This is a genomic window from Nocardia suismassiliense (assembly GCF_900269665.1).
In the GTDB taxonomy this organism is placed as follows: Bacteria; Actinomycetota; Actinomycetes; order Mycobacteriales; family Mycobacteriaceae; genus Nocardia; species Nocardia suismassiliense.
Map to the genome: position 1 here is coordinate 5,057,017 of NZ_LT985361.1, position 230,686 is coordinate 5,287,702.

Annotated in this window: 158 protein-coding genes and 1 riboswitch; of the genes, 81 read left to right on the forward strand and 77 right to left on the reverse strand. The window is 67.5% G+C overall.

The annotated features are described in order from the left end of the window. Window positions 1-169 precede the first annotated feature (169 nt). Complete coding sequence (locus DBO33_RS22695; RefSeq protein ID WP_107656840.1) at window positions 170-1,780, forward strand: outer membrane protein assembly factor BamB family protein; 1,611 nt, start codon at window positions 170-172, stop codon at window positions 1,778-1,780. 15 nt (window positions 1,781-1,795) lie between these two features. Here DBO33_RS22695 and pqqA read toward each other — a convergent pair whose 3' ends face one another. Then, the gene (gene pqqA, locus DBO33_RS22700; RefSeq protein WP_107656841.1) at window positions 1,796-1,912 is read right to left on the reverse strand and encodes a pyrroloquinoline quinone precursor peptide PqqA; all 117 of its coding nucleotides are present in this window, start codon (window positions 1,910-1,912) and stop codon (window positions 1,796-1,798) included. A 182-nt stretch (window positions 1,913-2,094) separates the two neighbouring features. Between pqqA and DBO33_RS22705 the strand changes: the two genes are divergently transcribed. Continuing rightward, the gene (locus DBO33_RS22705; protein ID WP_228540602.1) at window positions 2,095-3,123 is read left to right on the forward strand and encodes a PQQ-dependent sugar dehydrogenase; all 1,029 of its coding nucleotides are present in this window, start codon (window positions 2,095-2,097) and stop codon (window positions 3,121-3,123) included. Between the two features lies 1 nt (window position 3,124). On the opposite strand, the gene DBO33_RS22710 is transcribed toward DBO33_RS22705, so the two are convergent. From DBO33_RS22710 to DBO33_RS22750, 9 genes are all read right to left on the reverse strand, one after another. Next, window positions 3,125-4,495, reverse strand: coding sequence for an L-serine ammonia-lyase (locus DBO33_RS22710; RefSeq protein ID WP_107656843.1), 1,371 nt, complete (start codon window positions 4,493-4,495; stop codon window positions 3,125-3,127). After that, window positions 4,492-5,787: a serine hydroxymethyltransferase gene (locus DBO33_RS22715; RefSeq protein ID WP_107656844.1), complete on the reverse strand. Its 1,296-nt coding sequence runs from the start codon at window positions 5,785-5,787 to the stop codon at window positions 4,492-4,494. The genes DBO33_RS22710 and DBO33_RS22715 overlap by 4 nt, the downstream gene beginning before the upstream one ends. 41 nt (window positions 5,788-5,828) lie before the next feature. Beyond that, a riboswitch (glycine riboswitch) is annotated at window positions 5,829-5,923 on the reverse strand. A 204-nt stretch (window positions 5,924-6,127) separates the two neighbouring features. Continuing rightward, window positions 6,128-6,913: an IclR family transcriptional regulator gene (locus tag DBO33_RS22720; protein WP_107656845.1), complete on the reverse strand. Its 786-nt coding sequence runs from the start codon at window positions 6,911-6,913 to the stop codon at window positions 6,128-6,130. Between the two features lie 12 nt (window positions 6,914-6,925). Further along, entirely contained in the window at window positions 6,926-8,485 is a 1,560-nt protein-coding gene (locus tag DBO33_RS22725; protein WP_107656846.1) for a GMC family oxidoreductase, read from the reverse strand. Continuing rightward, a complete protein-coding gene (locus DBO33_RS22730; protein ID WP_107656847.1) occupies window positions 8,478-10,007 on the reverse strand; it encodes an APC family permease in 1,530 nt (509 codons plus the stop codon). The genes DBO33_RS22725 and DBO33_RS22730 overlap by 8 nt, the downstream gene beginning before the upstream one ends. 58 nt (window positions 10,008-10,065) lie before the next feature. Next, window positions 10,066-11,547: an aldehyde dehydrogenase family protein gene (locus DBO33_RS22735; protein ID WP_107660511.1), complete on the reverse strand. Its 1,482-nt coding sequence runs from the start codon at window positions 11,545-11,547 to the stop codon at window positions 10,066-10,068. A gap of 5 nt (window positions 11,548-11,552) precedes the next feature. Then, window positions 11,553-12,722: an aromatic ring-hydroxylating oxygenase subunit alpha gene (locus DBO33_RS22740; RefSeq protein WP_107656848.1), complete on the reverse strand. Its 1,170-nt coding sequence runs from the start codon at window positions 12,720-12,722 to the stop codon at window positions 11,553-11,555. Further along, complete coding sequence (gene solA, locus DBO33_RS22745; protein WP_107656849.1) at window positions 12,703-13,866, reverse strand: N-methyl-L-tryptophan oxidase; 1,164 nt, start codon at window positions 13,864-13,866, stop codon at window positions 12,703-12,705. The genes DBO33_RS22740 and solA overlap by 20 nt, the downstream gene beginning before the upstream one ends. A 4-nt stretch (window positions 13,867-13,870) precedes the next feature. After that, the gene (locus tag DBO33_RS22750; protein WP_107656850.1) at window positions 13,871-16,315 is read right to left on the reverse strand and encodes a GcvT family protein; all 2,445 of its coding nucleotides are present in this window, start codon (window positions 16,313-16,315) and stop codon (window positions 13,871-13,873) included. A 195-nt stretch (window positions 16,316-16,510) separates the two neighbouring features. On the opposite strand from DBO33_RS22750, the gene DBO33_RS22755 reads away from it, so the two are divergent. Genes DBO33_RS22755 through DBO33_RS22765 form a run of 3 tightly spaced genes read left to right on the forward strand, consistent with a single transcriptional unit; the run spans window position 16,511 to window position 19,169 of the window. Further along, the gene (locus tag DBO33_RS22755) at window positions 16,511-16,861 is read left to right on the forward strand and encodes a bifunctional 3-phenylpropionate/cinnamic acid dioxygenase ferredoxin subunit (RefSeq protein ID WP_107656851.1); all 351 of its coding nucleotides are present in this window, start codon (window positions 16,511-16,513) and stop codon (window positions 16,859-16,861) included. 50 nt (window positions 16,862-16,911) lie between these two features. Continuing rightward, window positions 16,912-18,075: an NAD(P)/FAD-dependent oxidoreductase gene (locus DBO33_RS22760; RefSeq protein WP_107660512.1), complete on the forward strand. Its 1,164-nt coding sequence runs from the start codon at window positions 16,912-16,914 to the stop codon at window positions 18,073-18,075. 8 nt (window positions 18,076-18,083) lie between these two features. Beyond that, window positions 18,084-19,169, forward strand: a complete 1,086-nt coding sequence (locus tag DBO33_RS22765) for an S-(hydroxymethyl)mycothiol dehydrogenase (protein ID WP_107656852.1) — start codon at window positions 18,084-18,086, stop codon at window positions 19,167-19,169. 15 nt (window positions 19,170-19,184) lie between these two features. Here the strand turns inward: DBO33_RS22765 and DBO33_RS22770 are convergent, their stop codons facing one another. After that, window positions 19,185-19,844 (reverse strand): TetR/AcrR family transcriptional regulator, encoded by a 660-nt coding sequence (locus DBO33_RS22770; RefSeq protein ID WP_107656853.1) that lies wholly within the window; start codon window positions 19,842-19,844, stop codon window positions 19,185-19,187. 108 nt (window positions 19,845-19,952) lie between these two features. Here DBO33_RS22770 and DBO33_RS22775 point away from each other — a divergent pair, with 108 nt between their 5' ends. The 7 genes from DBO33_RS22775 (at window position 19,953) to DBO33_RS22805 (ending at window position 27,494) form a co-directional block, all read left to right on the forward strand. Then, entirely contained in the window at window positions 19,953-20,306 is a 354-nt protein-coding gene (locus DBO33_RS22775; protein ID WP_107656854.1) for a hypothetical protein, read from the forward strand. Window positions 20,307-20,589: 283 nt separating this feature from the next. Next, the gene (locus DBO33_RS22780) at window positions 20,590-21,675 is read left to right on the forward strand and encodes an ROK family protein (protein ID WP_234390989.1); all 1,086 of its coding nucleotides are present in this window, start codon (window positions 20,590-20,592) and stop codon (window positions 21,673-21,675) included. Between the two features lie 22 nt (window positions 21,676-21,697). Then, window positions 21,698-23,203 carry a sugar ABC transporter ATP-binding protein gene (locus DBO33_RS22785; RefSeq protein ID WP_107656855.1) on the forward strand — a complete coding sequence of 502 codons (1,506 nt, stop codon included), beginning with the start codon at window positions 21,698-21,700 and terminating at the stop codon, window positions 23,201-23,203. Continuing rightward, on the forward strand, window positions 23,200-24,240 hold the full coding sequence (locus DBO33_RS22790) for an ABC transporter permease (RefSeq protein ID WP_234390990.1): 1,041 nt from the start codon (window positions 23,200-23,202) through the stop codon (window positions 24,238-24,240). The genes DBO33_RS22785 and DBO33_RS22790 overlap by 4 nt, the downstream gene beginning before the upstream one ends. A 19-nt stretch (window positions 24,241-24,259) precedes the next feature. After that, window positions 24,260-25,306 (forward strand): substrate-binding domain-containing protein, encoded by a 1,047-nt coding sequence (locus DBO33_RS22795; protein WP_107656856.1) that lies wholly within the window; start codon window positions 24,260-24,262, stop codon window positions 25,304-25,306. Window positions 25,307-25,320: 14 nt separating this feature from the next. Further along, window positions 25,321-26,484: a Gfo/Idh/MocA family protein gene (locus DBO33_RS22800; RefSeq protein WP_107656857.1), complete on the forward strand. Its 1,164-nt coding sequence runs from the start codon at window positions 25,321-25,323 to the stop codon at window positions 26,482-26,484. Next, window positions 26,481-27,494 carry a sugar phosphate isomerase/epimerase family protein gene (locus DBO33_RS22805; protein WP_107656858.1) on the forward strand — a complete coding sequence of 338 codons (1,014 nt, stop codon included), beginning with the start codon at window positions 26,481-26,483 and terminating at the stop codon, window positions 27,492-27,494. Before DBO33_RS22800 ends, DBO33_RS22805 begins: the two co-directional genes overlap by 4 nt. Before the next feature lies 1 nt (window position 27,495). On the opposite strand, the gene DBO33_RS22810 is transcribed toward DBO33_RS22805, so the two are convergent. Beyond that, window positions 27,496-28,386 (reverse strand): hypothetical protein, encoded by an 891-nt coding sequence (locus tag DBO33_RS22810; protein ID WP_107660515.1) that lies wholly within the window; start codon window positions 28,384-28,386, stop codon window positions 27,496-27,498. A 252-nt stretch (window positions 28,387-28,638) separates the two neighbouring features. On the opposite strand from DBO33_RS22810, the gene DBO33_RS22815 reads away from it, so the two are divergent. Next, window positions 28,639-30,102 carry an FAD-dependent oxidoreductase gene (locus DBO33_RS22815; RefSeq protein WP_107656859.1) on the forward strand — a complete coding sequence of 488 codons (1,464 nt, stop codon included), beginning with the start codon at window positions 28,639-28,641 and terminating at the stop codon, window positions 30,100-30,102. Window positions 30,103-30,209: 107 nt separating this feature from the next. After that, on the forward strand, window positions 30,210-31,331 hold the full coding sequence (locus DBO33_RS22820; RefSeq protein WP_107656860.1) for a GGDEF domain-containing protein: 1,122 nt from the start codon (window positions 30,210-30,212) through the stop codon (window positions 31,329-31,331). A gap of 9 nt (window positions 31,332-31,340) precedes the next feature. Here the strand turns inward: DBO33_RS22820 and DBO33_RS22825 are convergent, their stop codons facing one another. Further along, window positions 31,341-32,384, reverse strand: a complete 1,044-nt coding sequence (locus DBO33_RS22825) for an alpha/beta hydrolase (protein ID WP_107656861.1) — start codon at window positions 32,382-32,384, stop codon at window positions 31,341-31,343. Window positions 32,385-32,501: 117 nt separating this feature from the next. Beyond that, entirely contained in the window at window positions 32,502-33,020 is a 519-nt protein-coding gene (locus tag DBO33_RS22830; RefSeq protein WP_199856724.1) for a macro domain-containing protein, read from the reverse strand. 117 nt (window positions 33,021-33,137) lie between these two features. On the opposite strand from DBO33_RS22830, the gene DBO33_RS22835 reads away from it, so the two are divergent. Next, window positions 33,138-33,881, forward strand: coding sequence for a copper homeostasis protein CutC (locus DBO33_RS22835; RefSeq protein WP_159080415.1), 744 nt, complete (start codon window positions 33,138-33,140; stop codon window positions 33,879-33,881). Between the two features lie 51 nt (window positions 33,882-33,932). Here the strand turns inward: DBO33_RS22835 and DBO33_RS22840 are convergent, their stop codons facing one another. The 3 genes from DBO33_RS22840 to DBO33_RS22850 form a co-directional block, all read right to left on the reverse strand. After that, window positions 33,933-34,841, reverse strand: coding sequence for a cutinase family protein (locus DBO33_RS22840; protein WP_107660518.1), 909 nt, complete (start codon window positions 34,839-34,841; stop codon window positions 33,933-33,935). A gap of 160 nt (window positions 34,842-35,001) precedes the next feature. Next, window positions 35,002-36,051: a fatty acid desaturase family protein gene (locus DBO33_RS22845; protein WP_234390991.1), complete on the reverse strand. Its 1,050-nt coding sequence runs from the start codon at window positions 36,049-36,051 to the stop codon at window positions 35,002-35,004. A gap of 335 nt (window positions 36,052-36,386) precedes the next feature. Next, window positions 36,387-36,620 carry a hypothetical protein gene (locus tag DBO33_RS22850; protein ID WP_107656862.1) on the reverse strand — a complete coding sequence of 78 codons (234 nt, stop codon included), beginning with the start codon at window positions 36,618-36,620 and terminating at the stop codon, window positions 36,387-36,389. Window positions 36,621-36,638: 18 nt separating this feature from the next. Here DBO33_RS22850 and DBO33_RS22855 point away from each other — a divergent pair, with 18 nt between their 5' ends. Continuing rightward, entirely contained in the window at window positions 36,639-37,277 is a 639-nt protein-coding gene (locus DBO33_RS22855; protein ID WP_107656863.1) for a hypothetical protein, read from the forward strand. 158 nt (window positions 37,278-37,435) lie between these two features. Next, entirely contained in the window at window positions 37,436-38,878 is a 1,443-nt protein-coding gene (locus DBO33_RS22860; RefSeq protein ID WP_107656864.1) for a short-chain fatty acid transporter, read from the forward strand. A 1-nt stretch (window position 38,879) separates the two neighbouring features. On the opposite strand, the gene DBO33_RS22865 is transcribed toward DBO33_RS22860, so the two are convergent. Continuing rightward, a complete protein-coding gene (locus DBO33_RS22865; RefSeq protein ID WP_107656865.1) occupies window positions 38,880-39,440 on the reverse strand; it encodes a DoxX family protein in 561 nt (186 codons plus the stop codon). A gap of 30 nt (window positions 39,441-39,470) precedes the next feature. Continuing rightward, window positions 39,471-40,229 (reverse strand): dioxygenase family protein, encoded by a 759-nt coding sequence (locus tag DBO33_RS22870; RefSeq protein WP_199857006.1) that lies wholly within the window; start codon window positions 40,227-40,229, stop codon window positions 39,471-39,473. Between the two features lie 97 nt (window positions 40,230-40,326). On the opposite strand from DBO33_RS22870, the gene DBO33_RS22875 reads away from it, so the two are divergent. Next, a complete protein-coding gene (locus DBO33_RS22875) occupies window positions 40,327-40,779 on the forward strand; it encodes a MarR family winged helix-turn-helix transcriptional regulator (protein WP_107656867.1) in 453 nt (150 codons plus the stop codon). Window positions 40,780-40,827: 48 nt separating this feature from the next. On the opposite strand, the gene DBO33_RS22880 is transcribed toward DBO33_RS22875, so the two are convergent. Then, window positions 40,828-42,075 (reverse strand): glycosyltransferase, encoded by a 1,248-nt coding sequence (locus DBO33_RS22880; protein ID WP_234390992.1) that lies wholly within the window; start codon window positions 42,073-42,075, stop codon window positions 40,828-40,830. 3 nt (window positions 42,076-42,078) lie between these two features. After that, entirely contained in the window at window positions 42,079-43,368 is a 1,290-nt protein-coding gene (locus DBO33_RS22885) for a glycosyltransferase (protein ID WP_107656868.1), read from the reverse strand. 98 nt (window positions 43,369-43,466) lie between these two features. Between DBO33_RS22885 and DBO33_RS22890 the strand changes: the two genes are divergently transcribed. Next, window positions 43,467-44,468, forward strand: coding sequence for a Gfo/Idh/MocA family protein (locus DBO33_RS22890; RefSeq protein ID WP_107656869.1), 1,002 nt, complete (start codon window positions 43,467-43,469; stop codon window positions 44,466-44,468). On the opposite strand, the gene DBO33_RS22895 is transcribed toward DBO33_RS22890, so the two are convergent. Genes DBO33_RS22895 through DBO33_RS22905 form a run of 3 tightly spaced genes read right to left on the reverse strand, consistent with a single transcriptional unit; the run spans window position 44,451 to window position 57,819 of the window. Further along, the gene (locus DBO33_RS22895) at window positions 44,451-45,515 is read right to left on the reverse strand and encodes an alpha/beta hydrolase (RefSeq protein ID WP_107656870.1); all 1,065 of its coding nucleotides are present in this window, start codon (window positions 45,513-45,515) and stop codon (window positions 44,451-44,453) included. The two genes, DBO33_RS22890 and DBO33_RS22895, sit on opposite strands and share 18 nt — an antisense overlap. Further along, a complete protein-coding gene (locus tag DBO33_RS22900) occupies window positions 45,512-47,758 on the reverse strand; it encodes a thioester reductase domain-containing protein (protein ID WP_234390993.1) in 2,247 nt (748 codons plus the stop codon). Before DBO33_RS22900 ends, DBO33_RS22895 begins: the two co-directional genes overlap by 4 nt. After that, window positions 47,755-57,819 carry a type I polyketide synthase gene (locus tag DBO33_RS22905; RefSeq protein WP_107656871.1) on the reverse strand — a complete coding sequence of 3,355 codons (10,065 nt, stop codon included), beginning with the start codon at window positions 57,817-57,819 and terminating at the stop codon, window positions 47,755-47,757. The genes DBO33_RS22900 and DBO33_RS22905 overlap by 4 nt, the downstream gene beginning before the upstream one ends. Before the next feature lie 252 nt (window positions 57,820-58,071). Here DBO33_RS22905 and DBO33_RS22910 point away from each other — a divergent pair, with 252 nt between their 5' ends. Next, entirely contained in the window at window positions 58,072-59,400 is a 1,329-nt protein-coding gene (locus DBO33_RS22910) for a cytochrome P450 (protein ID WP_107656872.1), read from the forward strand. Between the two features lie 9 nt (window positions 59,401-59,409). Here the strand turns inward: DBO33_RS22910 and DBO33_RS22915 are convergent, their stop codons facing one another. Together DBO33_RS22915 and DBO33_RS22920 are read right to left on the reverse strand one after the other, a co-directional pair. Next, on the reverse strand, window positions 59,410-80,208 hold the full coding sequence (locus DBO33_RS22915; protein ID WP_107656873.1) for a non-ribosomal peptide synthetase: 20,799 nt from the start codon (window positions 80,206-80,208) through the stop codon (window positions 59,410-59,412). Further along, a complete protein-coding gene (locus tag DBO33_RS22920) occupies window positions 80,208-95,456 on the reverse strand; it encodes a non-ribosomal peptide synthetase (RefSeq protein WP_107656874.1) in 15,249 nt (5,082 codons plus the stop codon). The genes DBO33_RS22915 and DBO33_RS22920 overlap by 1 nt, the downstream gene beginning before the upstream one ends. Window positions 95,457-96,028: 572 nt before the next feature. On the opposite strand from DBO33_RS22920, the gene DBO33_RS22925 reads away from it, so the two are divergent. Beyond that, window positions 96,029-99,346 carry a BTAD domain-containing putative transcriptional regulator gene (locus DBO33_RS22925; RefSeq protein ID WP_159080416.1) on the forward strand — a complete coding sequence of 1,106 codons (3,318 nt, stop codon included), beginning with the start codon at window positions 96,029-96,031 and terminating at the stop codon, window positions 99,344-99,346. Window positions 99,347-99,355: 9 nt separating this feature from the next. On the opposite strand, the gene DBO33_RS22930 is transcribed toward DBO33_RS22925, so the two are convergent. After that, complete coding sequence (locus DBO33_RS22930) at window positions 99,356-99,850, reverse strand: VanZ family protein (protein WP_107656876.1); 495 nt, start codon at window positions 99,848-99,850, stop codon at window positions 99,356-99,358. Window positions 99,851-99,930: 80 nt separating this feature from the next. Further along, window positions 99,931-100,887 carry a TIGR03564 family F420-dependent LLM class oxidoreductase gene (locus DBO33_RS22935; protein WP_107656877.1) on the reverse strand — a complete coding sequence of 319 codons (957 nt, stop codon included), beginning with the start codon at window positions 100,885-100,887 and terminating at the stop codon, window positions 99,931-99,933. 102 nt (window positions 100,888-100,989) lie between these two features. On the opposite strand from DBO33_RS22935, the gene DBO33_RS22940 reads away from it, so the two are divergent. Continuing rightward, window positions 100,990-101,622, forward strand: a complete 633-nt coding sequence (locus DBO33_RS22940; protein WP_107656878.1) for a TetR/AcrR family transcriptional regulator — start codon at window positions 100,990-100,992, stop codon at window positions 101,620-101,622. Window positions 101,623-101,639: 17 nt separating this feature from the next. On the opposite strand, the gene DBO33_RS22945 is transcribed toward DBO33_RS22940, so the two are convergent. From DBO33_RS22945 to DBO33_RS22970, 6 genes are all read right to left on the reverse strand, one after another. Beyond that, on the reverse strand, window positions 101,640-102,443 hold the full coding sequence (locus DBO33_RS22945; protein ID WP_107656879.1) for a methyltransferase domain-containing protein: 804 nt from the start codon (window positions 102,441-102,443) through the stop codon (window positions 101,640-101,642). A 50-nt stretch (window positions 102,444-102,493) separates the two neighbouring features. Then, window positions 102,494-102,937 carry a nitroreductase/quinone reductase family protein gene (locus tag DBO33_RS22950; protein WP_107656880.1) on the reverse strand — a complete coding sequence of 148 codons (444 nt, stop codon included), beginning with the start codon at window positions 102,935-102,937 and terminating at the stop codon, window positions 102,494-102,496. Window positions 102,938-103,026: 89 nt separating this feature from the next. After that, window positions 103,027-104,430, reverse strand: a complete 1,404-nt coding sequence (locus tag DBO33_RS22955) for an outer membrane protein assembly factor BamB family protein (RefSeq protein ID WP_107660522.1) — start codon at window positions 104,428-104,430, stop codon at window positions 103,027-103,029. Next, window positions 104,430-105,785, reverse strand: coding sequence for a hypothetical protein (locus tag DBO33_RS22960; protein ID WP_107656881.1), 1,356 nt, complete (start codon window positions 105,783-105,785; stop codon window positions 104,430-104,432). The genes DBO33_RS22955 and DBO33_RS22960 overlap by 1 nt, the downstream gene beginning before the upstream one ends. Before the next feature lie 61 nt (window positions 105,786-105,846). Next, the gene (locus tag DBO33_RS22965; protein ID WP_107660523.1) at window positions 105,847-106,686 is read right to left on the reverse strand and encodes an adenylate/guanylate cyclase domain-containing protein; all 840 of its coding nucleotides are present in this window, start codon (window positions 106,684-106,686) and stop codon (window positions 105,847-105,849) included. A 125-nt stretch (window positions 106,687-106,811) separates the two neighbouring features. After that, window positions 106,812-109,421, reverse strand: coding sequence for an AAA family ATPase (locus tag DBO33_RS22970; RefSeq protein ID WP_107656882.1), 2,610 nt, complete (start codon window positions 109,419-109,421; stop codon window positions 106,812-106,814). Window positions 109,422-109,540: 119 nt separating this feature from the next. On the opposite strand from DBO33_RS22970, the gene DBO33_RS22975 reads away from it, so the two are divergent. The 11 genes from DBO33_RS22975 (at window position 109,541) to DBO33_RS23030 (ending at window position 120,173) form a co-directional block, all read left to right on the forward strand. Then, window positions 109,541-110,881: a carotenoid oxygenase family protein gene (locus tag DBO33_RS22975; protein WP_107656883.1), complete on the forward strand. Its 1,341-nt coding sequence runs from the start codon at window positions 109,541-109,543 to the stop codon at window positions 110,879-110,881. A gap of 44 nt (window positions 110,882-110,925) precedes the next feature. Then, the gene (locus DBO33_RS22980; protein WP_107656884.1) at window positions 110,926-111,384 is read left to right on the forward strand and encodes an ester cyclase; all 459 of its coding nucleotides are present in this window, start codon (window positions 110,926-110,928) and stop codon (window positions 111,382-111,384) included. 31 nt (window positions 111,385-111,415) lie between these two features. Beyond that, the gene (locus DBO33_RS22985) at window positions 111,416-111,781 is read left to right on the forward strand and encodes a hypothetical protein (RefSeq protein WP_107656885.1); all 366 of its coding nucleotides are present in this window, start codon (window positions 111,416-111,418) and stop codon (window positions 111,779-111,781) included. Window positions 111,782-112,083: 302 nt separating this feature from the next. After that, the gene (locus DBO33_RS22990) at window positions 112,084-113,439 is read left to right on the forward strand and encodes a DegT/DnrJ/EryC1/StrS family aminotransferase (protein WP_107656886.1); all 1,356 of its coding nucleotides are present in this window, start codon (window positions 112,084-112,086) and stop codon (window positions 113,437-113,439) included. Beyond that, on the forward strand, window positions 113,436-114,599 hold the full coding sequence (locus tag DBO33_RS22995) for an MFS transporter (RefSeq protein WP_107656887.1): 1,164 nt from the start codon (window positions 113,436-113,438) through the stop codon (window positions 114,597-114,599). Before DBO33_RS22990 ends, DBO33_RS22995 begins: the two co-directional genes overlap by 4 nt. After that, window positions 114,596-115,531 carry a sulfotransferase gene (locus tag DBO33_RS23000; RefSeq protein WP_107656888.1) on the forward strand — a complete coding sequence of 312 codons (936 nt, stop codon included), beginning with the start codon at window positions 114,596-114,598 and terminating at the stop codon, window positions 115,529-115,531. The genes DBO33_RS22995 and DBO33_RS23000 overlap by 4 nt, the downstream gene beginning before the upstream one ends. A gap of 16 nt (window positions 115,532-115,547) precedes the next feature. After that, window positions 115,548-116,363, forward strand: a complete 816-nt coding sequence (locus DBO33_RS23005) for an SDR family NAD(P)-dependent oxidoreductase (protein ID WP_234390994.1) — start codon at window positions 115,548-115,550, stop codon at window positions 116,361-116,363. A gap of 47 nt (window positions 116,364-116,410) precedes the next feature. Next, on the forward strand, window positions 116,411-117,286 hold the full coding sequence (locus DBO33_RS23010; RefSeq protein ID WP_107656890.1) for a family 3 encapsulin nanocompartment shell protein: 876 nt from the start codon (window positions 116,411-116,413) through the stop codon (window positions 117,284-117,286). Window positions 117,287-117,295: 9 nt separating this feature from the next. Continuing rightward, the gene (locus DBO33_RS23015; protein WP_107656891.1) at window positions 117,296-118,594 is read left to right on the forward strand and encodes an NAD(P)/FAD-dependent oxidoreductase; all 1,299 of its coding nucleotides are present in this window, start codon (window positions 117,296-117,298) and stop codon (window positions 118,592-118,594) included. Between the two features lie 2 nt (window positions 118,595-118,596). Next, window positions 118,597-119,313, forward strand: coding sequence for an aspartate/glutamate racemase family protein (locus DBO33_RS23020; RefSeq protein WP_107656892.1), 717 nt, complete (start codon window positions 118,597-118,599; stop codon window positions 119,311-119,313). Between the two features lie 629 nt (window positions 119,314-119,942). Continuing rightward, window positions 119,943-120,173 (forward strand): chitin binding peritrophin-A domain-containing protein, encoded by a 231-nt coding sequence (locus DBO33_RS23030; protein WP_107656893.1) that lies wholly within the window; start codon window positions 119,943-119,945, stop codon window positions 120,171-120,173. A gap of 39 nt (window positions 120,174-120,212) precedes the next feature. Here DBO33_RS23030 and DBO33_RS23035 read toward each other — a convergent pair whose 3' ends face one another. Next, the gene (locus DBO33_RS23035) at window positions 120,213-120,668 is read right to left on the reverse strand and encodes a DUF4189 domain-containing protein (protein WP_234390995.1); all 456 of its coding nucleotides are present in this window, start codon (window positions 120,666-120,668) and stop codon (window positions 120,213-120,215) included. Between the two features lie 529 nt (window positions 120,669-121,197). Continuing rightward, on the reverse strand, window positions 121,198-123,276 hold the full coding sequence (locus tag DBO33_RS23040) for an NACHT domain-containing protein (protein ID WP_159080417.1): 2,079 nt from the start codon (window positions 123,274-123,276) through the stop codon (window positions 121,198-121,200). Window positions 123,277-123,475: 199 nt separating this feature from the next. Between DBO33_RS23040 and DBO33_RS23045 the strand changes: the two genes are divergently transcribed. The 5 genes from DBO33_RS23045 (at window position 123,476) to DBO33_RS23065 (ending at window position 127,216) form a co-directional block, all read left to right on the forward strand. Further along, window positions 123,476-124,120 carry a TetR/AcrR family transcriptional regulator gene (locus DBO33_RS23045; protein ID WP_107656896.1) on the forward strand — a complete coding sequence of 215 codons (645 nt, stop codon included), beginning with the start codon at window positions 123,476-123,478 and terminating at the stop codon, window positions 124,118-124,120. A 55-nt stretch (window positions 124,121-124,175) separates the two neighbouring features. After that, the gene (locus DBO33_RS23050; protein ID WP_107656897.1) at window positions 124,176-125,030 is read left to right on the forward strand and encodes a metal-dependent hydrolase; all 855 of its coding nucleotides are present in this window, start codon (window positions 124,176-124,178) and stop codon (window positions 125,028-125,030) included. A gap of 233 nt (window positions 125,031-125,263) precedes the next feature. Continuing rightward, window positions 125,264-125,818: a dihydrofolate reductase family protein gene (locus DBO33_RS23055; protein ID WP_107656898.1), complete on the forward strand. Its 555-nt coding sequence runs from the start codon at window positions 125,264-125,266 to the stop codon at window positions 125,816-125,818. A 272-nt stretch (window positions 125,819-126,090) separates the two neighbouring features. Then, entirely contained in the window at window positions 126,091-126,510 is a 420-nt protein-coding gene (locus DBO33_RS23060) for a hypothetical protein (protein ID WP_159080418.1), read from the forward strand. Between the two features lie 103 nt (window positions 126,511-126,613). Further along, window positions 126,614-127,216 (forward strand): DUF7691 family protein, encoded by a 603-nt coding sequence (locus DBO33_RS23065; protein ID WP_107656900.1) that lies wholly within the window; start codon window positions 126,614-126,616, stop codon window positions 127,214-127,216. A 314-nt stretch (window positions 127,217-127,530) separates the two neighbouring features. Here the strand turns inward: DBO33_RS23065 and arfB are convergent, their stop codons facing one another. Then, window positions 127,531-127,959 (reverse strand): alternative ribosome rescue aminoacyl-tRNA hydrolase ArfB, encoded by a 429-nt coding sequence (gene arfB / locus DBO33_RS23070; RefSeq protein ID WP_107660525.1) that lies wholly within the window; start codon window positions 127,957-127,959, stop codon window positions 127,531-127,533. A gap of 73 nt (window positions 127,960-128,032) precedes the next feature. Next, the gene (locus DBO33_RS23075; RefSeq protein WP_159080419.1) at window positions 128,033-129,085 is read right to left on the reverse strand and encodes a hypothetical protein; all 1,053 of its coding nucleotides are present in this window, start codon (window positions 129,083-129,085) and stop codon (window positions 128,033-128,035) included. Window positions 129,086-129,477: 392 nt separating this feature from the next. Between DBO33_RS23075 and DBO33_RS23080 the strand changes: the two genes are divergently transcribed. The 4 genes from DBO33_RS23080 (at window position 129,478) to DBO33_RS23095 (ending at window position 134,463) form a co-directional block, all read left to right on the forward strand. Next, window positions 129,478-130,917 carry an MFS transporter gene (locus DBO33_RS23080; RefSeq protein WP_107656902.1) on the forward strand — a complete coding sequence of 480 codons (1,440 nt, stop codon included), beginning with the start codon at window positions 129,478-129,480 and terminating at the stop codon, window positions 130,915-130,917. Then, a complete protein-coding gene (gene nirD / locus DBO33_RS23085) occupies window positions 130,914-131,297 on the forward strand; it encodes a nitrite reductase small subunit NirD (RefSeq protein WP_107656903.1) in 384 nt (127 codons plus the stop codon). The genes DBO33_RS23080 and nirD overlap by 4 nt, the downstream gene beginning before the upstream one ends. A 52-nt stretch (window positions 131,298-131,349) precedes the next feature. Then, window positions 131,350-132,858: a glycoside hydrolase family 76 protein gene (locus DBO33_RS23090; RefSeq protein ID WP_159080420.1), complete on the forward strand. Its 1,509-nt coding sequence runs from the start codon at window positions 131,350-131,352 to the stop codon at window positions 132,856-132,858. 129 nt (window positions 132,859-132,987) lie between these two features. Further along, the gene (locus DBO33_RS23095) at window positions 132,988-134,463 is read left to right on the forward strand and encodes a flavin-containing monooxygenase (RefSeq protein ID WP_234390996.1); all 1,476 of its coding nucleotides are present in this window, start codon (window positions 132,988-132,990) and stop codon (window positions 134,461-134,463) included. A 41-nt stretch (window positions 134,464-134,504) separates the two neighbouring features. Here the strand turns inward: DBO33_RS23095 and DBO33_RS23100 are convergent, their stop codons facing one another. Next, entirely contained in the window at window positions 134,505-135,086 is a 582-nt protein-coding gene (locus tag DBO33_RS23100; protein ID WP_234390997.1) for a YdcF family protein, read from the reverse strand. A gap of 161 nt (window positions 135,087-135,247) precedes the next feature. On the opposite strand from DBO33_RS23100, the gene DBO33_RS23105 reads away from it, so the two are divergent. Beyond that, window positions 135,248-135,775, forward strand: a complete 528-nt coding sequence (locus tag DBO33_RS23105) for an RICIN domain-containing protein (RefSeq protein WP_159080421.1) — start codon at window positions 135,248-135,250, stop codon at window positions 135,773-135,775. A gap of 80 nt (window positions 135,776-135,855) precedes the next feature. On the opposite strand, the gene narI is transcribed toward DBO33_RS23105, so the two are convergent. From narI to DBO33_RS23145, 8 genes are all read right to left on the reverse strand, one after another. After that, the gene (gene narI / locus DBO33_RS23110) at window positions 135,856-136,596 is read right to left on the reverse strand and encodes a respiratory nitrate reductase subunit gamma (protein WP_107656908.1); all 741 of its coding nucleotides are present in this window, start codon (window positions 136,594-136,596) and stop codon (window positions 135,856-135,858) included. After that, window positions 136,593-137,273 carry a nitrate reductase molybdenum cofactor assembly chaperone gene (gene narJ / locus DBO33_RS23115; protein WP_107656909.1) on the reverse strand — a complete coding sequence of 227 codons (681 nt, stop codon included), beginning with the start codon at window positions 137,271-137,273 and terminating at the stop codon, window positions 136,593-136,595. The genes narI and narJ overlap by 4 nt, the downstream gene beginning before the upstream one ends. Before the next feature lie 34 nt (window positions 137,274-137,307). Then, window positions 137,308-139,068, reverse strand: coding sequence for a nitrate reductase subunit beta (gene narH / locus DBO33_RS23120; protein WP_107656910.1), 1,761 nt, complete (start codon window positions 139,066-139,068; stop codon window positions 137,308-137,310). 1 nt (window position 139,069) lies between these two features. After that, window positions 139,070-142,807, reverse strand: coding sequence for a nitrate reductase subunit alpha (locus DBO33_RS23125; RefSeq protein WP_107656911.1), 3,738 nt, complete (start codon window positions 142,805-142,807; stop codon window positions 139,070-139,072). A 313-nt stretch (window positions 142,808-143,120) separates the two neighbouring features. Next, window positions 143,121-144,023, reverse strand: coding sequence for an NAD(P)H-dependent flavin oxidoreductase (locus DBO33_RS23130; RefSeq protein WP_234391386.1), 903 nt, complete (start codon window positions 144,021-144,023; stop codon window positions 143,121-143,123). A gap of 562 nt (window positions 144,024-144,585) precedes the next feature. After that, window positions 144,586-144,987, reverse strand: coding sequence for an STAS domain-containing protein (locus tag DBO33_RS23135; protein ID WP_159080423.1), 402 nt, complete (start codon window positions 144,985-144,987; stop codon window positions 144,586-144,588). 224 nt (window positions 144,988-145,211) lie between these two features. Further along, window positions 145,212-145,898, reverse strand: a complete 687-nt coding sequence (locus tag DBO33_RS23140; RefSeq protein ID WP_107656913.1) for a response regulator — start codon at window positions 145,896-145,898, stop codon at window positions 145,212-145,214. Further along, the gene (locus tag DBO33_RS23145; protein WP_107656914.1) at window positions 145,891-147,129 is read right to left on the reverse strand and encodes a sensor histidine kinase; all 1,239 of its coding nucleotides are present in this window, start codon (window positions 147,127-147,129) and stop codon (window positions 145,891-145,893) included. Before DBO33_RS23145 ends, DBO33_RS23140 begins: the two co-directional genes overlap by 8 nt. A 164-nt stretch (window positions 147,130-147,293) precedes the next feature. On the opposite strand from DBO33_RS23145, the gene DBO33_RS23150 reads away from it, so the two are divergent. Together DBO33_RS23150 and DBO33_RS23155 are read left to right on the forward strand one after the other, a co-directional pair. Then, window positions 147,294-147,881, forward strand: coding sequence for a hypothetical protein (locus DBO33_RS23150; protein WP_199856725.1), 588 nt, complete (start codon window positions 147,294-147,296; stop codon window positions 147,879-147,881). Between the two features lie 168 nt (window positions 147,882-148,049). Then, a complete protein-coding gene (locus tag DBO33_RS23155; protein ID WP_107656915.1) occupies window positions 148,050-149,174 on the forward strand; it encodes an FAD-dependent oxidoreductase in 1,125 nt (374 codons plus the stop codon). Between the two features lie 206 nt (window positions 149,175-149,380). Here DBO33_RS23155 and DBO33_RS42940 read toward each other — a convergent pair whose 3' ends face one another. Beyond that, window positions 149,381-150,103: an ACP S-malonyltransferase gene (locus tag DBO33_RS42940; RefSeq protein WP_159080424.1), complete on the reverse strand. Its 723-nt coding sequence runs from the start codon at window positions 150,101-150,103 to the stop codon at window positions 149,381-149,383. A gap of 174 nt (window positions 150,104-150,277) precedes the next feature. On the opposite strand from DBO33_RS42940, the gene DBO33_RS42945 reads away from it, so the two are divergent. The 21 genes from DBO33_RS42945 (at window position 150,278) to fabG (ending at window position 171,596) form a co-directional block, all read left to right on the forward strand. Then, window positions 150,278-151,291, forward strand: a complete 1,014-nt coding sequence (locus tag DBO33_RS42945; protein ID WP_159080425.1) for an AfsA-related hotdog domain-containing protein — start codon at window positions 150,278-150,280, stop codon at window positions 151,289-151,291. Window positions 151,292-151,303: 12 nt separating this feature from the next. After that, the gene (locus DBO33_RS23165) at window positions 151,304-152,611 is read left to right on the forward strand and encodes an FAD-dependent oxidoreductase (protein WP_107656917.1); all 1,308 of its coding nucleotides are present in this window, start codon (window positions 151,304-151,306) and stop codon (window positions 152,609-152,611) included. Then, entirely contained in the window at window positions 152,599-153,729 is a 1,131-nt protein-coding gene (locus DBO33_RS23170) for an FAD-dependent oxidoreductase (protein WP_159080426.1), read from the forward strand. The genes DBO33_RS23165 and DBO33_RS23170 overlap by 13 nt, the downstream gene beginning before the upstream one ends. Window positions 153,730-153,754: 25 nt before the next feature. Then, window positions 153,755-154,378: an SRPBCC family protein gene (locus DBO33_RS23175; protein ID WP_107656919.1), complete on the forward strand. Its 624-nt coding sequence runs from the start codon at window positions 153,755-153,757 to the stop codon at window positions 154,376-154,378. A gap of 6 nt (window positions 154,379-154,384) precedes the next feature. Beyond that, window positions 154,385-155,161, forward strand: coding sequence for a class I SAM-dependent methyltransferase (locus DBO33_RS23180; protein ID WP_107656920.1), 777 nt, complete (start codon window positions 154,385-154,387; stop codon window positions 155,159-155,161). Between the two features lie 129 nt (window positions 155,162-155,290). Next, the gene (locus tag DBO33_RS23185) at window positions 155,291-156,658 is read left to right on the forward strand and encodes an aminotransferase family protein (protein WP_107656921.1); all 1,368 of its coding nucleotides are present in this window, start codon (window positions 155,291-155,293) and stop codon (window positions 156,656-156,658) included. A 63-nt stretch (window positions 156,659-156,721) separates the two neighbouring features. Then, window positions 156,722-157,378 (forward strand): acyl carrier protein, encoded by a 657-nt coding sequence (locus tag DBO33_RS23190; protein WP_234391387.1) that lies wholly within the window; start codon window positions 156,722-156,724, stop codon window positions 157,376-157,378. Window positions 157,379-157,381: 3 nt separating this feature from the next. Next, window positions 157,382-158,710, forward strand: a complete 1,329-nt coding sequence (locus tag DBO33_RS23195; protein ID WP_107656923.1) for a beta-ketoacyl-[acyl-carrier-protein] synthase family protein — start codon at window positions 157,382-157,384, stop codon at window positions 158,708-158,710. Then, window positions 158,703-160,019, forward strand: a complete 1,317-nt coding sequence (locus tag DBO33_RS23200; RefSeq protein ID WP_107656924.1) for a beta-ketoacyl-[acyl-carrier-protein] synthase family protein — start codon at window positions 158,703-158,705, stop codon at window positions 160,017-160,019. Before DBO33_RS23195 ends, DBO33_RS23200 begins: the two co-directional genes overlap by 8 nt. Further along, a complete protein-coding gene (locus tag DBO33_RS23205) occupies window positions 160,019-160,507 on the forward strand; it encodes a hotdog family protein (protein WP_159080428.1) in 489 nt (162 codons plus the stop codon). The genes DBO33_RS23200 and DBO33_RS23205 overlap by 1 nt, the downstream gene beginning before the upstream one ends. Continuing rightward, window positions 160,504-161,796 (forward strand): beta-ketoacyl-[acyl-carrier-protein] synthase family protein, encoded by a 1,293-nt coding sequence (locus tag DBO33_RS23210; RefSeq protein ID WP_107656926.1) that lies wholly within the window; start codon window positions 160,504-160,506, stop codon window positions 161,794-161,796. The genes DBO33_RS23205 and DBO33_RS23210 overlap by 4 nt, the downstream gene beginning before the upstream one ends. Window positions 161,797-161,813: 17 nt before the next feature. After that, window positions 161,814-163,178, forward strand: a complete 1,365-nt coding sequence (locus DBO33_RS23215; protein ID WP_159080429.1) for a B12-binding domain-containing radical SAM protein — start codon at window positions 161,814-161,816, stop codon at window positions 163,176-163,178. Beyond that, the gene (gene acpS, locus DBO33_RS23220; protein ID WP_107656928.1) at window positions 163,175-163,615 is read left to right on the forward strand and encodes a holo-ACP synthase; all 441 of its coding nucleotides are present in this window, start codon (window positions 163,175-163,177) and stop codon (window positions 163,613-163,615) included. The genes DBO33_RS23215 and acpS overlap by 4 nt, the downstream gene beginning before the upstream one ends. Beyond that, window positions 163,612-164,373, forward strand: a complete 762-nt coding sequence (locus DBO33_RS23225) for an SDR family NAD(P)-dependent oxidoreductase (protein ID WP_107656929.1) — start codon at window positions 163,612-163,614, stop codon at window positions 164,371-164,373. The genes acpS and DBO33_RS23225 overlap by 4 nt, the downstream gene beginning before the upstream one ends. An 8-nt stretch (window positions 164,374-164,381) precedes the next feature. Then, window positions 164,382-164,858 carry a 3-hydroxyacyl-ACP dehydratase FabZ family protein gene (locus DBO33_RS23230; RefSeq protein WP_159080430.1) on the forward strand — a complete coding sequence of 159 codons (477 nt, stop codon included), beginning with the start codon at window positions 164,382-164,384 and terminating at the stop codon, window positions 164,856-164,858. Then, window positions 164,855-166,162, forward strand: coding sequence for a beta-ketoacyl-[acyl-carrier-protein] synthase family protein (locus tag DBO33_RS23235; protein ID WP_107656931.1), 1,308 nt, complete (start codon window positions 164,855-164,857; stop codon window positions 166,160-166,162). The genes DBO33_RS23230 and DBO33_RS23235 overlap by 4 nt, the downstream gene beginning before the upstream one ends. Then, a complete protein-coding gene (locus DBO33_RS23240) occupies window positions 166,159-166,917 on the forward strand; it encodes an SDR family oxidoreductase (protein ID WP_107656932.1) in 759 nt (252 codons plus the stop codon). Before DBO33_RS23235 ends, DBO33_RS23240 begins: the two co-directional genes overlap by 4 nt. Window positions 166,918-166,939: 22 nt before the next feature. Next, window positions 166,940-167,767, forward strand: a complete 828-nt coding sequence (locus DBO33_RS23245) for a class I SAM-dependent methyltransferase (RefSeq protein WP_107656933.1) — start codon at window positions 166,940-166,942, stop codon at window positions 167,765-167,767. A 3-nt stretch (window positions 167,768-167,770) separates the two neighbouring features. Beyond that, window positions 167,771-168,526: an ABC transporter ATP-binding protein gene (locus DBO33_RS23250; RefSeq protein ID WP_107656934.1), complete on the forward strand. Its 756-nt coding sequence runs from the start codon at window positions 167,771-167,773 to the stop codon at window positions 168,524-168,526. Then, complete coding sequence (locus DBO33_RS23255) at window positions 168,523-170,871, forward strand: ABC transporter permease (protein WP_159080431.1); 2,349 nt, start codon at window positions 168,523-168,525, stop codon at window positions 170,869-170,871. Before DBO33_RS23250 ends, DBO33_RS23255 begins: the two co-directional genes overlap by 4 nt. A gap of 20 nt (window positions 170,872-170,891) precedes the next feature. Then, window positions 170,892-171,596 carry a 3-oxoacyl-ACP reductase FabG gene (gene fabG, locus DBO33_RS23260; protein WP_107656936.1) on the forward strand — a complete coding sequence of 235 codons (705 nt, stop codon included), beginning with the start codon at window positions 170,892-170,894 and terminating at the stop codon, window positions 171,594-171,596. On the opposite strand, the gene DBO33_RS23265 is transcribed toward fabG, so the two are convergent. Both DBO33_RS23265 and DBO33_RS23270 read right to left on the reverse strand, forming a co-directional pair. Then, window positions 171,542-172,315: a response regulator transcription factor gene (locus tag DBO33_RS23265; protein ID WP_107656937.1), complete on the reverse strand. Its 774-nt coding sequence runs from the start codon at window positions 172,313-172,315 to the stop codon at window positions 171,542-171,544. The genes fabG and DBO33_RS23265 overlap by 55 nt on opposite strands. 271 nt (window positions 172,316-172,586) lie before the next feature. Next, the gene (locus DBO33_RS23270) at window positions 172,587-174,773 is read right to left on the reverse strand and encodes an aminotransferase class III-fold pyridoxal phosphate-dependent enzyme (RefSeq protein WP_159080432.1); all 2,187 of its coding nucleotides are present in this window, start codon (window positions 174,771-174,773) and stop codon (window positions 172,587-172,589) included. Window positions 174,774-175,079: 306 nt separating this feature from the next. Here DBO33_RS23270 and DBO33_RS23275 point away from each other — a divergent pair, with 306 nt between their 5' ends. Further along, complete coding sequence (locus tag DBO33_RS23275) at window positions 175,080-175,700, forward strand: PepSY domain-containing protein (RefSeq protein ID WP_107656939.1); 621 nt, start codon at window positions 175,080-175,082, stop codon at window positions 175,698-175,700. 8 nt (window positions 175,701-175,708) lie between these two features. On the opposite strand, the gene DBO33_RS23280 is transcribed toward DBO33_RS23275, so the two are convergent. After that, window positions 175,709-176,644 (reverse strand): SMP-30/gluconolactonase/LRE family protein, encoded by a 936-nt coding sequence (locus tag DBO33_RS23280; protein ID WP_107656940.1) that lies wholly within the window; start codon window positions 176,642-176,644, stop codon window positions 175,709-175,711. A gap of 111 nt (window positions 176,645-176,755) precedes the next feature. Between DBO33_RS23280 and DBO33_RS23285 the strand changes: the two genes are divergently transcribed. Further along, on the forward strand, window positions 176,756-177,640 hold the full coding sequence (locus DBO33_RS23285; RefSeq protein WP_107656941.1) for a LysR family transcriptional regulator: 885 nt from the start codon (window positions 176,756-176,758) through the stop codon (window positions 177,638-177,640). Between the two features lie 30 nt (window positions 177,641-177,670). Here the strand turns inward: DBO33_RS23285 and DBO33_RS23290 are convergent, their stop codons facing one another. The 9 genes from DBO33_RS23290 to DBO33_RS23330 form a co-directional block, all read right to left on the reverse strand. Continuing rightward, window positions 177,671-179,104, reverse strand: a complete 1,434-nt coding sequence (locus tag DBO33_RS23290; protein WP_107656942.1) for a CYTH and CHAD domain-containing protein — start codon at window positions 179,102-179,104, stop codon at window positions 177,671-177,673. Between the two features lie 69 nt (window positions 179,105-179,173). After that, window positions 179,174-180,889, reverse strand: a complete 1,716-nt coding sequence (locus tag DBO33_RS23295; RefSeq protein ID WP_107656943.1) for a fatty acyl-AMP ligase — start codon at window positions 180,887-180,889, stop codon at window positions 179,174-179,176. Continuing rightward, window positions 180,886-181,623, reverse strand: coding sequence for a 4'-phosphopantetheinyl transferase family protein (locus DBO33_RS23300; protein WP_107656944.1), 738 nt, complete (start codon window positions 181,621-181,623; stop codon window positions 180,886-180,888). The genes DBO33_RS23295 and DBO33_RS23300 overlap by 4 nt, the downstream gene beginning before the upstream one ends. Next, window positions 181,620-182,378 carry a thioesterase II family protein gene (locus DBO33_RS23305; protein ID WP_107656945.1) on the reverse strand — a complete coding sequence of 253 codons (759 nt, stop codon included), beginning with the start codon at window positions 182,376-182,378 and terminating at the stop codon, window positions 181,620-181,622. The genes DBO33_RS23300 and DBO33_RS23305 overlap by 4 nt, the downstream gene beginning before the upstream one ends. Then, window positions 182,375-183,442, reverse strand: a complete 1,068-nt coding sequence (locus DBO33_RS23310; RefSeq protein WP_107656946.1) for an HAD-IIIC family phosphatase — start codon at window positions 183,440-183,442, stop codon at window positions 182,375-182,377. The genes DBO33_RS23305 and DBO33_RS23310 overlap by 4 nt, the downstream gene beginning before the upstream one ends. Window positions 183,443-183,479: 37 nt before the next feature. Then, on the reverse strand, window positions 183,480-184,634 hold the full coding sequence (locus tag DBO33_RS23315; protein WP_107656947.1) for an acyl-CoA dehydrogenase family protein: 1,155 nt from the start codon (window positions 184,632-184,634) through the stop codon (window positions 183,480-183,482). Continuing rightward, complete coding sequence (locus DBO33_RS23320; RefSeq protein ID WP_107656948.1) at window positions 184,634-184,906, reverse strand: acyl carrier protein; 273 nt, start codon at window positions 184,904-184,906, stop codon at window positions 184,634-184,636. The genes DBO33_RS23315 and DBO33_RS23320 overlap by 1 nt, the downstream gene beginning before the upstream one ends. Before the next feature lie 45 nt (window positions 184,907-184,951). After that, entirely contained in the window at window positions 184,952-185,794 is an 843-nt protein-coding gene (locus tag DBO33_RS23325; protein WP_107656949.1) for a 3-hydroxyacyl-CoA dehydrogenase family protein, read from the reverse strand. Further along, window positions 185,791-190,608 (reverse strand): type I polyketide synthase, encoded by a 4,818-nt coding sequence (locus DBO33_RS23330; protein ID WP_159080433.1) that lies wholly within the window; start codon window positions 190,606-190,608, stop codon window positions 185,791-185,793. Before DBO33_RS23330 ends, DBO33_RS23325 begins: the two co-directional genes overlap by 4 nt. 562 nt (window positions 190,609-191,170) lie before the next feature. On the opposite strand from DBO33_RS23330, the gene DBO33_RS23335 reads away from it, so the two are divergent. The 10 genes from DBO33_RS23335 to DBO33_RS23380 are packed head-to-tail and all read left to right on the forward strand — an operon-like array spanning window position 191,171 to window position 202,093. Beyond that, a complete protein-coding gene (locus DBO33_RS23335; RefSeq protein ID WP_159080434.1) occupies window positions 191,171-192,397 on the forward strand; it encodes a 4-hydroxyphenylacetate 3-hydroxylase N-terminal domain-containing protein in 1,227 nt (408 codons plus the stop codon). Window positions 192,398-192,425: 28 nt separating this feature from the next. After that, a complete protein-coding gene (locus DBO33_RS23340; protein ID WP_107656952.1) occupies window positions 192,426-193,445 on the forward strand; it encodes a methyltransferase domain-containing protein in 1,020 nt (339 codons plus the stop codon). Then, a complete protein-coding gene (locus DBO33_RS23345; RefSeq protein WP_107656953.1) occupies window positions 193,442-194,425 on the forward strand; it encodes an arginase family protein in 984 nt (327 codons plus the stop codon). The genes DBO33_RS23340 and DBO33_RS23345 overlap by 4 nt, the downstream gene beginning before the upstream one ends. Next, on the forward strand, window positions 194,415-195,533 hold the full coding sequence (locus tag DBO33_RS23350; protein ID WP_159080435.1) for an aminotransferase class I/II-fold pyridoxal phosphate-dependent enzyme: 1,119 nt from the start codon (window positions 194,415-194,417) through the stop codon (window positions 195,531-195,533). The genes DBO33_RS23345 and DBO33_RS23350 overlap by 11 nt, the downstream gene beginning before the upstream one ends. Next, the gene (locus tag DBO33_RS23355; RefSeq protein WP_159080436.1) at window positions 195,517-196,662 is read left to right on the forward strand and encodes an ATP-grasp domain-containing protein; all 1,146 of its coding nucleotides are present in this window, start codon (window positions 195,517-195,519) and stop codon (window positions 196,660-196,662) included. Before DBO33_RS23350 ends, DBO33_RS23355 begins: the two co-directional genes overlap by 17 nt. Beyond that, on the forward strand, window positions 196,663-197,340 hold the full coding sequence (locus DBO33_RS23360) for a GNAT family N-acetyltransferase (protein ID WP_107656956.1): 678 nt from the start codon (window positions 196,663-196,665) through the stop codon (window positions 197,338-197,340). Then, on the forward strand, window positions 197,321-198,607 hold the full coding sequence (locus DBO33_RS23365) for a cytochrome P450 (protein WP_107656957.1): 1,287 nt from the start codon (window positions 197,321-197,323) through the stop codon (window positions 198,605-198,607). The genes DBO33_RS23360 and DBO33_RS23365 overlap by 20 nt, the downstream gene beginning before the upstream one ends. Continuing rightward, entirely contained in the window at window positions 198,607-199,560 is a 954-nt protein-coding gene (locus DBO33_RS23370; protein ID WP_159080437.1) for an NAD(P)-dependent oxidoreductase, read from the forward strand. Before DBO33_RS23365 ends, DBO33_RS23370 begins: the two co-directional genes overlap by 1 nt. A gap of 23 nt (window positions 199,561-199,583) precedes the next feature. Next, complete coding sequence (locus DBO33_RS23375; RefSeq protein WP_107656959.1) at window positions 199,584-200,783, forward strand: MFS transporter; 1,200 nt, start codon at window positions 199,584-199,586, stop codon at window positions 200,781-200,783. Then, complete coding sequence (locus DBO33_RS23380) at window positions 200,780-202,093, forward strand: cytochrome P450 (RefSeq protein ID WP_107656960.1); 1,314 nt, start codon at window positions 200,780-200,782, stop codon at window positions 202,091-202,093. Before DBO33_RS23375 ends, DBO33_RS23380 begins: the two co-directional genes overlap by 4 nt. Before the next feature lie 19 nt (window positions 202,094-202,112). On the opposite strand, the gene DBO33_RS23385 is transcribed toward DBO33_RS23380, so the two are convergent. The 9 genes from DBO33_RS23385 to DBO33_RS23425 all read right to left on the reverse strand — a co-directional run bounded on the left by DBO33_RS23385 (window position 202,113) and on the right by DBO33_RS23425 (window position 211,598). After that, a complete protein-coding gene (locus DBO33_RS23385) occupies window positions 202,113-202,886 on the reverse strand; it encodes an ATP-binding cassette domain-containing protein (RefSeq protein ID WP_107656961.1) in 774 nt (257 codons plus the stop codon). Continuing rightward, window positions 202,883-203,716: an ABC transporter ATP-binding protein gene (locus tag DBO33_RS23390; protein WP_107656962.1), complete on the reverse strand. Its 834-nt coding sequence runs from the start codon at window positions 203,714-203,716 to the stop codon at window positions 202,883-202,885. Before DBO33_RS23390 ends, DBO33_RS23385 begins: the two co-directional genes overlap by 4 nt. Next, on the reverse strand, window positions 203,713-204,609 hold the full coding sequence (locus DBO33_RS23395) for an ABC transporter permease (RefSeq protein WP_199856726.1): 897 nt from the start codon (window positions 204,607-204,609) through the stop codon (window positions 203,713-203,715). Before DBO33_RS23395 ends, DBO33_RS23390 begins: the two co-directional genes overlap by 4 nt. Beyond that, a complete protein-coding gene (locus tag DBO33_RS23400; protein WP_107656963.1) occupies window positions 204,606-205,556 on the reverse strand; it encodes an ABC transporter permease in 951 nt (316 codons plus the stop codon). Before DBO33_RS23400 ends, DBO33_RS23395 begins: the two co-directional genes overlap by 4 nt. A 10-nt stretch (window positions 205,557-205,566) precedes the next feature. After that, window positions 205,567-207,129 (reverse strand): ABC transporter substrate-binding protein, encoded by a 1,563-nt coding sequence (locus tag DBO33_RS23405; protein WP_107656964.1) that lies wholly within the window; start codon window positions 207,127-207,129, stop codon window positions 205,567-205,569. Window positions 207,130-207,256: 127 nt separating this feature from the next. Further along, on the reverse strand, window positions 207,257-208,273 hold the full coding sequence (locus DBO33_RS23410) for a TauD/TfdA family dioxygenase (protein WP_159080438.1): 1,017 nt from the start codon (window positions 208,271-208,273) through the stop codon (window positions 207,257-207,259). Window positions 208,274-208,287: 14 nt separating this feature from the next. Then, entirely contained in the window at window positions 208,288-209,571 is a 1,284-nt protein-coding gene (locus tag DBO33_RS23415; RefSeq protein WP_107656966.1) for a hypothetical protein, read from the reverse strand. Continuing rightward, a complete protein-coding gene (locus DBO33_RS23420; protein WP_107656967.1) occupies window positions 209,572-211,164 on the reverse strand; it encodes an NAD(P)/FAD-dependent oxidoreductase in 1,593 nt (530 codons plus the stop codon). Then, window positions 211,161-211,598, reverse strand: a complete 438-nt coding sequence (locus tag DBO33_RS23425) for a nuclear transport factor 2 family protein (protein ID WP_159080439.1) — start codon at window positions 211,596-211,598, stop codon at window positions 211,161-211,163. The genes DBO33_RS23420 and DBO33_RS23425 overlap by 4 nt, the downstream gene beginning before the upstream one ends. Before the next feature lie 281 nt (window positions 211,599-211,879). Here DBO33_RS23425 and panC point away from each other — a divergent pair, with 281 nt between their 5' ends. The 3 genes from panC to DBO33_RS23440 are packed head-to-tail and all read left to right on the forward strand — an operon-like array spanning window position 211,880 to window position 214,640. Next, the gene (gene panC / locus DBO33_RS23430) at window positions 211,880-212,752 is read left to right on the forward strand and encodes a pantoate--beta-alanine ligase (protein WP_325050735.1); all 873 of its coding nucleotides are present in this window, start codon (window positions 211,880-211,882) and stop codon (window positions 212,750-212,752) included. A gap of 22 nt (window positions 212,753-212,774) precedes the next feature. Next, window positions 212,775-213,758, forward strand: a complete 984-nt coding sequence (locus DBO33_RS23435) for an NRDE family protein (RefSeq protein ID WP_107656970.1) — start codon at window positions 212,775-212,777, stop codon at window positions 213,756-213,758. Window positions 213,759-213,770: 12 nt separating this feature from the next. Further along, complete coding sequence (locus DBO33_RS23440) at window positions 213,771-214,640, forward strand: P1 family peptidase (RefSeq protein WP_107656971.1); 870 nt, start codon at window positions 213,771-213,773, stop codon at window positions 214,638-214,640. 16 nt (window positions 214,641-214,656) lie between these two features. On the opposite strand, the gene DBO33_RS23445 is transcribed toward DBO33_RS23440, so the two are convergent. From DBO33_RS23445 to DBO33_RS42950, 8 genes are all read right to left on the reverse strand, one after another. After that, complete coding sequence (locus DBO33_RS23445; protein ID WP_107656972.1) at window positions 214,657-215,379, reverse strand: LuxR family transcriptional regulator; 723 nt, start codon at window positions 215,377-215,379, stop codon at window positions 214,657-214,659. Further along, window positions 215,376-216,773 carry a cation:proton antiporter gene (locus DBO33_RS23450; protein ID WP_107656973.1) on the reverse strand — a complete coding sequence of 466 codons (1,398 nt, stop codon included), beginning with the start codon at window positions 216,771-216,773 and terminating at the stop codon, window positions 215,376-215,378. The genes DBO33_RS23445 and DBO33_RS23450 overlap by 4 nt, the downstream gene beginning before the upstream one ends. Window positions 216,774-216,834: 61 nt before the next feature. Then, window positions 216,835-217,311, reverse strand: coding sequence for a PaaI family thioesterase (locus tag DBO33_RS23455; RefSeq protein ID WP_159080440.1), 477 nt, complete (start codon window positions 217,309-217,311; stop codon window positions 216,835-216,837). After that, window positions 217,301-218,119: an alpha/beta fold hydrolase gene (locus tag DBO33_RS23460; RefSeq protein WP_107656975.1), complete on the reverse strand. Its 819-nt coding sequence runs from the start codon at window positions 218,117-218,119 to the stop codon at window positions 217,301-217,303. The genes DBO33_RS23455 and DBO33_RS23460 overlap by 11 nt, the downstream gene beginning before the upstream one ends. After that, on the reverse strand, window positions 218,116-219,960 hold the full coding sequence (locus tag DBO33_RS23465; RefSeq protein ID WP_159080441.1) for a long-chain-acyl-CoA synthetase: 1,845 nt from the start codon (window positions 219,958-219,960) through the stop codon (window positions 218,116-218,118). The genes DBO33_RS23460 and DBO33_RS23465 overlap by 4 nt, the downstream gene beginning before the upstream one ends. 34 nt (window positions 219,961-219,994) lie before the next feature. Beyond that, window positions 219,995-221,569, reverse strand: a complete 1,575-nt coding sequence (locus DBO33_RS23470; protein ID WP_159080442.1) for an NAD(P)/FAD-dependent oxidoreductase — start codon at window positions 221,567-221,569, stop codon at window positions 219,995-219,997. Between the two features lie 22 nt (window positions 221,570-221,591). After that, window positions 221,592-230,060 carry a type I polyketide synthase gene (locus DBO33_RS23475; protein WP_159080443.1) on the reverse strand — a complete coding sequence of 2,823 codons (8,469 nt, stop codon included), beginning with the start codon at window positions 230,058-230,060 and terminating at the stop codon, window positions 221,592-221,594. 177 nt (window positions 230,061-230,237) lie between these two features. After that, window positions 230,238-230,570 (reverse strand): hypothetical protein, encoded by a 333-nt coding sequence (locus DBO33_RS42950; protein WP_159080444.1) that lies wholly within the window; start codon window positions 230,568-230,570, stop codon window positions 230,238-230,240. Window positions 230,571-230,686: the final 116 nt, after the last annotated feature.

Sequence of the window (230,686 nt, forward strand, 5' to 3'; positions counted from 1 at the left end):
GAGAGCTTTCAGCAGTCTCTGCATGATTGCTTTCGGTGCCGTAACCGAACCGATAGCCGAACGCGCACGCCAGTCATCCGAAACGTCATAACGGCGTGGGTAACATGCTTGACGCTCCTGTAATTCGTATGGCTTAGCAAACTCCTGAGTCCGGGCGAGGAGCCACCTCATGCACAAGGAAACAAACGCAACGCCCCGCCGACGCGGTTCGTATCTGCGCCTGCCCATCCTGGTGGTCGCCGCTGCCCTGCTGGTGACGGGCACCAGCTTCGGACAGTCCACCGCTGCCCAGGGTGACTGGTCGATGTGGCAATACGACCTCCAGGGTTCTCGGCACAACCCCCACGAGACCGCCATTACCCCGGCCACCGTCGGCTCGTTGCAACTGAAGTGGGCGTTCGCATTCCCCGAAACCATCGCCGCGTCCAGTCAGCCCGCGGTCGTGGACGGCACCGTCTACGTCGGTGGCCGCAACGGCACCTTCTACGCGTTGGACGCCGAAACCGGTGCGACCCGGTGGTCGTTCCAAGCCGAAACGCCGCTCGGCGGCAACCTGCCGACCTTCGGGCTGCGCAACGGGCCCGCGGTCGCGGACGGCCTGGTCTACTTCGGCGACAACTCCGCCAGGATGTGGGCCCTCGACGCGGCGACCGGCCAGCAGCGCTGGGTCCGCCAGTTGGATCCCCACCCGTTCGCCATCATCACCGGCTCCCCCTTGATATTCGACGGCCACCTCTACGTCGGTGTGTCCAGCCAGGAGCTGGGCCAGGCCACCAGCGACCACTACCCCTGCTGCACGTTCCGCGGCAGTGTCGTCGCACTCGACGCCGCAACCGGCGACGTGCAGTGGCAGTACTACACGATTCCGCAACCACAGCCGACCGGCGGCAAACCGAACTTCGCCCCCAGCGGTGCACCGGTCTGGTCGTCGCAGACGCTCGACGTGCAATCGCGCACCCTCTACTACACCTCCGGCAACCCCTACAGCGGCTATCCCGAAGGCGCGGAAGCGATCGGCGCACTGGACCTCGACACGGGGACGGCCCGATGGGTGCGACGCATGACGCCGGGTGACCCACCCTGGAACGGTCGCTGCGTGATACCGCCACCCGGCGGAAACTGCCCAGACCCCGGCCACGACTTCGACTTCGGTTCGCACCCGAACCTCTTCGAGATCAACGACCGCTTGGTCGTCGGCGCCGGCCAGAAGAGCGGCGTCTACCACCTACTCGACGCCACCACCGGTGAGATCATCTGGCAGACCCGGCTGTCCACACCGAAACCGATTCTGCCCGCCCCTGGCTCGGAATCGCTGCAAGGCATCCAATGGGGCGCAAGCTTTGACGGCAACCGTTTATATGTCGCGACCTATCAGGCGCAACCCGGCACGCTGTACGCGCTGAACCCGGCCACCGGCGAAATGATCTGGGCTACCCCGAATCCCACCGAGGGTTGCCTGATCAATGTGCCGCCGGTACCGATGTCCCCGCTGTGCCAGCTCGCCATGCCGAACGCCGTCACCACCACCCCCGGCCTGGTCTACGAGGGCAGCATGGACGGCAAGATGCGCGTCTTCTCGGCCGACACCGGCGCGATTCTCTGGCAATACAACACCGCGAAACCGTTCAAGACGGTGAACGGCGTGCCGGGCCTCGGCGGCGCCATCAACGGTCACGGCGCCGTCGTCGCGAACGGCATGGTGTTTACCAACTCCGGTTACGGACGCCAGATCACCACCGGCATGCCGGGCAATGTGCTGCTGGCCTTCGGCCTGCCGTAACCGCGCGGATTGATATCAGCTACGGCCCGCGTAGGCGGTGATTTCGAGGGCGGTATCGAAGAAGGCGAAATCGGGTCGATGCCAAGCCTTCTTGACTACCTCGAGAATGATGTTCTGGCCGCTGGCGTGCATGCGAATGCCTCCGATTGTCGCTCGAGAAAGGTTCGGACTTCATGAGCCTAAGACGCCGTACACCCGTTACCTTCCCCAGTCGTTCTCCAGTCGAGATGACCGCCGGGATGTGGCTCTACTTAGCTATGACTTCAACACTTCGAAGTGCGGCACATTATGCCGGCACCGCTGTGATCGCTGTAATGGCAAGTTTTTTCGTCGCGCTGCCCAGTTCCCTCGCGGGACCGGTCACCGCGGCAGGCACCCCGGACCTCAATGCCCCGCAGGAGGTGGGTCGGGACATCGACGCGCCGTGGGGTCTGACCTTCCTCCCGGACGGCGCCGCCCTGGTAGCCGAGCGCGATACCGGCGTGATCAAGCGCGTCGCACCCGGCACCACACCCACCCAGGTGTACCGGGTGCCCGGCGTGGTCGCGCGCGGCGAAGGCGGACTGCTCGGCCTCGCCGTCTCGCCGAAGTATGCCGAAAACGGGTACGTCTACGCCTATTTCACGGCCAGTGGCGATAACCGGATCGTGCGCTTCCGCCTGGACGGGCAACCGCAAGCGATCTTCACCGGAATCGCGAAGGCCAACATTCACAATGGCGGCCGCATCGCCTTCGGTCCCGACGGCATGCTCTATGTCGGAACCGGCGACGCCGGACAACGCAATAGGTCGCAGGATCCGGCCAGCCCCAACGGCAAAATTCTCCGACTGGATCCCGACGGCAAACCGGCACCGGGCAACCCCACGCCGAATTCACCGGTCTACTCCCTCGGCCACCGCAACGTGCAGGGTCTGGCGTGGGACGCCACCGGGCGGCTCTACGCCACCGAATTCGGGCAGGACACCTACGACGAGGTCAATCTGATCGAGGCGAAGCGCAACTACGGCTGGCCCGTCGTGGAAGGCAAGGGCGACACCCAGAACGGCCGCTACACCAACCCGCTCGTCACCTGGTCGACCAGTGAAGCCTCCCCCTCCGGCCTCGCGATCACCGCGAACACGTTGTACGTCGCCGCACTGCGCGGCCAGCGCCTCTGGACCATCCCGCAGCGCGCCGACGGCACTCTGGACCGGCCGGTAGCGCAGCTGCGCAGCAAGTACGGCCGGCTGCGCACCCCGGTGGTGGCACCGGACGGCGCGCTGTGGCTCACCACCTCCAACACCGACGGCCGCGGCACCGTCCGGGCGGGCGACGATCGAGTCATTCGGTTCCCGGCCCGCTAGCTCAGCACTCCACCACCGCTACCGCCAAACCGCCTCGCGAGGTCTCTTTGTACTTGTCGAGCATGTCCGCCCCGGTCGCCCGCATGGTCTGGATGACCTGGTCCAGCGAGACATGATGCATCCCGTCACCGCGGATCGCCATGCGAGCCGCGGTGATTGCTTTGACCGCCCCGATCCCGTTGCGCTCGATGCACGGGATCTGCACCAGTCCGCCGATGGGGTCGCAGGTGAGACCGAGGTTGTGCTCCATGCCGATCTCCGCGGCGTTCTCGATCTGCCGCGGCGTACCGCCCAGGACGGCGGCCAGTCCGGCGGCGGCCATCGCACAGGCCGAACCGACCTCACCCTGGCAGCCCACCTCGGCACCGGATATCGACGCGTTCTCCTTCATCAACTGACCGATCGCGCCCGCGGTGAGCAGGAATTCGACCACGCTGTCCGCGTCCGCGCCGGTGACGAACCGCTGAATGTAGTGCAGCACAGCGGGAATGATGCCCGCGGCACCGTTGGTCGGCGCGGTCACCACCCGGCCGCCCGCGGCGTTCTCCTCGTTGACCGCCATCGCATACAGCGTCACCCACTCCATCGCGCGTAGCGGGTCGTTGTCCTCCGCTTCGGCGCCGAGCCGCTCGAACAGGTTCGCCGCGCGCCGCCGCACTCGCAGCGTGCCCGGCAGCACCCCGCCCGTCGACATGCCGCGCGCCACACAGCGTTGCATGACCTCCCAGATGTCGAGCAGTTCCGATCGCACCTGATCCGCACTGCGCGAGGACATTTCGTTGGCCAGCACCACCGCACTGATCGACAACCCGGTGGCGTCGGTGATCGCGAGTAGCTCGTCCGCCGAGCGGAAGGGATAGGGGACGGTGACCGGCGCCTCGACCGTACGCCCGTCGATCTCGTCCTCGTCGAGGACAAAACCACCACCGACGGAGTAATACCGGCGCTCGAGCAGCACCCGCCCCGTCGCGTCACGCGCGGTGAAAAGCATGCCGTTGGTGTGGAAGGCCAACCGCGTCAGCCCGAGCAACTCGACATCCTCGTCCACGGCGAACGCGATCGAGTGCACACCGCCCAGATACAGCTGGCCGGTGGCGCGGGCCGTGGCCACGGTGGCGCGCATGGCGTCCGGGTCGACGGTCTCCGGTTGCGCACCCGCCAGTCCGGCCACGATCGCCTCGACACTGCCGTGACCACGCCCCGTCGCCCCGAGCGACCCATACAACTCGACCCGCAGCGCAGCCGTCTCGTGCAGCACGCTGAGGTCTTTCAATCGCTCCACGAACGCGGCCGCGGCACGCATCGGCCCGACCGTGTGCGAGCTCGACGGACCGACACCGACCCGGAACAGGTCAAAAACGCTGATGGTCACGCCGGATTCCGCATTCCGACGTACAGCGGGAACTGCTGCGCCAAGGCGTCCACCCGCTTGGTGAGCGCCGCCGAGGCTTCGCCGGTACACAGCGCCGTCGCGATGATGTCGGCGACCTCGGTGAACGCCGCGATATCGAAGCCACGCGCGGCCAGCGCCGGGGTACCGATCCGCAGTCCCGAACTGATCATCGGCGGTCGCGGATCGAACGGAATGGCGTTGCGGTTCACCGTGATTCCCAGCCGCTGCAACAGATCCTCGCCCTGCTTACCGTCCAGCGCGGCCTCGCGCAGATCGACGAGCACCAGGTGCACATCGGTTCCGCCGCTGACCACGCCGATACCGGCGGCCCGGCAGTCCTCGGCCAGTAGCCGCTCGGCGAGCAGCCGGGCACCCGCGAGGGTCCGCTCCTGCCGTTCGCGGAACGCAGGCTCGGCCGCCATCTTGAAGGCCACCGCCTTGGCCGCGATCACATGCTCGAGCGGTCCGCCCTGCTGGCCGGGGAACACCGCCGAATCCAGCTTCTTGCCCAATTCCGGTGTGGCGAGCACGAATCCACCGCGCGGCCCGCCCAGCGTCTTGTGCGTGGTCGAGGTGACGACGTGCGCGTGCGGCACCGGCGAGGGATGCAGCCCGGCCGCGACGAGACCGGCGAAGTGCGCCATGTCGACCATCAGGTAGGCGCCCACCTGGTCGGCGATGCGCCGGAATTTGGCGAAGTCCAGCTGCCGCGGATAGGCGGACCAGCCCGCGATGATCAGTTTCGGCTGATGCTCTTCGGCCAGGCGCGCCACCTCGGCCATGTCGACCAGCTGATCCTCGGCCCGAACATGGTATGCGGCAACGTCGTACAGCCGCCCGGAGAAGTTGATCTTCATGCCGTGCGTGAGGTGACCACCGTGATCCAGCGCCAAGCCGAGAATGCTGTCACCGGGCCGCAGCAGCGCGTGCATCACCGCGGCGTTCGCCTGTGCACCCGAATGTGGTTGCACGTTCGCGTATTCGGCGCCGAACAGTGCGCGCAGCCGCGTGAGGGCCAGCGACTCGATCTCATCGATGTGCTCGCAGCCGCCGTAGTAGCGGCGTCCCGGATAGCCCTCGGCGTACTTGTTGGTCAGCACAGTGCCCTGGGCCTGCATCACCGCGAGCGGTGCGTAGTTCTCCGACGCGATCATTTCCAGCCCGCGCTGCTGGCGGTCGGTCTCCCGATCGACCATGGCGGCGACCACCGGGTCGAATTCGCGCAGGGAGACATCGAGTGGGGTGCGGAGATCGGCGGCGGGATCTGCCATGGGGAGCCTTTCGTCGACGCGTGCGCGCGCGTAAGTGTGGCTCCTCCCGCTCTGTCCTAGGGCCTGAGAGATTCACGCGTTACGCGTTTGCCCCGTCGGCGAGTGCCTCGATGCACTACTTTTCAGAGTTGCCTGATGCGCGGCGGTACTGGGCCTGAGAGTTTCCCGGGAGGTGTTGCTCCTTCGGCTCTCCATCGAACTGGATGGAGATCTCCCGCTGCGTGTGCGGCGAATATTCAGTTGTTGCATATAGCGCAACAACTGCGCAATACGGCACTCAGTATTGTCGGCGGCCGCGCGCGTTGTCAATGGCGAACCCCGGCCGCACGAGCCCGGCCGGTCAGCCGAAGTAGCCGAGCCGCCGGCTGATGTCCGCGGCGCTCGCGATCGCCAGTTCCGCCATCGGCGCGAAGCGGTCCGGACCGAGCCGATACGACGGCCCCGAAACGCTCAGTGCCGCGACGATCGCGCCGTTGCTGTCGAAGACGGGAGCGGCGACGGCGTTCAGCCCGATCTCCAATTCCTCACGCACGCTTGCCCACCCGTTCTCCCGCACCGCCACGAGCTGGGCGGCCAGGTCGGCGACCTTGGTCAGCGTGTTGACGGTGTAGCCCTCCAGCTTCGGGCCCACCTGCTTGCGCAGCGCCGCCGGTGCGAGTCCGGACAGCAGCACCTTGCCGCTCGACGTGGCGTGCGCCGGACAGCTCTGCCCGACCCAGGACCGCAGGGCGATCGAGCCGGTACCCGCCGCCTCGACGATATTGATGATCCGATTCCCGTCCAGCACAGCGATATTGGTGGTCTCGCCGGTTTCGGCCGCCAGCGCGTTGCACGCGCCCTGGCTCTGCCCGACGAGATCGACCTGCGCACTGGTGGATCCGGCCAAACGGACAATGGAGAAACCCAGCCGGTACTTGCCGCGGTCGGAGAGCTGCTCGACGTAACCCCGTGATTCCAGCACGGCGACCAGCCGGGAAACGGTAGATTTGTGCACACCCAGTTCGGCGGCGATCTCCGTGACGCCGGCCTGCCCCAGCTTGGCGATGATCTCCATCACCAGCAGCGCGCGGTCGACCGACTGCACCGCAGCGGCCCGACCTGTGTCCTCACCATCCTGTTTCGCCATGACGCCGTCATTCTAGGCTGATCCCCTGATCAGGTCCGCGCACTTCTCCGCCATGGCCATGACCGTGATGTTCGGGTTCACCGCGGGCAGTTTCGGCATCGCGGACGCGTCGACCACCCGCAGCCGCGACACCCCCTTCACCCGCAGCTCCGGATCGAGCACCGCCAGCGGATCCTCGGGCGCACCCATCCGCGCGGTGGCGGCCGGGTGGTAGACGGTGTTGTGGGTGGCGTGGATGTAGCTCAGCAGTTCGTCGTCGGTGGTCGCGTCCGGTCCGGGTGCGAGTTCCGCGGCGACCCACTCGCGCAGCGGCGACTGCTCGGCGATCTTGCGGGCCAGCCGAACTCCCGCGAGCATGACCTTTTCGTCGTGGCCGTCCGGATCGGTGAAATATCGCGGGTCGACTTTCGGCCTGTCCCGGAAGTCGCGGGTACGAAGCCGAACGGTGCCGCGCGAGAGTCCCTGAGTCACGTTGGGGGTCAGGCAGAAACCGTTGTCGGTCGTCGGGTAACCGTGGCGCAGGGTGTTCATATCGAACGGCACGCTGCCGTAGTGCATCATCACGTCCGGCAGGCGCAACGCCTCGTCGGTGGTCGCGAAGAGCCCGATCTCCCACCACTGCGTCGAGGTCGCCACCATCGGCTCGGCGGCGTCCCAGAACACCAGCCCCTCCACATGGTCGTCCAGATTCGCGCCGACCCCCGGCGCGTCGACCAGCACCGGAACACCGATCTCCCGCAGATGATCGGCGGGCCCGATACCGGACAGCATCAACAACTTAGGGGTATCGATGGCACCCGCGGTGACGACGACCTCACGCCGGGCCGAGACGGTGTCGTAGCCGGTGAGGTCGGGCCGTTGATAGCGCACGCCGGTCGCGCCGCGGGCTTCGTCGAAGAGGATCTCGCTGACCCGGCAGCCGGTGCGCACCACCAGATTCGGGCGCGAGTTCAGCACCGGATGCAGGTATGCGTGCGATGTCGACATGCGCGTGCCGTCCTCGGCCGCGTTGATCTGGAACCAGCCCGCCCCGTTGCGCACGGTGGCACCCCGGTTGAATTGCACCGTCGGCAAACCCACCGCCGCAGCCGCCTCGAGTACCGCCAGGCCGCACGGGTCGACGGGCGGAACATCGCGCAACCGAACAGGTCCGGTGCGCCCGTGCTGCTCGCCGGGCGCGTCGTTGTTCTCCAGTCGCGTGACGTAGGGCAGCACCTCGGCCGCGCTCCAGCCCTTCGCGCCGAGGGCGGCCCACTCGTCCAGGTTCTCCGCGGGCGGCCAGAAGGAGATACAGGAGTTGTGCGAGGAACATCCGCCGAGCACCTTCGCGCGGGCATGGCGCAGATAGCTGTTGCCGCGTTCCTGCGGTTCGATCAGGTAGTCCCAGTCGTAGCCGGAATCGAGCAGGTGCATCCAGCGGGTGAGTTCGAGAACCGCGCGATCATCGACATCGGACGGGCCCGCCTCGAGCAGGCACACCGACACGTCCGGATCCTCGCTGAGCCGGGCGGCGAGCACACACCCGGCGGTCCCGCCGCCCGCGATCACGTAGTCGAACACCGTGTCAGCCATCGGCGCGCACCTCCGCGGCGTGCGAGGCCAGCGTGCCGATTCGATTGCGCCCCTTCACCGCGTACCACAGCAGGCCGGAGCCGAGGATCAGCCCGATGTAGACGAAGGCGCCCCAGGTGTTGTACCAGGGGCTGCCGTACACCCCGGGGCGCGGCCAGGCCAGGTTGAGCGCCATGCCGACGCCCCACACCACCGCGAAGATATTGACGAGCATGCCCCACCGTCCCATCGTGAAGTAGCCGCCTTCGGCCAGTTCCTTCGGCGGCCACTGCCCTTGCAGCCGCTTCTTCAGCATCGGCCCGGTCACCATCAGGTAGGCCAGGTAGATCATGATGATCGCGATCGATGTCAGCACCGTGAAGATCTTGGGCTGGCCGACATTGACCACCAGGATGAGCGCGGCGAGCACGCCGATCAGAATGGCCGGAATCACCGGCGTCTGGGTCTTGGGATGCACCCGCGCGAGCTTCTCGCCGAACGGCAGCGCGTTGTCCCTGGCCATCGCGAAGGACAACCGGATAGCGGCGGTGTGCACGGCCAGCGAACACACCGTCACCGCGATCACGATGCAGCACAGGAAGATCGTGCCGAGCGGACCCCACATCACCTGTTCGACAATGTATTGCAGGCCGCCGCTGGAGCTGCCGATCTGCGGATCGTCGAGATCGGGCGCCGCCATCACGGCGAAGGCCAGGATGCCCCCGCCGATGACGAACGAGGCCAGCACGGCGCGCAGGATGGCCTTCGGCGCGGTGCGCCGCGGCTCGACCGTCTCCTCACCGAGCGAACTCGCTGTGTCGAAGCCATACATCACGTAGCCGGAGGCGAGCGAGGCCACCAGGAACGCGCCGAGATAACCGCCGGACTCCCCCGCGCCGTAACCGTGGGTCGAGAAGAACACCTGCGGACCACGAGTCGCGTTGGCCGCCAAGATGATCACGATCAGCACCGCCGCGATGAGCTCGATGAATACGCCCGAGCTGTTGATCCGCGCCATCAGCCGCACGCCGAGCGCGTTGATCGTGGTGGTGAATACGATCATGACGGTGCCGAGCAGCACCGCGTTGGTGGCGTAGTCGTGCTCGCCGGTCCCGTCGCCGATGATCTGGAAGCCGCTCCACAGCCGCGGCAAGTTCAGCTGCAGCGCGAGCACCACGGCGGCCAGCGTCACGATCGAGGCGGTCAGCATCAGCCAGCCCGACGACCAGCCGACGATTCTGCTGCCCAGCGACTTGGACCAGTTGTAGACCGACCCGGCGACCGGATAACGCGCCGCGAGTTCCATGAAGCACAACGCGACAGCCAACTGACCGACGAAAACTAGCGGCCACGACCACAGATACGCCGGTCCGGCGCTGCCGAATCCGAAATAGAACAGCTGGAATGTGCCGGTGAGGATGGAGATATAGCTGACCCCGGCCGCGAAGCTGGCGAATTTTCCGATGCTGCGGTCGAGGGATTCCTTGTAGCCGAAATCCGCCATGCCGGTACCGTCGGGCACCCCGCGCTCTGTGACTACCATCGTTACTCTTTCGCGGTAATGGCCGATACGGGCTGTCCGGCCGACAATGAAACTACGATCAGACGCCCTTGAACCACTCCGCAGGCTTCGGTGCCGTGTTGTGCCAAATATGTTTGATTTCTTGGTATTCGGCCAATCCGGTCGGGCCCAGTTCGCGGCCGTTACCGGATCTCTTGAACCCGCCCCATTCCGCGCCTGCGGTGTAATAGCCGAAGTCGTTGAGCCACACCGTGCCGTGGCGCAGTGCGCGCACCACTCGCTCGCCGCGGGCCGCATCCGAGGTGCGAACCCCCGCTGCGAGACCGTATTCGGTGTCGTTGCCGAGCCGGATCGCCTCGGCCTCGGTGCTGAATCGCTCGACCGTCAGGATCGGGCCGAAGGTCTCTTCCTGCACCAGCCGCATCGACCGGTCGCAGCGGTCGAAGATGGTCGGCAGGTAGAAACTGCCGTCGCGCAGGGCGGGGTCGTCGGGCCTGGCACCGCCGGTCACCAGCTTCGCGCCCTCCGAAATACCCAGCGCGACATAGGCTTCCACCTTCGCACGGTGTTCCTCGGAGACCAGCGGGCCGGTCTCGCTGGCCGGGTCGAGGCCGGGGCCGACCCGGATGCGCTCGGCCCTGGTCGCCAGTTCCGCGACGAAGTCGTCGGCGATGGACTCCTCGATGATCAACCGGGTACCCGCCGAGCAGACCTGCCCGGAATGCAGGAACACCCCGGTCAGCACGTGGTCGACGGCGCTGTTCCACTCGGCGTCCGCGAAGATGATGTGCGGGTTCTTGCCGCCGAGTTCCACCGCCACCTTGGTGACGTGCTCGGCGGCGACCCGGCTGATCGTCCGGCCGGTGGCGAGCCCGCCGGTGAACGAGATGAAATCGACCTCCGGATTGTCGGTCAACGCCGTGCCGAGAACCGCGCCGCTGCCCTGCACCAGGTTCAACACCCCGGCGGGAACACCCGCCTCCTCGGTGAGTCGCGCGAACTCGATCGTGCTCAGCGGCGTGACCTCGCTCGGCTTGAGCACCATCGTGCAGCCCGCCGCGAGCGCGGGCGCGACCTTCCACGACATCTGCAGCAGCGGATAGTTCCACGGCGCGATCAGCACGCACACCCCGATCGGCTCGCGCACCACCCGGCTGATCACCGCCGGATCGCCCACGTCGACCTGCCGGTCCGACTGCACCCCGACCAAGCCCGCGTAGTAGCGGAACACCGAGATCACGTCATCGATGTCGATCCGGCTCTCTACCAGCGTCTTCCCGGTGTCCGCCGTCTCCAGCCGCGCCAGCCGCTCCTTGTCGCGGGCCAGCAGGTCGGCGATCCGCAGCAGCAGCGCCACCCGATCGATGACCGGCGTCGCGGCCCAGCTCCCCTCGTCGAAGGCGACCCGGGCGGCGGCGACGGCGCCGCGCGCGTCCTGCGGCGTCGCCTCGTCCACCGTGGCCACGACCGCGCCGTTGGCCGGGTCAGTGATCTGGCGCAGGCCGCCGTCCGCGGCGTGCGTCCATCGACCGCCGATGAGTAGATCCGGGTCGCCATTCATCACATTCACCTCACGTCACCGATTCGACAGGACAACCATTCGTGGAACTCCGCGATGTGGTGCTCGGCGGGCACGAGCACCCCGCCCTTACGGTAGGCGCGGGAGGACATGGTCGGTTGTGTTCGCGCACACGCCGCGAAGTCTTGCTCGTTGACCCGGTGGAACAATTCGACCGAACGGGACACATCCCGTCCCGAGGCGACCACATCTTTGGTATACAACCAATCACACTCGACGATAGTGCGGTCTGCCGACACGGGGAACATCCGGTGAAAAATGATGTGATCCGGGACCAGATTGACAAAAACCGTCGGCCGGATGGTTATCGCGAAGTAACGACGGTCCTGTTCGGGAGTTACTCCTGGTAGCCGGTCGAAACCCGGTGAGCCGTCGACGGTGAATCCGGCGATATCGGGTCCGAATTCGGCGCCGTGGCCGACGAACACCTGTGCGGCCAGGCCCTGGGCGAATTCGGGCAGCACCTCGGTGAGTTCGGGGTGGATGGTCGCGCAGTGGTAGCACTCCATGAAGTTCTCCACGATGAGCTTCCAGTTCGCCGCGACGTCGTAGACCACCCGGCGGCCCACTTCCAGCGTGTCGATCTCGTAGGCGTCGATCGCGGCCGGGTCGCCGAGGCGTTCGGTGACCGCGCCCATCACGTCGTGCTCGAACGACGGGGGCTCGTCGGCCAGGCAGACCCAGGCGTAGCCGAGCCATTCGCGCAGTGCGACCGGGACGAGTCCGTAGGCGACCCGATCGATGTCGGCGCCGGTGGCGTCCTTCAGCGCCCCCATGTTCGGCGCGGCGACCAAGGTGCCGTCGAGTGCGTAGGTCCACGCGTGATACGGGCACTGCAGGTTGCGGCGTACCTGTCCGGTGTCCTCGGTGCACAGCATCGCGCCGCGGTGGCGGCAGATGTTCAGGAAGGCGCGCAACTTTTCGTCGCGGCCGCGCACGATCAGGACGCTCTCGCGGCCGACCTGCACTCGCTTGAACTGTCCGGGCATCGGGATATCGCGGGATCGGATGGCGCAGAACCACATTCGTTCGAAGAGCTGCTCCTGCTCGGCCGCGAAGACGCCGTCGTCGACGTACCACTTGCCACCCAGGGTCGGGATCAGCGCCGGCGGCGCATGCGTCGCCCCGCCAGAATTGTTATGCGAGGTTGTTTCCACTGGTCACCAACCTTTGCGGGTCGAAAAGTGTGATGGGGTGCGCGGTCTTCGCGTCGATGACCAGGTCGGCCAGGATCTCGCCCACCACCGGGACGAATTTGAAGCCGTGGCCGGAGAAGCCGCAGGCGATGGTGACGCGGGTACCACCGGGATGGCGGGCGATCACGAAATGCTGATCGGGGGTGTTGGAGTACATGCAGGTCGCCGTGTGGACGCACGGACCGGAGACGGCCGGAACCAGGGCGGCGACGCGGTCACGCATCTCCGCGATCTCGTGTGGGTGCACCACACGGTCGATGGTGTCCGGCGTGCAGACGATGCCCTTGCGGAAGAACGCCGTCTTGACCCCGCCGGTCGGTCCATCGATGGCCGGAAAGCCGTAGATCTGCGTGCCGGAGTCGTCCTCGGCGATGTAGATCGGCTGGTCTTCGAACGCACCGGTCCCGCCGGCCGGATCGAACCAGTAGAGCACCTGACGTTCGATGGTGATCGGAATACCGAAGTCCGCCAGCAACTGTGGCGCCCACGCGCCGGGGCAGACGACGAGCTGATCGGCGTGGTAGGTAGCTCTGGCCGTGGTCACCGTTACGCCGGAATCGGTTTCGGCCCAGCGCAGCCCCTCTTCGCCGAACGACGGGGTCGCGCCCGCACGCGGGGCCAGGTCGATGTGTGCTTGCACGGTCAGCTCGGGGGGGGCGACCCCGCCGTTGGGTTCGTACACCGCGATGTCGTCAGGCGCGGGCGTGAAATGCGGGAAGCGCCGCCGGATCTCGGCGGACTCCAAAACCTGGTGTGGCAGCGACCATTCGCGGCTCGCCCGCAGGCTGCCGGCGACCGTCAGGCTGTCGGGCGGGCCGAGATACAGGCCGCCGGTGCGTCTGATGACTTCGCGGTCGGCGTCGGTGGCCAGCTGCTCCCAGAGTTCGTAGGCGCGCAGCAGCAGCGGAACATACGCGGGGTCTTCGAAATAGGACTGCCGGATGATGCGGGAACCGCCGTGGCTGGAGCCTCGGTCGTGCGCGGGCGTGAACCTTTCCAGCCCGAGTACCCGCTGACCGCGAGTCGCGAGGTGATAGGCGGCGGCGCTGCCCATGCCGCCGACGCCGATCACGATCACGTCGTAACCCTGTGTGGCCGTGGTCATGTCGCTACCTCTTGATCCTGGACATCTCGGGATCCACCACCGGCTCGGCGTGCACCGTCGCCGGGTAGCGGAAGCCGAGATAGTCGACCTCGACGGTGTCGCCCACGGCGACCGCCGCGGGCAGCCAGGCATAGGCGATGCAGCGGCCGAGGGTGGCCGAGTAGCCGGCGCTGGTCACGTAGCCCGCGCACGAGCCGTCCAGATAAACCGGTTCCTTGCCGAGGACGATCGCCGAGGGGCTCTCGATGACAATGCTGCGCAGCAGCTTTGCCGGTGCAGCGGCCTGTTCCAGGGCGCTCTTGCCGATGAAGTCGGGCTTGGTCATCCGCACCGCGAAGTCGAGACCCGCGGCGGCGGGCAGGTGCTCGGCGGTCATGTCGGTTCCCCAACTGCGGTAGCCCTTTTCGATACGCAGGCTGTTGAACGCGATCCGGCCTGCCGCGATGACCTCGTGTGCGGCGCCTGCCGCCCACAGCAGGTCCCAGAGTGCGTTGCCGTATTCGGCGGTCGCGTAGATCTCCCAGCCGAGCTCGCCGACGTAGGAGACGCGCAGCATGGTGACCGGGATGGCGCCGAGATGGGTGTGCAGGGCCCGGAAATACTTGAACGACTGGTGTGCCAGATCGCCCGAGCACAAGGGCTGCACCAGGTCTCGCGCGTTCGGGCCCCACACGCCGATACAGCAGGTGCCGCCGGTGATGTCGCGCAGCAGCACCGACCCGTCGGCAGGCAGGTGCCTGCTGAACCAGTCGAAGTCCAGCGGACCGTTGGCGCCCACCTGGAACCGCTGCGGACCGAGCCGGGCGACAGTCAGATCGCTGCGGATACCGCCGGTCTGGTCGAGCAGCAGCGTATAGGTCACCGAGCCGACACTCTTGTCCAGATTGTTCGTGGTGAGCCGCTGGAGCAGGTCCAGCGCGCCGGGACCGGCGACCTCGTATCGGGTCAGCGGGGTCATATCGAACATCGCGACCCGCTCCCTGGTCCAGTGCGCCTCGGCGATGGCGATCGGCGACCAGAACTTGCTCGACCATGCGTCGCGGTCCGGGAACGGCAGCCCGTCGGCGCGAAGTCGCTGCGCCAGTGCGGCATTGGCTTCGTACCAGGCGGGGCGCTCCCAGCCGCCGCCCTCGAAGAAGAACGCACCCAGTTCCTGCTGGCGACCGTAGAACGGGCTGGTCCGCAGGCCGCGGAGCGCCGTCCGATACTGGTGCGGATGGATGATGTCGTAGACCTCGACGAAGGCCTGCGAGCTGGTCTGCATGATGAATTGGTCGCTCCGCGCGACGTCCTCGAAACGATAGAGATCGCACTCGTGCACGTCGGTGCCCGGCGCGCCGTCGATGATCCATTCCGCCGTCGCCTTGGCCACGCCGGCCGAATGGGTGACCCATACGGCCTCGGCGACCCAGAATCCCGCGAGGTCACGGTGCTCACCCATGATCGAAAAGCCGTCGGGAGTAAAGGAAAATATCCCGTTGAAGCCTTCTTCGGGTTTCGAATCACCGAGCGCGGGGAGCAATTTCATCGATTCCCGCCAGGCGGGCGCGAAATCGGCCTCGGTGAAGGGCAGCATCGAGGGCATTGGCTCGCCGGCGGTGGCCGATTCCAGCGTGCACATATCCACCGGCATCGGGGCGTGGCCGTAGTAGCCGATGCCCATGCGGTCGCCGTGTTCGCGAAAATACAAATCTTGATCTTGATGACGCAGGATCGGCAAGCTGGCGGCCCGGCGGTGGTCGGCCAGTGCGGCCAGCGGTCCGGTTTTGGCGTATTGGTGGGCCATCGGCACCAGCGGCACGACGAGGCCGACCTTTCGCGCCAGCTCCGCACCCCAGAACCCCGCCGCGCAGACGACGATGTCCGCGGCGAGCACGCCTTCGGCGGTTTGCACGCCTACGACTCGGCCGCCACTTTCGGCGATGCCGAACACCTCCTGGTTCGGCAGGAACCGCGCGCCACGACCGGTCGCCGCCCGAGCCTGCGCCGCCGCGGCATTCAGCGCATTCGCCAAACCATCTGCCGGAGTGTGGAATCCACCGATAATCTGGTCGATATCGAGCAGTGGATACAGGGCCGCGCATTCGGACGCATCCAGCAGGCGCCCCTCGATCCCCCACGACTGCGCCCAGCCTGCTTTGCGGTGCAGGTCGCGCCAGCGGTCCGGGGTCGTCGCCACCTCGAGGCCACCGACCGGGTCGAAGGCTCGCCCGTCCGAATGGTCGAGCGCACCGAACTTTTCGGTGGTGTACCGGGCGAACTCGGTCATCGTCTTGGACGGATTGGTCTGGAACACCAAACCCGGTGCATGCGAAGTGGATCCACCGGTGCGGAAGAGGGGTCCCCGGTCCAGCACGGTGATATCGGACCAACCGCGGGCGGTCATTTCGTCGGCGAGAGATGTCCCGACTATCCCGGCTCCGATGATGACAACTTTCGGGTTAGCCACAGGGTGCCTCCGGTGTTGCTTGTTGCGCAACGAATTCTTATTACGCAACAAATAGTCCGCCTGCCGAGGCGCGCTGTCAACCGCTGGAAACCTGTTGTTCACACGGCGATTCAGGGGTTGACGGGTGCCGTTCACCGGCGCACACTGTTGCGTATTGCGATATCAGTTGCGCTCTGAGCAACTCTTGGAGGGTTTATGGAATCCCTTGCGAAACAGACAGCGCCCTCCGGGACGGAACTGTTCGTCGCGCGCCTCGCGGACCTGCCCGTCGGTGAAGTCGCCACCGTGCGGCCGGACCACGGCACGCCGATCGCGGTATTCCATACCGAGGAGGGGTTGTTCGCGATCGATGACACCTGCACCCATCAGGATGCGTCCCTCGCCGACGGCTGGGTGGAGAACTGCACGGTCGAATGCCCGTTGCACGAATCGTGTTTCGATCTGCGCACCGGGCGGGTCTCGGGGCCACCGGCCAAGGTCGCGGTGCGTACCTATGCGGTACGGGTGGCCGAGGGCGACATCGTGGTCTCGACAGAGCCGTCATGAGTGCGTTGCGGTCGCGCAACTCGCATGATGCGGCCGAGCGAGGCGAAGTCATGAGCGTGGTCGTCGTCGGTGCTTCGTTGGCCGGGTTCTCGCTGGTACGGGAGCTGCGCACACTTGGCTACGACGGCGGTATCACCGTCGTCGGCGATGAGGTGCATCCGCCGTACGACCGGCCACCCCTGTCGAAGGAGTTCCTGCAGGGCGACGTCGATATCGCCTTGGACGACGGCACCGACGATCCCCGCACCAGCTGGCTGCTCGGCCGTCGCGCAGTCGGAATCACCTCGGCCACAGGCGGTCCCGGCGTCACTCTGGACGATGGCACAGTGGTCGCCGGGCAATCGCTGGTGCTCGCCACCGGGGCCCGCGCTCGATCATTACCGAGCGCACCGGCACTCACCGGTATCCATACGCTGCGCACCGTCGACGACGCGCGCGCGATCCGCGCCTCCTTGCACACCGCACGCACCGCGGTGATCGTCGGCGCGGGCCTGATCGGTTCCGAAATAGCCTCGACCGCAGCCACTCTCGGCGTGCAGGTAACCATCGTAGAACTCGCCACCGACCCACTCGCCGGCGTCCTCGGCCCGCGCCTCGGGGCACTGTGCGCGGATCTGCACGCCGCCAACGGTGTCGGGTTGCGCACCGGCGTCGCCGTGGCCGAATTCGTGGGCGACCACCGCGTCAGCGCGGTCCGGCTGACCGACGGCACGCTGCTCCCCGCCGACGCCGTCATCATCGGAATCGGCGCGATCCCCAACACCGAATGGGCACAGGACTCGCCGCTGCGCATCGACAACGGCTTCGTCACCGACTCCCACTGCCGCACAAAGGTTCCCGACATCTACGCCATCGGCGACTGCGCCCGCGCCTACCACGATGAGCTGGGCGCACTCCATCGTTGCGAGCACTGGTCGAACGCCACCGCTCAGGCCCGGATCGTCGCGGCCACCCTGACCGGCGCACCACCGGCGCCCGTGCCGTCCAACTACTTCTGGTCACGCCAGTACGGCCGAATGATGCAATTCGCGGGCCACCGCCGACCGGACGACGTGCTGCGCTTCGTCGACGGCGACCCGTGCACGCCGTCGTGCACCGCGCTCTACGAACGCGACGGCGTACCGGTCGCCGTCTTCGCCATCGACAACCCGCGCCTGTTCACCAGGTACCGCAAGCAGATCGAGCGGCGGCCCGCGGCCATCGCCACCCCGTAGGAGGATTTGTGCCCGAAACCGTTCGCGGCGTCATCGCCCGCCGCACCGGCGCCCCGGTCGAGCTGGTCGACGTGGTGATCCCTGATCCCGGACCGCACGACGTCGTGGTGCGCGTGCAGTCGTGCGGTGTGTGCCACACCGATCTGCACTACCGCGAGGGCGGCATCAACGACGACTTCCCGTTCCTGCTCGGCCACGAGGCGGCGGGCATCGTGGAGACCGTCGGGGAATCCGTCACCCACGTGACCGTAGGCGACTTCGTCATTCTGAACTGGCGGGCGATCTGCGGCGAATGCCGCGCGTGCCGGCGCGGACGTCCCTGGTACTGCTTCGACACCAGCAACGCCGGCAAGAGCATGACGCTCACCGACGGCACCGAGCTCACCCCGGCCTTGGGCGTCGGCGCGTTCGCCGACAAGACTCTCGTCCACGAAAGACAGTGCACCAAGGTCGATCCCGCCGCCGACCCGGCCGTCGCCGGACTGCTCGGCTGCGGCGTGATGGCGGGCATCGGCGCGGCAACGAACACCGGCAATGTCTCGCGCGGCGACAGCGTGGCGGTGATCGGCTGCGGTGGTGTCGGCGATGCCGTGATCGCCGGGGCTCGTCTGGCCGGAGCGGCCACCATCATCGCCGTCGACCGTGACTCCCGAAAGCTAGCCTGGGCCAAGCAGTTCGGCGCCACCCACGAAATCGACGCGAGCACCGAAGACGTGGTCGAGCGGATCCAGGAACTCACCGGCGGCTTCGGCGCCGATGTCGTGATCGACGCGGTCGGCCGCCCAGAAACCTGGAAGCAGGCCTTCTACGGCCGCGACCTGGCGGGCACCGTCGTGCTGGTCGGCGTGCCGACCCCGGAGATGACCCTCGATATGCCGCTGATCGATCTCTTCTCGCGCGGTGGCGCGTTGAAGTCCTCCTGGTACGGCGACTGCCTGCCCGAGCGTGACTTCCCGATATTGATCGACCTCTACCGCCAGGGCCGACTGCCCCTGGAAAACTTTGTCACCGAACGCATCTCACTCGACGAGGTGGAGAAGGCGTTCGACGCCATGCACCACGGCGATGTGCTGCGTTCGGTCGTGGTGTGGTGACGAGCCCAGCTCCGGTTAACGCGGCGGCACGAGCCCGTTCACTATGGCCGCCAGCCCTTTTCGATGCGTATCACGATGGGTCAGCTCCCCCCACTCGTCGGCGATCGCGGCCAGCGTCGGCAGCTCTTCGGCATCGAGCCGATCCATGGTCGGGTCGACGGCCGACTCGAGCCGCACCTTCCGGCGCTCCCGGTTCACCCGGATGATGAGGTCGCCCACGATGTAGTACCAGATGGTGCGATACACATCGACGGCTTCTTCAGTACTGCACCCGCAGTCGACGGCCGCGGCCACGATCAGCTCGACCATCCCCATCGCCGAGGGCACGAACAGCGGGTCGGAGGTCAATACCTCGATGATCCACGGACGCTCGGCGAGCCCTTCGTACAGGGCGCACGCGACTTCGAGTAGCCGCGCACGCGGGTCATCGGAGAACTCCCGCCGCGGAATATGCCGGGCATGCGACTCCAACAGCAACAGCAGGAGCTCGTCCTTGTCGCGCACGTGGTGATACAGCGCCATCGGCGTGCTACCCAGTTCCTTCGCTAACCGCCGCATCGACAGGCCGTCGGCCCCTTCGGTCCGCAGCAGTCGATCGGCGGCGACGATGATGGCGTCCTGCGACAGACGCGGTGGTCGGCCCACCTTTCCCTTGCGATCCGTTTCTCCGGGCATCGGACCATCTTCCCCCTCGGCGGTCGCCCCTGAAATCAGGGGCGGCCCGTCGCCTGTGCTGAAGTGGGCGCTGCCACCTGGCGGCTCGGATCGGATCGGGAGAACTTGATGGACGTTGTCGGCCCCACGGAAAGCGTCGTGGTCTTCATGATGGGGCCCGACCCCGACGACGGTTTCCTCGCCATGGTGCAGACGCAGGACGACCACGCGGTGCAGCGCGCCTGGCAGAAATTGGCCGCAGAGCACAACATTCGGGCCGAGCAGGTGACCGCCGTGGTCGCGGAATGGCAGCCGTCGGCCGCGGATGCCGCGTTCATCGAGCAGACCTTCGGCGAGGTCGATCTGTCCTACCTGTTCGACCGTCCCGCGGCAGACGGCTGGGCTGCCGCGTTCGCCGCTGCGCGGGCTGCGTTGCAAGCCGAGATCGAGCGCCGCGACGCGGATCCGACCACGATGATGTGATCGGCCAGACGCCCTCGTTCGCAGGCTGATCTTCAGCCACTCAGCACGTTTCGCCCCGCTGGTCTCCGCGCATCGCCTGCTTTGTCCTGTCAGAGAACAAACTTCGCGTCGATCTGTCGAAAGCGCCACCGGAACCGGCCGAAGTGAGGTTGAATTCGCTCAGTTGCAGAGAAAGAAGCATCTGATGCGGATCGCGGCACGACCTGAAAATGCCCACCAGGCCCGGATTTTGCGGTTGCTGCGGGATCGGGGGCCGCAGTCGCGGTCGGAATTGGGTCAGCCGATGGAGCTCTCCCGGTCCAAGCTCGCGGTGGAACTGGATCGGCTGGCTGCGCTCGGCTTGGTCGAAGCCGGTGGGTTGGCGGCCTCCAGCGGCGGCCGACGATCGGCGATCGCCATGCTGGCGTCGGGTTTGCGGTTCGCCGCCATCGATATCGGCGCGACGTCCATCGACGTCGCGGTGACCGACGGGGAACTGCGGGTGCTCGGGCAGCTGTCCGAGCCGTGCGATATCCGGCAGGGACCGGCCGCGGTATTGGAGCGGGCCCTCGATCTGCTCGGCAAACTCCGCGCCGAACCGAGCATGTCCGGGCGGCTGCACGGGGCAGGCGTCGGCGTGCCGGGCCCGGTGAGTTTCCGGGAGGGCATGCCGGTCGCACCGCCGATAATGCCTGGCTGGCACCGCTTTCCGGTGCGCGAGGCCATCGCGCAGGAGCTCGGCTGCCCGGTGCTGGTCGACAACGACGTGAACATCTTGGCGCTCGGCGAGATGCAGGCCGGCTCAGCGCATTCGGTGGCGGATTTCCTGCTCGTCAAGGCGGGCACCGGGATCGGCTGCGGCATCGTGGTCGACGGCGGCATCTACCGGGGTGTCTCCGGCAGCGCGGGCGATATCGGGCACCTGCGGATCACCGACGACGGCCCGGTCTGCGCCTGCGGCAACAGCGGCTGCCTCGAGGCCTACGCCGGCGGCGCCGCATTGGCCAGGGAAGCCACCGCCCGCGCCGCACGGTCACCCTTCCTCACCGAACGCCTAGCCGCCGCGGGCGCGCTCACCGCGACCGACCTGGCTGATGCCGCCGCGGCGGGAGACCCGGTGGCGGTGGCCATGATTCGGGACGCCGGCACCCATCTCGGGACTGCACTGGCCGGGTTGGTCAGCTTCTTCAACCCGGGACTGGTGGTGATCGCGGGCGGACTCACCGGCTTCGGGCATCCGCTGCTGGCGGAGATCCGCAGCGTGGTCTACCGCAGGTCGTCGCCGCTGGCCACCGGCAATCTGCCGATCGTGCTGTCCGAACTCGCCGAGCTCGGTGGAGTGATCGGCGCGGCGCGGCTCATCAGCGATCACATCTTCAGCGTCGCCTGACCACACGGCAAGGAATTCGGCCATGAACACCGTGCTGACCATGCGGGGCATCGTCAAGGACTTCCCCGGCGTGCGCGCCCTCGACCATGTCGACCTCGACGTCCGCGCCGGCGAGGTGCACTGCCTGCTGGGCCAGAACGGCGCGGGCAAGTCCACACTGATCAAAGTGCTTGCCGGAGCGCATCATCCGGATGCGGGGGAACTGCACTGGCTCGGCGCACCGGTGCGGCTGTCCGGTCCCGCCGCCGCCACCCGGCTCGGCATCGCGACGATCTACCAGGAGTTGGATCTGTGCGACGGCCTCGATATCGCCGAGAACATCTTCCTCGGGCACGAACAGGCGCGAGCCGGATTCACCCGCCGCGCGTCGACCGCCCGCGCCGCGACCGCCCTGCTCGAGCGCCTCGGCCACGGGGAGCTGCGGCCGGACACGATGGTCGGCACCCTGCCCGCGGCGGCCAAGCAGGTGGTCAGCATGGCGCGGGCCCTGTCCTACGACGCGCGCCTCATCGTGATGGACGAACCCTCCGCCGCGCTCGGTAACGACGAGGTGAGCAACCTCTTCCGCATCATCGATCAGCTGCGCGCGGAGGGCGTTGCCGTCGTATACATCTCGCATCGGCTGGACGAAATCCGCACCATCGGCGACCGGATCACCGTGCTGAAAGACGGTCGCACCGTCGCGACCGGACTACCCGCCCGCACCACCGGCACCGACCAGGTTGTCGCGCTGATGACCGGCGGCAATGGCGCCGATGCGCTACTCGCGCAACAGCCTTCGCACGCCGAGGATGCCGCCGAGGTGCTCCGGGTGACCGGTCTCGGCCTGGCCGGGCGGTTCCGGGATATCTCGTTCGCAGTGCGCGCGGGCGAAATCGTCGGTCTCGCAGGCTTGGTCGGCTCGGGCCGCTCGGAAGTGCTGGAAACGATCTACGGCGCACGGCCCGCGTCGACGGGCCTGGTCGAGGTCGACGGTCGCCGGGTCCGGCCGGGCAGCACGACCGCGGCGGTGGCCGCCGGGATGGGGCTGGCGCCCGAGGAGCGCAAATCCCAGGGCTTGTTTCTGCTGGAATCGGTGGGGCGCAACATCTCTGCCGCGTCACTGCCGCGCTACTCCCGGCTCGGCTGGTTCGACCGCCGCCGGGAACGAGCGCAGACCGGCGGCGTGCTCGCTCGCGTCGGCGTGCGCCCCGCCGACCCGGACTACCCGGTGCGCGGCCTCTCCGGTGGCAATCAGCAGAAGACGGTACTGGCTCGCTGGCTGCTGGAGGACTGCCGGGTACTGCTGCTCGACGAGCCGACCCGCGGCGTCGATGTCGGCGCCCGCGCCGACGTGTACGCGCAGGTCCGCGGGCTCGCCGAACGGGGTGTCGCGGTGCTGATGGTCTCCAGCGACCTGCCCGAGCTACTCGGGCTGGCCGACCGGGTGCTCGTCCTGCGCGACGGCGAGATCATCCACGCGGCGGCCGCGGCCGAGCTCACCGAGCCGGACATCATCGCCATGATCATGGAAGGGAGTGCGCTGTGACCGAACGCATCCGCAGCACACCCACGGTTCGCACCGAGGCGAAAACACCGGCGGTGGACGGTGATCCGCCGCCCCCGCGCCGACGCAAAACTGGACGCGGCGAACTACGCAAGCATCTGACGCTGATCGTCGCGCTCATCGCACTATTGCTCGTCGGGGCGTTGACCAAGGGCGAGGACTTTCTCAGCACCGGCAATATGATCACCATCCTGACCCTGGCGTCGGTCATCGGCGTGGTGACCGTCGGCATGACGTTCGTGATCATCGGCGGCGGCATCGACCTCTCGGTCGGCGCGATCATCGCGCTGGCCTCGGTCTGGTGCACCACCACCGCCACCCAGTCCTACGGCGTGGCCGGGATGGTGCTGTGCGCGCTGCTCGTCGGCCTCGGCTGCGGCGTGCTGAACGGGGCGCTCATCGCCTACGGCCGATTGGTACCGTTCATCGTCACGCTGGCCATGATGGTGGCCGCGCGCGGGCTGGCCGAGCAGATCTCCGGGCGGCAATCGCAGCTCGTCACCACCGACCTGCTCGCCCTCGCACAGAACCGGGTGCTCGGTATCCCGCTGCTGGTCTACCTGTTCGTCGTGGTGGTCGCGATCGGCTGGATCGTGCTGGAGCGCACCACCTTCGGCCGACGCAGCGCGGCGGTGGGCGGTAATCCGGAGGCGGCCCGGCTGGCGGGGATCGACGTGCGCAGGCACACCCTGCTGCTCTACGCGGCGTCGGGGCTGTGCTGCGGTATCGCCGCCGTCATGCTCACCGCGCAGACCACCACCGGCACCAGCACCAACGGCCAGCTCTACGAGCTGGACGCGATCGCCGCGGTGGTCATCGGCGGGACGCTGCTCAGCGGCGGCTTCGGCACCATCACCGGCTCGATCCTCGGCGTGCTCGTCTTCACCGTGATCGAGGACCTGTTCATCCTCAACAACCTCGAACAACCCATCCAGGCGATCGGCAAGGGCGCCATCATCGTGGCCGTCCTGCTGTTCCAGCGCTTCGGTCGCGCCCGCGCGGTCCCCACCCTCACCTGAACTCTCACCAAGGAACATCATGGGCTCCACACTCTCGCTCCCCCGTCGCGGCATCCTGCTCTCCGGCCTGGCCGCGGGCGCCGGCGTCCTCGCCGCCGCGTGTACCTCGAACGACACCACCGCCAGCACGCAGGTGGCCGGCGGCACCGGCGACAACTCCGCCGCCGGAAAGCAAGTCCGCGTGGGGTTTTCCGCGCCCGCCGCCGATCACGGCTGGACCGCGGCGGTCACCCGCAACGCGCGGGCGCAGGCCGAGAAGTTCGCCGACGTCACGCTGAACGTCACCGAGGGCACCAACGACGTCAGTCGCCAGATCGAGCAGGTGCAGTCGATGATCAACCAGAAGGTCGACGTGCTCGTGGTGCTGCCGTTCGACGGCAATGCCCTTACCGAAGTAGCGAAAAACGCGATGGCCGCCGGGATTCCGGTGATCAACCTGGATCGGGTCTTCGCGTCGGCGCTGGCCTACCGCACCTGGATCGGCGGCGACAACTACGGAATGGGCGTCAACGCAGGCACGTTCATCGTCGGCAAAATGAAGGACGCGGGCATCGCCGATCCGGTGATCGTGGAGATCGCGGGCATCGACAATCTCCAGCTCACCCAGGAACGCAGCCGAGGTTTCCAGGACGCCCTCGCCGCCGCCGGATTCCGCGTCGCGGCACGGCAATCCACCGATTTCACGGCTGCGGGCGGACAGCAGGTCGCCAGCCAGATGCTGCAGGCGACGAAGAAGATCGACGCGATGTGGAACCACGACGACGACCAGGGCATCGGCGTGCTGGGCGCGATCAGGCAGGCCAACCGATCCGGTGAGTTCGTCATGGTCGGCGGCGGTGGCTCGGCCCAGGCCATGCGCGAGATCCAGGCGGGCAACTCGCCGCTGCAGGCCACCGTGCTCTACAGCCCGGCCATGGCCTCGTCGGCGGTCGCGCTGGCCCGGCTGCTCGGGCAGCGCCGGGCGCTCGGTGATCTCGCCGAACACGATGTGCCCGCGAAGATCACCACCTTCTCCGCGGTGGTCACCAAGGACAACGCCGAACAGTACCTAGCGAACGGCTACTGACCGATCGGAGCCAGATGACCTCGACAGACCGCCGCACGCTCGGCATCGGAATGGTCGGCCACGCCTTCATGGGGCGCGCCCATTCGCACGCGTGGCGCAGTGTGGACGCGTTCTTCGACCTGCCGTGGCGGCCCGTGCCCGTCGTGCTCGCGGGGCGCGACGCCGACCGGGCCTCGGTCGCGGCCGCGCGGCTGGGCTGGGCCGGCGCGGTGGGTGACTGGAAACAGTTGCTCGACCGCGACGATGTCGATCTCATCGATATCTGCACGCCCGGCGACAGTCATGCCGAAATCGCCATTGCCGCATTGCAAGCCGGCAAGCACGTGCTGTGTGAGAAGCCGATGGCCAATACCGTGGCCGAGGCGGAGTCGATGGCGGCCGCCGCCGAACAGGCCGCTACCCACGGGGTCCGGTCGATGGTGGGGTTCAGTTATCGGCGGGTGCCCGCGCTGGCGCTGGCCCGAAACCTGGTGGCGCAGGGGCGGATCGGCACCGTCCGGCACGTGCGGGCGCTGTATCTGCAAGATTGGCTCGCCGATCCGGGCGCGCCGCTGACCTGGCGGCTCGATCGGCGGCGCGCCGGGTCGGGGGCGCTCGGCGATATCGGCGCGCACATCATCGACGCCACCCAGTTCGTGACCGGGGAGACGCTGACGGGGGTGTCGGCGCTGCTGGACACGTTCGTCACCGAGCGACCGCTGCCGGGTGGGGTCGGCAGCGGTCCGGTCACGGTGGACGATGCCGCGCTGTTCCTCGGGCGGTTGTCCGGTGGCGGCCTGGCGTCTTTCGAGGCGACCAGGGTGGCCGCCGGGCGCAAGAACTCGCTCCGCCTCGAGCTCAACGGCACCCACGGCAGCCTCGCTTTCGACCTGGAGTCGATGAACGAGTTGTGGTTCCACGACCACACCGAGGAACCGGAGACCGCCGGGTTCCGCCGCATCCTGGTGACCGAACCGCAGCACCCCTACACCGGGGCCTGGTGGCCCGCCGGGCACGGGCTCGGTTACGACCACACCTTCACCAACGAGGTGGCCGACCTGGTCATCGCGATCGCGGCGGGCAAGGATCCGAGCCCCGGCTTCGCCGACGGGCTCGCGGTGCAGCGGGTCTTGGCCGCGGTGGAGGCGAGCGCGGCGGACGACGGGCGCTGGACCGTCATCGGAGGAGGACAACAATGAGACCGATCACGCTGTTCACCGGGCAGTGGGCCGACCTGCCGTTCGAGGAGGTGTGCCGGCTCGCGGCGGAATGGGGCTACGACGGCCTCGAAATCGCTTGCTCGGGTGATCATTTCGAAGTGGACAAGGCGCTCGCCGATCCCGATTACTCGGCACGCAAGCGCAAGACCCTCGAGCGACATGGACTACAGGTTTTCGCCTTGTCCAATCACCTTGTCGGTCAGGCAGTCTGCGATCATCCCATCGATGAGCGGCATCGGGCCATTGTGCCGCAGCGCATCTGGGGCGACGGCGAGCCGGAGGGTGTGCGCAGGCGCGCTGCCGCCGAAATGGCCGATACGGCACGGGCGGCCGCGCAGCTGGGCGTGCGCACGGTCGTCGGCTTCACCGGATCGAGCATCTGGCACACCGTCGCGATGTTCCCGCCCGTGCCACCGGAGACCATCGAACGCGGCTACCAAGACTTCGCGCAGCGCTGGCATCCGATCCTCGATGTGTTCGACGCCGAAGGAGTCCGCTTCGCGCACGAGGTGCATCCCAGCGAGATCGCCTACGACTACTGGACCACCGTGCACACCCTGGCCACCATCGATCACCGCCCCGCCTTCGGCTTGAACTGGGACCCTTCGCATTTCATCTGGCAGGACCTCGACCCGGTCGCCTTCATCCTGGACTTCGCCGACCGCATCTACCACGTGGACTGCAAGGACACCAAGGTCCGCTGCGGCGACGGTCGTCGCGGGCGCCTCTCCTCCCACCTCCCGTGGGCCGACCTGCGCCGCGGCTGGGACTTCGTCTCGACGGGCCGCGGCGATGTGCCGTGGGAGGACTGCTTCCGCGCCCTCAACGCCATCGGCTACACCGGGCCGATCTCCATCGAATGGGAAGACGCGGGCATGGATCGCCTCGCGGGCGCCCCCGAAGCCCTCGCCTTCGTCCGCCACCTCAACGCCATCACTCCACCGAGCGCCTCCTTCGACGCGGCATTCAGATCCGAGCCGAAGAGCTGATCTACACGTCCGCGGTTTCCAGTTGGGACACGTTGCCGAACACCGCGACTGCGACGGCACCGCCGATGGCCAGGACGAAGCCGGCACCGACGAGCCATTCCAGGCCGGGGCGCGCGGTATCGCCGAGGACGAGTACGCCGACGATGCCGGGAATGACGGTCTCGCCGACCACCAGGGCGGCGGTGGCACCGTTCACCGAACCCAGTTGCAGCGCAACGGTGTGCAGGTAGAAGCCGCCGATGCCGGCGATCGCGATGGTCCAGGCGGCGGGGTCGGCGAGCAGGGCCGGAATGTCCAGTGGGTCGATGCCGTGCACGATGCGCACCGCGATCGCCAAGGCGCCGAACAGCATTCCGGCGGCCAAGCCCGCGGCCACCGCGCCCCGGGAGCCGAGGCGGCGCACCACCAGCTGGCTGCCGGCGAACAGCACCACCGAGCCGATCAGGACGCCCCAGTGCATCACGGGGTTGTCGCTGCCGCCGCCTTCGTGGCCCGCGGCGGCCCCTAGTGCGGCGAGGGCGAGGATCACCGTGCAGATCGCCAGCCAGTCGCGCAGGTGCAGGCGGATGCCGAGGAGGAAGATGCCCAGCACCGCGGTGACGATCAGATTCGCGCTCATGATGGTCTGGGAGAGGAACAGCGGGATCAGGCGCGCGGACACCGCGTTGCCCGCGAAACCGACCACGTCGAGCACGCTGCCGACGATGAACCACACCGTCAACGCCGCGGCCACCGTGGCGGCAACGGTCGGTGCGCCGGTCTCGGTGACCTGCCCGCCCACCCCGTGCTCCAGCGCCACCGCAGCCGACCGGCGCGCCGCATACGCCTGCAAGACCGACCCCAACCCGTACCCCACGCAGGCCAGTAATGCGGCGATCAAACCGATCAGCATGCGATCAGTCCCACTGGCGGCACGCTCGTCGTTTTGATCACGATCGACCATAACGTTCGCAGACCAAAGGATCTTCCACCGGCACCGCGTCATCCTGGCGAACCGGACAAATGCCCGAACCATGCACCGGCACAGCGTTCGCATTCGCCGTTCCGGACCGCGCGGAACTGTTTCGCAAGTGGTCCGGCCCGGCACCTCGCGGCCGCATACTCAGGGCACGCGCCTCGCGTTCACCGACCCGTAGGAGTCCCGATGGATCTCGCGGCACCCGTCTGCATTGTCGGTGCGGGCCAGAGTGGGATTCTGACCGCGGCGAAACTGCGCGAACTCGGGTTCGAGAATATCGATATTCTCGAGGCAGGCTCGGAGGTCGGCGGCTACGCGCAGACCGTCGAGGTCGAGGGTGAAATCTATGATTTCCAAGCGCATCTCGTCGCTCAGCAGGACTTCGGTGCGGATATGGCGGGCACTGCGATCCATGAGTTGATGCGCAGGCATCCGGTTCGGACGCAGCCCGAAGCGCTGTACTTCGTCGGCAGATCCGAGTCCGGTAAGCCGCAGCTGGCGGTGCCGCCGCATTTCCCGCCGCTGTTCCGGACCCTCACCCCGGAGCAGGCGGTCGATCAGCTGATCGAGGCCTGGACCATTCTCGAGCAGGCGATCCGGAACAGGACCGCGCCCGGGCCGGCTGGACTGGCGTTCGATCGGATTTCCGGCGAGACGTGGGAGACGTACCGGGCGCGCCATGCGCCGCTGGTCGGCGAGATATTGCAAGGCCTGGCGATCTACGCGAATATGCGTCGCCCGCGCCAGCCCGCCGAGACCATAATCAATATCAATGCGCACATCTGCGGGCACGTCTCGCAGCTGGCGAAGCTGATCCTGTCGCTGTATCCGTCGGAGAAGCAGGCGCTGCTGGCGCGCATGCCGTCGTCATTGGTCGCGCAGATGGGTTCACGCCGGCCGGTCAGCGTGAGCTTTCCGCAGGGGTTCATCAGTTTCCTGCGGCAGGTGCTCGAGGACCATCGGCTCGACGTGGCGCTGAACAGTCGGGTGACCGGCATCGAACCAGTTTCTGCAGAAGGGGTTCGGGTCACCTACGCGGTGGATGGCGAATCGCGCAGCGCGGTCTACTCGCGGGTGGTGGTGACGGCGCGGGCCGCCCAGATTCGAGAGATCGTCCCGGCCGGGGAGATTCACGAGCTGTTCGCTGAACAGAACTGCCCGCGGGCCTGGACGCGCAGCTATCTCATCCGGGTGCCGGAGGAGCTGATCGCCTTTCCGCGGCGACCGGATTCCCCTGAACCCCTGGGGTTCTGGGTGATCGACCCGTACGGCAGCTATACCGACACCGATCCCGAACAGGCCAGGCACCGCATCACCGCGGCCAACAAGCAACACCCCGGTCCGTACTGGGTGTGCTTCAGCAATTCCGACACCTCGATATCGGACGTCCAAGCCTGGTCCCTCGCCAAGGAGAGTCTGTTCCTGTTCCCCGACCCGCAGCTGGTCGCCGAGACCATCGCCGAATGGCCGGCGTACCCGAGCGCGGCCGCGGTCCGTGCGGGCTGGTTCGACCGGATAGCGGACATTCAGGGCAGGCACGGCATCTACTTCGTCGGTGAAATCTTGTCTGGTCCCACCGCCGAGTGCATCAGTTCGTTCATCTGGGACGTGATTCCGCGGTGGTTCGGGCCGCCCGCCAACGACCAGTAGGACGCCTGCCCGGATCTGCCGCTTCCGCAGACCCCGCATTTTCTTTGATACTTTGGGTGGCGAACTTCCAGTTACCGCGCGGTTTGCCAGCGTAAGGCGGTGGATCGGTGACCAACAGTCGAGCGATGGTGCGCGCCTGGTGGCGATACCGGGTCGATTACCGATGGCTGATCGACACGCTCGAATCCCACTCCGCGCTCGGGCCGTTGAAAACCATGCTCGGGTCCGGGGGCATCGTCCTCGGATTGATTACGGTGCTCGCGCTGATGTCGCATGCGGGTCAGACCGGGATCGTCGGCGACGTGCAGGCCATCGTCGTGGTCGGGCTCGCCGGGGTGTGGACGCTGCGCTGGTGGTTGTTGCCGTGGCCGAGCGAGGTGGAGTCGCTGCTGTGGGTCGCCGGGGTAGATCTCGCCATCACCGCCAACAATGTGATGATCCAGGATCGCCTGCTCGGCGCGATGGGGTGCGTGCTGCTGGTGACCACGGGCGGATACATCACGATCTTCCACGGTCCGCAGGTGCTGGCCCTGCACGTCGGCTGGTCGGTCGTCTCGATCGTCGTGCTGGCGGCGATGATGGTCCTGGGCCTGCCGCCGGGCACCGGCCACGGGAAAGGCGATGTCGCGCTCGGCCTGGTGGTCGTGCTCGTCGTGCTCGCGGTGACCGTCGTGGTGCTGCCGGTCGTGCACTTCTGTAGCTGGCTGCTGCGGGTGGACGCGCTGTCGGATCCGCTGACCAGGCTGTTGAACCGGCGCGGTCTCGAATCGCACCTGCCGCGATTCTTCGGGCCGCGCAGCCGCGGCGGCGTCTATGTGGTGACGCTGGACCTCGATCGGTTCAAGTCCGTCAACGACACGTTCGGTCATTCGTTCGGCGACGAGGTGCTCATCCGGACGGCCGACTGTCTACGGGCGGCGGCGCGACCCGACGCCATCGTCGTGCGCACCGGCGGTGAAGAGTTCATGGTCGTCGGCCACCTGCGCGGTGAATGCATCGGTGCCGTCGCCGAGCGGCTGCGCCATGCGGTCGAGTCGATGCCCGGCCTGCCGAGCCCCATCACCGCCAGCGTCGGGGCCGCGGAATTCGAGCCCGTCCGCACCTACGGGCAGCATCCCGCAGCAATACACCGCATCGTCTTCCGCAGTTCGGACGCGGCCATGTATCGGGCGAAGCAATTGGGCGGCAACGCCGTGGTGATCGCCGACCACCACGACGCGCTGGAATAATTCAGTCGGTCACTGCTTTTCCGCAGGCGTATCCAGCTGTTTGGTCAGCCATGCCAGTGACATCGGATAGCGGTAGTCGATGCCGCCGTGTTTGGCGTCGAACAGTTCGAAAGCGATGACGTCCGACGGCACTCCGTTGTCGAGCAGCGCCTGCCGGAATGCCTCGGCGCCGATATCCAGGTACCACTCGTCCTGCGTGCCGCCGTCGATCCAGATCGCCCGCATCGACCGCATGGCCTCGGCGTACTTCGGCACCATGCGGACCGGGTCCCATTCCAGCCAGCGTTGCCAGACCTCGGGTTTCAGCACGCCGGTGCGCGGATCGAACGGCAGCTCCGGTCGTCCGTCCGTGCCCGGCGTGAAGCACGCCGTAACCCCGTACAGCAGAAGCAGATCCTCGTCTTCGGGTTTGGTGAAGGACACCCGCTGCTGAAACTCCGCCCACCACCGATGAATATCGCCGTCGTACGGGCGAAGCTGACGCACCGCATCCGCGAAGCCCGGCAGATAGCAGTACTCGTAGAGTGCGTCACCGGCATGAGTTGCCAACGCGCCGAACAGATCCGGGCGCAGCATCGGCGTGATCATCGCACCGAATCCACCACTGCTCTTCCCCATGATGCCGCGATGATCACTATCGGCGACCGTGCGATAGTGCGCATCGACCCACGGCACGATCTCCTCACACAGATACGAGTGATACGGCCCCGTGCCCACCGAGTCGACGAACTGGCTACCCCCGTAGGCGGTCCACGCATCGACGTACACAACGATGGCGGGCGGCGCCTCCCCCGTCGCGAACACCTCATCGGCGGTTTCGATGAACGGACGTCGGTACGGCATCCGATTCCGCCACATAGAAATATGACCGGTATAGCCCTGAATCACATAGATCGACGGATACCGCCGATCCCCCGCCTCCTCGTAACCCGGTGGCACATATACCCACAACGGCCGCTCATGCGGATCCCGCAACGGATTGTCCCGCAGCAACACACTGTCGAAAACATGCTCATCGAGACGTCCGGCGAGCTCAGCAGACCAAGGCAACATCCCTGCGACGCTAGTCGCGCGCCGCCCCATCCGCCTCCGAATTTTGCGACGACGGCAGGTCCGAACCGCTGATTTGGTTGCGGCACATCGTGATCCGGTGTCCTCGATGTGGTGCTCTTACACCGACAGATCGTCTGTTCGGGTTGCTTCGACAAGCAAGTCATGGGTTTCCTTGTCGAAGGCCACCAGGCGGATCAGGGAAACGGCGGTTCGCGTGGTCCGGATCGTCGCAACGGCGATCCGCGCAGCCGAAGCGGGCGGAAACCCGTAGACCCCGGTGGCCACGGCCGGAAATGCGATGCTCCGGACCTGCAGTTCGTCGGCCACCTGAAGGCAACGCCGATAGCACGACGCCAAAGTCTCGGCCTCACCGTAGGCCCCGCCATCCCATACCGGCCCAACGGTGTGGATCACGTACTTGACCGGTGGCTCGAGGTCGAACGCCGGTGTCGCCATCGCGTCGCCCGGCATGCATGGTGCGATCGCAGCACCTGCCTCGGCCAGTCGGGGCCCGGCCGCTTGGTGAACCGCCCAGTCGACACCGCCACCGCCCAGCAGCGATTCGTTCGCCGCGGTGACTATGGCATCTACGATCTGGTCGGTGATGTCGCCGAGTACTACCTCTATCAGGGTCACGTCCCCATCGTGGCACCGGTCGACGCTCGGCCGCGCGTGTGCAGATCAGCGGCATGCACCGCGCCCACCACGCCGGCACCTATCGGCTTGGTGCCTCTTGCGGGGATACTCGCTCGAGTGCGGATAGAGATCAGTGTCGAGACGATCGATGGGGTGCGGGTTGCTGCGGAGGCGGGGGCGGATCGGGTCGAGTTGTGTGCTGGGCTTTCTGATGGGGGGTTGACGCCGAGTGTGGCGTTGATCGAGCGTGCGGTGGCCTCGGGAATCTCAGTGCACGTGCTTATTCGGCCGCGGCCGGGCGACTTTCACTACTCAGCTGAGGAAGTTTCGGTGATGGTCGGGGATATTGCGGCGGCTCGGGCGGCCGGAGCGGAGGGGGTCGTGGTCGGGGCGCTCGATTCGTCGGGTGCGCTCGATCCGGCGTGTGCGGTGTTCGTGGACGCGGCGGAGGGCTTGGAGGTCACGTTGCATCGGGCGATCGATGTCAGTGCTTCTTCGCAGCGGGCGTTGGACGACGCGATCGGGTTCGGCTTCACCCGGGTGCTGACTTCGGGGCGGCAGCGCTCCGTGCTGGATGGGGCGCCGTTGATCAAAGAGCTGGTGCGACAGGGGTTCGGGGCTATCGAGGTGATGGCGTGCGGTGGTGTGCGCGCGGCCAATGCCGTTCAGGTGATCGAGGCTACCGGTGTCGCGGACCTGCACGCTGCTGTTCGCATGCCGGTACCCGGAGCCACGAATGGCGCGGTGTCGTTCGCGGGAGCCGGTGTGCCCCAAGGCTTCGATCGTTTCGAGACCGACCCCGACGAGGTCGCCGCACTGTGCGCGGTCATCCGTGACCGGAACCGGTTGCCTGCCAAGTAGTTCGGGCACCGCGAGAAACCGGTCCGGTGACAACACCGGACCGGTCCGAACTCACCTGCGGGTCGCCTCGATCAACCGCTGCCGCAACCAGCTCAGCGGCGTGGCTCCCCCGCCGATGGCGTAACCGGGGTAGCTCTGGTGGATACCGGACTTCAGGAAGTCGTCGACCTGCCGCTTGCGCTCTTCGTAAGCCGAATTGTTGAGCTGGTCCGCCAGCAGCCCGAGTCCGCCCGCAGCGAGTGCGTCGGCGATAAGTGCGTTCGCCTGCTGCTGATAGATGTCGAACATGGCCGGGTTCGGGTTCGACATCTGCGCGAAGAGGCCGGCGAAGCGGGCGGCGAAGTCGCCGTCGGGGGTGGCGCAGTACAAATCGCCTGGGGCACAGAAGGTGTAGGTCTGCGGGCTGAGCCAGCCGAAGCCGCCGAGACGCGGACCACCGGCACCGGCGCCCGCGACGGGCGGGCCGATCAGGGTGTCGGTGGGCGAACGGCGCGGATCGGAGACGAGTCCGACCAGCTCGACGCGGTTGGGCGGCACGACGCCGAGCCCGGTGCCGATCTCCGCGGCGACGTCACCGGCGGCGTCCGCACCCTGGCTGTAGCCGAGCAGCGCGAATCGCGTGTTGTCACAACGCTGTGCCATCGCGCCGAGCAAGCCCCGCGCACCCTTGACGGCTTCCTGCTTGGAGCGACCGTAGACGTCACCTTCCCACGGGAACGCGGTCGCCGGGTACGCGACGTAATCGGTGAGGACATTGCCGGGCAGGTTGTCGGCGGCCGCGGCGAGGATTCCCTTGCCGGGCTCGGCATTCGAGGTCTCCCAGGTACCGGGGATCGCCACGACATACAGGTCAGGGCAGTCCTGCGGGGCGGCGTGCGCGGTCGACGCGACGCCGACCGGTAGTGCGGCCGTGACCATCGCTGCCGCGCATGCGGCGGTGTGCTTCCATCGCGAAACCATCGTGTACTCCGTGTTCACTGCCGGGTGGGTGCCCGGTCGGCGATGGCGCTCTGTGTCCGCTCGAGCGCCGATGACTGTCTTTCTTCAGGTGGTCATGTCGTCGGGAACGTCCCCGTACCTGGGAACAGTGTCCCCAGAAAGTCCGTCTGACGCCAGCGGTTCAAAGACTACGTTGCCCGTCGGCGAATCGGCCTGCCGTATTCAGATGCCGCAGCGCCTGCGCGTAGGAGTCGAGCAGGCTGGTCTGGCAGTACGGCAAGCCGAGTTCGGCGCAGAATTCGATGACCATCGGCTGGGCCCGGCGCAAATTGGGCCGGGGCATGGACGGGAAGAGGTGGTGTTCGATCTGGTAGTTCAGTCCGCCCAGCGCGGTATCGACGAACGCGCTGCCGCGAACATTCCGGGAGGTCAGCACCTGGCGGCGCAGGAAGTCGGTGGCATCGTCTTCGCTCAGCATTGCCATGCCTTTGTGGTTGGGTGCAAACGTGCAGCCCATGTAAAGACCGAACAGGCCCTGCTGCACCAGGATGAACGCCACCGCTTTGCCCGGCGACAGCACCAGGAACGCCGCGGCGAGGAACCCAGCGAAGTGCGCCGCGAGCAATACGCCCTCCCACACGCGATGCGGGATCGGCCAGCGGAACACCGCCCGGACGCTCGAAAAGTGCAGGCTGCCCGCCTCCAGCAGGAGCAGCGGGAAGAACAGCCAAGCCTGGTAGCGGAAGATCAGGCGCCGGAGGCCTTTACCGGTGCGGGCGCGGTCACCGGAGTGCGCCAGGATCCCCGTCACGTCGGGGTCGGACCCCTCGGTATTGGGATGTGCGTGGTGCCGGTTGTGATTACTGGTCCACCAGCCGATGCTCAACCCGGTGGCGAGATTGCCTGCGATCAGGCCGAACACGTAGTTGCCGCGCCGTCCGGCGAAGATCTGCCGGTGCCCGGCATCATGTCCGAGAAAGGCGAGCTGAGCGAACACCGCCGCGAGGAACACCGCGACGGCCAGCTGCCACCACGAGTCGCCGAGGAGAAAGAACGCCGTCCACCCGGCGACGAACGCACCGGCGGTGATCGCGCTCTTCCAGGCGTAGTACCGGACCTGCCGGTCGAGCAGTGCCGCCTGGCGGATCCGGCGCATCAGCACCGCGTACTCGCTGCCACGCACCGACGGCAGCGGTGGCAAGACCTGCGTGGTCGACGGCGGCGCAGCCACGACCGCACTCGACGCGGCAGCGAATCCCGGCGCCGGGCCGGTTGAAGTTCCTGTGACCACGGGCGCCTACGCATCCTGCTAGCAGTGGTGTTCCTTGGGCACTAACTGTCGTCTACGAAGCAGCGCCCATCGACAGCGGGCCTCCGCAAACAGCTTGTCCGCCGCCACCACACGATCGTCCGGGCAGACCACCACCAGGTGAACGCAGGTACGGATCGGCGACACATCTGCGTGACAACTCTGGACGCGTGCGGCGGACGGGTCAGCGGCCACCGCAGGCTTCCCCCCAACTATCGGATTACCTGGTGCCGCCCGCCGCTGCGAATTGTGTTGGATCAGCGCCGAAACAAACGACGGAGCCGACCGCGGATACCGGTGGCGTCCGGCGATGCCTCGGAGGCGGTCTCGGCTTCCTGCACCGCCGTCGCCTGCGCGAACCGCACATGCAGCTGCTCGCGAACCTGCTCCGGCGTGTAGGCGCGGCGCCTGCGCTCGGCGCGCACCACCACCACTCCGGTGGCGACCACACCGGCCGCACCCGCCAATCCCACTGCCTTCCACCACCTCATGGCACATAGGCTACGTCCATGACGGGTTCGGCCATCACACTCGACCGTGCACTAGAGCTCACCAGAACCGGCGACATCTGGTTGTTCCGCGGACATTCCGCGGCTGACCGGGCGATCCGGATGACGACGAACAGTCCGGTGAATCATGTCGGCATGTCGGTCGTGCTCGACGATCTGCCTGCCTTGATCTGGCATGCCGAACTCGGCCGATCGTTGCCGGACATGTGGTCGGGCAACGAGCACCGCGGCGTCCAGCTGCACAATCTGCGCGACGCGGTGCTGGTGTGGGCGAATCGTTATGGCCAGCAGGCGTGGCTGCGCCAGCTGAATCAGCCGGCCACCCGCGAGATGGAAGACAGTGTGCTGCGCACCATCGCCCGGCTCGACGGCACGCCGTTTCCCTCTACCGCCGGTCTCGCCGGACGCTGGTTGCGCGGCCGGGTGAGCATTCCGCGTCGCAAGCGGCGTCAGGCGGTGGCCCGCGAGCTGGAGAACGCGTACTGCGCGGAGATCGTGGCGACGACGTACCAGGCGATGGCACTGCTGCCGTCGGATCGCAGCCCCAATTGGTATGACCCCGGCCGCTTTTGGAGCGGCGACCGGCTGCGGCTGACGGGTGGCTATGAATTGGGCGACGAAATCGCCGTCCAGACCTGAAAAGCCAGTCCACTGGCGGTTTCTGCACTTTTGCAGACGATGCCTGCGCAATTCCCCCTTGTCTGTGCATCGGGTGCCATCAATACTGTCCAACCGAGCCTGTGTGCGGTGCGTCACATTCGCACGAGGCGGCGTGTGGAAAGTAGAGGAACACCCGAATGACGTCCACGATCGAAGAAGAAGCCAGCTCCGAAAAGGGCCTAGCGCGAGTCGCGCAATCGCTCGCGAAGTGGACGGAGAAGTGGTTCCCGGACGCCTATGTCTTCGCGCTGTTAGGCGTTGTCGTAGTCGCCGTCGCCGCGCTGGCCAACGGCTCGTCACCGAAGACCGTGGTGAACGCCTTCGGTGACGGCTTCTGGGACCTCACCGCTTTCACCTTGCAGATGGCCATGGTGGTGCTCACCGGCTACGTCGTCGCCACGTCTCCACCGGTGGCCCGGCTGATCGAACGGCTCGCCACAGTGCCGCAGACCGCAAGCAGCGCAGTAGGTTTCGTGGCGTTCCTGGCCATGTCGGTATCCCTGCTGAACTGGGGACTCAGTTTGGTGTTCGGCGGTCTGCTCGCCCGCGCCATCGCCCGCCGGACCGATCTGCGCGTCGACTATCGCGCTCTCGGCGCGGCGGCGTTCATGGGGTTGGGTGCCGTGTGGGCACTGGGCCTGTCGTCCTCGGCCGCCCAACTTCAGGCCACCGCAACGTCGTTGCCGCCCGCTCTGCTGAAGATCACCGGCGTGCTCGACCTGGGCACCACGATCTTCACCTGGCAGTCCATGTTGATGTGCGTGATCATCATGGCGATGACCGTGGTGATCGCGCACGTGTCGGCGCCGAAGGGCGCGGCCATCAAGACCGCTGAGGAACTGGAAGTCGATCTCGACGACCAGCCCGCGGAAGCGACACCGCGCAGTAGGCCCGGCGAATGGCTCGAATACAGCCGCATCCTGCCGCTCCTGCTCGGCGCGCTGACGTTGGGATGGCTTGTCTCCCAGTTCTTTTCCAAGCCGGCACTCACGGTGGTCAGCAGCCTGAACGGCTATCTGCTGGTCTTCCTCATGCTCGGCTTGGTACTGCACGGCACGCCGCGCAACTTCCTGCAGGCCGTCTCCCTCGCCGTGCCGGCAACGGCGGGCATTCTCGTCCAGTTCCCGCTGTACGCCGCGATGGCCGCTGTCCTCACCAAGGCGAAAGGCCGCGGCGGGCACACCGTCTCCGAGCACCTCGCGGAGTTCTTCACCAGCATCGGCGGCGGCGGCAGCTTCGCCATCGTGATCGCCGTCTACACCATCGCGCTCGGCTTCTTCGTCCCGTCAGGCGGCGGAAAATGGCTGGTCGAAGCGCCTTACGTGATGCAGTCGGCGACCGACGTGCAGATGAACCTCGGCTGGACGGTGCAGATCTACAACGTGGCCGAGGCGCTGCCCACCCTGATCAACCCGTTCTTCATGCTGCCGTTGCTGGCCGTCTTGAAGCTGCGGGCGCGCGACCTCGTCGGATTCACGTTCCTGCAGTTCATGTTCCACCTACCGGTGGTGCTGCTGCTCGTATGGTTGCTCGGGATGACGTTCGACTACGTCCCGCCGATCATCCCCGGTAAACCCTGAGTCAGTTGCGCACCAGCAGCACGGCACCGGCGGCCAGCAGCGCGAGCACGATCGCGGCCAGGCCGTAGACCAAACGGTGCGAGCGCACTACGGGCAGGAAGCGGTCGACGGCGTATCGTCCGGGACCGGTGAGGGTCAGTGCGGCGGCGGCCGCGGCCAGGATCAGCTCGTACTCGATGCCCTTGGGGGCGAAGAAGGCTCCCGTGCCCTTCACCGCAAGGGCATTGAGCATGGTGCCGACGATGGCCGCGCCCGCGAGCGGGGTGAGCAGGCCGACCACCAGCGCCAGACCGCCGAAGGTCTCGGTGACACCTGCGACCAAGGCCATCGTCTCACCGGCTGGATATCCCTTGCTGGTGAAGAACTTTCCGGTCCCGTCCAGGCCGCCACCGCCGAACATGCCGAACAGCTTCTGCGCGCCGTGCGCGGCCATGGTCAGCCCGACCGCGATGCGCAGCAGGAGCAGTCCGGCGTCGTAGGCATGCGGCGTCGCGCCATAACCCGACGCCTGCTCGAGGCCGGCAGTCGAGGTGGACGGCGAAGCTGTTGCGGTGGAACTCATTCGAGGTGCCTTTCGGTGGGTTACAGGGGGTCAGCCGAATTGGAGTGAACGTTTGGCCAGGCCGCGCCAGAAACCGTCGATGACGCTGCGCTGCGTGCCCAGCTCGGCGGACGCGGCGCCGAGCGAAACGAACAGCGGGGCAAAGTGTTCGGTGCGTGGATGGGCCAACTGCGCTGCGGGAGCCTTGTGTTCGAAGTCGAGCAGCTCGTCGAGGTCCGCGGCGGCCAGCGCGCGCCGGCCCCATTCGTCGAACTCCGTCATCACCGGATGCACCGAGCCGTCCAGGCTCAGCGCGCGCAGGTTGTGCGTGAAGAAGCCGCTGCCGACGATCAGCACGCCCTGATCGCGCAGCGGGGCGAGTTTGCGGCCGATCGCCAGCAGGCCCGCCGGGTCCAGCGTCGGCATCGACATCTGCAGCACCGGCACGTCGGCTTCCGGGTACATCTCGACCAGGGGGACATAGGCACCGTGGTCGAGGCCGCGGTCCGGTGCGTCGTGCACGGACAGGCCGGGCCCGCGCAGTAGTTTGCGCACGTCAGCTGCGAGTTCGGGCGCGCCGGGGGCCGGATAGGTCACCTCGTAGTAGTGGCGCGGGAAGCCGCCGAAGTCGTAGATCAACGGAACCGTGCTGGTCGCGCCGAGGGTCAGCGGTGCGTCCTCCCAGTGCGCCGAGATCATCAGCACCGCTTCGGGTTTCGGCAAATCCGCCGACCACGCGGCCAGCTGGCCCGGCCAGATCGGGTCGTCGGCCAGCGGCGGCGCACCGTGCGACAGGTAGAGCACCGGCATCCGCATCGTCTCGCCATCCTTCCAGGTAGTTCAAATTTGAACTTCTAGGCCGATGGTAGATTATTGTTCGAATTTGAACAACCATGAGAGGTGGGCGATGACGGAGCCGCGCTGGCTCGACGACGAAGAAATGCGGGCCTGGACGGCGTTCCTCGCCGCCACGGCGCTGCTGAACCGACGGATCGAACAGCAGCTCAAGGACGACGCGCACCTGTCCCACACCCAGTACGAGGTGCTAGTCCGACTGTCCCAGGCCCCCGGCCACCAACTGCGGATGACCGAGCTCTCCGCAGCCCTCTTCACCTCCAAGAGCGGCCTCACCTACCAGATCGACCAACTCGCCAAGGCAGGCTTCGTCCGCCGCGCCCCCTCCCCCGACGACCCCCGCGGCATCGTCGCCACCCTCACCCCGGCCGGCCGCCGCAAACTCGAAGCCGCCGCCCCCGGCCACGTCGCACTGGTCCGCGAACTACTGATCGACGTCCTGACCCCCGCGCAACGCAAAGCGATCGCCGATGGGCTCGGCGAGGCCGCCCGCAGGCTCAGTTGACGTCAGACGTCGTCCCGAACTAGGGCGTACACCAACTGAAGTGGTCGATCAGGTCCGGCCGGCGGTGGGCCGGTGCGGCGCGGTGCGTGCTTCGGTATAGACCGCGACGATGTCGGCGAGGTGGCGGGATTGGCGGGGTTCGTCGGCGTGTGGCCCGAGTGCCTCGCGCATTGTGTGCAGCTGGGTGCGGTCTCGGGCGAGGTCTTGCAGGATGGTGGCGATGGCCGACACTGAGGGGTCGGGGGCGCGGACTCCGCCTGCGGCGGGGATGGTTTCGGAGAGTTCGGGGTCGCAGTAGACGATCGGCAGGCCCATTGCCACTGCCTCCAGCAGCACCATGCCCTGGGTGTCGCAGTCGGAGGTGAGTAGGAGCACGTCGTGGGTGCGCATCGCCGTGAGGCAGTCGGCTTGATCGACTTCACCGTGCAGGTGGACGCGGTGACCGAGGTTCGCCTCGGTGATCGCCGTGCGGGCGCGGTCGGTGAGGGGGCCGCTGCCGTAGATGTCGAGGGTGCATTCGTCGACCTGGCGGGCCACGTCGATTGCTTCGAGTGGGCGCTTCTCCATGGACAGGCGACCACACCACAGGGCACGCAGTGGGGCGTCCGGGGTCGGCGGTGGGGTGCTTGCCGTGCGGATACGGTCGAGCAGGACGTCATCGATCCCGTTGGACACCACGTGAATCGGCCGGTCCACACCGCGGGCGGCGAGGCGGCGGGCGAAGTGATGGGTCGGCACGGTTACCCGATCGGCCGCCTGGGCTTGTGCGATCAGTGGACGCCACGCGAGCCGGGCGATGCGGCCGTCGCCGGGATAGGTCGGTGGCTTGCGCGAGTGCACGAAGGCTCCGTGTAGCCAGCGCATTGTCAGCGCCGCCAGATACGGTGCGGGGGAATACTTTTCGATCACCGTGTCGTCGCGGCTCTGCATGGTCTGCACGATCGGGATGCCGTGTCTGCGGGCGGCGCGTGCGCCCAGGATCCCGCAGCCGTAGGTCGTCAGGGCGTGCACCACATCGATCGGGCCGCGCTCGGCGAACGCGGCATCGATCGCGCGGCGGTTGGCGCGGGTCGGCAGCACCAGCGGCAGCCCGTTCGACATCGAGAACGGCACGGCCTGGAGCACCACGGTGTCGGCCTCGGGCGGCACCGATCCCGGTGCGGGAGCGCAGAATACGGTCACCCGGTGACCGAGGCCGCGCAGACCGTCGCACAGCGACCGCATGGCGGTCTGCACGCCGCCGAGCGTGGCCGGGTGGAAGTCGGTGAAGATCGCGACGTGCAGGGAATCGCTCACGGGTCAGGCCGATGTCGCGACGGCGAGTTTTTCCACCGCGTCCGCCGCGGCACGAATGCCGTTCTCGGCAGACACCACGCGGCCGAGATCCGCAGCGCGTTCGGCCGCTTCGGGCGTCAATGTCCGGACCAACGCGTCGTGCAACCGATCCTCGGTCAGCGACGGATACGGGAAGTCCGCCCCGATGCCGAGCGCCGAGATCCGCCAGCCGTAGAAGAACTGGTCGCTGTGCACGCCGATCACCACCGCGGGCAGCCCGGCGCGCAGCACGTCGTGAGTATTGCCGCTGCCGCCGTGATGGACGACGGCGCGGCAGCGCGGCAGGACGCGGTCGTAGTCGAACGAGTCCAGCACGAACAGCCTGCGGTCGTACCCGATGCCCCGGGGGAAACCGTCACCCTTCACCGTCACCAAGGCCCGAACCCCCAGCCTGCGGCACACGGCGTCGATCAGGTCGCAACTGCCGACGGGATCGAGGATCGGCATCCCGGTCATGCAGAAGTAGACGGGCGGCTCGCCCTCGTCGAGCCACTCGGTGAGCGCCGGATCGACCGCCGCCTCGCCCCACGCCGCGCGCATGTGCGACGGCAGGATCGGCGCACCGACGACGGTCGCCCGGTCCGGCCAGTCGCTCGGTTTCGGTAGCAGCACCGGACTCACCATGTGCACCAACGGAATACCTTCGGCGCGGATGCGGCGGAACGGATTCTGCGGCTTGCCCGGCAACCCCATCAGTTCGCGCACCCGCCGATCCATCTTGCGATACGCCAGCCCGTAGGCGAGTTCGAAGGCCGTGTAGCTCGCCAACCGCACGCGCCGAGAGTTCACCATGCGTTTGACCGTGAACGACGACGGAAATTCCGCGGTGCGTTCGAGCGGATACGGCAGCCCGCCGATCACCAGCTGCCCGGTCTTCTCCGCCCGCTCCATCGCCCACGGCAGCGTCGAGGCACACGACACGATCACCTCGGCCGATTCGCATGCGCCGCAGAGCACCTCGTGCATCCGCTCACCGCGCTCCCCCGCCATGATCTTCACCGTGTCCCGCATGATCTGCAGGAACGGCAGCGGGTTACCGGAAGACAGGCCGCGTTTGGCGGCGGGTGACTCCAGCAGCTCCGCGGAGTTGAACGGGATGACGTGCGGCTCGAAGCCGGAGCGCCGCACCACCTCCGCGTAATTCTCAGTGGCGGTGATCTCCCCCTGGTGGCCGCGCGAACGGAATTCGTCGGCCCGGGCGAGATACGGCTGATGGTCGCCCCGGGTTCCCGCGGTCAACAACGCGATACGCATACTCTCGACTTTCGTTCGTGATCTGGGCGTACATGGTCGGGATCGGCGGGAGTCGGCGCAGCCCGGCTGCGGTGCGTTGCCGATGTTAATGTCTGCGCATGACCGAAGACACGCGCCCCGGACTCCGGATCGGGATCCTCGGCGCGGCCGCCATCGCGCCTGCCGCCCTGATCGCACCGGCCGGGCGGAACCCGGAGGTCGTGGTGTCGGCGATCGCTGCGAGGGATCGGTCGCGGGCCGAGGAATTCGCCCGCAAGCACGACATCGCGCAGGTCTACGACAGTTATCAGGCGCTCGTCGACGCGCCGGATCTCGACGCGGTCTACATCCCGCTGCCCAACGGGCTGCACGGACGCTGGACCCGCGCCGCGATACAGGCCGGCAAACATGTGCTGTGCGAGAAGCCGTTTACCGCCAATGCCGCGGAGGCGCGCGAGATCGAGACGCTGGCAAGCAATTCCGGCGTCGTGGTGATGGAGGCCTTCCACAACCGCTACCACCCGCTGATCACCGGCGCCGAAAAGATCATCGCCTCCGGCGAATTGGGCAAACTGGTACGCGTGGAAGCGGCCTTCTCCTTCCCGCTGTCGAAGTCGTCCGACATCCGCTACGACTACCGCCTGGCGGGCGGCGCCCTGATGGACGCGGGCTGCTACCCCGTACACCTGGCCCGCGTGCTCGGCGGCGAGAACCCGGAAGTGGTTGCCGCACAGGCGAAGCTGCGCGGCCCCGACATCGATCGCGCCATGACCGCCGAGCTGCGCTTCCCGTCCGGCCACACCGGCCGCATCCGCTGCTCGATGTGGTCCGCGGACGTGCTCAGCGCCAGCGCCACCGTCATCGGCGAACAAGGCCGGATGCGGTTGCTGAATCCGATTCTGCCGCAGCTCGGGCATGTGCTGTCGGTCCGCTCCGTGGACGGCAGGCGGCTGCGGCGCTTCGGGCGTCGTCCCTCCTACGATTATCAACTCGACGCCTTCGTCGCCGCGGTACTGCGCGGCGAGCCGATCGCCACCGGCCCCGGCGATGCCGTCGCGACCATGACCGTCATCGATGCCATCTATCAAGCCGCCGGCCTGCCACTACGCCAGCCGAGCTGACGTCTCGTCGAGGAAATCGACGATGTGCCCGAACACGTCCAGCGCCGCGCCGCGGCCGATGAACGTGTCGAGGTGCCCGTAGGAAGGAACCTCGGTGTAGCGCACGTCGACTCCGGGATAACGCACCGAAAGTACGTCGTAGCACAGCTTGTTGGAGTCGAGCCACGCTTCGTTGCGGCTGCCCGCCAGCAACAGCACCGGGCAGTCGATTCGATCGGCACGGTCGAGCGCGTTCTCCGGGAGCGCGGCGTAGCGCTCGTCGTCGACGTTCCAGCGGACCACCGCGTGCGCCAGCTCCATCTGCCGCAGATGCGGCAGCACCGACAGCGGTATCGGGCCGAACAGGTCGGCGATCCGGTCGTGGGTGCGCACGTCGAGGTGGTCGTGCTCGAAGAGCTTGGCGCCCATCCCCCAGCCGTGCTGCACCATGCGGCAGGTCGGGTCGGGGCAGTCGCCCTTGCGGGACAGCGCGGCATAGAGCAGGGTGCGCCGGTTCCACAGCCCGACCTTGCGGAAGTCGGATTCGATATGGCTGACCCGGTTGCCGAGCAGCTCGCTGCCGAGCAACACCCGCATCCGCGCCGACGTGCTCACCTTCGGCGTCAGGAACACCCCCTGCGCGACCACGCCCGCCAGGCCCGGCAGCAGGCCACCGGTCATGCTCAGCGACAACGCCAGCGCGCCGATGCAGTGCGCGACGACGAACAGCGGGCGGTCGCCGATCTTCGCTCGGATCTGCGCGACCGTCGCAGGGAGGTCGTAGAGCGCGACATCGTCGAACGTGTAGGGCCGCCCAGAGGTGTTATGCGGCAGACGGCTGCTGCCGCGCCAGTCCAATAGCCACGACTGGTAGCCAGCGTCGGCCAGCACGTCGGTGACATTGCGGATCTCGGGCAGCGCGAACATCTCCGACGAAACCCCGTGCCCGTGTACGAGCAACACCGCCGGCCCGTCGGTAGGACCGACGCGGCGCAGTTCGAGGTCGATGCCGTCGGCGGCGCGGAACGAGATGACCTCGCCGCGGCCGAGTTCGGCTGATCGGGTCATCGGCGGTGCTCCTTACGCATGCCGCGGCGCAGATCCAGTAGATCGATGCCGACGCGGAGAACCGGCTCCAGCAGGCTCTTACCGAGCTGACCACCGAACCAGCTGAGCCACAACAGTTTCGCCAGCCGCTGCTGTCGTTCGGACAGTCGTGGATCGATCTCGATGCCGTCGATCTGGTCGGGCAGGTAGGTGTGCATCGGCACGGCCACCTCACCGGTGTACGACGCGGGCTCCCCGGTGCGGCCGATCTCGATCACCTGCGTGCCGAGCTGGCGGACCAGGCGACGCCGCGCAGCCGCGAACTTGTATCCCTCCAGCCACCAGGTGCCACCGGATGAATCACGCAGTGTCAGTTGGTAATGCATGATCGGGTGCCGCACCTCGTGCCGCAGCGGGGTGCCGTCGTGCGGCCGGACCGTCGCGGTGCCCTCGACCGTTAGCGGCTCCTCGTGCAGTTGCGAGCAGCTGAGTTCACCGCTCACGTCCAGCGTTCGCGCGCTGAACGCCTGGGCGCTGCTCGCGACGGACAGGGTCAACCGGAGGTCGCAGGGCAGGTCGGCGGTGTCACCGACCGGACCGACTGTCCCGGTGAGTGTTTCATGGAACCGCAGGTAGGGATCCTCGCCCTGCTGCGGTCCGAGGCCGGTCATGGCCGCGAGCATCTTCGCGCGGGCCGCCGGGGTCGGGACGACGGGCGCGGGCAGGCCATTGGCCGCCACGAAAGCGTCGGTGCGGGCGGCCGACGCGGGCGGCGCGGTCACCATGGCCGCGAGCTGCGTCCGGGCCACCGGGCTTTGCAGCACCTGCGCCAGCGATGCCAGCTCCGGCACCGGGCCGTCCTCGATCGCCTGTACCACGTCCGTGCACCACTGTTCCCAGTGCTGCACACGAATACCCAAGCCGCCCAAGGTGGTTTCGGCGACCACCTGTTCGAGCGAGGTGGGCGGCCCGGTGAGGTGATAGGTGTGGCCCCATGCGCTCGGCGTGCCGACGATCGCCGCGGCCACCCGGCTCACCCAATCGACCGGGGCGGCATTGAGGTATCGGAAGCCGGGCACGGTGCGAAAACGCATGAGGGCGGCGGTGATTCCGGAGCTGAGGTCACGCGGGTTGTGCGCGCCCGTCTCGGGGTGGCTGCCGATGCCGCCCGGGCGCAGGATCGTCACCACGAGTCCGTGTTCGCCCGCCCGGCGTAGCACGGCCTCGGCGGCCCACTTGGATCGGTCGTAGCCGATGGGCAGCGCGGCGACATTGGCAGTCGGCTCGTCCTCGCTCAGTGTGGTGGCGTCCGACCCGTTGAAGACCGCCAGGGAGGAGATGTGGTGCAGCGGTTTCGGGCGACCGGTGCAGGCCAGCTCGGCCAGGGTCAGCGGGCCGAGCACGTTGGTCCGGCGCAGTGACGGGTAGCCGCGCAGGAAATCCACCGCGGCGCCCGCGTTGACGATCGAATCGACTTCGGCGGCAAGGACTTCCCACCGCTCGTCGGTCAGGCCGAGCCGGGGCCTGCGCAGGTCGCCTGCCAGCGGTGTCACCCGCCGGAGTACCTCGCGCGACCACGGCAGTGCGAAGCGTCGCAGGGCGTGCTCCAACCGCTGCGCGGCGGCGGCCTCGTCGTCGGCCCGGATCAGGCACACCACGTGTGCTTCGCTGTGCCGCAGTAGATCCAGCAGCAGGTGGCTGCCGAGAAACCCGGTGACCCCGGTCAGCAGGATGCGGCGCGGTGCGACCCGCTCCGGTGCCGCGACCAGCGGTAGCCGGTCGGCGCCCGCGAGGTCGGCGAAGAGTTGCGCGAGGTCGTCGGTGTCCGGCTGCTCGTCCGTGCGCGGACCGGCGGACTCGGGATGGTCGGCCAACCAGCGGTTGGCCAGCCTGCGCGGGCGCGCGTCGAAGAACACGGTGTCGAGATCCGGGTGGATATCGAGCTCCCGGGCCAGTGCCGCAACGAGTTCCACCGCGGCGAGGGAGGTGCCGCCCGCGTCGAAGAAGTCGGTGTCGGCGTCGATCGGCGTCTCGGTGAACCGATTCGCTACGGCGGTGATCGCCGCCGCAAGCGTCTCGGCATCCCACTGCCGCACGCTCGTTACCACTGACGGGCGTGCTGGCTCGACCACCGGCGCCGTGCCGGTGCGAGCGAGCAAGGCGGCGACATCCATTGCGGCGGTGCCCCGTTCGAGGGATTCACCGCGGCGGCGGCGGTCGACCGCGGAGTTGCGCACCGAAGTTCGCTCGTCTGGACCGGTCACCGGGTCACCTCCGCATCGTTCGTTGCCCAGGACCGGAACTCGCGCAACCGATCCGGTGTCACCGAAACATCCAGTCGCTGTTCGTCGGCGCTACCACCGAGCCGCCCGATCAAGCGCCGAGCCGGTTCGTTGCGCTCGGTGTGCTCGACCGAGATCTGCACCGTCGGGCAGCCGAGAGCCTCGGCCCGGTCCGCAGTCCAGCCGAACAGTCGTTCCTCGACGCCGCGCCCGAGGGCACGGCAGCTGAGCTGCCACCCGGTGATCACCAGGCGGTCCGCGTCCACCCGTAGGGCGAGCACCGAGATCAGGCCGTACTCGCCGAAGCGGTCCCGCGCCGTCGCCGTCCACACCTCGCCCTCGGCGCGCCACCGGTCCAGATCATCGACGGTGACGGCAGCCAGGGTGAACTGTGTGGTCCGCCGCACCAGCTGGCGTGCGCGCTCGAGCGTGGCGTCGGTCAGTGGCTCGAGCTCGACCTCCAGGTTCAACTGCGCGAGGAACTCCGCGAATTCCGCTGTGGCGCGGGCACTGTCGCGCTGCTGCTCGTGACGATAGAAGTCGGCTCGGGTCCGGTCTTCCGCCGTCGCCGCGATCGGCACCATCGGCCACAGTCGAGTGAGGAAATCGGTCACCTCGTCGGCGGGCGGGCACGTTACCGAGAGCACCTCGGGCAGCTGCGCACGCATGCGCGCCACCTCGACCGGGTTGTCGTCGAGGTAGCAGAAGCTGTCGAGGCCGAGTCCCAGCGTGCGCGCGACCTCCGCCAGCCGCTCGGGCTTGCCGTCCCAGCCGGTGGAGACGGCCGCGAAATCCGCAGGGCGCAGCGGACTGTCGGGCCGGTCCAGGATGACCTGAACGACATCTTCATCGTTGTTGCTGATCAGCACCAGTAGCGTTCCTGCCGCGCGCCATTGGGCGAGCCGTCGGGCCAGCGCGCGGCGCGGTGCATCGAAAACCACGGCAGCGGCGCCGATTTCGCCCGCCGTCCCGCTCCACAACGTGTCGTCGCCGTCCACCGCGATCACCTTCGGGGCGGGTTCGGTGACCGCGCCGACTGTCGCCACGAGGGTGAGCGCTACCGCCGCCTGGAACTCCGGCGTGAAGGGCAGATGGGCGAGGATCTCGGTCCGGTCGTCGAAGGGCTGATTTACCGGATGGTGTCGCGTCCATGCGCTCGGCTCCAGCACCGCGACGCCCGGAACATCACTCAGGCGTTCGGCGACGAGCCGCTCCCAGGCGAGCAACCGGTCCGCCGGGCGCGCCGACGGCAGCAGGCCGACGATGAGCGGCCTGCGGGTGCGCTCGGCCACCTCGCGCACCGCCGCTGGGTACTCGGCGGCGAGTTCGGTGAGCAGATCGTCGGATACCGCACCGAAGCGTTCCAGATCCGTGGCCCGCAGCAGCACGATGCCGAGCGCAGTGGAGGGCTGCGCGAACACGCCCGACGGGTCGCGCAAACAGGACAGCACATGGTGATAAGGCGCTTCGGCGACGGTGATCGCCGTGCTGTCCGACGACGCCGCCACCATCAGTTCGGGCAGCCTGCCCAGCGTGAAGGTTGCGGCCAGAGCCGTGCGCGCCCCGGAGTCCGATTGCTGCGCAACGGTTCCCGGCCGAGCAGGCGCACCAGGGTCCGCGACTGCCGCCGCGACCGTCGCCAGGTATTCCGTCCCGAACTCGGTGCAGGTGCGCGCGTCGATGATGTCGCTGTTGTAGGTGAACCACACCTGACCGGTGTCCGGCAGCACCGCGACCATCAGGTCGAGATCGGAGTAGCCGGTACTGACCGGAACGACCTCGACCGGTGCGACCGCGGAATTCGCGCGCAGGTAGTTGAAGTACACCTCGATCAGCGGCGCGTTCGCCCGGTACAGGCCCTCGGTGGCGAGTGCGGCGAGCACGTCGGCGAAGCCCGCGCCGGGCGCGAGCAGCGTCCGCAGCCCCTCACCCGTGCGACGCAGCACATCGGTGACCAGGTCACCCGCCGAGACCGCCGCGGGGAACGGCACGGGCACACCGAAGTACCCAACGGCGTCGGTCGCGTCGGCGTGCATGCGGGTGTCCACCGGAACCGCGAGGGCGAAGCGGTCGACCTGCTGGCGACGGGCCAGCAGCATGGTCAACGCGCCGAGGAAGACCGCTGCCGGCGTGATGCCGAGATCGCGGGCGCGGTCCGCGACCCGATCGTGCAGGCCGGCGGGCATGTCCAGCGCGACCGATCCGGCACCGTAGCTGCGCTGGGCGGGCCGTGGCTGCGCCAAGGTCAACTCGAGCCTGCGCGCCCCGGCGAAGGCCGCGCGCCAGCGGGTGACCGCGGCGTCGTCGCCCGCGCGCTTGCTCGGCTGGGCGGCGAGCAGCTGATGCATGTCCCGGTTGGTCACCGTGTCGTCGAGTTGTGCGCCGGACAGCTCCGCGGCGAGCTCCCCCGCCACGAGCAGCATCGATTGCACATCGCTCATGCTGTGGTGCGCGCCGAAAAGCACTACCTGATCGGCGGATTCGGCGTTGAGCAGTTCGAACCGCCACAGCGGACCGGTGGCCAAATCGAACGGCCGCGCCATCAGCGCACGGAAATGCTCTTGGACCACTGCGTCATCCAGGTGGTCGAGGTCGCGCCACCCGACCAGGGCGCCGGGCTCGCGGCGGATCTCCAGCTGCCGTCCGTGCTGCTCGCTCGGTGCGATGGTGGTGCGCAGCGCGGCATGTCTGCGCGCCAGGCGGGCCAGCGCCTGCTCCAGCTGTGCCCGGGTGACCCGTGCGGCCACCCGCACGGCGACACCGCCGGTCTGCGCGGCGCTCGGGATACCGAGCTGTTCGGTCCGCAGCAACCGCATCATGTCCCTGGTCACCGGCAATGTTTCGACGTCGGGTACCTCGGCGGCCGCGGTGCCCGAACCGTCGGAAGCGGACTGCCGCAACACTTCTCCGACGAGATACTCGGCCAGCTCGGTGAGGTTCTGCTCCGCGAGCATCGCGCCGAGCGGCACCGTGACGCCGGTATGCTCGCGCACCTTGTTGCGCAGTTCGACCGCCATCAGCGAGTCGAGACCCAGGCTCTGGAAGGTCTCCTCGGCCGCGACCGTCTCGCTGCCGGAATGACCGAGCACCTGGCCCGTCCACTCCGCCATCGCGGCCATCGCCATGGTGACCGCCGCCGCCCGCGGGACGGCCCGAAGTTGTTCGGCGAAACGCGTTCCCGCCGCCACGTCCACGGTCGAGTGGTCGGCCACGGCGCGACGCGGTGCTCGTCGCACGAGGCCGCGCAGCAGCGGCGGAATGGCCGGTCCGCGCCGCAGCACATCGGTATCGAGCAGCAGCGGCACCAGAATCGGATCCTCGAGGCGCAGTGCGGCGTCGAAGCACGCCATGCCCTCCGGCACCGAGAACGCACGGATGCCCGCACGGGTGATCCGCCGGATGTCGGCCTGCGACATGTGGTCGTGCATATCGACCTCCCACGCGCCCCAAGCCAGCGACTGCGCGGGCAGCCCGAGTGCCCGGCGGCGCAGCGCCAGCGCGTCGAGATAGGCGTTGGCGGCGGCATAGTTGGCTTGCCCGGGAGTGCCGAACAGTCCGCCCGCCGCGGAGAACAGCACGAACAGCGAGAGCTCCCGATCGGCCGTCAGCTCGTGCAGATGGTGTGCCGCATCGACTTTCGGGCGCAGCGCGGCGTCGAGCTGTGCCGGAGTCAACGCCGCGAAGGTGCTGTCGTCGAGGACGCAGGCCGCGTGGATCACGCCGGCCAGCGGCATGCCGTCGAGCAGCTCGGCCAAAGCCGCGCGGTCGGCGATATCGCAGCGCGCGAATCGTGGACGCACCCCGCGACTTTCCAGGTCGTCTCGCAACTCCGCACCACCGGGTCCGTCGATGCCGCGGCGGCTGACGAGCACCAGATCTCGCACGCCGTACGCGTCGGCCAGGTGCCGGGCCAGCGCCGAACCGAGCCGCCCTGGAGCACCGGTGATGAGTACAGCACCATCCCCGAGGGACACCCGGTCAGCTGCTCGGGCCGCGTTCTCGGGCAGCCGGGCCAGTCGCGGTACGAATGCCACACCGTCGCGCACGGCCAATTGCTGTTCGCCAGTGGCGAGTAGGGCGGGGATGTCGACCTCGGGATCGGCCGAATCGATCAGCACGATCCGGCCCGGATTCTCCGACTGCGCCGAGCGCACCAGTCCCCACACGACCGCACCGGCCGGATTCGGGCTGTCCGCGCCGGGCAGGGCCACCGCACCGCGCGTGCGCACGACCAGCGTTGACTTCTCGAATCGGCTGTCGCCCAAGATTGTTTGCAGCGTCGCCATCATCTGCTGAGCGATGTCGTGCACCTGGCGCGGCGAATCTCCTTCGGGCACCGGCACAATGAGCGCGTCGACGGTTTGCGAAGCGGCCGAACCCCAGTCACCGACGGTGAGCGTCCGGTCCGGCATCGGCAGCGCGTGCTCCAACCACGCCATCCGGAACATGCGACGGAACGCGGGAGCGACCGACGCCGCGTCCCATTGCGCGGCGGCGACCGGGCGCAACAGTACCGAGCCCACCGATACCACCGGCCGTCCGGTCCGGTCGGTCGCGACCATGGTGACGGTGTCGGGTCCCGAGCGCGTGAGCCGCACGCGCAACGCGGTGGCACCGGTGGCCCACAGCGCCACGTCGGTCCACACGAACGGCAGCATGGCGTGCGCACCGTCGGCGGCGAACAGGGCGGTGGCGTGCAACGCGGCGTCCAGCAGGGCGGGATGGATGCCGAACTTCGCGGCGTCGCCGTGCGCGACTTCGGCCAGCTCGACCTCGACGAAGATCTCGTCGTCGCGCCGCCATGCCGCCCGCATCGCCCGGAACAGCGGACCGTACTGGTGGCCGCGCGCGAACAGCTCGGTGTACAAGGCTTCGACGTCGACGCGCACCGCGTCCGCGGGTGGCCACGCCGCCGAATCCGTTTGGGGCGGAGCCTGTTCGAAATCCGCGCCGAGCATGCCATCGGCGTGCAGCAGCCACTGCGCATCCGAATCGTTGTCGTCGCGCGCGTAGATGCGTACCGTGCGGCGTTCGTCGGCATCGGCACCGCCGACCACCGTCTGGATCTGCACGGCGCCACGCTCGGGCACCAGCAGCGGCGCCCGCAGTACCAGCTCACACAGCACCGGCGCGTCCGCCTCGTCACCCGCACGGACGGCCAGTTCGACCAACGCGGCACCGGGCAGCAGCACCGCGTTCGGTCCGGCGTGATCGGTCACCCACGGCTGCTGCTGCCGCGACAACCGGCCGGTCAGGCTGACACCACCCGAATCGGGCTGCGGCACAACGGCACCGAGCACCGGATGGGCGGCATCGGCGAGCCCCAGCGACGTGGTGTCGCGGTTGGCTCCCTCGGTCCAGAACCGCCGCTCATCGAAAGCGTAGGTGGGCAGCGCGACTCGGCCGTGCTCGGGAACCAGCCTGGTCCAGTCCAGTTCGTGGCCCGCGACGTACAGCGCGGCTTGCGCCCGGGCCAGGCAGGTCGGCCCGTCCTGGTCCCGCACCAGCGAGCCGACGGACACCACCTCGCGGGAGATCTCCTCCGACACGGTCTGCACGGCCGCGGCCAGCGACGGGTGTACACCCAGTTCGACGAAGTACCGGTACCCGTCGGCGATCATGCGCTCGATCGTCGCCGCGAAGCGCACGGTCTCCCGTGCGTTCCGGTACCAGTAATCGGGTCCGATCGGTTCGCCTGTCACGGGCTCGCCGGTCACTGTCGAATACCATTGCGTCGCTGGCACATCCGCCGACATACCGGCCAGCTCGGCGGCGAACGGATCGCGGATGGACTCGATCAACCCGCAATGCCCGGCGAAGCCGGGGCCGGAGGCACCGAGTCGCGTGTAGGTACCCGCGCGGTCGAACTCGGCCAGCAGTTCTTCGACCGCGGCCTGCTCCCCCGCCACGATGGTCGAACGCCGCACGTTCACCGCCGCGATGGACACCCGCCCGTCGAAGGCCGCCAGCCGCGGGACGACCTCGGCCTCCGGCAGGCCGATCATCGCCATCGCACCCGGTTCGGCAATGGCCTGCATCAGGCGACTGCGTGTGAGGACGATCCGTGCGGCATCGCTCAATTCGAGAACACCGGCACAGTAGGCGGCGGCGATCTCGCCTTGGCTATGGCCGATCACCGCGTCCGGGGTAACGCCGACCGCGCGCCAGCTCGCCGCCAGCGCGGCCATGGTCGCGAACAGCAGCGGCTGCACGACCGGGAAGTCGATGAGGTCCGCCGCGGTCATGCTGGTCAGCTTGTCGACCAGCGACCAGCCGGTGTACGCGCCGAACGCCTTGTCGCACTGCTCGAATTCGGCCCGGAACGCCGCGGAGTCGGCGAGCATGTCACGCGCCATGCCGACCCACTGAGCGCCTTGCCCCGGGAAGATGAACGCGGTTTTCGCGTTGGTGAGCACCGCACCGGCGCCGAGGACGGCGTTCGCCGACGACCGCCCGTCCACCAGATCATGCAGCGCGCCGATCATCTCGTCTCGATCGGCGGCCACCGCCACCGCACGCCGCTCGAACTGAGTGCGCTGCAATGCGAGTGCGCGCGCGACCGGTCCCGGCTCCAGCCGCGGATCGGCGACGACCAGGTCGAGCAGCCGCTCGGCCTGGCCCTGCAACGAGGCCTGGCTGCGCGCCGAGATCGGCAGCAGCACAACCCCACGACTGTCCGGCGCCGCGACCGGCGCGGGCTCTACGGGAGCTTCCTCCAGGATCAGATGCGCGTTCGTGCCGCTGAGCCCGAAGGCACTCACCCCGGCGCGACGCGGCCGGTCACCTCGTCGCCACGGCATCGGCTCGGCCTGCACCGCCAAGCCGCTGCTCGCCCAATCCACCTGCGGTGACGGCACACTCGCGTTGAGGGTCGCGGGAATGCGTTCATGCTGTAGCGCGAGCACCAGTTTGATGATGCTGCCGACGCCGGCCGCCGCTTGCGTATGCCCCACATTGGATTTCAGCGACCCGAGCCCGAGCGGGCGCTCCGGATCACGACCCGGCCCGAACACCCGGGCTAGCGCCCGCGCCTCGATCGGATCGCCGAGCGCGGTACCGGTGCCGTGCGCCTCGACATAATCGATCTCGTGCGGCGCAAGACCCGACACCCGCAGCGCCGAGCGCAGCACCTGTTCCTGCGCAGCGCCGTTGGGGGCGCTGAGCCCTTGGCTACGGCCATCCTGATTGACGGCCGAACCACGAATGACCGCGAGCACCCGGTCGCCGTCGCGGCGTGCGTCACCGAGCCGCTTCAGCAGCAACAGACCTGCGCCCTCCGCCCACACTGTTCCGTCGGCGGCCGCGGAGAACGGCGCGCTGCGGCCCGTCGGCGACAGCACGCCCAAGCGGCACAGTTCGATGTGCGCGGTCGGTGACATCAGCAGCGTGGCGCCACCGGCCAGCGCGAGATCGCACTCGCCCGCGCGCAGCGCCTGCATCGCCAGGTGCGTCGCGACGATCGACGAGGAACACGCGGTGTCCAAGGTGACCGCGGGCCCGTGCAGCCCGAGGGTGTAGGAGATCCGGCCGGACGCGACACTCGGCGAAAGACCGGTGCCCACTTGGCCGTTCAGCTGTTCTGGAGCGGGGTCGGCCAGATAACCGGTGCTGTACACGCCGAGGTAGACACCGGTCGCGCTGCCGTGCAAGCTGCGCGGATCGCGCCCGGATCGCTCGATCGCCTCCCAGCTGAGCTGCAGCATCATCCGCTGCTGCGGATCCATCACGGTCGCCTCGCGCGGGCCGATCCCGAAGAAAGCGGCATCGAAACGATCGATGCCGTCGACGTAACCGCCGCGGAACGTGTAGGCCTTGCCTGGCGCGGACGTATCCGGGTCGTACAGCCCGTCGATGTCCCAGCGGCCTGCGGGCATGTCGGTGATCGCGTCACCGTTACCGTCCAGCAGCCGCCACAACGCTTCCGGGGAATCCGCGCCGCCCGGGAATCGGCAGGACATCGACAAGATCGCGATCGCGTCGTCGTCCGCGTCGTCGGTGTCGTCTGCCGTGACGGCAGCCTCGGGTTCGGACGTGCTGGGTTCACCAGCCGTGACGGAGGCCAGCACCGTAGCCACCCCGTCGATGGTGGGGTGATCGAAGAACAGATTGGTATCGAGAAAGCGTCCGACGAAATCGGACAGATCGACCACGAGCTCCACCAAATCGGCCGAGCCCAACCCGAATTCGACCAAGGGTCGGTGGATATCGATGCGTTCGGGGTCCAGATCCGCGTGCCGCGCGATCGCGGTCACCAGCCAGGCGCGCAGCGACTCGGCAGACGGCTGGTCCCCGGCCGCGGCGGCGGGCTCCTCGGTCACCGCTTCCGGGTCGTAGTCGTCCAGTTCGTCCTCGGGTGAGCGCACGGCACCCGCCAGCAGCGTCAGCAGCTCGCCGGACAGATACGCGGCCCGGCAGGCCGAACGCTGGATCTTCCCGCTGCTCGTCTTGAAGATGGTGCCCGGCCGAATCAGCAGCACCGCCGCGAGAGTGAGCCCGTGCTCGGTCGCCACCGCGGCGCGCACCGCGCCCTCGAGTTCGACCAGGTCCTCGCCGCGCACCTCGGCCACCACCACCGGCTGCTCGCCGTCGAGCCCGAGATCTACTGAGAACGCGGCGACACAACCCGCACGCACCGCGTCGTGCGCGGCCTCGACGGTCGATTCGATGTCCTGCGGGTAGTGATTGCGGCCGTCGACGATCAGCAGATCCTTGCGCCGACCAGTGACGAACAGTTCACCCCCGGAACACAATCCGAGATCCCCCGTGCGCAGGTAGCGTCGATCATCACCGGGCAGCGTCGCGCCGAACACCTGGGCAGTGGCCTGCTCGTCCCGGAAATACCCTGCGGCAACACTGTTTCCGGCGACCCAGATCTCGCCTTCGACACCCTCGGCTTGCTCGACGCCATACTCGGGAGCGACGATCGCGATCGACATGCCCGCCGCCGCAGGCCCCACGCCAACCAATTCGGCACCCCGCGCGCGGTCGCCCGTCACCTCACGGAACGTCGGCGGCGCCGTAATGGACGGCGCGGTCACGATCAGCGTGGCCTCGGCCAATCCGTAGACCGGCTGATGAGATTCGGCGCGGAATCCGGCCCGGCCGAACGCTTCGGTGACCCGTCGCACCGTCGCGGGACGCACCGGCTCGGAGCCGTTGAACGCTGCCCGCCAGCTACTCAGATCCAGCCGCTCGATCTGCTCCGGCGCGATCCGGCGCACGCACAGTTCGTAAGCGAAGTTCGGTCCACCGCTGGTGTGCGCGCGATAGGTACTGATCGCTTGCAGCCACCGCTCGGGCCGCTGCAAGAAATGCAGCGGCGACATCAGCACGGAGTTGGCACCGAGGTACACCGTGTGCAGCAGCGGCGCGATGAGCCCCATGTCGTGGTACATCGGCAGCCAACTGGCGAAAAGCGCGCCGTCCCACCCGTCCGCCAGCACACGATCGTGGCCGAGCCCCGCGACGAGCGCACGCTGGTTGTGCAGCAGGTTCTCGTGGGTGAGCAGGACGCCGCGCGGCGCACTGGTCGAGCCGGAGGTGTACTGAATGAACGCGACCGACTCCGCGCCCAGCTCCGGCTCGCGCCACCGCGCTGCCTGATCATCGGCGATCTCGTCGGTGGCCAGCCAGCGCACACCCGCCAGCTCGGGAATCTCCGCGCACAGCGCCGCCGCGTCCGCGACCACCCGCCGCGGCGCCAGCACCACCTCGACCTCGGCGTGCGCGACCATCCGGCGCAGCCGCCGCAGCGACCGGTTCTCCCACTCCGGCAGCGGCGCGGGCACCGCGACCACACCCGCTGCGAGACAGCCGAAGAACGCTTCGGCAAACTCCGGGCCAGCCGGGTACAGCAGCAGAGCCCGCTGCGGTAGCCCCTCTTGCAGAGCGGCCGCGATCGCCCGAGCGCGCGTACCCAAGTCCGCGTACGAGATCTCGCGGACGACACCGTCGACGTCACCGCTGTCCAGGAACCGGTACACCACATCGGTCGGCCGCTTCTCGACCTGGGCGAACAGGGTGTCGACGAAAGTGTTGTGCACGAGCTGCTTCCTCTAACGGTGGAGCCTGAATCCGGCCGGTCCTGGTCCCCTGGTCTACGAGGAGTGGCACACGGTGCGTGGTGACTGTCAGTGCCACAATATAGCTGCCGGTACGCCGGTCTCCGACCTCCACAAGATCAACAACGCGCTGGTCGCAGCCCCGAAAAATAGGGGCAGCAACGTCACGGGCACCATTGCCGCCGCGCCGATTTCGGGTTTGCGCGCAGCGGAACCACCGGTCAGGATGGCCCAGTGCCACAGACCTCCGTATCGCTGCGCGATCTGCCCCGCCTCCGCAATCGCCACCTCGGGCAGATCGGCGGACTGATGCGGCCAGGCACCCACGAGTCCCCGCTGCTGGAGCTCGGCGAGCGGTTCGTCATCTCGCCGCCGGGTTTTCCGACCATGCTGGTCACCTACGACATGGACGACGTGCGCGACCTGTTCACCAACCACGACGACTTCTCGATCGGCCAAGTGCTGAGCCGGTTCTCCAGCCACGACCAGATGTTCGGCAAGCAGACCCTGATCTTCCTCGACGGCGACGAGCACCGCCGCGAACGCAAGCTGTTCGCCCCGCCGTTCCAGAGCAAGGCGCTGCGGTCCTACGAAGAACTCATGGTCGAGGTGGTCGAACGCGAGCTGCCCAAGTGGCCGGTCGGCGAGCAGTTCGAGTTCCTGACGGCGGGTTACGATCTGGCTATCGGAGTGCTACTCGGCGTCGTCTTCGGTGATGTCGCGCCGGTCCGCCGAGATCGGCTGAAGCGCGCGGTGCAGGCCTGGTTCGGCGAGATCGAAAGCCGCGGGTTCCTCGCGGTCACCCTGATCACCCCGCTGGTCGGCGGTTACACGCTGCCGTACCCGCCGCTGCGGCGCCGCCAGGCCGAGGTCGACGCCGTCATCATCGAGGAGATCGCGGCCCGGCGCGCCACGCCCGGCGACGCGAGCTCCCGAAAAGACGTGCTGTCCCGCTATGTCGGCACGGAACTGGACCAGCACGACGACGCCGCGCTGGCCCGGAACATGCGCGGCATCCTGCTCGGCGCCTACGAGACCACCGCGATCACCCTCGGCTGGATCGCCGCCATGCTGGCCGGCCACCCCGAGGCCATGGCCGAACTGGACGCGGCCGTCGACGCGGGCGACAGCGCCCGGCTCGACGCCTACCTCGACGCCGTCGTCGCCGAAACGATGCGGCTGCGACCGGTCTCGCCGTTCACCGGCCGACGGGCGTTGCGCGACACCGTGATCAACGGAGTGCACATCCCCAAGGGCGCCATCGTCATCGTCCCGATCCTGCTGATCCACGAATCACCGCGGCACTACCAGGATCCGATGGCCTTCCGTCCCGAGCGTTTCCTCGACGAGCGGCCCAGCGGCCACACCTGGCTCACCTTCGGCGCGGGCCCGCACCGCTGCCTCGGCGCCCAGTTCGCCCTCGCCGAGGCGCGCATCCTGTTCCGCGTCGTCCTCGAGAACCGGCGCATCGCGCCGGCTCCCGGCCCCATCGAACCGCCACGCCGCTATCACACCGGCTTGAGCCCGGTGCACAACGCCCGAATCACGTTGCTGCCGCGCTGATCCGGGCCACTACAAGAGGGTGTTCAGTATTCGGCCCACCACGCTCATCATTTCGGGGCGGTCGAAGTCGCCGTGCGCACAGTCCATCTCGATGACCTCGATGTGGCCGCCGATGTAGGAGCGCCAGGCTTCTTCGAGCTCGGTCTTGGCGTCGATGGTGCGGTTGCCGTCCATATCGAGCGTGGCGCCGAAGATCGTCAGGTCACCGTCGTAGAACGGCGAAGAGTAGCCCTCCCAGAGTTTGCAGTTGTTGACGAGCACTGTCGTCAGCCGCTGCACCAATTCCTGGATTACCGGAGCGTCGAGCTGGTCGCCGAATCTGTCGTCGGCCCAGGCCTTGACGCCGGCCATCGCCTCCTCCTCGGTCACGTCGGAATCGGCGGCCGACCCCTGCGGCGGCTGGCTGTCCATCACGGCGACGAAGCCGACTTCCAGTCCCCGCCGGGACAATTCGGCCGCCATGGCCTGCGCGACCACACCGCCGTAGGACCAGCCGAGCAGATAGTAGGGACCCTCGCTCTGGAGTGTCTGTATGCGATCGATGTAGTCCGCGACCATCTCCGCCATGGAACCGGCGGTCGGGCCACCGTCCAGGCCACGGGATTGAATGGCGTACACCGGCCGGTCCGGCAGGTGCCGTCCGAGCTGCTGGTAGAACCAGCCGAGCCCACCGCCGGGGTGCAGGCACCACAGCGGTTCGCGCGAACCGGAACTCTTCAGTGTCAGCACCGGATCGAAATCCGTTCCGACAGCACCACCTTCGTCGAGCCGGGCCGCCAATTTATCGACGGTTGGGGCGTCGAAGATGACCCGGACCGGGACGTCGACCCCCAGCACGGCCCGCAGTCGGCTGGTGAGACGGGTGGCCAGCAGTGAATGACCGCCCAGTGCGAAGAAGTCGTCATCGATACCCACTCGGTCGAGTCCGAGGATCTCGGCGAACAACGCCGTCAGCATCCGCTCCCGCTCGTTGCGCGGGGCGCGATACTCGCTGGCGGACAACAGCTCCGGGTCCGGCAGTGCGCCGCGGTCGAGCTTTCCGTTCGCCGTCAACGGCAGGCTGTCCAGCACCATGACCGTGGCGGGCACCATGAACTCCGGCAACCGTTCGCCCGCCCACCGGCGCACATCGGCGGACAGCACGCTCGCCTGCGGGCTGTTGGCATACTTCGCCAGGTCCGCCGCGGGGCCCGAAGTGCGGTACACATCGGTCAGCGGGCGGTGCTCGGCGGTGGCTTCGAGGAAGACCGCGTCCATCCGGCCCGCTGTCGCAGACCAGGTGACAGCCGTGGTGTATCCGCAGTCCTGCCCCAGGAGATGCAGGTCCTCTGGCAACGCGCCCACCCGTTCGTCCGCCGAGCCGAGCACCCCTTCGAAACCGACACCGGGCGTGGCCGTGCCGGGCAGGCCCGCCCGGATCTGTTCGGTGGCCTCGATTTCGGCGAACAACCCGGCGTGCGGAATCCCGGTGATCCGGATGCCCGCACCATGCCGAGCTCGGAGCTCGGAGCGCAACTGGTCGAGGTCGGTGAACTCGACTGCGGGGATGTCGGCGACGGACAGGTGGTCCGCCGGATCCTTGTGCAGCACAATGTCGTATCGATACCGGGTCAGCTCGTTGATCGAGCAGCCGCGCTTGAGCTGAATGTCGACGGCATCGAAACCGCTCACTTCGCGGCACACACCCGAGAAGTACTCCGGCGCCAACAGCAACTCCTGCTCGGCCGCCATATCTCGACGCACCCGATCACGCACTGTCGCCGGATCCGCCTCGCCGTTGCGCGCGAGTTGTACGGCGGTCGTGAACTCCTCCAGCAAGCTCAGGTTGCGGATGTCACCGAGGAACACCGCGCCACCGGGCGCCAGCAGCGTCGAGACCTGTTCGAGCACCCGACGCAGATAGCCTTCGCCGGGGAAGTATTGGACCACCGAGTTCAACACCACGGTGTCGAAGTGGTTCTCCGGCAGTCCGGTGGTGTCGTCGGCGCCGCGCACGCTCAGCACAACACGGTCGACCCAGTCCTCGTGCAGCTCGTTCAGCCGCTGCCGCAGCGTGGTGATGGTCGGGGCGGAGAAGTCCGTGGCCCAGTATTCGGCGCACTCCGGGGCCACCTGGGACAGCAGCAAGCCCGACCCGACGCCGATCTCCAGCACGCGCTTGGGCCGCAGGCCGAGAATCCGCTCGACGGTGGCCGACCGCCATTCCCGCATCTGTCCCAGCGGAATAGCGGACCCGGTGTAGCTGCTGTTCCAGCCACCGAAATCCGAGCCGAACGGGACACGGTCGGTGTCTTCGTCCGTGCCACTGTCGGCCTCGTCGGGCGCGGAATACAGGTCGTCGTAGACCCGGCGCCACTGGCCGACCAACTCGTCCTCGCCGACCGCCGGTCCGGACCGATCCGGCACTACATAGCCGATCAGCTGTTTGCCGCCGGTGTCGGTCTCGCGGGCGACGACCACCGCTTGGGACGCCGAAGGATGCTGCGCCAGTATGGTTTCGACTTCGCCGGGCTCGACGCGGAAACCACGGATTTTAACCTGGTCGTCGACGCGGCCGACGAACTCCAGCGCGCCCGAGGAAGTCCACCGCACCACGTCACCGGTGCGATACAACCGACCTCCTGTCGGATCGAACGGGTCGGCAACGAAGCGTGTCGAGGTCAATCCCGCTCGGCCCCGATAGCCCCGCGCCAACTGCGCACCCGCCACATACAACTCACCGGCGACGCCCACCGGCACCGGCAGCAAGCCCGAATCCAGGACGTACGCCCGCATATTGACCAGCGGACGCCCGATCGGCACCGACCCGTCCGCGTCGGCGTCGGCAGTGAATGTTGTTGCGAACACCGTGGTTTCGGTCGGTCCGTAACCATTGACCACCTCGACGTCGGCAGCCACGTTGTGCACTCTGCGCGCCAAGGCCGAGGAGAGTTCGGCGCCGCCCGCGATCACCTGGGTCAGGCCCTCGAAAGCGTTGCCGGGCATTGCTTCGGCCCGTTCCACCAGCACCGACAGCAGCGCCGGTGTCGCGAACATTCTCGTCACCGACCGGGTGGCGACCAGCTCGAGCATTTCGCCCGGGTCCGAACGCAATTCACTCGCCAGCACCAGTCCCCCACCGGCGCACAACGCCGCCCACATCTCGTAGGTCGAGGCGTCGAAAGCCATCGAGGAGTGGACGAGCACCCGCTCGGCCGGGCCGGTCAACCAGCCCTGCGAAACGTGATTGACCACGTTGCGGTGGGTGATGCCAACACCTTTGGGGATGCCGGTCGAACCGGAGGTGTAGATCACGTACGCCAGGTTCTGCGGCCGCACCACCACGCGATCGAGGCCGGCCCGCGCCGCTCCATCCAGGGTTTCGTCCAGATACAGGCGCGGCGTAGCGCCATCGGGCAAGGCTTCGGCGGTGCCCCGCTCGGTGACGACTACGACCGGCTCGGCATCGGCGAGGATGAACGCCAACCGATCCGACGGGTAGGCCGGATCGATCGGCAAGTACCCACCGCCGGCCTTCCACACCGCCAGCAAGGCAACGATCAGCTCTAGGGAACGCGGTACCGCGACCGCGACAATGCTGTCGGCCGCCACCCCTTGCGAAACCAGCACCTGGGCAAGGGATTCGGCGCGCCGATCGAGTTCTCGATACGACACCTCAGTGTCCGCGCAGACCACCGCCACCGCTTCCGGGCTGCGAGCGACCTGTGCCTCGAACAGACCGACCACCGTGAGGTCGTCGGGATCGATGTCCACCGCAGTGTCGTTCCATCGCCGCAAAACCACTTCGCGCTCGTCGGCATCGAGTACCTCGATCGCCCGCACCGACATACCCGGATCAGCCACGGCCGAACGCAATACGTGCACGAACCGCGCGGCGATCGCCTCGACCGTGGACCGATCGAACAACTCCGTCGCGTACTCGATGAGCCCGTTCCACGGCAGCCCCGCCGGAGTATCGGCGATATTGAAGAACAGGTCGAACCGCGAGGCGGCCAGCGACGCGTTGTAGGGCTCGAACCCGACGCCCGGCAACTCCAAGTTGGCCAGGCTGTTGTTCTGGAACGCCAGCGTCACCTGGAACAGCGCGTGATGGGCCGCCGAGCGGGTCGGGTTGAGCAACTCGACCAGCAGCTCGAACGGTGCGTCCTGATTCTCGTACGCGGCCAGCGCTTTCGCCCTGACCTGACCGAGGACCTCGGTGAACGCCGCCCCCGGCGCCAGCCGCGTCCGCAGCACCCAGGTATTGACGAAGAAGCCGACCAGATCCGACAGCGCCTCGTCGGTGCGGCCCGCGATCGGCGAGCCCAGCGGAATATCCTCGCCGGCACCGAGTTTGCACAGCAGCACGGCCAGCGCCGACTGCAACACCATCGACACCGTGGCGCCCTCGCGCGCCGCCAGTCGCTCCACGCCGAGCCGGGTTTCGACGTCGATGTCGAACAGCATCATGTCGCCGCGGTAGCTCGCGACCCGTGGGCGCGGCCGATCGGTCGGCAGTCGCAACTGCTCCGGCAGGCCTTCGAGTTCCGCCCGCCAGTAGTCGAACTGCCGTGACAGCAGGCTGTCGGGATCTTCCGGCGCGCCGAGCAGTTCCCGCTGCCACAGCGTGTAATCGACGTACTGCACCGGCAGCGGCGACCACTCCGGCGCCTGATCCGCCAGCCGCGCCGCGTAGGCCACCGACAGATCCCGCAGCAGCGGCGCCATCGACCAGCCGTCACCGGCGATGTGATGGATCAGCAGCACCACCACGCAGTCGTCTGCGCCGGGACGCACCACGGTGACCCGGATCGGGATCTCACTGGACAGGTCGAATCCGTAGCGCACGGCAGCGGCCACCGCCGCATCCAACTCGGCCGGGTCCGTATCGGTGACGACCACCGGCACCTCGACCGAATTCGCATCGAGCACCTGCTGGGCAGGCATGCCGTCGGCTTCGACGAAGACGGTGCGCAGACTCTCGTGCCGAGCGATCACATCAGCGATCGCCGCGCTCAGCACCGGTACCTCCAGCCCACGCATCCGCACCGCGACCGGGATGTTGTAGGTCGCCGACGGCCCTTCCAAGCGGTGGATGAACCACAATCGCCGCTGGGCGTACGACGTCGGAACCACGTCCGGCCGCGAACGGGCCAGCAGCGTGGGGCGCAGTTGTGCGTCGGCATCGAGCCGAGTCGCCAACTGCGCCACCGTCGGCGCCTCGAAGACCGCCCGGATCGGCACCTCGATCCCGAGCGCCACCCGGATTCGGCTGGCCAGGCGGGTGGCCAGCAGTGAATGGCCGCCCAACTCGAAGAAGTTGTCGTCGATACCCACCCGGTCGCGACCGAGCACCTCGCCGAACAACTCGCCCAGCACCCGTTCGTCGTCGCTGCGGGGCGCGCGGTACTGCGCCGACGAGGTGAACTCCGGCGTCGGCAGTGCCTTGCGATCCAGCTTGCCGCTCACGGTCAGCGGCACCGAGTCGATCACCAGCACCGCCGCGGGCACCATGTATTCGGGCAGCAGATCGGCGGCGAATCGGCGCACCTGCCGTGCATCGACCGCGGCCGAGCTCGTCCGGTCGGGCACCAGATAGCCGACCAGCTGTTTACCACCGGCCTCGGTGTCGTGCGCCACCACCACCGCGCGTGACACCGAAGGATGCTGGGCCAGTACGCTTTCGACCTCGCCTGGTTCGATGCGGAAGCCGCGGATCTTGACCTGATCGTCGACCCGGCCGAGGAACTCCAACTGCCCGGAACGGTTCCAGCGCACCACGTCGCCGGTGCGGTACAGCCGGCCGCCGCCCGCCGGGTCGAAGGGATCGGCCACGAATCGGGCGGCCGTCATCCCCGGACGACCGTAATACCCGCGCGCCGTTTGGGTTCCGGCTACATACAGCTCACCGGCGACACCGACCGGAACCGGCGCCAGCCACGAATCCAGCACGAAGGTGCGCACATTGGTCAACGGCTGCCCGATCGGCACCGAACCGTTCCCAGCCGCGGCGGTATCGGCAACGCACACCGTCGCGAAAACCGTGGCCTCCGTCGGTCCGTAACCGTTGACGACCTCGACGCCGGGAGCGACCACCCGCAACCGGCGAGCCAGCGCCGCGGACACCTCGGCCCCACCGACGACGGCCTGCGCCAAGGTACGGAAAGGGTTGCCGGGCAAGGCTTCGACGCGATCGAGCAGCACCGGCAACAGGCCGGGCGTCGAGAACATCCGCGTCACCGCGCGGGTTTCGATCAGCTCCACCATCTCGGCGGGATCCGACCGCAGCTCGGCGGTCAGCACGAGTGCGTGACCACCGCACAGCGTCGACCAGATCTCGTAGGTGGAGACGTCGAACGAGACCGACGTATGCATCAGCACGCGATCGCTGGGGCCGGTAGACCAGTTCTGGCACACCAGGTTCGCCACGTTGTCGTGCGTGATCGCGACACCCTTGGGGACACCGGTCGATCCGGACGTGTAGATCACGTACGCCAAATTCTGCGGTCCGATTCCGGGTCGGCCGTTCCGGCCCACTACGTCGAGTGTTTCGAGGTTGTCGAGGTAGAGGAGCGGTGTTGTCGTGTCCGGCAGAATGCTCGCGGTAGCGCGATCCGTCACAACGACGACCGGTGCGGCATCGGAGAGAATGAACGCCAGCCGATCCGACGGGTAGGCCGGATCGATGGGGAGATACGCACCGCCGGCCTTCAGCACCGCCAGCATCGACACGATCAGCTCCACCGAACGCGGCACCGCCACGGCCACAATGCAATCCGGCCCGACACCGCGCGAAACCAACACCTGGGCAAGGCGATCCGCTCGACTGTCGAGCTCTCGATACGACACTTCGCTGTCCGTGCCGATGAGGGCGACTGCGTCCGGGGTCCGGGATACCTGAGTCTCGAACAACCCCAACAGGGTTCGGCCAGGCGCGAATGAGGCGGCGGTGTCGTTCCATCGACGCAACACCAGTTCGCGTTCCTCGGCGCCCAGCATATCGATGGAGTGCACCGGTACATCAGGATCCGACACCACTTGCTGAAGGATCCGCACCAATCGCGCCGCCATCGCTTCCACTGCGGCCCGGTCGAACGAGTCGGGGCGGTATTCCAAGTGCAGCGTCAGCGTCGGCGCGGTATTCGCGATGACCGTCAGCGGGTAGTGCGTCGGCGCGTTCGGGCGGGAGTCGCTGATGGCGATGCCGCTGGTATCGGTGACCTCGCCGATGCCGGTGTGGTCGACCGGATAGGACTCGAACGCGATGAGCGTGTCGAACAGGACATTCAACCCGACGGCCTGGTGGATCTCGCTCAACCCGACATGGTGATAGTCCAGCAGCGCAGTCTGCCGGGCCTGCAAGCCCGTCAGCAGGTCGGCCAGGGTGCCGCGCGGGTCGAACCGCACCCGGACCGGCACGGTATTGATGAACAACCCGACCATCGAATTCACGCCTGCGATCACCGGGGGGCGACCCGACACGGTGGCACCGGCTATCACGTCGGGGGTGCCCGTCGCCGCGGCGAGCACGAGTCCCCAGCCGCCTTGTACGACCGTGCTGAGGGTGGTTCCGAGCTCCGTCGACCGCCGGGTCAGGGCCGAGGCGGTTTCCGGCGACAGCGGCACCTCGATCCGCGCCACCTCCGGCAACTCGGCGCCATCGATGTGCTCGGTGCCGCCCACGCTGTCGGCGAGCAGAGTGGGTTCGTGCACGCCGTCGAGTTCGCGGTGCCAGGCCCGCACGCCCTCGTCGAAGTCCTGCTCCCCCAGCCACTTCAAGAATTCTCTGTACTCGAAAGCGGGCGGGAGCTCAGCAGTCCCGTCATACAGGCGGAACAGATCCATCACCAGCAGTGGCAACGACCAACCGTCCACCAGCACGTGATGCGCCGTCAGCACCAACTCCCACCGATCCGCATCCCTGCGCACCAGTGTCAACCGCAGCAACGGTGGAACGGTCATATCGAAATGCGCGTCCCGGTCCTCGGCCAGCAGCCGCTCCAACGCCGCATCGTCGGCCGAGTCCACCAGACGCCACGGCAACTCCACCTTGTCCACGACGACCTGAACCGCGTCACCACGACGATCGGCCACGAACGCGACCCGCAAGTTCGCATACCGGTCCAACAGTCGCTGACCTGCCATCCGCATCCGCTGCGCGTCCACCCGGCCGACCAGCCCGAACACGATCTGCATGTGGTACGCGTCGAAGCCCGACCCCGCCAACACCTGATGGAACAGCAGGCCCGACTGCATCGACGTCAACGGCCACACATCCACCAGGCCCGGATACCGCCGCTCCAACACGTCGATATCGGCCTGCGCCAAGCCCTTTGCCAGCACATCCGACGGAGACAAGCCGCCCCCACCGGCCGACACATGCGCCGCGAGCCCCTCGGCGGCATCCCGCCACAGGTCGGCCAGCTCATGTATCTCGTTCTCGGACAGCACTTCCGAGGGCGCGGCGAATATCGCTTGCAGCACCGGCCCCTCGCTGGTGTCGAGCACGATCGTGTTGACATCCAGCACCGCCATCGCGGGCATCGACTCCAACGCCGGGTCCACCGGCGTGATCAACTGCCCGGCATCGACCGAGGGCGTCCAGCCCGCGCCACGCAGCCGGTGCGGCAGCAGATCCGTCGAGGTGAAACGGCCGAGATAGTTGAAGCCGATCTGTCCGGCCGAATACTGTTGCAGCACTTCGGCGGTCTCGGGATTCAAGTACCGCAGCATGCCGTAGCCCATGCCCTTGTCCGGCACCGCGCGCAACTGTTCCTTCACCGCTTTGACCAACGCGCCTGCGGCTGGGCCGCCCGTGCGCAGCTCGTCCCACTCCGTCGCGGGCGCGGTCAACCGCACCGGGAACATACTCGTGAACCAGCCAACGGTCGTCGACAAATCCGCTCCGGGAACGATGTTCTCCTGACGACCGTGCCCCTCCAACCGGATCAACACCGATTCGGCACGGACACCCTTGCGCTCACGCCAGCGGTGCACGGCGACCGCCAAGGCCGCCAGCAATCCGTCCTCGACCCCGCCGTGGAAGGCCGTGAGCAGCGTCGTCAGCAGCACCTCGGTCGCCGGTACCGGAATACGGACCTGCGCATGGCCGACACTGGCCATGACATCGATCGCCGGATCCAGTGGCCTGCTGCCGAGCAGCGGATCGGGTCCGTCGAGAACCGCGCGCCACCAAGACAATTCGGCGACCCGCTCCGGCCGGGCGGCCTGCTCGACCAAGCCGTGCGCCCAGCGCCGCATCGAGGTTCCGGTCTTCGGCAGCACCGGCGTCACCCCGGCGCACACTTCGTGCCAAGCGGCGGCGAAGTCCGGCAACAGGATTCGCCAGGACACACCGTCGACCACCAGGTGGTGCGCCACGACCGCCAGCCAACCCGCGCGATCGGGGCCGGCGTCGAGCCAGACGAACTGCACCATTACCCCGGCGGCCGGCGCCAACCGACCTACCGCGGCACCCATCTCGTGCATCACCGCTTCAGACATCTCGTCGACCCCGGCCACCGGCACCCGGGTCACCAGTCCGTCCACCGCCACCGAACCCACCGGCGCCACGTCGAGCCCCGGCCCGCGCTCGTCGTCGACCAGCCGTGACCGCATCACGTCATGGCGATCCACCACCGCCGCCAAGGTCGCCACCAGCTCGGCCCGGTCGATACCGACCGGCAGATCCAGCACCATCGACTGCGTGGAACTGTCGAATCCCGCGCCCAGTTCCCGGACGAACCGAGCGACCGGCAGCAACGGCATCCAGCCGACGCCGCCGCCGGGCAGCTCCGCCAGCACCGGACCGGCGATCTCGCGTCCCGCGGCGACCGCCGCCAACGCGCCCGCCGTCTGCTGCTCGAAGACCTCGCGCGGGCTGATCTCCACGCCCAACTCGCGGGCCCGAGAGACCACCTGGATCGAACGGATACTGTCGCCGCCGAGTTCGAAGAAGCTGTCGTCCAACCCGACCCGCTCGAGGCCGAGGACCTCAGCGAAGACGGTGGTCAGGATCTGCTCTTCCGCCGACACCGGGGCCCGGTACGCCCGCGATGAACTCAGCTCCGGGTCGGGCAGCGCCTGCCGATCCAATTTGCCGTTCGCGGTCAACGGCAGCGAGTCGAGCACCATGACCACCGTCGGCACCATGAAATCGGGCAGTCGTTCAGCCACGAATTCGCGCGCTGTGCCGCCGTCGAGCACGGGGCGGTCCCCCTCGACCAAACCGGTGCGGTCGGCGACCACGTACCCGATCAGCTGCTTGCCGCCGGTCTCGGTGTCGCGGGCGACCACCACTGCCTGTGACACCGAAGGATGTTGCCCCAGCACCGATTCGACTTCGCCCGGCTCGACGCGGAAGCCACGGATCTTGACCTGGTCGTCGACCCGGCCGACGAACTCCAGCACCCCCGCCGGGGTCCACCGGACCACGTCACCGGTGCGATACAACCGGCCGCCCGCCGCATCGAACGGGTCGGCAACGAAGCGGGCCGAGGTCAACCCGGCTCTGCCCTGGTACCCCCGCGCCAGTTGTGCGCCGGCTATATACAGCTCACCTGCAAATCCGACCGGCACCGGCTGCAACCACGAATCCAGGACGTACGTCCGCATATTGGCCAAGGGTCTGCCGATCGGCGCCGAGCCTGCCGACACGTCATCAGCGGCGTGTACCGTCGCGAACACTGTGGTCTCGGTCGGGCCGTAGCCGTTGACCACCGCCACCCGGTCGGCGATCCGCTGCACCCGGCGCACCAGCGCGGCGGGCAGTTCGGCGCCACCGGCAATCACCTGGGTAAGGCGCTCGAACGCGTTGTCCGGCAGCGTGTCCGCGTGGTCGAGCAACACCGCCAGCAGTGCCGGTGTGGCGAACATCCTTGTCACCGAACGAGAGGCGATCAAGTCCAGCATTTCGGCCGGATCCGAACGCAGTTCGCTCGTCAATACCAGCCCGGCACCCGAGCACAAGGCCGCCCACATCTCGTAGGTCGAAGCGTCGAAGGCCATCGACGAATGGACGAGCACGCGTTCGTCCGGGCCGGTCAACCAGCCCTGCGAGACGTGGTTCACCACGTTGCGGTGCGTGACGCCAACACCTTTGGGGACACCGGTCGATCCGGATGTGTAGATCACGTACGCCAGATTCTGCGGCCGGACCTCGGCTCGGCCGCTCCCGTCCACTACGTCGAGTGCGTCGAGGTAGAGCAGCGGGGCTACCGCTTCCGGCAGAATGCTCGCGGTAGCGCGATCGGTCACCACGACGACCGGTGCGGCATCGGAGAGGATGAACGCCAACCGATCAGACGGATAGGCCGGATCGATGGGCAGGTATGCGCCGCCGGCTTTCAACACCGCCAGCAACGATACGATCAACTCCACCGATCGCGGCAATGCCACCGCGACAAGGCAATCCGGCCCCACACCGCGCGAGCTCAACACCTGCGCCAGGCGATCCGCTCGGGTGTCGAGCTCGCGATACGACACTTCGCTGCCCGCGTCGGCCAAGGCAACGGCTTCCGGAACCCGCGCAGCCTGCGCCTCGAACAGCCCGATAACGGTGGTGTCCGGGATGTCGATCGTGGTGTCGTTCCACCTGTGCAGCACCAGCTCGCGTTCGTCCGCGCCCAGGATATCGATGGCGGCCACCGGTGTCTCCGGGTCCGCGACAACCTGCTGCAAGATCCGCACCAGCCGCTCCGCCATCGCCTCCACCGCGGCGCGATCGAACGAGTCGCAGCGATAGTCGAGGTACAGCGTCAAAGTTGGTGCGGCACCCGCGATGACGGTCAACGGGTAATGCGTCACCGAGTTCGGACGCAGGTCGCTGATCGTGATCCCGCTGGTGTCGGTGGCTTCCTCGAGGCCGGTGTGGTCGACCGGATAGGACTCGAACGCGATGAGCGTGTCGAACAGGACGTTCAACCCGACCGCCTGGTGGATATCGCTCAGACCGACGTGGTGATAGTCCAGCAGGGCAGTCTGGTGTCCCTGCAACTCCGTCAGCAGATCGGCGAGGGTGTCGCGCGGGCCGAACCGTACCCGCACGGGCACGGTATTGATGAACAACCCGACCATCGAATCGACGCCGGCGATCTCGGCGGGACGGCCCGAGACGGTGGCGCCGACGATCACGTCCTGGCGTCCGGTCGCCGCGGCGAGCAAGATGCCCCACGCCGCCTGGACGACGGTGTTCACGGTGACGCCGAGTTCGCCTGCACGCCTGTTCAATGCCGTACCGATGTCGGCGGTCAGCGGCACCCCGACCCGATCGACACCATCGGCTGCCTCATCCGTCCCGCGCACACTGCTCGCGAGCAAGGTGGGTTCATGGACGCCGTCGAGTTCCCGGCGCCACGCCCGCACGCCTGCTTCGCCATCCTGCTGCCCCAGCCACTTCAAGAACTCCTTGTAAGCGGAGGGCTGCGGAAGGCCGGTATCGGAGCCGTAGAGCCGCAACAGATCTCGGATCATCAGCGGCAGCGACCAGCCGTCCATCAGGACGTGATGGGCTGTCATGACCAACTCCGCACGACGCTCGCTCATCAGCACCAGCGTCAAGCGCAGCAGCGGCGGGACCGCCATGTCGAAATGCGCGTTGTCGTCTTCGACAAGCAATCGGTCCAACGCCGAATCACGCTCGGCTTCGTTGCGATCACGCAGATCCACTACACGCCATGGCAATTCGACGTCGGCCACGACGACCTGTACCGGCTTGCCGTGCGGGCCCGGGGCGAAGGCCACCCGCAGATTCGGATACCGATCGAGCAGCCCCTGTCCCGCCGCACGCATCCGCTCCGGATCCACCTGTCCGGCCAGGCCGAACACCACCCGCATGTGGTAGGCGTCGAATCCCGAGCCGGCCAGCGCCTGATGGAACAGCAAGCCCGACTGCATCGGCGTCAACGACCACACGTCCGCCAAGTTCGGGTACCGCTCCTCCAGTACCTCGATCTCGTGCTGCCCGAGCCGGACCAGCGACAAGTCCGACGGCGTCAAACCGCCCGCACCCGACGTCCCGGCATATCGCGCCAGCCCGGTCAGCGCACTGCGCCACAGTTCGGCGAGGTGCGCGGTCTCAGTCTCGGCGAGCACTGCCTCGGGTGCCGCGAATACCGCTCGCAGCACCGGACCTTCGCTGGTATCGACGACCATCGTATTGACGTCCAGCACCGCCATCGCGGCCATCGCCGGATCGGGAGCCGCACTGGCTGCCGCGCTGTCCGCCGCCGGCGTCCAGCCCGTGCCGCGCAGTCGTTGCGGCAGCAGATCCGCGGCGTTGAGCCGACCGAGGTAGTTGAACCCGATCTGACCGGTCGAATACTGTTGCAGCACAGCGGCGGTGTCGGCATTGAGGTACCGCAGCAGGCCGTACCCGATGCCCTTGTCCGGTGTCGATCGCAGCTGTTCCTTGATCGCCTTCAGCAAGGACCCCGCGGCCGGGCCGCCCGCGCAGAGCTCCGCCCAGGGCGACTCGGCGGCAGACAATCGCACCGGGAACACACTCGTGAACCAGCCGACCGTACTGGACAAGTCGGCACCCGGAACCGTGTCCTCCTCGCGGCCATGGCCTTCCAACCGCATCAGCACCGAACGCTCGGTGTCGCTCCGCCCGTTGGTATCTCGCCACTGCGTGATCGTCGCCGCCAACGCGGCCAACAGCCCGTCCTCGACCCCGCCGTGCAATGCCGAGGGCAACGTCGTCAACAACGCCTCGGTCACCGCCACCGGAAGCTCGACATCGACGTGCCGCACGGTCGCCATCACATCGACTGCCGGATCCACCGGCCGGGCACCCAGTATCGGGTCCGGGCCATCCAACACCGAACGCCACCACGACAACTGCTCCGTCAGCTGTGGCGCGGCCGCCTGCTCGACCAACCCATGCGCCCAGCGCCGCACCGAGGTCCCCGTCCTGGGCAACACCGGTGTCTCTCCCGCCGACACCGCCTGCCACGCGGAGGCCCAGTCCGGCAACAAGATCCGCCACGACACACCGTCGATCACCAGATGATGCGCCACGATCGACAACTGGCCGCTCTGCGCGGGTCCCGCATCGAACCATACGAACTGCACCATTACCCCGGCCGACGGCGCGAGCCGGTGCACGGCCGCACCGACCTGCTCGGTGATCACCTCGGTCCGCTCCGCCGAATCCTGTTCGGGGACAGTCAGCTCGACGCGATGCAGCAACTGGCCCACATCCACCGAGCCCACCGGCCCTACCTCGAGCCCCGCCCCGCGCTCGTCGTCGACCAACCGCGACCGCAGCACATCATGGCGATCGATCACCGCCGACAATGTCGCCAGCAGTCCCGCCCGATCGATACCTGTCGGCAGGTCCAGCAGCATCGACTGGGTGAACCGATCGAATCCCGCGCCCAGCTCGCGCACGAACCGAGCCGCGGGCAACAACGGCAGCCAGCCCACGCCGCCACCGGGCAACTCGCTCAGCACCGGACCGGTCACCCCACGACCGCCGGCTATCGCGGCCAACGCAGCCGCGGTCTGATGCTCGAACACCTCGCGCGGGCTGACCTCCACGCCGGCTTCGCGCGCCCGTGACACCACCTGGATCGAGCGAATACTGTCGCCGCCCAGCTCGAAGAAGCTGTCGTCCACGCCTACCCGCTCGAGCCCGAGCACCTCGGCGAACACCGTCGCCAGGACTTGCTCCTCAGTGCTGCGCGGCGCCCGATATTGCGTGGACGCGGTGAACTCGGGATCCGGCAGTGCGGCCCGATCGAGTTTCCCGTTCTGGGTCAACGGCACCGCGTCGATCACCATCACCACTACGGGCACCATGAACTCCGGCAGGCGCGCGGCGGCGAAGTCGCGCACGGCACCGCCATCGAGTCCGGCTGCGCCAGCAGCGGATTGATCCGGGACGACATATCCGACCAACTGCTTGCCGCCGCCGACGTCGTGTGCCACGACCACCGCCCGCGACACCGAAGGATGGTCGGCCAGCACGGTTTCGACCTCGCCGGGTTCCACCCGGAAGCCACGGATCTTGACCTGTTCGTCGGCCCGGCCCGCGAACTCCAGCTGCCCGGAGTTGTTCCAGCGCACCACATCACCGGTGCGATACAGCCGCCCACCGGCCTGATCGAACGGGTCGGCCACAAACCGTGCCGCGGTCATCCCAGCCCGACCGTGGTAGCCACGCGCCAAATGCGCACCGGCCACATACAACTCACCGGTGACGCCCACCGGCACCGGCGACAACCACGAATCCAGTACGTATACCCGCACATTGCCCAGCGGGCGGCCGATCGGGATAACGCTGCCGACCTCGCTCCCCGCCGGGCATTCGGTCACCAGGACCGTGGTCTCCGTCGGCCCGTAACTATTGATGACCTCGACCTCGGCGTTGCGGGCGTGCAACTTCCGCACCACACTCGTGGCCAGCTCCGCGCCGCCGACGATGACCCGTTTCAGCGTCCGCAAGGGGTTGTCGGGCATCGACTCGACATAATCGACCAAGGCGGACAGCAACGGCGGCGTCGCGATCATCTTCGTCACCGACCGGGCCTCGACCAGGCGGGTGATCTCCGCGAGGTCCGAACGCGGTTCCTCGGCCACGACCAACGCCGCGCCACCGACCAGCGCGGGCCAGATCTCATAGGCGGAGGCATCGAACGCCAGCGAGTGGTGGGTCAGCGCCCGATCCCCGGCACGCACAGCACGCACCTGGGTGACCAGGTTCAGCACGTTACCGTGCGTGATGGCAACACCTTTGGGCACGCCCGTCGAACCGGAGGTGTAGGTCATGTACGCCAGGTTCTGCGGACCGACCCGAGCAGGCACCGGCCCGGACACTGCGGGGTCGAGCCGGTCGAGGTAGAGGTGCGGTGTCACAGTCGGGGGCAGCAGTTCTGCGGTCGCGGAATCGGTCACCACCGCGAACGGCGCGGCATCGGTGAGGACGAACGCCAACCGCTCCGGCGGATAGGCCGTATCGAGCGGCAGATAACCACCGCCGGCCTTCAGCACACCCAGCAGCGCCACAATCAACTCGACCGACCGTGGCAGCGCGACCGCGACGATACTGTCCGGCCGCATTCCTTGCGAAACCAGCACGCGCGCAAGCTGATCGGTTCTACTGTCGAGCTCTCGGTATGACAGCTCGGTGTCCCCGCTGACAACGGCCGGTGCGTCCGGAGCCGCATGGACCCGTGCCTCGAACAACCCGACGATCGTGTCGCCCACGACCTCAGCTGTGGTGTCGTTCCACCGGCGCACCACCAGCTCGCGTTCCTCGGTGCCGAGCACATCGATCGACCCCACTGCGGCCGCCGGGTCCGCCACCAGCTGCCGCAGCAGCCGCACCCACCGTGCCGCCATCGCCTCGATGGTGGACCGGTCGAACAGATCGGTGGCGTACTCGACGAGCCCGGTCCACTGCTCGCCGGCGGGCGCGTCCGCGATATTGAACGCCAAGTCGAACCGCGCGGTCGCGGTGAACGCGGAGTAGGGCTCGATCCGCACCTCTGGCAATTCGAGGGTGGGCAAGGCGTTGTTCTGGAAGGCCAGCGACACCTGGAACAACGGATGATGAGCCGCCGAGCGGGCCGGTTTCAGCAACTCGACCAGCAATTCGAACGGCGCGTCCTGGTTCTCGTACGCGGCCAAGGCTTTCCCTCTGACCTCGCCGAGAATCTCGGTGAACGACGCCCCCGCGACCACGGGCGCGCGCAGTACCAAGGTATTGACGAAGAACCCGACCAGCTCGGCCAGCGCGTCGTCGGTCCGGCCCGCGATCGGCGTTCCGATCGGAATGTCCTCCCCGGCACCGTGTTTGAACAGCAACACGGCCAACGCCGATTGCAGCACCATCGACACCGTCGCGCCGTCGCGGCGCGCCAGATCCTCCACCGCCGCACGAATCTCCGGATCGATGTCGAACGTCACCACGTCGCCGCGGTAGCTCGGCACGCGCGGCCGCGGCCGATCGGTCGGCAACGGCAATTCCTCGGGCAGACCGTCGAGTTCGGCACGCCAGTACTCGAACTGCTGGGACAGCACACTGTCCGGATCGGTCGGCGACCCCAGCAGTTCCTGCTGCCACAGCGTGTAGTCCGCGTACTGGACCGGCAACGGCTGCCACTCCGGCCGCCGACCCTGCCGACGCGCCGCGTACGCCGTCGACAGATCGCGCAGCAGCGGCGCCGCGGACCAGCCGTCGGCGGCGATGTGGTGGATCAGCACCACGACAACGCACTCGTCGGCGCCGGACCGCACCACCGTGACCCGGATCGGGATCTGCACGGACAGATCGAACCCATAGCGCGCCGCAGCGCTCACCGCGGCGTGCACGTCACCGCGCTCCGGTTCGGTCACCGTGACCGGCACCTCGAGGCCGTCGGCGTCGACTACCCGCTGGGACGGCACGCCATCGGTCTCGACGAAGATCGTGCGCAGGCTCTCGTGGCGCGCCACGACATCACCGATCGCGGCGGCCAACGCCGCCACATCCACTCCGTGGAACCGCGCCGCCACCGGGATGTTGTAGTTGGCCGACGGCCCTTCCAGCCGGTGGATGAACCACAACCGCCGCTGTGCGAACGACAACGGCAGCACGTCCGGCCGCTGCCGCGTCGACAGCACCGGACGCAGCCGAGTACGGTCGCCCAGCCGAATCGCCAACTGCGCCACCGTCGGCGCATCGAAGATCGTCCGGATCGGGACCTCGACGCCGAGCACCACCCGGATCCGGCTGGCCAGCCGAGTGGCCAGCAGCGAGTGACCACCCAGCGCGAAGAAGCTGTCGTCCAGCCCGACCCGCTCGTGGCCGAGGACCTCGGCGAACAGCTCGGTCAGCATCTGCTCCTGGATGCTGCCCGGTGCCCGATACCGCACCGAGGACCGCAGCTCCGGGACCGGCAACGCCGCCCGATCCAGTTTCCCGTTCGCGGTCAACGGCACACTGTCGATCACCATCACCACCGACGGCACCATGAAGTCCGGCAACCGCTCGGCGGCGAAGCGGCGGACCTCCGCGCCGTCGAGGCGATTCGCGGCCACGCGTTCAGCGCCGCACGGGCGCCCGTTGGCCCGCCCGCGACCGTTGCCCGCGACCGAATTAGTCCGCTCGGCGACCACGTACCCGATGAGCTGCTTGTCACCGGTGCCGTTATCGTGCGCCACCACCACCGCGTTCGATACCGAAGGATGTTGCGCCAATACGGTTTCGACCTCGCCGGGCTCCACGCGGAAACCACGGATCTTGACTTGATCGTCGGCCCGGCCCGCGAACTCCAGCTGCCCGGAGTTGTTCCAGCGCACCACATCACCGGTGCGGTACAGCCGACCACCACCCGTGGTATCGAACGGATCGGCGACGAACCTGGTAGCGGTCAGCCCGGCCCGGCCGTGATAACCGCGCGCCAGTTGGGCGCTGGCGACATACAACTCCCCTGCGACGCCCACCGGTACCGGCGCCAGCCACGAATCCAGTACGAACACTCGGGTATTGGCCACCGGGACGCCGATCGGCACCACCGCACCCGCCACGTCGGCGGGGACCTCGTAGGACGTCACGTCGACCGTTGCCTCGGTCGGGCCGTAGAGGGTGTCGATCCGGATGTCTCCCCAGCTGTCCCGCAGCGCGTGCACCAGCCCGGACGGGAGCGTGTCGGCACCGGTGTTCACCTGTGTCAGGCTCTGGAAAGGGTTGTCGGACAGGTATTCGACGTGCTCGGCCACCGCCGCGAGCAAGGGTGGCGTGGCGAACATCTTCGTCACCGACCGGGTCTCGATCAGCCGGGTGATCTCCGCGAGATCCGAGCGTCGCTCACCGGCCACCACGAGGGTCGCCCCGCCGCACAGCGCGGGCCAGATCTCATAGGTCGAGGCGTCGAACGCGATCGACGAATGCACCAGGACGCGATCCTCGATACCCGCCGACCACGCCTGCGCGACCAGGTTCACCACGTTGCGATGCGTGATGCCAACACCTTTCGGCACACCGGTGGAGCCGGAGGTGTAGATGACGTACGCCAAATTCTGTGGCCGTGCCGGGATGGGATCCCCGCCGCTCCGGTCCTCGACCGCCGGTGCATCGATATACAGGTGGGGTGTCGCACTGTGCGGCAGGGCATCCGAGGTCGCACGATCGGTCACGACGACAACCGGCGCGGCATCGGTCAGAACGAACGCCAGCCGATCGGAGGGATAGCCCGGATCGATCGGCAGATATCCACCACCGGCTTTCACCACACCCAGCAGCGCGACGATCAACTCCACCGACCGCGGCAACGCCACCGCGACGAGGGTGTCCGGACCTACGCCGCGCGAAACCAGCAGGCGGGCAAGCCGTTCGGCGCGGCTGTCGAGTTCCCGATAGCTCAGCTCTGCCGTACCGCAGACCACCGCGGTCGCGTCCGGTGTGCGAGCGACCTGTGCCGCAACCAATTCGGCCAGGGTGGCGGCCGGGTCCACGGCGACGGCGGTGTCGTTCCACCGGTGCAGCACCAGCTCGCGTTCCTCGGTATCGAGCACCTCGACCGACCCCACCGGCCCATGCGGGTCCGCCACCACCTGCCGCAGGATCCGTACCAACCGCGCCGCCATCGCCTCGATCGTGGACCGGTCGAACAGGTCGGTGGCGTACTCGACGTGCACGTCCCACCCGGCGGCACCGTTGCTCCGGCCACCCGTTGCCGCGTCGCCGACATTGAAGGTCAGGTCGAATCGCGAGGTCAGTGCGGGCAGCGCATACGGTTCGAACCCGACCCCCGACAGCTCGAGGGTGGCTGCGGTGTTGTTCTGGAAGCTCAGCAGCACCTGGAACAAGGGATGGTGCGCCGCCGACCGGGCCGGGTTGAGCAGCTCGACCAGCAGCTCGAACGGCAGATCCTGATTCTCGTAGGCCGCCAAGGCTTTTGCCCTGACCTGACCCAGAATCGCGGTGAACGAGGCCGACGGCTGCACCGCCGTCCGCAACACCCAGGTGTTGACGAAGAACCCCACCAGTTCGTTCAGCGCGTCGTCGGTGCGGCCGGCTATCGGCGAGCCGATCGGAATGTCCTCGCCGGCACCGAGTTTGAACAGCAATACGGCCAGCGCCGACTGCAAGACCATGGACACCGTCGCGCCGGAGCGAGTCGCCAGCTCCTCGAGTTCCGCCCTGGTCTTCGCATCGATGCCGAAAACCAGCATGTCCCCGCGGTAACTGGCCACCCGTGGCCGCGGCCGGTCGGTCGGCAGCCGCAATTGCTCCGGCAAGCCGTCGAGCTCGCGGCGCCAATACTCGAACTGCTGGGACAGCACACTGTCCGGATCGTCGGGTGAACCCAGCAGTTCCTGCTGCCACAGCGTGTAATCCACGTACTGGACCGGCAGCGACTCCCAGCCCGGCGCCCGCCCCTGCCGCCGCGCCGCGTACGCCGTCGACAAGTCGCGCAGCAACGGCGTCATCGACCAGCCGTCACCGGCGATGTGGTGGATCAGCAACACCACGACGCATTCGTCGACACCGCAGCGGAAAACGTTGGCGCGGATGGGAATCTCGGTGGCCAGGTCGAACTCGTAACGCGCCGCGTCGGTGACCGCCGTATCCAAGGCGGCGGGCTCGATCTCGGAGATGAGCACCGGCACCTCGACCGCGTCCTCGTCGAGGACCTGCTGGCCGGGCACGCCGTCGGCTTCGACGAAGATCGTGCGCAGGCTCTCGTGCCTGGCCACCACGTCACCGATCGCCGCCGCGAAGGCGGGCGCGTCGAATACGCCGCGCAATCGGACCGTCAACGGCATGTTGTAGGTAGCGGAGGGTCCCTCCAACCGGTGGATGAACCACAACCGGCGCTGTGCGAACGACAACGGAATCATCACAGACCCACCTCTCGATTCATCCTGCGCAGCGCCGGTCTGCGCGATGGCGCCAACTCCGGCCATCGGCGGTCGAGTTCGGCGACCGTCGCGGCGTCGAAGATCACCCGGATCGGCACCTCGACGCCGAGCACCGCTCGAATCCGGCTGGCCAGCCGGGTCGCCAGCAACGAATGCCCACCGAGGGCGAAGAAACTGTCGTCCACGCCGACCCGGTCGAGTCCGAGGATCTCGGCGAACAATTCGGCGAGCACCCGTTCCCGCTCGCTGCTCGGCGCCCGATACTGCGCCGCGGCGGCGAACTCCGGGTCCGGCAGCGCCGCGCGATCGAGCTTTCCGTTGGCGGTCAACGGCACATCGTCGATCACCATCACCACCGACGGCACCATGAACTCCGGCAACCGCTCGGCCGCCAACTCCTTTACGGCGGCGGGCAGGAGCGTGTCCTGTGGATTGCTGGCGTACGGCGTCGGATCGGCTACTTCTGCCGCAGGCAGGTATACGTCGGTCAGCGGTCGGCTTTGTGCGGTCGCGCTGTCTATGAAGACCGCGTCCATCCGATCCGGCTGTGCCGACCAGGTGACCGCCGTGGTGTAGCCCAGCCGGTCGGCCAGTACGTGCAAATCTTCGGGCAGCAATCCGGCGTCCATTCGAGCAGCGGGGTCGGCGAGTATTCCCTCGAATCCCGCTGCCCGTGGATGGGTGCGCGGAGCCGCCGGAACGGGCTCACCGGTTCGGATTCGGTTCACCGCCTCGATCTGGCCGGTCAGCCCGGCGTGTGGAATCCCGGTAACTCGGATGCCATCCGGGTGTCGAGATTGCAGCAGTGTGCGCAACCAGTCGTGGTCGCGGAACTCGACTTTCGGCACCTCGGCGACGGACAGCGCTTTCGTGGGTGTCTTGTGCAGGACCACGTCGTATCGGTAACGGGTCAACTCGTTGACCGAATAGCCGCGTTTGAGTTCGATATCGACGGTCTCGAAGTCGGTGGCCCGGCACACCGCGTGGAAGTATTCGGGCGCGACCAGCAGTTCCTGTTCGGCGAATACCGTGCGGCGCACGCGTTCCCGAATGGCCGCCGGGTCGTCGCCGTCGTTGCGGGCTATCTGCACCGCCGTGGTGAACTCCTCCAGCAGACCCAGATTGCGGACGTCACCGACGAATATCGCGCCGCCGGGCGCCAGCAGGCCGAGGATCTGTTCGAGGACTCGACGCAGATACCGTTCGCCGGGGAAGTACTGCACCACCGAGTTCACGACCACCGTGTCGAAATACTCTTCCGGCAATCCCGCGATGTCCTCGGCGGACCGGACGCTCAGCGAGACCCGTTCGGTCCACGGCGCGTCGAGTTCGTCCAACTGCTGTTGCATGGTGGCGATGGTCGCGGCGGAGAAGTCCGACGCCCAGTATTCGTCGCAGTCGGGCGCCAATTGGGACAACAACAAGCCGGAGCCGACACCGATCTCGAGTACTCGCCGGGGTGCCAGACCACGGATGCGCTGTACCGTGGCTTCGCGCCATTCGCGCATCTGCTCGATCGGAATCGACGTCCCGGTATAGCTGCTGTTCCAGCCGCCGAAGTCCATTCCGAAGCCCGCCGGCGCCTTGTCCCCGTTGCCGTTTCCGGGACTGTCGGCTTTCTTACCCGCAGCGCCGTACAGGTCGTCGTATACCCGGCGCCACTGGCCGACCAGTTCCTCTTCACCGGCGACCGGCCCGGATCGGTCCGCGACCACATAGCCCACGAGCTGCTGTCCCCCGGTGCTGCTGTCGCGTACGACGACCACCGCGCGGGACACCGAAGGGTGTTGCTCCAGAGCGGTTTCCACCTCGCCGGGCTCCACCCGGAAGCCACGCACCTTGACCTGATCATCGGCCCGGCCGACGAACTCCAACTGCCCGGAGTTGTTCCAGCGCACCACATCACCGGTGCGATACAAACGGCCGCCACCGGCCGGATCGAACGGGTCGGCGACGAACCGGGCGGCGGTGAGCCCCGCGCGTCCGTGGTAGCCCCGCGCCAACTGCGTGCCCGCCACGTACAGCTCCCCCGCGACACCCACCGGCACCGGCGCCAACCACGAATCCAGCACGAACACGCGCACATTCACCGACGGACGCCCGATCGGCACCGCACCTTCGACATCGCCGAGCACGTCGTAGTCGGTCACGCACGCCGTTGTCTCGGTAGGCCCGTAGCCGTTCATCACCTGCACGCCAGCGTGTTTCGCGTTCAGCTTGCGCACGACGGCCGCGGTCAGCTCGGCACCGCCGGCGATCACCCGCCGCAAACTACGCAGCGGTGTGCCGGACAACGGCTCCACGTGATCGGCCAACGCCGACAACAGCGGCGGCGTCGCGAACATCTTTGTCACCGAACGGCGCTCGATCACATCGGTGAGTTCCACGAGATCCGAACGCGAGGATTCCGTCACCACCAGCGCCGCACCACCGGCCAGCGCGGGCCAGATCTCATAGGTCGTGGCGTCGAATGCGATCGAGGAATGCGTCAATACCCGGTCCTCGGGATCGACCGACCAGGCCCGAGCAACCAGGTTCACCAGGTTACGGTGGGTGATCTCCACACCTTTCGGAACGCCCGTGGAACCGGAGGTGTAGGTCACGTAGGCCAAATGCTGTGGCCGCAGACCGATCTCAGCCAGATCCCCAGGTTCGCCACCGTTGGTGCCCGGTGCGTCCAGATAGTGGTGCGGGACTGCCGTGTCGGGCAGGAAGTGGGCGGTAGCGGAGTCGGTCACGACAACGACCGGCGCGGCGTCGGAAAGGATGAACGACAACCGATCCGACGGATACCCGGGATCGATCGGCAGATATCCGCCACCGGCCTTCAGCACACCCAGCAGCGCCACGATCAACTCCACCGACCGCGGCAGGGCCACCGCGACCAGCGAGTCCGGGCGTACGCCGCGCGCGACCAGCGTGCGCGCCAACCCGTCGGCTCGGGAATCGAGTTCCCGATACGAGATCTCGGTGTCGCCACCGATCACGGCGGTGGCCGCCGGTGTCCGGGCGACCTGGGCCTCGAACAGCCCGACCATCGTGGTGTCCGGGACCGCGACGGCAGTGTCGTTCCACCGCCGCAGCACCGACTCCTGTTCCTCGGTATCGAGGACGTCGATCGCCCCCACCGGGCCACCCGGGTCTGACACGATCCGGTCGAGTATTCGCACGAACCGGTGCACCATCGACTCGACGGTGGACCGGTCGAACAGGTCGGTCGAGTACTCGACGAACCCGCTCCACGGATCACCGGCGGGCGCGTCGGCGACATTGAAGAACAGGTCGAACCGCGAGGCCGCGATGGACGCGGGATAGGGCTCGAACCCGACCCCCGGCAACCGCAGGGTCGGCAGCGCGTTGTTCTGGAACGCCAACGACACCTGGAACAACGGATGATGCGCCGCCGAGCGGGCCGGATTCAGCAACTCCACCAGCAGCTCGAACGGAACATCCTGATTCTCGTACGCGGCCAACGCCTTCGACCGCACCTGCGCCACTACCTCGGCGAAAGACGTTGCCGGAGCGACAGTTGCACGCAGCACCCAGGTGTTGACGAAGAACCCGACCAGGTCGGCCAGCGCCTCGTCGGTCCGGCCTGCGATCGGCGAGCCGAGCGGAATATCCTCTCCGGCACCGAGTTTGAACAGCAGCACGGCCAGCGCCGATTGCAGCACCATCGACACCGTCGCGCCCTCCCGGGCCGCCAGCCGCTCCACCGCGGTGCGGATCTCCGGATCGATACCGAAGACCACCATGTCGCCGCGGTAGCTGGCCACCCGGGGTCGCGGCCGGTCGGTCGGCAACCGCAGTTGCTCCGGCAACCCGTCGAGCTCCCGGCGCCAATACTCGTACTGCTGGGACAGCACGCTGTCCGGATCGTCCGGCGACCCGAGAAATTCTCGCTGCCACAGCGTGTAGTCCACATACTGCACCGGCAGCGGCGCCCAGCGCGGCGCCCGATGTTCGAGGCGCGCGGCATAGGCGGTGGCCAGATCCCGCAGCAACGGTGCCGCCGACCAGCCGTCGCCCGCGATGTGATGGACCAGCAGGACCAGCACACACTCATCGCCGCCGGATCGGAATACGGTGGCGCGGATGGGAATCTCCGACGACAGATCGAAGGCGTAGCGCACGGCGGCGTTCACCGCCGCGTCCAGCTCGGCCGGGTCCACGGTCTCCACGTCGACCGTGACCGGCACCTCGACGCTGTCGGCCGCGAGCACCTGCTGGGTCGGCACCCCTTCGGCCTCGACGAAGACCGTGCGCAAACTCTCGTGGCGGGCCACCACATCGCCGAGCGCGGCCGCGAAAGCCGACGCGTCGAACACGCCGCTCAGCCGGACCGGCAGCGGCATGTTGTACGTAGCCGATGGCCCCTCCAGCCGATGGATGAACCAGAGTCGGCGCTGCGCGAACGACAGCGGAACCACGTCCGGCCGTGGCCGGGGCAGCAGCGGCGGGCGCACCTGCACATCGGCATCGAGCCGAGTCACCAACTGCGCCACCGTCGGTGCGTCGAAGATGGTCCGGATCGGCACCTCGACGCCCGTCACCGCGCGGATCCGGCTGGCCAGGCGGGTCGCCAGCAGCGAGTGGCCGCCCAGGGTGAAGAAGTTGTCGTCCACCCCGACCCGGTCGAGGCCGAGGATCTCGGCGAACAGTTCGGCCAGTACTTGTTCGCGCTCGCTGTCCGGCGCGCGATACTCCGCCGACGACGCGAACTCCGGATCCGGCAGCGCCCGGCGATCCAGTTTTCCGCTGGAGGTCAACGGCACCGACCCGATCACCATCACCGTGGCGGGCACCATGAACTCCGGCAATCGGTCACTCGCCCACCGGCGTACGTCGGCGGCCAGCAGACCCGCCTGCGGGTTGTTGGCGTACGCCGCCGGATCGCCCACCGGGCCGGCGGCGGTGTACACGTCGGCCAGGGGCCTGGCGTCGAGGGTCGTGGCGTCGACGAAGACGGCATCCATCCGGTCGGGCCGGGCGGACCAGGTGACCGCGGTCGCGTAGCCGAGTCGACGGCCGAGCAGATGCAGGTCTTCCGGCACGACACCCGCGCGATCGCTGATCGTCTCGAGCATCCCTTCGAAGCCGACACCGAGTGCGTCGGTAGCGATACCGACGTGGCCTGCCTTGATCCGGTGCGTCGCTTCGACCTCACCGACCAGACCGGCATGCGGGATACCGGTGATCCGGATACCGTCCGGATGCTGGTCGCGCAGCAGTGTCTGCAACGAATCATGGTCATGGAACGCGACTTTCGGTACCTCGGCGACCGACAGCGGGTTCACCGCAGCCGGATGCACCACCACGTCGTACCGGTAGCGTGTCAGCTCGTTCATCGAGTATCCGCGTTTGAGCTCGATGTCGACGGCGCCGATATCGAGGACCTCGCCCAGCGCGAGGAAGTACTCCGGCGCCAGCAGCAGCTCCTGTTCGGCGGAGATGTCGCGACGGACCCGGTCGGCGACCGCCACCGGATCGTCGCCACCGTTGCGCGCGATCTGCGCGGCTGTGGTGAACTCCTCCAGCAGCGCCAGATTCCGGACGTCACCGATGAACACCGCGCCACCCGGAGCCAGCACGCCCAGCACCCGCTCGAGTACCCGGCGCATATAGTTCTGGCTGGGGAAGTACTGGATCACCGAGTTCAGCACGACCGTGTCGAAATAGTGTTCCGGCAACCCGTCGGTCTCGTCGGCGCCGCGCACGCTCAGCGAGACACGGTCGACCCACTGCTCGTTCAGTTCGCCCAGCTGTCGTTGCAGGGTGCTGATCGTCGCGGACGAGAAGTCCGTAGCCCAGTATTCGGCGCAGTCCGGTGCCAGCTGCGACATCAGCAAACCCGACCCCACCCCGATCTCCAGCACGCGCTCCGGCCGCAGCCCTCGAATTCGCTCGACGGTGGTCGCGCGCCATTCGCGCATCTGTTCCACTGGAATCGCACGCCCGGTGTAGCTGCTGTTCCAGCCGCCGAAGCCGGTAACGAACCCGACCTCGTCACCGTCGACCGGACCGAGGTCCGGCGCATGCTCGGCGCCGGCGTACAGGTCGTCGTAGACCCGCCGCCACTGCCCCACCAGTTCGCCTTCGCCGACGGTGGCCCCGGAGTGGTCGGCGACCACGTACCCGACCAACTGTTTTCCGGCCTCGGAGTCGTGTGCCACGACCACCGCCTGCGCCACCGAAGGATGTTGGGCCAGAACGCTTTCCACCTCACCGGGTTCGACCCGGAAGCCCCGGATCTTGACCTGATCATCGACCCGGCCCGCGAACTCCAGCACCCCCGCGGAGGTCCAGCGCACCACGTCGCCGGTGCGATACAGCCTGCCGCCACCGGTCCGGTCGAACGGGTCGGCCACGAACCGGGCCGCGGTCAGGCCGGCCCGGCCGTGATAGCCACGCGCCAGCTGGGCACCCGCCACGTACAACTCGCCCGAAACCCCGACCGGGACCGGCACCAACCACGAATCAAGCACGAACACTCGCGAATTCGCCACCGGCACACCGATCGGCACCACCGCACCGGGTTCGTCCTCGGGCACGCGATACGCGGTCACATCGACGGTCGCCTCGGTCGGACCGTAAAGGTTGTCGACCCGGAGGTCGCGGCACGTGCCACGCAGCGCCCGCACCAACCCGGAGGTCAGCGTGTCGGCGCCGGTATTGACCTGCCGCAGACTCCGGAACGGGTTGTCCGGCAACGCTTCCACATGATCGACCAACGCCGACAGCAACGGTGGTGTGGCGAACATCTTCGTCACCGACCAGGTCTCCACCAGCCGCGTGATCTCCGCCGGGTCCGAACGCTGCTCACCGGCGACGACCAACGTCGCGCCACCGCACAGGGCCGGCCAGATCTCATAGGTCGAGGCGTCGAAGGCGATCGACGAATGCACCAGCACCCGGTCCTCGACACCCGTCCGCCACGCCTGGTTGACCAGGTTGACGACGTTATGGTGCGTGATACCAACACCTTTCGGGACACCGGTGGAGCCCGAGGTGTAGATCACGCACGCCAGATTGTGCGCATCGATCGCGACCACCCGGTCCAGACCAGCCCGGTCACCGTCGAGCGCTTCCATGGCGTCCAGATAGAGGTGTGGCGTCGCGGTCGGTGGCAGCGCGTGTGCGGTGGCCGAGTCGGTCACGACAACCACCGGCGCGGCGTCGGCGAGGACGAACGCCAGCCGATCCGAGGGGTACGCGGGATCGATCGGCAGATATCCGCCACCGGCCTTCAGCACACCCAGCAGGGTCACGATCAGGTTCGTGGACCGCGGCAACGCCACCGCGACCACACCGTCCGGGCCGACGCCGCGCGAGATCAACGCCCGCGCCAGCCGATCGGCGCGCCGGTCCAGATCGTGGTACGTCAACTTCGCGTCCGCGCAGACGACCGCGATCGCATCCGGGGTCGCGGCGACCTGCGCGGCGAACAGTTCGGTGAGCGTGGCGGTGGCCGGTACCTCGACCGTGGTGTCGTTCCACCGGCGCAGCACCAGTTCGCGCTCGTCGCTGTCGAGCACATCGATGGCGCCCACCGGGACTTCGGGGTCCGACCCGACCTGCCGCAGCAACCGGACCAGCCGGGCCGCCATCGCCTCGACCGTCGACCGGTCGAACAGTTCGGTCGCATACTCGACGAACCCACTCCACGGGTCACCGGCGGGGGCTTCGGCGATGTTGAAGAACAGATCGAACCGCGCGGTCGCGGTGCCTGCGGGATAAGGCTCGATCCGCACGCCCGACAGTTCGAGCGCGGGCAGCGTGTTGTTCTGGAAGGCCAACGTCACCTGGAACAACGGATGATGCGCCGCCGAGCGGGCCGGGTTCAGCAACTCGACCAGCAGCTCGAACGGAACATCCTGGTTCTCGTAGCCGGCCAACGCCTTTTCCCGCACCACACCCAAGATCTCGGTGAACGACGCGTCCGGGACGACGGCCGCCCGCAGCACCCAGGTATTGACGAAGAAGCCGACCAGCTCGGCCAGCGCCTCGTCGGTCCGGCCCGCGATCGGCGCGCCGATCGGAATATCTTCTCCGGCACCGAGTTTGAACAGCAGCACGGCCAGCGCCGATTGCAGCACCATCGACACCGTCGCGCCTTCGCGCGCAGCCAACCGCTCTACCGCGGCACGGATCTCCGGCTCGATCTGGAAGTGCACCATGTCGCCGCGATAACTGGCCACCCGCGGCCGGGGCCGATCGGTCGGCAACCGCAACTGCTCGGGCAGTCCCTCGAGTTCCCGGCGCCAATACTCGAACTGCTGCGACAACACGCTGTCCGGATCGGTCGACGAGCCGAGCAGTTCCCGCTGCCACAGCGTGTAATCCGCGTACTGCACCGGCAACGGCCGCCACCGCGGTGCCTGATGATCACGTCGCGTGGCGTACGCCTCGGACAGATCACGCAGCAACGGCGTCAACGACCAGCCGTCACCGGCGATGTGATGAATCAGCAACACCAGCACGGCGGCATCGTCCGTACGGCGGAACACAGTGGCGCGCAACGGAATCTCCGACGACAGGTCGAAGCCGTAGCGCACCGCCGAGGTCACCGCCGCGTCCGTCTCGGCGGGATCGGCGGCCCGCATGTCGGTCACCGTGACCGGTACCTCGACACTGTCCACGTCCAGGACCCGTTGGGAGGGCACACCATCGGCGTCGACGAAGACCGTGCGCAGGCTCTCGTGCCGGGTCACCACATCGCCGATCGCGGCGGTCAACGCCGCCACGTCCACCCCGTGCAACCGCACCGCCAGCGCCATGTTGGAGGTGGCCGACGGCCCCTCCAATCGATGGATGAACCACAGTCGCCGCTGGGCGAACGACAGCGGAACCACGTCCGGCCGTGGCCGGGCCAGCAGGGCCGGGCGCACCTGCACGCCCGCGTCGAGCCGGGTCGCCAACTGCGCCACCGTCGGTGCGTCGAACACCGTCCGGATCGGTACCTCGATGCCGAGCTCCACCCGGATCCGGCTGGCCAGGCGGGTCGCCAGCAGCGAGTGGCCACCCAGCTCGAAGAAGCTGTCGTCTACGCCCACCCGATCGCGTCCGAGCACCGCACCGAACAGCTCGGCCAGCACCCGTTCGCGCGCACTGCCCGGCGCCCGGTACCGCACCGAGGACACCGACTCCGGCGCGGGCAGCGCCGCGCGGTCCAGTTTTCCGTTCGCGGTCAACGGCACCGCATCGATCACCATCACCACCGTCGGCACCATGAACTCCGGCAGCCGTGCGGCCGCGAAGTCGCGCACCTCCGCGCCGACGAGGTCGGTTCGATCACCGGTGCGGTCGGCGACGACATAACCGATCAGCTGCTTGTCACCGGTGTCGCTGTCGCGGACCACCACCAGCGCTTGCGCCACCGAAGGATGCTGTGCCAGCACCGATTCGACCTCGCCGGGTTCGACCCGGAAGCCGCGGATCTTCACCTGATCATCGATGCGACCCAGGAACTCCACCTGCCCACCGTGATTCCGGCGCACCAGGTCACCGGTGCGGTACAGCCGGCCACCGTTCGGGTCGAAGGGATCGGCGACGAAGCGCGCCGCGGTCAGATCGGCCCGGCCGTGGTATCCCCGGCCCAACTGCGCACCGGCGACATACAACTCTCCCGCCACCCCGGCCGGGACGGGCGCCAACCACGAATCCAGCACGAACGCTCGAACATTGGCCAGCGGGGTTCCGATCGGCACCAGGACGTCATCGAAGCGCTCCCCCGCCCGGAACGGCCGGCGGATCGCGAATGTCGTTGTCTCGGTGGGCCCGTACACATGCACGATGCGGGTCTGCGGGCACAGGCGCAACGCACGCGCGAAGACCTCCGGCGGCATCTCCTCGCCGCCGACCCACACCTCGCGAAGTCCCGCGAGCGTGTCGGGGCAATGGTCGACGAACAACTCGAACAACCGAGTGGTGAGGAATACGGCGGTCACCTTGTGCGCCACCAACTGCCGGCCGAGCACCGCGATATCGGTGCGGCCCGGCGGCGCGACGACTATCCGGCCGCCGCCCAGCAGCGGCACCCAGATCTCGTAGGTGGAGGCATCGAACGCGACCGACGAATGCACCAGCACGCTCGCGTGCGCACCGTCGTGCCAGCTGTGCTTGGTCGCGAAGGCCACCACGTTGCGGTGCGTGATGGCAACACCTTTCGGGACTCCGGTGGAGCCCGAGGTGTAGATCACGTAGGCCAGATTCTGCGACGCCGCCGCGACGGCCCGATCCAGGGTGGCGCCCTCCACCACGTCGGTCGTGTCCAGATAGAGGTGCGGTGCCGCCGTATCGGGCAGGAGATCGGCAGTCGCGGAATCGGTCACGACGACCACCGGCGCCGCGTCGGCCAAGATGAACGCCAGCCGATCCGAGGGATAGGTCGGATCGATCGGCAGATACCCGCCACCGGCCTTCAGCACCGCGAGCAATGCCACGATCAACTCCGCCGACCGCGGCAACGCCACGGCGGCGATGGTGTCCGGGCCTACCCCGCGCGAGACCAGGAGGCACGCCAATTCGGTTGCCCGCGTGTCGAGTTCCCGATACGAGATCTCATGGTCACCGCAGGCCACGGCCACTGCATCCGGCGTGCGCGCGACCTGCGCCTCGAACGACGCGACCACGGTGGCGTCCCGGTCGACCGGAGCAAAGGTGTCGTTCCACCGGTACAAAACCAGGTCACGTTCGTCGCTGTCCAGGACATCGACCGCTCCCACCGCGGTGTCCGGCTTCGCCACCACCTGTCGCAGGATCCGCACCAGCCGCCCCGCCATGGCTTCGACCGTGGACCGATCGAACAGATCGGTGGCGTATTCGATGTATCCGTCCCACCCGGCAGCGGTGCCGTTGTCGCGCGCACCGGCCGGGGCGTCACCGATATTGAAGGTCAGGTCGAAGCGCGAGGTGTTGGTGGCCGGCATGTGCGGCGTTACCCGCGCCCCCGGCAGCCGGAGGGTGGGCAGCGTGTTGTTCTGCAACGTCAGCAGCACTTGGAACAGCGGGTGGTACGCCGACGAGCGGGTCGGATTCAGCAGCTCGACCAGCAACTCGAACGGCGCGTCCTGATTGTCGTAGGCCGCCAGCGCTTTCGCGCGCACACCATCGAGAATCTCGGTGAACGATGCTGCGGGAGAGACCGTTGCGCGCAGCACCCAGGTGTTGACGAAGAATCCCACCAGATCGGCCAGCGCGTCATCGGTACGGCCGGCGATCGGCGAGCCGATCGGGATATCCTCGCCTGCACCGAGTTTCGCCAGCAGCACCGCCAGCGCCGACTGCCACACCATGGACACCGTCGCGCCCTCGCGGGCCGCCAACCGCTCGACCGCGGTACGCACCTCAGGTTCGATGTCGAACAACACCACGTCGCCGCGGTAGCTGGCCACCCGCGGCCGCGGCCGGTCGGTCGGCAACCGCAGCTGCTCCGGCAGACCGTCGAGTTCGGCGCGCCAGTAACCGAACTGCCGCGACAGCACACTGTCGGGATCGTCCGGCGAACCGAGCAGTTCCTGCTGCCACAGCGTGTAGTCGACGTACTGCACGGGCAGCGGCGCCCACTCCGGTGCCCGCCCTTCCCGGCGCGCCGCGTAGGCCGTCGACAGATCGTCCAGTAGCGACGCCGCCGACCAGCCGTCGCTGGCGATGTGATGGATCAGCACCAGCACCGTCCACTCGCCGTCCCCGTACCGGAACGCACCGGCGCGGATCGGAATCTGCGTGGACAGCTCGAACGGATACCGCGCCGCCTCGGCGACCGCCGCGTCCACCGCATTGGGAGCTACGTCGGCGATAGTCACCGGTACGTCGACGTTGTCCGCCTCGAGCACGAGTTGCGCTGGGACGCCGTCGGTTTCGACGAAGACCGTGCGCAGGCTCTCGTGCCGGGCCACCACATCGCGCACCGCCGCCGTGAACGCCACCGCGTCGAAGGCACCCGTCACCCGGGCGGCCAGCGGCATGTTGTAGGTGGCCGACGGCCCCTCCAACCGGTGGATGAACCACAGTCGCCGCTGCGCGAACGACAGCGGAATCACCTCGGGTCGCGGCCGGGCGACCAGCATCGGGCGCATGGTGACGCCGGCGTCGAGCCGGGTCACCAACTGCGCCACCGTCGGCGCGTCGAATACCGTCCGGATCGGCACCTCGACCCCGAGCACCACCCGGATCCGGCTGATCAGCCGGGTGGCGGACAACGAATGACCGCCCAGCTCGAAGAAGCTGTCGTCCGCGCCGACCCGGTCGATCCCCAGCACCTCACCGAACAACCCCGCCAGCACCCGTTCGCGCTCGCTGCCCGGCGCTCGATAGTCCCGCGAGGAGGCGAACTCCGGGGCGGGCAGCGCGGCCCGATCGAGCTTGCCGTTGGGAGTCAATGGCACGCGGTCGATCACCATCACCACGGTCGGCACCAGGAACTCCGGCAGGCGTTCCGCGGCGAACCGGCGCACCTGTGCCCCCTCGAGCGCGTTTCCGTTCGTGCCGCCGTTGCCGTTGCTGCGATCGGCGACCACATAACCAATCAGCTGCTTGTCGTCCGCGGTCCCGGTGTCGCGGGCCAGCACCACGGCCTGCGACACCGCAGGGTGTCGCACCAGCACCGATTCGACCTCGCCCGGCTCCACCCGGAAACCGCGGATCTTGACCTGATCGTCGGCGCGGCCGACGAACTCCAGCACCCCGGCCGGCGTCCAGCGCACCACATCGCCGGTGCGATACAACCGGCCACCGGTGCGATCGAACGGATCGGCGACGAACCGCGTTGCGGTCAACCCCGGCCGGCCGCGATAGCCGCGCGCCAATTGCGCACCGGCCACATACAGTTCACCGGCCACCCCCACCGGAACCGGCGCCAGCCACGGGTCGAGCACGAACACCCGCATGTTGCCCAGCGGCGTCCCGATCGGGCTCTCACCCCGGGCGCCATGCTCGGCCAGCAGCTCCAGCTTCGTGACGTGCACCGTTGTTTCGGTGATCCCGTACATGTTCACCAGCGCCGGACCGGCCGCGCCGACCGCGTACCACGGTTGTACGTGGCTGTGGTGCAACGCTTCCCCGCCGAAGATCACCAGGCGCAGCGCCGAATCGACGCTGCCGCTCACCGACCGGGCCTCGGCCAGTGCGTGGAAAGCCGAGGGGGTCTGGTTGAGGATGGTCACGCCCTCGGCGACCACCAGCTCCCACAGCTGCGCGGGCGTGCGCACCACGTCCCATGGCACGACGACGACCCGGCCACCGTGCAGGAGTGCACCCCAGATCTCCCACACCGAAAAGTCGAAGGCCTGCGAATGACACCAAGCCCACACATCGTCGGCCCGGAATTCACACCACGGCGCGGTACTCAGGAACAGCGACGCCACATTGCGATGGGTGACGGCCACGCCCTTCGGCGTGCCGGTGGAGCCGGAGGTGTAGATGAGATACGCGAGATTGCCGGGCAGCGGTGCGGCGGGCCGCACCACGTCATGCCGCGCCGCCTCGGCCTCTTCGAGCAGGATGAGCGGAACTCCGTGCTGCGGCAGCACTTTCGAGGTAGTACGGTCGGTGAGGACCGCGATCGGTGCGGCGTCGGCGAGCACGAACGCCAGCCGTTCGGCCGGATAACCGGGGTCGATCGGCAGATACGCACCACCCGCCTTCGACACCGCCAGGATGGCGACGATCAGCTCCGCCGACCTCGGCAAGGCCACCGCCACCACGCTGTCCAGGCGCACACCCGCAGCGAGCAGAGTCTGCGCGACGCGATCCGCCCGCGCGTCGAGTTCCCGATACGACAGCCGCGCACCACCGGACACCACGGCCACCGCGTCCGGGGCCCGGCGCACCTGATCCTCGAACAAACCCAGCAGAGTCGCCGCCGGATCGACCGGCACTTCGGTGTCGTTCCATGCCTCGACTACCAGCGACCGATCGTCGCCGAGGATATCCAACGCCGCGATCGGCGCCGCCGGATCGGTGATCGCCTGTGACAGGTAACGCGCGATCGAGTCGAGGTAGCCGCGCAGATCGTCTTCGGTGTAGAGCTGCGCGTCGCCTTCTATCCGCAGGTAACCCCCACGGGCCGACTGCCTTTCGTAGTGCAGGACGATCGACAGATCCCCGCTGTTGCCTGCCGAGTAGACCTGGAGATCGGCTGTCCCACCGGTCATCCGCAACGCTCCGAAGAACGACATGACATTGATGACCGGACCGAACGGGTTCCCCTGTGCGGGCGGCATTTTCAAGTCGCGCCGGATCTCCGACATCCCGTACCGGAGGTGGTCTCGCGCACCCGCGATGCTGTCCTGGAGTCGTCGGGACAGTTGCCCCAGCGAGAGGTCCCGGCCCGAATCCACCAGCAAGGGAACGGTATCCGACAGCTGGCACGGCGTCCGCCGGGCGATGGCATTCTGGTTGGAGACCGGCATCTGTACGCAGAATTCGTCGCGCAGCGCATACCGCTGGACCGCGGCTGCCGCGACGGACATCAACAGGTAGGGCAGCTTCACGCCGATCGCCTGCGCGGAATCGATCAGCCTGCCGAGCTCCGCGCCGGAAAAGCCGTGGGTGCAACCGATCCGGCCGGGCTTGGCGTCTGGTGCGGCATTGCCCGGCAGGCGCAGCGGTTCGATCCCGGGCGGGATCTGCCCGCGCCAGTACTCGCGATCGATCGCCTGCTGGTGGCGACGGTACGCCCGATCACTCTCGATGATCTCGTCGACGGGCACGAAATCGGCGGGCTCGATGGGCATTCCGGCGGTCAGTGCGCCGTATACATCCAGCACCCGCTGCGCCCAGGTGGCGACACCGACCCCATCCATGATGATGTGGTGGAAGCACATCGACAGAAAGTATTGTCCGGCCTCGACTTTGAGCAGTGCGACGCGCAACAGCGCGTCCAGCTCCAGATCGAAGGCCAGCTCGAGCTCGCGGGACATGTAGTCGAAGGCGGCCGAGATGGGCTCGGGCTGTTCGGTGAGATCGAGGTAGGCGGGCATCCAATCGCGGGTGTTCCGGTCGATCTGCATCGGCCCGTCGGCGCCACCGACGAAATTGACCGTGAGCGCTTCCGATTCCGCGAACACATGCCGCAGCGCGGTGACGAAATGGCCGAGTTCCAGCTCGGCCTCGATGTCGATATATATCAGGCAATTATTGGGAATATCGGAAAGCTCGTGGGCCAGCCAAAGTTCTTTTTGAATCGATGTCAGACTGCGCAGCAGTGACTTGTTACCGGATTGCATGACAAACTCCCTCGCTTATCACCTTTGCCGGGCCGTACCGATCCGCTGCTGGCCGAACGGAATCGTTTTCGGCGGTGCGGGCGCGCCGCGGGTGCATCGCCGTACTGCACCGCCGCACGCTCAGCTCGCTGCGCTGGCAAAGGTGGGGACACTCGGTGCCCCCGATCGACTGACGCCGCCCCCGACGACGAATCCGCACCGGGCCACCTGCTTGACCACCGATGCGGCACCCACCCTGAATCACCGTGCGCGACAACCCTGTCCACAGCCTGCGACAGCAGGGCGAAACGGCGATTCAACTGGTGCGGCGCGTGACAAAGCCCGGAAGTGGCCGCTTGCTCAAAACTAGATGAGCTGTTGCTGGCCGGACAGCTCGTCGGCTGCCGATGAACTCGTATCCCCCGAATCATGCTGCCGCACACTCGATCAGGATGTCTCGAGCTGCGTAACTGCCGCTGTACTAGCGCATAAATCACTGGTCAAAGTGGTAACTATCCAGTGTTCCTCCCTCGGAGGAGTCCGGCGCCACCTATGCTCAGCGCTGGTAGCACATGGTTCAGGAGGGCTTGTCCATGGCGCACACGCAGATCAGATACGGGGTGCTCGGTTCGTTCACAGCAAGGCGCGACGACTGTGAAATCGAGCTGGGCCCAGCGAAACAGCAAGCGGTGCTTGCGGCACTGATGCTGGAGATGAACCGGCCGGTAACGGTGAACGCGATCATCGACGGGGTGTGGGGCGAACACCCCCCTGGTGACGCGCGCAACGGTGTGCAGACCTACGTCAGCAGGCTGCGTCGCGCCTTGGCGCCGTGCCGCAAGGCCACCGAACCCGCGCTGGTGTGGGCGGAGACCGGCTACGTGCTCCACGGCGACCCCTCGCTGTCCGACCACGTCGCGTTCGACCGGCTGCTCGCTACCGCCGAGCGATGCCGGCGCGACAGCGACCTCGCCGCGGCCGCCACGCACACCGATGCCGCGTTGGCACTGTGGCGCGGCGAACCGTTCAGCGGCCTGGCGGGCCCCATCATCGAGGCCGAACGCCGCAGGTTGCAGGAGCGCTACCTGACCGCGCTCGAGCACCGCGCCGCGATCAAGCTCGCCCGCGGCCAGCACGCCGAAGCCGTCGCCGAGCTCGCCCCGCTGGTCACCTCTTATCCGCTGCAGGAACGGTTTCGGACGCTGCTCATGCTCGGGCTCTACCACTGCGGGCGGCAAGCCGAGGCGCTGCTGGTCTTCCAGGACGCGCAGCGCCATCTCGCCGACGAGATCGGGATCGAACCGGGACGCGAACTGCGCGAGCTGCACCGCAGAATCCTGCGCGACGAGATCGAGCCGCCACTGGGTGGCGTATCGGCACCGACCGGTCGGCATGAATCGCTCTACAGCACAACCGATTTCGCAGGCCTCGAGCAGGAGGCGGCCCGGCCCGCCGCGAATATGGCTGCCGAGGGCGCCCCCGCACCGGGCGAGATCGGCGGCGGGGACAAGACCGAGTTCCAGCCCGAGGTGCTGCCCAGCCGAAATCAGCTGCCCGGCGACATCGCGGACTTCACCGGCCGCACCGGCGAGATGGACCGGCTCCTCGCCGACATACCGCCGGAAGCGGCTCGCCCGACCGTGTTGATCGAGGCTATCGACGGCATGGCCGGAGTGGGTAAGACGACGCTCGCGATTCACGCGGCGCACCGGCTCAGCAGCCGCTTTCCCGACGCCCAGCTCTATATCGACCTGCACGGGCACGCCGCCGAGAGCGCGCCCGTCGAACCGATGGTCGCGCTGGACCGGCTGTTGCGCGCGGTGGGCGTGCCGAGCGAGTCGATACCGCCGGATCTGGATGCGCGAGCCGCCATGTGGCGCACCAGAATCGCCGCCCGGTCGGCGCTGCTGGTGCTGGACAACGTCGCCGACGTCGATCAGGTGCGGCCGCTGCTGCCCGGCACGGCCAGCTGCCTGGTGCTGATCACGAGCAGGCGCAGGCTCGTCGACCTGGAAGTCTCCAGAACCCTGTCACTGGACGTGTTTTCACGCGAAGACGCCACCGCGCTGTTCACCACCATCGTGCACGACGAGCGCGTCGCGGCGGAGCCCGAGGCGGTGCAGGAAACCGTCCGGTTGTGCGGTTATCTGCCGCTGGCCATTCGCATCGCGGCCGGACGGCTGCGCGCCCGGCCGGTCTGGCCGATCGACCGGTTGGCCGAGCGGCTCCGACATCCCAGCCGGCTGGAACACCTGTCCGCGGGATCCCGCAGCGTAGCGGCCGCCCTCACCGCCAGTTTCCAAGACCTGTCGAGCGATCAGCAGCGCGTCTTCCGGCTGCTCGGCCTGCACCCCGGCCGCGACTTCGACACCTACGCCACCGCCGCCCTCGCCGATATCGGGATCGACGCCGCCGAGCAGATCCTGGAGGCGCTCGTCGATGTGCATCTGCTGGAACAAGTTGTGTCCGAGCGCTATCGGTTCCACAGTTTGGTACGCGATTACGCAGCGACACTGAGCGAGCCGTCTGATCTCGACGGCGATGCGGCGCTGACCCGGCTGTTCGACTACTACCGGTATGCCGCGTGGGCGGTCGGCACCCGAATACTGCCCGACCGCACCTTCCGCGTCGCCGATCTGCCCAGGCCGACGACGCCGACGCCCGCGCTCGTCACTCATCACGAGTGCGTGACCTGGTTACACAGCGAACGGCTCAACTTGCTGGCGATCGCCCGCGAGGCGACCAAGGCCCGCTGGTCCGGCTACACCAGGCTGTTCTCCGAAATCCTCTGGTGGCCCTACGTGACGGGCCTGCGCTGCTCCGACGACGCGATCACCTTGCATTTCGACGCGGTCGAAGTGGCGCGCAGCAGCGGCCAGCATGCCGAAGAGTGCCGTTTGCTGGTCAACCTGGGCTACACACTCTGGCGGATGCGGCATTGCCAGCAGGCGCTGGTGGTGCTGAACGACGCCGTCGGGCTGGCGCACGGCATGCGCGACCAGGCCAACGCGGCGCGGGCCATGCACCACAGCGGGCTGGTCTACTTCCGGCTGGCGCGGTATCGGGATGCGCTGATGGGGTACCACCAAGCGCTGTCGTTGTCCCGGTCCAGCGGTAACAGGTACATGGAAGGCTATGCGCTGCAAGGGCTCGGGCAGGTCCACGAGCGGATGGGACACTGCGCGGACGCCGTCGACTATCTGCGGCAAGCCGTCGATATCGCCGACGAAACCGGCGATCCGTACCTGCGCGCCAGCGCCCTCATGCGCATCAGCGATGCCGACATGCGGGTCGACAAATATGACGACGCGCTCGCACACCTGGAGGACGCGCGTAAAACGTTGACGCCGATGTCGCCGAATACCCTTTTCCACAACTATTTTTCGATCCGCATCGGCAATACCTATTGTCAGCTGAAGCAGTACGACACAGCGGTGGAAAGTTTCCGGGTGGCGCTGGCGCGGGCCGAGCGCAGCAATGATCTGATTCTCAAGTGTTGCGCGTATCTGGGTATCGGCGATATCCATCGCAGGCAGGGTCACTACCGGGAAGCGCTCGCCCACTACGAACGCGCGCTGCACATCGCCTATGCGTCCGGCTCGCCGTATGAGGAAATGCTGGCCTACGACGCCATCGCCACGGTCAGTTATTGCTCTGCGCACTTCTCGGTCGCGCGCAAGCACTGGAAGACCGCGTTGACGATCGCCGCAAGCCTGGGCCTGCCGGAGACCCGGCGCATCGCCGATCACGTCGCCAGCATCGATTCGACGTTCCTCGCCGCCACGGCAACGCAAGCGGCGGAAGCACATTCGGCCGAGTTCCGCAGAGCCGCGGCGTTGATCCGATGCGATCTGTCGCCGTCGAGTCGCGCCGTTGCGATGGCCGCGATGGTCGATCCGAAGGGACCCTGACCGGGCGAGCTATGCGCGCAACGCCCACCAATGCCGGGAGAGCTGGGCCGCGAGGTAGGCGCCGGTAGCGTTCAACAGCACGTCATCGACCGACGAGTGCCGGCCGATGGCGAGCGCGAACTGCACTGCCTCCACCACGATCGACGCGCAGGCGCCGACCAGCAGGACGCGGTACGAGCGAGTGAACCAGGCGAAGCGCACCGGCAGCAGGAACCCGAGCGCGGCGAAGACCAGCAGATTCCCACCGAACTGCTCGATCACCCTCCCGTCGCTCAGCTGATCGGCCAGATCACGCAGCGGCACCAGATTCAACGAACGCCCAGATCCCTTGGGCGTGAGGATCATCCACAACCACGGCGCGGTACCCACCACCATCCCGACCTCGCACAGCGCCACCCGCCACCCGCGCCACCGAGCCAGCCACCACGCCACCACACCCGCCACCGGCAGCGCGGCGATCGCGCCGAGCACCACCCCACCCCACAACTCCCAAGTCCCGTTCACCCCGCCAGTCTCACTCGAGTAACCGACGCCTCCACCACTCGTCCACACAATCCACACGAGATCCGCCGGTGAGCACCTGATCAGAATCCGCTACGGAAACTCGCGGCCAGTTCGCCCAGCAGTTTCCAGGTGCGCGGTTCGTCGTCCGGTGAACCGATCGCGGTTTGCGTGTAGATGAGTTCCGTTGCTCCCGCTTCGCGATACGCGGCGACCTGATCGGCCAGTAGCTGCTCGTCACCGATGGCGACCAGGTCGGCCGGATGGTGCACGCCTTCCCGATCCAGGGCAGCGCGGTACGCCGGGATCGTCGCGTAGGGCTGCATATTCTCTTCGGCCCGCGCGCGGGCTCCGGCCACGTCGGCGGTCACCACCCCGGAGACGATCACGGCGATCCGTGGTGTCGGCCGTCCCGCCGCCTCGGCATAACGGGTGAGGGTGGGCACGGTGTAGTCGGCCAGGGTGCGTGGACCGGAGAGGATCGGGATCACGCCGTCGGCGAGCTCCGCGCCGGCGCGCAGTGTCAGCTCGCCTGCCGCCGCGACCAGGACCGGCACGCGGGGCCGCACGCCGTGCAACGGTTCCGACCGGGGAGTTCGGGCGATTAAGGTGTCACCTTCGAGTTCCACCGCTCCGTCATCCAGCAAGGCGCGCAACACTTTCAGATAGTCACGAAGATGCCGGATCCGAGGGTGCGGCGCTACTCCGTAGGTCTGTTCGACGAACGAGGCGATCGACATTCCGAGGCCGAGGGTGAGGCGGCCGTGGCTGGTGGCCTGCACGGTCCGAGCCTGTATCGCGAGCGTGATCGGGTGCCGAGGGTAGATCGGGACCACCGCGGTGCCGACCGCGATGTCCGGTACTTCGCGTGCGGCGAGTGCGGCCACGGTGAGGGCGTCGTGGTCGAAACGCTGGATGAACCAGGCGGCGTCCAGCCCGGCTGCCGCCAGTTCCGCGACCTGGCCGATGAGGGTCTGCACCGGGTCGGCTGTTGTGGACAGTCGAGTGTGGTTGGTGGGCAGGGCAATACCGATACGCATGCAGACTCCCGAGTTCGGCCGTGTCGACCTGAATAGTTAACTAAGTCAATATATACATACACTGTCTACATTGCCTCGGTTGCATTTTGGTACGCTCACGCCATGGGAGCAGAAGGTGGCCTGCGGGAGCGGAAGAAGCAGCGGACCCGGACGGCCATCGCCGATACGGCGATCGAGATGTTTCTGGAGTCCGGCTTCGATGAGGTCTCCTGCGCCGAGATCGCCGCGCGCGCAGAGGTTTCCAAGCCGACGCTGTTCAAATACTTCCCCACCAAAGAAGATCTGGTGCTGCACCGGATCATCGACCATGAGCAGGAGGCCGCCAGGGTCGTCCGCGATCGGCGCTCCGGCGAGGCTCCGCTGAACGCGCTGCGGCGGCACTTCCTGGCCGCGCTCGACGCGCACGATCCGATCACCGGGCTCAACGATGACCCGGAAGTGCTTGCGCTGCACCAGATGTTCGAGACCACGCCCAGCCTGTCGGCGCGGGTGCTCGGTTTCGTAGCCAAGGGCGCCGAGGAGCTCGCCGCAGCCCTGGTCGACGCCGGAGCCGTCTCCGGCGGTGTCGCCGCGCGGGTGGCCGCGCACCAGGTGATCATTACCCTGCGGGTGCTCGCCGAGGAGAATCTCCGCGAGCTAGCCGGTGGCCGAGCACTTGATGAGGTGCACCCCGAAGCCGTCGCCGCCGCCCGGCGCGCCTTCGCCATGCTCCGCGCCGCCCTGGATGCCGCTTGACGGTCGGGGCGGTGCGATCATCGCGGCGTGCGGCCCCAGGTCTGGACCATTCGGGGAGCGGCCAGCACTATCGATGAATCATCTACTGCCGCACGGAGATCGGTGAGGATGGCGTCGAGTTCGGCGGTGCTGGTCAGGTCGGCGGGGAGCGCGGCGTCCGCGATGTTCTCGAGGGTGAGGACGTGGACGAGTTTGGTGGCGGGGTCCGGTTCGGCGGGTTGGTTCACCTGGATGTGGATGTCGGTGAGGCCTGCGTTGTGCAGCAGCGCGGGCAGCCGGGGGCCGATCAGTGGATCGGCACCCCGGTGGCGACCGGTGCGAATGTAGAGGTCGTGGTAGGCGCGGAAAGCGGGTGAGTCGGGACAGCAGAGGGGCGCGCTGAAGTCGACGTCCGCGACGGCCAGGGTGCCGCCCGGCCGGAGTGTCCGGGCGATGGCGGCGACGGCCGCGGCGGGGTCGGTCAGGTGCGAGAGCAGGAAACGGGCGTGCGCGATGTCGAAGGTTTCCGCCGGCAGCTCCGCCGTGATGTCGGCGACTCGGTATTCCACCTGCGGATACGCGGCGGCTTCGGCTTCGGCCAGCGCCACTTTGGCAGGGTCGAGGTCGGTGCCGAGTACCCGACCGGTCCGGCCGACCATGTCCGCGATCATCAGTGTCACGTCGCCGCCGCCGGAACCGACGTCCCAGCACCGATCACCCGGGCGGACCGGTAGCTGCTCGAGCATTGCCCGAGTGCGCGGCGCCAGCACGCCGGCCAAGCCGCGCACCCGTTCTCGCCCTTGGATACCGCCGCGAATGATGTACGACCCCGCTTCGTCCATGCCATTCCCTCTGCCGCGGAAGCGAATCGCCCGACCGAGCCGCTAGCCGGTCAGTTGGCCGAGGCGGGCTTCGGCGTCAGCAGGACCAGCGGGATCTCGCGTGTCGTCTTCTTCTGATAACCGGCGTAGACCTTCTGCGCGGCGATCACGCGCGGCCACAGTTCGGCCCGCTCTTCGGCGTTCGCGATGCGGGCGGTCATCGGTTGCCGGGGTCCGCTGCGCACCGAAACCTGGACATCCGGGTTGTCGCGCACATTGTGCAGCCAGGCCGGATGTTGCGGGTCGCCGCCGCGGGAGGCGACGACGACGTAGGTGTCGCCGTCGACGATCGGCGCGGTCAGCATCACCGCGTGCGGGCGACCGGACTTACGTCCGATGGTCACGAGTTCGATCGACGGCATCCCGCTGAAGTCGTTGCCCAGCTTGCCGCAACTGACCTTCAAGAGGGCGCGATGAGCTGTGTTCATTGTCTTGAGAGCGAAATTCGATGGCATGGGGGTCCTTAACCACGCTGCGCGGGAACGAGCTCTGACATGCCCACCCTACCTCCCTGTGACGAACTGTCTCAGGTAAAAACGTCGGTCTACCGCCCCAGCGGGCGCAGGCTGATCAACGTGCGTGCGGAGGCGTAGCCGTAGTGCCCCTTGCCGCGGACAGTCAGCCGGCCGCCGTCGCTGAGGGCGTCGGGGACGTCGGTCACCGCACGGAACGGGATGTCCCACACCGTGCTGCCGGATTTCGGGTCGATCGCCCACAGACCGGTCGAGTCGGCGAATACGACGACCTCGCCGTCCCACGCGTTCGGTGTGCCGGAACGCTCGGTCGCGTGCTGCCACAGTCGGCGTCCGGTGCGCATATCCAGCCCGGTCGTGGTGCCTGCGGCGTCATCTCGGAGCAGTGCGACGTCGCCGAGCAGTGCGATCGCGGAACCGGAAGTGGCGTTCCCGTACTCACTTTGGGTCGCGCGCGGCTGGGTCACGAGATCGGGGCTGGTCCACAACAGCTTTCCGGTGCGGCGATCGTAAGCGCCGTCCCCGAGCAGCACGGGAACGGTGTCGTCGGTCGGCAGGTCGATCGAAAGGCTATGGGCGGCTTCGTGATTCGTGGTGGCCAGCACCCGCCCGGTGTGGTCGAGGATGTCGGAGCCGGTGATCCGGTAGCCGGAGCAGTCGGTGTGGATCCGCACGACCAGCGCCGGATTCGTTCGGGTTGTACGGGAACACCCGGCCAGCTCCGCAGTCCAGGTGGGTGTGCCGGTGCCCAGGTCGAATCCGGCGAGGGTGGTGCCGAGCTCGAAGAGGCCCTGCCCCTGCGAGACGTCCAGTGCGTCGGTAGGCAGGGATTCCCAGGCGGTGCCCATGGTGAACGCACGGGTCCAGTGGGCGTCAGGGTCGGCGAGGGTGCCGGAATGCACGCGTACATCGTCGGACTCGACATCGCCTTCGGCGAGGTACAGGCGATTCTCGTCGGTCGCGAGGGCGAAGACCGACCACTCGAGGGACGTGCGCGTGACCTCGCCGCTGCCGATGTCGTAGCCGACCAGAGCGGGCGGCTCGGACGGTCCGGTGAAGCAGACGAGGTGGTTGTCGAGCGGGGCCCGCGCACAACCACCGAGGTGAGCGGCAGGGGTACGCCAGCGCACCGCGCCGGTCGCGGCGTCGATACCGACCATCGTCGGATTTCGCAGGGACATATCACCGTCCGAGGAGCCGACCACGGCGACGAGGGTGTCGCCCGCGTCGACGAAACTCGCACCGCCGATGTCGTATTCGGTGCCGGGGACCGGATCACGGAATTCGGGGGACGCGCCGTCGTAGGTGGCGGCGGCATCGACCGACCAGGCGAGGCCTGGAGCGGCGGCCACTGTACCGGTGATCTTGCGGGTGGTGTCGGCGGGTTGCATCAGGACGTAAACGGCTCCGGCACTGGTGATTACCGCCGCGGCAGCGGCCAGTACCAGATTGCGCAAGCCCGGGATCGGCGCCATCACCGCACCTCGAGATCGGGGGTCGTGGCGATCGCTTCGAGCTGCGCGAGGGGAAGAGGTTCGATCGGGTCGGCGGCGGTGGAGGACACTTGGATACGAGTGCCTGACGGGCGAGTGACGGTGACCGTGCGCTCGGTTTCCGGCACGGGCTGCGCCCCAGGCTTTTGCGACTGCACCGTAAACCGTGACTCCCCGGTCTCGATGACCGTCCCATCCGGAAGTCGCCGGGTCGTCACGCGGACACCGTAACGGTTGGACGGCGCGTCGTCCGGAAGGCGCTGTTGCGTGGCGATCGAGACGTTCAGCCGTGACTCCCGCCCCGGCGTGCTGATCCGCACCGCTTGACACACCCCATTCGTGCCGAGGTCCGCCGGCCGCAACTGCCCGAGCGGCCGGTCGAGGGTGAGACCGTCGAGCGGGATACGCGCCAGCACCGCGTCCAACCGGCGAGTAATACTCTCGTCGATCTTCCCACCGGGTTCCATTACGCCGGAACAGCTTTCGGGAACGTTGGGGGTACCCGGCGGCACCGGGGTCGTGACGCGCAGGCCAGGCGCGGCGGCCAGGGCCGCGAGCTCGTCGACCGTCAACGGCACCGTGCCGGAATTACCGCTGTCGTCCGGCCGGTCATCAGTGACGGCGGTGGTGACCTCGGTACCGTCCGGCAGATACGCGTGGGCGGTGCGGGACAGCGTGCGAACCTTATTGATCTCGTACCAGGTGTCCTGCACATCGACCGTCGTGCCATCGGCGAGCTGACGACGCTCATCGAGATTCCCTGCGACACAAGGCGGAACCGATGCTGCGGACTGCCGCACCGACACCATCAGCCAACCCTCCCCCGCGCCCCGGCGCAGCGTGCCACTCGCAGTGGTCCAGCCGTCCACTCCCGCCGGCAGTTCGGCGTCCTCCGGACCGCCGAGGATGGGCTCGAACAGCAGCGACCCCTCGACGGACGCAAAGCCGACATCGACATCATCCGGCAACGCATCGCGCAGCGCCCGCGACATCGCGACGGCCTTCGGACCGGAGAACCACGGATACGCCGGATTGTCGTAGTCCAACGGGGAGGAACCCACCCACGACATCAAACCGCCCTCGGTAGGCGGCGCCACCACAGCACAACCAGGAATCTCCACCGGGAACACGACAGGCGGAGTGACATAGGAGCTGTCAACCGGCGGTCGGGACGAGGTAGGGGTAGCGGTAGGCACCGGCTTGGTCGTCAGCTCCGGCTCCCGCTCGTGCAGCAGCCCACCGACGATGACCCCACTCGCCACGATCGCCACACACACCAGCCCGACCGTCCACCCGGTCACCGCAGGCGACGGCTGAGCTTTCTCGCGATCCGCCATCTGCTGCACCGCTCCTCCCCGTAGCTGTTCAGTTGATGTCTACCAAACGCCAGGCGACGAGCTACGAGCGGCGTTCGGTTGACGCAGTGCGGGTGCGTTCGACGGTGTAGAGGTGGTGGGTGCCGTGCAGGCCCTTGAGTTCGACCTGGCGCTCGGCGGTGACGGTGATGTCGGGGTGGTCGGCGATGGCGTCGTGGACCGGGGTGCTGATGAGGATTTCACCGCCGTCTGCTTGGTCGGCCACCCGGGCAGCCATGGCTACGTTGCGCCCGAAGAGGTCGTCGCCGCGACGGACAGACTTGCCCATGTGGATGCCGATCCGCACGCGAACACGTTCGCGGCCAACCGATTTGCCCGAGTTGTGCAGGGCAGCCTGCATGTCCAGAGCGCAGCAGACGGCTTGATCGGGCTCGGCGAAGGCGATCATGAAGCCGTCGCCCTGACTTTTCACGATGTGCCCGCCGTGTTCGGCGACGCACTGGCGGGTCAGGCGGTCGTGCCGGTCGAGCAGCTTGACCCAGGCCTGGTCGCCGAGGCGTTCGTTGAGGGCGGTGGACCCTTCGATGTCGGAGAACATGATCACCACGTGACCGTCGGGTGTCAGGCCCGCCAGGTCCGGTCGTTCGACCTGCGCCCAGCCCGCCAGGTTCTCGATCGAGGTGAGGACCGCACCACGGAACCCTTTTTTGCGCAACAGATTCGCGGTATCCCATACGGTTTTCACCGCTTCCCGTCCACCATTACGCAGCAGTTGCCGGGCGTCGAACCTGCGCTGCAAGTCGTCGAGCCGGCGTTGCAGCTCCGCGGACCGGCGGCGGCTGCCCACCAGCAGCACGAGCAGCACCACCAGTCCGATGGCCTCCAGTACGGCAACCGCCGCAAGTACGAGCTCGATCAGCATGGAATCCGCCGCAGGGTAGTGGTCGAGGAGAGCGAGTCGACCATAGCCGACCGCGGTCACGGCGGGCCGGTGGCGCGGAACACAGGCGGGGGTCCGGCCGTTGCCGCGTTTCGACCATGCGGCGGCTAGCGCAGGTCCGGGAGATCTCGGAGTTGACGGCGGGAGGTGATGCCCAACTTGCGAAAGATGTTGCGTAGGTGGGCATCTACGGTGCGCGGACTCAGGAACAGTTTGGCTGCTACTTCTTTCGAGGTTGCGCCCTCGGCGACCAAGCGGGCGATGTGTACTTCCTGCACGGTGAGCGCGTCGGAGACGTCGGCGGATCGGCTGCGGGTGTGCTCGCCGGTGGCACGGAGTTCGCCGGCCGCGCGGGCCGCGAAGGCCTCGGCGCCGAGCGCAGCGAACACCTCATGGGCGTGCCGCAGTTCGGTTCTGGCGTCGCGGCGGCGACCTTGGCGGCGCAGCCATTCGCCGTAGACGAGGTGGGCACGACCGGCCGCGACGGCGAAGGTGCTGGAATCGAGCAGCGACACGGCTAGACGGTAGGAGTCCTCGTCGTCGTAGACCAAAGCTTTTGCATACGTTTGAATTCCGAGCCCGAACGGGTGCCCGCCTGCGCGTTCGGCAAGCGTCGCGAGCGCGGCACGAGCGACGTCCGGTTCGTGGCAGCGCACCGCCGCCTCGACCAGTTCGGGGAGCGCGAGGCCCGCCAGTCCCAGATCGCCGGTGGCGACGGCACGTTCGGCCGCCCGCATCGCCGCGGGGTAATCGGCGAGCCCGTTGCTGAGCACGGCGGTGGCGTACTGCACGCTGAGGGTCATGTGCGGGCCGACACCGGCGAACAGCTTTTCGGCCTCGGCGCGCCGACCACGCAAGGCGGCCAGATGAATTCGCGGATAGACGAGCGGGGCGGCGCCGGTGGCCTCCGCGATCGCCTCCTCCTCGGCGATCATCGCCGTCGCGGCGCCGAAGTCGCCGGAGTACGCGGTGACCGTGGCGAGCATGGCCAACCCGATCGGCAGCATGTGGAAGGAGCCGACCTCGCGGCCGGACGCGGTGACCCGGGTGGCTATGCCGCGCATCGCGTCGATGTCCCACAGCTCGAGGGCGAGCAGGAAGCCGAGGGTCGGCCAGCGCGTCCAAGCCGCGTCGGCAGCGTCGGCGACGACGGGGCGCAGCAGCTTCGCGGCCGCCTGATGCCCCTCGACGGTCAGCGCGATCATGCCGTCGAGGATGAGGTCGGCGCTGGTCGGTGGTTCCGGGTGCGGCGGCGCGGTGCGCGCGGCCTCGATCACCGCGTCGAATCCGCCGGTCAGCAGGCTCATCTCGATCGCGTCCACATAGCACTCGCGCGAACCGACCGGGTCGCGGTCCGCCAGCCGGGTGGCAGCACGGAGCAGGTGGTCGGTCGGCTGGTCGCCGCCGCGGAAGCGGGCGAAGGAGATCCGGCCGCGCAGCAGGTCGACGCGCGGATCGTCGGAGTCCAGGGTCGAGAGCAGTTCGGCGGCGACGCCGAAATCCCCGACCGACAGCTTGGCCTCGACCGCCGCGAGCACCCGCTCGGTACGTAGATCCGGGTCGAGCGTCAAGGCGGCGGCCCGTTCCAGGAACGCCGCCGCGGCGGCGACTCCGCCGCGCGCCTGCGCCCGATTCGCCGATCGGGTCAGCGCGACCGCGACCTCCTCGTCCGGCCCCGCGCTGGCCAGCGCGCGATGCCAGGCCACCCGGTCGGGGTCGGTCACCGGGTCGCTCACCTGAGCGAGCGCACCGTGGGCGCGGCGACGCTCGGCGGCGGTCGCGGCTTGATACACCGCCGAGCGGGCCAGCGGGTGGATGAACCGAACGCGGGTGCCGAACTCGACCAGCGAAACGTCCTCGGCCGCAGCACCTTCGACACCCAGGAGCTTCGCCGCGGGCCACAGCAGTCCGGGATCGCCGACCGGCTCCGCGGCGGCGACGGTGAGCAGTAACCGCACCTCGGGCGACAGAGTCGCGAGGCGGGCACGGAAGCTGCGTTCGGCGGCGCGCGGCGCGGGCAGATCGAATCCCCCTGCCATGCCCGCCAATCCCGCGGTCCTCGGCAGTTCCAGCAGGGCGAGCGGGTTGCCGCGCGCCTCGGCCAGGATGCGGTCGCGCACCCGCTCGTCCAGCGAGGCGGGGACCTCGCGCACCAGCAACGCGCGTGCCTCGGATTCGCTCAATTGCTCCACGTCGACCCGGGGTAGCTGCTCCAGCCCGCCCACGTCTTCCCGCGCGGCGAACACCATCGCGACGCGTTCGGCGCCGATCCGGCGGGCCACGAACGCCAACGCGCGGGCCGAGGCATGGTCCAGCCACTGTGCGTCATCGATGAGGCACAGCAGCGGCCGATCGTTCTCGAGCAGCAGACCCAGCGCCGCCGCGCCGGCCAGGAACGGGTCCGGGGTGCCGGTGTCCAGGCCGAACGCGATCCGCAACGCGGTGCGGTGGGGTGCGGGCAGTGCGTCGAGGTGTTCCAGCACCGGGGCGCACAGCTGATGCAGCGCCGAGTACGGCAGTTCCGTCTCGAACTCGGCGCCGGACGCGCGCATGATCAGGAAGCCTGAGGAGGCCTGAGCGAGATGGTCGAGGAGCGCGCTCTTACCGATACCCGGCTCCCCCAGCAGCAGCAATGCCCCGCCACGAGACTCCCGCGCCTCTTGCAGCAGCGCGAGCAGTCGTGCGGTTTCGTCGGATCGCCCGACCAGGTAACTCACGACCTGATCCTTCCGCGAATCAACCTCCCATGCCAAACGCAGGCCTAGGTACCGCCCGCCTACGTATAGGCAGGAATCACCGACGCGAGGAGACCTCCCCCGCCACAAAACTGACATTCATGCAAACGCGACCGCTGCCCTACCTCACCGGCCACTTCGCACCGACCGCCGAAGAGCACACCTCGTTCGACCTGACCGTGCACGGCACCCTGCCGCCGGAGTTGAACGGGCGCTACTTCCGCAACGGTCACAACCCCAAACCCGGTGTCACACCGACGCATTGGTTCCGCGGGGCGGGCATGCTGCACGGGATCCGGCTGACCGGCGGCCGCGCCGAGTGGTACCGCAACCGCTGGGTGAAGACGCCGTACCTGGACGGTGTCCCGTTCACCGGTACCGAACTCGACGTCAGCGCCGCCGCGACCAGCATCATCTTCCACGGCGGGCGCTACCTCGCATTGCAGGAGGCGAACCTGCCCTGGGAGGTCACCGGCGAGCTGGAGACGGTCGGCGTGCACGACTTCGGCGGCAGACTGACCACCTCGATGACCGCCCATCCGAAGGTGGACCCGGCCACCGGCGAACTACATTTCTTCTCCTACAGTCCCTTTCCGCCCTACCTGATCTACTACGTGGCCGACGCCCGCGGCGAGATCATCCGGTCCGCGCCGATCGCCGGTGCGGGCCCGGCGCTGATGCACGATTTCGCGATCACTCGCGAGCACGCGATCTTTCTCGGCTCCCCGGTCGTCTTCGACCACGCCGAACAGTCCGGCATCCCGTATCGCTGGCACGACGAGGTCCCGCTGCGCCTCGGTGTGCTGCCGCGGAATGCGCCCGGCGAGGTCGTCTGGTTCGACGTCGAGAGCCAGGGTGCGATTTTGCACGTCGCCAACTCCTACGTCGACGATCGCGGCCGAATCATCTTGGAATGCCCGCGCTTCGACCGTGCGGCTTGGGAAACCTCGTGGAAGTGGTGGGTCGGTGCGGCAGGCTACCCCGACGCCCCCAACGTCGGTACGACCTTCCATCGCTGGATCCTCGACCCGGCCACGCGCAAGGTCACCGAGGAAGCGCTCGACGATCTGGTGATCGAGTTCCCTGCCATCAATGACGACCACACCGGAGAACACAACCGCTACAGCTACGCCGTCGCCTTCCCCGGCGCGGGACTCACCGGTTACCACACCGCCAAATTCGACACCCTGACCGGACAGCGCCAGTTGTTCGCGCACGGACCGGACCGCATGCCGGGCGAAGCCGTCTTCGTACCGGCCGAGGGCGCCACCCGGGAGGACGACGGATACCTGCTCACCATCGTCAGCGACCTTGCCGCCGACGCGTCGCAACTGCTGGTGATCGATGCCTCCGACCTCGCCAAGCCGCCGGTCGCCGCCGTCGACCTCCCGCAACGCGTACCCGCGGGCATCCATGGGCACTGGATCCCGGACCAGGACTGATCTCGAAACCCTCGCCGGGACAGAACAATACGAAAGGCTTCGCCATGGAGCAGGACACCCGCACAACGACCGTCGATGATCCGCCGACCTGCCGCGACCTGCTGGCGGGATGGATGTCCCTGTGGAACGGCGACTACGCCCTCGCCCAGCAGGTCGTCGCCCCTGACTTCCGCTTGCACGCCGCACTACTGGGCGGCGGCGACGGCAGTGCGGTCCGCGGACCGGAGGGCCTGGTCGAGTGGATCGCGCAGACCCGTGCCGCCTTCACCGAACTCGTGTTCAGCGTCGAGGTCGGACCCATTGTCGAGCGTGACCACCTCGCGCTGCGCTGGGTCGCCGTCGGCACCTATCACGCCGGATTCCCCGGCGCGACCGCCCCTTCGGGCACCGCGGTCCGGTTCACCGGGACGGACACGCTGCGCCTCGCGCGGGATCGGATCGCCGAGTACTGGGTGAACTCCGACATGCACGTGCTGCTGGCAACCCTCGGCGTTCGACCTTAGCCGCGACCGACCGTTCATCAAGGAGCAGACCATGTTCACCAGCACGCCTCGACCCGAGCTGGAAACCTATCCCGCCGCACGGCCCGTCATCATCGCGGCATGGGCCGTTCCCGTCCTCATCGTCGGCCAGTTCGCGATGGTGGCCATCGTCCCGGTCGCCATCGTCCTCATCGGCACCCTGCGCGATGCCCGGCTCCGCCCGCTCCGCTGGTGGGCCGCTGGCCTTGCCGTGGCTTACGCTGTCCCACTGGCCATCTGGGCCATCCGACCGGACCCGGCGCAGAGCCTCTCGAAAGACATCCACCCCCTGCTCGCCGCGCTGGTCGTCGTCGCGGGTAGCGCCGTCGCCATCAGGCACCATCTGCTGCGCAGGCGTGCCCGGCAGGCGGCCGAGTAACCAGGTCCGAAGAGCGTTGCCGCAGCCGAACGAGTTTCAGCACTGAAACTTGTTCGGCTGCGACTGTTTTGGCCCACTGGCGCATCGGTGCCATATCCTCCATCCCGAATTGCACCTGCCTGGACAAAACGGTCCCAGTGAAGTCACAGCAACCAATGCCATTGCTGAACAATCGATTTCGGGTATCCAGACTGAAACTTCGGTGTAGCGTTTTCGGAATCGTCCTACGAGCTTCGGCAAAAGCTCGACCGACGATGAGGTGGCGGCTCGCCGATGTTTTAAGAGTTGGGCAGGGAATTACGATGGCGGACAACGAAGTCGACCATTCAGCAGCAGCCCGGCAGTTGCCGGGAACTCGAATAGCCGCCGATTCGCGACTGGCCTTGGACGGCGGAAATCCCATTCGCCGAACCCCGTGGCCGACCTACGACCGAGGCGCGGTCTGCGTTCACCCCGATGACGAGGAAGCCGCGCTGCGCGCGATCCGCAGTCACCTCTACTTCCGCTACGACTATCGCCCGCCGCACGACACCGAATGCGGCAAGTTCGAAGCGGACCTGTGCCGCTACTTCGACTGCCGCCACGCCCTGGCGACCTCCAGCGGCACCACCGCGCTGGCCTTGGCCATCATGGCCGCGGGTATCGCCCCGGGCAGCCTGATCGCCTGTCCCGGTTTCACTTTCGCGGCCACCCCGAGCGCCATCATCCTGGCCGGCTGCACGCCCTTCCTCGTCGACGTCGACGAAAACCTGCACCTGGACGTGGCCGACCTGCGCAGCCGATGGACCCCGCAGGTCAAGGGCATCATGGTGGTGCACATGCGCGGCTTCGCCGGCGACATGGGCGCGCTGCTCCGCTTCGCCGACGACATGCACGTGCCGGTCTTCGAGGACGCGGTCCCCGCCCTCGGCGCGGAACTCGACGGCCGCAAACTCGGCACCTTCGGCCTGGCCGGCGCGTTCAGCACCCAGTCGGACAAGTCACTCAACAGCGGCGAGGGCGGCTTCCTCGTCACCGACGACAGCGCCCTGTTCGCCCGTGCCACCGTGCTTTCCGGCGCCTACGAGGGACGGCTGCGGCGGCACTTCCCCGACGGCGAACCGCCGATCGCTACCGATCTGGACCTGCCCCTGCTCAGCTTCCGGATGGACGAGATCCGGGCGGCGCTGCTACGGGCCGAGCTCGGCAGGCTGCCGGTGCGCTTGGCCGCGTTCCGGCGCAACTACGACTACGTGGCCTCGGCATTGGCCGATGTCGCCGGGATCCGGATCCGGCGTCCGGTGGCGCCCGGCGCTTATCTCGGTGAGGCGTTCATCTTCCAGGTGCCGGACGGCCGCGCGCAGTGGTTCGCGCAAGCGCTGTGCCACGAGGGTATCGAGGCGCGCAATCTCGGTTCGGACTCCGACCGCAATATCCGTGCGTTCTGGAACTGGCGGTTCATGTTCACCGGGATGGAGACTGCGGCCATCAAGGAGCTGCTGCCGAATGCGACGCGGTATCTGCAACGGGCAGTAGACATTCCGCTGTCCTCCACACTGTCGCCGGCGGACTGTGACCACCTCGTCGCCGCGGTGCGCAAGGTCGCGGACGCGCTCGCGGCCACCGAAACCCTCGACAACGAAGAAGGTTCCAGTTCCACCTGGGCCGGTCGGCGATGACTTCGTCCGACACCGGAGCGTTCCCCCGTCTCGCCCTTGCCGGAGTGTTCGGCGGGCTGTTCTGTGGCTACCTCGGGCTCGCCGCGGCGATTCCGGTGCTGCCTGCGCACGTCCGGGACGAGTACGGCGCGGGTGATCTCGCGGTAGGTCTCGTGGTCACGGCCACCGCGCTCACCGCGCTGCTGACCCGACCGATCTTCGGCGGGCTGGCCGATCGGTACGGGCACCGCAACGTCATGCAGTTCGGTGCGCTCGCCATCGCGGCGGGCGGCCTGCTGTACTTCCTGCCGCTCGGCCTGGCCGGACTGATCATGGTGCGCCTGCTGCTGGGCGTCGGTGAGGCCGCGCTGTTCACCGCGGGTGCGGTCTGGACCGTCACGCTCGCGCCGCACCACCGTCGCGGCCAGGTGATCGGGCTTTATGGCGTTGCCATGTGGGGTGGTATCTCGCTGGGCACCGCGCTCGGCGCGGCCATCCGGCATTTCGGCATTACCGCGGTGTGGAGTTTCTGCTCCGTCGCACCGCTCATCGGTCTCGTCCTGATCAGCATTGTCGCGCCGCAACCGCACGTCACGCCGACCAGCGGGCGCGGACTGTTGCTGCGGCCCGCCGTGCTGCCCGGTCTCGGTCTCGCGTTGGGGGCAGCAGGCTATGTCGGCCTGGCCGCGTTCGTTATCCACGGGCTGCAAGTGCGCGGAATCGACTCGGGTGTGGTGGTTTTGAGCACCTTCAGCGCGGTGTACGCGGGCACTCGCTTGTTCATCGGGCACCTACCGGACAAGTACGGACCGCGGCGGGTCGCTGCCTGGTGCGGGCTGGGCGAAGCGGCCGGATTGCTGATCATCGCTTGGGCGCCGAATCTCACCGTGGCGGTGCTCGGGGCCGTGGTGATGGGCGTCGGATTCTCGCTGCTGCACCCGTCGCTGGCGTTGATGGTCATGAACAACACCGACAGTGCCAAGCAGGGGGCCGCGCTCGGTGCCTACACCTCGTTCTGGGATCTGGGGTTGTTCGTGTGGGGGCCGGTGACCGGCGCGATCGCCACCGGGTTCGGCTACCCGGCCGTCTTCGTGGTCGGCGCAGGGTGCGCGCTGGCGGCTTCGGCGCTGGCCATGACGATCCGGCAAGCGGTGACCACGGAGAAGGCGGTCGACAGGTGACGAACACGGTGAAGGTCCTGTGCATTACCGGCTGGTGCCGCAACGGCAGCACCATTATCGGCAACATCCTCAACGAGATTCCGGGCTTCTTCCACGTCGGCGAGCTGCACTTCCTGTGGCGGAACGCGGCGGGGCGCGGCGTGAACGAGGAATGTGGCTGCGGGCGCAAACTGGTCGACTGCCCGTTCTGGTCGACCATCCTGCCGATCGGCCAACCGGCGGGCACCACCCTGGTGGAGCACGCCGACGCGGTGATCCGGCGGCAACTCGGCAGCGTCCGGACCCGGCACACCTGGCGGGTGCTCGGTCGTGGGCTGCACAACGAGCAGATCCGGGCGCATGCGGCGCTGATGACCCAGGTCTACCAAACGATCGCGGAGCGCAGCGAGTCGCGGGTGATCGTGGATACCACGAAGATTCCCGGCGAAGCGGCGTTGCTGGCACATCTCGACGGCATCACCCCGTATTACGTTCACCTGGTCCGTGACCCCCGCGCAGTGGCCCAATCATGGAGCAGGCCAAAGGAATACGTGTATGCCATGGCGCCGGGTAAGAGCACCGGGTACTGGACCGGCTTCAATCTCGCCACGCATGCGATCACCCGGCGTTATCCGGCACGGTCCATGTTCCTGCGGTACGAGGACTTCATCGCGGATCCGGCGGGCACGATCGACCGCCTGTTGCGGCTGTGTGCGACCGACCCCGCGGCCAACCCGGTCGCCGATCGAACCGTCGAATTGCATACCAATCACACAGTTACCGGGAACCCCGACCGATTCAAGATCGGCGAAACCGTGGTGCGCCCGACCGACGACTCCTGGCAGCGCGGGCTGTCGAAGTCGGCCAGGCGAACGGTCGCGGCCCTGTCGTGGCCGCTGTCGCGCCGATACGGCTACGAGTTCGGCGCCGTGGACTCGACGGGAAAGGGCTAGCCGAGTGGATTTAGGGTTGGCGAACAAGGTCGCGCTGGTGGCGGGCGGATCCAGTGGGATCGGCTTGGCGATCGCTCGGGAATTGGCTGCCGAGGGAGCGCACGTCGCGATCGGGGCACGCGACGCCGGGCGGCTCGCGGCGGCCGAGCGTGCCGTCAAAGAGGTGGCGCGTGCTCGGGTGCATGCCACGAGCGTGGACATCACCGACAGCGCGTCGACCCGCCGGTGGATCGACGAGGTTGCCGCCGAATTCGGCGGGCTGCACATCGTCGTCATCAGTGGTGGCACGCCGCCCACCGGACCCGCGGCAGCCTTCGAGACGGCGGACTATCGCGCCGCGGTCGATGCGGTGTTGATCCCGGCGGTCGATGTGGCGCTGGGCGCGTTGCCTCATCTCCGGGACGCGCGTTGGGGCCGAATGCTTTTCGTGGCCTCGGAGACCGCGAGCGTCCCCATCAGCGGCCTGGCCATGTCCGGCGTAACCCGCACGGCCTTGGTCCGATTCGCCCAGTCGCTGGCCGCCGAGGTGGGGCGGGACGGCGTCACGGTCAACGTGCTCGCGCCCAGCGCAACTCGCACTCCCCTGCTGGAACGCGTTGTGGCGCAACGCTCTACCGAGGCCCCGAGCGAAGCACAGTTCGAGGCGATGGGCAGGCATACGGCGGTGGGCCGGATCGCCCGGCCGGAGGAAATGGCCGCCGTCGCCACCTTTCTGGTGAGTGCGCGGGCCTCCTATCTCACCGGCACGGTTCAGCTGGTCGACGGTGGTGCGAGCGTGCTCGGACCGTCCGCGGCTCATCTGCCCTGGCAGGCCACCGCGAAACCGGAGTGACAGCACTGCTCTCGGCACCGTTGCCGATGACACGGAAGGAATCACACATGCTGAAGACCGAAGGCGTCAAAGAGACGCTGGCGCAGGTGGTCGCGGACCGCAAGAAGGAGCCTTCGCCCGGGCGGATGTTCGTCGAGGCCTGCGCGAAAGACGGCCTCGACGCCGCCGTCGAATACGACGTGACCATCACCGACTCGCTGACCAGCTCGCGCCGCAAACCGCGCTACCCGGCGCGCAATATGCTCAAAGCCGTTGACTTGTCGCGTGATCCACGCCAGTTCTACTGGCACGAGAGTGCACCGAGCGCGGAGGACGCCCCGATCGAAGGCGCCGACGTGCGCCGTGAACTGGCCAGCCGGTTCCACAAGTCACCGATCCCGGAGCTGCTCACCACCACGGCCTGGGTGCAGGTGCCGCCGCAGCTGTGGGAGGACCCGGAGACGTTCGAATCCTTCATCAACTACCGGCTGATCGTCCGGCTCTGCACCGCCGAGAACCATACGATCATCAGCGGCGAGGGCGGCCTGCTGAACATTCCCGGGATCGAACGGATGACCTCCCCCGGGCCGTTCGCCTCGACGATCCTGCGGGCCTGCAACGAGGTCGAGCAGATGGGTGGCACCGCCGACGGCATGATCATCAACCCGGTCGACTACTACCGCGCCATGGGCACCGGAACGCTGATGGACGACCTCGAGCAGAACGGCATGTTCATCGTCCGCACCCGCCTGGCCGAACCCGGCACCGCTCTGGTGGGCGACTTCGGCCACGGCGCACAGCTTTTCGACGCCGGGCGGTCGGTGATCCGCTTCGCCGAGCCACCGCCGGGCACCTTCAGTGAGCCCGGTGCGGCGGTCATGGCGGAGATCTACGAGCGGGTCGTGGTGAATCTGCCGACCAACTTCTTCGTCGTCACCGTGTAGGTCGGGTTCGTGGCAAGTGAGGGGGCGACACCCGTGCGCAGCGACCCTGATGTGGTGGTTGTCGGCGGCGGGGTCGCCGGTTTGTTCTGCGCCTATCACCTGCGCCGCAGCGGGGCTTCGGTGACCGTGCTGGAGCGTGGGGCGCTCGGTGGGCCGCAGTCGTGTTCGTACGGGAACACCGGTTTCGTCGGCACCCACGGTGCCGCGCCGCTGGCCGAGCCCGGCCTGCGGTCGCTGCGCACGCTCGGGATGTTGCGTCCGGATGCCGCCTTCTATATCAAGCCGCGGCTGGACGGCGAATTGCTGCGCTGGCTCGGGCATTTCGGGCGGGCCTGCTCGGCGACGGCCGCGGCGGCCGGTTTTCGGGCGCTGGTCGGGATGAAGAAGCGCAGCCTCGAGATACTGCTCGGGCTGTGTGAATCACCCAGCATCGCTGCGACTTTCGAGTCACCCGGCATTGTGCTGACCTATCGGACCGCAGAAGGGTTCGCGGCTGCCACTCGGTCGGTGGCACGGACCGTCGCCAGCGGAGTGCCGCTGCGGGTCCTCCGCCCGGGGGAACTCGACGAGCTGGAGCCGAAGACCCGGTTCGCTATCCATGGGGCGCTGTACAACCCGGAGGGGGCCTATCTGCGTGTTCCGGAGTTCGTGCTCGAATTCGGCCGGCTGCTGCGCGAGATGGGTGTCGAGATCTGCGAGCACACCGACGTGCTCGGCTTCGAGGTCGCCGCACGGAAAGTTGTAGGGCTGCATACGAACCGCGGGGGACTTCGCCCCGGCGAGGTGGTCGTCGCGGCGGGTGCGTGGTCGACCGAGTGTGCTCGGCTGGCGGGGATCGGGCTGACGCTGCAACCGATCAAGGGTTACAGCGTCACCATCGATATGCCGCCGAGCGGTCCCAGCAGGCCGGTGTTGCTGAGTGAAGGCCGGGTGGCGATCGTTCCGCTGGGTGACCGGCTGCGCATCGGCGGCAGGCTCGAGCTCACCGGGATGAACAACGACATCTCCGAACGCCGCGTGCGGGGGATGCTGCGGACCGTCCACGAATACCTGCCGGATCTGGCGGAAACGCAGCCCCGGGAGCCCTGGAGCGGATTGCGTCCGTGCACGCCGGACGGCCTGCCGCTGATCGGGCGCACCGGTCTGCGCACCCTGCTGGTCGCCGTCGGCTACGGCCATATCGGGATGGGGCTCGCACCCGCCGGCGGTGAGCTCATCAGCCAAATCCTGGCAGGCGAACAACCGATCACCGATCCAGCCCCGCTGCGGCCGGATCGGTTCGGCAGCACCGAATCGACAAGGCGATAACAGTGGCCGTAAATACCAAGGCCGAGCACGCAATCGGTGTCCTCTGTCTCGACACCGCATTCACCAAGATCCCAGGCCATATCCGCAATCCGACAACCTTCGACTTCCCGGTCGCCTACCAGGTGGTGCAAGGCGCGACACCGCAGCGGATGGTGACCGAGGCCGACCCGACCCTGCTCGAGCCATTCATCATCGCCGCCAAGGAACTCGAATCCCGTGGCGTAGCGGCGATTACCAGCGGCTGCGGTTTCCTCGTCATCTTCCAGCAGCAGCTGGCCGACGCCGTGGGAATCCCGCTGTACAGCTCGAGCCTCATCCAGTTACCGATGGTGCACCGCATGCTCGCCGCAAACCGCAAAGTCGGCCTGCTGGTTGCCAAGAAGGAATCCCTCACCCAGCGTCACCTGGCGGCGATAGGCGGTGAGGCGGTACCGATCTGCGTCGCCGGAATGGACGCCCAGCCGGAGTTCCGCGAAGTCATCCTGGAGGGACGCCGCACTCTCCTCGACGCCGAACGCCTCGGAAACGAGGTACTCACCGAAATCGAACAACTAGCTTCAGCCAACCCCGACATGGGCGCCCTCATCATCGAATGCACCGACCTGGCCCCCTACAGCCACGCCATCCAGGACCGCCTCGGCCTCCCCGTCTTCGACATCGTCACCCTCACCGAGATGGTGCACCGAAGCCTCAGCCACCGCCCTTTTCCCCGAAAATAGGCCGCCACGTTCCTTCCGCGACGCCCGTCCCGCGCTGGGCACGCGGTCCGAATGGTCGCCGATCCCGCGAAGGCACGTGCTCGCTGATGACCGAGCCGCCCGCCCGTCGGCCGAAGACCAACGGGCAGAACTCATCTCGGGTAGCTTTCCGCTCATGGATGTTGATCGCGTAGACGTGGCGTCCCTACTCGACAACCTGTGCGTTGAACTCGGCTTCTGCCTGCCATTGGACGAACAGAGCAGGCTCTGCACATCGCCGCCCTCAGACGTCGACTCGTTTACCGACGCTGTTTTTGTCGCCGAAGGTCTAGACCCTTACGCGGACAAGCGCCTTCGTAAGTTGGTCCGCCAGAGGATGATACGCGCGTTCGGGCCTGGATAGACCGGTTCCGCACCCGCAAAGCACCGACCCCTCTTTGAACACCCTCACGCCGATGATGGGGTGTCCTGAAGGTCGGGTGCGTATCCCGTAGCCGATGCTCAGAGGCAGGTTACCGGTCAGTGAGATCGGCGAGGGCGGTCCGCGGCAGGCCACCGTCGGCGTGTGCGGTGCCGTGGTGGGCAAATCACCCGTTGCTCTCGCGGCTCTGACCTAGAATCGGCAGTGTGCCGCTCGAGAGGGGTTCGTGATGAACGATTCTGCTGCGCAAGCCAATACGTCCTCAGGCTGCACCGAGGAGGGGATGTTCCCGGATCCGAGTGACGGGGCCCGGTACTACCGCTGTGTCCGCGAGGACGGCGTCGAGCTGGTTCGGTACGACTTCCACTGCGGGCCCGGCACCTACTACCACCCGGAAACCGCCAGCTGCGTTCACCCGTCGCAGCTGCCGCCGGATCATCCCAACTACCTCGAGGCGTGAGCCACCAGCTGCATTGCCGAGGACCGCGCTGGAACTAGATCAAGGCTGGGTGCAGGCATGTTCGCGATTGAACGAACCGACGCTTCCGGTGCCGGTGGGGAGGTTGCGGGTGGCGTCTGCGTATGCCTCCCCTGGGGTCGCCCCCTTGCCGAAGCCCACGATCGGGAACCCTGCGATGATCGAGAGCGGACTCGTCACGACTGCGCCGCAGCCGTTCGCGAACGTCACCATCATCCGGCAGTCGATGATGCCTTGACCCTTGCACGCTCGGTCGGCGGCTCGAATGGCGTCGGCTTCCGTCGGGTGGTTGACCGAAAACGCGTAGACGTTGCCCCACACGCTGAGGGAACCGGCGCCCCAGTTGCCCGGATCGGCGGCGGCGGGCGGTGCCGCAAGAACGGCAGCGGCGCTCACCGAGAGCGCGGCGACCGCAAAGGATTTGTTGAACATGTGGCGTGCTTCCTCTGCGCGCCGGCCAGGGTGCGGCGATCGCATGGAAGATACCGCAGCGCATGGACTCGAGATCGCCCCAAGTCTTGGGGGCACGGCAAAGACCATCACGAACTGCGGTGTTCGTGACGGATCCGCCGAAACCGATCTAGTCGCCCTTGGCTGCGGGAGCGCCCTCGTCGGCGGCCATCGCCTCGCGCAGCGACGGACGCGGTCAACTATCACGTCGTGCGGCCTGGGCGAGAGCCATGGCTGCGGCGGATTCGGTCCTTGCCGATCTCCGGGTACACGCCGACGCGACAGTCGATGTGTATTGGACCGAGTCCGGGCGACCACTGCGGATTTTCGTCAGCTGCGCCGCTGCAGAAGAGGTTTCGGAGGCTCTCGACGAGGTCGCCTGCCGAACACACTGTTCTGCCGATGTGCGCGCATGGCATGAGACCAGCCGATGTCCATCAAACGGTCTCCCGAACCTGTCGGGCATCTCGTCGTCGCGACACGATTCTCAACACGTCAGACTGCCAGGGTCTGCGAGCCGTGTGCCAGCTCGGCCTGTGTTCAACAATCGAACATTTTACGACACCGGCTGTTCCGTTCGATCGTTTGAGCCGGTGGGCGGTGGCGGGCCTGGATCGCCGGAGTGTGGTTGCTGGATCCACTGCTGGTAGGTCTCGTGCCGGAACTGGTAGGCGGTGCCGTTCACACGGAGCAGGCCGCTGCGGCGAGCCCAGTCGAGGAATAGTGCGGGGCGGCGGGGCATCGCCTTGGTAAACCGGAAAACGAGTGCAGCGAGGTAGAACCGCCCGGCCGCGAGTCCGGTTACAGCTCCGAGACCGAGCCCGACCGCAGCCCCGGGCACCAGCAGGATGCCAGTTGCTCTCGCGACACTGCGTGGGAACTCGGACAGGGATTCATCGGGGAGTGCCCGAAGCCCGAGCATGACCCCGCCCGCCATCGCGAACACGAGCCAGCCCGCGATGGTCGCAACTGCGGCAGCTTGGGTGCTGTCGTGAATGATCCGCCGTTCGTCGATCACAAGGGCTAGCTCCTGGCTCGCATCGACCTGAAGCCCGGTCACGACCCCGTAGACCATCCCGGCCACAAGCCCGTATAAGACCCCGAGTTCGATCCCGCTCATGAAACCGCGCGCCAGCCCGCGCGTGAACCCGAGCGCCACCCCGAGCGTGACCCCGAGCGCCACCCCGGTCACGACCCCGGCTAAGGTCCCGGCCTCGAGTCCGTGTCTCCACCGGGAGGGGCCAGACGCGTTCCATACCATCCGTCGGGGCCTGGGAAACCGGATGATCCCGAACACGATTCCGAACACAGCTCCGGCTATCAGCCCGGCTACGAGCCCGGCTACGACCCCAACCATGCCCCTTAGCTCGAGCCAGATCACGGCCCCGACCGTGAGCCCGAACGGGGAACCGAAGGTGAGCGCGAGTGCTAGCCCGTGCAGGATGCGGATGCGGGTCCTACCGGCGATTTCCCATATTTCGTCGAGTCGTATCGCGGTGCCGTTGCGTCCCTCGTCGCGGCGGCGCTGCAGGCATCGGGCCAGGGCGCGTACCCATTCCTCGACGTTGTCCTCGGTGTAGTCGCGGTACGGCTTGCCTTCATCGGTGGCGGCAACCGCGGCGGGGATCTGAGCCGCGAACAGCAGGTCACGGACCGCTGTTTCGGTGGTGCAGGCGATCAATCGGCCGGCGATATGTGGGGTGTGGTGCAAGGTAGCGGCGGTGAGTCCGAGCATCCACGGGTTGCGTACGGAGGTGGCCAGTGCCCCGTCGGGGTGGGCGGTGATGTGGGTGATGACCCGAGTCCATCCGGGATGGCCGGTCCCTGTCTCGTCCTGATGCGAGGTGAGATAGTCGCTGACCGTATCGGTGTCCAAGCGGTGCAGGGTGAGGGTGGTGCCGCCGTGCAACCCGTTGTCGCCGCGCTCGCGGGTGATTGCGCTGAATTCGGCGGTACGGCACATCACGATGACCGGCCGGTCACGCCACGGGGCTCGGTTGAGCCGGTCCAGCAGTGCTCGAGCCCGGGACCCCGCACTGTCGTCGGTGTCCATTTCGTCGAGGCCGTCGATCACGGGCAGGATCAATCCGCGTTCCACCATCTCCCGGGCCACATTGGGGCGTAACCGGTAGTCGTAGCCGAGCCGGATGATCAACCAGCGAGTGAAGTCCTGCTTGCCGTCCCACCCTGCGGCGTTGACTCGCACTGGAACCGGGATGTTCGCGCGGGGCGCATCATCGCGGTCCTGCCGAGCCTCCAGCAGACCCAGCACCAGATACGTCGCGGCGACGGTTTTCCCGGAACCTGGGGCGCCGAGTACGACCAATCGGCGCCGGTACGATCCGGGCTGGCCCAGGAGCTCGAAGTAGGTGGCGATATCCGCAACTTCGACCGGGCCGGCGTCCCCGACCGGCCGTGCTGTGGCGGTGAACTCGACCTGCATGAAGTCATGGCCACTTGCCCGTAATTCCCGTTGCAACCGCTGCTCGACCCGCTGCACCGCGGCACACAGCTCGTCGGACAGCACCGCGATCGAGGCCCTGTCCGACACCGGTCGCCACCACCGATACAGCAGCATCAACGGTCTGGCCAGCGCCCCCAGCAGCCGGAAGAGGCTGCCACTCATCTCTGCCACACGTAACAGCCTGCCACCGATCAACTTTCGGCATTCATCCGTTGAACACCCGAGTCCGTACCCCATCCCGGGCGACCCGACTCGGCCCTGCTGCGGAGGCGACGAACTGAACGTTCAAAAATAGGTTCTGACCGGGCAGTGCGCGCCGATACTTACAAGAAACATTGACGGTTTACGGTTTGTGTGTGAACCTTGGGTCGTGCCATCACCTCGTACCCGGCGAACACAGGCCGAGCGGACAGCAGATACCCGCCGCGCACTGCTCGATGCGACCTTCGACGCCTTGGTCGAGGTCGGGTTCAAGGCCACGACCACGACCGAGGTCGCTCACCGTGCGGGAGTATCGCTGGGTGCGCTGCTGCACCATTTCCCCACCAAGGCCGATCTCCTGACCGGCGCGGTGGCGCATTCCTTCGGTCGCCGCATCGAGGACTACGGGCAGTTGATGGCCGGCCTGGATCCTTCGGCGGACAAACTCGACGCGGCGATCGATCTGCTGTGGTCGATGTACGCACGCCCCACGTTCACCGCGTGGCACGAGTTGTGGGTGGCGGCCAGGACCGACCCGGACCTGGCGGCTCCGATGATCGAGATCGACCGGCAATTCATGGTGGCCAGCGAACTGCTCTACACCCAACTGTTCCCTGCCACCGACGACGCCGCCCACCGGCTCGACCAGGCGGTCGGGCTACACCTCATGTACGCGCTGCTCACCGGATTGGCCACAGCGCAATCGATCCCGGGCTACGCGCCGTTTCGCACCGACGAGGTCCTCGGCGCGTTCAAGGCGATGATCCGCGCCTACCTCGGCACGACCACACCAGCAGCAGGCGCTGGTCGATGAATGTTCTTTCGTTTCACCGTTAATCGAATAAGAAGCCATCGAGGGGGGAACCTCCATGAACGCCACCGACCCGACCAAACGAGTCGTACGTGCTCGCCGCATCCAATTCGCCTATCCCGCAGGGACACTCGCCCGCCACTACGTCGACGGCGACCTGGTGACGAGTCACGCCATCGCGTTTCTCTCGGCAACCTTCCCCGAGGGTGAGGACTTCTTCGTCCGCTCGGTCCGCCGCTGCGCCGGTGAAATCACCGATCCCGAACTGAAATCACAGGTTCAAGGATTCATCGGCCAAGAGGTCACCCACGGTCGCGAGCATCGCGCACTGAACGAGCGCTTGCAGGAAATGGGCTATCCCACAAGACGCTGGGACCGCACCACACGCCGCGTCATGGCCCGATACGAGCGCTTCTTCTCGCCGCTGACCTGCCTGGCGATCACCGCCGCACTCGAGCACTTCACCGCGGTGTTCGCCGAGACACTGCTGGGCGACGAGCGAGCCCAGGCGCTGCTCGGATCCACCGAGGTCCGGTCGATGCTGCTGTGGCACGCGATCGAGGAATCCGAACACCGGTCCGTCGCCATCGACGTCTACCGCGCCGCCGGCGGCACCGAACGCCGACGCATCTGGGCAATGCGCGGTATCTCGATCCGCTTCGCCACCGCAATCGTCGTCAACACCACCCTGTCGTTACTCGGCGACCGCGCCGCCTACAACCCGATCCGCCTGGTGCGCAGCCTTGCCGCGCTGCCACGCTTGCCGTTCCTGGCGCGAGCCGTCCAGCGCCGGGTCGGGGCGTACACGAAGCAAGGCTTCCATCCCGACGACACCGACAACACCGCGCTCTTGCAGTACTGGACCGCCGAACTGTTCGGCGAAAAAGGCACTCTCACCGATCACCTGCGCTGACCGCCACTCACCGCAACTCGCCGATCCGGCAACTGACACAACGACTTCGCGGGAACCACTACCTATGACAACCAAACAATTCCCGTGGATCGACGTCCGCGACACCCCTGGCTGCGGCTAGGAGTACGGCCTGGGCTCATTCGCAAAGGCGGAGGCGTCGGCGGGCACCGATCAGATGCGGCGCTGCGCCAGTCGTGATTGTGGGCGCTTCTGATCGGTGCTAGAACGGTGTCATGCGCCGGTTGCTGCTCACCGAGAACATCTCTGCTGACGGGCGGATCGAGATGCTCGATGAGTGGTTCGGCCCGTCTCCTGGAGAGGGCATCGAGGACTGGTTGGCCGCGACGGAGCTCTTGGGCGCGTCCTCCGACGCTGTGTTGCTGGGCCGGCAGACCTTCGAGGACTTTCGCGGCTACTGGCCTCAGCACACCGACGAACCGGCGGGTGCGTACCTGGACCAAGTGCAGAAGTACATCGTCTCGTCGTCGATGACGGATCCGCAGTGGCGCAACTCGACGATCCTCTCCGGTGACCCGGTCGAAGAGGTGCGTCGGCTCAAAGAGTCCGACGGCGGCGACATCACGTTGTCCGGCAGCGTGACCTTGGCGCACGCGGTGCTAGCTGCCGGGCTCGTCGACGAGATCCGGCTGGTCGTCTTCCCTGCCGTCCAGGGCCGTGGAAAGGGTCTAGTTGCCGAGGGCACCTCGTTCTCCGATCTCGAACTGCTCGAGTCACGGGCGTTGAGTTCCGGCGTGGTTCTGCTCCGATACGCCGTGACCAACGGCTGAGCTGCCCGGGGACCGGGAAATCGGTTCCGTATCCGGATCGGCCGACTTGATGTCGCAGGATCGCGGCCAAATACTGGTCGTGGGTACCAGTTTCGTCGCAGGCGTGGTCGGCTGGCAGCGCCACCTTCGTGCCAGAGCCCAAGGCGCGCACCAGTGGATCCAGCGCCACTACGTGGCTCGGAGAACGCATCATCATGCCGATTTCGGATGTGTTCTGTCATACTCGCGCGGATGTGGCCTCGCGCGGTGGGCCATGTCGGTGAGGATGCATGATGATCGTCGAAACCATCCCTATGTGGACCGACCAACAAACCTTGGTGCATCTGCGTGATGTTCTCGAGTTGTTCCCGGCGAACAACTGGCGGTGGAAACTCGACGACTGCGACGGCGTCGGAAGGTTTCCCGCAGGCGTCACATGGGCAGAGTTCCAGGTCGCGGTCGAAGCTGGGGCGGCCGTCTTCGATTGGGTCGGAATCCAGCAGTTCGCGGACGGTTTGGATCAGATGATCGATGGTCGCATTGTCGCCACCGACGCCAATGACACGGTCGTGGTGACGATCGACGTGCTGGACAGCACCGAGTACAAGATCGTCATCGATCCGGTCCGGAGCGACACGGCTGCCTCCGCTTCGGCTGTTGCACTCTTCGAATTGTCCCCGGCCGCATCGGCATCCAATACCACGACTGCCTGATTCTTGCGGAGGGCCATCGAGAGCTGACGGTCTTGGCGGCGGTCAGCGCCTGTTGCTGTGATCGGGTGGTCGCAGTCCAGGAACACAGAGTGGAGGAGAACCGATGAGTACGCAGCTCACCATCTACAGCGTGAGTCTGGAGAATGTGCATCTGTGGGTTCGGCAGCCGGGACCCGGGACGCTGGAGGGGAGCCGACGGCGCGCGATCGCCATGGACGCGCAGAGCGCGGGAAACGGGTCCCTGTCCGTGGCAGAGGCCGTCGATGACATCTTCGGTGACCGCCCCAAGAACCCGGGCGCCGGGGACGCCTACACCTGCGTCTGGCAGGACGTGATCGAGCACGGCGAGTCGACCCGCTTCGACCTCGGGCCGTTGCGGCAGGGCGCGCGGTTCCTGGAAGTAGCGAGTGAGGAGCTCGAAGCCGCCGGAGTACCCCCGGAACTCACACCTTCGAGCTTCGTCTACGACAACCCCTTCGCCAGCACGCCCCAGGCCAGAAACGCGCCATTCGTCGGGCATGTGGCGGCACAGCGAGTGACGGAGCTTCGCGAGGTCTACGAGGTGATCACCGTCGGGGCGGCGACGGCCGGTCTGGTCAACGTCCTACTGGCCGCCGCGGAGGAGACCCTCCGCTTCAACACGTTCGCCATGAACTTCCCTGACGGACCGTTACCGCCGCAGGACTTGGTCACCTTCTACGGCTGAGTGGTGGTCGTGGTCCTCAGATTCCCGCGCGGTTCAGCACCTCCTCAGAACAGGCGATCATCCGAAGGTTCCGGCACGGGCGGGCTGCTCACCGTACGCGAATACACCCATGAGCACAGCGCCGAAGGCAACGGCCCTGGGGGCGAACCGGTACGGCAACAGCCCTGAGATGCCGACGATGACAAGACACGGAGTGACCAGCAAAAGAAACGGCCCATAGACCGCGACGGACTTGCTGTGTTGGATCTGTGGAGATCTCGTACGGCCGTAGTTGTCGATAACACGCCACCCGCCCGGTGGTGCTGCCCGTCGGGCTAGTCGTCGGGTGAGGCGCGGCGGTTTCGTTTGGTGATGCCGCGCCGTTTCTTGGCGGAGATGCGGCGTTCTTTTGCTCCGCGTGAGGGTTTGGTGGGGCGGCGGACGGGTGGTGGGGCGGCGGCGGCTTCACGGAGTAGCGCGGCCAGGCGGTCGCGGGCGGCGGTGCGGTTCTGCAGCTGTGCGCGGTGCTCTGATGCGGTGATCGTGAGTACGCCGTTGACCAGGCGGGTGGCCAGGCGGTCGAGCATGCGGGTGCGTAGTCGCTCCGGCACGGAGGGTGAGTTGGCGAGGTCGAACGATAGTTCTACTCGGCTGTCGGTGGTGTTGACGTGCTGGCCGCCGGGGCCGGACGACCGGGAGAAGCGCTCGTGTAGCTCGGATGCGGGGATCACCAGCGTCCGAGTCACGGTCAGGTCCGCTGCCATGATCCGACGCCGTTCGTTCCGGTCCACGAGTCGTCAAGGCCGCGTCGGTTGCTCGATGTCGTTCGGGCACTGATCATTTCACTGCTGGTAGCACTTCTAGGACTGCGGCGGTGACCTTTTCGAGGGTTGCCCGGTCGCGGCCGTTGATTGTCACGGCGGGCACGCTTGCGTAGTCGGAGTTGTCGGCGACCGGGTCGAAGGTTTGGCCGACGTGAATCCGGTAGCTGCCATTGGCTTGGTTGGATGTCCAGTATGCGTGCTGCCCAGCGACTTCCACGCGTTCGTAGTTCTTGAACTCGCGGTCGGTCGAGTGGCCGTAGCCGACATAGATCGCGTCACCGTCGAGCCTGAACCAGCAGCGATCGCCCCATTCGGAATCGCCGCGGATCGCATCCGGCAGCTTCGCCAGTACCGCGCACGGATCCTTACCAGTCACCGCCGTTCGCACCGTGTCCGGCGAATCACCCACGCGCGGATGGCGTTTCCACTCGGCCAGCGCGACGGCGACGAGGGATTGCGCGGCCGGGCACGGTTCGGTTCCCGGCGGGATCGTGACCATCAGGGACATGGAGCCGCCGGTCGGCAGTTGTGCGTACGCGGTGCAGGTGCGGGTCGACGCACTCGCGACCTCCTCCGGCGAGCGGGCATCGTTGTCGCCGAGCAGGTTCACGGTCATGCCGTCGATGGTGACGTTGGCGCCCTGGTCCGGCCCGGTTTGATCGACTGCGCGCACCAGCCAATCCACTTCGGTGCCAGTGTTGCGGTCGGTGCCGAATTTGGCTCTGCACCCGTACAACTGATCGGTGCCGACGGCCGTGACCGGGCCGAGTTTCGCCAGCTCCGCGCGGGGCAGCAGCGCGCAGATGTCGGTGGTGCGCAACCGCGCCAGCATCTCCGCCTCCGGTCCGGTCGCGACCGGCGGCTCCGGCGGGTTCGCTGCGTTCTCCTGGCAGGCAACCGCAGTCACCATCAGTACCGCGATCAGCGCCAACCGTCGAAACATCCCAATCCCCCAAGTTCTAAGCCGTGCCCACCCTGCGCGTGACAGCGTCGATAACTTATCTCGAGGCGGGCAGCGGGTGTGGTGCCCGTCGGTCTCAGGCGCTACCAGGAACGGCTTTGCCATGGCGCTTCAGGAACTGAAGGGCGAGTCCCCGAATTGGGCTTGGAGGATGTCGACTACTAACGGATTGCTTTCCGCGCGGGAGTGAGCGGGCGTCAGCGGCCAGTTGTTCAGGGCTCGTCATTTCCAATGCCTCGACCGTCAGCTGCCACTATCGACACCTCGTTTTCGCGCTCTCACCGGCTCACCTGTCCCCCAGGATCTGGTAAATGCCCTCTTCGAGGACGTGCTGACACCGCGCGCCGACTGACCGGCTGGGAGCCGCGTGAGCGGCCCGGCATCACGCGACCACTCAGCGCTCCGTGAGCAACCGTTGATCTCCCGGTCATTCCACGAATCATGTCGGCAATACCCGCTGCCTACCGTCGGAGACAACCGATTGTGGGAGGCCTGAGTTGAGCACGCTGACGCGTAACCGTGACATCGAGAACTGGGATGCCGAAGATGTGGTGGCCTGGGAAGCCGGCGGTAAGGACGTTGCCAAGCGGAACCTGATCTGGTCTGTTTTCGCCGAGCACGTCGGCTTCTCGGTGTGGTCGATCTGGTCGGTGATGGTGCTGTTCATGCCCACCGAGACCTACGGCATCGATCCCGCGGGCAAGTTCTTTCTGGTCGCGGTGCCGACCCTGGTCGGCGCGATCCTGCGGATTCCGTACACCGTGGCCACCGCGAAGTTCGGCGGCCGCAACTGGACCATCTTCAGCGCGTTCCTGTTGCTGATCCCGACGCTGCTCACGCTGTATTTCATCAATCAGCCGGGCACCTCGTATACGACGTTCCTGGTGGTGGCCGCTTTCGCCGGCTTCGGCGGTGGCAATTTCGCCTCGTCGATGACCAATATCAATGCGTTCTACCCACAGCGGCTCAAGGGCTGGGCGCTCGGGCTCAACGCGGGCGGCGGCAATATCGGCGTTCCGGCGATCCAGCTGCTCGGTCTACTGATCATCGCCACCCTCGGCAACGGCTACGCGTCGCTGATCTGCGCGATCTACCTGGTCCTGGTCGCTCTCGCCGCGCTCGGCGCCGCCCTCTACATGGACAACCTGCGCAACCAGAAAGCCGACCTGGCGGACATGGTCGCGGCGCTGAAGGTGCCGCAGTCCTGGGCGATCGCGTTCCTCTACATCGGTACGTTCGGCTCGTTCATCGGCTACAGCTTCGCCTTCGGTCAGGTGTTGCAGATCAGTTTCAAGGCCGGTGGCGACAGCGCGGCGCAGGCGGCACTGCACGCCGCGCAGATCGCGTTCATCGGACCGCTGCTCGGGTCGCTGGCCCGCCCGTACGGCGGTAAGTGGGCCGACCGGATCGGCGGCAGCAAGGTCACCATGTATGTCTTCGGCGCGATGATGGTGGCCGCGGTGGCCGTCGTAGTGGCGAGCACGCTCGGTGATCGCAACGGCGGCGTGCCGAGCGGCGCGGCGATGGTGACACTCATCGCCGGGTTCATCGCGCTGTTCATTCTGTCCGGCATCGGCAACGGATCCGTCACGAAGATCATCCCGTCGGTGTTCGACGCGAAGTCCAAGAGCCTCAACGTCTCTCGTGACGAGCAGGCCACATGGGCACGCAACACCTCCGGCGCGCTCATCGGTTTCGTAGGCGCGATCGGTGCGCTCGGCGGCGTCGGCATCAACCTGATGCTGCGCTCGTCCTACGCGTCCACCCAGTCGGCCACCACCGCGTTCTGGGTCTTCATGGGCTTCTATGTTGCCTGCGCCGTGGTGGTTTGGGCGGTCTTCCTGCGCAGGCCCAGCGACCGCACCGAGGCCGACGTGGTGGTCGAGGCGGAGACCTTCGTGCTGGAGGCCGAGGCCGCGGCGAGCAGCACCCGATGACCGCCGTCGAAACCCTCGGCAGCGCTACATCTCTCAGCGCCGGGTGGACCCGAGCATGCGGCATCGACCGGTTGATCCCCGGCCGCGGTGTAGCAGTGCTGCTGGGCAGCGGCACGACGGCCACCCAAGCAGCCCTGTTCCGCCTGTCGGACGACACCCTCGCCGCCGTCGGCAACATCGATCCCATCGGCCGCGCGGCCGTGATCTCCCGCGGGCTCGTCGGTGACCGCGACGGCACCCCCGTCGTCATCTCACCGCTACTGAAACAGGCGTACTCGCTGATCGACGGGCACTGCCTCGACGACGACTCAGCGAGCCTGCCGGTATACCAAGTCCGCGTAGACAACTCCGTCGTCTCCATCTCCAACAACCCCGCCTAGACCCGATCGCCGCAGCGCACACCCTTTTCGTAACCTGGCTATGGTGTGGGCCGTGATCGAACGCAAACGGGCTCGGCGGGCCGTTGTGGTCGGGGTTGTCGTCGGCTTGGTGCTGGGGGCATACCTGGTGGTGAAGCCGCAGTCCTTGCACTACGGGGCGTCGACAGAGGTACCGGGATGCCTGGATCGGCCCTGCGACGGGGACGATCCCCGGACCGCAACCGGCATCCGCCGGGTGAATCCGCAGGTTCGGGTGTGGGCGCGCACGATCACCTTGACCACCACAGGCACTGGCGCCTGGGCGAGCATCGTGAACGGGCAGCCGGGCGATTCGGTGTGGCTCGATCGCACCGGCCGTAGCAGCCGAGACGAAAGGTTGACGGCAACCATTGCCGTGGCTGCCACCGCCGGGGATACGCGGTTCTACCGATACGACGACGGGCTGCTGCGCGCTTGCGGGAAGGCCGGTGACCGGCCGGAGGTCCGCTGTACTCGATGGACCGAACAAGCCGACCCGCCACCGGACCGGCGTCTGCGGGCCATCGACCGATTGCTGGACCGCTATGACCTCGGGACAGGTCTCTGGGAGAACGACGCCAGTACCTGGCAGAGCGCCAACGCGCTGACCACTGTCATCGACTACGCGGCGCGCACCGATGACCTCCAGTACCTCGCTTATGTGGACGATATCTACCGGCACGGCGACGTCGCTCGAATAGGGGTTCCCAGACGGACCGGCTACAACGACGACGAATTGTGGTGGGCGTTGGCGTGGTTGCGTGCCTTCGACCTCACCCACAATCCGCGCTACCTCACGGCGGCGCAGGTCGTTGTCGATGGACTCGATGATCAGCGCACGACGTTCTGCGACGGCGGGCTGGCGTGGGCACGCGTGGGTGTCGATCCGGATCAGCGCCCGTGGACCCAGGTGAACGCGATCACCAACGCGTTGTATCTCACGGCGACCGCCCAGCTGAGCACGCGGGTCGATCCATCGAATCGCTCGTGGTATCTCGCTCGCGCACAGACGATGTGGGATTGGTTCACCACACGCGCGGGCCGCGCTTTGATCGACCGATCCGGGTTGATCAACGACCACCTCGACCTCGCCCCGAGCGGTGACACTTGCGTGCTCGCCGACGAGGGCACGCGATGGACCTACGTTCAAGGGGCGGTGATCGGCGGATTGGTGGCGCTGGGCCAGGCCACCGGACACAACGATCTGTTCGCCACGGCCGATACGATCGCCTCGGCGGTGACGCGCGCAGGGTCACCGTTCATCCAGGACGGTGTTCTGGAAGAACCCAGCGCCACGAACTGCCCCGGCCCCCGGTGCCGGGATGCGGAAACCTTCAAGGGGGTGTTCGTCCGCAACTACCGGCAGCTGGTGGACAGCGGCCACTCCCGTTCCGCCACACTGGAATTCCTCATCCGACAAGCGGACTCGCTGCCCGCCGACACCGACGAGTTCGGTTTTCGATGGCAAGGCCCGCGTCGACCTGACGACCTTCCCAACTTCGCCACCCAAGCCGCAGCCGTGGACGCCCTCAACGCGATATGAGGCGTGCCCGGATCGGGCAACTCGTTTCCGGGTATCCCGCGGAAATCCACCTGCTCGGGGGGTGTACCGGAAGGTTGCCGGAACGCTAACCTTCCCGTCTAGGTGCAGTGAAGGGAAACCATGGCGTCGATGGATCAGGTGCAGCATCCGAACGTTCTCATCGTCGGTACGGGGTTGGCCGGTGTGGGAATGGCGATCAAGCTGCTGGAGGCGGGCGAGACGAATTTCGTCATCCTCGAGAAGGCCGATGGGGTCGGCGGCGTGTGGCGGGAAAATACTTATCCCGGGTGCGGTTGCGGCATCATGTCGATGATGTATTCGTACTCGTTCGCGCCGAATACCGACTGGACGCGGATGTATGCTCCGCAGCCGGAGATACTCGATTATATCCGGCGAGTGGTCAAGGATTACGAGCTCGAGCCGTATATCCGATTCCAATCCGAAGCCGTGTCTTACGAATTCGACGACGCCAGCGACCGCTGGGTGGTGCGCACCGCCGATGGTGACGAGTATCGGCCGCGCGCGGTGGTCGCCGCGCACGGCGCACTGCACGTCCCGAATATTCCGGAGTTCAAGGGGCGCGACACCTTCAAGGGCTCGGTGTTCCATTCCGCGCAGTGGGACCATTCGGTGGATCTGACCGGCAAACGAGTAGCGGTGATCGGCACCGGCTCCAGCGGCGTCCAGCTGGTCCCCCAAATCGCCGACACCGCAGCGCATGTCGAGGTCTTCCAGCGCACCCCGCACTGGGTGCTGCCGAAGATGGACCGCCCGGTCAGCGCCCTGGAGCAGCGCCTGTTCAAGGCCTTCCCCGGTGCGATGAAGATCTACCGCAATGCCGCCTTCTGGTTGCACGAGGCGCCGGTGGCCGGCTACTTCCATCCCCGCTTGAACTCACTGCTCAAGTGGATGTCGTTGCACCAGTTGAAAAAGCAGGTGCCCGACCCGGAGTTGCGCGCGAAACTCACCCCGTCCTACACCTTCGGCTGCAAACGCATCCTGTTCTCCAGCGACTTCTATCCGGCATTGCAGCGCCCGGACGTCGGCCTGGTGACCGAGGGCATCGAGGAATTCACCGAAGCCGGAATCCGCACGGCCGACGGCGAACTACACGAGGCCGACGTGGTCGTGCTCGGCACCGGTTTCGCCACCGGCAACCGCTGCGCCGACGAGCACATCGTCGGCCGGGACGGGCTCACCATTCAGGACGCCTGGCGCGACGGCATGCAGGCCTACTACGGCATGACGGTGGCGGGTTTCCCGAACTTCTTCATGATCATGGGCCCCAATTCCGGTGGCGGTGCGCAATCCATCCTGTTCCTGATCGAATCCCAAGTGCGCTACATCGTGCAATGCCTGCGCATGATGGAGAACCGGGGTTCGACGCGGCTCGAGGTGCGCGACGAGGTGCAGCGCGAGTTCAACACCTGGCTGCACGGCAAGCTCGACAAATCCGTGTGGGTATCCGGCGGTTGCCACAGCTGGTTCCTCGATCACACCGGACGCAACCGGCAGTCCTGGCCGGGCACCGGCACGAGCTACTGGCGCGCGACCCGGCAACCCAAAGCCGAGGCGTTCGAACTCTCCGGGGCCGGCCAGCGCTGAACGTCGAGTCCCGCTGGCGCACTGGCTGATTCAGCCGTGCGTCACGGGACGTCGCGGGCATCCTTCAGCCGCCCGTAGACGGCGAGCAGCGGCGTGAACGGCAGCAGATCGCCGAACCGATACTCGCTGCCGTGCACCAGACGGTCGGCCAGGTCCGGGCGCTGCTTCCGCAGATAACGTCTGGCCTTCTCGGCGTGGAACGGCAACGAGACGATCTTGATCCGCTCGACATCCTCGAGATACGGAATCGCGAAAGCGATGTTTTCCCAAGTGCTTCGGCTGGACTCCTCCAGGACGATTTCCCCGCGATACCCACCGGCTTCGGTGGCGTAGCGCGCCATCAGCGCCGCCTCGGTATGCGGACCTGCGCACGCCCCGCCACACAGCACCAGCCGAGTCCGGGTGGCGGCCGGATCGATCGACCGCAGCCCCGCCCGCACCCGCCACCGATTCATCAGGTTGGCACGCGTGCCGGCGTCGCGATACCCGAGCACGACCACGGCCTCGGAGTCACCCGCGACGGACCCGACCACCCTGCGCGTCGCGCGCCAGTTCTCCCACTCACCCCACAGGATCGCCAGGACAAGACCGCCACCGATGCTGAGCCAGGTCCGTTTCCGCACGGGTTCACCCAAGCACATGCCCGCGCAACGCGATCGGCGGCCACCCTCCGGGGTGATTTCCGCACCCTGTGGCGGCCTGGCTACCTCCCAGGGTGGCTTACGAAGCAGGTCCGGGTGCCCGAACCTTGGTGGACAGGCCCTTCCACCAGAGAGATCAGCACTTGACACACTCCCTCAGCCGCGCAGCAGCAGGACTGTTCTTCGGCACCCTGACCGTGGTCGGCCTCGTCGCTGTTCCCGCTACCGCGAACGCCGCACAGCCCGACGACATCGTCACGATCCAACAGGTGTCCAGCGGCCGCTACCTCGACGCGTGGAACGACGGCACCCACGACTACAACGTGGTCACCCGCCCGAAGCAGGGCGACACCAGCCAGCAGTGGCGGATTCGCTGGGACGACAGCGGCACCGGAACCGGAACAGTGCAGCAGGTGAGCAGCAACCGCTACCTCGACGCGCACGAGATCGAGTCGCTGGACTACCGCCTGGTCACCCGGCCCGCGCAGAACAATCCCACGCAGGTGTGGCACATCCGGGCCCTCGGCGGCGGAAAGTACACGATGCAGCAGGCGTCCAACAATCGTTACGTGGACGCACACGAGTACGCCGAGAAGGACTTCGGCGTGGTGAGCCGTCCGGCGCAGCACAATCCGACCCAGCAATTCGTGCTGGTCGTAGTCGGGCACTGAGATCGAGAACGCCGCTGTGGCAACGCATCTCTTCGGATGCGTTGCCACAGCGGCGTTTCAGGTGAGTCGCGGAACGTGGATCAACGCCAGTGTTCCGGAGTGACAGGAGCGTCCCAAGCACGGGCGTAGCGGCGGGTGTCGGGGGCGTTGGATTCCTTGCGGCGGTAGACGATGTAGGGGCGCGTCAGGTAACCGAGGGGCGCGCTGAACATGTGGACCAGGCGGGTGTAGGGCCAGATGCCTATCAAGGTGAGCACGACCAGGCCGTGGGCCTGAAAGGTCCACGGTGTGCCGACCATCAGACCGGGTTCCGGATTCAGCGTGAAAAGGCTACGGAACCACGGGGATACGGTCTCGCGGTAGTTGTAGGTACCCCAGAGCAGGTTGCTCCCCCAGGTATTGAGCAGGCCGGTGATCAAGGCGGCGGCCAGCAGCGCGTACATCAGTTTGTCGTTGGCGGTGGTGGCCTTGCGGACCGCGGGCACGGTGAACCGGCGATAGAGCAGGATGCCGACACCGGCCAGCACCGCCGCGCCGGCCACCGAACCCGCCGACACCGCGACCAAGTGGTAGGCGTGCTCGGAGATGCCGACCGCGGCGGTCCACGACGCCGGTATCAAGACGCCCATCACGTGGCCGCCGATCACCCCGAGCATGCCGAAGTGGAACAGCGGACTGCCCAGCCGCAGCAGGCGGCTCTCGTAGACCTGGGAAGAGCGGGTGGTCCAACCGAATTGGTCGTTCCGGTACCGCCACAGGTGACCGAGGACGAACGAGGTGAATGCCACATACGGCAGGGTCAACCACAGGGTGCTGGTCATCGGCGGCCTTCTCCTTGCGCGAACATGGTGGGATCCATGGCGAACGGTTCGAGTCCCACTTCTTCCTCCGGTGGTCCCTGCGCGGCCAACTCGGCGATGCGCCGCCGGTCCGCCGTGGTCGGCGGGGGCAGCGTGGCGACCACCGCCGCCAGCACGGCGGCGTAGGGAGACCTGTTGTCGGCCAAGGAGAGCCGGAGCAGCTCGATGACCGGCACATGCTCGCCGAGCAACCGTTCACCGCCGATCGGATCGACCGTCGCGGCGAACTCCAGCAGGACCGGCAGGTGATCGGGCAGCTCCTCGTCGCCGAGCTCGACACCCGCGTGCCGGTAGGCGTGCTTGAACCGGAGCAGCGCCATCCCCCGCTTGCGGGTGTCGCCGTAAGCGTAGAAGGTCAGGTGCATGCTGGAGCGGCGGCGCATGTCGAAGGTCTCGACATAGCGCGTCGCCAGGTCCAGCGGTGCGCTTGCGCGCAGGTGGGTGAGGAATTGGATCAGGTGATCCCGCACCGGCTCCGGCAATTGCGTTGCGGCACTGACCAGATCGTCGGTCATCGCTAGGAGTTGCTCGCTCGGGTAGTCGAGCAGCAGCGCGGCGATCCGCCACACCACGCGCCGGTCGCGTTCGGCCATCGGCACTGCGGGCTCGGGCCTGCGGCGCACCTTCAGTAGCGACATGACGGACCCCCGCTCGGATTCGGGACGCGCGGTCTCATTGGGGCGCTCCGGTAGTCGTGGCTACAGGCGGCACACCGTCGGGTACAGCACCGTTGCTTCCGTTATCGACCGCGCCGTTCGCGGCAGAGCCGTTGCTGCCGTTCGCCGCTGAGCCGTTGCCGCCATTCGCGGCTACCCCGTTGCCCGGAGCCTTGCCGTTGGCAGGTGAGGGCAGCAAGCCGTTGGTGCTCTGCCCATCCCAGTTGAGCAGGTTGACGCGGTTCGACTTCTCCTCCGGCGCAGCACCATTGGTGTCGGTCAGGTGGAACTTCTCCACCATGGTGTCGAACGCCGTCATGCCCGGGCCGCCGTCGTTGTCCAGGCTGCACCCGGTCGCCAACGCGTCCAGCTGATGCGCCTCCGAACCAGCGCCCGACGGAATCACGTACCGGTGTTCGTATTTCGCGATCGCCAGCAGCCGGTACATCGCTTCGATCTCCTCCGGCTCCAGCCGCACCGAGGGGGCGATCGCCGGATCCGGTTCTTCGCCGAGGTTCACCGACCGCATGAACGCCCGCATCCCCGCCAACCGCTGCAACGCGGCGCGCACCGGTCCGACGTCACCCGCCGTGAACAGCTCCGCCAGGTACTCCACCGGGATCCGCAATGCGTCGATCGCGCCGAACAGGTTTCGCGCATCCTCGCCGTCGTGGCCGGTCTCCGAGAGCACGTCCACCACCGGCGACAGCGGCGGCACGTACCAGACCATCGGCATGGTGCGGTACTCCGGATGCAGCGGCAAAGCGATCTGGTAGTCGACGATCAGCTTGTAGATCGGCGAATCCTGCGCCGCCTGAATCCATTCCGGCGAGATGCCGGCCCGCTCCGCCTCCGCGATCACCCGGGGGTCGTGCGGGTTCAGGAATACGCCTAACTGCGAGGGGTACAGGTCCTTGTCCTCGGTGACCGAGGCCGCCTCGAGGACCTTGTCGGCGTCGTAGAGCATCACGCCGATGTAGCGCAGCCGGCCGACGCAGGTCTCCGAGCAGACCGTGGGGATGCCGACCTCCACCCGCGGGTAGCAGAAGGTGCACTTCTCCGCCTTGCCCGTCTTGTGGTTGAAGTAGATCTTCTTGTACGGGCAGCCGGTGACGCACTGGCGCCAGCCGCGGCACTTGTCTTGGTCGACGAGCACGATGCCGTCCTCGGCGCGTTTGTAGATCGCGCCGGACGGGCACGAGGCCGCGCACGACGGGTTCAGGCAGTGCTCGCAGATCCGCGGCAGGTAGAACATGAAGGTCTGCTCGAACTCCAGCTTCACCTGATCGGACAGCCGGGACAGCAAGGGGTCCTTGCCGACCTGTTCCGGGCCGGAGCCGAGGTCGTCGTCCCAGTTGGCGCCCCAGGTGATCTTCGTGTCCTCGCCGGTGATCAGCGATTTCGGGCGTGCGACCGGGGTCGTGTCCATCGCCGGAGACGACAGCAGGTTGTCGTAGTCGTAGCTCCACGGCTCGTAGTAGTCCGCCACCGTGGGCAGGTCCGGGTTGGCGAAGATGTTGAGCAGCCGCTTCATCCGGGAGCCGGATTTCAGGGTGAGCTTGCCGCGGCGGTTGAGCTGCCAGCCGCCCTTCCACTTCTCCTGGTCCTGATACTGGCGCGGATACCCTTGTCCCGGACGGGTTTCCACATTGTTGAACCACATGTACTCGGTGCCGCCGCGGTTGGTCCACGCCTGCTTGCAGGTGACGCTGCAGGTGTGACAACCGATGCATTTGTCCAGGTTCATCACCATGGCGAGCTGGGCCATGACGCGCATGTCAGTACTCCACTTCCTGCGAGCGGCGGCGAATAGTGGTTACTTCGTCGCGCTGGTTTCCGGTGGGGCCGTGGTAGTTCAGCGCGAAGGACTGCTGCGCGTAGCCGCCGATGAGGTGTGAGGGTTTGATCATGATCCGGGTCAGCGCGTTGTGGATGCCGCCGCGTTTGCCGCGGGCGTCGTTGACCTCCGGCCGATCCTCGATGCGCGGCACGTCCACCGCCCGGTCCTGTGCGTGATACATGAACACGGTGCCCTCCGGCATCCGGTGCGACACGATGGCCCGTGCGACGACGACACCGTTGCGGTTCACCGCCTCGATCCAATCGTTGTCGGCGACACCGATTTTCGCGGCGTCCTTCTCCGACATCCAGATTGACTGGCCGCCGCGCGACAGCGTGAGCATGTGCAGGTTGTCCTGGTAGGCCGAGTGGATCGACCACTTCGAGTGCGGCGTCAGATACCGGACGGTCACGCCCTTTTCGGTCACCGCGCCGACATCGGGCTCACTGAACAACGCGGTCATGTCCAGCGGCGGCCGGAAGATCGGCAGCTGCTCACCGAGTTCCAGCATCCAGTCGTGGTCCAGGTAGAAGTGCTGGCGGCCGGTGAGGGTGTGCCAGGGCTTCAATCGTTCGGTGTTGATGGTGAACGGTGAGTACCGCCGCCCGCCGGTCTCGCTGCCGGACCACTCCGGTGAGGTGATCACCGGGACGGGCCGAGCCTGGGTGTCGGCGAAGGTGATTCGTTTGCCCTCGTGCTCGGCGGCCAGGTCGGCCAGCTCGGTGCCGGTGCGCCGCTCCAGCGCCTCGAAGCCCTGCACCGCGAGCCTGCCGTTGGTGGTGCCGGACAGCGCGAGGATCGCCTCCGCGGCGTGCGTGTCCTTGGCCAGTGACGGACGCCCCTGTGCCACACCGGAAACCACGGTGCCGTTGGTCGCCGCGAGGTACTTCACTTCCTCGTCGGGGTAGGTGGCGACGCCCTTGGTCGTCAGGCCGAGGGTGTCGATCAGCGGGCCGAGGGCCGCCATCTTCTCCGCGATCTTCGGGTAATCGCGTTCCACCATGACCAGCTTCGGCATGGTCTTGCCCGGAATCGGCTCGCACTCACCGGCTTTCCAGTCCAGCACCCGGCCGCCCGCCTGCGCCATGGCGTCAGGCGAATCGTGTTGCAGCGGTACCGCGACGATGTCTTTGCGGACACCCAGGTGCTTCTCCGCCATCCAGGAGAACCCGCGCGCGATCCGGTGGAACGCGTCGAAGTCGGTCTTGGCCTCCCACGGCGGCGAGATCGCCGGGGAGAAGGCGTGCACGAACGGGTGCATGTCGGTGGAGGACAGGTCGTGCTTCTCGTACCAGGTCGCGGCGGGCAGCACGATATCGGAGAACAGCGTGGTGCTGGTCATCCGGAAGTCCAGCGACAGCAGCAGATCCAGTTTTCCGGTCGGCGCCTGATCGCGCCAGACCAGCTCCTGCGGGCGGACACCGGTGACGTCGGTGGTTTGCAGATTGGAGTCCGCGCCCAGCAGGTGCTTGTGGAAGTACTCGTTGCCCTTGCCGGAGGAGCCGAGCAGGTTCGCCCGCCAGACCGTCAGACACCGCGGGAAGTTCTCCGGCGCGTCCGGGTCCTCGCAGGCGAAACGCAGGTCGCCGGACTTCAACTCGTCCACGATGTGCTCCGGTGCCGACTTGCCCGCCTGCTCGGCCTCGTCCGCCAGGTCCAGCGGATTGCGGTCGAATGTCGGGTAGCTCGGCATCCAGCCGAGCCTGCTGGCCAGCGCGATATTGTCGGCGGCGGTGCGGCCGGCGAACCGGCCCTCGTTCAACGGCGAGGCGAAGGTCTCGGCGGTGAACGGGTCGTAGCGCCACTGGTCGTTGGTGAGATACCAGAAGACCGTGCCCTGCATCTGCCGCGGCGGACGCTGCCAGTCCGAGGCGAAAGCCAGGGTGGACCAACCGGTTACCGGACGGCACTTCTCCTGGCCGACGTAATGGGCCCAGCCGCCGCCGTTGACGCCCTGGCAGCCGGTGAGCAGGGTCAGCGTGAAGAACGCGCGATAGATCTGGTCGGAGTGGAACCAGTGGTTGGTGCCCGCGCCCATCAGGATCATCGAGCGGCCGCCGGACCGGTCCGCGTTGTCCGCGAATTCGCGCGCGATGCGTGTCGCCTGCGCGGCCGGGACGCCGGTGATGGCCTCCTGCCAGGCCGGAGTGTACGGCTCGGATGCATCGTCGTAGCCGGTCGGCCAGTTGCCGGGCAGGCCGTCGCGGCCGACACCGTACTGCGCCAGCAACAGGTCGAACACTGTGGTAACCCGTTTGCCCGCAACAACTATCGTCGGCACGCCGCGGGTGAGTACACCGGGCACATCGGTGTCGAAGCGGGGAAACCGCACGGCCGCAGCGTCGTCGGTACGGCCGTGCAGCGTCAGCAGCGGATCGATGTCCGCCAGATCGAGATTCCACCGTCCGGTGCCCGAGGCGCCGAACCGGTCGCCCAGGGATCCGTTGGGCACCACCGGATTCGCGTCCGCGTCCAGCAGCACGGTGCGGAAATCGTCACCCTCCGCCCCGGCAGTGCGTGGTTCGGTTGCCCCCTGCGCAACCGTACCGGCGGCCGCCAAATCGGCTGCGGTGAGGAACTTTCCGGGCACGTGCGCGCCGTCGCGCTCGTCCAAGGTGATCAGGAACGGCAGGTCGGTGTAGCGCTTGACGTAGTCGGTGAAGCGGTCCGTCGTCTTGTCGACGAAGAACTCCTTGAGCATCACGTGCCCCATCGACATGGCAAGGGCCGCATCGGTTCCCGGCCGCGCCGCCACCCATTCGTCGGCGAACTTGGTGTTGTCGGCGTAGTCGGGCGAGACCACCACGACCTTCTGCCCGCGGTAACGCGCCTCGGTCATGTAGTGCGCGTCCGGGGTCCTGGTCACCGGCACATTCGAGCCCCACATGATGAGGTAACCCGCGTCGAACCAGTCCGCCGACTCCGGGACGTCGGTCTGGTCGCCGAACACCTGCGGTGAGGCCACCGGCAGGTCGGCGTACCAGTCGTAGAACGACAGCATCGAGCCGCCGAGCAGCGAGATGAACCGCGCGCCGACGGCATGGCTGACCATCGACATGGCGGGAATCGGCGAGAAGCCCGCCACCCGGTCCGGGCCGTACTGTTTGATCGTGTAGACGTGCGCCGCGGCCGCGATTTCAGCCGCTTCCCACCATTCGGCGCGCACGAAGCCGCCCTTACCCCGGGATGACTTGTAGCGCTTGGCTTTCTCAGCGTCCTCGACGATCTCGCCCCACGCGAGCACCGGGTCCTTGAGCCGGGACTTGGCCTCGCGGTACATCTCCAGCAGCACACCGCGCACATACGGATAGCGCACGCGGGCGGGCGAATAGGTGTACCAGGAGAACGAGGCGCCGCGCGGGCAACCTCTCGGCTCATACTCCGGTTTGTCCGCGCCGACCGAGGGATAGTCGGTTTGCTGCGATTCCCAGGTGATCACGCCGTCTTTGACGTAAATCTTCCAGGAGCACGATCCCGTGCAGTTCACGCCGTGCGTAGAACGCACCACTTTGTCGTGTGACCAGCGGTCGCGATAGAACTCGTCGGCGCCGCGGCCACCGGTTTTGTGCAGCGTGCGCTGGTCCGCCGAAATCTCGCCGCGGTGAAAATACTTGCCCAGTCGCAGGAGTGCGTCGCCGGCGTCGGCGGATGGTCGGTCGGTCCGTGATTGTGCCACGACGCCCCCTTCGAGCTGTGAAAATCGGGCTGGTGCTCCGACTGTAAGGACGCGGGGACGTGCGTCCAAACAGTTTCCTCACACCCCGCTGCGGCGCATTGTGCGCTGTGAGGCGGCGGCAATGTCGTGGTCATCGGAGGCCGGGCGCGCGTTATCTCCCGTAACAGCCCCACCTGCGTGAAAACCGCAATCCAGCGGAAATACCGCACGGTAGGGGTGTTTCACCGCCGTACCGGTGATCATTCGGAAACCGTGGGTTCTCCGGTGATTTACATTTGTTAACACGTCGAGAGCCGGTAACTCGGGCAGGTGATCACCGCCGCCGAGTGCGTCCATCGAGCAATCGTGCGGCACCGGCGCAGAGATTCTCGATCGCCGCGCCCACCGGTTCGACCCGGGCGACCATCCCGACGGACTCCCCGGCATCGACCGGAGCGATTCGTGGGTCGTCCGCAGCCATCGCGGCGGCGAGAGCCTGCTTGGCCTGCGCGTCGTCGGACAGGTGCTGTTCCCGGCCGGTCCACCGATTCGCGAACTCGTTGCGCAGCACCCGGGCGGGAAACCTTGTCGGCCAAGGCCATTCCATGCCGACGTCGAAGACCCGCGTCAGCATCGTGTCGGTGCCCGCGGCGGCGACCATCGCCCGGCGCGCGCCATCGGCCAGCAACGACTCCGAACACGCGGCCAGGCAGGTACCCCCCCACGCTCCGGCGGCCCCCGCGGCGAGCACGCCCGCGAGACTTGCCGGCGAGCCGATACCGCCCGCGGCCAGAACCGGGACCGATACCGCGCCGACCACCGCGTCCAGCAACGGCAGGGTGGCCATCTCCGGCGCACCGTGGCCGCCGCCCTCCGCGCCGCGCGCCACCACGACATCGATGCCCGCGTCCTCGGCCCGGCGCGCGTCGTCCACGGTGTATACCTGTGTGGCCGTGCGGATTCCGGCTTCCCGCACTCGCTGCACCCAGGACAGGTCCTGACCGAAACTCACCGAGATCAACGCAGGCGCGGCCGCCACGGCGACCTCGAGCAACGCCGGTTCCGCGCCGACGACCCAATCCACCACCCCGATCCCGAACGGACCGCGCACCTCGCCCAGCTCGCGCAGCTCCCGCTGCAGCGCTTGCGCCGACCCTGCGCTCCCCATCCCGATCATGCCCAATCCGCCCGCGGCCGTCACCGCCGCCGCGAATCGTCCGCCCGCCACTCCCCCCANCCCCCCCCCCCCCCCCCCCCCCCCCCCCCCCCCCCCCCCCCCCCACCCCCCCCCCCCCCCCCCCCCCCCCCCCCCCCCCCCCCCCCGCGGCCCCCCCCCCCCCCCCCCCCCCCCCCCCCCCCCCCCCCCCCCCCCCCCCCCCCCCCCCCCCCCCCCCCCCCCCCCCCCCCCCCCCACCCCCCCCCCCCCCCCCCCCCCCCCCCCCCCCCCCCCCCCCCCCCCCCCCCCCCCCCCCCGCGCCCCCCCCCCCCCCCCCCCCCCCCCCCCCCCCCCCCCCCCCACCCCCCCCCCCGCCGCCCCCCCCCCCCCCCCCCCCCCCCCCGCCACTCCCCCCATCGGCGCGTTCACCAACGGCACCCGCAGCCCCATCCCCCGCGACCATTCCGTGGCCAACCCGTCGAACGCCCGCACACCATCCGCCGATGACGATTCCACTGCACCCGAGGTCATACCGACCATCGCAACACACCTGCCGAAGAGCGGCGGCACCGGACACGCGGCGCGGCCACCGCCTGCTCGCAACGGTGCTGACGCCGCGAGCAGGTGGTCGGCCGCCGGACCACTATTCCGTCACGGCCCGCATCGCGAGATCCACACGCGGATAACAAGATATGCGGTCGTAAGCGTCGGTCAGGCTGAGGGCGCGCTGGGTCGGGCGGGTGGATGCCACGACGGCGAACCGACGTAGGCGGCTGTCGGCGCGCTGAGCCGCACGGATGAGCACGTCGACACCGGCGAAGCCCAGAAAGCCGACTTTGCTCAGGTCCGCGACCACGGCAGGCGCACGTTGACTGTCGTGCAGCGCCAGTTCCAGCAGCGGAGCGGTGGCCAGGTCGAGCTCGCCGACGATGGTGAGCACCTGGATGCCCCGCGATGTGGTGTTGGCGCGAATACGCAGCTGTCCCTGCGAGTATTCGCTGATGCTCGCTGGTGGGTGGGAATGCGAGAGCAGCCGTCGAGACATTCGAGGCTGGCGAGGACTTAGCGGTTTCGTCATGCGCAACGCTCCGGGTCAGCGCCGAACGGACCTGCCACCCAGCGTGATTCGGTTGTAGCCCGCGCCGAGCCCGGCCGCATTGTCGCGAGCCGATCGAGGTGTGAGGCCACCATCGGCTCGTGTCTGAACCACCTGCAAAACTACCCGCGTCCGCCTGCGGGCACAACAGCGAACGGCGAGCATCCCCCCGGTCAGCGGTTGCCCGGCACCACGATTCCGGTTTCATAAGCGAGCACGACGAGCTGGGCACGGTCGCGCACGGCCAGCTTGGTGAGCAGGCGTCCGACATGAGTTTTGACGGTGGCGATGCTGAGATGGAGGGTGCTCGCGATTTCGGCGTTGGACAGCCCCGCCGCGACATGCTCGAAAACCTGGCGTTCGCGGTCGGTCAACGCGGCCAAGACATCCGGCGGCGCGGCCGGTGCCACGGGTTGGCGGGCGAACGTACTGATCATCCGGCGGGTGACACTCGGCGTCAGCAAAGCGTCACCGTTGGCGACCACCCGGATCGCGTGCAGAAGTTCCTCGGGCGGTGAGTCTTTGAGGAGGAACCCGCTCGCGCCGCTGCGCAGCGCCTGGAAGACGTGCTCGTCCTGATCGAAAGTGGTCACGATCAGCACATGCGGGCCCTGGGTCTCGCCCGCGGCGATATGCCGCATCGCCTCGAGACCGTCCATGATCGGCATTCGAATGTCCATCAGCACGACATCGGGGCGCAACTGGCGAGTGAGCCGCACCGCCTCGCCGCCGTTGCTCGCCTCGCCGACGACGGTGAGATCCACGGCGGAATCGACCAGCACCCGGAACCCAGCTCGGACGAGGGCTTCATCGTCGGCGATCAGCACCCGGATCGTGCTACCGGACTCGGGTTCAGACATGGTCGTCCGTATCGAGAGGGAAGCGCGCGGTGACGGCGAAGCCGCCCTCGGGTCGTGGCCCGGCGTCGAGGCGGCCGCCGAACAGCGACACCCGCTCCTGCATCCCGACGAGTCCGAGACCACTGCCTTCGCTGTCCATCGGCTGCCCGGCTGAGTGCGTCACCGGTCCGTCATCGGCGATGGACACGGTCAGCTCACGCGGCACATGCCGGATCTCGATCCGCGCGCGGTCGGTCTGCGCGTGTTTGACGACGTTGGTCAGCGCCTCCTGCACGATGCGGTAGACGGTCGTCTCCAATAGGGCGGGATAGCGAACGGGCGCACCGACGACCTGATACTCCACGGTCAGACCGTTGTGGCGCAGCCCCTCGACGAGCGTCGCGATCTCGGCGAGCCCGGGTTCGCCCGGCTCGTCCTGCGGCCCCGGCTCCCGGATCTGCGCCAGCACTCGCCGCAGCTCCCGCAATGCCGAGCGGCTGGCCGTCTCGATGGTGCTCAGCGCCTCCCGCGCCTCGCCCGGTTGCTCGTCGATCAGCAGGCGCGCCACCCCGGAACGGACGGCGACCATGCTCAAGGTGTGCGAGATCAGGTCGTGCACGTCGCGCGAGACCCGTAACCGCTCCTCGGCCCGGATCCGGCGCTCCGCTTCCTCGGCCTGCCGAAGTTGTTGCGCGGCAAGACTGTTCCGATAGTCGCGACGGGTCCGCAGCATGTCACCGGCCAGCCAGGCGGGGATCGCGATGAACAGCTCGACGAAGTTCTGGTCCTGATCGGGATGCAGCGGCGCGGCGACCATCGCGGTGATGTAGATGGCGACGAGGGCCCCAACGGTGGCGAGCACGGACTCGCGCCGCGGCCACCGGTCGGCCAGCGTGAGCACCGCGACACCGAAGGCGGGACCGGCATTGCTTACCCACGGCGTGAATCGCACCCCCAGCACGGCGGCGAGACACAGCACGGCCGTCACCGCGACGAGCACCGCCAGCGGCCACCGGCGACGGACGATCAGCGGCGCGACCACCGCAGCACCGAGGGCGGCGATGGCGAGCGGCGACCCGTGCCCGCTGGTCGCGCCGATCAGCACGGGCAGCGTGAACGCCGCGAAGCAGACCACGGCGATGCCGACGTCGACCCCGTCGGGCCCGGGATCTGTGCGGTGCAGGCGTGCGGTGAGTCGCTGATGCCACGGTGCCGGTCGGGTGTCCGGGTGCGGCAGGGAAGTAATCGCCATAACGCTGACGGTATCCGGCGGACGCTGCACAAACATCGCTCCGAGGTCGCCAGGTCGGGTCATCCGCAAGTCGCAGCGGGCCCGCGGCATCCACCCATGGTGGGTAGCGAGTTCGCGGCTGGCGGCTGACGACAACGTGCAGTTCAGCGGGTCAGAGTTGGGGCATGAACACCTACGACACCGAGCGCGTCGCCGACGGCCTCCGAATGCAGTTCTCGCGTCCACTGGTCGCGATCGCCACCACCTCTCTGGCCGCGGGCATCGTGTTCGGCGGCACGATCTACCTCCACCGTTCCCCGGAGCTCGAGACGCCCGTCGACGGCACGTCCGCGTGGTTGCCACACCTGGTGCTGTTCGCGCTGGCCGCCGCCGTCTGCACCGTCATCCTGCGCCGGCGCGGCGTTGCGGCCGCGATCCTGCTGGTGTCCGCTCCCCTCGGCACCACTGCGGCGCGCCGGCTCGGGAACACGCTGCGTGCGATCCCGCGGCACCCGAGCGTTCTACTGCGCGTCCTGCTCGCCGTCCCTGCCATGGTCGTGCTGGTCTACTGCCCGTTCCGGATCGGTGTGCAGGTCCTCGCCGGCCTGGACCCGAACTTCACTGTCGACGCCTGGGGCGGCCCGACGTATCTAGGTGCGATGGCCTGCCACTACCTCGATGCCGCGGTGCTGATCGCCGCCGCGGCCTACCTGCTGAACAAGCTGTTGTTGCCCGCCACGCACCACACGCGGACTACTGATAGGCCCCGGTAGCTGAGCCGTACTCAACGAATCGCACCCGGCGTCGCTCGGGATCAACGTTCGGCTGATGATCGGGTCGCATCGGCGGAAATAGACTCGCGGTCAGTACCGGCGGAAGGTTTCGTCAGTGAACAGAGCGGATTCCGATAGGAACAGCGGCGGTTCGCCCGGGAAGCTACCGTGAGCACGCCACGGGTGCTGATCGTCGGCGGTGGTATCGCGGGCCTGACCCTCGCGGCGGCGTTGCGGCGCAACGGAATCGAACCGACAGTGGTGGAACGGGTCGCCCGGTACGGCGACGTCGGATATGTGATCACGCTGTGGCCGATGGGCCGGCTGGTCCTGGACCATCTCGAATTGGGTCGGCAGTTCGACGAGCGCACGGTGCCGATCAACACCTACTCGACGCACATCGACGGCGGCCGCGCACTGCGAACCTTCGACTTCCGCGGCCGCCTCGGCGACGGCGTCCCGCGCGCGCTCAAGCGGTCCGAACTGATCGAGTTGCTCGGATCGTATGACGGCGGCACCGACGTCCGGATGGCACGAACCGTGACCGCCATCGAGCAGGACGACCACCACGTCGTCGTCACCTTCGACGACGGTGCGACCGCCGACTACGACGTGGTGGTCGGGGCCGACGGCATCGATTCGGGCGTGCGCAGACTCGTGGCGGGCGACGTGCCCATGCATCGCACCGGGTTGCGGCTGTGGACCTGGTGGACGTCGGGCACCGGTGTCGCCCCGGACGAGTCGCACGAGTTCTGGGGCAAGGCAAGATATTTCGGCTACAACCCGACCACCGGGCCGGTCGGGTGCGCGGCAGCGCTCCCGGCATCGGGCGCCCCGGCGACTCCGAAGCAGCTCCGCGAGCGCCTCGACGGCGTTGCGGGCCCGATGGATTGGATGATCGACGCACTCGCCGATATCGACGAGATCGGCGCTTTCGACCTCGACGATCTGCGGATGCCGCACTGGCAGTTCGGCCGGGTGGTGTTACTCGGCGACGCGGCCGCCGCCTTCCTGCCGACAGCGGGCGTCGGGGCATCGATGGCGATGGAGTCGGCTCTCGTACTCGCCGAGGAACTCTCGAAGGTGGACGCGGCGGGGGCACCGGATGCATTGCGGCACTATGTGCAACGACGCCGTACCCGGGTCGACGCGGTGCAGAACCGGTCACGGTGGCTCATCCCGGTAATGCTGCGCCGCACCCGATTCGGCACCGCGGTGCGCAACGCCCTACTGCGCGCGATGCCCGAGAACCTGGTGATCTCGGAGATAACCCGCTGGAATCCGCAACCATGAGCTCACGGTCCGAGCTCTCCCGGATAGCCGAAATATCGTACGGTCGGCGCGCACTCGCCCCGCCCGATGGATTTCGCCAGCACCCGGCTCGGCCCGACCTCCACCAGCCGCGCACACCCTAATCGAACGAGCGTCTGGACAACGTCGGTCCAGCGCACCGGCGCGGTGAGTTGCCGCTCGGCCAGCTCGCGCCACCGAGCGGCGGTTTACAGCCCGGCATCCACATTCGCGCCCACCGCCGTACCGGTCGCGCGGAACTCGACATTGTCCAAGGCCGCACGCAGCTGAGGTGCCGCAGCTGCCATCAGCGGCGTATGAAATGCCCCGTCGACGGCGATCCGCACGACCTTCAGCCGGGACTCCCGCGCCGCCCGCGCTACCGCCTCGACCCCATCGACCGTGCCGGACACCACCACCTGCCGCGGGCCGTTCACGTTGGCCACCCACACCTGCGCGCCGTCGGAACGCGCTGCGGCCGTGAACTCTTCGACGACCGCACCGCTCGCCCCGAGAATCGCCGCCATCGTCCCCGGCCGCTGCCCGGTGGCCGTGCGCATCGCCGCACCACGGGCCGCGACCAACCGCGCACCGGCACGCGCCGATATCGCCCCCGCCGCAACCAACGCCGTGTACTCCCCGAGACTGTGCCCGGCGCACGCGTGCACCCGGCCGATCATGCGGTGCTCGATCAGATAGTCCATCGCCATCAAGGACATCGTGAAGATCGACAACTGCGCCGAATCGGTATTCCGCAAACGCTGTTCGCCCGTCCGCAATACCAGCTCGGCAATGTCGTAGCCGGTCCATTCGGATACCTCACCGACGATCCGCCACTGGGCCGTGTCGCGCCACCGCTCGCCCATGGCGGGCCGCTGCGCGCCCTGGCCGGGGAAGATCACCGCGCAGCCGGCGGACCGGGTATCGAGCACAGCACGAGCGTATCGGCCGCTGCGGCACCGGTATTCGGTCAGACGTTGAGATCGCTTCAGCGAACGCACGATGATCCGGGCGGGTCACGTCGATACGCTCGCGGTAGCTCGAAACGCGAAGCCCGGTGTGCGACATCGGCCGCGGCACGGACAGCGCCTCGACGAGAGGAAACCGTGGACGAAACAGCAGTGACCACCCGCCCCGCGCCGGACGACACCCGAGCGGCCTTGGCGGCGTTGAGCTTCGAGCAGACGGTACCGCGTGCCCTGGTGCATCGCGCCGCGGTGAACGAGGTCTTCCTCACCGACGGTGTGACCATCGGCAAACGCGAATGGGCCGTCGCGGCCATGCTTCCCCGCAGTCACATGCTGTTCAACGACGGCGGCAACCCCGATTACCTGGACACGATCGCGATCATGGAGGTCACCCGGCAGGTGACCGAGTACGTGGCGCACCGTTTCGTCCATGTGCCGGACAACCAGTTCCTCGTCTTCCGCGACATGCGGATCGAGGTATTCGCACCCGAACGATTACGTGCCGGGCCTGCGCCCGCGCGCGTGCTGACCATCGTCAATGCGCGCACCTCCGAGCGACTCGCGCAGCACCCGGTGAGCATCATCGTCGACGGCCACGAGTGCGGGCGGGCCGGCGGACGGTGGCTGCCGCTGCCGCTGCACTACTACGAATACATTCGTGAGCGGGCGCGGCAGAAGACCCTGGCCCGCAGCCCGGAACCGGCACGCCCGGTCGACCCGTCGGCGCTGCTCGCACCGGACCGGGTCGGCCGAGGCCAACCGCGAAATGTCCTGCTCGCCAATGGCATCGCGACGGAGGCCGACACCATGACGTTCCTGCTCGTCGTCGACCAGACCCATCCGGTGTTCTTCGACCATCCAATGGATCACGTTCCCGGCATGCTGATGCTCGAGGCGGCCAGGCAGGCGAGCCTGGCGACGCTGTCCGAGCATCGGGGCACCGATCCGCGCCGCTGCCTGATCGTCGGCTGTGAGGTCGACTTCGGCAATTTCTGTGAGCCAGATCTGGTCACCGGCTGCCGTGCCACCATCCTCGGCTCCGGGGACCCGGGCCCGAGTCGGCGGCATCGGGTGCGCGTCACCTTCGACCAGGCGGGAGAGTCGCTCGGCGACATCACCTTCGAGGTGCTCGACCAATCCGACTCCGCCTGACGGAGGCACCAGGTGAGCACACCGGAACGAATCGCGGTGGTGGGGGCCGGGGTCTCCGGTATCGCCGCCGCCCTGGCACTGCACCGCGCGGGCCGCACCGTCGAGATACTGGAACGCGCGGATCGCATCGGTGGCCGCCTCGGCTTCGCCGACCTGGACGGCGGCGAGGTGCTGCTGGGCGGCAAGAACATCGGGCGCAACTACTCCCGATTCCGGGCCATGCTCGACTCGCTCGGTGGCACCGGCTACGAGCCCTTCGGCATCAATACCTCGCGGCTGGTCGCGGGCCGGCTCGTCAGCTTGGACAGCGACAACCGAGCCGAGACGCTGCACGGCATTCTGCGCATGTGTGATTGGCGGGATCTGAGCCCCCTCGACGGCCTCGTCCGAAAGGTTCGGTCGGCTGACTCGGCCCGGTTCCTCGGCTCCGACCTCGCCAGAAAGCTCGGCCGCCACGACGATCGGCCGCTGTCCGCACATTTCGGCAAGCGCACCACCGCCCACTTCCTGCGGCCGATCACGGTCCGAATGAACGGCGCGGAGCCGGACGAGGCCTATTACGGCAACTTTCCTACCAATATGGGGATGCTGCTCGACAAGTTCGAGCAGCCGACGGTCGGGCTGTCCACCTTGCTCGCCCGCATCACCGCGTTCGTCGAAATCCACTACCGGACAACAGTTACCCGGATCACACAGGCCGAGGATTGCGTGGTTCTCGACCTCGTCGACGCGGCCGGTCGGCCGAGCGAGGCACGGTACGACGCCGTCGTCGTCGCCGCGCCCGCGTACGCCGCAGCGCCGCTACTCGCACCGCTCGCCGACCTTCTGCGCTCGGTGCGGTACTTCCCGGCCACCGTCGCGGTCGTGCGATACGTGCACAACGTCTTCGCCGCCGACGTCCGCGCCATCGCACTGGACGGCCAGCCATGCAGTAACGCAGGGAGTTACGGCAAAGAAACGAGAAACATTGTCCGGTATACCTTCTCGGGCAGATACGGCCGATTGACCGATCCCACCGAAACAGAAGTCTTGGACCTGGTCACCGACGCCGAACAACAACTGCGAACCCACCTCGGCACCGCGCGACAGCCGAGAACAGCCGCGGCGGTGCGGCATTGGCCGCAGGCGTACTGCGGCTACCTACCACACTACAGCGACTTCCTGGACACGCTCACCGCAGCGTCCGCCGCACTCCCCCGTATCGCCCTGGCGGGCGACTATCTACTCGGCACCTCGCTCGAGGCCTGCTGCCGCTCCGGCGAGAGTGCTGCCGCAGCACTGCTTTCGGTGCCGCAGGGAGCCACCCGGTGCGAATCCTGATCGTCGGCGGCGGGATCGCCGGGCTCACCCTCGCCGCCCGGTTGCGCCAGCGCGGGCTGCGCCCCACCGTGATCGACACCATCAGCAGTTACGGCCGCGCCGGAACGGCGATCACGCTGTGGCCGACCGGCAGTCGCGTGCTGCACGGGCTCGGCCTGTGGAACTCCTTCATCGACACCAGCGTGCCGCTGTGGCGCTATGTCGTACACGATCGGCACGGCGAGGTCCTGCGCACCTTCGACCTGGAGCGCCTAGAGGCGCGCAACGGCTTGCCGCGCGTGACGCCGCGCGCCGAGCTGCTGGCCGTGCTCGAGTCGGCGAACGGCGGTACCCCGGTCGATCTGGAGACCGAGGTACAACGGATGCGCCAGATCGGCTCCACCGTGCGAGTCCGGTTCGACGACGGCAGAGAACGCGATTTCGACCTGGTCGTCGGTGCGGACGGTCTCCGCTCCCGCACCCGCGAACAAGCCGAACTCGACACCGCCGAACATCGGTTCGGCTGGCGGCTCTGGTGGTGGTGGGCGCAACGCGGTGTCACCCCACCGGGTGAACTACACGAAACGTGGGGACTGCGGCGCATCATGTCCGCGTACCCGACCCAGGATCGGGTCGCCTGCTTCGTGGCGATCGCCGGCTCGTTCGGCGGCGCGAGCCCCTCGGCGGGCACCGGGCAGTGGCCGCCGAGCGACCCGCGCCGCTCCGACGAAGGCTGGATTCTGCGCACCCTGCCCGACGCCGATCGGGTCGACTGGCTGGATCTGGTGGAAGTCACCGTCCCGCAATGGGTCCGGGGCCGGATCGTGTTGCTCGGGGACGCCGCCGCCGGACTGGTCCCGACCACGGGCATCGGCGCGTCGCTGGCGATGGAGTCGGCGGCGGTGCTCGACGACGAACTGGTGCGCGTCGACGCCGCGCACATCGACATCGCCCTCACCCGATTCGCCCGGCGCCGCATGCCCCGCGTCGATGCCGAACAGCACCGGGCCCGAGTGTTCGGCGAGTTCATGATGCTGCAATCGCCGATCGCCCGGCACTGCCGCGACCTGGGCCTGCGCTACTTCCCGACACCGGTCATCTGCCGCGAGCTCGACCGCTGGAACAACATCCCGATCTGATACGCACCGAGCCGAGGGAGCCCCCATGACAACGACGCAGCTGGACGATATCCCGGGACTCTTCCGGTGCGAGACCGTCTCGCGCACCGACGCCACCGCACAGCTGGTCGCGCTGACCAAACAGCTGCGCGGCCGCGCCGACGACGACGTGTACACGGTGCATCAGCACGTCGACTGCCCGCCCGAGGTGCTCTACGACTACCTGCTCGACATCCGCAGCGTCGAGGAGTTCACCTACAGCATGCGCAATTTCCGGCCCGCCGGCCCGGACGGCCAGTACGTGGGTGAGGACGCGACGGACCCGGGCACCAAGGTGCACATGCGCATCCATGGCAATGCCGAGGTCGGAACCGTCGACTACGAGTCGGCGTTCGACCAGGGCGACGATCTGTGGATGGTGTTCTGCGGCCGCGTCCTGTCCGCCCGCCGGGTGCAGAATCGCAGCGGAGCGCTCGTGTCCTGGACGATCTGGCGCCATCCGTACTACGCGAGGAACCCGTACCCGCACCTGTCACCACGGCGCGGCCGCGTCTGGCCCGGGTCGTTCTGGCCGCTCTTCCACGCCTGTGACGTGCTGGAACTGCGCAATATGCAACAGATTCTCGAACATCGTATGCGGGTAGGTTCGGCACCCGTCGGCGGGCGGTGAGCCGCCATGGCCGACGGCTACGGCACCGCGGCGGAGTTCTACGATATCGCCGGTCGCCCCTACTGGAAGCCGCGAACCAGCGCGTTGACGCAGGCGTTGGGCACTGCGGCACAAACGAATTCGCCGATCGTGGATATCGGCGCGGGCACCGGACTCGTGGTCGAAATCATCGGCACCGCACTCACCGAGGTCCCGATCCTCGCGATCGAACCCTCGCCCGCCATGCGCGCCGCGCTCGCCAGTCGAGTCCTGGCGAATCCGGCGCTTGCGCGGCGAGTGACCATCGAAGCGACCACCCTCGCGGACACGACCCTGCCCGACCGGCTCGGTGGTGTGGTCGCGTGTGGCGTGCTCGGGTACTTCACGCCGGACGAGCGGCGACGGCTGTGGCGGTTGCTCGCTGACCGCCTCGCCCCGGACTGCTGCGCGGTGGTGGATGCCGCGCCGTTTCCCGCGAACCGGGCGGTCCGGCCGATTCGGGTGGGTGTCGCGAGATTTGGTGCGCGACAGCATGAAATCTGGCTCGCCTCACGGCCGATCGACGTCGAGGGGCGGATCGAACTGACCACGACGTGCCGGGTACTGCGGGACGGGCAGACGGTGCGGGAGTCGGTCAGCACCCAGCAGTGGTGGGCACTCGATATGCGGACGATCGCCGCCGAAGCCACCGAGGCGGGCCTGCGCTGCCGCCGCGCCGGATGGGACCTCGCAAACCTGTCCGCCGCCCCGACGACGCCTCTCGATGCTCAGCGGAGCGCCGCGGCGACCTCCATCAAGCGTTGAGACAGGAGTGACCATTCGGCCGAGGAAACAGGGCCGTACCCAAGGATATCGTCGTTTCAGACGGGAATCGGTTCTCCCGGAACATCTTCCATCCCGGCCCGCTTCCGCAGTGCCGACGCAAGGAGTGTCATGTCGAATCAGATTGCGTCGGAGTCGGATTCGACCTTCTGGCACGGATTCACCAATATGCGCGGCTTCCGCAGGCGCGGCATCAGTATCGCCTCGGCCGAGGGCGTGTGGGTGGTGGACACCGAAGGCAACAGGTACCTCAACGCATTCGGCGGACTATGCAATCTGAGCCTCGGCGGCGCGCACCCGGAGATCATCGAGGCCATCCGCGAGCAGGCGGGCAAGCTGCTGTACTTCCCCATCGAACGCGCTACCCACCAGGCCGCCGACGAGTACGCCCGCCGACTGGCCCGGGTGACCCCCGAGGGCATGAACACCGTCTTCTACGCGACCACCGGCTCCGAGGCCAACGAAACCATCATCAAGATGATGCGCCAATATCAACGGCTGCGTTTCGGCGAGGACACCACCAAACTCGGCGTCATCGCCCTGGATCGCGCCTATCACGGCGTCACCTACGGCGCGCTGAGCGCCACCGGATCGGCGTTCCGCCGCTTCCGGAAACAGTTCGAGCCGCTGACGCCGGGCTTCCACCACGCGCCGTCGCCGTACGCGTATCGCTGCGAATCTGGTTGCGGCGGATCATGCTCGCTCGCGTGCGCCGACGCCGTCGAGACAATGGTCGAGCGGCTGGGTGCCGCGAACATCGCCGGCGTGCTCGTGGAACCCGCGCTCGGCGTCGGCGGCGCCATCGTGCCGACCCGCGAGTATCACGAGCGGCTGCGCGAGATCTGCGACAGCAACGACATCCTGCTCGCCTACGACGAGGTGATCACCGGTTTCGGCAGGCTCGGCGAGTGGTTCGGCGCCGACTACTTCGGTGTGCGACCGGACTTCATGGCGCTGTCCAAGGGCATCAACAGCGGATACCTGCCGTTCGGCGCCGTCGTCGTGCACGACGGTGTGTATCGCGAATTCCTTTCGGCGGTCGACGGTTTCATCGCCACCGGAAGCACGACGAACGGCAACCCGCTGTGTTGTGCGTCGGCGCTGGCCACCCTCGACATCATGGAGCGCGACGGCATCGTCGACCAGGTGCGCCAGACCGGCAAGTACCTCTTCGACAAGTTCGAGAATCTGCGCGAGCACGCGATCGTCGGCGACATTCGCGGCGCGGGACTGCTGATGGGCATCGAGCTCGTCAAGGACCGGGCCACCAAAGAGCCTATCCCGCAACAGCAATGGCAGGTGATCGAGGATCGGCTCGCGCTCAGCGGGCTGATCATCGGTAGTCAGGGCGCGGAGGGTCTCGGCGGCACCATCGGCATCGTCCCGCCGCTCACCATCACCACCGACGAGGTCGACGAGCTCTATCGACGCCTCGACGGCGTGCTCGCCCGCTATTCCCGGCTCACCGCCAAAGGCTGAACCCGTTACCGCACAGAGCAACCCACCATGTACACCGATCCGAGGAGGAACGCCGTGGGATCCATGCTGAGTTCGGAGGAACTCTCCGATATCGTCCGGAGCGCGGTCGCGCTGGCGCTCGCCGTCGAACCGGACGACGTGACGTCGGACAAATTGCTGATCCCGGAGCTCGGCGCGGAATCGATCGACTTCCTGGACATCACGTTCCGGCTCGAACAATTCCTGCCCATCTCCGTGCCGCGCGACGACCTCAACGAACAGGCGGAGGACGTGTTCGGCGCGGGCGCCGCCGTCGACACACTACGCAGGCTGACGCCACTGGGCGCCTATCTCGTCCGGGAACGTCTCCTCGGCGTCGACCTGAGCAAGGTCGAGCCCGGGATGCGCGTCGAGGACGTTGCCGCGCTGTGGACCGTGCGGACCTGGAGTGGGCTGTGCCAGCGGCTGCTCGACACCATCCCGGAAAAGTGCCAGGTCTGTGGTGGCAGCCGGACCTTCGTGCGCAATGCCGACGGCGAGTTCCATGCCGAATGCGACAGTTGCGCAACCGAACTCACCGCAATTCCCGGTGATGAACTGAACCAGCGGTGGTTCGAGGAGATCCGGGAACTCGACGAGGTCGCGCGACTGGTCGAGCAGAGCCGCGCGCAAGCGGCGGAAGCGGAAGCCGCGACCGCCCAGGCGAGCGCACCCGCACCGGCCAGCGCCGTCGCGGAGTGACCGATGGTCGGCGAGGCGCAGACGCGACGGGTGGTCATCACGGCGGCGGAGATGGTGACGCCGCTCGGCTGGGATGCCGAGACGACTTTCCGCGGCTTCGTCGATGGTCGCTCCGGAGTTCGCACCATCTCCCGGTTCGACGCCTCCGGCCTCGGCTCCCAGGTCGGGGCCGAGGTCGGTGACGGTTTTCTCGCCGCGGCGGAGTCGGCCGGGTATCTGACCGGCGCCGAGGAGTTGTCGAAAACTGCGCCGCGTGCGGTACAGCTCGGGCTCGCGGCGGGGACCGCCGCGAAACATCGGGCGCGGCTTACGGATACGCCCGCCGAGCGGTTCGGGGTGTGCGTCGGGACGTCCGGTCAGATGTACGATATCGACGCACTGGACGGCTTGCTTCGCAGCAGGGAATTCACGTCCGGCACAACGGGTCCCGGACGAGAGTTCATCGGTCTGCTGGCCGCGCAACGTCACAGCATGCGCAAGAACGCCGCGGCCGCCACGCTGGTCAGTGTCTGCGGCGCGGCCGGGCCGACCATGACGGTGTCGGCGACCTGCGCCTCGGGCACCCAGGCGATCGGCGAGGCCACGCTCTGGATCAGAGAGGGCGACGCCGACGCGGTGCTGGCGGGCGGCTGCGATTCGCTGCTCACCTTCCTCGGTATCTCGTCGTTCGACCTGCTCACCGCGCTGGCCACCCGGTTCAACGACCAGCCTGCCGCGGCGAGCCGGCCGTTCGACCGCAGGCGCTGCGGCTTCGTGATGGGCGAGGGCGCCGCCTTCGTGATGCTGGAGGAGCTCGGGCACGCACTGCGGCGCGGCGCCGAACCGCTGGCCGAGGTGGCGGGGTACGGCGCGTCCTGCGATGCCTACCGCATCACCGACAGCCCGCCGCACGGTGAGGGCGCCGTACTGGCGATGTCGGGCGCCCTCATCGACGGCGGGCTCCGGGCCGAGGACATCGACTACATCAGTGCGCACGGCACCTCGACGCTGATCAACGATCGCGCCGAAACCCGGGCCGTGCACAAGGTTTTCGGCGACCGGGCGACCTCGATTCCGATCAGCTCGCAGAAGTCGATGATCGGTCACTCGATCGCCGCCGCGGGCGCCATCGAATGCGTCACCTGCCTGCACGTGCTCCGCACCGGGCTGGTGCCGCCGACCATCAACTACGAATTCCCGGACCCGGACTGCGATCTGGACTATGTGCCGAATACCAGTCGCGCGCAGGAGGTTCAGGTCGCGATGAGCAACTCGTTCGGGTTCGGCGGACAGAACGCGAGCATCGTGCTGCGCCGGTGGCCCGGCCGAGCGGACGGCAACGGCCATGGGTGAACGCGTGGTGGTCACCGGTGTCGGTGCGGTGTCGGCGCTCGGCAACGAGCCGCGTATCCAATGGAACGCGCTGCTACGCGGCGCATCCGGCGTCCGCGCACTGCACGGGCTCGCCGAGGACATCAATCTGGGCGAGAGCGCCGAGCGGCCGCTCGCCGCCGGGCGGGTGCACGGGATCGACCCGCGCGACTGGATCAGCGACCGCAAGGCCGCCCGCGCCATGCGCCTGCACACGCACATGGCTTTCGCCGCGACCGGGCAGGCCATGACGTCGGCGAAGATCCACCGGGGCAACGTGGACGCCGACGCGACCGGAATCACGCTCGGGGTCACCATGATCGACTACGACATCGCCGATCTGGAACTCGCCGCACGGCGCTCCCTGCACGATCCGATCGGCTTCGACATCGAACGGTTCTGCCGCACCGGCTGGCGCGCCATCTCCCCCATGGTCTCGATCGTGATGCTCAACAACGCCACGCTCTGCCAGATCGCCATGCAGTACGGGCTGCACGGGCCGAACGCCTCGTTCAGCCCGTTCGGCGAGGCGGGCGGGCAGGCCATCGGTGCGGCGCTGCGCATGCTGCAAGAAGGCGACGCGCAGGTCATGCTCGCGGGCGGGGTGAGCCCACGCTTGAATCTCTCGGCCCTGCAACGCTTTCTCTACCTCGGCATCGTCGCGGAGAGCACCGATCCGGCCGCCGGATCGTGCAAGCCGTTCGATCGGGACCGCACCGGTACCGTGCCCGGCGAGGGCGCAGCGGTACTGGTACTGGAGACGCTCACGCACGCCAGGGACCGGGGTGCGCACATTCTCGCCGAGGTGCTCGGCCATGGTGCTGCCGTGGGCGTGCCGCCCGGCGGAGAACCACACCCACCCCGCGAGGCCATCGAACAGTCGCTCGCCACCGCACTCGACGATGCCGCGCTGACGCCGGACCGGCTCGCCGGTGTGTACGCCGACGCGTCAGGACTACCGTCCGGTGATGCGGTGGAGGCGGCCGCGATCAGCGCGGTACTCGGCAGGCACGCCGCCGCTGTCCCCGTGACGTCCACCAAGGGCGCCACCGGTCATCTGCTGGCCGCCGCGCTGCCGCTGCACAGCGTCTTCGCGGTGCACAGCCTGGTCGAACGGTACCTGCCCGCGATCACCAATCTCCGTCATCCCGAACTGGATTCGGGCCTCAACCTGGTACGCGGCCGTCCGCGCCGAATCAGTACCGGCGATGCCGTCGCATGTCTCGGCGCCGGGTTCCGCGGACAGAGCGAGTGCGTCGTGTTCGGCGCGTTCGAGGCGAAGGGGGCCTGATGCGATTCCTGCTCTACGACCGCGTGCTGGAGGCGACCAAAGGCGAATCCATGATCGCGGTCAAACATGTGTCGCTCACCGAGGACCATTTGAGCGACGGCTATGCGGGCCGCAGGCTGCTCAGCGGTTCGCTGCTACTCGAGTCGATGGCCCAGGTCGCGGGCTGGCTGGTCCATTTCAGCACCGACTTCACCGTGTCGGCCTTTCTGTGCCTCATCGATCGGGCCGAGATAGTCGGCGAGCTGCCGCCAGGGCGCGCGATGCGGGTCGAGGCCTGCATGCTCGGCCTGAGCAAACGCTGGGCGCAGCTCAGCTGCACCGCGTACGACGAGGGCGTGCTCGTGGCGCGGATCGCCCGGCTGAACTACGTATTGCAGGACATCCACGACCCGGCCGAGGTCGCCGCGGAGGAAAACCGGTTCCGGTACTACTCCGGTTGGCCGCTCGATCGAATCCGCGCCGTACCCACCAAGCCGGTGACCCCGTGAACCGGGTGGTGGTGACCGGGCTCGGCGCGGTGACCCCGATCGGACTCGGCTACCGCCGATTTTGGGACAACCTCGTCGCGGGCACCTCGGGCGAGGCACCGATCACGCTGTTCGACGCCTCCGCGCTGCCGACCCGAATCGCCGCCGAAGTCAGCGATTTCGAGGTGCACGACTACTGGGACGGGCCCTTCCCCGTCGAACTGCGCGCCGACCGGCAGGCCCGCTTCGCTCTCGCCGCCTGCGCCATGGCACTGGCCGACAGCGGCCTGACCACGGCGGGCGGGCCGATCGTGGCCGACCGGGTCGGCCTGGTGATCGGCGCGGGACTCGGCCTGGTCCGAATGGCCGACATCGCCGGACATCTCGACGACGACGGCCGGTTCCGGCTGCCCACTCCCCTGGCCGACCGGTCGACGATCGATCCGGTATCGCTGATCCGTGATCCCCAGGACCTGGTGATCGGGCTGCTGGCCGAACACCTCGGCATCACCGGGCCGACCACGGTGATCACCTCGGCCTGTGCGGCGGGCGCGCACGCCATCGGTACCGCGTTCCGGCTGCTCCGGCGCGGCGGCCTCGATGTAGTGCTATGCGGCGCAATGGATTCCATGATCAACCCGCTCGGCATGGCCGGGCTCGTCGCGCTCGGCGCACCATCTACCGACAACCTCCCCGGCCGGACCGGTAGGCCTTTCGACGCCACCCGAACCGGTTTCGTGGTCGGTGAGGGGGCGGGCATGGTCGTGCTGGAGACCGAGGCGCACGCCCGCCGCCGGTCGGCGCCCTGGTACGCCGAGGTCGCCGGCTTCGGCCGATCGCTCGACGCGCACCGGTTCACCGAGCCGCATCCCGACGGCGCGGGCGCCGCACTGGCGATGCGCGCGGCCCTGGCCGACGCGCACGTACGCCCGGACCGGGTCGGGCTGGTCAACGCGCACGGCACCGCGACCGTCCTGAACGACCGGGTGGAGACCATCGCGATCAAACAGGTCTTCGGCAGCGGCGCAACACGACTCGCGGTCACCGCGAACAAATCGATGACCGGGCACCTCATCGCCGCCTGCGGTGCCGTGGAGTTCATCAGCACCGTGCTGAGCGTGCGCACCGCCACCGTGCCGCCCACGGTGAACTATCGCCATCGCGATGCCGAATGCGACCTCGACTATGTGCCCGGCCAGGCGCGGCGGCTGCCGGTGGAAGTGGCATTGACCAACTCGTTCGGCCTCGGCGGACAGAACGGCAGCCTGGTGGTGCGCCGCGCCGACGACGACTCGATGGCACCAGTCTGAGGATGGGATCGGCGCAGATGCACGTATTGTTCGTGAACCCCGACGTCCGGGACAAGAGCGTGATCTACGGCAACCGCATGCTCAATCCGGTTCCGGTCAACCTCGGCTACCGCGCGGCCATGACCTCGGCCGAGCACCGCGTGACGGTGATCGACGAGAACGCCACGCCCATCACCGATTTTGCCGCCTTCGCCGAGGTCGACCTGGTGGCCGTCACCTCGAAGTTCTTCGGTGAACGCCGGACCGCTGAATTGGCGCACGGTTTCGGCGAACTGGGCACGCCGGTCGTCATCGATGGTTACTTCCCCAGCTATGCCCCCGAGGCCGAGCGGATCGGCGCCGCCGCGATCATCCGCGGCGAGGTCGAGCAGGTGTGGCCGCAGGTGCTCGCGGATGCGGTCCGCGGCCGGCTGCGGCCCTGCTACCTGGGCGGGCCGGTCGACCTGGCGACGCTGCCGCAATACGGTCCCGAGCACCTACCGCCGCACGACTACGTCTTCCCGGTCGAGGCCACCAGGGGGTGCCCGTTCTCGTGCAACTTCTGCATCGAAACGCGGTTCCACCACGAGTCGTTCCGTACCCGGCCGATCGACCAAGTGCTCGCCCAGATCGAGGCGCGCACCGGCGATTTCGTGCAGTTCTCCGATATCAACATCGTCGGGAATCCCCGCTATGCGCGCACACTGTTCACCGAGCTCGAACCCCTGCGGGTGCTGTGGGGCAGCCAGGCGACGATCACCATCGCGCAGCGCGAGTCCTTGGCGCAGGCCGCCGGGCGGGCGGGCTGCATGCTCGTATTCATCGGCCTGGAGTCGGTGCGGCCGGAGAATCTGATCTCGTCGGACAAGAGCTGGAGCAGGCCGACCGACTACCGCGCGCTCATCGCTCGCCTGCACGACGCGGGTATCGGGGTGATCGGCTCGTTCGTGTTCGGTTTCGCGGGCGACACACCGGATGTGTTCGAACGGACCCTGGAGTTCGTCGTCGATAACGAGATCGAGGTCTGCCATTTCAATCCGCTGGGCAGCGGGCCGGGAGTGCCGCTGTACCAAGAACATCTGCGCGAAGGGCGCATGATCGACCCCGGTCCGGACGGGCCCTCGCACCTGCGCGCGTCCGTCGCACCGGTCGCGATGACCGTGGCACAACTCGAGGACGGCCTCGAATACCTCTACACCACTACCTATTCCCGTGCGGTGACCCGCCAGCGGTTGCGTCGCTACGTCGGCGCCGACCCGGTGCCCGGCCCGCAGTCCGCGGTGAAGAAGCGGGCCGTCATCGGACTCAACCTGGCTTATCGGCAAGCCGTGGAACGCCTTTACGGGTCGCCTGTCGGCGCGGGTAGATCCGCCGCCGCCCACGACATGGAGCAACGGCCATGACCACGGCATCCGTTCTGCTGCCCGCGATCTCGGGCGCGACGGCGATGACGGTCGGCGTCGATATCGCCGCGGTCGCCAGGGTGCGCACACTGCTCGCCGCGGGAAACACGTTCGCCGAACGGGTGTTCCGGCCCGCGGAGATCGCCTACTGCGCCGCCTTCCGGGACCCCGCACCGCATTTCGCCGTTCGGTTCAGTGCCAAGGAAGCGACGCTGAAGGCGTTGCACGTCGGCCTCGGCCTGCCGCCGGCGACCAGGCGGCTGCGCGATATCGAGGTCTGCCGTTCGACCGGCGCACCACGGTTGCTGCTGCACAACCGCCTGATGACGCGCGCCGGACGGCTCGGCATCACCGGTGCCGCACTGTCATTGAGTCACGACGGCGACTATGCCGTCGCCTACGTGCTGCTCGCGGGGACCGAAGGAGTACGCACATGAACCGGCTCGCCGACTCCGTAGCCGTGGTGACCGGGGCGGCGGGCGCCTTCGGCACGGCCATCGCCATCCGGTCCGCCGGGGAGGGCGCGACGCTCGTCCCCCCCGATCTCGACGAAACGCGGCTGCGGGTGACCGTGAAGGCGGTCGAAGCCGTTGCCGCCGTACCGGTTACCGCGTTCGCCGCCGACCTGACCGAACCCGCCGAGGTCGGCACGCTGTTCGAGCAGGCCGACAACGCGTACGGCCGCATCGACGTGCTGATCAACAACGCGGGCAGCGCCCTGCGCTCACCGCTGGTCTTCCACACCGACGCCGACTGGCACCGGATGCTCCGGGTCAATCTCGACTCCGTCTTCTACTGCACCAGGCAGGCGGTGCGCCGGATGCTGCCGCGCCGCACCGGCCGGATCATCAATGTCTCCTCAGCCCTCGGATTGACCGGCGGCGCCGACGAAGTCGCCTACGCGACGGCGAAGGCGGCGGTGATCGGCTTCACCCGCAGCGTCGCGCAGGAGGTCGGCCGGCGCGGCATCTGCGTCAATGCGATCTGCCCGACACTGGCCGAAAGCGGCGTCAGCCGGGAGTACTTCGGCGGATTCGACGTCGATATCCGCGCGGTCGCCGGTTATCTCGCCCGGCGCGCGGCGATGCCGCGGCCGATCTCGCCGGACGATGTCGCCGACATGGCGGTCTTTCTCGGCGCACGAGAGAGTGCGTACCTCAATGGCCAGGCCATCTTGGTCGGCGGAGTGGGATAGGAGTATCCGTGCGGTTTCTCATGGTCGACGCGATCACCGAACTGGACGACGGACGCCGCGCCGTCGGTGTGAAGAATGCCGCGATGAGCGAGGACTACTTCGCCGATCACTTTCCCCAGCAGCCGATTCTGCCCGGCGTGCTGGTGCTGGAGGCGATGACGCAGCTGGCGCGCTGGCTGGTGATCACCGGCAGCGGCTTCCGCACCACCGTCGTACTGAGCGCGGTGCAGCACAGCAAGTTCATCGACTTCGCCGTGCCGGGCGATCGGCTGACCGTCGAAGTGGATCACCTCGACGGCGGTGGGCCGGCCGTCCCGGCACGGGAACTCGATTTTCGCGGTACCGCGCAGGCGCACGGACGCAAGATCGCCACCGCGACCTTCCGCTGCCGCAGCTACCCGCTCACGGACTTCGAGGATCCCGAAAGTACCCGTCGGCATTATCAAGTGCTGCGGTTGAACGGTTCGAAGGTGAGCGGGAAATGAAGCGCCGCGTCGTTGTGGTCGGTGCGGGAATTCTGTCCTGTCTCGGTGCCGACTACCGCGCGCAGTGGCAGCGAATTCTGGCCGCCGATACCGGATTACGGCGGCGCGACAGCGACAGTGCCGCGGAGCTCGGCTATTTCGGCGCTGTCGACGACGCCGTGCATCCCGTCGGCCCCGCCGACCGCAAGCATCTCAAGCGACTGACCAGAGCATCGCGGCTCGGCGTGTTCGCCGCCGACCTGGCGGTCGCCGACGCGGGGCCGGTCTTCCGCGCCGCGGCGGCGCCTCGGCGCGGAATCTACATCGGCTCCAACGAGAACGAGGACGAGCAGAACTATCTCGAACGGTTCACCCCAGTTCTGGCCACCGCCCGCCGCAGCGACGGCACCCTCGACTACGCCCAACTCGGCCATGCGGCGCTGCGCCGGGCGAAACCCGACTTCCTGCTGTCCGGGCTGCCCAACGCGGCGCTGTGCCAGATCACCATCCGGCACGAGATCTGCGGCGCCAACAGCACATTGGTCGACGGCTCGGCCATGGGTCTGTGCGCGGTCGGCCGGGCCTTTCGCGCCGTGCGCGACGGACGGGTGGACGTCGCGGTCTGCGGCGGAACCGATGCGGGCGCCGACGAATTCGCGCGCCTGGCGTTGCGCGAATTCGGGTTGACCTCCGCCTGCGCGAACGGAGTGCGCTCGGTCCGGCCCTACGACCGGTTCCGCGACGGATACATCTGCGCCGAGGGCGCCGCCGCGCTCGTGCTCGCCGAACTCGAGCTGGCCCGGGCGAACGACGCGCACGTGCTGGCCGAGGTCGTCGGTTTCGGTGCGGCCACCGATCAAGGCAGGCCGCTGTCCCCCGATCCCGGCGGCAGCGGCGTGCGCGGCGCGATCGCGCGCGCCGTCACCGATGCCGATATCGATCCCGACCAGGTCGGCTTCGTGTACGGACACGGTGACGCCACCGCGGACGGCGATCGTTCCGAGTTGCGCGGCATCGCGGAAACCCTGGCGCGCCACCGGCGCGTGCGGCTCACCGGCACCAAGGCCGCCACCGGCCACATGGGACCGGCCACCGATGTTGCCGAGGCGGCCTTCGCCTGTCTGAGCGTGCGCGACGGCGTCATTCCGCCGACGCTCAACCTCGGCAAGGTCGACCCTGCCGCCCGCGAGGTCGACGTCGTCGCGGACCGGCCGTGCGCACTCAACGCGCGGTATGCGGTCACGCTCAGCCGCAACGTGGACGGACCGGAGGTCGCCGCGCTGGTGCTCGGCGCACCACAAAAGGAAGAGAGGTGGGGTGCATGACAGCGGATCTGGCCGGACGCACCGTCCTGGTCACCGGCGGTTCCCGGGGCATCGGCCGGGCCATCGCGCTGGAGTTCGCCGACCGCGGCTCGGACGTGATCCTGACCTACTGGCGGCGGCGCTCGGCCGCCCGCGAGGTGGTCACGGAGATCGAACGCAAAGGCAGGCGTGCCCTCGCGCTGCGGGTCGACGTGGGCGAAAGCGACCAGCTGAAGCGGCTTTTCGGCGAGGTGGCCGAGCAGTGGGGCGGGTTGGACTTCTACGTCAACAATGCCGCGTCGGCCATCATGAAACCGTTGTTCGCGCTGGAGACCCCGCACTGGCGCTACACCCTCGATACGAACGTCACCGCGGCATTGTTCGGCTGCCGGGCGGCCTATGAGCTGATGCCGGGCGGTCGCGGCGCGATCGTGCTGCTGTCGAGCATGGGCGGCCGTCGTTATCTACCCAGCTACGGCGGTATGGGCGTGTGCAAGGCGGCGATCGAATCGATGGGCCGATACCTGGCCGTGGAGCTCGCGCCGGGGGTCAACGTCAACACCGTCTGCGGTGGGCTCATCGAGACCGAGTCGGTGCGCGCACTGGCGGGTGCGCAGGAGTGGATGCAGCAGGTGGCCGAGACCGCGCCGATGCGGCGCATCGGGCGGCCCGAGGATCTCGCCAAGGTGGTCGCGTTCCTCTGCACCGATGACGCGAGCTGGATTCGCGGCCAGACCATCGTGGTCGACGGCGGCGCCTCGCTGACGTCCGGATAACCAACGAGTAGGAGACGCTCCCGTGCGCACCGTGATCGAGGAAACCCGGGAAATCTACGACCTGACGCATCGTCAGATCACACTCACCCCGGCCGGTCAGGCCATGATGGCCTACCTCTGGCGGGACTGGGGCGGTTATCTCGGCCAGCTGAGCTGGACCACCGGAACTCAGTTGCGCGAGTTGACCCGCGCGACCGCGCTGGCGCCAGGAAAGGCCGGGCTCGATCTCTGTTGCGGCACCGGCGGCATCGCCCGCTACCTGGCCGCGACCACCGGCTGCACGATGACCGGCCTCGACTACTCCGCGCCCGCGATCGCCATCGCCCGGCGCGGCGCGGCCGACCTCCTTCCGCCGATCCGATTCGACCACGGCGACGCCCGCGACCTGCCTTATCCCGCCGCGACATTCGACGCGGTGGTGAGCGTGGACAGCCTCGTCATCGTGCCGGATCGGCATCGGGTCGTCGCAGAATGCGCGAGGGTGCTGAAGCCCGGTGGCCGTTTGGTCTGCACCGACGAGGTGTTGACCGGTCCGTTCCCGCGTGACGCGGATACGTTGCGCGCCTTGTCCGTCTACGGCCGCCTGTTCCCGCAGACGCCGTCCGGGTACCGGCGGCTGCTCGCGCACGCGGGCTTCGCCGACATCGATATCCACGACAGCACAGCGATGTTCGTCGCGATCAATCGACGATGGGCCGAGTCGTATCGACTCTTCGAGCCGCAGGGGCGAGAGGTGCTCGGCGACAAGCTCTTCGACGACGGGCTGGCCTTCTTCGAGACGCTCGCGGACCAGGGCGCGGCGAGCAGACTCGGGCAGGTCCGGGTGTACGCGACCAAACGGCCCGGCTGAGCGATGGTCCACTCCGGCCGCGAGCAGCGCGCGACGACGATTCCGGTCGCGCCGACACTCGCTGTGCTGCGGGGCGTGTCCAAGACCTTCGGCAGCGGCGACACCGCCGTCCACGCGCTCGCGCAGTTCGACTTGACCATCGCCGCCGGTGAACTGCTCGTGGTACTCGGCCCTTCGGGATCGGGTAAGACGACACTCTTGAACGTGCTCGGCGGCATCGAAACGCCGACCACGGGAACCATCAGCATCGACGGACGTTCACTCGCCGGACTCGACGCCAAGGGAATGTCGGCACTGCGCCGGGAATCGCTCAGCTTCGTCTACCAGTTCTTCAACCTCGTGCCGACTCTCACCGCCTACGAAAACATCGCGGTACTGGCCGAATTGACCGGCGGGGCGGTCCGGCAGCGGGTCGGCAAGGCACTCGCGCAGGTCGGCCTGGCCGAATGTGCGGACCGCTTCCCGGCCCAGCTGTCCGGTGGCCAGCAGCAGCGGGTGGCGATCGCGCGGGCGCTGGTGAATCGGCCGCGGCTGCTGCTGTGCGACGAACCCACCGGCGCACTGGATCTGGACACCGGGCGCAGCGTGCTCACCCTCCTGCAAGATCTGTGCCACCGCGACCGGCATGCCGTCGTGCTCGTCACGCACAACCAGGCCATCGCCGCCATCGCCGACCGGGTGCTGCGCATGCGCTCCGGTCATATCGTGGCCGCTGTGCGCCAGGAAGCGCCGACGGCCGCGAGCGAGGTCTCGTGGTGAATCCGCATCCGACGCTGCGCCGTAAACTCTTGCGCGACATCCGTATCCAGTGGTCCCAGTTCGCCGCGCAGGTGACCATCATCGTGCTGGGGGTGGCGCTGTTCACCGCGTCGTATGGCGCGTACCGGAACCTGACGGCCTCCTACCACGGGACGTTCGAGGCGGAGCGATTCGCCCACGTCTGGGTCACCGGCGGCGATTCGGCGGCCATCGCCGCCGGCGCACGCACGCTGCCGGGTATCGCGGACGTCGTCGTGCGCAGGCAAGCCGAGCTGCCGCTGCGGGTCGGCGCGGACAAGCTGCGTGGACGGATCATCAGCCTGCCTGCGGACCGGCCGCCCGCCGTCAACGCGCCGACGATACTGTCCGGCCACTATCCGACGGCGAACGAAGTGCTGGTCGAACACCACATGGCCGGGCACTTCGGATTATCCACCGGCGCAACGCTATCGATGCTCGGGCCGGAGGGCTGGCGTGAGGTTTCGGTAGCAGGTGTGGTGTCCTCAGCGGAGTACCTCTGGCCCGCCCGCAGCCGTCAAGAGATGTTCCCCGTGCCCGGCAACTTCGGGGTGATCTTCGCGCCCGAGCCGCTGCCGGCCACCGGCGTGACCGAACAAGTCCTGATCCGCTTCGCCGGAACCCCGAGCCCGGCCGCCCTCGACGGGGTCAGGAGCATAGCGAATGCTCTCGGCGCCACGGAAGTGCTGAGCCGCGCCGAACAGCCGTCGAACTGGTTGCTGCGCATGGACATCGACGCCTTCGGCGAACTCGCTTATCTGTTTCCGCTGCTGTTCCTCAGCGTTGCCGGACTGGTGGCCTATGTCCTGTTGAACCGGCGGGTCCAGGCCGAGCGTCCGGTGATCGGCGTGCTGCTGGCAGGCGGCATGGACCGGCGGACGATCCTTTGGCACTACCTGCAATTCGGCATCGTGGCGGGGTCGGCCGGGTCGCTCGGCGGAATCATGCTCGGGCTCGCCGGATCCGGTGCACTCAGCCGGGTCTATCTCAGGGCGATCGGCCTGCCGGAATCGGCGGCGGTCGTGCAAGTTCTGCCGATCACCATTGTCGGTGGGCTGGTCTTCGGCGTCGCGGCGGGCGCGCTCGGCGCGCTGGCGCCCGCGGTGCTCGCATTCCGTACACCACCCGCCACCGCGATGCGCGGATCCGCGCCGCTCGGTCCTGGCCGAATCAGCGTGCCGGAGCGCATTTTTCCCGCACTGCGACGGCTGCCCGCGCGCTGGCTACTGGTGCTGCGCAACATCGGCCGCAGTCCGCGGCGGACCTGGAGCACCGTGCTCGGCACCGCCCTGTCACTGCTGGTCGTCCTCACCTCGTGGACGATGCTCGACACCATGGCCGCGGCGCTGGACGTCTCGTTCCGTCAGGTGCAAACCGCCGATGCGCGAGTCGATTTCACCGGTCCGGTCGATCAGCGCAAGCTGACCGAGTTGACCAGCGCCGACGGTGTGGTGGCCGCCGAACCGATGGTGCAGTTGCCGGTCACCCTCACCGCGGACGGTGACACGTATTCGACCGCGCTCATCGCGTTGCCCCGCGACACCACGATGCACAGGCTTCGGCCGGTACGCGGCTCCCCCGCCACCCTGTCCGGAGACGGCATCCTCATCGGCAAAGGCGTCCGACACCTGCTGCGAGTCGGGCCCGGCGATACCGTCGCGGTGAAAGTACCTGGCGTGCAGGATGTTCGGGTACCGATCGCCGGGGTGCTCGATGAACCGATCGGCGCCTTCGCCTATCTGTCCATCGAACAGCTCGACGAGCTGGCGGGGGCGCCAGTGCCGGTCAACTCGGCTCTGCTGCGACTTGCGCCGGGCGCCGACCCCGAGCAGATCCGGCGCGAGTTGTCCGGCCGCACCGGCATCGCGGCCTACGAGGACCTGGACGCGCTGAACCGGCTGATCGATCGGTACGCCGGATTCTTCTTCGTATTCATCGGGGTGATGCTCGCGCTGGGCGGTGTGCTGGCCTTCGCGATCATCTTCACCACGATGTCGATCAATATCGTCGAGCGACGCCGCGAGGTCGGCGTGCTGCGGGCGGGCGGTATGCCACCGGGGATGCTGGCACGGCTGATCACCGGCGAGAACCTGCTGATGACGCTGCTCGGCATCGCACCGGGTCTGGCGCTCGGGGTACTGGGCGGCCACAGTTTTCTGTCCACGTACTCCAACGATCAATTCCAGCTGGAGCTGGTCGTCCGGCCGAGCACGCTGGGCCTTGCCGCGCTCGTGGTCCTAGCGGTCGCGACCGTGTCGCTGCTACCGGGACTGCGCGCTGTGCACGGCCTCGACCTGGCCGCGATCATCCGCGAACGCTCCGACTGAGCCGCCCGGGAGGTGCGCTGATGAACCACTCCGCCTTCGTCACCGGCGGCAACCGCGGCATCGGACTCGCCATCGCCCGCGAGCTCGCGCGCACCGGCAGACCGGTGGCCGTGACCGTGCGGTCGGGTGCGCCACCCGACGGATTGTTCGGTGTGCCTTGTGATGTCACCGATGCCGGGCAGGTCGACACGGCGTTCGCCACCATCGAACAGGAGCTCGGGCCGGTCGACGTGCTCGTCGCGAACGCGGGCATCACCAGGGACGTGCTGCTGGCGGCGATGACCGAGGACGATTTCGCGTCCGTGGTCGACACCAACCTGGTCGGCACGTTCCGGGTGATCAACCGGGCCGCCCGGACCATGATCCGGCAGCGCCGCGGCCGGATCATCCTGGTCTCTTCGGTGACGGCGCTGCTCGGTTCGGCGGGACAGACCAACTATGCGGCGTCCAAGGCGGGCATGATCGGGCTGGCGCGCTCGCTCGTGCGGGAACTCGGCGCCCGCAACATCACCGTCAATGTGGTCGCTCCCGGCTTCGTGGACACCGATATGACGGCCGCGCTGACACCGCAGTGGCGAGCCGAGGTCACCAGGAAGATCCCGCTCGGTCGCATCGCCGGCGCCGACGAGATCGCGCGGGTGGTGGCCTTTCTCGCCGGCGACGACGCGGGCTACATCACCGGCGCGGTGATCCCGGTGGACGGCGGGCTCGGGATGGGCCACTGACCATTTCGGGACCGGCCGTTGACCTGCTGCGGGACGGCGGCCCGGCCGTTGCCCGCGCTGCCGTCGAGCAGCGCGATCAGTCCGGTCTCGTAGGCCACCGCGACGGCCTGGCCCCGCGTCGCCACCGCCAGTTTTTGCAGCACGTGATGCACGTGACTGCGCACGGTGGTCGCCGAAACCGACAGCTGGCGGGCGATTTCGGCGTTGGAGCGGCCGTGCGCGAGCAGGCCGAGCACCTCGGCTTCGCGCCGGGTCAGGCTCCCGGCCACCTGGATGTCGAGGTTGCGGGTGACGCTGGAGGCCACCACATGATCGAGGCCACCGATGATTTGTGGCGGGACTACGAGCCGATTTCCCACCGCGACTACCCGGATGGCACAGAGCAATTCGAACGGCGAGCAGCCCGACGACAGTAAAGCGCGCACGCCCGCCCGCACCAGTTTGACGGCGCGAGCCACGTCCTCCTCCGTCATGACCATGATCACCTTCGAGGCGGCGACGATTTCCGCGAGGCGGTGTTTCCCTTCGACCGCGCCGACGAGCAATACCACATCGGGTGCGTGCGCCTTTATGGCGCCGAGCAGGCTGTGCCCGCCGGCTACGTCGTCTACGACATCGATGTCGGGCTCACGATCGAATTGGACGCACAGACCCGACCGCATCAGGGCACTGTCCGCACAGACCACCAGGCGAATTGTCACCGGTCTGTGCGCCGTCATGCCCGATCCACGGCATTCGCTCACCGCACCGGAGAGCGGTACGGTAACAGGTCCGGTGATCGTGCCGGGAAGTTGCTGTGCACGCCATTCTGCCGAGTTGGTTCCATTGCGTGACAAGACATTTCACGCTCCCATCGGTCCCAGCGAATGTTCACCAGGGTAGCACGTTATTGTTTGATTACCGCGATGTTTCATCCGGACGAGCACTGTGCAATTCAACAATTCTCGATGTGCACATTGCCGATTTATCGAAGCCCCGATGATGCAATTCTCAATCGAGCGTCCGGTCCTTTCGATCGCCGTAGGTCTCGCGCACCCGCAGTACCGCGGCCGCAATTTCGCGACCCGCCGTGCCGAGTATTGAGCCCAGGGTGGTGCGATCCACCGTCCAGCGCGGCAGTCGCTCGAGAAACGCACCGACCTCGGCCATGGCGGCGATCAGTTCCGGCGCACCGTCGCCCGCCGTGCTCGGCGCGAACCGCATCTGCAAAGTAATTGCGCCGCAGCGTTTTCCGATCAGCCGGGCGACGACCGCCTCGGCGTAGTTCTGCACCGACGGGCGCGGCCGCGCGCCGATCGCGCGTGACGACAGCACCAGCCTGCCGAGCAAACCGACCCGCCGATAGCCCGCGAACAGCGGTGATCGCGCCGCTCGGCGCAGCATGGCGTCCATGGCCGCCGCGATATCGGCTGCCCCGTGCCGGTCGTGCTCGGCCGCCTCCAGCGCCGCGCAGGCCAGCCCGGCCGCCAGGTCGTTGCGGTAGTGCGTGCGCAGCCAGTGCGCCATATCCGGTGCCGCGCGCGACATCTGCGTGAAAACCTCGGCCGAGGTCAGCGCCGCGCCGATCGGGACGAGTGCGTCGCTGAGCGCCTTGGACAGCGCCACCAGGTCCGGCCGGAGGCCGCGACCGGTACAGGTCAGGAAGTTGTCGAGGTCGCAGCGCCAGAAACCGGTGAAGACCTCGTCGACCCCGACCAGGAAACCGGCCGCCGCGCGCCGGTGTTCGATCTCGGCGAGTACCTCGCGCGGTATCTCGACACAGTCGTAGCCTTGCACGAGTTCCAGCCAGACCAAGGCGATGTCGTTGCGCCGCAAGGCCTGCCGCAGTCCGTCGATATCCGCGATATCGACCTCGATCACCTCGACCGGGTACGGGCTGAAGGCGTGCTGATCGCGGTCCCGGAAGAACGAACTCGTCCTGCTCAACGCCAGCGACATGGGGCCCTTGCCGGAATAGTTGCCCCGACAGGTGAGTACGGTCGCGCGGCCGGGCTTGCAGCACAGCGCGGCCAGTATCGCGTTGTCGACCGCGCTCTGCCCGCTCACAGCGGGCAGCATGATCGGCAAGCCGGTGAGGCGCGCCAACATGCTTTCCAGCCTTGCTGTTTCGTCGCCTGACATACCCGCCGTGCGAATCATTTCGGGCGAGTGCACGTTGTGCCCGCGGAACGCGGGGCCGGTGCCGGACGCGAGGTCGGTGTAGGTGCGCGTGCCGTGCCGGTACCTGACGCCCTCGGCGCGGTCGAAGGTCATATTGATGGCCGCGAGATCGATCGACCGGGTCTGCCAGGTGTTGCTGTGCATGCGCAGGCGGGCACTGCGGGTGAATCTGTTGTGCCGCATGCGGTGTATCGCCGCGCGTTCGTGCCGATCCGTCGGCCGCCAGCGCGTCAAGGTCTCGCCCAGCATCTGCATGGCCAGGCCGTTGCCGCCGAAGGTCGACACGTGCGCGATGCTGTCCATCGTATTGTTCCAGAGCGCGAACATCTCACGGGTGAACGAGACAGTGCCGCAGGGCATCTCATTGTCGACCGCGACTTCACCCAGGAACACCAAGTCGGCGGCGGCCACCGAGCAGCGCAGGGTTTCCAGTGCGGCCGCGTCGCCGAGCAGGCCCCACGCCACCGCGGCACCGCGCGCACGCGCGACCTCGATCGCGCTACGCACCGGTGCCAGCCTGTCCAGCGCAAGACCGTCGACGACCACCACAAATGCTGACCAGCCCGGGTCGATCCGGTGCAGAAACTCCTCGACGGTGCCGACAATCGCCATGCCGTCGGCGACGAGCTCGGGCAGACCGGGGACCGCGTGCCCGAGCGCATAACGCGCGGTCCCGGTCGGATCCAATACGAGAATGCGGCACGAGCCTGCGCTTCCCGCGCGATTGTGCCTGTTACGCAAGTACTTCACGACCGTGCCGAGTGCCTCGACGCCGGAATTCACGAATACCGAATGCCATGCGACGCCGGTGGTATCGCCCCGGCTGAGCATCCGATGCAGCAGGTACGCCGCGACGGCGCCATCGGGCGGCACATAGGTGCTGGCCAGCACCATATTCGGCGACTTCGCCGCGACCCGCTCGGCCAATATTTCGCGCACCCGTGCATTACCGGAAAATGTGGCCGGAATTTCCTGCCGTGCGTCTTGCGAGTCCCCCGGAGCTACACCGGTCGACATCGGCATGCTCCTTGCTGCACTCGATATAAATATGTGGCTCGCCGAGGAGCCACCCGCCCACCGGGCATGATCAATTGAGGTCAAGAATAACGCCGGAACGGCCGCCTCATCATCGGTCGAACGATGATATGAATATCAACGCTTGTCGGATAAGCACCGGCCGCTGCTCCGCCCGCAGGCCGGGCCGCCCGCGTTCGGCCCATTGTTTAGCGCCCGCATACCCGGGGCATACCGGCCCTGTCGCGGCGTCGCCGACGATTGCTGCGCGCATTCCGAAGTTGGCTTGTTCGACAGGGAGGAATAGCGATGAAAGCGGTACTGATCACGCCGATCGTGGTTGCTGCGGCGGTAGCAGCGGCGTCGTGCGGTAACGACTCAGGACAGGACTCGGCCGATCCCAGCACGGCGGTGTCGGTGATCGGCAGTTCGACGGTGTCCGGCGCGCCAGACGCGGCCCCGGTCGACCTGGCGCACCACTCGTTCCCGGTGAGCCCCACCGACGCCCTCAACGCCGGCAAGAAGAACTTCGACGGCACGCTGTCGAAACTCGAACTGGAGCGCGAGGGCGTCAACACCCGGAATACCTACGTGTACAAGGTGGAACTGCTCTCCGATACAGAGAAGTACACCGTGCAGCTGGCCGCCGATTCCGGCGCGGTCATCTCCGAGCACAAGGAGAACCTCGACGCGGACGAACGCGGCACCGAACGGACCCGCAAGGCGGTCGACTACGACCGGGCGGTGCCGCTGAACGACGCGATGGCCACCGCCTCGAAGGCCCGCCCCGGCGCGATCGAGAAGTGGAAGATCGAGGGCAAGGACAACTCGGCGCAGTACGAGTTCGATGTCCAGCAGCCCGGCGCCACCGATGACGACTACGAGGTGCAGGTCGACGCCTACACCGGTCAGCTGAAGACCACCGGGTAAAGCACCCGCTACCAGGGGTCGCCGACCGCGACGGCGGTGTACGGCGTGGTCGGCTCCGGTGGCGTGTCGAAGCGGGCGTTCGGCAGATAGAGGCGGTCGCCGAATGCGGCGACGGTAGAAGGCACGTCGAAGCGTGGGTCCGTGAGTCGCCGCTGGACCGTGCCGCTCGTTCCGGCGGGGTCGAGGTCGATCACGGCGATCGCGTTCTGCCTGTTCTGCACGACAAGCAGACTGTTGCCGCGCAACAGCAGACCGTCGCCGTGCGGTACCGACTCGGCGCCGAGATCCACGCGCCGGGTGATGCCTGTCGCCGGGTCGGCCCGGAACAGCTGGCCGGTCACCGACTGCACGATGATCAGGGCCGTGCCGTCCGGAGTGCGCACGATGCCGTTGGCGTTGAATTCACCTGGGACATAGGCGATGTCGCCGGTCAGCGGGACGCGCACCACCGCATCCGGTGACGGCAAGCCGCCGTCCGGGCCGATCGGCAGGTGGTACAGCACCGGTGCGCGTGAATCGGTGAACCACGCGCCCGCAGGCGTCAGCGCCACATCGTTGACGAAAGTATCCGGCGGCGTGCCGAATTGGTAACTCGCCAGCACCGCGCCGGTGGCGGCGTCCACTATGCGGGCGTCGCCCCCGGTGCCGCCCGCGACGAAAAGCCTGCCGCGGTCGTCGAGGTGGAGGCCGAGGGTCTGCGTACCGGTTCCGGGACTCAGCACAGCGCCCTGACCGGTCACTAGATCGGCGCGGTAGATGGCGCCGTCCGCCATAGATCCGATATAGGCCACCGGCCACTTTCCGATCGCGATACCTTCCGGCCGGAACCCCGCCGGTAGATCGATCGTGGTGGGAAACAACGGTTCTCGGGCGGCCGCCTGGTTCGTGGGAGCGAGCGCCCCGACGCAGGCCAGCGCCACCGCGATGCCGAGCATCCGCCTCATCTCAGAACCTCCTGCGCTGCTGCACTTTTCATACGATCAGTCTGGCCCGGCGGCGATCCATGAGTCCAATGCATGTTTGTCATCCGATTGATCGCGGGTCAAGATTGATCCATGGAGCTCCAGCAGATGCGTTACGTCCTCGCCGTCGCCGAGACGAACAGCTTCACCCGGGCCGCCGAGCGCTGCCTGGTGGTGCAGTCGGCGCTCAGCCACCAAATCGCCCGGCTGGAGAAGGAACTCGGTGCGCGGCTGTTCGAGCGCACCAGCCGCCGGGTGCGGCTGACCCCCGCCGGAGCGGCGTTCCTGCCCGCCGCCCGCCAATGCCTGGACGCCGCCGACCGGGCGGCCGCCGAGGTGGCCGCGGCCGTCGGCGAGATCCGTGGGCACCTCGCGGTCGGTCTGATCCCTACCGTCACCGCAGTCGATATTCCCGAGGCCCTGCGCGACTTCCGCGCGCGCTATCCGCACGTACGCATCAGTTTGCGGGTCGGCGCCAGCGACGATCTGATCGACCAGGTCGCGCACGGCACGCTCGACATCGCCTTCCTCGGGCTGCCGACCACCGCACGCCCGCAAGGCGTCGCGGTGCACGAACTGGCCCGCGACCGACTGGTGGCGGTCGTCGCCCACGACCACCCACTCGCCGCCGAACCCACCACCGACCTGCGCAGGCTCGCCACCGAAGTCTTCGTGGACCTGCCGGCCGGCACCGCGGGCCGCAACCAATCCGACGAGGCCTTCGCTGCCGCAGGCCTCACCCGTGACGTCGCCTTCGAGGTCACCACCGCCGACTACATCACCCGGCTGGTCGCCCCCGGTCTGGCCGTCGCCATGCTGCCCGCAGGCTACGCGCCCCGCCTCACCGAGGTCGTCACGATCGAAATCACCGACGCGCCGATGCGAGTCGAGTACGTCATCTGGAACCCTGCCACTCGCACTCCGGCCGCCAGTGCCTTCCTCGGCATTCTCGACATTCCCACCGCCCGCGAGTCCTGAAGCATCACAGGGGTTCGCAGGGGCCGCGCCCTACCTGGCCGCGGCGATTTCGGCGATCCTTTCTCGTGCGTCGGCCGCCGCGTGCTTCTCGTTGGCGTACAGCAGGCCGAAGGTGAAGCCGTTCTCGTCGGCTGCGGTGCCCGCCGCGGTCGCGGTGCGCCAGAGGAAGGCGGCCGAGACGACGCTGTCGTTGTGGTCGCCGAGCACACGCTGGATTTGCTTGTAGTGCTTGATGTTCGACTTCGCCTGGGCGCGGTCGCGGACCGGTTCTTGGAGTTCGGCGGCGTAGCGGGCGCGTTTGGCGGCCTTGCGAGCGCGGTGCAGGGATTCGTCGCGCTGATCCTCGAGCGCGGTCTCGAGGCGGCGATCGGCTTTGCGTGCGGCACGGTCGGCGCGCTGGACCAGCTTTCGGCCCTTGATCCGCGGGCCGAGGGGCGGGTGCGACTTCCATTCGCGCAGCGTCGCAAGGAGTTTCAGATAGCGCGGAGAGTTCATGGCCTCGGCGAGCTCCTTGCGGCTGGTGAGCTGCTTGCTGAGCAGGGTGCTGTCGATGCGCGTGGCAACCGGGCCGAGCACGAGTTCGAGGGGCAGTTCGCTGATCTTGTCGGCGAGATGGCGGCGTTGCACTTGGCAGTCGCGTACCTCGCCGAGCAGGCCTGCGAACCACTTCAGCTCGTCCTCGATGTCGGCGATCGCCGGGGGATCCAGCAGTTTGCCGAATACGCGCAGCGTGCTGCGCAGGCGCCGCGAGGCGACCCGGGTGTCGTGGATCGGGTTCTCGCCGCGGCGCAGCGCGATGTCACCAGTGAACATCGTGTCGATCTGGGCGGTCATGTAGTCGTAGATCGCGCGTTCGGCGTCGGTAGTGATCTTCGGCCCGGACCGCGCGGGCAGCACGCGAGACAGCTTGGACGGATACGTCGACGGCCGTGCGCCCGCATCCACCAGGCGATCTACCAACACTGTTGGGGCGGTGTCGGTTTGCGGGCCGAGTTCGATCTCGATCTCTCGCCAGTCGAGGGGGTCCGCATCCTGCTCGGCGGGCGTCGTGTGCACCGTGTCGTCATCGACCTCGACGACCAGCTCGCCGTCCGCGCCGAAGACGCGGTGCCGTGTGCGCAGGGTTCGAATCGTGGTGACCGGGTCCAGTTCCTTACCCAGTGCGACGCCGGTGACCAGGTCGGCGAGTTCACGCGGCAGGTCGTCGGACAGTGCGGCGGTCAGTTCGACGCGGCCGTCCTCCTGCGGGACCTTCAGCTGCCAGCCGGACTCGTCGGCCCCCGTTCGGCGGCGCAAGGTGACGTTCTGGGCGAGCAGGTCGTGGTCCGTGGTGTCGAAGTACGTGCTCGTCAGCTCGACCTGTGTTGTCTCGACCCGGCTGCCGGGGACGAGATCATCGAGCGTCGGCAGCGTGCAGGCTGGGTCGACGTCCCATTTACTTTCGCGTTCCAACTCGTCCTTCATCGGTACTGCGTTCCCTGTCCGGCACAGGTGAAACAGCTTCGACCGGTAGCCGCGCGACCGTGAACAGGATCAGGGCAGCACGGTCAGCGCACCGTCGCGATACTGCTCGCGGACCGCGTAGCGGCGGATCTTGCCACTGGAGGTCAGCGGCACCGAGCCGGTCGTCACCAGCACCACATCGTTGAGCCGCAACCCGTGATGCTCACCGACCGCTCGGCGCACGGCGGTGACGATCTCGGCCTTTGCGGTGGCGTCGGGGTTCTCGCCTCGGTTCACCTCGGCGACCACGACCAGGGCGGGTTCGTCGCTGTCGAGCACCTGGAACGCCACGCAGCGGTCGGGACGCAGCGCCGGATGCGAGTACATCGCGGAGGCTTCGATATCGGACGGGTAGTGGTTGTACCCGTCCACGATGATGAGGTCCTTGCTGCGCCCGGTGACGTACAGCTGACCCTCGTGCACGAAGCCGAGATCACCGGTGCGCAGGAAGTGCCCGGTGCGACCGGCCACGGTGGCGGCGAAGGTCGCGGCCACCGCCTCCGGTGCGTCCCAGTACCCCTTGCCGATGCTGTCGCCGCGCAGGCAGATCTCGCCGACCTGCCCTTCCGGCAGCGGCGTCAGCGTCTCGGTATCGGCGAGCACGAGTTCGTAGGCGTCGTTGAGCTGACCACTGGCCACCAGCCGCCGGCCACCGCTGGCCACCGGTTCCACCCGCCCCTTGGCGAGCGCCGTCGGGTCCACCTCGACCGTGGTGAGTCCGCTGCCGGCCGGGCCGCCGGTCACCAGCAGCGTCGCCTCGGCGAGGCCGTAGCACGGGAAGAGGCTGTGCGCGTCGAAGCCTGCCGCACGGAAGTGGTCTGCGAAGGTGGCCATGGTCTGCGCGCGCACGGGTTCCGCGCCGCAGAGTGCCACCCGCAGCGGTGACAGGTCGTAGTTGCCGACCTGCTCGGCAGGCACCCGCCGCACGGCGAGCCCGAAGGAGAAGTTCGGGGCGACGGTGTGGGTGGCCCCGAACCGGGACATCGCCGCGATCCAGCGGGCGGGCCGCTGCACAAAGGCCAAGGGCGACATACTGATAACGGTGGAGCCGCTGTACACCGGATAGGTGACCATGCTCAGCAGACCCATGTCGTGGAAGGTCGGCAACCAGGCCACCCCGACACCGGCGCCGATCTCGTCGGTGACCAGCCGCAGGTTGGCGAGGACGTTGTGGTGGGTGAGCACGACCCCCTTCGGTTCGCCGGTCGATCCGGACGAATACTGCAGGTGCGCAACGCTGTCCGCCGTGACGCCTGGATCGCGGTACCCGTCCGCCTCGGCGAGATCGATGCGATCGGTGACCACCGTGCGCAGCCCCGCGAAACCGTCGGCCTCGGCCAGCACCGGGGTCAGCAGCGGCTCGATCTCGGCGCCGGTAAGTAGCAGTCGCGCACCGGAATTGGCGGTGATGGAGGCCAGTCGCGCCAGGCTGTCCGCCAGCTTGTTCGGCTGCGGCGGCGCCACCGGCACCGCGATGACACCGGCATAGAGGCATCCGTAGTACGCGACAACGAATTCCAGGCCCGGCGCATAGAGCAGCAGCGCCCGCTCCCCCGGCTGGGTGATGCCCGCCAGATGCGCGGCGACGGCGCGGGCGCTGCGGTCGAGCTCCGGCAAGGTCAGTGTGGCGGTGACCTCGTCACCGTCGCCCAGGTGATGGAAACGCACCTCGTCCGGCGTGGCCGCGGCGCGTATGGTCAGCAGCTCGACGAGGGTGGCCGGTTCGACCGGGGAATTGGTTGTCATGCTTGCACTCCTGAGGTCCGGCGACGGAGATTCGCTGCGACACCAACCGATTCGGCCGGGCGCAGCGTGAAACGAGGTTCGGGGTGGTCGCCGACGAAGGCACCGGCGTGCCACGAGTTCAGGCCGAAATGCTGGACGTACGCCGTCGGCAGGTCACCATCGACTGCTGCGATCACGGCGCGTCCGTGGTGATCGGCGCGCAATTCGATCGCGTCGGGCGACACCGTCAGGCCGTTACCCAGCCACTTCAGGTAGCTCTCTTTAGCAACCCAGTGATGCAGAAATCGCCGCCGATCGGTACCTACCCTGGCGGCTTCGCGCGCTGTGAGCACCCGTGGCGCCAGCCCGTCCAGGTCGAAATCGGTGTCCACCGACTCGACGTCGACGCCGAGCGATCCCGAACCGGCAACAGCGACGACAGCGAGCCCGTGGGTATGAGTGAGATTGAATGCCGTTGCACTGCCTGCCAATTCCGGCTTGCCGTGGCGCCCGGTACTGAAGGCGAGCTCCTCGGGAAGACTTCCCGTATAAGCCGAAAGCACCCGCCGCAGCGCGGCTCGGGTGCGAATGAAGTCGGCCGTGAACTCGGCGGTGTCGAACCGGGTGCTGCGCACGAACTCCGCGGCGGACAACACCCGGCGATCCTCGGCGCAATGCTCACCCGTCAGCCGCACCCACCACAGTTCGACCTCGTCGGACGCGATCGTCCGCCGCAGCGCGGTGCCGCCGATCATGGCGACCCCACCACGCAGTCCCGGACGTGACGCAGCGCGGCGTCGCGGTGCGAGATCGGGAAGAAGTGCCCGCCGGGCACCATGCGGATGTCGACCCCGGCCGAGCCGCACTCGTGCCACTGCTCGAGCTCGGTCGCGTTCACGTGCGGATCGGCGCTGCCGCTCAGCACGGTGATCGGGATGTCGAGCGGCGGGTCCGGCCGATACACATACGTCTGGTCGACCCCGAGATCCGCCCGCGTCAGCGTGAGGACCGACTCCCGCATCTGTTCGTCGGCGAGCACCTCCGCCGGGGTGCCGCCGAGCATGCGCACGATATCCAGCAGCATCTCGTCGGAGGCGAAGCGGATCCACGGCAGCCGCGAAGGGTGGTGCGGCCCACGGCGTCCGGACACGATCAGCCGGGCCGGACGCGGCCCGTCGCCCGCGCAGAGCCGACGTGCCAGCTCGTAGGCGATGAGCGCGCCCAAGCTGTGCCCGAACAGCACGAACGGCGTCCGCCACGCACCCTCCATCGCCGCGAGCAGGTCGTCCAGCAGCGGGGTCAAATGCTCGAAAGGCTCGTCCCGCATGCGCATTTCGCGCCCGGGTGGCTGCAGCGGCACCACGTCGATGTCGGGGTGCAGCTGTTTGCGCCACGGCAGGTAGGTCGAGGCGCCCGCCCCGGCGTGCGGCAGGCAGTACAGGGTCGTCGCCGCGCCGCCGATCGGCGGGTACGGCATCCACTTTCGGGTATCGATGGTGGGCGCGTTCATAGTCGGGCCGCCGTGGTGGCCGTCTCTACCGTCAGATAGTCCGGCGGGGGCGGAGGCGGTGCCGTCGAAGCGCCCAGCAACGTGACGCCGTCCTCCTCGCCGATCTCCTCGAAATTGGCGAATCGGTACGTGATGTACATGATTCGGTTCCGATCGGTCGGCACGTACTCCGCGACCAGCCGCGCACCCTCGGCCTGGGCCAGCCGCACCACGTGGTTGAGCAGCACCGTCCCCACGCCGCGCGAGATCACCCGGCACGACATGAGCAGCAGCTTCAGCCGCCATTGCGTGGCACCGCGCTCCACCAGTGCGAGACCGATCTGCCCGTAGGTCCCGTACTTGTCTTCCAGTTCGGCCATCAGCAGCAGGTGATCGTCGGACTCGGCAAGGGCGGCAAGCTCTTCCGCCGAGTACATGATTCCCGTCGAGTTCAGCTGATTGGTCCGGACGACGAGTTCCTCGGCCCGGCCGATGTCGGTGGCCCGGGCCGGACTGATCGCGAAACGCATACCGAGGGTGGCGAGGAACTGCTCATTGGTGCCGGAGAACCGTTCCTCCGCGGTGGTGCGTTCGATGCTCGCCCGGTACATCTGGCGGCGCATCCGCGAGTCGGCGGTCACGTGCTTCGGCTGGAATTCCGGCCGGTCCACCAGGGACATCGCGTCCACGGCGTCGATGCAGAGCACCTCGGGATGGGCGAACCGGACCTCGTCGCGCTCCAGCTCTTGATCGTCGACGAAAGCGAGGGTGTCGATCCCGATATTGAGCCGCTCGGCGATCGCCGCGACCGAGGCGGACTTGTTGTCCCACCCGATCTGCGGGTACAGGAAATACTCGGCGATCCCCAGCTCGGCGAGCTTGGCCAGCGCGATCTCCGGATCGTTGCGACTGGCGACCGAATGCAGGATCCCGCGTTCGTCCAGCGTGGCAATGGTTTCCCGGATCCCCGGCTTGAGATCGGTGACCGTGGCGTTCTCCAGCAGGACACCGTCCCACAGGGTGTGGTCCAGATCCCAGACCACGCACTTGATCTGGCGGGGACGCTTACCGACATCCGAGTTCATCGAATTTCCTTAGCCTCTGCGCTGTTCCGGTCGTGCATCAATCAATGGCGATGACGCGTGCCTGATTTCGGCACGCGTCGGCGGCGATGAGGATGTGTTGCATCTGCGTGCTGCCCTCGATGATCTCCATGACCTTGGCATCGCGCAGATAGCGGCCGACCGGATATTCGTCGGTACAGCCGCGCGCACCGTGCAATTGGACCGCGTCGTTGGCCGCGGCCGCCGCCGCGGTGGCGGCGAACTGTTTGGCGATGCAGGTCGCCATGATGGTGTCGGGGCTGCCGGTGTCCTTGAGCCGCGCGGCCTGCCAGACCAGCAGCCGGGCCGCCCGGGTGTTGGTGGCGATGGTGGCGATCATCTGCTGCACGAGTTGGTGTTCGCGCAGCAGCGCGCCGCCCTGGTGGCGCGTATTGGCGTAACTCACGCAGGCATTCAGACACGCTTGCAGGATGCCGACACACCCCGCGGCGACACTGAATCGCCCGATATCGAGCACGCCGGTCGCGATGGCCAACCCCATGCCCTCGGGTCCGATGAGCGCGTCGGCGCCGACTTCGCAGTTGTCGAAGACGATCTCGGCGACCTGGCTGCCCCGGGTTCCGGTGATGTCGCGCACCGGGATTCGGCTGATGCCGGGGTTCGCCGCCTCCACCAGGAACGCGGCCGGACCCACCGCAGTGCGCGCGAAGACGAGCAGCACGTCGGCGAGCTGGCCGCCGGTGACCCAGACCTTGTGGCCGTCCAGCACCCACCCGTCGTCGGTGCGCCGCGCCGACGCCTGCAACGCGGCGAAGTCACTGCCGGCTTCCGGCTCGGTGAGGCAGAACGCGCCGAGCGCGTTCCCTGCGACGAGGTCGGCCTTCCACTGCTCCTTTGCCGTGTCGGTCCCCCAGCGGTCCAGCGCGTACAGCGCCATCGAGTGCACGGTCAGCAGGCTGCGCATGGACGAACAGCCGCGGCCCACCTCCTCGTGCACCTCCGCGAGAGTGGTCATGCCCGCGCCCGTACCACCGTCGGCTTCCGACAGCACCGCACCCCACAGGCCTCGTCCGGCGAACTCGGCGATGATGCTCGGGTCGATCCGGGCCGCCTGATCGAACTCGGCAGCCCGCGGCGCGACCACCTTGTCTACGAACGCGGCGATCTCGGCCCGCGACCACGCGCCGACGCCGGACTCCGCCTGCACCGGCATCACGCCACCTCGGTGGCCGCGCCACCGCCGTTTCGGCGGTCGAGCCGGCCGACCAGGTCGGTCATCACGTTCACCGTCCGGAAGTTGTCCAGCATCAGCTCGTCGTTGGGGATGCGGTCGCCGAGGTGCTGCTCGATGAACATGACCAGCTCCATCGCGAAAAGCGAGTTGACGAAGCCGCTTTCGAAGATGTCGTGATCGTCTTCGAGCCGGCCGTCGGGGAATCGCCTGGCGACGAATTCACGGATTTCGGAACGGGCATCGGAGAACATAACTGCGTCCTGTCGGTAACGGGGGCAAAGGGTTCGGGGCCGCTCTCACGAGTACGAGAAGAAGCCCTGACCGGTTTTCCGGCCGTGTAGTCCGGCGTCGACCATCTTGCGGAGCAGCGGGCACGGCCGATACTTGCTGTCTCCGTAGAACTCCTGGAGCCCCTCGATGCTGTACAGGATGGTGTCGAGCCCGATCAGATCCGCGGTTTCCAGCGGCCCCGACGCGTGCCCGAAGCAGGACCGGAAGATCTCGTCGACCTCGGCCGCCCCCGCCACGCCGTCCTGGAGCAAGAAGATCGCCTCGTTGACCATGAGCATCAGCACCCGATTGGAGACGAAGCCCGGCATGTCGTTGACGACGATGCCGCGTTTCTCCAAGCCTTCGAGCAGCTCCAGCGCGGTGGCGATAGTGGCCTCGGAGGTGTGCCAGCCGCGGATCACCTCGACGGTGGACTTCATCGGCACCGGGTTCATGAAGTGCATGCCGAGCACCCGATCGGGCCGCTGGGTGGCCCCGGCGATCTTGGTGATCGGAATGCACGACGTGTTGGCCGCGAAAACCGTTTCGGGCGGGCAGATCTCGTCCAGTCGCGGATAGATCTCGGCCTTGAGCGACCAGTTCTCGGTGATGTTCTCGATGACGAACTCCGCCGAGCCGAGGTCGCTGATCTCGGTCGTATAGCTCACCCGCTGGGTCAGGTCACCGTACTTCTCGGTGTCGTGGCCGAACAGGCGCCCGGTGCGGGCGTACCGGACGACCTCGTCCGCCGCCCGGTCCAGCTGGGCCTGGGCGCGGTCCACCAGCACCACGGAATATCCATGCGCCGCAAGGGCTTGCGCGAGGCCCGAACCCATCACCCCTGCCCCGACGACTCCGACAAGTTTCATGTCCGTGACTTCCTTTCGGGCGCGGTCGCCGTGAGTAGGTAATCGGCCATATCGGCGATCGTCGGCGCCTCGAACAACGCCACGGTCGGGATGACCGCGCGAAACTGTTTCTTGATCGAGTTGATCAGTTGCAGACCGACCAGCGAATTGCCGCCGGACTCGAAGAAGTTCTCGTGCAGGCCGACCTGGTCGACGCCGAGCGCGTCCTGCCAGAGTTCCGCGAGGCGGCGCTGGTAGTCCTCGATGGTTCGGCCGGGCGGTGCCGTGAGGGGCTCGACTGTGCCCGGCCCCGGCGAAGTGGCCGACTCGGCGAGCGGGTCGTTGCCGCCGACCCATGCCGCGATGCGCTCGGGCAGCTGCCCGGCGGAGACGACCGCGCGGCGTGGGCCGCCGGTGATGAGCCGGTCCAGCACGTCGAGCGCGTCCGAGGCGGCGAACGAGTATTTGTCCAGTGAGTCTGCGACACCGGGGTTTTCACCGGAATGGACTGTGTCCTGCCAGGTGTCCCAGCACGCCGAACGCCACGCGGATCCGCCGGGCAGGCCACGCATCGCGACGAACTGGTCCTGGAACGCGTTGGCGGCCGCGTAGGCGGTGAAACCGATGCCGCCGAGGACCGCCGACATCGAGGACAGCAGGACCACGAAATCGGGGCGCTCGCCGCGCAGTGCGTCGGCCAGCGCGAGGGTGCCGTCGACCTTGGCGCGGAAGTGCGCAGCGCTTATTTCCGGCGACGTGTCCTCGATGGTGGTGAACGCGTCCGGCGACAGCACGCCGGCGGCGTGGATCACCCCGTCGATCGCGCCGAATCGGTTGCGTACGTAGGCCATTGCGGCGGCGGTGGCGTCGCGGTCACCGATGTCGCAGGGCAGTACCAGTACCTCGGCACCGGCGTCGGACAGCGCACGGACCGCGGTCGCCCGAGCGCGCAACTTCTCGTCCGCCTGCCCAACGTCGTCCAGGTCCGGCAGCGGTGTCCTGGCCAGCAGCACAAGTTTGACGTCGGCGGCCGCGGCGGCCAGGTGCGCCGCCGCCCGCAGGCCGATGCTTCCGGTGCCGCCGGTGATCACGTAGACGCCGCCGTCGCGCACGTACGGTGCGGGTGCGTCGAGGGTGAGCGATCTGAAGCGTTTCACCAAGCGACGCCTGCCACGCCGGGCGATTGCGGGATCGTTTCCCGGCCACTGCATTTCGGTGAGCACGGCGGCGGTGAGCTCGTCCCACGAGCCATCCGCGTCGTCGACGGGGGTGACCACATCGAACGTGCGTACCGCCAAGCCCGGGTACTCCTGGCTCGTGGTCAACGCAGGACCTGCCACCGTGGTCTTACCGGGATGCAGATCGTCTTCGGCATCGATGAGCTGGGCGTGGTCGGTGACCACCAGGACGCGGCAGCCGTCGACGCAGCGGCGCCCCAGCTGTCCGGCCAGCGCCAGCAGACTGTCGTAACCGAGTCGGCGATGCGCGGTCACGCTGTCGGCGTCGCCCGGGTCGCCGCTCTTACCGTTCACGGACCACAGGTGCACTACGGTGCGCGGCAACAGGTTTCGTTCTTCCAGCGCCGCGACCAGTTCGGCGTAGTCGGCGCGCTCGCCGGGCCGGATGCGGTACTCGTCGGCGGTGGTCGCCTCGAAACCGGTTCCGGGCGAGACGGTTACCCAGTCGGCACCGTCGAGCGCCTTCGCCAGGTACCCGGCCAGCTCGGCGCTGCATGTTTCGGGATCGGCGAAGACCAGATAAGGACCGTGCCGGTCTGCGGCACCCGACGCGGGCACCGTGACCCACTGGGGTTCGAGGACCTCCGTTGCCGCAGTGTCGGTCGCCGCGACAGACCGAGCCGAGACCGCACTCTTCTCGGTCGCGGGCCAAAACTGTTCGTGCTGAAACGAATACGTCGGCAGCGACAGCGTGGTCCCGGCCGATCCGGCGCGAGTCCAATCCACGTCCACCCCGGCGGCCCACAGTCGGCCGAGCGTGCGGGCAACGATCATCTGGTCCGGCTCCCGCACCGAGGAGCCCCGCAGGGTGGGCAGCGCCGCGGTGCCACCGGCCTGCATCAGCGTCTGGCTGGCCAGGCTGGCGAGGTGCCCGGCGCCGAGGTCGACCAGCACGCACGGGTCCGAGCCTGCCAGGGTGTCGACGCCGTCGGCGAACGAGACTGTCGCGCACATGTGCTCGGCCCAGTACTGCGGATCGCGTGCTCGGTCGTCGCTGATCCACTCGCCGGTCAGGTTGGATACGAACGGGATTCGCGGCGCGCGCAGCTCGACCCCGTCGAACAGCTCGATCAACCGCTCGCGCAAGGGATTCAACAGGTGCGAATGCATGGCCCGGGTGGTCGGCACCCGGCGTGCGGCGATCTCGGCGGCTTCGAGACGTTGTTCGAGTTCAGCGATCGCGGCTTCGGTACCGGCGATCACCACCGTGGTGGGGCTGTTGACCGCGGCGCAGGACAGGTCCGGGCCGAGGTACTCGGCAATACGGTCTTCGGAGGTCGCCACGGTCAGCATCGCGCCGGGCTCGGCGTCCGCGACGAGTTGGGCACGCCGCACGACCAGTGGCAGCGCGGCCTCGACGTCGAAAACGCCTGCGAGACAGGCGGCGCTGTACTCGCCGAGGCTGTAGCCGAGCAGGCCGCTCGGCTCGATGCCGTAGCTCTGCCACAGTCGCGCCGCCGCGTAGTTCAACGCGAAGATGACCGCGTGGGCCAGGTCGATGCGGGTCACCAGCTCGCCGGGGCCGGTGGTGGTGTCGCGCCGCAGGGCGGCGAAGGGGTCCGACGCCGCCGGTGCCGCGTCCGGGTACAGGGCGGTGCGCAGGTCCATGCCCAGCGATTCGGCCGCCACCTCGGCACAGTGGTCGACCGCCGCGCGGAATACCGGGTGTGTGCGGTAGAGGTCGCGTCCCATGCCGGGGAACTGATCGCCGGTGCCCGGCATTATGAATCGCACGGTCGGCTGCCTGCCGGACGGCGCGGGCTGCACCGGTACCCGGCGCCCGACCTCGTCGAGCGCCTCGGCGGCGTCGAGCAGGGTCTGGAAGGCGATGGCCGTGCGGCACGGCATGGGGCTGCGCCCGGTTTGCAAGGTGGCGGCCACGGCCGCCGGATTGAGTCGCGGGTTGCTGCGCAGGTACTCCGCTATCGCGTGCGCGGTGGCGGTCAGTGTCTCGGGAGAGCGCCCCGACAGCGGCAGGATGTGCCAGCGCTGCTCGTCGGCGGGTTCCTGCTCGACCGCGGCGACCGGCGGGGCGGCCAGCACCACGTGGGCATTGGTACCCGACCAGCCGAACGAACTGATACCGGCGGTCGGCGGACGAATGTCCGCGTGCGGCCAGCGAATGTTCTCGTGCGGCAGGCGAACCGGGCTCGCGGCCCAGTCGATCGCCGGATTCGGCTGTCGCAGATGCAGATTCCGCGGAATGGTGCGCCGGTTCAGCGCCAGCACGGTTTTGATCAATCCGGCTATCCCGGCCGCGCCGGTCAGATGTCCGATATTGGTCTTCACCGCGCCCACGTACAGTGGCTGGTCATCCGGCCGTGCGGTACCGAAAACCTCGGTCAGCGCACCGATCTCGATCGCGTCGCCGAGCTGCGTCCCGGACCCGTGCGCCTCGACGTAGTCGATATTGTCGGCGCTGATTCCGGCGTTTCGATGCGCCGCGCGAATCACGGCGACCTGCGCCGCACGGTTGGGCGCGGTCAGTCCGTTGCTCATGCCGTCCTGGTTGACCGCCGACCCGCGCACCACCGCGAGCACCCGATGGCCGCGGGCGCGGGCCTCGGCGAGCCGTTCGACCACGACCGCGCCACACCCCTCGCCGAGCAGGAACCCGTCGGCCGCGGCGTCGAAGGTCTTGCAGCGACCGTCGGCGGCGAGCATCCGCATCTTGCAGGCCTGCAGGAAGGTGTCGGGGTGCACGGTCGCGCTGACGCCCGCGACGACCGCGCGATCGCACTCGCCGTTGCGAATGCTGTTGACCGCCAAGTGCAATGCGACCAGTGACGACGAGCAGGCCGTGTCGACGACCAGGCTCGGCCCGTGCAGATCGAGCAGGTAGGACAGCCGACCGGCCATCACGCTGGACGCGCTGCCCAGACCCAGATACGGGTCGTCGAGTTCCGCCCGGCCGCCGTGGTCGATCAGCACATTGCCGTAGCGACTGTCCGCCATCATGCCGACGAAGACGCCGGTGCGGGTGCCCCGAAGTTGGTCGGCGGAGATGGCGGCGTCCTCGAACGCCGCCCACACGGTCTCCAGCAGCATGCGCTGTTGCGGATCCATCCGCAGGGCCTCGCGGGGCGAGATGCCGAAGAACCGGGCGTCGAAGCCGGCGAGGTCGTCCACGAAGGCGCCGCGCGTCGTGTAAGCGGTTCCGGGACTGTACGGATCGGGATCGAAGTAGCGCTGCGCGTCCCAGCGCTGCGACGGCACGTCGGTGGCGGTGTCGATACCGTCGGCCAGGTTGCGCCAGAACAACTGTGGTGAGTTCGCGCCACCGGGGAATCGGCACGCCATGCCTGCTATGCACATGGTGTCGTCGTCGGCGGCGGGCTCCAGGTCGGGCACGTCCGATTCGGCGACTTCCGCGATGCCGCCGGACGCGGCGGTCGCACCGACCAGCGCCGCGCTCAATGTTTCCAGCGTCGGGTGCTCGTACAGCAGAGTCTCGGGGAGTTTGCACCCGAGCCATTCCTCCAGTTCCCCCGAGAGGCCGACCGCGTCAGACGACGTCAACCCGTAGGCGGCGAAAGTGGTGGTCCGGTCGATCGCCTGCGGATCCGCTCCGATGAGCTGGCTTATCTTCGCTGCCACCCATTCCTCGATCGCCGTTCGATCGAAGGCACCGGACCCGACCCGATTAGTCTCCACCAATACCGCCCTTCGGACATCGGGGTCATGGCCTGAATTGTTCTAATTCTTCTAGAGCTTTCACCGAATACCCGAAACAGGGAGAGCTCAGCCCCTGGTGGCCCCGAATCTAGCACCGACCCAACCCCCTCGCAACGCTGTTTCCAGCATACTTCCACCGCCGGACACAGAGATGCGAGACCATTGCAGCACAGGATGTTTCGCACCCGGCCAGCCTTCATTCTCGTCAACAGCGGAGAATCCGCAACCCCCCGAAAAGGGGGCTATCGGCGAATTCGAAACCCCCCGATCGGGGGGTTTACATATTGCCTGATCAATGCCGATAAGATAACGCCCGGGCTCATTTGATGAGGGATCATGAAATGGTACGATGTGATCAGCGTCACAGGTGCATCAAATGGTTACCCAACGACCGGTCGACTATCTTGAAGTGCGGGGGCAGGCTTCGGGTTGTCCGCCTTGTGAACGGTGGGGCTGTGCATTAGATCTAAGGCAAGGACGTCCATTGGAAACTCAGCAGATCAGCCGCACGGCCGAAAATCATTCGGTCGCTTTCGCGGACCGGATGAGTACCCCCTTCGCCAAAACCCTGGACGGCCTGCGCACCAACCCGGAATTGAAATTATTCTGGGACTGCATTTGGACGCCGCCGGAAACCCACGAACAGTTTCTGGAGTACACCGGGCAGTTGCGCCGGTTCGCGACACACAGCGGCGGCCTGCTCGGGCGCAGCCCCGACTTCCTGGCCGGCATCGTGTCCGCCTGGGCCGCCAACGCGGACCACTTCGGCGACGGCGCCGAACAGTTACGGGAGTTCCACCGGCAGTGCCGGGCCGAGAATTCGATTCTCACGCATGCGATCTCCGACATCTCCGAACGCGGGCGGATCGCCGAGGACCGGCTGCTCCAGGTGGTGGCCCGCGACGCCGACGGTATCTACCTGAGTGGCTTCAAACAGCTGGCCACCCTGGCGCTGTACGCCGACGTGCTGCTGATCTACCCCTACCGCATGCTCACCGAGGCCGAGCACCGCACCGCGCTGTGCGTCGCGATCGCGCCGGACAGCGACGGCGTGACGGTGCACTCCCGGGCCGGCTTCGGTGCCGCACACGAGATTCCGGACGAATCGATCGACGCGCTCGACGAACAAGACGCGATCATCGAACTGGACCACGCGTTCGTGCCGAACTCCCATGTGTTCATCGATGGTTCGGTGGCGCAGTGCAATACGTTGCGCGCCCGCACCGGCATGACCCATCCGGCCTGGATCCAGGCGCTGGGGCGGATGGCGGCCAAGGCCGAGATGTATTCCACGCTGGCCGAGCGGGTGCTCGACGGCGGACAGACCTCCGTCAAAGAACCCGGCGTGATCCTGGCGAAGCTTCGTCGTTTCGCCGCGAGCACCCAGCGTGATTTCACCGCCGCGATCGAGTCGGCGGCATTCGACGATCGTTACGGTTTCTGGGCCGCCGACCGCACCATGCTGCTGCAGGGCATCGGCAATTTCACCGAGCGCATCGAGGGCGCGTCCGCCCTGCTCGCGCAGATCGCCGGACTCGATCTCATCTGCCCCAAACCCGGCAGAACCACCCAGCACGGCCTGATCCCCGCCGCGCCACAGCTGTCCGACTGGACGTTGTTCACGAACCTTTCCTCGGGGGCGTACGGCTATCGGCAGAACAAATACGAGCTTGCTTTCGTCGGCGACCCCGATCGGCTCGCCGCTGGCTGACAGGCGGAGAAAGTCCCGAAAGAGAGGTATGAACACCATGCTTACCCGGAACCGCCTGATCGAAGCGCTGGAGCCGTTCAGCGGATACGTGCAGTCGGCAGTGCTGTACAACTTGATCGAGCACGGCATCCTGGAACAAATTGTGGTCAATGGAATTTCGGCCCGCAAGGCGCTGGAATCGGTCATCACCACACCCGAGCGCGTCGAGGCCCTGCAACTGTTCCTGCGCACGGCCGGCTACACCGACAACGATCGGGCCACCGACAAACTCGTGCAGATCTGGGAAGCGCGCGGCTGGTACCAGATGATGATCGGCGGCTACGGCCGTACCTTCCTGGAGATCGGCCAGGGCTTCACCTCGCCCGCCGCGGTACCGCGCGACGGCCGCATGGTCGGTGTGGGCAGCTGCGCGATCAGTGTGCACGACGCCATTCCGCTGATGTACCGGGTGCTCGACCAGCGCGGCAAGAGCTATCGCAGCGGCATCGATCTCGGGTGCGGCAGCGGCATCTTCTTGACCACCCTGGCCGACAAGTACTCGGAGATGCGGCTCACCGGCATCGAGCCGAGTCCCGAAGGTGCCGCGGCCGCAACGGAGTTCGTGGCCGGGTCAGCGCACGCCGACCGGATCGACATCGTCAACGCGGATGCGATCGGCCATCTCGAGCAGACCGAGTCCCACTACGACTTCGGCATCATCAGCTTCGTCATCCACGAAATCCTGGGCCAGGACGGCGAAGCCGGGGTGCGGAAGTTCCTCCGGACGCTGTTCGACAACAACCCCGGCCTCGAACTCCTGGTCATCGACATCGATTACTGCTGGGACGATGCGGAAAAGATGAAGGACCCGCACCGCACCAACTACTACAACCACTACTTCCTGCTGCACCCGTTCACCGACCAGCGCCTGGCACCCAAGCAGTACTGGACGGACCTGTACGCCAGCGAGGGCCTCGAGGTGGTCGTGGATGATGTCGACACTCCGGGCCTCGACGAAACCGGGATCGTGACCGCAATGCTGTTGCGGGCCAAGGAAACCGAAGCATGACCGATTACACCGACAGCCAGGCGGTCTGCCGGCTGAGTTCGGGGCCGCGGACCTTCTTCCGGCTCCCCTACCGGCCGGTGCGGGAGCTGACCGAACAGGACGGCGTCGACGCCGTCATCCTCGGCGTGCCGATCGACGGCGCCACCGGCTACCGCAGCGGCGCGCGCTTCGGACCCGAGGCCGTGCGTTCGGCGAGCACGCTCGCCCGGCTGGGCAGCCGGGAACGCGGGCTGGTCATCACCGATCTGCTCACCGTCGTCGACGGCGGCGACGTGCACATTGTGCCGGGCTACCACCTGCAAACGCTCGAGCTCATCGAGAAGAGCGTCGACGCCGTGCACGGTATCGGCGCGCTGCCGATCCTCATCGGCGGTGACCACAGCCTGGCGATCGCCGAATTACGCGCGGCCGCAAAGAAACACGGGCCGCTGTCGCTGGTGCAGCTCGACGCACACCGGGACGTGCTCGACGACTACTTCGGGGTCAAGCACTTCCACGGCACGGTGTACCGCCGGGCGGCCGAAGAGGGGTTGATCGACCCGACGACCAGCATCCAGATCGGCATGCGCGGCAGCGTGCCACGGGAGGACCTGGCCGACGACGGGCTCGGTTTCACCGTGATCCACAGCGACGAGGCGATCGAGCTCGGCTGCCGGGAACTCGGCCGGATCGTGCGCGACAAGGTCGGTAGGAATCCGGTCGCGCTGACCTTCGATATCGACTTCGTCGATCCCTCGTGCGCGCCGGGTACCGGAACGCCGGAAGTCGGCGGCCCCTCCTCTGCCTTCGCGTTGCGGCTGCTCCGTGAACTCGACCTGCCGGACATTCGCACGGTTTCGCTGGTCGAGATCTCGCCGCCGTACGACACCGCCGACATCACCGCGCACCTGGGTGTCGCGGTGATCTTCGAAATCATGACCCTCGCCGCTGCCGCCCGGCGGACCACGACGCAACAGGATGGTCGTCTGCATGCCCGATAACATCACCGACCTGGAAGTCAGGGCGCTCGTCGACGGTGTCAACCTGTCCGACGGGCACCCACGAATGTCGCTGTCGCCCAGTCAAACCGAAATCGTCGCGGGCTTCGCGGAGATCTTCGCGCAGACGCGCAAGCTGCCGGTCGACGTGGTGGAGAAGAGTTCGCGCAACGCGTTCCTGTCCTCGATCGGCCAGCACGGCGCGCTCGCCGACGACGTCGACTTCCGCAGCTGCTACTCCTCCTCGACCGCCATCGACATGATCGGCAAGGCGATCCGCCTCGCCGACCGGCCGGTGGTGATGGTCGAGCCGACCTTCGACAACCTGCACGACCTGCTGGCCGGGCACGGGCTGAACATTCGGTCGGTCGCCGAAGCCGAGTTGGCGACCGGGCCGTTGGAGCACCTGCCGCCCGCGCACGGGGTGCTGTTCACCGTCTCGCCGAACAATCCGACCGGCACCGTGATCGACCAGGACCGGCTGCACCGGCTCGCCGCCGCCTGCGCCGACCGCGACACCGTGCTCGTGATCGACTCCTGTTTCCGGGCACAGGATCTGCGGGCGCAGTACGACATGTACGCCGTGCTCGCGCGCTACGACCTCGACTGGGTGATCATCGAGGACACCGGAAAGCTCTGGCCGCTACAGGAATTGAAGGCAGGGTTCCTGAACTGGAACGCCGGCAATCCGCTGCCCCTGGCCCGGATGTACTCCGACCACATGCTTTCGGCGTCGCCGTTCATCCTGCGGGTAATCGAATTGTTCGCCGACGACGGCGTGCACGGCGGCTACGACCTCCTGCGCGACGGCATTCAGAGCAATCGCAGCCTGGCGCGCAACAACATCAAGCTGACACCGGCCTACCCGGACTCCCGGATCTCGGTCGATACCTTCCGGCTTCCGGAAGGCGTCGCGGCCAACGCGTTGTACGCTGAGCTGGGCGAGGTCGGCGTGCACGTGCTGCCCGGCGAGCTTTTCTACTGGGCGCAGCCGCACCTCGGCACCGATCTGATCCGTATATCGCTGGCGCGCGATCCGGACTCCGTCGTCACCGGTTGCCAGCGCGTCGACCAGCACCTCGAGGCTTGGAGGCGTGTTGTCATCAGGTGATCGCGCAACGGTGGTGCTGTTGCAGGCGAAGCAATCACTCGGCAGTGTCGGGGTGACCGAATTCGGTTCCGCCGTCAGGGCGTCCGGCGCCGACCTGCGCATACTGCGGACCGGGGAGGTGCCCCTGGTCCGCGATGCCGATGTGGCGCTGGATGGGATCGGCGAGGAGCGCATCGCCGAGATCGACGAGTGGCGGTCGCTGATCCCCGCCGGGACCACCGCCATTGTCACCAATGACGAATATCTGCTCGGCCTGGCCGCGCAGCTGTGCGATGAGTTCGGCCTGAGCTCCCCGATCCCCGTCGGCTCCTTGGAGAACTACCGGCACAAGGGCGTCATGCGCCGGACACTGGAAGCAGCGGGCATCCCGGTCCCGGAGACGCTGATCGTGACGGGCGGCAGCGTCGAGAAGGCCGGTGGCTGTACCGGATTCGACGACGACGAGCTGGTCATCGTCAAGCCGGCCGCGGAGGCGAACCTGCGCGGGATCCGGATCGAACGGTTCGACAACGTCGACACCGCCGCCCTCGGCGACGGTACGGTCGAACGGCTGCTCGAAGGCCCGCAGTTCCATTCCGAGGTGCTCATCGCGAACGGCACTGTGACACACCTGTTTTCGGGGCTCTACATCCGTTCGCTGCTGGACCTCACCAAGGGCGGCCCCTCGGGTTCGGCGCGCGTCGCCCCGGCGACGGAGGCGCGGCTGGCCGAGCTCGCCGTGCGCACCTGCACGGCGCTCGGCCTCGACGGAATCTTCACCGCCCATGTCGAATACCTGTCCAGCGGTGACACTTTCGAAGACATCGTCGTCAGCGAGGTGTGCGCGCGAGCGTCCGGCGGCGAGGTCCCATTCCAATCCAGGGTGATCACCGGCACCGATCTCGAGCTGCTCAACCTCCGCATCCAGGCCGGGCTCGACTGGTCCGAGCCGAAGGTGGACCCCGAGGTCTCGGGCGGGTGGCTGTGGCACGTCGGCCGCCCGGTCGCCGGGGCCGACCGCATCGAACACTCCGGCGTCGAGGCGACCTTCGATCGCATCACCCTGGGCGGGCGGGCCCGGCTCACCGGCCGCACCGAAGCCGTGCTGGCCGCACTCGAACTGCTGGCGGTCGCGAACGAGGTGCAATGAGTGGCGAGTAGACGACAGCCCATCGATCGGTCCCGGCGCTACGGGAAACCGCTGACCGACTTCGCCTTTCAGGAGTGGCGGGTGCCGACGCTCCCGCCACCGTGGCAGCTCACGCCGGTCACCCCGGCCACCACCGCCGAGATCGACCAGGTGGTGCACTGGATGGCGCAGCCACACGTGCAGTTCGCGATGCACAAGGACTGGGACCGCGACGGCTGGCAGGCCGAGATCGAGTTCCAATTCTCCGACAACAAGACTCGGCCCTTCCTCGTCGGACAGGACGGGCAGCGCGGCGGCTACGTCGAGCTGTACCGCGTCGCGCTCGACGTGGTCGCGGACTACTACGACACGCCGGACCGCGATATGGGCATGCACGGCTGCATCGGCGAACCCGACTACTTCGGGTACGCCCTGCCGTTCTGGGTCGCGCTCATCGCCGGTGTCTTCGAGACCTACCCGGACTGCACCGGCGTCATCTCGGATCCGACCGCCTCCAATCAGCTGGTCCGCACGCTGGACCGGAATGTGTGCAAGATCGTGGACGGCCACGAACTCGGCGAGATCGATCTACCGCACAAGCAAGCCGCGCTGTTCCGCTTCGAACGCGAAAACTTCTACGCCGCAATGAAACGCCAAGGGGGTGTCGACGTTGTCCTCCGTGAGCTCGGTGGTCACTGATCCGATTCGCTGGTTCCTGCTACACGGTCCGCTGCGGCTGCTGCCCGACTCGATGCTCGGCGACGAGAACGACGTCGGCAGGCTCTTTCTCCGGCCACCGGAGAAGGGCGATCCCTACCGGGCGATCCTGACCAAGATCGGCGCGGACGCCGGCGTGCACGACAGCGCCGCCGGGCTGGTGGTGACCGGTTACGAGGAGAGCGAAGAAATCCTGCGGAGCAACGACTGGTCCGCGGACCAGCCCGTGGCGCTGCCGCCGACCGCCGGGTTCTACCGGTGGCTGACCCGGCGTTCGGTGCCCATCGCGCTCGACGCCCCCGCCCTGGTCTTCATGGATCCGCCCGAGCACACCCGGTTGCGGAAGCTGGTCTTCCCGATGTTCACCCATCGCGCGGTGACCAGCTCGATCGACGTCATCACCAAGCACACCGAGACGGTGCTCGCCGAACTCGACGGCCGCGAGAACATCGATCTGGTCGCCGATTTCGCTCGCAAGATCCCCATCCGAGTGATCTCCGATTTCCTCGGCATTCCCGATCTCGGCGACGCCATGCTCGACTCGCTCGGCGGGCGCGGCGCCAAACTGCTCGACGTCGGTATCACCTTTCCGGAGTACCGGCGCGGTATGACCGAGGCACGCAAGTTCACCGCCTTCGTCGCGGACTGCAAGCGAGATCCCGATCAGCTCCAGGACGGGTTTTTGAAGGACTGCGTGCGAATGCACCTCGCGGGCGAACTCACCTTCGGGGAGATGCTCACCCTGGTGGGCTTCGTCTTCGCGGCCGGCTTCGAAACCACGGTCAGCTTCATCGCGAATTCCATTGTCACCGTGCTGGAACACGGCCTGGGCACCGAGGTGCTCGCCGACGGCCGCCTGACCGATCCCTGGTTCGAGGAGCTGCTGCGCTACGACTCCCCCATCCAGCTGACGCACCGCACCGCGCGGGTGGAGACCAAGATCGGCGATCGGGTCGTCGCCCCCGGCACCGGGGCGCTGATCTGGGTCGGCGCGATCAACTACGACACCCGCGCCTACCCGAACCCGGGCAGGCTCGACGTGGCCAACGTCGCCGCCCGGACCAGCATGAGCTTCTCCACCGGCGTGCACCGCTGTCTCGGCGCCTCCCTGGCGAAGGTCCAGGGGCAGGTGGCGGTCGGCAGCTTCCTCTCCGCCTACCCGAACGCCAGACTGCTACCGGGCCGCCAATGGCGGGATTCCATTGTCCTACACGGACATATCCGGGCTCCGCTGGCGCTGACCAGCTGATGCGCGCCGTCACCGTCGACCCGTCGACGCTCTACTGCCTGGGGACCTCGACCGATCCGGTCACCGTGGCCGGTGCGTTGCGGGCCCACCCGGTGCGGGTCGAGCCGGTGGCGCCGGGCACCCCGCTCGGCCACCGGATGGTCGCCCTCGCGGCGCACGACCTCACCGACGACGAGCTGGCCGAAACCTCCTCCATGACACGGGGTTCCTGGGTGCACCTGGTGTCGTCCGGGCCGAACTATCCGCACATTCCCACGCTCGCGCGCAACAACCTGGTGACCCGGAGTGCCAGGGCCTACGCGCCGTCGCTGTCGGAGTACGTCATCACCCAGCACGTCCTGCACTGTGCCAAGGACCCGATCGACGACGCGCCCAAGCCTTTTCACCGGCGCAACGCCCTCGTGGTCGGCTACGGCGCGTTCGGCCGCACCATCGCGGAAACCCTGGCCGGGCTCGGCGCCCGGGTGACCGTTGTCCGGCCGCGGTGCCGGACCGCGCATCCGTTCGGCAGCGTGGCGGCCACGCCACTGGAGCACCTGCCGACCCGCTTCGCGCATCTGATGGTCGTCGCGCTGCCCGGCATACCGGAGGTGGTGAACTTCGTCGACGACGCGCTGCTGCGCAGGTTGCGCCTCGACGGGCATCTGATCAACCCGGCGCGCTCGTCCCCGGTCGACTGCGACGCGCTGCTGCGCTGGCTGGCCGACGGCGCCGGTCGGCTCACCAGCGACGTCGAAACCGAGGAGCGGGCCGAGTTGCTGCGGCCCTGGATCGACAAGGGCCGCGTCACGCTGACGCCGCACACCGCGTGGCGGCCGTGGGATGGCGATCCGCTGTATCACCGGGACTGGGCGGCGATCTACGCCACCGGAACCTTCGATCGATCGACAATGAGGCAGCAGTCGCTGCGCATCGACCCGCAGCAGATCGCCGTGGACTACCTCATTCACTGACCACTCGTCCCACTGGAGGCCCGATGCCGTTCTGGTTGATAGCGATCACCTTCGCCGTATTCGTCTTCTACACCGACGATTACATGATCGCGGGCGTGCTCCCCGAACTGGCCGCCGACCTCGGTGTCTCGGAATCCACGGCGGGACAGCTGGTTTCGGCCTATTCCCTGGTGCTGGTGATCGGCGCACCGCTGATCGCGTTCGCGTCGGCCCGCCGCACTAGACTCAGCGTCTTCGTCATCGCATCGATAGTCTTCACCCTGGCGAATCTGCTGTCCGCCATTGTCGATACGTTCTGGGTGCTGATGGTGCTGCGGGTGCTGGCCGCCGCTGCTGCCGCCGCCTGCCTGCCCGCCATGTTCGCGCTCGCGCCGACGCTGGCGCCTGCGGAGAAGCGCAGCGCCTACATCGGCATCGTGTCCTCCGGCATCGTCGGCGCCCTCGCGCTCGGGGTGCCGTTCGGCACGCTGATCGCCAGCGTCTTCGGGTGGCGCGGCAACTTCGTCGTCTTCGCCGGGTTGAGCGTGTTGTCGATGGCGATGCTGTTCGGTGTCCGTAAGTATCTGCGCGCGCCCGGCGAAATAGTCTCGGCCCGAACACATCTCACGGCTTTGTCCAGCAGGCCGGTGCTCACCGTCTTGCTCGGCAACACCATCCTGCTCGGCGGCGCGTTGATGATGTTCACCTATTTCGGGCCGTTCGCGGCAGACTTCTCGAATACCTCACTGCGCCAACGCGGTCTGCTGTTCGCGGTGGCCGGCATCGCGGGCCTGATCGGCTCGGTGGCCGGCGGCATCTTCGTGGACAAGAAGGGCGCGTCGGCCGCGCTGCGCATCGGGTTCGGCCTGTTCCTGGGCACCATGGTTGTCTTCTCGATCCTGACGATCTTCGCGCCCATCCCGATGCCCGTGCTGGTGGCGCTGACGCTGGTGTGGTCGTTGGCGCTCTACTGGACCGCCCCCGCCATGCAGACGATGCTGCTCGACGCCGCACCGGATTCGGCGACCCAGGTGCTGGCACTCAACTCCTCGTCGACCTATTTGGGCGTCACCCTCGGCAGCATCGCCGGTGGCGTGACGCTGTCCCTGTTCAGCCCCTTCGCGCTCCCGATCGCCGCAGCGGCGCTCAGTGCGGTCGCCTTCCTCGTCATCGAGGGCCTCGCGCGGCGCGCGACGGCGGCGGAGCGGCTCCAGCACGACCAGGCGGAAAGGACCACCCCATGACCGGCGCGTACCCACCGGCCCCACGGTTACCGCGGCTACTTCAGACCGTGCTGCACACCAAACGGCACGCCCAGTTCCTCGGCGCCCAAGCGCGCCGCTTCGGTGACGTCTTCACGGTGCGGCTGCTGCCGCCGTATCCGGAGCGCATCGTGGTGTTCTCCCGGCCCGACCACATCAAGGAGATCTTCACCGCCGGTCCGGCCGATCTGCATGCGGGCGAGGCCTATCGGGAGCTGTCGATGATCATGGGCGAGCACTCGGTGCTGCTCACCGACGACAGCGAACATGCCCGCGCCCGCAGGCTGCTGATGCCGGCCTTCGCCGGCGCGGCCCTCAACGGCTACCGCGCCCTGGTCGAGGACATCGCCAAGACCCAGGTGGAGCGGTGGACCGCCGGTTCGACCGAGCACATCCTCAGCCGGATGGAGGATTTGACGCTCGATGTGATCACGCAGGTGGTCTTCGGCGTCGCCGACGAGCAGCGCAGGGCCGAGCTCACCCCGCAGCTGCGCCGGATCACCGACATGAGCCCGGTGGTGCTACTCGGCTGGAAGTGGCCGCTGCTGCGGCGGTTCGGGCCGTGGCGGCGGATGGCCGACGCCCTCACCGCGGTCGACGAGCTGCTCTACGCCGAAATCGCCCGTCGCCGAGCGCATCCGGAGATCGATCAGCACGCCGATGTGTTGTCCCGGCTGCTGGCGGTCGGCTCCGGTGACGATCCCGGCACGGCGCCGCTCAGCGATGCGGAGCTGCGCGACCAACTCGTCACGCTGCTGCTGGCGGGTCATGAGACCACCGCGTCGGCACTGTCCTGGGCGCTGCACGAATTGGCCGCCGCCCCGGAGGTGCAGGATCGGGCCAGGCAGGCCGCCCGCGACGGTGACGACAAATACCTGGAGGCGGTGGTGAAAGAGGCACTGCGCCACCGGATGGTGATCGGCCGGGTGCAGCGCCAGCTCACCAAGGACATGACGATCGGTGGCGTGCCGCTGCCGCGTGGCACCCGGGTGTCGACGTCGATCGTGCTGGCCCACCAGAATCCGGCCAATCATCCTGCACCGGAACGCTTCCGGCCCGAGCGTTTCCTCGAAGGCACGGTGGCGCCGAATACCTGGCTGCCGTTCGGCGGTGGGGTGCGCCGGTGCATCGGCGCGGGCTTCTCGCTGATGGAGGGCGCCGTAGTGCTGCGGGCGGTGCTGACCCGCTACCAGCTCGCGCTGCCCGGTGCACCCGAGCGTGGGCGCGTCCGCAACATCACCAACGTGCCCGCACGTGGCGCACGGCTCGTGGTTACCGCGTTGAACAACTGACAGCGGAACAGGATTCGGCTCAGAACGGCAGCATGGGGACCGCGTCGAGCAGGGCTTGCGTGTAGGGGTGCTGGGGATTCTCCAGCACCGTCTCCGCAGTACCGCGCTCGACGATGACCCCGTCCTTCATCACCAGCAGCTGATCGCACAGCTGCTGCACGACACCCACATCGTGGGACACCAGGATCAGCGACAGCCCGAATCGCTGCACCAGATCGCGCAGCAGCTCGATGATCTGGGCGCGGGTCGGCGCGTCCAGCGCGGAGAACGGTTCGTCGCCGACGAGCACCTTCGGATTCGGCGCGAGCGCGCGGGCGATCGCGATGCGCTGGCGCTGTCCGCCGGAGAATTCGTGCGGATAGCGCGCTGTCGCATCGGGTTCCAGCCCGACCGCCACCAGCAGCTCGGCCACCCGGTAGTCGTGGTTACCCGGTATGCGCAGGCATTCCAGGGGTTCGGCGATCGAGTCGCCGACGATCATCCGCGGATCCAGCGAACTCAGTGGATCCTGCAGCACCACTTGGACTTCCCGGCGGAACCAGGCCAGATCGCGACCGGTCACCGGTTTGCCCTGATACCGGACCACGCCTTGATCCGGTCGGTCGAGGGCGAGGAGCAAACGCAGCAAAGTCGACTTGCCGGAACCGGATTCGCCGACGATGCCGAGATGGCTGCCCTCCGCGAGTGTGAGGTCGACGTCGCACACCGCGTGCCGCTGCGGTGCGCGGTGCAACAGGCTGGTGCGCGGCAACCGGAACGACCGGCTCAATCCTTCGGCCTCCAGCAGGATCACGAGACCACCTCCGCCGAGTCGCTGTCGGCACCCAGTCGGGCGGTGCCGGAGCTCCGGCGGAACGACGAGGCCCGCGCCAGCTCCAACAAGGTCTGCAAGTAAGGATGGGTCGATCCGCGCAGGATCTCCCCCAGGTCGCCGTCCTCGAGGACACGCCCCTGGCCGAGCACCACCACGCGCTGCGTCATCTGCGCGAGCACCGCGAGATCGTGCGTGACGAACAGCAGCGCCGAACCCTGCTCGGACACCAAATCCTGGAGCAGCGCCAGGATTTCGGCCTGCACCGTGACATCCAGCGCGGTCGTCGGTTCGTCGGCGATCAACAGCGCGGGCCGGGCGGCCAGCGCCATCGCGATGCCGACTCGCTGCCGCTGCCCGCCGGAGAGCTGATGCGGAAAGGCGCGCACGGTATGCGCGGGATCCGGCAGCCCCACCCGGGCCGCCAGTTCGGTCGCCGCGGCCTGGGCCTGCCGACGTCCCATGCCCTGGTGCAGCCGCAGCGGTTCCGCGATCTGCCTGCCGACCCGCATCAGCGGATTCAACGCCGACAGCGGTTCCTGGAACACCATGGCCATCCGGCTGCCGCGCACCTTCGACAGCTGCCGGTCACTGCGGCCGATCAGTTCGACACCGTCGAGGGTGATGCTGCCGCGCACCCGCGCCTCCTCCGGCAGCAGGCCCATGATCGCCAGTGCGAGCAGGGATTTCCCGGATCCGGAGACGCCGATCAGGCCGAGGCGGGCACCGGCGTCGATGGCCAGGTCGACCTGGTCGAGCAGGATTTGCTCGCCGATCTCGACCGTCAGGTCGGTCACCTTCAGTAGCGTCATCGCACCGGCACCCCCTTGCGCAGCCGCGGATCGGTCACGCTGCGCAGGGCGTCACCGAGCAGATTGAAGCCGAGCACGGTGAGCGCCACCGCCAAGCCCGGCCACACCACCAGTAGTGGCCGCACCTTGATGTAGTCCTGTTGCGCGCGCAGGATGCCGCCCCAGGACGGCGCCGACGGTGAACTGCCGTAGCCGAGGTAGGTCAGGGCCGCCTCGGCGAGCACCGCCAAGGCCATCACCCAGGACAGCTGCACGATCAGCGTCGGCGCGATGGCGGGCAGCAGGTGTTTGCGCACGATCCGAGCGGTGGACGCGCCGGACGCGCGCGCGGCCAGCACGAAATCACTGGTCAGCACCCGGGCTACCTCGGCCCGCGCGACCCGGGCCACCGCGACGCCCGAGCTGATGCCGATGGCGACCGCCACCGTCATCATCGAGCCGCCGTAGACCGCCGCCAGCACCATCGCCAGCAGCAGCGCCGGGAACGCGATCATGATGTCGATCAGCTGCACCACCACCGAGCCGACCAGGTGCGGGGTCAGCTGGGTGGCCAGCGCCAGGATCAGGCCGAGCACGCCCGCGATCGCCGCGACCACCAAAGCCACCGCGAGCGTCTGCCACGCGCCGGCCAGCACCTGGCTGAAGACGTCGTGCCCGACCCGGTCGGTGCCGAGCAGATGGCCGTTGCTGAGCGGCAGCAACCAGGCCCGGCCGGGGTTGGTGGCTTGCGGATCGTAGGGGGTCCAGAACAGCGACACCAGGCTGGCGACCACCAGCGTGCCCACCATGATCAACCCGAAAACCCCACTGGGCCTTCGGATCAGCGCGGCGCCCATCACCTGCAGGGCGCGGCGCCTGCGCGCCCATTTGGGCCGGTTGACGGCATGGATCACAGCCTGGCCTCCAGCCGGGGGTCGATGAGCCGGTGCACGATATCGACGACGAAGCCGAGTACCAGCACCGCGGAGACGATCAACAGCACCTCGCCCTGGACCTTCACCAGATCCCGGTTCGCCACGTCGGACAGCAGCATGCTGCCCACACCCGGCAGCGTGAACACCCGCTCGATCACCACGGCCCCGACGATCAGGACCGCGAACTGCAAGCCGAGGATCGAGACCACCGACGGCGCGGCATTGCGGAAACCGTGCCGCACCAACGCCTGCGTCCGGGTCATGCCCTTGGCGCGCGCGGTACGCAGATACTCCGAGTACAGCACCCCCAGGATGGCCGAGCGCGCGAAGCGGAACAGCACCGCGCCCTCGGACAACCCGAGGGTGACACACGGCAGGATCAGGCTGCGCACCGCGTCGTCGGGCTGCTCCCATCGGTTGACCGGAAACCCTTGCGCCGGAAGCACTTGCAGCTCCACCGCGAAGACCAGGATCAGCAGCATCGCCAGCCACAAACCGGGCACCGCGGTGCCGAGCTGGGACAGGGCGTTGGCCGCCTCACCGGTCTTGGTGCGATGCCGGACCGCGGCCCAGGTGCCGAGCGGCACCGCGAGCCCCAGGGCGATCAGCAGCGATCCGATGATCAACGGCGCGGTGACGGCGAGCTTCTCGCCCAGCTCGGCCCCCACCGAGGTGCCGTTCAGCTGGGAATGCCCGAAGTCACCGTGGAAGACACCGCCGATCCAGGACAGATACTGCTCGGGCAGCGACCGGTTCAGGCCGAGGTCGGCGCGCAGGGCGGCGATCTGCTCCGGCGTCGCCTGGATGCCCGCGACGGTGGCCGCGACATCGCCGGGCAGCAAGCGCAGCATCGCGAAGATGAGCACGCTCGCCACCGCGAGCGACAGCAGGAGCAGCCCCGCTCGCCGGATCAGATACCAGAGCAAAACACCTCCGTCACTTGGCGACCGCCAGCTTGCTCAGCGGGAACCGGTTGTTGGTCTCGTGCTGCGGCACGCCGTAGATGCCCTTGCGCACCACCGTGTTCAGCTCGACGAGGAACAGCCAGTCACACGGCGCGTCCTCGGCGATCTGCCGAGTCATCTTGCGCAGCAGGTCGTTACGCGCGTCTTCGGTCTCCGCGGTCAGCGCGTCGCGGTACAGCTGCTGCACCTGCTTGTTGTCGTATCCGAAGTAGTACTCGGGGCGGGCGTAGTTGCCGATGTCGCGGGCCTCGGCGTGGATCACCACGCTCAGCTCGTAATCGTGGTTCTTGTACACCTTCGACAGCCAGGTCTGGAACTCCACCACCCGAACGTTGAGCGTGATGCCGACGTCCTTCAGGTTGGACACGAGAATGTCGCTGAGCGCGGGGATGTAGTGGTTCGGGTACTCCACGGTCAGTTGCAGGCCGTTCCCGTATCCGGCGGCGGCGAGCAGCTTGCGCGCGTTCTCCGGGTTGTACTGGTCCAGCGAGCTCAGGTCCTCGTACCAGGGATCCTGCGGTGGCACCGGGCCGCCGATGCGGATGCCGGCGCCGAACGTCTTGATGATGGCGTCCTTGTCCAGCGCCTGCCGAATGGCATGGCGCACATCAGGGTTCGCCAGCACCGGATTGGCCTCATTGAACGCGAGGGTGTATTCGTCGGTGCTGGTGCCGCGCAGCACGCTGAACTTGTCCTCCTGGCCGCGGAACGCTTGCAGCAGGGTCGGATCGGACGCGGTCAGGATATCGATCTGCCCGGTCAGTTCGGCATTGTTCGCGGTGTTGGGCTCGATGATGTAGTGGAACACCACCTTTGCCACCTTCGGCGCGGGACCGCGGTAGTCGTCCCACCGCGACAGCGTGAGAGTGGAGCCGCGGTTCCACTGGGTCACCCGGAACGGCCCGGAACCGTTCTCCGCACCGTCGAGGGTGGCGAAGTCGGTACCGCTCTTGTAGACGATGCCGCCGCGATGGGCCAGGTTCCACAGCAGGGTCGTATCGCGCTGCTTCAGCCGGATCGTCACGGTGGCCGGGTCGGCCGCGGAAACGTCGGCCACCGACTTGAAGTCCTGCGCGCGCAACGACTTCGAGCCCGGCGCGATCACCTGCTGCAGCGACCATACGACGTCCGCCGAGGTCAACGGCGAGCCGTCGTGGAACTTCGCGTTCTGCACCAGGCGGAAGGTGTAGGTCAGGCCGTCGGGCGACTGCTCCCACGAGGTGGCCAGCGACGGCACGAGCTGATCCTTGGCGTTGGTGTCGACCGCGACCAGGCCCTGGTAGACGTTGTCGAGCAGCACCTGGTCCAGTGCGACACCGGCCGTGGTGAAGGTGTTCAGGCTGGCCGGCTCCAGCGCGAATCGCACGTTCACCGTGCCGTTCAGGTTCAACTGATCGTCCGGTGGGGTCGCGGCCTGGGTCGACTGGCTTCCGTCGGTCCCGTCGGGGCCGACCTCACCGCCGGTCCCGCAGGCACTCGACAGCGCGACCACCAGGGCCAGCGCGACAACAGCAATCGGACGTACGCGCCTCAAATTACGCTCCCCACGGTGCGAACAGCAATATTGCGAAACTGGAATCCAGTGGCGAGACTAGAATTTAGCACTACGGACCTCTTTCGGAAGCCGAACACGCAAGGCATGCCACGCGTGTCGGCGATGGTCAGCGAATCTGCTTCTGCGGCATACCTTCTCGGAACGCGGCATGCCCCGGCGGCGGGGTCGGCGCGTCGAACGGGTTCAGCCAGACCCGCAGTAGTTCACGGTTGATCTCATCGGCATCGACGAATGCGGTACGGGCGTGCACGACGACATTGTTGTTCAAGAACTGGATATCGCCGGGATTGATCCGCATGGTGATCTTGTTTTCCGGCCGGTCGGCGATCTCCTCGAACGTTTTGAGCGCCAATCGTTCCACCGGCGACAGCTCCAGATCGAATCTCTCGTGCGCGGACTCGATGAAGTGCCGCACATAATAACGACAGGTGAGCCTGCCCTCGTGCCAGGCGAAGACGGCATTGCGGTAGTACGGCACTTCTCCCTCGAGCTGTTCATCGCGCCGGTCGTAATAGAAACCGGCGTAGTACAGGCCGAGCAGTTCCCGGTGATTGCGCAGCAGTTCGTTGTGAATGGTCATCGAGCTGGTGATGCTGCTCAATCCACCCTCGCCTGCGGATTGCAGGCACAGCAGGCCGACGATGTCGGAGCTATCGGTGTGGAACGGTAGCGCCTCGTTGGTCTGATAACCGCGGGTAGCCGCGTTCAACAGTCCACCGTTGCCATAGTTCTTGACCGGCACCATGATTTCGCCGCGCGCGTTCTGCGTCACCGCGGGCCCGAGGTGCGCACATAAACCCCAGTACATCAGCTCGATATCGGCGCGCGGGATGTCGGCACTGATCGGGAAACCGCTCAGCACGGCCAGCCCGCTCTGCGACGTGAGTTCGTGGGAAACGGCTTTCAGCTTCTGCGCGAGACCGTCGAGCGGAAAGTCTTCGCGGGTAATGCTACCGAGCTCTTTGCCGGTTCGCCGAGCGTATTGCAGCGCTTCGAACAGCTCGCCGATATCGTCGGCGGTCAGCGGCGTCGTCCACTGGGCGGGATCGGTGAAATCGCTGCTCTTCCAGGCAGCCGGGCCGGTGATGAGGTCGGTGCAGAGGGGATACGAATCGGTATCCATGTCGATCATTCCCTTCACGAGCGGAGATACGTCACCAGTGGACGTCTATCGATGCCGACTCCGGCCGGGACGGTCACATCCAATCCACGGCCGTGCGTGCAGGTGACCAGAAGTTCCAGCGCGAGATCGCGTTGCACCATGCTGCCGCCCATACCCACCACGGCGGGCAGCACCGAAATCAAGCGTCGCACTGCTTGTTCCGGGTTCGATTGGCAGTAATAGAGGAAACTTTCGGCCACGCCGACCGCGGTGCGGCGGGTTCCGGTCAGGTGCGCCGCCATATCCGTGGCGTCCGCACCTATTTCTTGGGCCAGCCGCATGGCCGGCTCGTATCGATCGGCGCCGATGATCGCCAGCAGCACGTGCAGATCGACGAAGGCCGAGTTCGACGCACCGCGGATATCCAGTGCCTTGTCCGCGACCGCGGCGAAATCGTCCGGCCCGACAATGCCCGCCAGCCGCAATCGCCACAGCAGGGAGACCGCGTCGCAGAATTGCATGGCCGAGCACTCGGTGGCCAGCACGGCGGTGACATCGCCGGTGAGGCCGGTCAGCGCGTCGTGGTCGGACTCGGCCATCGAGTTCAACGCGTGATGCCAGCTGAGATGCGTACGCAGCAGGCAACTTTCCGAGTTCCACCGGCCGCGCGTGGCGGACAACAGCTCCGAGACGGCGCCGTGGTCGCGACTCTCGAACAGCGCGTGCGCACAGGCGTGCACCGCCCACGGGTTGTCCTGCGGGGCCAGCGACAGCGCGCGGCTACCCGCCTCGTACGCCTTGGCGAACTCGTGGTTCTCGCCGTAGGCGAAAGCGAGCATCGCCAGCAGGTACGGGTAGGTCTCGGTCGCGCCCTCGGTCAACAGCGGACTGCTGGACAGGCGCGACAGCAGCGTCTCCGTCGCACCGGTCAGGAAATCGACCTGATGCCCTGCGGCCAAGGCCAATTCGTCGGTCGGGAACTGCCGGGAAATGTCGAGCAGGGTGTCGCCCGCCGCGCCGTACGCGCCGTGCAGCAGGTGCCGGATCGCGTCGAGGTGGGCGGCTTCCAGGGCGGACAGCGTGCCTGCGTCGATCCGGCGCAGCGCGTCGACCACCTCGGCCGGCGGCCGGACGCCGCCGAGCAGATACAGGTAGGCGCGCAGCATGACGACGATCGGCTGCTCGGCCTCGTCGGGCTCGAGGCCGTCCAGCGACGTCACCATGGACCGGTCGAATCTGAGCAGCCCGTTCAGCGAACCGGAGACGGCGGCCGCTACCCGATCGCTGTAGGACGAGATGGCTACCCCCTTCATATCCACCTAACTCTCCGCGGCGGGCAGGCCGCCTAGATAAAGCTCGCGAATGCCCGGTCGGGCCGTACGCGCCCACTCGATCGCGCTGTCCACCTTGGCCATATCGATGTCGAAGTACGGCTGCGACATATCCGTCAGGCCGAACGACGGTGGCACGAAGTCGACATCGGCGAACAGCGTGCCGAACTGCGCGACCGCCGCTTCGAGGCTGATGTCCTTGCGCCAGTAGGACTCCATGATCTGATCGGACTTCTGGTAGAACGCGTCGATGAAGCCGTCCAGCCCGGCGCCGGGCGCCGCGGCGGTCTTCGGTAGCGCGCCCTGTCCGGCGGCGCGAGCGGCGGCGTGCTCGGCGACCTGGCGCAATCTGGCTTCGGTGCGCATGGTGCCCGTCACCTGATTGACCTGCCAGACCCGGAACCAGGCGTTCCAGAGTCGGTAGTCGGTGAAGGAACGGAAGGCGTTGCCGACGATGAAATCGTTCTCCTCGATCAGGCTGGCCTGCATCTGCTCGATGTCGTCGAACGTGCGCGGCGTGAAGCCGCCCTCGAATTGTTCGATGAGCCGCTCGGCCAGCCGATCCACCACGACCGCCGTGTTCTGCATGCCGCGGGAGAACAGCGGATCGATGAAGCCCGCGGCGTTGGAGGTGAGGCACCACCGGTCGCCGACCGTTTGTGTCGACGAGTATTGCAACCGGCCCGCGCTCACCCATTCGCGCTCGTTGCGCGCGTGCGCGAACTGCTTGCCGATCTCCGGATACGTCTCCAGGAAATCGGCGAAGGCCTGCTCGGGGTTCGGGTGCGGCTTCTCGTCGCCGTCGTCGATGCGCCAGACGATGCCGACGCTGCACAAGGGATTGCTTGATTTCTCGGTGTTGTCGAAGGGGATCACCCACATCCAGCCGCCGTCGAAGACGTGATGCAGGGTGCCGGTGTGCCATTGCCGCGGGCCGTGCACTTCGGTGATGTCGTCGAACGGGAGAACGCCGCTCATGTGCGTGAAGATGGACTTCGACCAAGCGCGCAACCCCTCGGTGGTGCGCAGTCCCAGTTGCGCCGCCAGCGGTGAATTGCGGCCGCCCGCGTCGACGACGTACTCGGCGGTGATCCGGGTGCCGTCGTCGCCTTCGAAGTGCACACCCGCGTCGGTGATATCCAGCTTGCGGGTGGCGACCCCTTCCAGTAGCACGGCGCCGTAATCGCGGGCGCGCAGCGCGAGCCAGTGGTCGACATCCTGCCGGAAGAGGTGCGATTCGGTTTCCACGATTTCGGACAGCGGAAACTGATGCACTTTCTGCGCGATGGTGCCCGGCTCGTGATAAACGAAGCCGAAGTTGTTCTTCATACCGCACGTGCCGACCGACCCGATGAGATTGTCGAACGACGAGAGCACGGCCAACTCGGGCACGCCGTATTTGATGCTCATCAGTTTGTAGAGCTTCGAGGTGTTCGGAATGGTCGATTCACCGATGGCGAATTTCGGATGCGGTTTGGGATCGACCATGCAGGTGCTCAGACCCGAGGCTTGGAGGCACAGCGCCAAGGAGCTACCGGAGAGTGCCGAGCCCAATATCAGCACGTCGAACTTTTGGGTCATGCCTGGGCTCCCTTGCCTGATTCTCTACGCAGCGGAGTTTGTTGGTGATACTGCATCAGCCAGCGATTGTCGCGTTTGATATACACCGTAGAAATAGCTGCGTAGATACCGTCTAGACCCACGCGTTTCTGATACATCTCATAGAAAACTATGTGCGCATCGGCGCCTAAGGGGCGCTCGTGGAATTCGAGTATCTGGTACGTCTCGATCGCAGGCGCTCCGGCGACCGCGTTCAGCGCGATCTGCCGCGAGAGCGACGCATGCGGGGACGGCACCGCTAGCACGGCATCGTCGGCCAGGACGCTGTCGTAGAACTCGGCGCCTTCGCCGGCGCTCAGCGCGCGCCACTGGAGGAATTCGATTTCGGCCGGACCGAGATCGGCGACATTGTCGTTCACCGATGCACCGACATTTGTATTGACTGGAGTGACCATGAGTACCCGCCTAATTCCCGCGAGGAGACAGCCGGGCCGCCTGGCCCTCCCCTGGGCCGCCGATAGTTTTTTGTTCCGTTTGCAAACACTAGCACGGTCCGCGCATGGGCTGCAACAGTTTTCGAGTTGTCCGGATGACCGAATGATGATTCATCAACAAAGCAATCGGGGTGCGTTATACAGCTGCGTTGTCGGCACAGTTCGGGTACGGTCGAAGTGGTTCACCCATACCTCCGTCGCACCGACCGAGGGCGTTCGAAACAAACAGGAGGGGAGAATCGTTGGAGAGACCGCGCGTCAGCAATTATGCAGATGGCGCATTGACTGTTCATCATGATCCGATAACCATGTCCGAGGTATCTCGCGAGCTGCGCACGAGTGGCCGAGATGTCGCTCTCGTGCCCACAATGGGAGCACTGCACGACGGCCATCTCGCTCTGGTCGAACAAGCGCAGGAAAGCAAATCCGAGGTCATTGTTTCGATCTTTGTCAACCCATTACAATTCGGGGCAAACGAGGATCTCGACCGCTATCCACGAACGCTCGAGGCCGATCTCGCACTGCTCCGCGAAGCCGGTGTGCCCTTGGTCTTCGCACCCTCCCCCGCGGACATGTATCCGGACGGCCGCCGGACCACCGTGCTGCCGGGCCCGCTCGGCGCCGAACTCTGTGGCGCCACCCGGCCCGCGCTCTTCGGCGGGATGTTGACCGTGGTGGCCAAGCTCCTGCAGATCGCCGGGCCGACCGTCGCGTTCTTCGGCGAAAAGGACTACCAGCAGCTGATATTGATCCAGCAGATGGTCCGGGACCTGAACTTCGGCATCCGGATCGTCGGCGTCCCGACCGTGCGCGAGCCGGACGGGCTGGCACTGTCCTCCCGCAATCGGTATCTCGATCCGGACGAGCGGCAAGCCGCCATCGCACTGCCTGCGGCATTGCAGGCGGGTGCCCGCGCGGGCGGTTCGGGAGCCGAGGCTGTGCTCGCCGCTGCCCGCACGATCCTCGACGCCCAAGCCCGAGTCGAGGTCGAGTATCTCGAATTGCGCGATACCGAGCTCGGACCCGCGCCCACCTCCGGCCCCGCCCGGCTATTGGTCGCGGCGCACGTCGGCAGCACCAGGCTGATCGACAACATTTCGTTGACCCTGACCTAACGAGACGTGAGACGGAAATACCATGAGCACCTGCCTGTTCCTCCTCGACAGCCGAAACGCGAGATTCGTCGCCATCGAGTCCCGCGACCAGTCGATACATCGCCCGCACGGTTACGAAGCGGCCCGCAAACTCGGGCTGGCACACCGCTTTTCGTATGGACCGCACTGGTTCGCGAATCCGAGTCTGCGCGATCGAGTATTCACGATCCGTGACGCGGGTACCCCGGTGCCGGCCGAGGTCGTCGGCGGTCTCGATATCGATGGCGGCTCGTGGCTCGCTTTCCACCGCGGCACCGGCGTCTATTGCCGGATTTTCGCCGACACCGCGATCGGAGACGAATTCGTCGCGGCGAGCGGGCTGCCGATGGATTGTGTGACTGCCGATTCGGCACGAGACGCCGTTCAACTCTTGGAGACACGCTTGCTGCCCGCTCTCGACGGCGCCCGGCGGATGCCCGGATTCCACCTGGTGATAGCCGACTCGAGTAATGCATTCGTGGTCACGTTCGACGGCCGCGATACCGTGGCGGCCACGTCGTTGGCCGCCGACCGCCCGCACGTGCTGACCGAAACCGGCGCCGCGGCCGATGATGAATTCAGCAAACATCTGCAAAGCCGCGCGGAGGGCGTGGCGGCCCCGACGGAGAACCTGCCCTCGTGGGGTCCGTGGGTGTCCGTTTTCGCGGGAACCGACGCCGATGCCCCCGACTACTCGGACGAAAGTTGGCTCGCCAACCGCCATTCGGCCATTCGGCCGCCCTATCGCGACACCGACGACACCGACCGATACAAAAATGTCGCACTTCGACCAGTGACCGATCCGAGCCAAGTAGCGTGGACCAAGAGCGTCACGATATATTCTGCCGGAAGGACCGGGGCGGAGTTGTTTGCATACAACGAGCGGCAATTGTTCGACTATCAGCCATTGCCGACCGACGTGCACAAAATGGGCTTCCCCACGACTACCGACGACTTCTTCGTCGTGATCGCGAACGAGAATTCCTGAGCCGAGGTGGGTATGACGATAAACATTCCGGAGATTCGAGTCGGCCATTGGACCGACCCTCTCGGCGAAACCGGCTGCACTGTCGTCATCCTGCCGGAAGGCACGGTCGCGTCCTGCGAGGTGCGCGGCGGCGCACCGGCCAGCCGGGAATTGGACGTGCTCGCCCCGGACAAGACCGTGCCGTGCATCGACGCGGTCGTGCTGACCGGCGGTTCGGCCTTCGGCCTCGCCTCCGCCGACGGCGTCATGCGCTACCTCGAGGAAATCGGGCGTGGCATACCGACTCCCGGCGGCAAGGTGCCGATCGTGCCCGCGCTCGCCCTGTTCGATCTGAGCGTGGGCGACCCAAAGGCGCGGCCGACGGCCGAGCACGGTTATGCCGCGGCCTGTGCCAGCACCGGCGAGCAGGTGCTGGCCGGTCGCATCGGCGGGGGCGCGGGCGCATACACCGCACATTGGCGCGGGCCGGCCGACCGCAAGCCCGGCGGCCTCGCCTACACCGAACGACGCTGGAACGACCTCGTCGTCGGCGCGTTGTGTGTGGTCAACGCCTTCGGCGACATCGACGACGGCCTCGCCGAGATCGCCTTGGACTCGGTCACCCAACTCGGCGGCCTGGTCGATCCCGCGGCGCGGATGCATACGACCATCGGCGTCGTGGTCACCAACGCCCGGCTGGACAAGATCGGCTGTCACATCGTCGCGCAAGGCGCGCACGACGGATTGTCGCGCGCCCTCACCCCGCCGCACGGCCGCTTCGACGGCGACGGATTCATCACCGCCGCAACGGGATCCGTCACCGCCGACGTCGACCTGGTGCGCCTGATGGCGCTGGCCGCGGTGGCCGACACCATCCGCTCGGTCGCGCAGGCGAGCCAGTAGCGATCGCACCGATCGGCTACCAGTCGCCATTGTCGAACTCCGCGCGCACGGCCGCCACCGCCGCCTCGATCCGGCTGGTCACCTCGAGCTTCGCCAGAATGCGGCTGACGTACTCCTTCACCGTTTCCGGACTGATGAACAACCGGGACCCGACCTCCCGGTTGGACAGTCCGTCGACGACCAGCCGCAGAATCTCCCGCTCCCGCTTGGTCAGCGTGGAAAGACGCTGCCGCACTTCGTAATCCATCGTGACCCCGGCGTGCACCCGGCTCTGCTGCGGCGCCATCGCGAGCACCGTGCCCGAGATCAGCACCTCCAGCACCTTGAGCACCTCGTCCGCGCCGCGCTCCATCGCCACCACCGCGTCGACCAGGTCCACATCCGCCTTGGCGGCGCCGTGCTCCACCAGCAGCGTGATCATCGGCGAATGCGGCAGTTCGCGCAGCCGGGTCACCGTCGGGGCGAGCCCGGCCAGGCGCGACACCGAGGCATCGAGCAGCACCACGTCGGGCCGCCAGCGCGCGGTCCGGTCCACCACCTCGCGCCAAGCGCAGGTCCCCGCCAGCGCGAAACCGTCGTGCACCGCGACCGCGTCCTCGAAATCCGTTCGGGCGAAAGGGAAGTCGGAGGCGACCAGCAGGGTCCGCTCCTGGACCACAGCAGGCGTGCGTATCCCGACCCGGCGGCGACGACCGTTGTGCAGCTGGTTTTCCTGATCCGATCTGAACCCGAGCGTCATGGCGGACCGTCAGCCACAGGTGCGCGGGAAACATCGACCGGTTTCTCCGGTGTTCGCGATTCTTCCGCCGGCAGTGGTTCTTCGCCGGTGGGTCCGAAGACAACACCTTCCTTCCAGCCGCTGCGTTCGAACATTCGCATCACCGGCGTGGCCACGAAGGTCGTGACCATCGTCATCAAGGCGAGAATCGTGTAGAGCTGGCCGGTGATCAGGCCCGCGCCCAGCCCGATGTTGAGCAGAATCAGCTCCATCAAGCCGCGCGCGTTGGCGAGCGCGCCCATCGCGCCCGCTTCCCGCCAGCCCATCCCCTGCCAGCGCGCCACCAGGCCGATGGCGCCGAACTTGCCCGCGAAGGACACCACCATCACGATGCCCGCGACCAGCAGCACCTTCGGCTCGAAGATCAGGCTGAGTTCGGTGTTGAGCCCCGAGTAGATGAAGAAGGCAGGCAACAGCAGATACGCGACCAAGGGTTCGAAACGCTCACGGATCGTATCGAGCAACTGGCCACGCGGCATCACCGTGCCCGCCACGAAAGCGCCGAAGACGGAGTAGATTCCGACGTAATCGGTGAACCAGCTCGCCAGCAGCACGACCAGCAGAATGACGGTGAGCGGACCGACGGCGAGACCACCGCTGTGTTCGCGATCGCCCGAGCGCGGCACCCAGGTGTTCAGCCGCAACAGCAAGCGGCGTCCGACCACGATCATGAAGATCAGATAGGCCAGGCCGCCACCCAACGCGAGCGCGGCGCCGGACATGCTGTCCTTGGTCGTGGCGATCACCGTCGCCAGCAGCACCCAGGCGCAGGCGTCGTCGACCGCCGCGCACGACAGCGACATCGTGCCGAGCCGGGTGTTCAGCAGACCCGAGTCGTAGATGATCCAGGCCAGCATCGGAAACGCGGTGATGGCAACGGCTGCCGCGACGAACAAGCCGCCTTGCCAGGTGCCGACCTTGCTCGTGAAGTAGCCGCCCTGGCTCACCATCCACGCGCCGAGCACGCCGCCGAGCAGCAGCGGAACGCCGATACCCGCGGCCGAAGTGGCGCCTGCCTTACCCAGATGCGACCGGAGAATGTCGAGCTTGAACGAGGCACCGACCAGAAACATGTACAGCACGAGACCGAGCTGGCCGACGACGTAGATGGCGGTCAGGTTCGGATGAGTGATCGTCTCCGCACCCACCGCCAATGTCGTGGGAAAAAGCCATTCCTGCGCGGCCGGCCAGATCGCGCCCAAAACCGATGGCCCCAAGACGAAGCCGGCGGCCATGATCGCCACCACCTGGACCTGACCCAGCCGCCGGAACAGCGGCCAGAGCAGGCGGCAGGCCACGAGAATAACGGCGACCTGCAAAAAGAACTGCGTCGTGACTTCGAGTAGAGAGGGCATCGTAAAACCTCGCTGAGGGGGAAAGATGTGCCCACCTTCGCCAGCGAAGGTGGGCACTCGGTTACGGCTTCGGCATGGTTAGCACCTGCACGGTGGACACCGCCGTGGCCACCAGCTTGTCGTCCTTGTTATGCGCGTCCGCAACGAGATAGATGACCGATCGTCCCGGCTTCCGCACGGTGGCAGTCAGTTTCAGCCGTTCGCCGGTGACCACCGTGCGCATGAAGTGCGTGCCGAGCTCCAGCGACGTCGTCGGACCCCGTGCGGTCAGGTAGCTCAGCGGGCCGATGAGGTTGTCGAACATCGCGGAGATGAAGCCGCCCTGCAGGATTCCCACCGCGTTCGCATACGACGGGGGCGCCACCACCGTCGCGGTCAGCGACTGACCGGGCACGTACTCCTCGAACTGCATGTCCATTTCCTTCGCCGAAGGCGGTGGCAGCTGGAGGGTGACGCCGGGCGGGGTAAAGCTGCGAAACAGCTCGATGGTGTGTTCCAGGACCTTGTCGTGTCCGTGGATCGTCGCCTCATCGCTCATTGGTGCCTCCTGCTCCATTGCCGCGGCTCTGTTCCGCGGCTGTCAGAAATGTTGCCAATATCGTGTTGAATCCGGGGGCATGTTGCACGGCGTGTTCGGCACCGGGTAACCGGACCCGTTGTGCGCCAAGGTGTCTGGCGAGGGCGTCGCACAGCTGCTCGAGCGCGGGATTGTGCTCGCCCGAGCACACCAGCGTCGGGATGCCCGCGTCGGTGATCGCCTCGAACCGGGGCTTGACCTCCCAGGGGGAACGCAGCTTGCGCCCCAGCTCGATCGCCTGCCGCACGTCGTCGCTCACCCCGGCCAGCATTTCCTGATTCACCCCGGCCAGCGCGAGGAACTCGTCCTCGGCCGCGACGTCGTCCGGGGCGGCGGCGAAGCGGTCGGCCAGGTCCGCCAGCGCCCGCACGGCTTCGTCCTCCGGCGCCGCGTTCCACAGCGGCGCCTCGATCAGGGTCAGCGAGCGAACCAGGTGCGGCAGGCGCTCGGCCGCGAGGTACGCGCCGAGACCGCCGTAGGAGAAGCCGACGAGGTGCACGCCGCCGGGCACGTCGGTGATGAGTTCCACCAAATCGTCTGCGTCGGCGAGGAAGTCCTGCGACGGCGCAGCGGGGCTCGGCATGAAACCGCGCCGGTTCGGCACGATCAGCGACCAGGCGGCTTCGAGTTCCTGCTGCGCGGCCCAGGTCATCGGGGCGGGCATGCCGCCGTGCACCAGCACGACCGGCGGCCCGGTCCCCGACGTCCGGACGACGATGGGCTCGGCGGCAGGCGCGTCCGCCGAGTCGAAGGTTCCTTCTAATGTCATGGCACCTCGGTTCTTTCCTGGGTTGAAGCCCCCTGATGTCCCCTGACAAGTGCCTCGTAACGCTCCGGTGTGAGCTCCGCGTAGGCGCGGTCCCCCGCGTCGCGCACGTAGATGGTCTCCCCCTCGCGAGGCGCGAAACCCTCACGCTGCAAAGCGAGTTTGGCCAGCTTCATGGTCGCGGTCGTTTCCAGCGACGCGCGGATCCGGATGAAAATTGGCTGTGCGTAAGCAGGTAACGCCTCGTCGAGGTACGCGGCGAGCGCCGCGCCGTCGAACCGCGCACCGTCGGCGAGCACGACCGCCGCCATGCCGGCCCGGCCCTCGCGGCCCGGGATCGGCACGCCGTACACGCTGGCGGCGGCGATGTCCGGGAACCGGACGAGTTGCTCCTGTACCTCGGTGGTCGACACGTTCTCGCCCTTGTAGCGGAAGGTGTCACCCAGCCGGTCGACGAAGAACAGGTTTTTCTCGGCGTCGATCCGGAACACGTCGCCGGTGTTGAACAACGCGTCGCCCTCGCGGAAAGCGTTCGTGACAACCTTTGCGCGGGTGGCCTTTTCGTCCCGATAGCCGCCGAACGGGGTGCGCTTGCGAATCGGCCCCAGCAGCACGCCGGTATCGCCAGGCCCGCACTCGACCAGGCGCCCGCGGTCGCGAACGAAGTCGTCCTGCTCGAAGTCCCACTTCGCCAGCTTGCCGCCGAGGCGCAGCTTGCCGACCGACCCGACCGTGCCTGCCAGGTTGATGGTGGCGATATTGCCCTCGGTGGACGCGTACATCTCGACGATCCGCGGAATCTCGAACCGCTCCTGCATCGCGGTCCAGACATCGGACTGCAACCCTTGCCCGACCATCACCCGGACCCGATGGCCGCGGTCGCGGTCGCCGGGTGGGGTGTTGACCAGGTATCGGCACATCTCGCCGATGTAGTTGAAGCCCGTCGCTTCGAAACGGTGGATGTCGTGCCAGAACGTGCCTGCGGAGAACCGGCGGCCGAGCGCCAAGGTGGAGCCGTGCGTGAGCACACTCGACAGGGCGATCACCAAGGCGTTCGTGTGGAACATCGGCAGGCAGTTGTAGACGATGTCGCCGGGTTCGAGCCGCCAGGCCAGCGCGCCGGTGATCCGTCCGACAGTCGTCAACCTGGTGTAGCTCATGACGGCGGCCTTGGGCAGCCCGGTGGTGCCGCTGGTGAAGATGTACGCGCCGGTGTCGCCGAGGGTGTGCTGCGTCGTCTCCGCCGGATCATCGGACGACGCGCTCGGCTCGAATCGGGCCAGATCCGTTGCGTCGGAAGCGGGTACCTGCACGTCCTCGTCCACCAGGCAGCGGTCGCGCAGCTCGTCGGGCACCCGGTCGCGCACCGCCAGGAACGCGGGCAGGCACTCCGAACCGACGATCATGTGGTTCGCCCCGCACACCGTGAGTGCGTGCACGAGTCCGTCGCCCCTGGCCCGCGTATTGACGAAAGCCACCACGACGCCGAGCTTTCCGGCCGCCAGGTAATGCCAGATGAACTCCGGGCGGTTCTCCATCAGCAGCGCGAGCACGTCGCCCTTGCGCAGGCCGTTGGCCCGGTACGCGTGGGCGATCCGGTTGACGAGCCGATTGGCCTGCGCGTAATCGAACTGCTGATCTCCGTAGAGCAGGAAGGGACGCACCGCCTGACCCGGCTGCCCACTGCGGCGTTCGAGCTCGAGTGCCAGCGTCCGGTGCGAGCCTGCTCCTTCGAGCAGGCCCCGCGCGACGGTTCCGTAGGACCGGATTCGGTGGCCCAGCCCCTTGCCGATACCGCGGTTGCCACCGGTGGCAACCGCGACCCGGCCCTCGAATTGCGTCAAGTTCCCGCCTCCGCGGTGTTGTCGGACGAACGCGTTACTGGACGGAGGCCTGCAAGGCCGGCTCGGCCGGCTGCGCAGGCAGGTCCACCTTCGCGGCGATCTCCTGCTCGAACGAGTCCGCCCACGCCTCCAACCGGTCGACATTGCTGCGCATATCGCGGAAGGTCTGTTCGGGCGTCTTGTCGGTCAGCAGATCCAGGTGCAGCTGGGCGCAGATGGGTACCTTGCTGTACTCGACGAACAGGTACTTGTCCGGCTGCGGGGCCTGTGCGGCGAACGCACGCAGATTCGCCTGCATGCGCGTCTGGATGCCGAGGAACCGCTGGGCGATGGGGTGGAACTCCGCCGCCGCGTCGGTGCTGGTGAGCAAGTCACGGAACAACATCTGCGAGGGCAGCGCCCAGTAGAACGACGTATCCCACATGACCTTGGTGAACATCGCGGGTGCGTGTCCGAAGATCTGGTAGTTGTCGTTGTACATCTGCAGGTAGTTCGGCCACAGATCCTCGAGCAGCAGCTTGTTGTAGGTCTCCGCGACGTCGGGGGTCAGCGCACGTTTGCGGTCGAGTTCGACCATCCGGGTCGTGATGGTGTTGGTGTAGGCGATGTAATCCGATCCCGGACTGTAGAACGCGTCCAGGAAGACCGCCGCCTCACCCACGCAGGCCCAGCGGTTGTGCGAAAACACCTGCGTCGATGCGTAACTGGCGTTGCGCAGCACCAGGAAGTCGAGCAGCTCGGCGTTCTCGGTGAACTTCGCCAGCGTCGGCTCGTGCTCGGCGATCCACTGCTTCGCTTTGGTCTCCGTCGAGTACGTCTTGAACGGATGGATGCGCTCGTCGGTCACGATGCCGATGCTGGTATTGCCCGAGGCCAGCGGGATCATCCACACCCAGTAGCCGGTGCCCATCAGGTGATTGGTGGAGAACCACCGGCGCTCTTGAGTTTTCGGATACCAGTTCGGGTTCTTGGCGTCCGCCATCACCTCGACGTCGTATTCGCCGCGCAGGCGCCACCAGGCCGCGTTGATCTTGTGCGGACTCGGCGCGCTCAGGCCGAGCTTGCGCTGCAACAGCTTTCCGCGACCCGAGGCGTCGGCGACGAAGCGCGTACGCACCGAACGCTCCCCCTCGCCGGCCACCTCGTAGGTGACCACATGATCGTCCTCGCCGTCGGCCAGCTCGATCTCGGTCACCTTGGCCTGCTCGATCAGATCGATGCCGAGATCCTTGGAGCCGCGCCGCAGATCCCGCTCGAAGATGCCGCGGTCGACCTGATAGGACGGCACCCGCGGGAACCGCCGCGCCCCGATCTCGGGCCGGTTCTCGAAGGGGCCGTGCTGATCGCCGAAGAACAGGCGCAGCCCGAGCTTGTGCAGGTGCTGCTTGTTGAAATACCCGGTGAGGCCGAGCTTTTCGGTGAAGTAGTGCGCGCCGCCTTCGACGGTCGCCTCACCGACTTTGTAGGCCCCGTCCGGGATGTCGCCCGTGGTCCGTTCCAGCACCAGCACCGTCAGGTCGGGCATGGTCCGCTTGAGCTGGCGCGACAGGGTCAAACCCGCCAGGCCGCCGCCGCATACCACTACGTCGTAACGTTCGATCGGTTTCATCGTTCTACTCCGTTCGAGCTGGTCAGCGCTCTTCGAAAAGGCTGGTGAAGGACGGGAAGGCATCGTCGGCGGACAGTTCGTCGGCGATCGTGCGCATCACCTGGGCACTCGGGTTCTGGATGAACAGGTGGCCGCCGGGCACGGTCTTCAGCTCGAACCGGCCGCTGGTCAGTTTCTCCCAGCCCTGCAGCTGGTCGGCCTCGAACAGGTGGTCCTCCGCACCGCGCAGCACCGTGATCGGCGCCCGCAACGCGACACCGTGTTCGAAGCGGTAGTCGCCCAGCATCTTCAGGTCCGCCCGCACCGCGGGCATCATCGGCTTCACCGAGGCCTCGTCCTCGACCGGGATGGTGAGCAGCTCGTTGTCGCGCAACACTTCGAGCACCCGGCTGTCGGATTCCCGATCCATGTCGAAGCCGTCGCGGATGTGCTTCAGGTTGCGCACGTAGCTTTCCACCAGGGCCGGCGAGGGCCAGCCGCCGATGATCAGCTTGAGCGGGACCTCGGCGTAGTTCTGCTCGAGATACTTGGTGAGCTCGTAGGCCAGCAGGCTGCCCATGCTGTGCCCGTAGATCGCGAAGGTGCGATCCAGGTGCGGCAACATGGCGTCGGCCAGTTCCTCGATGAACTCGGGCATCGAGTCGATCGGGACCTCGTTGACCCGATCCTCGCGGCCCGGGTACTGGATACCCACCACCTCGACCGTGTCCGGCAGGAAGTTCGGCCACGGCGTGAAGACCGAGGCGCCACCACCGACGAACGGCAGGGCGAACACCCGCAGCGACGCGGTGCTGGACCGGCCCTTCACCGTATGGATCCAGCGTTGCGGCCCTGCGTTTTCCGCCATGGCAGGCAGGACGCCGGTCGCCTCACCGAACACCTGGGCGAGGACCTCGTTCGACAGCTCGATGAGCGTCGGTCCGCGCATCAGGCCCATGGTCGGGAAGTCGATATCGAGGTGCTTGGCCAGCGCGTTGCGGATCTGACCCGCCATCAGCGAGTCCATGCCGAGGTCGGTCAGCGCGACGTCGTGCGCGAGACGGTCGATCGGCATGTCGAAGATCCGCGAGATCTGCTGCGACAGCGCCTCCACCAGCCGGGGCTGGCGCAGGTCCTCTTCCAGTTCGAGCAGTTCGGCGCGCAGGCCCTCGGTGCCGCCGGTGCTCGCGGTGCCGACGGAGTCGGCCATGGCCAGATGGGCCAGCCGCGGCGAACTCCGGATGATCGGCATGACCTGGTTCATCTTCGCCCAGTTGACGCCGAAAACGCTGGTGCTGGTGACACCTTGGGCCAGGCACCGGCCGACGAAGTCGAGCGCGTGGTCCGGCAGGATCGGCGTCCAGCCGAGCCGGGCCAGCGTGTCGAGCTTGTTGCGTGCCACGAAACCGACCTCGGCGAGGGCGCCCCAGTTGACGGTCAGGGCAGGCAGTCCGAGCTCACGGCGGTGCGTGGCAAGGGCTTCCAGGAACCCGTTGGCCGCCGCGTAGTTCGCCTGGCCGGGTGTGCCGACGTTCCAGCTCATCGACGAGTACATGACGAACGCGTCGAGCTCCAGGTCGCGGGTGTGGTTGTGCAGGTGCCACGCGCCGTCGACCTTGGGTTGCACGGTGCGCAGGAACTGCTCCTCGGTCATGCCCGCCAGCGGTCCGTCCGCGAGAACCATTGCGGCGTGGTAGATCCCACGCAGCGGCGGCAGCGCGGCGATTCGCTCGAGCAGGCCCTCGACCTCGGCCTCGATGGACACGTCGGCCCGTTCGAGCACCACGTTGACGCCCTGGGCCCGCATCGCCTCGATCGGCGCCGCGTTCTCCTCGTCGATCTGGCCGCGGCGGCCGACCAGCACCACGGTGCGGACGCCCTTCTCGACCAGCCACTCCGCGGTGCGCAGACCGAAACCGCTGTAACCACCGGTGATCAGGTACGTGCCGTCGGCGTCGAAGGTCTCCGCACCGTCGGACGTCGGGTGCACCAGCAGTTCGGTGTCCGGCTGGTACTCGACGACGATCTTGCCGATCTGCTTGGCGGTGACCATGTACCGGAAGGCGGCGGCCACGTCGGTCGCGTCGAAGTCGGTGTGCGGCAGCGCGGGCAGGGTGCCCGCGTTGACCGCCTCGATCACCTTGGTCATCGCCTCGCGGCACAGCGCCGGGTCCTCGCCGAGCAGCCGGTCGATGTCGATCGCCGAGTAGCTCAGGTTGTTGCCGAACGGCTTCAGGCCCAGCTTGTAGTTGTCGTAGATGTCCTTCTTGCCGATCTCGAGGAAGCGGCCGCGGGGACGGAGCAGCTCGAGGCTCTTCGGAATCGTCTCGCCCTGCAGCGAATTGAGCACGATGTCGACACCGTCGTAACGCTGCCGGATCTCCTGGGCGAAGTCGAGCGACCGGGAGTCGAAGACATCCTCGATGCCCAAGGAGCGCAGGTAATCCCGCTTCTCCTCGCTGCCCGCGGTGGCGACGACCGTCGCGCCGAACGACTGCGCGATGTGCACCGCGGCCAGGCCGACGCCGCCGGCGGCCGCGTGCACCAGCACCCGGTCGCTCGCGCGCAGCCTGCCCACTTCCACCAGCGCGTACCACGCGGTGAGATACGCCATCGGCAGCGTCGCGGCCTCGACATCGGACAGGCTCGCCGGTGCCGGGTACACCCGCCGGGCATCGGCGACCACCAGGTTGCCGAAGCAGCCGCGGGCGAAGGCGACGACACGGTCGCCCACCGCCAGTCCGGTCACGTCGGGCCCGACCTCGGTGACAATGCCCGCGCACTCCACGCCCAGGTTGTTGTCGTAGAACCCGCCGTAGGTCGCGCCCGCGGAGAGCAGGCCGAGCGTCAGCATGATGTCGCGGAAGTTCAGGCCGGTGGCCAGCGGCCGGATGGTGATCTCGCCGCTGGAAAGGACAGGCAGCTCCTGCCTTTCGTAACGCAACTGCTCGACCCCCGGCTCGGCCGGCACCGCCAGCGCGAACGGGGTCTCGTCCGACACCTTCGCCGGGGTCGCGACCGAGGCCTCGAACTCGGCGAGCGAGACATGCTCGAGGCGGTCGATGAACCGGGTCTCGCCGCGGAAGGCGATCTCCTCGTCCGCCGCATCCACATGCAGCAGCTCGTCGAAGAGCTGAGTGGCCCGCTGCTCGGCGGACGCGGTGGGATCGAAGTCGAAGATCTTCGCACGCAGACTGCTGTGCTCGCTCAACGTCACCCGCAGGATGCCCCAGCTCGGCACCTGGCTCAGCGCAACACGTTCCGCTCGATCCAGCACGTGTGCACCCGAAGTGGCCACCCACAGCCGTGGGGCCTGCGCCCAGTCCAGCTCCTCGACGGCCTGGGCCGCCGCGATCACGCTGTAGGCGCCGTCGCTCTCCACCGCGGCCAGCAGCTCGGTGGTCAGCTCGGTCCCCGCGAAGTCCAGGTTCCACAGGTGCAGCACGCCGGCCACGTCACCCGCGTCGGCCCGTACCTGCTCCAGCACGCGCTGCAGATCCGCGCTGCTGGTGGGGCGGGCCCGGAAGGTGCGGGCGTCGACCTGCTCGAATTCGGCACCGCGCGTAACGATCACGCCGGACGAGCCTGCCTCGCCGAGCAGCGCGGTGTAGCGTTCGCCGACACCGTCCGCGTCCGCGAGCACGACCCAGGGCGCCTGATCGATGCGCGGCTGATGCGGCGCCAGATCGATGGACGGGGTGCGCGCCAGGATCACCGAGTTGCCGGTCTCCTCCGGTGTCGCCATATCGGAGAAGATCTGCACGCCCTCGAAGCCGATGCTGGGCAGGAACTCCCGCCACTTCGCCTCCGGCATCAGCGGGTAATCGGGCCGCACGTCGTGGTCGTTGAACTTCCACCAGCCCTCGGTCATGCCGAAGGTCAGGTCGACCCAGTGCGGCGGCACCGTCGCCTCGACGACCAGCAGCAGACCCTGCGAGGTCAGCAGGCGCTGCACGTTTTCGAGGGTGGCCGTCAGGCTTTCGGTGGCGTGCACGACATTCGAGGCCACCACGATGTCGTAGTAGTGCGGGTCGAAACCCTGGCCCTCGATGTCGTGCTCGATGTCGAGCACCCGGTAGTCGATGAAGTCGTATTCGCTGAACCGATGCCGCGCTTTGCCGAGGAACAGCTGCGTGATGTCGGAGTACACGTACTCCGCACGCTCCGGCGGCAGCTCGGACAGGACGTACGGGGTGGTGCCGCCCGTGCCCGCGCCGATCTCGAGCACCCGGATCGGCCGGTCGCTCGGCAGCGCGGCCACGCACCCGGCGACGACCTGGCTGACGATGCGGTTGGCCTTGCCGAACGAGAACGACGGACCGTACAGGTCGGCGACCGACTGGAACTCGTCCTCAGGGAAGATCAGCTCGATCGGATTCACGTCATCGCGCAGCACCGCGGCCACGTCCGTGCCACAGCGGCCGAGCACCGCGAGTTCGGGCTCGCACTCGGAGTGCTTTTCCTTCAGCCGGGCGAGCTCGGCCGCGGTGTCGAACCGCTCGGGCACGACCAGCAGTCGCCATGCGTCACCGTCTTTCTCGGTGATCCCGTGCTGGGACAGCAGTTCCAGCAGACGCGCGAGGTAGCGGTGGTGCTTGTCGTGCACGCCCATCTCGGCCGCGAGTTCGGTGACGGTGAAACGCCGGCCCGCGGTGAGGTCCATGCCGAGCTCGTAGAAGGCCTCGGTCACATACCCGATGCAGAGCCGGTCCATCACCGCTTCGGTCCCCGCGTGGTACTCGCGGTTGACCGGCCAGTACCGCAGCTCGTCGACCAGCGGCTGGACGGCGGTGTCGAGCGCCTCGACCGAGGGCAGCGCGGCGGGCAGGCGGGTCTTGGTGCGCACCGGCGCCTGGTGCCAGCGGAACTCGTAGAGCCACTGCAGCAGCGCGTCGCTGTCCTCGGTGGTCGTGGTGATCGACTTGCCGCGGAAGCCTTCGAGTTCCGCTACGAGCGTTCCGTCTTCGTTGACGATCCACAGATCACCGTGGCAGTACGCAATGTCGTCGCTGACCTGCGCACGCCCGTAGCAGTACACCCGGCCGGTGGCCTTGGCGTAGAAGCTGAGCCGCTTCACCTCGACCGGCAGGTAGAGCGTCTTGTCCTCGTTGTTCGGGTCGTTGCCCATCGAGATGGACAGCGACTGGAAGCACGAGTCGAGCACCGCCGGATGGATCGCGTGCCGGGGCGCCTCGTCTTCGAGGGCCGCCGGGGTGTCGATCCGGCCGAGCGACTTCAGTTCGGCGTACCCGAGTTTGGTGATCGCCTTGAACGTCGGGCCGAGCATCAGGCCGTTGTTGCGCAGCTTGGCGAAGACCTTCGCGGGTTCGATCTCCAGCGGGCACTCCGCCTCGAGCTCGGCGAACGGCACCGGCAGTTCGGTGGCGGGGGCGCCGCGGCGCAGCGTGCCGACCGAATGCAGGGTCCAGTCCTTGTCACCGTCCTGACGGCTGTACACCGAGTAGTGCATCGACTGGGTCAGCACGACCTGGACGACGGGGGCCGGACGGTCGTCGAAGACGAACAGCGCGCGGCGGAACTCGACGTCCTCGAGCGAGTACAGGCCCGGGCCGAACGCGTCTTCCGCGCAACCGAGGACCATATCCAGGTAGGCGGCGCCCGGGAAGACGATGGGGCCCTGCACCCGGTGATCGTCGAGCCAGGGGTACACGGCCGGGTCGAGCACCAGTTCCCACACGTGCTTGTCCGGCTCGTCCGCGGCCCGGCCCTGCGCACCGACCAGCGGATGGTTCAGCGACGGGAAGCGCCGTTCGCGGGCCGAAGGTGTTTCCACCCAATAGGTTTCGCGCTGCCACGGGTAGAACGGCACCGGTACCCGCTCGCCGGCCCCGTCGAACAGGGCGCCCCACGCCGGGTCGAACCCGGCGGCATACAACGAGGCCAGCGAGGACAACAGGGTGACGCGATCGCTCTGCTTGCGATGCAGCGAGGCGACGGCGATACCCTCGGCGTTGCGCTGCGCGAGCAGCTCCGAGATGGCGGTCGCGTGGATCGGGTGCGGGCCCAACTCCACGAAGGCCAGGTGCTCGTCCTCGATGAGGCGATCGACGGTCGGCGCGAACCGCACCGGCTCGCGCACGTTGTGCCACCAGTACTCGGCATCGAGCCCACCGGTCGGCACGATGTCCGCGGAGACCGTTGAGTACATCGGAATGGTCGCAGGACCGGACTCCAGCCCGGCGAGCGACGAAATCAGCTCGTCCTGCAGCGGATCCATGTGATGGCTGTGGAACGCCACACTGACCTGGAGCATGCGGCAGAAGATCTTCTCGGCGCTCAGTTCACGCTCGATCTCCTCGAGCGCGTCCGGATCACCGGCCAGCGCCACCGACTGCGGGCCGTTGAGCGCCGCGATGGCGACCCGCCCGCGATACCCGGCGACGCGCTCCTCCACCTCGCTGTGCGTCAGGCCGACCGCGAGCATCTTGCCCTTGCCGGAGGCCTGCTGCTGAACCCGGCTGCGGTGGAAGATGACTCGCACCGCGTCCTCGAACGACAACGCCCCCGACACACAGGCCGCGGCGACTTCACCGATGCTGTGCCCGACCACGGCCGCGGGGACGATGCCCCAGCTCTGCCACACGGCCGCCAGGCCGAGCTGCACCGCGAAGACGGCGGGCTGGGCGATGAACGTTTCACCGATGCGGCTGTCGGCCTCGTCGCGGCCGAGCTCCTCGATGACGCTCCAGTCGGCGTGCTTGCTCAGCTCGGCGTCGATGCGCTCGACGGTCGCGCGGAACACCTCGTTGGTGGCGAGCAGCTCACGCGCCATGCCCCACCACTGCGGGCCCTGGCCGGAGAAGACGAAAGCGATGTTCGAGGTGGTCGGCGCCTTCACGCCGGTGCGCAGCACCTCCGGCGCCGCGCCCCGCGCTACCTCACGCAGCGCGTCGCGTAGCTCGTCGGTGGACGAACACACCATGGCGAGCCGGTGGTCGTAGTGCGCCCGCGTCTTCGCCTGGGTGGCCGCGATGGCGGACAGCTTCGTGGTGGGCTCCGCCAGGAAGTCGGCGTAGCTGTCGGCGTAGGCGCGCAGCGCGTCCTTGGTCTTCGCGCTGAGCGCGAACAGCACCGGCTCGGCCGCTTCGGTCGCCGAACGCTCGGTCATGGTGTCCGCGTTCGTGTTCGCCGCGTCCGTGTCCTCCTTGGCCACACCTTCCGGCGGGCCTTCCAGGATCACGTGGGCATTCGAGCCACCGAAGCCGAAGGAGTTCACACCGGCCAGGCGCGGACGCCCGTTCGGCCACGCCTGCCGGGACTGGGCCAGTTGCAGGCCCAACTCCTCGAACGGGATCGAGGTGTTCGGTACCTCCGCGTGCAGGTTCGCGGGAATCTCGCCGTTGGACAGCACCAGGCATGCCTTGATGACGCCGGCGATGCCGGCCGCCGACTCGAGGTGGCCGAGGTTCGACTTCACCGCGCCGACGATGCAGGGGCCGTGGCCATTACGCCCGGGCGCCAGTGCCTTGCCGAGCGCGCGGGCCTCGATCGGGTCGCCGACCGAGGTGCCCGTGCCGTGCGCCTCGACATAGCTGATGTCGGCGGGCGCGACGCCGGCGTCGCGGCAGGCGTCCTCGATCATCTGCGCCTGCGCGTCTTCGCTCGGCACCGAGATGCCGTTGGTACGGCCGTCCTGGTTCGTCGCGCTGCCGCGGATCACCGAGTAGATGCGGTCGCCGTCGGCGATGGCCGCGGACAGCGGCTTGAGCACGATCGTGCCGGAGCCCTCACTGCGCACGTAGCCGTCGGCGTTCTCACTGAACGACTTGGACCGGCCCTCCGGCGAGAGGAAGGTGCCCTGGCTGAATCCGATGGTCGCCTCGGGGATGAGCAGCGTGCTGACGCCGCCGACGATCGCCATCGACGCCTCACCGGTGCGAATGCTGCGGCAGGCCAGGTGGATGGCGATGAGCGAGGACGAGCATGCGGTGTCCACCGTCATGCTCGGGCCGCGCAGGTCTAGCAGGTAGGAGACGCGGTTGGCCACGATGCAGTTCGTGACACCGGTCATCGTGTGGCCACCGATGAGGTAGCGGTTCTCCGGGTTGAGCTGGATGATGCCGTAGTCGTGGCCGGAGACGCCCGCGTAGACAGCGGTTTTCGTGCCCGCCAGGTCTTCCGGGACGATGCCCGCGTCCTGCAGGGCTTCCCAGGTCGTTTCGAGAAAGAGGCGCTGCTGCGGGTCGATCCGGGCGGCCTCATGTGGTGTGATGCCGAAGAATTGCGCGTCGAACGAACTGACGTCGTCGAGGTATCCACCCGATCGCGTGCGCAGATGACCGGGCCTTGCCGCATCGCGGTCGTAGAAGGCAGCGCCGGACCACCGGTCCTCCGGGACCTCGCGGACCGCATCCCGCTCGTCGAGCAGCAGTTGCCAGAAGTCGCTCACATCGGAAATTTGTCCTGGAAACCGGCAACCGATTCCCACGACGGCTATGCCCTCGTACGCGGTCGACTCGGCCTCGATCGAGGAGCTGTGCACAGATTCCATCGCATTACCTTCGTTTTGTAACCACACAACTATCGACATCGCGGGCAACGCCATTTGTTGCCCGCGAGCCGATCAGGATTTATATCGACCACCCGCTGGGCAGTGGCGATGCACGCAATGGCGGCATCGATCCCGTGTGCGAGGCGATATCGGACAGGCTTGATTGATCACCGGCGGTCATGTTCCCCCCTCGAAGAACATGACTGTTGCAACGAGATGGTCGCCATTCGAATGGCTTTCGGTCGCCGGCCGGGCGGTTTCGCATTCCCGGCCGTTGCCGAACCCCGGGCCGGCCATATCCCGTCGGCTGCGGCACGCGGCGGCACCGACATCGTTGGCCGAACTCAATACAACAAAGTGAGCACGCGATCCACGATCGTGCGATGGTCGACTCGAGCTGATGAGACGCCGAGCATGCGACGCGTCGTGGTCGATGAGGCGGTTGGACTGGTCGGCGCAGGCAGGCATCAGGTCATCAGGAGTTGTTCTCGTCGCGCTGAACGTCCACATGATCGGTGCCCACCTCACGTCAAGTGCCCAGATCCGCACTCATGGACAGAATTTAACGACCACAACCACTCATGTCAATACATACGTGTGCATCCGTGTGCGTCGCTCCGCCGCCG

Excerpts from the sequence above, each read along its gene's own strand:
- DBO33_RS22695 (WP_107656840.1), top strand. The coding sequence starts at position 170 with ATGCACAAGGAAACAAACGCAACGCCCCGCCGACGCGGTTCGTATCTG.
- pqqA (WP_107656841.1), bottom strand. The coding sequence starts at position 1,912 with ATGCACGCCAGCGGCCAGAACATCATTCTCGAGGTAGTCAAGAAGGCT.
- DBO33_RS22705 (WP_228540602.1), top strand. The coding sequence starts at position 2,095 with ATGGCAAGTTTTTTCGTCGCGCTGCCCAGTTCCCTCGCGGGACCGGTC.
- DBO33_RS22715 (WP_107656844.1), bottom strand. The coding sequence starts at position 5,787 with ATGGCAGATCCCGCCGCCGATCTCCGCACCCCACTCGATGTCTCCCTG.
- DBO33_RS22720 (WP_107656845.1), bottom strand. The coding sequence starts at position 6,913 with ATGGCGAAACAGGATGGTGAGGACACAGGTCGGGCCGCTGCGGTGCAG.
- DBO33_RS22725 (WP_107656846.1), bottom strand. The coding sequence starts at position 8,485 with ATGGCTGACACGGTGTTCGACTACGTGATCGCGGGCGGCGGGACCGCC.
- DBO33_RS22730 (WP_107656847.1), bottom strand. The coding sequence starts at position 10,007 with ATGGTAGTCACAGAGCGCGGGGTGCCCGACGGTACCGGCATGGCGGAT.
- DBO33_RS22735 (WP_107660511.1), bottom strand. The coding sequence starts at position 11,547 with ATGAATGGCGACCCGGATCTACTCATCGGCGGTCGATGGACGCACGCC.
- solA (WP_107656849.1), bottom strand. The coding sequence starts at position 13,866 with ATGACCACGGCCACACAGGGTTACGACGTGATCGTGATCGGCGTCGGC.
- DBO33_RS22755 (WP_107656851.1), top strand. The coding sequence starts at position 16,511 with ATGGAATCCCTTGCGAAACAGACAGCGCCCTCCGGGACGGAACTGTTC.
- DBO33_RS22760 (WP_107660512.1), top strand. The coding sequence starts at position 16,912 with ATGAGCGTGGTCGTCGTCGGTGCTTCGTTGGCCGGGTTCTCGCTGGTA.
- DBO33_RS22770 (WP_107656853.1), bottom strand. The coding sequence starts at position 19,844 with ATGCCCGGAGAAACGGATCGCAAGGGAAAGGTGGGCCGACCACCGCGT.
- DBO33_RS22775 (WP_107656854.1), top strand. The coding sequence starts at position 19,953 with ATGGACGTTGTCGGCCCCACGGAAAGCGTCGTGGTCTTCATGATGGGG.
- DBO33_RS22780 (WP_234390989.1), top strand. The coding sequence starts at position 20,590 with ATGGAGCTCTCCCGGTCCAAGCTCGCGGTGGAACTGGATCGGCTGGCT.
- DBO33_RS22785 (WP_107656855.1), top strand. The coding sequence starts at position 21,698 with ATGAACACCGTGCTGACCATGCGGGGCATCGTCAAGGACTTCCCCGGC.
- DBO33_RS22795 (WP_107656856.1), top strand. The coding sequence starts at position 24,260 with ATGGGCTCCACACTCTCGCTCCCCCGTCGCGGCATCCTGCTCTCCGGC.
- DBO33_RS22800 (WP_107656857.1), top strand. The coding sequence starts at position 25,321 with ATGACCTCGACAGACCGCCGCACGCTCGGCATCGGAATGGTCGGCCAC.
- DBO33_RS22805 (WP_107656858.1), top strand. The coding sequence starts at position 26,481 with ATGAGACCGATCACGCTGTTCACCGGGCAGTGGGCCGACCTGCCGTTC.
- DBO33_RS22810 (WP_107660515.1), bottom strand. The coding sequence starts at position 28,386 with ATGCTGATCGGTTTGATCGCCGCATTACTGGCCTGCGTGGGGTACGGG.
- DBO33_RS22815 (WP_107656859.1), top strand. The coding sequence starts at position 28,639 with ATGGATCTCGCGGCACCCGTCTGCATTGTCGGTGCGGGCCAGAGTGGG.
- DBO33_RS22825 (WP_107656861.1), bottom strand. The coding sequence starts at position 32,384 with ATGTTGCCTTGGTCTGCTGAGCTCGCCGGACGTCTCGATGAGCATGTT.
- DBO33_RS22840 (WP_107660518.1), bottom strand. The coding sequence starts at position 34,841 with ATGGTTTCGCGATGGAAGCACACCGCCGCATGCGCGGCAGCGATGGTC.
- DBO33_RS22850 (WP_107656862.1), bottom strand. The coding sequence starts at position 36,620 with ATGAGGTGGTGGAAGGCAGTGGGATTGGCGGGTGCGGCCGGTGTGGTC.
- DBO33_RS22855 (WP_107656863.1), top strand. The coding sequence starts at position 36,639 with ATGACGGGTTCGGCCATCACACTCGACCGTGCACTAGAGCTCACCAGA.
- DBO33_RS22860 (WP_107656864.1), top strand. The coding sequence starts at position 37,436 with ATGACGTCCACGATCGAAGAAGAAGCCAGCTCCGAAAAGGGCCTAGCG.
- DBO33_RS22865 (WP_107656865.1), bottom strand. The coding sequence starts at position 39,440 with ATGAGTTCCACCGCAACAGCTTCGCCGTCCACCTCGACTGCCGGCCTC.
- DBO33_RS22870 (WP_199857006.1), bottom strand. The coding sequence starts at position 40,229 with ATGCCGGTGCTCTACCTGTCGCACGGTGCGCCGCCGCTGGCCGACGAC.
- DBO33_RS22875 (WP_107656867.1), top strand. The coding sequence starts at position 40,327 with ATGACGGAGCCGCGCTGGCTCGACGACGAAGAAATGCGGGCCTGGACG.
- DBO33_RS22885 (WP_107656868.1), bottom strand. The coding sequence starts at position 43,368 with ATGCGTATCGCGTTGTTGACCGCGGGAACCCGGGGCGACCATCAGCCG.
- DBO33_RS22890 (WP_107656869.1), top strand. The coding sequence starts at position 43,467 with ATGACCGAAGACACGCGCCCCGGACTCCGGATCGGGATCCTCGGCGCG.
- DBO33_RS22895 (WP_107656870.1), bottom strand. The coding sequence starts at position 45,515 with ATGACCCGATCAGCCGAACTCGGCCGCGGCGAGGTCATCTCGTTCCGC.
- DBO33_RS22915 (WP_107656873.1), bottom strand. The coding sequence starts at position 80,208 with ATGATTCCGTTGTCGTTCGCACAGCGCCGGTTGTGGTTCATCCACCGG.
- DBO33_RS22920 (WP_107656874.1), bottom strand. The coding sequence starts at position 95,456 with ATGCAATCCGGTAACAAGTCACTGCTGCGCAGTCTGACATCGATTCAA.
- DBO33_RS22925 (WP_159080416.1), top strand. The coding sequence starts at position 96,029 with ATGGCGCACACGCAGATCAGATACGGGGTGCTCGGTTCGTTCACAGCA.
- DBO33_RS22935 (WP_107656877.1), bottom strand. The coding sequence starts at position 100,887 with ATGCGTATCGGTATTGCCCTGCCCACCAACCACACTCGACTGTCCACA.
- DBO33_RS22940 (WP_107656878.1), top strand. The coding sequence starts at position 100,990 with ATGGGAGCAGAAGGTGGCCTGCGGGAGCGGAAGAAGCAGCGGACCCGG.
- DBO33_RS22945 (WP_107656879.1), bottom strand. The coding sequence starts at position 102,443 with ATGGACGAAGCGGGGTCGTACATCATTCGCGGCGGTATCCAAGGGCGA.
- DBO33_RS22950 (WP_107656880.1), bottom strand. The coding sequence starts at position 102,937 with ATGCCATCGAATTTCGCTCTCAAGACAATGAACACAGCTCATCGCGCC.
- DBO33_RS22955 (WP_107660522.1), bottom strand. The coding sequence starts at position 104,430 with ATGGCGCCGATCCCGGGCTTGCGCAATCTGGTACTGGCCGCTGCCGCG.
- DBO33_RS22960 (WP_107656881.1), bottom strand. The coding sequence starts at position 105,785 with ATGGCGGATCGCGAGAAAGCTCAGCCGTCGCCTGCGGTGACCGGGTGG.
- DBO33_RS22965 (WP_107660523.1), bottom strand. The coding sequence starts at position 106,686 with ATGCTGATCGAGCTCGTACTTGCGGCGGTTGCCGTACTGGAGGCCATC.
- DBO33_RS22975 (WP_107656883.1), top strand. The coding sequence starts at position 109,541 with ATGCAAACGCGACCGCTGCCCTACCTCACCGGCCACTTCGCACCGACC.
- DBO33_RS22980 (WP_107656884.1), top strand. The coding sequence starts at position 110,926 with ATGGAGCAGGACACCCGCACAACGACCGTCGATGATCCGCCGACCTGC.
- DBO33_RS22985 (WP_107656885.1), top strand. The coding sequence starts at position 111,416 with ATGTTCACCAGCACGCCTCGACCCGAGCTGGAAACCTATCCCGCCGCA.
- DBO33_RS22990 (WP_107656886.1), top strand. The coding sequence starts at position 112,084 with ATGGCGGACAACGAAGTCGACCATTCAGCAGCAGCCCGGCAGTTGCCG.
- DBO33_RS22995 (WP_107656887.1), top strand. The coding sequence starts at position 113,436 with ATGACTTCGTCCGACACCGGAGCGTTCCCCCGTCTCGCCCTTGCCGGA.
- DBO33_RS23010 (WP_107656890.1), top strand. The coding sequence starts at position 116,411 with ATGCTGAAGACCGAAGGCGTCAAAGAGACGCTGGCGCAGGTGGTCGCG.
- DBO33_RS23030 (WP_107656893.1), top strand. The coding sequence starts at position 119,943 with ATGAACGATTCTGCTGCGCAAGCCAATACGTCCTCAGGCTGCACCGAG.
- DBO33_RS23035 (WP_234390995.1), bottom strand. The coding sequence starts at position 120,668 with ATGCGATCGCCGCACCCTGGCCGGCGCGCAGAGGAAGCACGCCACATG.
- DBO33_RS23050 (WP_107656897.1), top strand. The coding sequence starts at position 124,176 with ATGAACGCCACCGACCCGACCAAACGAGTCGTACGTGCTCGCCGCATC.
- DBO33_RS23055 (WP_107656898.1), top strand. The coding sequence starts at position 125,264 with ATGCGCCGGTTGCTGCTCACCGAGAACATCTCTGCTGACGGGCGGATC.
- DBO33_RS23060 (WP_159080418.1), top strand. The coding sequence starts at position 126,091 with ATGATCGTCGAAACCATCCCTATGTGGACCGACCAACAAACCTTGGTG.
- DBO33_RS23065 (WP_107656900.1), top strand. The coding sequence starts at position 126,614 with ATGAGTACGCAGCTCACCATCTACAGCGTGAGTCTGGAGAATGTGCAT.
- arfB (WP_107660525.1), bottom strand. The coding sequence starts at position 127,959 with ATGGCAGCGGACCTGACCGTGACTCGGACGCTGGTGATCCCCGCATCC.
- DBO33_RS23075 (WP_159080419.1), bottom strand. The coding sequence starts at position 129,085 with ATGGCAAAGCCGTTCCTGGTAGCGCCTGAGACCGACGGGCACCACACC.
- nirD (WP_107656903.1), top strand. The coding sequence starts at position 130,914 with ATGACCGCCGTCGAAACCCTCGGCAGCGCTACATCTCTCAGCGCCGGG.
- DBO33_RS23095 (WP_234390996.1), top strand. The coding sequence starts at position 132,988 with ATGGATCAGGTGCAGCATCCGAACGTTCTCATCGTCGGTACGGGGTTG.
- narI (WP_107656908.1), bottom strand. The coding sequence starts at position 136,596 with ATGACCAGCACCCTGTGGTTGACCCTGCCGTATGTGGCATTCACCTCG.
- narJ (WP_107656909.1), bottom strand. The coding sequence starts at position 137,273 with ATGTCGCTACTGAAGGTGCGCCGCAGGCCCGAGCCCGCAGTGCCGATG.
- narH (WP_107656910.1), bottom strand. The coding sequence starts at position 139,068 with ATGCGCGTCATGGCCCAGCTCGCCATGGTGATGAACCTGGACAAATGC.
- DBO33_RS23135 (WP_159080423.1), bottom strand. The coding sequence starts at position 144,987 with ATGTCTCGACGGCTGCTCTCGCATTCCCACCCACCAGCGAGCATCAGC.
- DBO33_RS23140 (WP_107656913.1), bottom strand. The coding sequence starts at position 145,898 with ATGTCTGAACCCGAGTCCGGTAGCACGATCCGGGTGCTGATCGCCGAC.
- DBO33_RS23145 (WP_107656914.1), bottom strand. The coding sequence starts at position 147,129 with ATGGCGATTACTTCCCTGCCGCACCCGGACACCCGACCGGCACCGTGG.
- DBO33_RS23150 (WP_199856725.1), top strand. The coding sequence starts at position 147,294 with ATGAACACCTACGACACCGAGCGCGTCGCCGACGGCCTCCGAATGCAG.
- DBO33_RS23175 (WP_107656919.1), top strand. The coding sequence starts at position 153,755 with ATGACAACGACGCAGCTGGACGATATCCCGGGACTCTTCCGGTGCGAG.
- DBO33_RS23180 (WP_107656920.1), top strand. The coding sequence starts at position 154,385 with ATGGCCGACGGCTACGGCACCGCGGCGGAGTTCTACGATATCGCCGGT.
- DBO33_RS23185 (WP_107656921.1), top strand. The coding sequence starts at position 155,291 with ATGTCGAATCAGATTGCGTCGGAGTCGGATTCGACCTTCTGGCACGGA.
- DBO33_RS23190 (WP_234391387.1), top strand. The coding sequence starts at position 156,722 with ATGCTGAGTTCGGAGGAACTCTCCGATATCGTCCGGAGCGCGGTCGCG.
- DBO33_RS23195 (WP_107656923.1), top strand. The coding sequence starts at position 157,382 with ATGGTCGGCGAGGCGCAGACGCGACGGGTGGTCATCACGGCGGCGGAG.
- DBO33_RS23200 (WP_107656924.1), top strand. The coding sequence starts at position 158,703 with ATGGGTGAACGCGTGGTGGTCACCGGTGTCGGTGCGGTGTCGGCGCTC.
- DBO33_RS23205 (WP_159080428.1), top strand. The coding sequence starts at position 160,019 with ATGCGATTCCTGCTCTACGACCGCGTGCTGGAGGCGACCAAAGGCGAA.
- DBO33_RS23215 (WP_159080429.1), top strand. The coding sequence starts at position 161,814 with ATGCACGTATTGTTCGTGAACCCCGACGTCCGGGACAAGAGCGTGATC.
- acpS (WP_107656928.1), top strand. The coding sequence starts at position 163,175 with ATGACCACGGCATCCGTTCTGCTGCCCGCGATCTCGGGCGCGACGGCG.
- DBO33_RS23225 (WP_107656929.1), top strand. The coding sequence starts at position 163,612 with ATGAACCGGCTCGCCGACTCCGTAGCCGTGGTGACCGGGGCGGCGGGC.
- DBO33_RS23235 (WP_107656931.1), top strand. The coding sequence starts at position 164,855 with ATGAAGCGCCGCGTCGTTGTGGTCGGTGCGGGAATTCTGTCCTGTCTC.
- DBO33_RS23240 (WP_107656932.1), top strand. The coding sequence starts at position 166,159 with ATGACAGCGGATCTGGCCGGACGCACCGTCCTGGTCACCGGCGGTTCC.
- DBO33_RS23250 (WP_107656934.1), top strand. The coding sequence starts at position 167,771 with ATGGTCCACTCCGGCCGCGAGCAGCGCGCGACGACGATTCCGGTCGCG.
- fabG (WP_107656936.1), top strand. The coding sequence starts at position 170,892 with ATGAACCACTCCGCCTTCGTCACCGGCGGCAACCGCGGCATCGGACTC.
- DBO33_RS23265 (WP_107656937.1), bottom strand. The coding sequence starts at position 172,315 with ATGACGGCGCACAGACCGGTGACAATTCGCCTGGTGGTCTGTGCGGAC.
- DBO33_RS23270 (WP_159080432.1), bottom strand. The coding sequence starts at position 174,773 with ATGTCGACCGGTGTAGCTCCGGGGGACTCGCAAGACGCACGGCAGGAA.
- DBO33_RS23275 (WP_107656939.1), top strand. The coding sequence starts at position 175,080 with ATGAAAGCGGTACTGATCACGCCGATCGTGGTTGCTGCGGCGGTAGCA.
- DBO33_RS23280 (WP_107656940.1), bottom strand. The coding sequence starts at position 176,644 with ATGAGGCGGATGCTCGGCATCGCGGTGGCGCTGGCCTGCGTCGGGGCG.
- DBO33_RS23285 (WP_107656941.1), top strand. The coding sequence starts at position 176,756 with ATGGAGCTCCAGCAGATGCGTTACGTCCTCGCCGTCGCCGAGACGAAC.
- DBO33_RS23290 (WP_107656942.1), bottom strand. The coding sequence starts at position 179,104 with ATGAAGGACGAGTTGGAACGCGAAAGTAAATGGGACGTCGACCCAGCC.
- DBO33_RS23295 (WP_107656943.1), bottom strand. The coding sequence starts at position 180,889 with ATGACAACCAATTCCCCGGTCGAACCGGCCACCCTCGTCGAGCTGCTG.
- DBO33_RS23300 (WP_107656944.1), bottom strand. The coding sequence starts at position 181,623 with ATGATCGGCGGCACCGCGCTGCGGCGGACGATCGCGTCCGACGAGGTC.
- DBO33_RS23305 (WP_107656945.1), bottom strand. The coding sequence starts at position 182,378 with ATGAACGCGCCCACCATCGATACCCGAAAGTGGATGCCGTACCCGCCG.
- DBO33_RS23310 (WP_107656946.1), bottom strand. The coding sequence starts at position 183,442 with ATGAACTCGGATGTCGGTAAGCGTCCCCGCCAGATCAAGTGCGTGGTC.
- DBO33_RS23315 (WP_107656947.1), bottom strand. The coding sequence starts at position 184,634 with ATGCCGGTGCAGGCGGAGTCCGGCGTCGGCGCGTGGTCGCGGGCCGAG.
- DBO33_RS23320 (WP_107656948.1), bottom strand. The coding sequence starts at position 184,906 with ATGTTCTCCGATGCCCGTTCCGAAATCCGTGAATTCGTCGCCAGGCGA.
- DBO33_RS23325 (WP_107656949.1), bottom strand. The coding sequence starts at position 185,794 with ATGAAACTTGTCGGAGTCGTCGGGGCAGGGGTGATGGGTTCGGGCCTC.
- DBO33_RS23340 (WP_107656952.1), top strand. The coding sequence starts at position 192,426 with ATGAACACCATGCTTACCCGGAACCGCCTGATCGAAGCGCTGGAGCCG.
- DBO33_RS23345 (WP_107656953.1), top strand. The coding sequence starts at position 193,442 with ATGACCGATTACACCGACAGCCAGGCGGTCTGCCGGCTGAGTTCGGGG.
- DBO33_RS23350 (WP_159080435.1), top strand. The coding sequence starts at position 194,415 with ATGCCCGATAACATCACCGACCTGGAAGTCAGGGCGCTCGTCGACGGT.
- DBO33_RS23370 (WP_159080437.1), top strand. The coding sequence starts at position 198,607 with ATGCGCGCCGTCACCGTCGACCCGTCGACGCTCTACTGCCTGGGGACC.
- DBO33_RS23375 (WP_107656959.1), top strand. The coding sequence starts at position 199,584 with ATGCCGTTCTGGTTGATAGCGATCACCTTCGCCGTATTCGTCTTCTAC.
- DBO33_RS23380 (WP_107656960.1), top strand. The coding sequence starts at position 200,780 with ATGACCGGCGCGTACCCACCGGCCCCACGGTTACCGCGGCTACTTCAG.
- DBO33_RS23390 (WP_107656962.1), bottom strand. The coding sequence starts at position 203,716 with ATGACGCTACTGAAGGTGACCGACCTGACGGTCGAGATCGGCGAGCAA.
- DBO33_RS23410 (WP_159080438.1), bottom strand. The coding sequence starts at position 208,273 with ATGGATACCGATTCGTATCCCCTCTGCACCGACCTCATCACCGGCCCG.
- DBO33_RS23420 (WP_107656967.1), bottom strand. The coding sequence starts at position 211,164 with ATGACCCAAAAGTTCGACGTGCTGATATTGGGCTCGGCACTCTCCGGT.
- DBO33_RS23425 (WP_159080439.1), bottom strand. The coding sequence starts at position 211,598 with ATGGTCACTCCAGTCAATACAAATGTCGGTGCATCGGTGAACGACAAT.
- DBO33_RS23435 (WP_107656970.1), top strand. The coding sequence starts at position 212,775 with ATGAGCACCTGCCTGTTCCTCCTCGACAGCCGAAACGCGAGATTCGTC.
- DBO33_RS23440 (WP_107656971.1), top strand. The coding sequence starts at position 213,771 with ATGACGATAAACATTCCGGAGATTCGAGTCGGCCATTGGACCGACCCT.
- DBO33_RS23445 (WP_107656972.1), bottom strand. The coding sequence starts at position 215,379 with ATGACGCTCGGGTTCAGATCGGATCAGGAAAACCAGCTGCACAACGGT.
- DBO33_RS23450 (WP_107656973.1), bottom strand. The coding sequence starts at position 216,773 with ATGCCCTCTCTACTCGAAGTCACGACGCAGTTCTTTTTGCAGGTCGCC.
- DBO33_RS23455 (WP_159080440.1), bottom strand. The coding sequence starts at position 217,311 with ATGAGCGATGAGGCGACGATCCACGGACACGACAAGGTCCTGGAACAC.
- DBO33_RS23460 (WP_107656975.1), bottom strand. The coding sequence starts at position 218,119 with ATGACATTAGAAGGAACCTTCGACTCGGCGGACGCGCCTGCCGCCGAG.
- DBO33_RS23470 (WP_159080442.1), bottom strand. The coding sequence starts at position 221,569 with ATGAAACCGATCGAACGTTACGACGTAGTGGTATGCGGCGGCGGCCTG.
- DBO33_RS23475 (WP_159080443.1), bottom strand. The coding sequence starts at position 230,060 with ATGGAATCTGTGCACAGCTCCTCGATCGAGGCCGAGTCGACCGCGTAC.
- DBO33_RS42950 (WP_159080444.1), bottom strand. The coding sequence starts at position 230,570 with ATGTGGACGTTCAGCGCGACGAGAACAACTCCTGATGACCTGATGCCT.